Origin of the sequence: Mesorhizobium sp. M00.F.Ca.ET.216.01.1.1, from assembly GCF_004010325.2 — a bacterium.
Classification (GTDB): Bacteria; Pseudomonadota; Alphaproteobacteria; order Rhizobiales; family Rhizobiaceae; genus Mesorhizobium.
The window spans coordinates 1-222,873 of the sequence record NZ_SADR02000003.1; the positions used below are offsets into that span (position 1 = coordinate 1).

At 62.9% G+C, this 222,873-nt stretch carries 223 protein-coding genes, 3 tRNA genes, 7 pseudogenes and 1 riboswitch (1 of these 234 only partly in view); of the genes and pseudogenes, 132 read left to right on the forward strand and 101 right to left on the reverse strand.

Annotation, left to right across the window (positions count from 1 at the left end):
- Positions 1-364, reverse strand: a 364-nt coding sequence (locus tag EN859_RS04975) for an ISAs1 family transposase (protein ID WP_135913523.1), incomplete at its 3' end; no start/stop codon positions are given.
- Positions 365-574: 210 nt separating this feature from the next.
- Here EN859_RS04975 and EN859_RS04980 point away from each other — a divergent pair.
- Positions 575-1,267 carry a DUF1013 domain-containing protein gene (locus EN859_RS04980; protein ID WP_127852637.1) on the forward strand — a complete coding sequence of 231 codons (693 nt, stop codon included), beginning with the start codon at positions 575-577 and terminating at the stop codon, positions 1,265-1,267.
- A gap of 61 nt (positions 1,268-1,328) precedes the next feature.
- On the opposite strand, the gene EN859_RS04985 is transcribed toward EN859_RS04980, so the two are convergent.
- The 5 genes from EN859_RS04985 to EN859_RS37995 all read right to left on the reverse strand — a co-directional run bounded on the left by EN859_RS04985 (position 1,329) and on the right by EN859_RS37995 (position 3,754).
- On the reverse strand, positions 1,329-2,048 hold the full coding sequence (locus EN859_RS04985) for a YafY family protein (protein ID WP_127852636.1): 720 nt from the start codon (positions 2,046-2,048) through the stop codon (positions 1,329-1,331).
- Positions 2,049-2,066: 18 nt separating this feature from the next.
- On the reverse strand, positions 2,067-2,477 hold the full coding sequence (locus EN859_RS04990; protein ID WP_189501717.1) for a hypothetical protein: 411 nt from the start codon (positions 2,475-2,477) through the stop codon (positions 2,067-2,069).
- Between the two features lie 14 nt (positions 2,478-2,491).
- Positions 2,492-2,857: a VOC family protein gene (locus tag EN859_RS04995; protein ID WP_127852635.1), complete on the reverse strand. Its 366-nt coding sequence runs from the start codon at positions 2,855-2,857 to the stop codon at positions 2,492-2,494.
- Positions 2,858-2,910: 53 nt separating this feature from the next.
- A complete protein-coding gene (locus EN859_RS05000; protein WP_127852634.1) occupies positions 2,911-3,507 on the reverse strand; it encodes a DJ-1/PfpI family protein in 597 nt (198 codons plus the stop codon).
- Between the two features lie 79 nt (positions 3,508-3,586).
- The gene (locus EN859_RS37995) at positions 3,587-3,754 is read right to left on the reverse strand and encodes a hypothetical protein (RefSeq protein WP_189501718.1); all 168 of its coding nucleotides are present in this window, start codon (positions 3,752-3,754) and stop codon (positions 3,587-3,589) included.
- Positions 3,755-4,063: 309 nt separating this feature from the next.
- On the opposite strand from EN859_RS37995, the gene EN859_RS05005 reads away from it, so the two are divergent.
- Together EN859_RS05005 and EN859_RS05010 are read left to right on the forward strand one after the other, a co-directional pair.
- On the forward strand, positions 4,064-5,017 hold the full coding sequence (locus EN859_RS05005; RefSeq protein WP_127852633.1) for a ring-cleaving dioxygenase: 954 nt from the start codon (positions 4,064-4,066) through the stop codon (positions 5,015-5,017).
- A gap of 117 nt (positions 5,018-5,134) precedes the next feature.
- Positions 5,135-5,314 (forward strand): hypothetical protein, encoded by a 180-nt coding sequence (locus EN859_RS05010; protein WP_189501746.1) that lies wholly within the window; start codon positions 5,135-5,137, stop codon positions 5,312-5,314.
- Between the two features lie 27 nt (positions 5,315-5,341).
- Here EN859_RS05010 and EN859_RS05015 read toward each other — a convergent pair.
- The 7 genes and pseudogenes from EN859_RS05015 to tkt form a co-directional block, all read right to left on the reverse strand.
- Positions 5,342-6,057, reverse strand: a pseudogene (locus tag EN859_RS05015) (SGNH/GDSL hydrolase family protein).
- Positions 6,058-6,131: 74 nt separating this feature from the next.
- Positions 6,132-6,872, reverse strand: a complete 741-nt coding sequence (locus tag EN859_RS05020) for a thioredoxin family protein (RefSeq protein ID WP_127852632.1) — start codon at positions 6,870-6,872, stop codon at positions 6,132-6,134.
- A gap of 151 nt (positions 6,873-7,023) precedes the next feature.
- The gene (locus EN859_RS05025; protein ID WP_127852631.1) at positions 7,024-8,049 is read right to left on the reverse strand and encodes a class I fructose-bisphosphate aldolase; all 1,026 of its coding nucleotides are present in this window, start codon (positions 8,047-8,049) and stop codon (positions 7,024-7,026) included.
- Positions 8,050-8,178: 129 nt separating this feature from the next.
- On the reverse strand, positions 8,179-9,375 hold the full coding sequence (locus tag EN859_RS05030) for a phosphoglycerate kinase (RefSeq protein ID WP_127852630.1): 1,197 nt from the start codon (positions 9,373-9,375) through the stop codon (positions 8,179-8,181).
- A gap of 112 nt (positions 9,376-9,487) precedes the next feature.
- The gene (locus EN859_RS05035; RefSeq protein ID WP_127852629.1) at positions 9,488-11,392 is read right to left on the reverse strand and encodes a potassium/proton antiporter; all 1,905 of its coding nucleotides are present in this window, start codon (positions 11,390-11,392) and stop codon (positions 9,488-9,490) included.
- Positions 11,393-11,646: 254 nt separating this feature from the next.
- Positions 11,647-12,657, reverse strand: coding sequence for a type I glyceraldehyde-3-phosphate dehydrogenase (gene gap / locus EN859_RS05040; RefSeq protein WP_127852628.1), 1,011 nt, complete (start codon positions 12,655-12,657; stop codon positions 11,647-11,649).
- A gap of 160 nt (positions 12,658-12,817) precedes the next feature.
- Positions 12,818-14,809 carry a transketolase gene (gene tkt, locus EN859_RS05045; protein ID WP_127852627.1) on the reverse strand — a complete coding sequence of 664 codons (1,992 nt, stop codon included), beginning with the start codon at positions 14,807-14,809 and terminating at the stop codon, positions 12,818-12,820.
- Positions 14,810-15,081: 272 nt separating this feature from the next.
- Here tkt and EN859_RS05050 point away from each other — a divergent pair, with 272 nt between their 5' ends.
- The 3 genes from EN859_RS05050 to EN859_RS05060 all read left to right on the forward strand — a co-directional run bounded on the left by EN859_RS05050 (position 15,082) and on the right by EN859_RS05060 (position 16,572).
- Entirely contained in the window at positions 15,082-15,354 is a 273-nt protein-coding gene (locus EN859_RS05050) for a DUF4164 domain-containing protein (protein ID WP_006200774.1), read from the forward strand.
- Positions 15,355-15,358: 4 nt separating this feature from the next.
- Positions 15,359-15,724 carry a cell division protein ZapA gene (locus EN859_RS05055; RefSeq protein ID WP_127852626.1) on the forward strand — a complete coding sequence of 122 codons (366 nt, stop codon included), beginning with the start codon at positions 15,359-15,361 and terminating at the stop codon, positions 15,722-15,724.
- A 188-nt stretch (positions 15,725-15,912) separates the two neighbouring features.
- Positions 15,913-16,572, forward strand: coding sequence for a peroxiredoxin (locus tag EN859_RS05060; RefSeq protein WP_127852625.1), 660 nt, complete (start codon positions 15,913-15,915; stop codon positions 16,570-16,572).
- A gap of 127 nt (positions 16,573-16,699) precedes the next feature.
- Here the strand turns inward: EN859_RS05060 and rpoH are convergent, their stop codons facing one another.
- Positions 16,700-17,611 (reverse strand): RNA polymerase sigma factor RpoH, encoded by a 912-nt coding sequence (gene rpoH / locus EN859_RS05065; RefSeq protein WP_127852624.1) that lies wholly within the window; start codon positions 17,609-17,611, stop codon positions 16,700-16,702.
- A gap of 188 nt (positions 17,612-17,799) precedes the next feature.
- Positions 17,800-18,885: an RluA family pseudouridine synthase gene (locus tag EN859_RS05070; RefSeq protein WP_127852623.1), complete on the reverse strand. Its 1,086-nt coding sequence runs from the start codon at positions 18,883-18,885 to the stop codon at positions 17,800-17,802.
- 26 nt (positions 18,886-18,911) lie between these two features.
- On the opposite strand from EN859_RS05070, the gene EN859_RS05075 reads away from it, so the two are divergent.
- From EN859_RS05075 to EN859_RS05085, 3 genes are all read left to right on the forward strand, one after another.
- Positions 18,912-19,295, forward strand: a complete 384-nt coding sequence (locus EN859_RS05075) for a fimbrial protein (protein WP_127852622.1) — start codon at positions 18,912-18,914, stop codon at positions 19,293-19,295.
- Complete coding sequence (locus EN859_RS05080; protein ID WP_127852621.1) at positions 19,292-19,699, forward strand: VOC family protein; 408 nt, start codon at positions 19,292-19,294, stop codon at positions 19,697-19,699. The genes EN859_RS05075 and EN859_RS05080 overlap by 4 nt, the downstream gene beginning before the upstream one ends.
- 91 nt (positions 19,700-19,790) lie before the next feature.
- Positions 19,791-19,865 (forward strand) — tRNA-Glu (locus EN859_RS05085).
- A gap of 278 nt (positions 19,866-20,143) precedes the next feature.
- Here the strand turns inward: EN859_RS05085 and EN859_RS05090 are convergent.
- The 4 genes and pseudogenes from EN859_RS05090 to EN859_RS39095 form a co-directional block, all read right to left on the reverse strand.
- A pseudogene (locus EN859_RS05090) lies at positions 20,144-20,251 on the reverse strand (nitronate monooxygenase); the annotation flags it as partial.
- A 590-nt stretch (positions 20,252-20,841) separates the two neighbouring features.
- A complete protein-coding gene (locus tag EN859_RS05095) occupies positions 20,842-21,096 on the reverse strand; it encodes a DUF768 domain-containing protein (protein WP_127852619.1) in 255 nt (84 codons plus the stop codon).
- Between the two features lie 734 nt (positions 21,097-21,830).
- Positions 21,831-22,064, reverse strand: coding sequence for an SOS response-associated peptidase family protein (locus EN859_RS39090; protein ID WP_245525484.1), 234 nt, complete (start codon positions 22,062-22,064; stop codon positions 21,831-21,833).
- 39 nt (positions 22,065-22,103) lie between these two features.
- Positions 22,104-22,202: an SOS response-associated peptidase gene (locus EN859_RS39095; protein ID WP_245525485.1), complete on the reverse strand. Its 99-nt coding sequence runs from the start codon at positions 22,200-22,202 to the stop codon at positions 22,104-22,106.
- A 290-nt stretch (positions 22,203-22,492) separates the two neighbouring features.
- On the opposite strand from EN859_RS39095, the gene EN859_RS05110 reads away from it, so the two are divergent.
- The 5 genes from EN859_RS05110 to EN859_RS05130 all read left to right on the forward strand — a co-directional run bounded on the left by EN859_RS05110 (position 22,493) and on the right by EN859_RS05130 (position 27,284).
- Positions 22,493-23,074 (forward strand): VOC family protein, encoded by a 582-nt coding sequence (locus EN859_RS05110; protein ID WP_127852618.1) that lies wholly within the window; start codon positions 22,493-22,495, stop codon positions 23,072-23,074.
- Positions 23,075-23,096: 22 nt separating this feature from the next.
- Complete coding sequence (locus EN859_RS05115) at positions 23,097-23,933, forward strand: glutathione S-transferase family protein (protein WP_127852617.1); 837 nt, start codon at positions 23,097-23,099, stop codon at positions 23,931-23,933.
- A gap of 125 nt (positions 23,934-24,058) precedes the next feature.
- Positions 24,059-24,595, forward strand: a complete 537-nt coding sequence (locus EN859_RS05120; protein ID WP_127852616.1) for a FecR domain-containing protein — start codon at positions 24,059-24,061, stop codon at positions 24,593-24,595.
- A gap of 6 nt (positions 24,596-24,601) precedes the next feature.
- On the forward strand, positions 24,602-26,482 hold the full coding sequence (locus EN859_RS05125; RefSeq protein WP_127852615.1) for an adenylate/guanylate cyclase domain-containing protein: 1,881 nt from the start codon (positions 24,602-24,604) through the stop codon (positions 26,480-26,482).
- 430 nt (positions 26,483-26,912) lie between these two features.
- On the forward strand, positions 26,913-27,284 hold the full coding sequence (locus tag EN859_RS05130) for a hypothetical protein (protein WP_127852614.1): 372 nt from the start codon (positions 26,913-26,915) through the stop codon (positions 27,282-27,284).
- Positions 27,285-27,473: 189 nt separating this feature from the next.
- On the opposite strand, the gene EN859_RS05135 is transcribed toward EN859_RS05130, so the two are convergent.
- A complete protein-coding gene (locus tag EN859_RS05135; protein WP_127852613.1) occupies positions 27,474-27,689 on the reverse strand; it encodes a hypothetical protein in 216 nt (71 codons plus the stop codon).
- Between the two features lie 282 nt (positions 27,690-27,971).
- Here EN859_RS05135 and EN859_RS05140 point away from each other — a divergent pair, with 282 nt between their 5' ends.
- The 10 genes from EN859_RS05140 (at position 27,972) to phoB (ending at position 41,020) form a co-directional block, all read left to right on the forward strand.
- On the forward strand, positions 27,972-28,724 hold the full coding sequence (locus EN859_RS05140) for a DUF2865 domain-containing protein (protein WP_245525486.1): 753 nt from the start codon (positions 27,972-27,974) through the stop codon (positions 28,722-28,724).
- An 11-nt stretch (positions 28,725-28,735) separates the two neighbouring features.
- Positions 28,736-28,975 (forward strand): hypothetical protein, encoded by a 240-nt coding sequence (locus EN859_RS39100; RefSeq protein ID WP_245525487.1) that lies wholly within the window; start codon positions 28,736-28,738, stop codon positions 28,973-28,975.
- 200 nt (positions 28,976-29,175) lie between these two features.
- Complete coding sequence (locus EN859_RS05145) at positions 29,176-29,412, forward strand: hypothetical protein (RefSeq protein ID WP_127852612.1); 237 nt, start codon at positions 29,176-29,178, stop codon at positions 29,410-29,412.
- A 674-nt stretch (positions 29,413-30,086) separates the two neighbouring features.
- A complete protein-coding gene (locus EN859_RS05155; RefSeq protein ID WP_127852610.1) occupies positions 30,087-34,280 on the forward strand; it encodes a PAS domain-containing protein in 4,194 nt (1,397 codons plus the stop codon).
- Positions 34,281-34,801: 521 nt separating this feature from the next.
- Positions 34,802-35,830, forward strand: a complete 1,029-nt coding sequence (locus EN859_RS05160; RefSeq protein WP_127852609.1) for a substrate-binding domain-containing protein — start codon at positions 34,802-34,804, stop codon at positions 35,828-35,830.
- Positions 35,831-35,947: 117 nt separating this feature from the next.
- Positions 35,948-37,414: a phosphate ABC transporter permease subunit PstC gene (pstC, locus tag EN859_RS05165; protein WP_127852608.1), complete on the forward strand. Its 1,467-nt coding sequence runs from the start codon at positions 35,948-35,950 to the stop codon at positions 37,412-37,414.
- Entirely contained in the window at positions 37,411-38,727 is a 1,317-nt protein-coding gene (gene pstA / locus EN859_RS05170; RefSeq protein ID WP_127852607.1) for a phosphate ABC transporter permease PstA, read from the forward strand. Before pstC ends, pstA begins: the two co-directional genes overlap by 4 nt.
- Positions 38,728-38,743: 16 nt before the next feature.
- Complete coding sequence (pstB, locus tag EN859_RS05175) at positions 38,744-39,568, forward strand: phosphate ABC transporter ATP-binding protein PstB (protein ID WP_127852606.1); 825 nt, start codon at positions 38,744-38,746, stop codon at positions 39,566-39,568.
- Between the two features lie 38 nt (positions 39,569-39,606).
- The gene (phoU, locus tag EN859_RS05180) at positions 39,607-40,314 is read left to right on the forward strand and encodes a phosphate signaling complex protein PhoU (RefSeq protein WP_127852605.1); all 708 of its coding nucleotides are present in this window, start codon (positions 39,607-39,609) and stop codon (positions 40,312-40,314) included.
- A gap of 16 nt (positions 40,315-40,330) precedes the next feature.
- Positions 40,331-41,020 carry a phosphate regulon transcriptional regulator PhoB gene (gene phoB / locus EN859_RS05185; RefSeq protein WP_127852604.1) on the forward strand — a complete coding sequence of 230 codons (690 nt, stop codon included), beginning with the start codon at positions 40,331-40,333 and terminating at the stop codon, positions 41,018-41,020.
- A 15-nt stretch (positions 41,021-41,035) separates the two neighbouring features.
- Here phoB and EN859_RS05190 read toward each other — a convergent pair whose 3' ends face one another.
- Positions 41,036-42,283, reverse strand: coding sequence for an ROK family protein (locus EN859_RS05190; protein WP_127852603.1), 1,248 nt, complete (start codon positions 42,281-42,283; stop codon positions 41,036-41,038).
- A gap of 267 nt (positions 42,284-42,550) precedes the next feature.
- Between EN859_RS05190 and xylF the strand changes: the two genes are divergently transcribed.
- The 4 genes from xylF to EN859_RS05210 all read left to right on the forward strand — a co-directional run bounded on the left by xylF (position 42,551) and on the right by EN859_RS05210 (position 47,801).
- A complete protein-coding gene (gene xylF / locus EN859_RS05195) occupies positions 42,551-43,591 on the forward strand; it encodes a D-xylose ABC transporter substrate-binding protein (RefSeq protein ID WP_127852602.1) in 1,041 nt (346 codons plus the stop codon).
- 227 nt (positions 43,592-43,818) lie between these two features.
- Positions 43,819-45,150 (forward strand): sugar ABC transporter permease, encoded by a 1,332-nt coding sequence (locus EN859_RS05200; protein WP_127852601.1) that lies wholly within the window; start codon positions 43,819-43,821, stop codon positions 45,148-45,150.
- Positions 45,151-45,246: 96 nt separating this feature from the next.
- A complete protein-coding gene (locus tag EN859_RS05205; protein WP_127852600.1) occupies positions 45,247-46,047 on the forward strand; it encodes an ATP-binding cassette domain-containing protein in 801 nt (266 codons plus the stop codon).
- Positions 46,048-46,178: 131 nt separating this feature from the next.
- The gene (locus EN859_RS05210; RefSeq protein WP_127852599.1) at positions 46,179-47,801 is read left to right on the forward strand and encodes a CHASE domain-containing protein; all 1,623 of its coding nucleotides are present in this window, start codon (positions 46,179-46,181) and stop codon (positions 47,799-47,801) included.
- A 198-nt stretch (positions 47,802-47,999) separates the two neighbouring features.
- Here the strand turns inward: EN859_RS05210 and EN859_RS05215 are convergent, their stop codons facing one another.
- The 4 genes from EN859_RS05215 to EN859_RS05225 form a co-directional block, all read right to left on the reverse strand.
- The gene (locus tag EN859_RS05215; RefSeq protein ID WP_127852598.1) at positions 48,000-48,242 is read right to left on the reverse strand and encodes a YMGG-like glycine zipper-containing protein; all 243 of its coding nucleotides are present in this window, start codon (positions 48,240-48,242) and stop codon (positions 48,000-48,002) included.
- A gap of 280 nt (positions 48,243-48,522) precedes the next feature.
- Positions 48,523-48,693 (reverse strand): hypothetical protein, encoded by a 171-nt coding sequence (locus tag EN859_RS38005; RefSeq protein WP_189501720.1) that lies wholly within the window; start codon positions 48,691-48,693, stop codon positions 48,523-48,525.
- A gap of 143 nt (positions 48,694-48,836) precedes the next feature.
- Entirely contained in the window at positions 48,837-49,871 is a 1,035-nt protein-coding gene (locus tag EN859_RS05220) for a sensor histidine kinase (protein WP_127852597.1), read from the reverse strand.
- A gap of 169 nt (positions 49,872-50,040) precedes the next feature.
- Positions 50,041-50,208, reverse strand: coding sequence for a DUF1328 domain-containing protein (locus EN859_RS05225; RefSeq protein ID WP_013529282.1), 168 nt, complete (start codon positions 50,206-50,208; stop codon positions 50,041-50,043).
- Positions 50,209-50,540: 332 nt separating this feature from the next.
- On the opposite strand from EN859_RS05225, the gene EN859_RS05230 reads away from it, so the two are divergent.
- Genes EN859_RS05230 through EN859_RS05240 form a run of 3 tightly spaced genes read left to right on the forward strand, consistent with a single transcriptional unit; the run spans position 50,541 to position 54,224 of the window.
- Positions 50,541-51,026, forward strand: a complete 486-nt coding sequence (locus tag EN859_RS05230; RefSeq protein ID WP_127852596.1) for a (2Fe-2S)-binding protein — start codon at positions 50,541-50,543, stop codon at positions 51,024-51,026.
- 28 nt (positions 51,027-51,054) lie between these two features.
- Positions 51,055-52,011 carry an FAD binding domain-containing protein gene (locus EN859_RS05235; protein WP_348632915.1) on the forward strand — a complete coding sequence of 319 codons (957 nt, stop codon included), beginning with the start codon at positions 51,055-51,057 and terminating at the stop codon, positions 52,009-52,011.
- Positions 52,008-54,224, forward strand: a complete 2,217-nt coding sequence (locus EN859_RS05240) for a xanthine dehydrogenase family protein molybdopterin-binding subunit (protein WP_127852594.1) — start codon at positions 52,008-52,010, stop codon at positions 54,222-54,224. Before EN859_RS05235 ends, EN859_RS05240 begins: the two co-directional genes overlap by 4 nt.
- A 16-nt stretch (positions 54,225-54,240) precedes the next feature.
- Here the strand turns inward: EN859_RS05240 and EN859_RS05245 are convergent, their stop codons facing one another.
- A complete protein-coding gene (locus EN859_RS05245; RefSeq protein WP_127852593.1) occupies positions 54,241-55,035 on the reverse strand; it encodes a response regulator in 795 nt (264 codons plus the stop codon).
- Positions 55,036-55,256: 221 nt separating this feature from the next.
- On the opposite strand from EN859_RS05245, the gene EN859_RS05250 reads away from it, so the two are divergent.
- Entirely contained in the window at positions 55,257-55,460 is a 204-nt protein-coding gene (locus EN859_RS05250) for a NepR family anti-sigma factor (protein WP_127852592.1), read from the forward strand.
- Between the two features lie 3 nt (positions 55,461-55,463).
- Complete coding sequence (locus EN859_RS05255) at positions 55,464-56,015, forward strand: sigma-70 family RNA polymerase sigma factor (RefSeq protein ID WP_127852591.1); 552 nt, start codon at positions 55,464-55,466, stop codon at positions 56,013-56,015.
- A 27-nt stretch (positions 56,016-56,042) separates the two neighbouring features.
- On the opposite strand, the gene EN859_RS05260 is transcribed toward EN859_RS05255, so the two are convergent.
- Entirely contained in the window at positions 56,043-56,423 is a 381-nt protein-coding gene (locus EN859_RS05260; protein ID WP_245525488.1) for a response regulator, read from the reverse strand.
- A 301-nt stretch (positions 56,424-56,724) separates the two neighbouring features.
- On the opposite strand from EN859_RS05260, the gene EN859_RS05265 reads away from it, so the two are divergent.
- Positions 56,725-57,051 (forward strand): DUF883 family protein, encoded by a 327-nt coding sequence (locus EN859_RS05265; RefSeq protein WP_127852590.1) that lies wholly within the window; start codon positions 56,725-56,727, stop codon positions 57,049-57,051.
- Positions 57,052-57,063: 12 nt separating this feature from the next.
- Positions 57,064-57,525, forward strand: coding sequence for a hypothetical protein (locus EN859_RS05270; protein ID WP_127852589.1), 462 nt, complete (start codon positions 57,064-57,066; stop codon positions 57,523-57,525).
- A gap of 82 nt (positions 57,526-57,607) precedes the next feature.
- Here EN859_RS05270 and EN859_RS05275 read toward each other — a convergent pair whose 3' ends face one another.
- Complete coding sequence (locus tag EN859_RS05275) at positions 57,608-59,140, reverse strand: HWE histidine kinase domain-containing protein (protein ID WP_189501721.1); 1,533 nt, start codon at positions 59,138-59,140, stop codon at positions 57,608-57,610.
- A gap of 151 nt (positions 59,141-59,291) precedes the next feature.
- On the opposite strand from EN859_RS05275, the gene EN859_RS38010 reads away from it, so the two are divergent.
- Complete coding sequence (locus EN859_RS38010) at positions 59,292-59,468, forward strand: hypothetical protein (protein ID WP_189501723.1); 177 nt, start codon at positions 59,292-59,294, stop codon at positions 59,466-59,468.
- Between the two features lie 32 nt (positions 59,469-59,500).
- Here the strand turns inward: EN859_RS38010 and EN859_RS05280 are convergent, their stop codons facing one another.
- Complete coding sequence (locus tag EN859_RS05280) at positions 59,501-60,421, reverse strand: diacylglycerol kinase family protein (protein ID WP_127852588.1); 921 nt, start codon at positions 60,419-60,421, stop codon at positions 59,501-59,503.
- Positions 60,422-60,683: 262 nt separating this feature from the next.
- On the opposite strand from EN859_RS05280, the pseudogene EN859_RS05285 reads away from it, so the two are divergent.
- Positions 60,684-61,550: pseudogene (locus EN859_RS05285) on the forward strand (PRC-barrel domain-containing protein); the annotation flags it as partial.
- A 91-nt stretch (positions 61,551-61,641) separates the two neighbouring features.
- On the opposite strand, the gene EN859_RS05290 reads toward EN859_RS05285, so the two are convergent.
- The gene (locus tag EN859_RS05290; protein ID WP_127852586.1) at positions 61,642-63,225 is read right to left on the reverse strand and encodes an alkaline phosphatase family protein; all 1,584 of its coding nucleotides are present in this window, start codon (positions 63,223-63,225) and stop codon (positions 61,642-61,644) included.
- Between the two features lie 229 nt (positions 63,226-63,454).
- Between EN859_RS05290 and EN859_RS05295 the strand changes: the two genes are divergently transcribed.
- The 6 genes from EN859_RS05295 (at position 63,455) to EN859_RS05320 (ending at position 68,774) form a co-directional block, all read left to right on the forward strand.
- Positions 63,455-64,387: a VOC family protein gene (locus EN859_RS05295; RefSeq protein WP_127852585.1), complete on the forward strand. Its 933-nt coding sequence runs from the start codon at positions 63,455-63,457 to the stop codon at positions 64,385-64,387.
- Positions 64,388-64,397: 10 nt separating this feature from the next.
- Complete coding sequence (locus EN859_RS05300; protein WP_127852584.1) at positions 64,398-65,021, forward strand: alpha/beta hydrolase; 624 nt, start codon at positions 64,398-64,400, stop codon at positions 65,019-65,021.
- 3 nt (positions 65,022-65,024) lie between these two features.
- A complete protein-coding gene (locus EN859_RS05305; RefSeq protein WP_127852583.1) occupies positions 65,025-65,324 on the forward strand; it encodes a GNAT family N-acetyltransferase in 300 nt (99 codons plus the stop codon).
- A 172-nt stretch (positions 65,325-65,496) separates the two neighbouring features.
- Positions 65,497-66,555 carry a dipeptidase gene (locus EN859_RS05310; protein ID WP_127852582.1) on the forward strand — a complete coding sequence of 353 codons (1,059 nt, stop codon included), beginning with the start codon at positions 65,497-65,499 and terminating at the stop codon, positions 66,553-66,555.
- A 37-nt stretch (positions 66,556-66,592) separates the two neighbouring features.
- Positions 66,593-67,972 carry a flavin monoamine oxidase family protein gene (locus EN859_RS05315; RefSeq protein ID WP_127852581.1) on the forward strand — a complete coding sequence of 460 codons (1,380 nt, stop codon included), beginning with the start codon at positions 66,593-66,595 and terminating at the stop codon, positions 67,970-67,972.
- A 391-nt stretch (positions 67,973-68,363) separates the two neighbouring features.
- A complete protein-coding gene (locus EN859_RS05320) occupies positions 68,364-68,774 on the forward strand; it encodes a hypothetical protein (protein ID WP_127852580.1) in 411 nt (136 codons plus the stop codon).
- Positions 68,775-68,908: 134 nt separating this feature from the next.
- Here EN859_RS05320 and EN859_RS05325 read toward each other — a convergent pair whose 3' ends face one another.
- On the reverse strand, positions 68,909-70,996 hold the full coding sequence (locus tag EN859_RS05325) for a PAS domain S-box protein (protein ID WP_189501728.1): 2,088 nt from the start codon (positions 70,994-70,996) through the stop codon (positions 68,909-68,911).
- A gap of 37 nt (positions 70,997-71,033) precedes the next feature.
- Positions 71,034-71,807: a response regulator transcription factor gene (locus tag EN859_RS05330; RefSeq protein WP_189501730.1), complete on the reverse strand. Its 774-nt coding sequence runs from the start codon at positions 71,805-71,807 to the stop codon at positions 71,034-71,036.
- A 46-nt stretch (positions 71,808-71,853) separates the two neighbouring features.
- On the opposite strand from EN859_RS05330, the gene EN859_RS05335 reads away from it, so the two are divergent.
- Positions 71,854-72,540, forward strand: a complete 687-nt coding sequence (locus EN859_RS05335) for a response regulator transcription factor (protein ID WP_127852579.1) — start codon at positions 71,854-71,856, stop codon at positions 72,538-72,540.
- Between the two features lie 22 nt (positions 72,541-72,562).
- Here EN859_RS05335 and EN859_RS05340 read toward each other — a convergent pair whose 3' ends face one another.
- Both EN859_RS05340 and EN859_RS05345 read right to left on the reverse strand, forming a co-directional pair.
- Positions 72,563-72,730: a hypothetical protein gene (locus EN859_RS05340; RefSeq protein ID WP_127852578.1), complete on the reverse strand. Its 168-nt coding sequence runs from the start codon at positions 72,728-72,730 to the stop codon at positions 72,563-72,565.
- Positions 72,731-72,764: 34 nt separating this feature from the next.
- A complete protein-coding gene (locus EN859_RS05345; protein WP_127852577.1) occupies positions 72,765-73,097 on the reverse strand; it encodes a hypothetical protein in 333 nt (110 codons plus the stop codon).
- A gap of 319 nt (positions 73,098-73,416) precedes the next feature.
- Between EN859_RS05345 and EN859_RS05350 the strand changes: the two genes are divergently transcribed.
- A complete protein-coding gene (locus tag EN859_RS05350; RefSeq protein ID WP_127852576.1) occupies positions 73,417-73,878 on the forward strand; it encodes a L,D-transpeptidase in 462 nt (153 codons plus the stop codon).
- A gap of 131 nt (positions 73,879-74,009) precedes the next feature.
- Here EN859_RS05350 and EN859_RS05355 read toward each other — a convergent pair whose 3' ends face one another.
- Together EN859_RS05355 and EN859_RS05360 are read right to left on the reverse strand one after the other, a co-directional pair.
- The gene (locus tag EN859_RS05355; RefSeq protein WP_127852575.1) at positions 74,010-77,093 is read right to left on the reverse strand and encodes an efflux RND transporter permease subunit; all 3,084 of its coding nucleotides are present in this window, start codon (positions 77,091-77,093) and stop codon (positions 74,010-74,012) included.
- Positions 77,090-78,331 carry an efflux RND transporter periplasmic adaptor subunit gene (locus EN859_RS05360; protein WP_127852653.1) on the reverse strand — a complete coding sequence of 414 codons (1,242 nt, stop codon included), beginning with the start codon at positions 78,329-78,331 and terminating at the stop codon, positions 77,090-77,092. The genes EN859_RS05355 and EN859_RS05360 overlap by 4 nt, the downstream gene beginning before the upstream one ends.
- 142 nt (positions 78,332-78,473) lie before the next feature.
- On the opposite strand from EN859_RS05360, the gene EN859_RS05365 reads away from it, so the two are divergent.
- Positions 78,474-79,007 (forward strand): TetR family transcriptional regulator, encoded by a 534-nt coding sequence (locus EN859_RS05365; RefSeq protein ID WP_127852574.1) that lies wholly within the window; start codon positions 78,474-78,476, stop codon positions 79,005-79,007.
- A 190-nt stretch (positions 79,008-79,197) separates the two neighbouring features.
- Positions 79,198-79,290 (forward strand): annotated as a pseudogene (locus tag EN859_RS05370) (SDR family oxidoreductase); the annotation flags it as partial.
- A gap of 114 nt (positions 79,291-79,404) precedes the next feature.
- Here the strand turns inward: EN859_RS05370 and chrA are convergent.
- Both chrA and EN859_RS05380 read right to left on the reverse strand, forming a co-directional pair.
- Positions 79,405-80,814: a chromate efflux transporter gene (chrA, locus tag EN859_RS05375; RefSeq protein WP_127852573.1), complete on the reverse strand. Its 1,410-nt coding sequence runs from the start codon at positions 80,812-80,814 to the stop codon at positions 79,405-79,407.
- Positions 80,815-80,822: 8 nt separating this feature from the next.
- Positions 80,823-81,800, reverse strand: a complete 978-nt coding sequence (locus EN859_RS05380) for a chromate resistance protein ChrB domain-containing protein (protein ID WP_189501732.1) — start codon at positions 81,798-81,800, stop codon at positions 80,823-80,825.
- 110 nt (positions 81,801-81,910) lie between these two features.
- Between EN859_RS05380 and EN859_RS40440 the strand changes: the two genes are divergently transcribed.
- From EN859_RS40440 to ugpC (EN859_RS05460), 16 genes are all read left to right on the forward strand, one after another.
- Positions 81,911-82,885 carry a Fe-Mn family superoxide dismutase gene (locus EN859_RS40440; RefSeq protein ID WP_127852572.1) on the forward strand — a complete coding sequence of 325 codons (975 nt, stop codon included), beginning with the start codon at positions 81,911-81,913 and terminating at the stop codon, positions 82,883-82,885.
- The gene (locus tag EN859_RS05390; RefSeq protein ID WP_127852571.1) at positions 82,882-83,352 is read left to right on the forward strand and encodes a chromate resistance protein ChrB domain-containing protein; all 471 of its coding nucleotides are present in this window, start codon (positions 82,882-82,884) and stop codon (positions 83,350-83,352) included. The genes EN859_RS40440 and EN859_RS05390 overlap by 4 nt, the downstream gene beginning before the upstream one ends.
- A gap of 39 nt (positions 83,353-83,391) precedes the next feature.
- Complete coding sequence (locus tag EN859_RS05395) at positions 83,392-84,222, forward strand: DUF1259 domain-containing protein (RefSeq protein ID WP_127852570.1); 831 nt, start codon at positions 83,392-83,394, stop codon at positions 84,220-84,222.
- 25 nt (positions 84,223-84,247) lie between these two features.
- Positions 84,248-85,228 (forward strand): hypothetical protein, encoded by a 981-nt coding sequence (locus tag EN859_RS05400; protein WP_245525489.1) that lies wholly within the window; start codon positions 84,248-84,250, stop codon positions 85,226-85,228.
- Between the two features lie 106 nt (positions 85,229-85,334).
- Positions 85,335-86,297, forward strand: coding sequence for a metallophosphoesterase (locus EN859_RS05405; RefSeq protein WP_127852569.1), 963 nt, complete (start codon positions 85,335-85,337; stop codon positions 86,295-86,297).
- A 26-nt stretch (positions 86,298-86,323) separates the two neighbouring features.
- Positions 86,324-86,668: a cupredoxin family copper-binding protein gene (locus EN859_RS05410; protein ID WP_127852568.1), complete on the forward strand. Its 345-nt coding sequence runs from the start codon at positions 86,324-86,326 to the stop codon at positions 86,666-86,668.
- A 40-nt stretch (positions 86,669-86,708) separates the two neighbouring features.
- The gene (locus EN859_RS05415) at positions 86,709-87,239 is read left to right on the forward strand and encodes a sigma-70 family RNA polymerase sigma factor (protein WP_245525490.1); all 531 of its coding nucleotides are present in this window, start codon (positions 86,709-86,711) and stop codon (positions 87,237-87,239) included.
- Positions 87,236-88,066, forward strand: coding sequence for an anti-sigma factor (locus tag EN859_RS05420; protein ID WP_127852567.1), 831 nt, complete (start codon positions 87,236-87,238; stop codon positions 88,064-88,066). Before EN859_RS05415 ends, EN859_RS05420 begins: the two co-directional genes overlap by 4 nt.
- 250 nt (positions 88,067-88,316) lie before the next feature.
- Positions 88,317-88,886, forward strand: coding sequence for a TetR/AcrR family transcriptional regulator (locus EN859_RS05425; protein WP_127852566.1), 570 nt, complete (start codon positions 88,317-88,319; stop codon positions 88,884-88,886).
- Positions 88,887-88,972: 86 nt separating this feature from the next.
- Positions 88,973-89,998, forward strand: a complete 1,026-nt coding sequence (locus EN859_RS05430) for an alpha/beta hydrolase (protein WP_210237686.1) — start codon at positions 88,973-88,975, stop codon at positions 89,996-89,998.
- A gap of 409 nt (positions 89,999-90,407) precedes the next feature.
- Positions 90,408-91,292: a dihydrodipicolinate synthase family protein gene (locus EN859_RS05435; RefSeq protein WP_127852565.1), complete on the forward strand. Its 885-nt coding sequence runs from the start codon at positions 90,408-90,410 to the stop codon at positions 91,290-91,292.
- Between the two features lie 23 nt (positions 91,293-91,315).
- A complete protein-coding gene (locus tag EN859_RS05440; RefSeq protein WP_127852564.1) occupies positions 91,316-91,975 on the forward strand; it encodes a GntR family transcriptional regulator in 660 nt (219 codons plus the stop codon).
- Positions 91,976-92,037: 62 nt separating this feature from the next.
- Positions 92,038-93,375, forward strand: coding sequence for an extracellular solute-binding protein (locus EN859_RS05445; protein ID WP_127852563.1), 1,338 nt, complete (start codon positions 92,038-92,040; stop codon positions 93,373-93,375).
- Positions 93,375-94,313: a sugar ABC transporter permease gene (locus EN859_RS05450; protein ID WP_127852562.1), complete on the forward strand. Its 939-nt coding sequence runs from the start codon at positions 93,375-93,377 to the stop codon at positions 94,311-94,313. The genes EN859_RS05445 and EN859_RS05450 overlap by 1 nt, the downstream gene beginning before the upstream one ends.
- Positions 94,314-95,135: a carbohydrate ABC transporter permease gene (locus EN859_RS05455; protein ID WP_127852561.1), complete on the forward strand. Its 822-nt coding sequence runs from the start codon at positions 94,314-94,316 to the stop codon at positions 95,133-95,135.
- Between the two features lie 40 nt (positions 95,136-95,175).
- On the forward strand, positions 95,176-96,234 hold the full coding sequence (gene ugpC, locus EN859_RS05460; RefSeq protein WP_127852560.1) for a sn-glycerol-3-phosphate ABC transporter ATP-binding protein UgpC: 1,059 nt from the start codon (positions 95,176-95,178) through the stop codon (positions 96,232-96,234).
- Between the two features lie 37 nt (positions 96,235-96,271).
- Here ugpC (EN859_RS05460) and ftsZ read toward each other — a convergent pair whose 3' ends face one another.
- Positions 96,272-97,270 carry a cell division protein FtsZ gene (gene ftsZ / locus EN859_RS05465; RefSeq protein ID WP_245525491.1) on the reverse strand — a complete coding sequence of 333 codons (999 nt, stop codon included), beginning with the start codon at positions 97,268-97,270 and terminating at the stop codon, positions 96,272-96,274.
- 298 nt (positions 97,271-97,568) lie between these two features.
- Here ftsZ and EN859_RS05470 point away from each other — a divergent pair.
- Positions 97,569-97,760 (forward strand): annotated as a pseudogene (locus EN859_RS05470) (SDR family oxidoreductase); the annotation flags it as partial.
- A 195-nt stretch (positions 97,761-97,955) separates the two neighbouring features.
- Here the strand turns inward: EN859_RS05470 and soxR are convergent.
- On the reverse strand, positions 97,956-98,390 hold the full coding sequence (soxR, locus tag EN859_RS05475; protein ID WP_127852559.1) for a redox-sensitive transcriptional activator SoxR: 435 nt from the start codon (positions 98,388-98,390) through the stop codon (positions 97,956-97,958).
- 86 nt (positions 98,391-98,476) lie between these two features.
- On the opposite strand from soxR, the gene EN859_RS05480 reads away from it, so the two are divergent.
- From EN859_RS05480 to EN859_RS05490, 3 genes are all read left to right on the forward strand, one after another.
- The gene (locus tag EN859_RS05480; RefSeq protein ID WP_127852558.1) at positions 98,477-99,199 is read left to right on the forward strand and encodes an SDR family oxidoreductase; all 723 of its coding nucleotides are present in this window, start codon (positions 98,477-98,479) and stop codon (positions 99,197-99,199) included.
- Complete coding sequence (locus EN859_RS05485; RefSeq protein ID WP_127852557.1) at positions 99,196-100,293, forward strand: S-adenosylmethionine:tRNA ribosyltransferase-isomerase; 1,098 nt, start codon at positions 99,196-99,198, stop codon at positions 100,291-100,293. The genes EN859_RS05480 and EN859_RS05485 overlap by 4 nt, the downstream gene beginning before the upstream one ends.
- A 217-nt stretch (positions 100,294-100,510) precedes the next feature.
- Positions 100,511-100,984 (forward strand): VOC family protein, encoded by a 474-nt coding sequence (locus EN859_RS05490; RefSeq protein WP_189501744.1) that lies wholly within the window; start codon positions 100,511-100,513, stop codon positions 100,982-100,984.
- Between the two features lie 142 nt (positions 100,985-101,126).
- Here EN859_RS05490 and ugpC (EN859_RS05495) read toward each other — a convergent pair whose 3' ends face one another.
- Genes ugpC (EN859_RS05495) through EN859_RS05520 form a run of 6 tightly spaced genes read right to left on the reverse strand, consistent with a single transcriptional unit; the run spans position 101,127 to position 107,499 of the window.
- On the reverse strand, positions 101,127-102,206 hold the full coding sequence (gene ugpC, locus EN859_RS05495) for a sn-glycerol-3-phosphate ABC transporter ATP-binding protein UgpC (protein WP_127852555.1): 1,080 nt from the start codon (positions 102,204-102,206) through the stop codon (positions 101,127-101,129).
- Between the two features lie 38 nt (positions 102,207-102,244).
- Complete coding sequence (locus EN859_RS05500; RefSeq protein WP_127852554.1) at positions 102,245-103,315, reverse strand: Gfo/Idh/MocA family oxidoreductase; 1,071 nt, start codon at positions 103,313-103,315, stop codon at positions 102,245-102,247.
- Positions 103,316-103,320: 5 nt separating this feature from the next.
- Positions 103,321-104,346: a Gfo/Idh/MocA family oxidoreductase gene (locus tag EN859_RS05505; RefSeq protein ID WP_127852553.1), complete on the reverse strand. Its 1,026-nt coding sequence runs from the start codon at positions 104,344-104,346 to the stop codon at positions 103,321-103,323.
- A 28-nt stretch (positions 104,347-104,374) separates the two neighbouring features.
- Positions 104,375-105,259, reverse strand: a complete 885-nt coding sequence (locus EN859_RS05510; protein WP_127852552.1) for a carbohydrate ABC transporter permease — start codon at positions 105,257-105,259, stop codon at positions 104,375-104,377.
- The gene (locus EN859_RS05515; protein WP_245525498.1) at positions 105,252-106,163 is read right to left on the reverse strand and encodes a sugar ABC transporter permease; all 912 of its coding nucleotides are present in this window, start codon (positions 106,161-106,163) and stop codon (positions 105,252-105,254) included. Before EN859_RS05515 ends, EN859_RS05510 begins: the two co-directional genes overlap by 8 nt.
- 49 nt (positions 106,164-106,212) lie before the next feature.
- On the reverse strand, positions 106,213-107,499 hold the full coding sequence (locus tag EN859_RS05520) for an ABC transporter substrate-binding protein (RefSeq protein WP_127852550.1): 1,287 nt from the start codon (positions 107,497-107,499) through the stop codon (positions 106,213-106,215).
- Between the two features lie 187 nt (positions 107,500-107,686).
- Between EN859_RS05520 and EN859_RS05525 the strand changes: the two genes are divergently transcribed.
- From EN859_RS05525 to EN859_RS05550, 6 genes are all read left to right on the forward strand, one after another.
- Positions 107,687-108,394, forward strand: a complete 708-nt coding sequence (locus EN859_RS05525) for a TetR/AcrR family transcriptional regulator (protein WP_127852549.1) — start codon at positions 107,687-107,689, stop codon at positions 108,392-108,394.
- Positions 108,395-108,546: 152 nt separating this feature from the next.
- Positions 108,547-109,692 (forward strand): Gfo/Idh/MocA family oxidoreductase, encoded by a 1,146-nt coding sequence (locus tag EN859_RS05530; protein ID WP_127852548.1) that lies wholly within the window; start codon positions 108,547-108,549, stop codon positions 109,690-109,692.
- A 2-nt stretch (positions 109,693-109,694) separates the two neighbouring features.
- A complete protein-coding gene (locus tag EN859_RS05535; RefSeq protein WP_127852547.1) occupies positions 109,695-110,861 on the forward strand; it encodes a dihydrodipicolinate synthase family protein in 1,167 nt (388 codons plus the stop codon).
- Between the two features lie 4 nt (positions 110,862-110,865).
- Positions 110,866-112,296, forward strand: a complete 1,431-nt coding sequence (locus tag EN859_RS05540; RefSeq protein ID WP_127852546.1) for a mandelate racemase — start codon at positions 110,866-110,868, stop codon at positions 112,294-112,296.
- On the forward strand, positions 112,296-113,120 hold the full coding sequence (locus tag EN859_RS05545; RefSeq protein ID WP_127852545.1) for a sugar phosphate isomerase/epimerase family protein: 825 nt from the start codon (positions 112,296-112,298) through the stop codon (positions 113,118-113,120). The genes EN859_RS05540 and EN859_RS05545 overlap by 1 nt, the downstream gene beginning before the upstream one ends.
- Before the next feature lie 26 nt (positions 113,121-113,146).
- The gene (locus tag EN859_RS05550) at positions 113,147-114,406 is read left to right on the forward strand and encodes a Gfo/Idh/MocA family oxidoreductase (RefSeq protein ID WP_127852544.1); all 1,260 of its coding nucleotides are present in this window, start codon (positions 113,147-113,149) and stop codon (positions 114,404-114,406) included.
- Between the two features lie 9 nt (positions 114,407-114,415).
- On the opposite strand, the gene EN859_RS05555 is transcribed toward EN859_RS05550, so the two are convergent.
- The 4 genes from EN859_RS05555 to EN859_RS05570 are packed head-to-tail and all read right to left on the reverse strand — an operon-like array spanning position 114,416 to position 119,089.
- Positions 114,416-115,189 carry a TIM barrel protein gene (locus tag EN859_RS05555; RefSeq protein WP_127852543.1) on the reverse strand — a complete coding sequence of 258 codons (774 nt, stop codon included), beginning with the start codon at positions 115,187-115,189 and terminating at the stop codon, positions 114,416-114,418.
- Complete coding sequence (locus EN859_RS05560) at positions 115,186-116,196, reverse strand: hydroxyacid dehydrogenase (protein WP_127852542.1); 1,011 nt, start codon at positions 116,194-116,196, stop codon at positions 115,186-115,188. The genes EN859_RS05555 and EN859_RS05560 overlap by 4 nt, the downstream gene beginning before the upstream one ends.
- Positions 116,193-118,049, reverse strand: a complete 1,857-nt coding sequence (locus EN859_RS05565) for a DUF2264 domain-containing protein (protein ID WP_127852541.1) — start codon at positions 118,047-118,049, stop codon at positions 116,193-116,195. Before EN859_RS05565 ends, EN859_RS05560 begins: the two co-directional genes overlap by 4 nt.
- A 17-nt stretch (positions 118,050-118,066) precedes the next feature.
- Positions 118,067-119,089, reverse strand: coding sequence for a LacI family DNA-binding transcriptional regulator (locus EN859_RS05570; protein WP_127852540.1), 1,023 nt, complete (start codon positions 119,087-119,089; stop codon positions 118,067-118,069).
- Positions 119,090-119,210: 121 nt separating this feature from the next.
- Here EN859_RS05570 and EN859_RS05575 point away from each other — a divergent pair, with 121 nt between their 5' ends.
- Positions 119,211-120,506 carry an ABC transporter substrate-binding protein gene (locus EN859_RS05575; RefSeq protein ID WP_127852539.1) on the forward strand — a complete coding sequence of 432 codons (1,296 nt, stop codon included), beginning with the start codon at positions 119,211-119,213 and terminating at the stop codon, positions 120,504-120,506.
- Between the two features lie 407 nt (positions 120,507-120,913).
- On the opposite strand, the gene EN859_RS05580 is transcribed toward EN859_RS05575, so the two are convergent.
- Together EN859_RS05580 and EN859_RS05585 are read right to left on the reverse strand one after the other, a co-directional pair.
- A tRNA-Arg gene (locus EN859_RS05580) sits at positions 120,914-120,990 on the reverse strand.
- 87 nt (positions 120,991-121,077) lie between these two features.
- Positions 121,078-122,241, reverse strand: coding sequence for a M20 aminoacylase family protein (locus EN859_RS05585; protein ID WP_127852538.1), 1,164 nt, complete (start codon positions 122,239-122,241; stop codon positions 121,078-121,080).
- A 215-nt stretch (positions 122,242-122,456) separates the two neighbouring features.
- Between EN859_RS05585 and EN859_RS05590 the strand changes: the two genes are divergently transcribed.
- Together EN859_RS05590 and EN859_RS05595 are read left to right on the forward strand one after the other, a co-directional pair.
- On the forward strand, positions 122,457-123,629 hold the full coding sequence (locus tag EN859_RS05590) for a D-alanyl-D-alanine carboxypeptidase family protein (RefSeq protein ID WP_127852537.1): 1,173 nt from the start codon (positions 122,457-122,459) through the stop codon (positions 123,627-123,629).
- 3 nt (positions 123,630-123,632) lie between these two features.
- Entirely contained in the window at positions 123,633-124,727 is a 1,095-nt protein-coding gene (locus EN859_RS05595; RefSeq protein ID WP_127852536.1) for a GTP-binding protein, read from the forward strand.
- Between the two features lie 3 nt (positions 124,728-124,730).
- Here EN859_RS05595 and EN859_RS05600 read toward each other — a convergent pair whose 3' ends face one another.
- From EN859_RS05600 to EN859_RS05620, 5 genes are all read right to left on the reverse strand, one after another.
- Complete coding sequence (locus EN859_RS05600; protein ID WP_127852535.1) at positions 124,731-124,973, reverse strand: sulfurtransferase TusA family protein; 243 nt, start codon at positions 124,971-124,973, stop codon at positions 124,731-124,733.
- 11 nt (positions 124,974-124,984) lie between these two features.
- Positions 124,985-126,283 (reverse strand): murein L,D-transpeptidase family protein, encoded by a 1,299-nt coding sequence (locus EN859_RS05605; protein WP_127852534.1) that lies wholly within the window; start codon positions 126,281-126,283, stop codon positions 124,985-124,987.
- Between the two features lie 216 nt (positions 126,284-126,499).
- Complete coding sequence (locus EN859_RS05610) at positions 126,500-127,450, reverse strand: acetyl-CoA carboxylase carboxyltransferase subunit alpha (RefSeq protein WP_127852533.1); 951 nt, start codon at positions 127,448-127,450, stop codon at positions 126,500-126,502.
- A 98-nt stretch (positions 127,451-127,548) separates the two neighbouring features.
- Entirely contained in the window at positions 127,549-128,466 is a 918-nt protein-coding gene (locus EN859_RS05615) for a site-specific tyrosine recombinase XerD (RefSeq protein ID WP_127852532.1), read from the reverse strand.
- A gap of 10 nt (positions 128,467-128,476) precedes the next feature.
- On the reverse strand, positions 128,477-128,629 hold the full coding sequence (locus EN859_RS05620; protein ID WP_127852531.1) for a histidine kinase: 153 nt from the start codon (positions 128,627-128,629) through the stop codon (positions 128,477-128,479).
- Positions 128,630-128,832: 203 nt separating this feature from the next.
- Here EN859_RS05620 and EN859_RS05625 point away from each other — a divergent pair, with 203 nt between their 5' ends.
- The 4 genes from EN859_RS05625 (at position 128,833) to EN859_RS05640 (ending at position 132,431) form a co-directional block, all read left to right on the forward strand.
- On the forward strand, positions 128,833-129,444 hold the full coding sequence (locus EN859_RS05625; protein WP_127852530.1) for a shikimate kinase: 612 nt from the start codon (positions 128,833-128,835) through the stop codon (positions 129,442-129,444).
- Positions 129,441-130,583 carry a 3-dehydroquinate synthase gene (gene aroB, locus EN859_RS05630; protein ID WP_127852529.1) on the forward strand — a complete coding sequence of 381 codons (1,143 nt, stop codon included), beginning with the start codon at positions 129,441-129,443 and terminating at the stop codon, positions 130,581-130,583. Before EN859_RS05625 ends, aroB begins: the two co-directional genes overlap by 4 nt.
- Positions 130,580-131,473, forward strand: a complete 894-nt coding sequence (locus EN859_RS05635; RefSeq protein ID WP_127852528.1) for an HlyC/CorC family transporter — start codon at positions 130,580-130,582, stop codon at positions 131,471-131,473. Before aroB ends, EN859_RS05635 begins: the two co-directional genes overlap by 4 nt.
- Before the next feature lie 85 nt (positions 131,474-131,558).
- The gene (locus tag EN859_RS05640; RefSeq protein ID WP_127852527.1) at positions 131,559-132,431 is read left to right on the forward strand and encodes an alpha/beta hydrolase; all 873 of its coding nucleotides are present in this window, start codon (positions 131,559-131,561) and stop codon (positions 132,429-132,431) included.
- A gap of 8 nt (positions 132,432-132,439) precedes the next feature.
- On the opposite strand, the gene EN859_RS05645 is transcribed toward EN859_RS05640, so the two are convergent.
- Positions 132,440-132,742: a BolA family protein gene (locus tag EN859_RS05645; RefSeq protein WP_127852526.1), complete on the reverse strand. Its 303-nt coding sequence runs from the start codon at positions 132,740-132,742 to the stop codon at positions 132,440-132,442.
- A 131-nt stretch (positions 132,743-132,873) separates the two neighbouring features.
- Between EN859_RS05645 and EN859_RS05650 the strand changes: the two genes are divergently transcribed.
- The 4 genes from EN859_RS05650 (at position 132,874) to EN859_RS05665 (ending at position 137,544) form a co-directional block, all read left to right on the forward strand.
- Positions 132,874-133,494 carry a J domain-containing protein gene (locus EN859_RS05650; protein ID WP_127852525.1) on the forward strand — a complete coding sequence of 207 codons (621 nt, stop codon included), beginning with the start codon at positions 132,874-132,876 and terminating at the stop codon, positions 133,492-133,494.
- A gap of 123 nt (positions 133,495-133,617) precedes the next feature.
- Positions 133,618-134,604, forward strand: coding sequence for a cobaltochelatase subunit CobS (gene cobS / locus EN859_RS05655; RefSeq protein ID WP_127852524.1), 987 nt, complete (start codon positions 133,618-133,620; stop codon positions 134,602-134,604).
- A gap of 22 nt (positions 134,605-134,626) precedes the next feature.
- Positions 134,627-136,525 carry a cobaltochelatase subunit CobT gene (cobT, locus tag EN859_RS05660; protein ID WP_127852523.1) on the forward strand — a complete coding sequence of 633 codons (1,899 nt, stop codon included), beginning with the start codon at positions 134,627-134,629 and terminating at the stop codon, positions 136,523-136,525.
- A complete protein-coding gene (locus EN859_RS05665) occupies positions 136,522-137,544 on the forward strand; it encodes an esterase-like activity of phytase family protein (RefSeq protein WP_127852522.1) in 1,023 nt (340 codons plus the stop codon). The genes cobT and EN859_RS05665 overlap by 4 nt, the downstream gene beginning before the upstream one ends.
- Before the next feature lie 53 nt (positions 137,545-137,597).
- Here the strand turns inward: EN859_RS05665 and EN859_RS05670 are convergent, their stop codons facing one another.
- The 3 genes from EN859_RS05670 to rpmB form a co-directional block, all read right to left on the reverse strand.
- The gene (locus tag EN859_RS05670; protein WP_127852521.1) at positions 137,598-138,272 is read right to left on the reverse strand and encodes a hypothetical protein; all 675 of its coding nucleotides are present in this window, start codon (positions 138,270-138,272) and stop codon (positions 137,598-137,600) included.
- A 3-nt stretch (positions 138,273-138,275) separates the two neighbouring features.
- Complete coding sequence (locus EN859_RS05675) at positions 138,276-138,956, reverse strand: queuosine precursor transporter (protein ID WP_127852520.1); 681 nt, start codon at positions 138,954-138,956, stop codon at positions 138,276-138,278.
- 92 nt (positions 138,957-139,048) lie between these two features.
- Entirely contained in the window at positions 139,049-139,345 is a 297-nt protein-coding gene (gene rpmB / locus EN859_RS05680; RefSeq protein ID WP_127852519.1) for a 50S ribosomal protein L28, read from the reverse strand.
- A gap of 258 nt (positions 139,346-139,603) precedes the next feature.
- Here rpmB and EN859_RS05685 point away from each other — a divergent pair, with 258 nt between their 5' ends.
- Genes EN859_RS05685 through EN859_RS05695 form a run of 3 tightly spaced genes read left to right on the forward strand, consistent with a single transcriptional unit; the run spans position 139,604 to position 141,976 of the window.
- A complete protein-coding gene (locus tag EN859_RS05685; protein ID WP_127852518.1) occupies positions 139,604-140,392 on the forward strand; it encodes a DUF3108 domain-containing protein in 789 nt (262 codons plus the stop codon).
- A gap of 28 nt (positions 140,393-140,420) precedes the next feature.
- Positions 140,421-141,308, forward strand: coding sequence for an EamA family transporter (locus tag EN859_RS05690; protein WP_127852517.1), 888 nt, complete (start codon positions 140,421-140,423; stop codon positions 141,306-141,308).
- Entirely contained in the window at positions 141,305-141,976 is a 672-nt protein-coding gene (locus EN859_RS05695) for a lysoplasmalogenase family protein (protein WP_127852516.1), read from the forward strand. The genes EN859_RS05690 and EN859_RS05695 overlap by 4 nt, the downstream gene beginning before the upstream one ends.
- On the opposite strand, the gene EN859_RS05700 is transcribed toward EN859_RS05695, so the two are convergent.
- Together EN859_RS05700 and gloB are read right to left on the reverse strand one after the other, a co-directional pair.
- A complete protein-coding gene (locus EN859_RS05700; protein ID WP_127852515.1) occupies positions 141,951-142,391 on the reverse strand; it encodes a cupin domain-containing protein in 441 nt (146 codons plus the stop codon). The genes EN859_RS05695 and EN859_RS05700 overlap by 26 nt on opposite strands.
- Before the next feature lie 10 nt (positions 142,392-142,401).
- Positions 142,402-143,169 (reverse strand): hydroxyacylglutathione hydrolase, encoded by a 768-nt coding sequence (gloB, locus tag EN859_RS05705; protein WP_127852514.1) that lies wholly within the window; start codon positions 143,167-143,169, stop codon positions 142,402-142,404.
- Positions 143,170-143,274: 105 nt separating this feature from the next.
- On the opposite strand from gloB, the gene EN859_RS05710 reads away from it, so the two are divergent.
- From EN859_RS05710 to EN859_RS05720, 3 genes are all read left to right on the forward strand, one after another.
- A complete protein-coding gene (locus EN859_RS05710) occupies positions 143,275-144,030 on the forward strand; it encodes a methyltransferase domain-containing protein (protein WP_127852513.1) in 756 nt (251 codons plus the stop codon).
- A 272-nt stretch (positions 144,031-144,302) separates the two neighbouring features.
- A complete protein-coding gene (locus EN859_RS05715; RefSeq protein ID WP_127852512.1) occupies positions 144,303-146,132 on the forward strand; it encodes an ABC transporter ATP-binding protein/permease in 1,830 nt (609 codons plus the stop codon).
- Between the two features lie 83 nt (positions 146,133-146,215).
- A complete protein-coding gene (locus EN859_RS05720; protein WP_127852511.1) occupies positions 146,216-147,004 on the forward strand; it encodes a DUF1194 domain-containing protein in 789 nt (262 codons plus the stop codon).
- 1 nt (position 147,005) lies between these two features.
- Here the strand turns inward: EN859_RS05720 and EN859_RS05725 are convergent, their stop codons facing one another.
- A complete protein-coding gene (locus EN859_RS05725) occupies positions 147,006-147,941 on the reverse strand; it encodes a glycosyltransferase family 2 protein (RefSeq protein WP_127852510.1) in 936 nt (311 codons plus the stop codon).
- 360 nt (positions 147,942-148,301) lie between these two features.
- Between EN859_RS05725 and EN859_RS05730 the strand changes: the two genes are divergently transcribed.
- The gene (locus EN859_RS05730) at positions 148,302-148,622 is read left to right on the forward strand and encodes a DUF1330 domain-containing protein (RefSeq protein WP_127852509.1); all 321 of its coding nucleotides are present in this window, start codon (positions 148,302-148,304) and stop codon (positions 148,620-148,622) included.
- 105 nt (positions 148,623-148,727) lie between these two features.
- Here the strand turns inward: EN859_RS05730 and EN859_RS05735 are convergent, their stop codons facing one another.
- The 4 genes from EN859_RS05735 to EN859_RS05750 form a co-directional block, all read right to left on the reverse strand.
- Positions 148,728-149,720 carry a glycosyltransferase gene (locus tag EN859_RS05735; protein WP_127852508.1) on the reverse strand — a complete coding sequence of 331 codons (993 nt, stop codon included), beginning with the start codon at positions 149,718-149,720 and terminating at the stop codon, positions 148,728-148,730.
- Positions 149,721-149,916: 196 nt separating this feature from the next.
- Complete coding sequence (locus tag EN859_RS05740) at positions 149,917-150,684, reverse strand: Stf0 family sulfotransferase (protein ID WP_245525499.1); 768 nt, start codon at positions 150,682-150,684, stop codon at positions 149,917-149,919.
- A gap of 12 nt (positions 150,685-150,696) precedes the next feature.
- Entirely contained in the window at positions 150,697-151,311 is a 615-nt protein-coding gene (gene metW / locus EN859_RS05745) for a methionine biosynthesis protein MetW (protein WP_127852506.1), read from the reverse strand.
- Between the two features lie 58 nt (positions 151,312-151,369).
- A complete protein-coding gene (locus tag EN859_RS05750; protein WP_127852505.1) occupies positions 151,370-152,539 on the reverse strand; it encodes a homoserine O-acetyltransferase in 1,170 nt (389 codons plus the stop codon).
- A gap of 114 nt (positions 152,540-152,653) precedes the next feature.
- Positions 152,654-152,731, reverse strand: a riboswitch (SAM riboswitch).
- Positions 152,732-152,882: 151 nt separating this feature from the next.
- Here EN859_RS05750 and hisC point away from each other — a divergent pair.
- Together hisC and EN859_RS05760 are read left to right on the forward strand one after the other, a co-directional pair.
- Positions 152,883-153,992: a histidinol-phosphate transaminase gene (gene hisC, locus EN859_RS05755; protein ID WP_127852504.1), complete on the forward strand. Its 1,110-nt coding sequence runs from the start codon at positions 152,883-152,885 to the stop codon at positions 153,990-153,992.
- Between the two features lie 5 nt (positions 153,993-153,997).
- Positions 153,998-154,951 (forward strand): prephenate/arogenate dehydrogenase family protein, encoded by a 954-nt coding sequence (locus EN859_RS05760; RefSeq protein WP_189501735.1) that lies wholly within the window; start codon positions 153,998-154,000, stop codon positions 154,949-154,951.
- Positions 154,952-154,958: 7 nt separating this feature from the next.
- On the opposite strand, the gene EN859_RS05765 is transcribed toward EN859_RS05760, so the two are convergent.
- Together EN859_RS05765 and EN859_RS05770 are read right to left on the reverse strand one after the other, a co-directional pair.
- The gene (locus tag EN859_RS05765) at positions 154,959-155,891 is read right to left on the reverse strand and encodes a PfkB family carbohydrate kinase (RefSeq protein WP_127852502.1); all 933 of its coding nucleotides are present in this window, start codon (positions 155,889-155,891) and stop codon (positions 154,959-154,961) included.
- Positions 155,892-155,896: 5 nt separating this feature from the next.
- Complete coding sequence (locus EN859_RS05770) at positions 155,897-156,895, reverse strand: DUF2125 domain-containing protein (protein WP_127852501.1); 999 nt, start codon at positions 156,893-156,895, stop codon at positions 155,897-155,899.
- A 127-nt stretch (positions 156,896-157,022) separates the two neighbouring features.
- Here EN859_RS05770 and EN859_RS05775 point away from each other — a divergent pair, with 127 nt between their 5' ends.
- On the forward strand, positions 157,023-157,556 hold the full coding sequence (locus EN859_RS05775) for a gamma-glutamylcyclotransferase (RefSeq protein ID WP_127852500.1): 534 nt from the start codon (positions 157,023-157,025) through the stop codon (positions 157,554-157,556).
- A 15-nt stretch (positions 157,557-157,571) separates the two neighbouring features.
- Here the strand turns inward: EN859_RS05775 and EN859_RS05780 are convergent, their stop codons facing one another.
- Positions 157,572-158,552, reverse strand: coding sequence for a zinc-binding dehydrogenase (locus EN859_RS05780; RefSeq protein ID WP_127852499.1), 981 nt, complete (start codon positions 158,550-158,552; stop codon positions 157,572-157,574).
- Between the two features lie 220 nt (positions 158,553-158,772).
- Between EN859_RS05780 and EN859_RS05785 the strand changes: the two genes are divergently transcribed.
- From EN859_RS05785 to EN859_RS05795, 3 genes and pseudogenes are all read left to right on the forward strand, one after another.
- Positions 158,773-159,741: a helix-turn-helix domain-containing protein gene (locus tag EN859_RS05785; protein ID WP_127852498.1), complete on the forward strand. Its 969-nt coding sequence runs from the start codon at positions 158,773-158,775 to the stop codon at positions 159,739-159,741.
- 156 nt (positions 159,742-159,897) lie between these two features.
- Positions 159,898-160,844: pseudogene (locus EN859_RS05790) on the forward strand (aldo/keto reductase).
- Positions 160,845-160,986: 142 nt separating this feature from the next.
- Positions 160,987-161,613 carry a LysE family translocator gene (locus tag EN859_RS05795; protein WP_127852497.1) on the forward strand — a complete coding sequence of 209 codons (627 nt, stop codon included), beginning with the start codon at positions 160,987-160,989 and terminating at the stop codon, positions 161,611-161,613.
- A 14-nt stretch (positions 161,614-161,627) separates the two neighbouring features.
- Here the strand turns inward: EN859_RS05795 and EN859_RS05800 are convergent, their stop codons facing one another.
- Both EN859_RS05800 and EN859_RS05805 read right to left on the reverse strand, forming a co-directional pair.
- Positions 161,628-162,416, reverse strand: coding sequence for a 1-acyl-sn-glycerol-3-phosphate acyltransferase (locus tag EN859_RS05800; protein ID WP_127852496.1), 789 nt, complete (start codon positions 162,414-162,416; stop codon positions 161,628-161,630).
- Between the two features lie 109 nt (positions 162,417-162,525).
- Positions 162,526-163,437, reverse strand: coding sequence for a LysR family transcriptional regulator (locus EN859_RS05805; RefSeq protein WP_127852495.1), 912 nt, complete (start codon positions 163,435-163,437; stop codon positions 162,526-162,528).
- Positions 163,438-163,550: 113 nt separating this feature from the next.
- Here EN859_RS05805 and EN859_RS05810 point away from each other — a divergent pair, with 113 nt between their 5' ends.
- Positions 163,551-164,183: a pyridoxamine 5'-phosphate oxidase family protein gene (locus EN859_RS05810; RefSeq protein ID WP_127852494.1), complete on the forward strand. Its 633-nt coding sequence runs from the start codon at positions 163,551-163,553 to the stop codon at positions 164,181-164,183.
- A gap of 11 nt (positions 164,184-164,194) precedes the next feature.
- Here the strand turns inward: EN859_RS05810 and EN859_RS05815 are convergent, their stop codons facing one another.
- From EN859_RS05815 to ftsE, 3 genes are all read right to left on the reverse strand, one after another.
- Entirely contained in the window at positions 164,195-164,920 is a 726-nt protein-coding gene (locus EN859_RS05815) for a YdcF family protein (protein WP_127852493.1), read from the reverse strand.
- A gap of 76 nt (positions 164,921-164,996) precedes the next feature.
- The gene (locus EN859_RS05820; protein WP_127852492.1) at positions 164,997-165,986 is read right to left on the reverse strand and encodes an ABC transporter permease; all 990 of its coding nucleotides are present in this window, start codon (positions 165,984-165,986) and stop codon (positions 164,997-164,999) included.
- The gene (ftsE, locus tag EN859_RS05825; protein ID WP_127852491.1) at positions 165,979-166,638 is read right to left on the reverse strand and encodes a cell division ATP-binding protein FtsE; all 660 of its coding nucleotides are present in this window, start codon (positions 166,636-166,638) and stop codon (positions 165,979-165,981) included. The genes EN859_RS05820 and ftsE overlap by 8 nt, the downstream gene beginning before the upstream one ends.
- Positions 166,639-166,829: 191 nt before the next feature.
- Here ftsE and EN859_RS05830 point away from each other — a divergent pair, with 191 nt between their 5' ends.
- The 3 genes from EN859_RS05830 (at position 166,830) to EN859_RS05840 (ending at position 168,563) form a co-directional block, all read left to right on the forward strand.
- Positions 166,830-167,477, forward strand: a complete 648-nt coding sequence (locus EN859_RS05830; RefSeq protein ID WP_127852490.1) for a hypothetical protein — start codon at positions 166,830-166,832, stop codon at positions 167,475-167,477.
- Between the two features lie 108 nt (positions 167,478-167,585).
- On the forward strand, positions 167,586-168,128 hold the full coding sequence (gene hpt / locus EN859_RS05835) for a hypoxanthine phosphoribosyltransferase (RefSeq protein ID WP_127852489.1): 543 nt from the start codon (positions 167,586-167,588) through the stop codon (positions 168,126-168,128).
- A gap of 63 nt (positions 168,129-168,191) precedes the next feature.
- Positions 168,192-168,563 carry a response regulator gene (locus EN859_RS05840; protein ID WP_127852488.1) on the forward strand — a complete coding sequence of 124 codons (372 nt, stop codon included), beginning with the start codon at positions 168,192-168,194 and terminating at the stop codon, positions 168,561-168,563.
- Between the two features lie 6 nt (positions 168,564-168,569).
- Here the strand turns inward: EN859_RS05840 and EN859_RS05845 are convergent, their stop codons facing one another.
- Positions 168,570-169,520, reverse strand: a complete 951-nt coding sequence (locus EN859_RS05845) for a DMT family transporter (protein WP_127852487.1) — start codon at positions 169,518-169,520, stop codon at positions 168,570-168,572.
- A gap of 229 nt (positions 169,521-169,749) precedes the next feature.
- Here EN859_RS05845 and EN859_RS05850 point away from each other — a divergent pair, with 229 nt between their 5' ends.
- The gene (locus tag EN859_RS05850; protein ID WP_127852486.1) at positions 169,750-170,646 is read left to right on the forward strand and encodes a LysR substrate-binding domain-containing protein; all 897 of its coding nucleotides are present in this window, start codon (positions 169,750-169,752) and stop codon (positions 170,644-170,646) included.
- A 2-nt stretch (positions 170,647-170,648) separates the two neighbouring features.
- Here EN859_RS05850 and EN859_RS05855 read toward each other — a convergent pair whose 3' ends face one another.
- Together EN859_RS05855 and EN859_RS05860 are read right to left on the reverse strand one after the other, a co-directional pair.
- Complete coding sequence (locus EN859_RS05855; protein ID WP_127852485.1) at positions 170,649-173,246, reverse strand: TIGR02302 family protein; 2,598 nt, start codon at positions 173,244-173,246, stop codon at positions 170,649-170,651.
- Positions 173,247-173,361: 115 nt separating this feature from the next.
- Positions 173,362-174,303 carry a threonine/serine dehydratase gene (locus tag EN859_RS05860; protein ID WP_127852484.1) on the reverse strand — a complete coding sequence of 314 codons (942 nt, stop codon included), beginning with the start codon at positions 174,301-174,303 and terminating at the stop codon, positions 173,362-173,364.
- A 49-nt stretch (positions 174,304-174,352) separates the two neighbouring features.
- Between EN859_RS05860 and EN859_RS05865 the strand changes: the two genes are divergently transcribed.
- Positions 174,353-174,652, forward strand: coding sequence for a metalloregulator ArsR/SmtB family transcription factor (locus EN859_RS05865; RefSeq protein WP_127852483.1), 300 nt, complete (start codon positions 174,353-174,355; stop codon positions 174,650-174,652).
- Positions 174,653-174,689: 37 nt separating this feature from the next.
- Here the strand turns inward: EN859_RS05865 and lysA are convergent, their stop codons facing one another.
- The 3 genes from lysA to argH form a co-directional block, all read right to left on the reverse strand.
- A complete protein-coding gene (lysA, locus tag EN859_RS05870; protein WP_127852482.1) occupies positions 174,690-175,958 on the reverse strand; it encodes a diaminopimelate decarboxylase in 1,269 nt (422 codons plus the stop codon).
- Positions 175,959-175,977: 19 nt separating this feature from the next.
- Complete coding sequence (locus tag EN859_RS05875) at positions 175,978-176,184, reverse strand: lipoprotein (RefSeq protein WP_127852481.1); 207 nt, start codon at positions 176,182-176,184, stop codon at positions 175,978-175,980.
- Between the two features lie 69 nt (positions 176,185-176,253).
- On the reverse strand, positions 176,254-177,654 hold the full coding sequence (gene argH / locus EN859_RS05880; protein ID WP_127852480.1) for an argininosuccinate lyase: 1,401 nt from the start codon (positions 177,652-177,654) through the stop codon (positions 176,254-176,256).
- A gap of 36 nt (positions 177,655-177,690) precedes the next feature.
- Here argH and EN859_RS05885 point away from each other — a divergent pair, with 36 nt between their 5' ends.
- The 10 genes from EN859_RS05885 (at position 177,691) to EN859_RS05930 (ending at position 188,225) form a co-directional block, all read left to right on the forward strand.
- Positions 177,691-178,377 carry a TlpA disulfide reductase family protein gene (locus EN859_RS05885; RefSeq protein ID WP_127852479.1) on the forward strand — a complete coding sequence of 229 codons (687 nt, stop codon included), beginning with the start codon at positions 177,691-177,693 and terminating at the stop codon, positions 178,375-178,377.
- Positions 178,378-178,599: 222 nt separating this feature from the next.
- Positions 178,600-179,910 (forward strand): sn-glycerol-3-phosphate ABC transporter substrate-binding protein UgpB, encoded by a 1,311-nt coding sequence (gene ugpB / locus EN859_RS05890; RefSeq protein WP_127852478.1) that lies wholly within the window; start codon positions 178,600-178,602, stop codon positions 179,908-179,910.
- A 31-nt stretch (positions 179,911-179,941) separates the two neighbouring features.
- Positions 179,942-180,826: a sn-glycerol-3-phosphate ABC transporter permease UgpA gene (gene ugpA / locus EN859_RS05895; RefSeq protein ID WP_127852477.1), complete on the forward strand. Its 885-nt coding sequence runs from the start codon at positions 179,942-179,944 to the stop codon at positions 180,824-180,826.
- 8 nt (positions 180,827-180,834) lie between these two features.
- A complete protein-coding gene (gene ugpE / locus EN859_RS05900; protein ID WP_127852476.1) occupies positions 180,835-181,683 on the forward strand; it encodes a sn-glycerol-3-phosphate ABC transporter permease UgpE in 849 nt (282 codons plus the stop codon).
- Positions 181,684-181,690: 7 nt separating this feature from the next.
- Positions 181,691-182,758 carry a sn-glycerol-3-phosphate import ATP-binding protein UgpC gene (locus EN859_RS05905; protein ID WP_127852475.1) on the forward strand — a complete coding sequence of 356 codons (1,068 nt, stop codon included), beginning with the start codon at positions 181,691-181,693 and terminating at the stop codon, positions 182,756-182,758.
- Between the two features lie 179 nt (positions 182,759-182,937).
- Positions 182,938-184,290 (forward strand): extracellular solute-binding protein, encoded by a 1,353-nt coding sequence (locus tag EN859_RS05910; protein ID WP_127852474.1) that lies wholly within the window; start codon positions 182,938-182,940, stop codon positions 184,288-184,290.
- Positions 184,291-184,363: 73 nt separating this feature from the next.
- A complete protein-coding gene (locus EN859_RS05915; RefSeq protein ID WP_127852473.1) occupies positions 184,364-185,248 on the forward strand; it encodes an ABC transporter permease subunit in 885 nt (294 codons plus the stop codon).
- A 7-nt stretch (positions 185,249-185,255) separates the two neighbouring features.
- On the forward strand, positions 185,256-186,170 hold the full coding sequence (locus EN859_RS05920) for an ABC transporter permease subunit (RefSeq protein WP_127852472.1): 915 nt from the start codon (positions 185,256-185,258) through the stop codon (positions 186,168-186,170).
- 28 nt (positions 186,171-186,198) lie between these two features.
- Positions 186,199-187,299: a sn-glycerol-3-phosphate ABC transporter ATP-binding protein UgpC gene (gene ugpC, locus EN859_RS05925; RefSeq protein ID WP_127852471.1), complete on the forward strand. Its 1,101-nt coding sequence runs from the start codon at positions 186,199-186,201 to the stop codon at positions 187,297-187,299.
- A gap of 101 nt (positions 187,300-187,400) precedes the next feature.
- The gene (locus tag EN859_RS05930) at positions 187,401-188,225 is read left to right on the forward strand and encodes a phosphodiesterase (protein ID WP_127852470.1); all 825 of its coding nucleotides are present in this window, start codon (positions 187,401-187,403) and stop codon (positions 188,223-188,225) included.
- Positions 188,226-188,267: 42 nt separating this feature from the next.
- Here the strand turns inward: EN859_RS05930 and EN859_RS05935 are convergent, their stop codons facing one another.
- The 3 genes from EN859_RS05935 to EN859_RS05945 all read right to left on the reverse strand — a co-directional run bounded on the left by EN859_RS05935 (position 188,268) and on the right by EN859_RS05945 (position 192,117).
- Complete coding sequence (locus EN859_RS05935) at positions 188,268-189,350, reverse strand: ABC transporter ATP-binding protein (protein WP_127852469.1); 1,083 nt, start codon at positions 189,348-189,350, stop codon at positions 188,268-188,270.
- Positions 189,347-190,933 carry an iron ABC transporter permease gene (locus EN859_RS05940; protein WP_127852468.1) on the reverse strand — a complete coding sequence of 529 codons (1,587 nt, stop codon included), beginning with the start codon at positions 190,931-190,933 and terminating at the stop codon, positions 189,347-189,349. The genes EN859_RS05935 and EN859_RS05940 overlap by 4 nt, the downstream gene beginning before the upstream one ends.
- 176 nt (positions 190,934-191,109) lie before the next feature.
- A complete protein-coding gene (locus EN859_RS05945) occupies positions 191,110-192,117 on the reverse strand; it encodes an iron ABC transporter substrate-binding protein (protein WP_127852467.1) in 1,008 nt (335 codons plus the stop codon).
- A 205-nt stretch (positions 192,118-192,322) separates the two neighbouring features.
- Here EN859_RS05945 and EN859_RS05950 point away from each other — a divergent pair, with 205 nt between their 5' ends.
- The 3 genes from EN859_RS05950 (at position 192,323) to EN859_RS05960 (ending at position 195,623) form a co-directional block, all read left to right on the forward strand.
- Positions 192,323-192,859, forward strand: coding sequence for a sigma-70 family RNA polymerase sigma factor (locus EN859_RS05950; RefSeq protein ID WP_127852466.1), 537 nt, complete (start codon positions 192,323-192,325; stop codon positions 192,857-192,859).
- Position 192,860: 1 nt separating this feature from the next.
- A complete protein-coding gene (locus EN859_RS05955; protein WP_127852465.1) occupies positions 192,861-193,499 on the forward strand; it encodes an NrsF family protein in 639 nt (212 codons plus the stop codon).
- A gap of 135 nt (positions 193,500-193,634) precedes the next feature.
- Entirely contained in the window at positions 193,635-195,623 is a 1,989-nt protein-coding gene (locus EN859_RS05960) for a PAS domain S-box protein (protein WP_127852464.1), read from the forward strand.
- Between the two features lie 32 nt (positions 195,624-195,655).
- Here EN859_RS05960 and EN859_RS05965 read toward each other — a convergent pair whose 3' ends face one another.
- The 7 genes from EN859_RS05965 to EN859_RS05995 all read right to left on the reverse strand — a co-directional run bounded on the left by EN859_RS05965 (position 195,656) and on the right by EN859_RS05995 (position 201,234).
- Positions 195,656-196,534, reverse strand: coding sequence for a 3-hydroxybutyryl-CoA dehydrogenase (locus tag EN859_RS05965; RefSeq protein ID WP_127852463.1), 879 nt, complete (start codon positions 196,532-196,534; stop codon positions 195,656-195,658).
- A gap of 120 nt (positions 196,535-196,654) precedes the next feature.
- Positions 196,655-197,584 (reverse strand): electron transfer flavoprotein subunit alpha/FixB family protein, encoded by a 930-nt coding sequence (locus tag EN859_RS05970; protein WP_127852462.1) that lies wholly within the window; start codon positions 197,582-197,584, stop codon positions 196,655-196,657.
- A 158-nt stretch (positions 197,585-197,742) separates the two neighbouring features.
- Positions 197,743-198,492 carry an electron transfer flavoprotein subunit beta/FixA family protein gene (locus EN859_RS05975; protein ID WP_127852461.1) on the reverse strand — a complete coding sequence of 250 codons (750 nt, stop codon included), beginning with the start codon at positions 198,490-198,492 and terminating at the stop codon, positions 197,743-197,745.
- Positions 198,493-198,697: 205 nt separating this feature from the next.
- Complete coding sequence (locus EN859_RS05980) at positions 198,698-199,501, reverse strand: rhomboid family intramembrane serine protease (RefSeq protein WP_127852460.1); 804 nt, start codon at positions 199,499-199,501, stop codon at positions 198,698-198,700.
- Between the two features lie 39 nt (positions 199,502-199,540).
- Positions 199,541-200,122: a cob(I)yrinic acid a,c-diamide adenosyltransferase gene (locus EN859_RS05985; protein WP_127852459.1), complete on the reverse strand. Its 582-nt coding sequence runs from the start codon at positions 200,120-200,122 to the stop codon at positions 199,541-199,543.
- 27 nt (positions 200,123-200,149) lie between these two features.
- Positions 200,150-200,344 (reverse strand): twin transmembrane helix small protein, encoded by a 195-nt coding sequence (locus EN859_RS05990; RefSeq protein WP_127852458.1) that lies wholly within the window; start codon positions 200,342-200,344, stop codon positions 200,150-200,152.
- Positions 200,345-200,367: 23 nt separating this feature from the next.
- Positions 200,368-201,234 carry an SDR family oxidoreductase gene (locus tag EN859_RS05995; protein ID WP_127852457.1) on the reverse strand — a complete coding sequence of 289 codons (867 nt, stop codon included), beginning with the start codon at positions 201,232-201,234 and terminating at the stop codon, positions 200,368-200,370.
- 60 nt (positions 201,235-201,294) lie between these two features.
- Between EN859_RS05995 and EN859_RS06000 the strand changes: the two genes are divergently transcribed.
- Positions 201,295-202,143, forward strand: a complete 849-nt coding sequence (locus EN859_RS06000) for a YihY/virulence factor BrkB family protein (protein WP_127852456.1) — start codon at positions 201,295-201,297, stop codon at positions 202,141-202,143.
- Here the strand turns inward: EN859_RS06000 and EN859_RS06005 are convergent.
- Positions 202,113-203,000: a DMT family transporter gene (locus tag EN859_RS06005; protein ID WP_127852455.1), complete on the reverse strand. Its 888-nt coding sequence runs from the start codon at positions 202,998-203,000 to the stop codon at positions 202,113-202,115. The two genes, EN859_RS06000 and EN859_RS06005, sit on opposite strands and share 31 nt — an antisense overlap.
- Positions 203,001-203,176: 176 nt before the next feature.
- On the opposite strand from EN859_RS06005, the gene EN859_RS06010 reads away from it, so the two are divergent.
- Positions 203,177-203,464: a hypothetical protein gene (locus EN859_RS06010; RefSeq protein WP_127852454.1), complete on the forward strand. Its 288-nt coding sequence runs from the start codon at positions 203,177-203,179 to the stop codon at positions 203,462-203,464.
- On the opposite strand, the gene gluQRS is transcribed toward EN859_RS06010, so the two are convergent.
- Positions 203,465-204,340 carry a tRNA glutamyl-Q(34) synthetase GluQRS gene (gene gluQRS, locus EN859_RS06015; RefSeq protein WP_127852453.1) on the reverse strand — a complete coding sequence of 292 codons (876 nt, stop codon included), beginning with the start codon at positions 204,338-204,340 and terminating at the stop codon, positions 203,465-203,467.
- A gap of 120 nt (positions 204,341-204,460) precedes the next feature.
- Between gluQRS and EN859_RS06020 the strand changes: the two genes are divergently transcribed.
- Both EN859_RS06020 and EN859_RS06025 read left to right on the forward strand, forming a co-directional pair.
- The gene (locus EN859_RS06020; RefSeq protein ID WP_127852452.1) at positions 204,461-205,102 is read left to right on the forward strand and encodes a DNA-3-methyladenine glycosylase; all 642 of its coding nucleotides are present in this window, start codon (positions 204,461-204,463) and stop codon (positions 205,100-205,102) included.
- A 129-nt stretch (positions 205,103-205,231) separates the two neighbouring features.
- Complete coding sequence (locus EN859_RS06025) at positions 205,232-205,789, forward strand: HNH endonuclease (RefSeq protein ID WP_023677956.1); 558 nt, start codon at positions 205,232-205,234, stop codon at positions 205,787-205,789.
- Between the two features lie 148 nt (positions 205,790-205,937).
- Here EN859_RS06025 and EN859_RS06030 read toward each other — a convergent pair whose 3' ends face one another.
- Together EN859_RS06030 and EN859_RS06035 are read right to left on the reverse strand one after the other, a co-directional pair.
- The gene (locus EN859_RS06030) at positions 205,938-206,456 is read right to left on the reverse strand and encodes a disulfide bond formation protein B (protein WP_127852451.1); all 519 of its coding nucleotides are present in this window, start codon (positions 206,454-206,456) and stop codon (positions 205,938-205,940) included.
- 51 nt (positions 206,457-206,507) lie between these two features.
- Positions 206,508-207,095 carry a YqaA family protein gene (locus EN859_RS06035; RefSeq protein ID WP_127852450.1) on the reverse strand — a complete coding sequence of 196 codons (588 nt, stop codon included), beginning with the start codon at positions 207,093-207,095 and terminating at the stop codon, positions 206,508-206,510.
- 189 nt (positions 207,096-207,284) lie between these two features.
- On the opposite strand from EN859_RS06035, the gene EN859_RS06040 reads away from it, so the two are divergent.
- Positions 207,285-207,369: transfer RNA gene (locus tag EN859_RS06040), tRNA-Leu, on the forward strand.
- Between the two features lie 66 nt (positions 207,370-207,435).
- Here EN859_RS06040 and EN859_RS06045 read toward each other — a convergent pair.
- Positions 207,436-208,716 carry a GNAT family N-acetyltransferase gene (locus tag EN859_RS06045; RefSeq protein ID WP_127852449.1) on the reverse strand — a complete coding sequence of 427 codons (1,281 nt, stop codon included), beginning with the start codon at positions 208,714-208,716 and terminating at the stop codon, positions 207,436-207,438.
- Positions 208,716-210,119, reverse strand: coding sequence for a lipopolysaccharide biosynthesis protein (locus EN859_RS06050; protein WP_127852647.1), 1,404 nt, complete (start codon positions 210,117-210,119; stop codon positions 208,716-208,718). The genes EN859_RS06045 and EN859_RS06050 overlap by 1 nt, the downstream gene beginning before the upstream one ends.
- Before the next feature lie 395 nt (positions 210,120-210,514).
- Between EN859_RS06050 and EN859_RS06055 the strand changes: the two are divergent.
- Positions 210,515-211,453: pseudogene (locus EN859_RS06055) on the forward strand (transposase).
- A gap of 73 nt (positions 211,454-211,526) precedes the next feature.
- Here EN859_RS06055 and secA read toward each other — a convergent pair.
- The gene (gene secA / locus EN859_RS06060) at positions 211,527-214,259 is read right to left on the reverse strand and encodes a preprotein translocase subunit SecA (RefSeq protein WP_127852448.1); all 2,733 of its coding nucleotides are present in this window, start codon (positions 214,257-214,259) and stop codon (positions 211,527-211,529) included.
- 248 nt (positions 214,260-214,507) lie between these two features.
- On the opposite strand from secA, the gene EN859_RS06065 reads away from it, so the two are divergent.
- Complete coding sequence (locus EN859_RS06065) at positions 214,508-215,425, forward strand: peptidylprolyl isomerase (RefSeq protein ID WP_127852447.1); 918 nt, start codon at positions 214,508-214,510, stop codon at positions 215,423-215,425.
- A gap of 244 nt (positions 215,426-215,669) precedes the next feature.
- Here the strand turns inward: EN859_RS06065 and EN859_RS06075 are convergent, their stop codons facing one another.
- Entirely contained in the window at positions 215,670-216,269 is a 600-nt protein-coding gene (locus EN859_RS06075) for a TetR/AcrR family transcriptional regulator (RefSeq protein WP_127852445.1), read from the reverse strand.
- A gap of 38 nt (positions 216,270-216,307) precedes the next feature.
- Between EN859_RS06075 and EN859_RS06080 the strand changes: the two genes are divergently transcribed.
- The 6 genes from EN859_RS06080 (at position 216,308) to EN859_RS06105 (ending at position 219,930) form a co-directional block, all read left to right on the forward strand.
- Positions 216,308-216,613 (forward strand): hypothetical protein, encoded by a 306-nt coding sequence (locus EN859_RS06080; protein ID WP_245525492.1) that lies wholly within the window; start codon positions 216,308-216,310, stop codon positions 216,611-216,613.
- 101 nt (positions 216,614-216,714) lie between these two features.
- A complete protein-coding gene (gene argJ / locus EN859_RS06085; RefSeq protein ID WP_127852444.1) occupies positions 216,715-217,956 on the forward strand; it encodes a bifunctional glutamate N-acetyltransferase/amino-acid acetyltransferase ArgJ in 1,242 nt (413 codons plus the stop codon).
- Positions 217,956-218,735 (forward strand): GNAT family N-acetyltransferase, encoded by a 780-nt coding sequence (locus EN859_RS06090; protein WP_189501736.1) that lies wholly within the window; start codon positions 217,956-217,958, stop codon positions 218,733-218,735. The genes argJ and EN859_RS06090 overlap by 1 nt, the downstream gene beginning before the upstream one ends.
- Positions 218,732-219,154: an 8-oxo-dGTP diphosphatase MutT gene (gene mutT / locus EN859_RS06095; RefSeq protein ID WP_127852443.1), complete on the forward strand. Its 423-nt coding sequence runs from the start codon at positions 218,732-218,734 to the stop codon at positions 219,152-219,154. The genes EN859_RS06090 and mutT overlap by 4 nt, the downstream gene beginning before the upstream one ends.
- Before the next feature lie 146 nt (positions 219,155-219,300).
- Complete coding sequence (locus EN859_RS06100; protein WP_127852442.1) at positions 219,301-219,618, forward strand: hypothetical protein; 318 nt, start codon at positions 219,301-219,303, stop codon at positions 219,616-219,618.
- A gap of 129 nt (positions 219,619-219,747) precedes the next feature.
- Positions 219,748-219,930, forward strand: a complete 183-nt coding sequence (locus EN859_RS06105) for a Flp family type IVb pilin (RefSeq protein ID WP_127852441.1) — start codon at positions 219,748-219,750, stop codon at positions 219,928-219,930.
- 31 nt (positions 219,931-219,961) lie between these two features.
- On the opposite strand, the gene EN859_RS06110 is transcribed toward EN859_RS06105, so the two are convergent.
- Positions 219,962-220,849, reverse strand: a complete 888-nt coding sequence (locus tag EN859_RS06110; protein ID WP_127852440.1) for a methyltransferase domain-containing protein — start codon at positions 220,847-220,849, stop codon at positions 219,962-219,964.
- A 55-nt stretch (positions 220,850-220,904) separates the two neighbouring features.
- On the opposite strand from EN859_RS06110, the gene EN859_RS06115 reads away from it, so the two are divergent.
- The 3 genes in view from EN859_RS06115 to EN859_RS06125 are tightly spaced (at most 29 nt apart) and all read left to right on the forward strand, a layout consistent with a single transcriptional unit that may run on beyond the window.
- Entirely contained in the window at positions 220,905-221,705 is an 801-nt protein-coding gene (locus EN859_RS06115) for a ComF family protein (RefSeq protein ID WP_127852439.1), read from the forward strand.
- Positions 221,706-221,734: 29 nt separating this feature from the next.
- Complete coding sequence (gene grxC / locus EN859_RS06120; protein WP_127852438.1) at positions 221,735-222,004, forward strand: glutaredoxin 3; 270 nt, start codon at positions 221,735-221,737, stop codon at positions 222,002-222,004.
- Positions 222,005-222,015: 11 nt separating this feature from the next.
- A protein-coding gene (locus EN859_RS06125) for a carbon-nitrogen hydrolase family protein (protein ID WP_127852437.1) crosses the window boundary here: on the forward strand, positions 222,016-222,873 show its 5' portion. 9 nt of this gene lie beyond the right edge of the window; only the first 858 of its 867 coding nucleotides appear in the window; its start codon is at positions 222,016-222,018; the stop codon falls past the right edge of the window.

The window sequence follows — 222,873 nt, forward strand, 5'->3', positions numbered from 1 at the left end:
TGCCGCGCGAGGTCTTGCCGTCGATGGCCACCAGCGCTGGCGCGTCCGGACGCATCGCCGTCGCCCAGGACTGGAAGCAGTTCGCAAACAGCCCCGGATCGATCCGGTTCATCAGCAACCGCAGCCAACGCGAACCCGGAACCCCGTGATGATAGGGCAGGAAACGGCGCAGGAAGGCCACATTGTCCTCGCCCCAATCGGCGATGTCCTCGAAATCATCGCCCGCCGCGATGGTGCCGCAAACCACCAGCAGCAGAACCTCAGACAGAGGATGCGCCACCCGCCACCCCTCCCGGTCATCCTCGATCAGGGCGAAATGGTCCAGCAACAGCCGCAGACGCGGCTTCTCGGCAGTCTCAGGCATGGCGGTGCTCTCCGAATCAACGCCACCAACAGAATCAGAACCGTCGCAATCCCGAAACCGCCGTTAACCCGAGTTCAATGCCGTGGCATGTCTCCCAAAAACATTGCGAAAAGGCAACAGAGTGGTTATATACGCAGCGAATTTCCCATTTTGGTGGCTTAAACCACCGCCCGCGCGGGAACGCGGGCGAACGAGAAGGATTTTTTGAAAATGGCCAATACGCTGCTGATGCCCAAGGCGACCGCCGTCTGGCTGGTCGACAATACCGCACTCTCCTTCGAGCAGATCGCGCAGTTTTGCGGGCTGCATCCGCTTGAGGTCAAGGCGATTGCCGACGGTGAATCAGCGCAAGGCATCAAGGGCATGGACCCGATCATGACCGGCCAGTTGACCCGCGACGAGATCGCGCGCGCCGAGAAGGACCCGAACCATCGGCTGAAGCTGTCCGACCCCAAGGTGCGGGTGCCGGAATCCAAGCGCAAGGGGCCGCGCTACACGCCGCTGTCGAAGCGCCAGGATCGGCCCAATGCCATCTTGTGGCTGGTGCGCAACCATCCCGAGCTCAAGGACGCGCAGATTGCGCGCCTGGTCGGCACGACCAAATCGACGATCGACCAGATCCGTGATCGCAAGCACTGGAATTCGGCCAATCTGCAGCCGATGGACCCGGTGACGCTGGGCCTTACGTCGCAGATCGACCTCGACATGGAAGTCAACCGTGCCTCGCGCGGCCGCGAGCAGGCACAGCCGACTGGCGACACGCTGCTGCCGGCGGCACTGACTGAACGGCTGGTGCCGGCGCCGGAGAAGCCCAAGGACGAGGACGCGGAACTCGACGCCAACGCCGTTTTCGCCAAGCTGTCGGCGCTGAAGTCGAAGGACAAGGATAGCGACGAGGAGTAAGTTCTCGGCAGCCCAATAAAAAAGCCCGCTTCGAGCGGGCTTTTTTATAAGATCTCCTGGTTTATGTTCGCGCCGCCCGGTCCGGCGCCATGCCATAATCCTCGCTGCGCTCCACCGCTCGATAGAAGTCGGCGAGCTGCTTGCCGCGTTCCGGCTTGAAGGTGCGGCCGGCGATGACCACCGAGGCGATGCGATCGATGCGGAACGCGCGGAAATCGTCGCGCATCTCGCACCAGGCGACCAGCGTCCACACCTTGCCCCAGAACCAAAGGCCCAACGGCCTGATGTCGCGCGCAGTGCCGCGGCCGGCCTCGTCGGAATAGTCGATGGTCAGCACCTGGCGCTTTTCGATGGCGCGCTCGATAAGGTCGATCGCCTCGCGGGCGGCGTCGCTCACCACCCACATCGGCGTGTGGATCTCGGTGCGGGCGATGCGGTCCTTTTCGGCATCGGGCAGCACGGCGCCGATCTTGACCAGCGCCTCATCGGCGGCCCGTGCCATGGCGGCGCCGCCAAAGGCGCGCACCATGCGGGCGCCGGCGACCAGCGCGACGATCTCGTCACGCGTGAACATCAGCGGTGGAAGGTCGAAGCCCTCCCTCATCATGTAACCGACGCCGGCCTCGCCGTCGATCGGGACACCGGTCGACTGCAGGTCGGCGATGTCGCGGTAGATGGTTCGCTCGGAAACCTCGAGCCACGTGCCCAGCTTCTGGGCAGTGACCAGACGGCCACCGCGCAGATGCTGCACGATCTGGAAAAGCCTGTCGGCGCGGCGCATCGTATGGTCCCTCGGCGTCTATGGTTCCAGCCCTTCGCGCTTGCGCTGCGCGGCGACAAATGCCGCGCCGAAGGGCGATTTCCTCGTGGTCGGCGTCTTCGCGTCCAGTACCCGCCAGACCGGTGCAATCCCGCTCGGCGTCATGCCGCGCTCGAGATCCTCGTTGGCGGCCTCGGCGACGGTGCGCAGATGATAGCCGATGGTGACCGGGCATGTCACTTCGGCACCGTGCTCAATGGCGAGCGCGGTGCGCAATGCGCGGGCATCCATGTCCACGCCCTCCGGGATGGAACGAATGAAATCATCGACCTGCCGCGCCGTCGGCACCAGCATCGGCTGGCCTTCGACGACGTCGGCGAAAGTGTGCGGCGACGTCTTTATGCCGTTGATGCCTGGCGTGTTCAGCCAGTCGTTCCAGCTTTTCACCATGCGAACTGTTCCACCTAAACAAAAAGGCCGAAACTGTTGCCGTCCGGGTCGAGGCAATAGGCGAACTTGCCGGCCGGGATGGAGATCGCCGGCGGGACGACCTGGCCGCCATTCTGCCTCACCCGTTCCATGGCATCCTCGATCGGTGCGGCGACCGAAAGATGGATGGTCGGGCCGGTTCCGGGAGCCGCTGGTTTTCCGGGGTAGATATGCCCGGAGGCCATCTGGTCCTGCGCGGCGAACATCGCCATCGGGTTTGGGCCGCTCTCCTCCAGCACGAGTTCGTTCTGGAGCACCGATGCATAGAAGGCGCGCGCCCGATCCATGTCGGTGACAGGAATTTCAAACCAGGCTGAGGCTTTTGCAGAAATGAAGGCCATATCTTTCTCCTGACGCTGCTGCACTATTGCACGCTGCTCCTGACAACATACTGTCAGGAGGCTTCAGCATATTCCCGGGCGAAAAGCATACGCATCTGTGCAAAGTCGCCACTTCTTTCCGGATCCGGATAGAGCGTCCTCAGACAGGCAAGAGCGAAAGTGCCCGGGGCTGAGCCTGGCGCGGACACAATGCGACGGTCGGCGACGGCATAGGGCACGTCCTGGTAGTTCTGGGCGCCTGGGTAACCCGGCTCTTTTGCGCTGATCCAGTCGCGACCGTTGCTGGTGTGTCTGACATCCTTGAACAAGCCGGCGCGCGCCAGCGCCAACGTGCCGGCGCAAATGCCGCCGGCCACGCCGCCGCGTGCGGCGACCGCAGTCAGCAGTCCGGATATGTCCGGCGGCGCATCACCGGCCCACTCGTCGGAGCCGATGACGGCTATCGCGTCAAGATCGGCGTTCTCGCCGACCTCGGCGGAGCGATCCGGTGTCAGCAGAAATCCACTGGCCGAGGTCACCGGCTTGCCGTCAGGCGTCAGCGATACGGCGCGGGCGCCGAACCATTCGACGGCCGATGCCGCCAGCAGGCCGTATTCCCAGTCGGCGAAGCGATCGATGAAAAGGACACCGATGGTTTTTTGCTCCGGCATTCCCTGCTCCATCTCCCGCCGCTTCTAGATGTGGGCGAAGCCACGTTCGCATCCAAGTGCTGCCCGCGAAGAAATCACCCTAGCGGTCGTTCCTGCGGCCATTGGCGTAATTATCCGGCCAACCGATGTCCTTGCGGATGCTCGGCGGCAATGCATTCAAGAAGCGCTCGGTACGAATCTCGTTGCGCATTGTCCGGATCTTGCCGACATAGTGCTGCACGTTACGCAGAATGGTAAAACCGGTCATGGCTGGTCTCCTCTCTTTCGATGGAGACACTATCGCATACCCCTACTGACAGCAGTCTGTCAGGAGGATGCGGGGCCTTCGACAACCTTGCCGATCCCCGCCCGCCGATGGCGGAAGGCAGCCTTCGAGATGGCTTCCTATCGTGCCAGCATCATGTTTCAGGGAACGCCGATTGTTCACTGTTTTGCGGCAGTCGGAGATCGTTCAGCATTCCGCGACGGACTGTCGGAATTCGCCGCCTTCAGCCAAAGGGCAAGTGTTCTGATATTGGAGGTGAATGATTTTTCGAAAAAAAACAGGGAGACGACTATGAGCCTGCAACTGACAGGGATTCATCATCTCACCGCTATCACCGCGAATGCGCCTGGAAATCTTCGCTTCTACACGAGGACCCTGGGGCTGCGGCTGGTCAAGAAGACAGTCAACCAGGACGACACCAGCGCCTATCACCTTTTCTACGCCGACGCAGAGGCGACGCCCGGAACCGACCTTACCTTCTTCGATTGGCCGGTCGGGCGAGAACGGCGCGGCACCCAAAGCATTGTCCGCACAAGCCTCAGGGTCGGCAGCCCCAAGAGCCTTGCCTGGTGGAAGGAGCGCCTGACCGGCGAGAGCATCGCGACTGGAGAGGTGGGCGACATCGGCGGTTACCAGTCACTGGATTTCGAGGACCCAGAGGGCCAGCGTCTGCGCCTCGTCAGCGATGGCGGCAAGGGCGACAGCCATGCCTGGGCTCAAAGCCCGGTTCCGGCCGAGCATCAGATACGCGGGCTCGGACCCATCGTGATCAGCGTTCCCGACATCACCAACACTGAAGCCGTGCTGACCCATGTGATGAACATGCGCAAGGCGCGGGAATACGCCTCGCCGGATGGCGAAGGCCTGGTTCATGTCTTCGAAATGGGCGAAGGTGGACCGGCGGCGGAACTTCATGTCGCGGTGCAGCGTGGCCTTGCGCCGGCACGGCAAGGCGCCGGGGCAGTCCACCACGTCGCATTCAGGGCGCCGGACCAGAAAACGCTGCATCAATGGACGGCGCGGCTGGCCGAGTTTCGTCTGCCGTCAAGCGGCGAGGTCGAGCGATACTACTTCCGCTCGCTCTATTTCCGTGAGCCGAACGGCATATTGTTCGAGATCGCCACCGACGGGCCGGGGTTCACTGCCGACGAGCCGCTGGAAACGCTGGGCGAGAGGCTGGCCCTGCCACCGTTCCTCGAACCGAATCGGGCCGCGATCGAGGCCGGCCTCAAGCCGCTGGCTTAGCGCGCCGGCGCTATTGGCCCGGCGCTGTTGGCCCGGCGCTGTTGGCAAGGTCGTCGCAGTGGCCGGCAACCACAAGTCAGGGAGCGAGCGCAAGCAGCGCTTTGACAGCCGGCGGCGATGCTGGTCAAAGGCGGCATGTCGAAACTCCTCGCGCTCGTCATCATCGCCATGATGGTCATTCAGCTCATCAAGCCGCTCGGCTGGCCCGGCTTGAGGCGCCGCAGCGACTTCTGGAAGCTGGCGCTGCTGGCGATGGCGGCGATTTCGATAACAGCGGTGGTCGGACATTGGGCGTAAGACCGAGCCGGTGACGCGGCTTGTCGATCACTCGGCGATCACCGGTCCGACGAGATGCTCGGCCCAGGCCCAGTAGCCCGCTTCCGAGGCATGAAACCCATCGGAGGCAAAGCCGGATTGGTGATCGGCAGGCGCGGTGCCGGCACGGCGCCGCGCTCGAGGCAAAGACGCTTACCCATGCGGTTCATCTCGATGGCGCGGATTTCCAGGATCTTGCCGAGCAGCGGCGGCATTGCCGGTGCCTGGGTGAATTCCAGCACCGGCGACCATACCACGCGCGCCTCCGGCCATTTGGCGCGCAGCGCGTAGAGCAGGCCGCCAAAGTCCTTCTTGAAGCGCGGCACCGAATGAAAATTCTTGGTGTCGTTGGTGCCGATGGCGAGCACGATATGCGTCCACGGATCGGCCGACAGATTGGGCAAGACATGGTCGCGGATCTGGCCGGAGGTCGCCGAGTTGAAGCCGGCCGCCCGCCAGCGAACGGCACGCGCTGTCTGTCGCGAAACCAAAGCGGCCAGTTGCGCGGCGAGCCCGTTCTCGGAATTGCCGATGCCGACCGAGGCAGCAGAAGAATCGCCCAGCACCAGCAGCGAGACCGCCGGCTGCTTGCCGGCGATTTCGTGCATGACCGGACCTTGCGCGGGCAGCATGCGGGTGGTGCGGCGGCGCACGCCGAGCCCCTGCCAGACATAGAGCGGAAAGGCGAGCCAGGTGAGGAGGGCAAGAAAGCGCTGCGTCGCGATACCGTTGTGTATAGCGACGAGCACTTAGCGCATGTCGGGCCGAAGGTGAACGACCTTGCAACGACTGCCTGTCGTTAGCGGCAACAGGCGTGCTGCATCTCGGACTTGTCTGCATATTCATCGTGCAGCCGCACCCAGTCCATCAGGCTATGGTAAGGACCTGTCTCGTTGCGGCCCTTCGGCGTCATGTCAAGATAATGATAGGCGCCGATCAGCTGGTCGCCGCCCCTGGAGCGCGCCACGAAGGTCAGGAAAATGTCGCCTTTCTCGTCCTTGTAGAAGACGCTGGTGCCGGGAAGATCCTTCGACTTCAGCGCGCGGCGCTCGAGATTGTAGGTGGTGTCGCCAGCCGCGATCTGCTTGTCGGTGAAGGAAACCTGCATGTCGAAATTGAAGTCCGAGGCGTAAGACGACACCCAGTGGAATTTCCAACCCATGCGCTGTTTGTAGGGCAGCAGCTCGGCCAGCGGCGCCCGCGAGACCACAGCCAGTGACACATCGTGGTGTCTGAGGTGCAGGTAGGCTCCGTCAATATGGTCGGCAAGAAACGAGCAGCCTTCGCAGCGGTAGTCGGCGCCTGGCGGGAACATGAAGTGATAGACGATCAATTGGCTGTTGCCGCCAAACAGGTCGGCCAGTTTCTTCGGACCCAGTTCGGTTTCGAAGACGTAATCCTTCCTGATCTTGAGCCATGGCAATTCCCGCCGCTCAGCAGCGATACGGTCACGAAATCGCGTCAATTCCTTCTCGCGCGCCAGATGCGCCTTGTGCGCCGCGAACCAATCTTCCTGCGAAACGCTTCTGTTGTTTGGCATGAGCCTGCTCCTCTGTTCACACAAAGGACGTTCGGCGCCGGTAAAAGCCGACACGGGTACCGCATTTTTCAGATGCAGGATTGCGGTCGGGCCTCGCCTCAAGCGAGACCCGGGCACACGACCCGGGTCCGAAGAGGAGAGAGAATTCTGCTCAGGCGGCCTGTTCCAGCGTCGGCTGCCATTTTCCAAGTGCCGCCAGATGGTTCATGTGCGCCCGGTGAACGAAGGCGGCCTGGCCGGCGGCTACATTTGCGGCCTTGCCGCGCCACGCCTTCTGCGCGGCCGCCTGCAGGGCGCGGCCATAGGAGAAAGTCAGCTTCCACGGATGCGGGCCGGTGGCATTGATGGCGTTGAGGTTGGCGGTCGCCTCCTCGTCCGATTGTCCACCCGACAGGAAGGCGATGCCCCCGATCGCGGCCGGCACCGTCTCGCGGAACAGCTTTATGGTCTTTTCGGCGACTTCCTCGGGATTGCTGGTCTTGCCCGATTTCTTGCCTGATATGACCATGTTCGGCTTCAGGATGGTGCCTTCGAGGACCACGCGGGCCGCATAGAGCTCGGTGTAGAGTTTTGTCAGCGTCGCCTTGCTGACCTCGTAGCAGGTGTCGATGTCGTGGGCGCCGTCCATCAGCACCTCCGGCTCGACGATTGGCACGATGCCTGCCTCCTGGCAGAGCGCCGCATAGCGGGCCAGCGCATGGGCGTTCGAGGCGATCGAGGTGGCCGAAGGCACGCCCCTGGTGAGGTCGATGTCGATCACCGCGCGCCATTTGGCGAAGCGGGCGCCGAGCTTGTAGTAGTCGGCGAGGCGCTCGCGCAGGCCGTCGAGGCCCTCGGTGATCGTGTCGCCGGGGAAGCCGGCCAGAGGCTTGGCGCCGGTATCGACCTTGATGCCCGGGATGGCCCCGGCGGCCTTGATGATGTCGACCAGCGGCGTGCCGTCCGCAGCCTTCTGGCGGATGGTCTCGTCGTAGAGGATGACGCCGGAGATGTACTTGCGCATCGCCTCCGTGGCGCGGAACATCATCTCGCGATAATCGCGGCGGCTGTCGGCGGTCGATTCGACGCCGATGACGTCGAAGCGTTTCTTGATGGTGCCGGAGCTTTCGTCGGCGGCCAGCAGGCCCTTGCCATCGGCCACGATCGCGGCGGCAGTGTCCTCGAGACGTTCGCTCATTGTGCTTCTCCTGAAACGGTTGTCCGCATCCAGCAGAACACTAGAGCAAGGCACGTTCAAGTCGAACCATTCCGCCGGGAAAACGCGAATCGATTGAAACTCTCAGGCGCGCTTTTTCACGCTATCGCTTCAGCGCTTCAGCACGTCGACGCCGGGCAGCGGCTTGCCTTCCATCCACTCGAGGAAGGCGCCGCCGGCGGTCGAGACATAGGTAAAATCGTCGGCGCCACCGGCATGATTGAGGGCCGCCACCGTGTCGCCGCCGCCGGCGACCGAGACCAGCTTGCCGGCCTTGGTGCGCGCCGCAGCGTGCTTTGCCGCGGCCACTGTCGCATGGTCGAACGGCTCAATCTCGAAGGCGCCGAGCGGGCCGTTCCAGACCAGCGTCGCGGCGCGATCGATCCAGTCGGCAATGGTCTTGACGGTCTTGGCGCCGACATCGAGGATCATGCCGTCGGCCGGCACCTCGGCAATGTCGACGGTCTCGCTGGCAGCACCCGCCTTGAATTCCCTGGCGACGACGCCGTCGACCGGCAGGATGACGGCGCAGCCGGCCTCGGCCGCCTCGATCATGATCTGCCTGGCGGTCGTCGCGAGCTCATGTTCGCACAGCGATTTTCCGACATTGGTGCCGCGCGCGGCGAGGAAGGTGTTGGCCATGCCGCCACCGATGACCAGCGCGTCGACCCTCTTCACCAGGTTCATCAGCAGGTCGATCTTGGTCGAAACCTTGGCGCCGCCGACAATGGCGACCACGGGGCGGACAGGGTTGCCGAGGCCCTTTTCCAGCGCATCGAGCTCGGCCTGCATGGTGCGGCCGGCGAAGGCCGGGAGCAGATGCGCCAGCCCTTCCGTCGACGAATGGGCGCGGTGCGCGGCGGAAAAGGCATCGTTGACGAAGATGTCGCCATTGGCGGCGAGCTTCTCGGTGAAGGCCGGGTCGTTCTTCTCCTCGGCTTTGTAGAAGCGGGTGTTCTCGAGCAGCAGCACGTCACCCTTGTTCATGGCGGCGACGGCACTTGCGGCCTTGTCGCCGATGCAGTCGGCAGCAAAACCGACAGAGCGACCAAGCACGTCAGCGGTCGCCCAGGCTATAGGCTCAAGCGAGAATTCAGGCGACGGTCCGTCCTTGGGGCGGCCGAAATGGGCGAGCAGGATGACCTTGGCGCCCTTGCCGGACAGCTCGGCGATGGTCGGTGCGATGCGCTCGATGCGGGTGGCGTCGGTGACCTTGCCGTCGGCGATGGGAACGTTGAGGTCGACGCGCACCAGCACGCGCTTGCCGCTGATGTCGCCGATGTCGTCCAGTGTCTTGAAGCCGGCCATGCTGATCCCTTTCGCAAAAAAACGCCGGGACCTTAACCCGCACCAACGACGATGCAAGACCTGCAATGGTGCTACGTGGAAAATATGACCCCACGGCCCGTATCAGGAGCCGTCAGCCCTCGCCGGTCGACTTTTCCACCATCGGCTCCGCGACCGGTTCCACTTCCGCCTGTGTCTCAGCCTTCTGCGCCTCGGCCTTCTGTGCCTTGGCCGGCTTGCGCCAGTTGCGAAGGAAGGCGGCGACGCGGTCGCCGATCTCGCCGGCGCTGAGGAACACCGGCACCCGTGCCACCGGAGCGGTCGGCTCGAAGGAAAGGCCGAGAGCGGTGATCCTGCCCTTGTCGTCGACATCGCGCACGATCAGCTCGATCGGACCAATCAGCACACGGTCGGCATATTCGGCATCGCCGCCAAGCCGCGCCGTCACCAGATCGCCGACGGTAAGCTTGCGCTCCGGCTCGGTAATCCCCGGCGCATAGGCGGCTTCCAGTTCCTCGGCGGAGCGAGCCGGATCGACGGCGAAGGCGCCGAAGAAATCGGCGTCCTCGGGATCGACCACGGCGCGGCTGGCGAACAGCTTGTCGAGCAGGCGCGGATAGCGGTCCGGCACGAAGATGTAGACATGGTCGCCGGCGGTGAGCCGGCCCATGTCCTGGAAGCGCATCGAGCGTCCGTCGCGCAACACCAGCGAGGGTCGCGCCCAGCGCGGGATGCGCTCGCCGCGCGCCACCGGGCTCCCCGGCGCGACGCGGTAGGCGAGAAGCTCGTGATGGGCGGAGCCCGGCAGTTCAAGCTCGACCTTGTCCAGCGGCCCAAGGCGGGCGGGAACGATCAGGCCGAGCCGGCGCGCCAGCGGTCCGACCGTCCATCCCTGAACCACCAGCGACACCAGCACGATGATGAAGGCGGTATTGAAGATGAGGCGGCCGTTCTCCAGTCCGCCAAGCAGCGGCGTGATGGCGAGCAGGATCGATACCGCGCCGCGCAGCCCCACCCAGGAGACGAAGGCGACTTCCGGGCGCGGCAGGCGAAACGGGACGAGGCAGAGCCAGACGGCGACCGGCCTCGCCACGAATATCAGGAACAGGCCGAGAAGCACTGCCGGCACCATGATCGCCGGAAATTGCGAGGGCGTCGCGAACAGGCCGAGAACCAGGAACATGATGATCTGCGCCAGCCACGACATGCCGTCCTGGAAGCGCTTGAGGATGGTGACGGCGCGGATATCGGAATTGCCGGCGACCAGACCGGCGAGATAGACCGCCAGAAAGCCGGAGCCGCCAATGGCGCCGGCTGCGGCGAACACCATCAGCGACAAGGTCAGCACGAAGATCGGCAGCAGCCCATGGTCTAGATTGAGGCGGTCGACGAGGCGCACAATGGCGAGGCCGCCGACAATGCCGACGGCGGCGCCGAGCCCCATGTTGATGAGGAAGCCGAGAGCAAGGTCGGTGACCAGCATCCTGGCCTCGGGGTTGGCGTCGACGGCGATGATCTCGACCAGGGTGATGGTCAGGAAGATGGCGATCGGGTCATTGGTGCCGGATTCCACCTCGAGCGTCGAGCGCACGCGCTCGCGCAGGTTGATCTCGCCGGCGCGCAAAAGGAAGAAGACCGCCGCCGCGTCGGTCGAGGCGACGGCGGCGCCGAGCAGGAAGGATTCCAGCCAGGTGAGATCGAGCAGATAGTAGGCGGCCGCGCCGAACAGCCCGGTGGTCAAAAGGACGCCGACGGTTGCCAACGACAGCGCCGGTCCGGCCGCCTGTCGCAAGGCGTTGAGCGGCGTGCCGAAACCGGAATCGAACAGGATGACTGCCAGCGCCAGTGAGCCGGCAAAATAAGCCACCCGCGCATTGTCGAACTGGATGCCGAGGCCGTCGGTTCCCGTGGCGAGGCCGATGCACAAAAACAGCAGCAACAGAGGGGCGCCGAAGCGGAAGGCGATCAGGCTCGAAAACGCGGCGGCAACGACGAGCGCGGTGCCGACCAGCGTAACGAGATAGATCGCATTCTCCATCCGCCAATTGCCCCCTCGAATTCGTGTGCCTTCTGGGTTTACGAGAGACTGAGGCGAAGACATGACCGGTGCAAGGCGACAGAATGTTTTTTGTCCTATGCGGCTGATTTTCGAGTGGTTTGGCGATCAAGGCACGGTACTGCCGGCCGAAGGCAGCAGAGTACAACTTGGGCATCCAAGTGGACGCACGCCGCTCAACGAAAACGCCCGGACGGAGCCGGGCGTTTGAAGTCGCGAGACGATGGTCTTGCGGATCAGGCGATGGTTTTGCCGAAGGCGACGGCGGTGTCGGCCATGCGGTTGGAGAAGCCCCATTCATTGTCGTACCAGGACAGCACCGAAACGAAGTTGCCGTCCATCACCTTGGTCTGGTCGAGGGCCACGATCGAGGAATGTGGATCGTGGTTGAAGTCGATCGACACGTTCGGGTGATGGGTGACGGAGAGGATACCCTTCAGCTTGCCCCCAGAGGCGGCAAGCACCGCATCGTTGATCTCCTGCACGGTGGTCGAGCGCTTGGGGATGAATTTGAAATCGACGAGCGAGACGTTTGGGGTCGGCACACGAATGGAGATGCCGTCAAGCTTGCCCTTGAGCTCCGGCAGCACCAGGCCGATCGCCTTGGCGGCACCGGTCGAGGTCGGGATCTGCGACAGGGCCGCGGCGCGAGCTCGATAGAGATCCTTGTGCATGGTGTCCAGTGTTGGCTGGTCGCCGGTGTAGGAGTGGATCGTCGTCATCATGCCCTTTTCGATGCCGACGGCCTCGTGCAGTACGGCTGCCAGCGGCGCCAGGCAGTTGGTGGTGCAAGAAGCGTTGGAAATGATGACGTGGTCCTTGGTCAGCTTGTCGTGGTTGATGCCGTAGACGACGGTGAGGTCGGCGCCTTCGGCCGGCGCCGAGATCAGGACGCGCTTGGCGCCGGCGGCCAGGTGGGCGGCGGCCTTGTCGCGGGCGGTGAAGATGCCGGTGCATTCGAGCGCGATGTCGATGCCGAGTTCCTTCCACGGCAGCTGCGTCGGATCCTTGATTGCGGTGACCTTGAATTTGTCCTTGCCGACGGTGATCTGGTCGCCGTCAACCGTCACCTCCTGCGGGAAGCGGCCATGCACGCTGTCGAAGCGCAGCAGATGCGCGTTGGTCTCGACCGGGCCGAGGTCGTTGACCGCGACGACATCGATATCCTTGCGGCCGGATTCGTGGATGGCGCGCAGGATGTTGCGGCCGATGCGGCCGAATCCGTTGATGGCAACTCTGACGGTCATTTGTCTCTCCCTGGGAGCTTGGAAGGCCGAATATCAAGTCCGCAGCTTCATAGCGGCGGGCTGGCAAAGAATCCAGCCGTCGAAGGCTTGGATTTAAGTCGACTGGTCTGAGGCGGCCCGCAAAACCGCCATGCGCGGCTTCGCAGGTCCGTGGCGACCCCTACTCGCTGTGCAGGCGGGCTTCCGCCGCCTTCACCGTGGCTTCGGCGGTAATGCCGAAATGCGGATAAAGCTGTTCGATCGTGCCGGAGGCGCCGAAGCCGGTCATGCCGATGAAGATGCCATCGGTGCCGATGAAGTGATCCCAGCCCTGGCGGATGCCGGCTTCGATGGCAATCTTGACCGGTGCCACCCCGATCGTGTTCTTGCGGTATTCGGCGCTCTGTTTGTCGAACAGCTCGAAGCAGGGGACCGAGACGACACGGGTCGGATGGCCATGCCTCTCCAGTGCTTCGCGCGCCGCCAGTGCGATTTCAACCTCGGAGCCCGAAGCGAAGATCGTCACCGCCGCCTCGCCGCTGGCGGCGGCCAGCTCGTAGGCACCATGGCGGCTGAGGTTCTCGGCAACGAACTCAGTGCGCACCGCCGGCAGGTTCTGGCGGGTCAAAGCCAGCGTCGAAGGCGTCTTTTCCGATTCTATGGCCAGTTGCCAGCATTCCGCCGTTTCGACAGCGTCGGCCGGGCGGAACACATAGTGGTTCGGAATGGCGCGCAGCGCGGCCAGATGCTCGACCGGCTGGTGGGTCGGGCCGTCCTCGCCGAGACCGATGGAATCATGGGTCATGACGAAGATCGAGCGGATGCCCATCAGCGAGGCAAGCCGCATCGACGGCCGGGCATAGTCGGAAAAGCACAGGAACGTGCCGCCATAGGCGATGATGCCGCCATGCAGCGTCAGCCCGTTGAGCGCGGCAGCCATGCCGTGCTCGCGGATGCCGTAGTGGACATAGCGCTGGGCGTAGTCGTCAGCGGTGATGTTCTTGGTCTGGCTGGTCTTGGTGTTGTTGGAGCCGGTCAGGTCGGCCGAGCCACCGATGGTTTCCGGCACCGCGCCATTGATGATCTCCAGCGCCATCTCAGACGATTTGCGGGTGGCGACCTTCGGCTTGTCGGTGCTGAGCTTCTTCTTGTAGTCGGCGATGACGGCATCGAAATTGGCCGGCAGCGTGCCGGCGATGCGGCGTTCGAACTCGCCGCGCAGCCTGGCGTCCGCTTTGGCGAGGCGGCCTTCCCAGTCGGTGCGGGCCTTGACGCCGGTGCTGCCGGCGGCGCGCCATGCGTCGAGGATGTCGGACGGCACCTCGAACGGGGGAAAATCCCAACCGAAGAACTTTCTCGCGCCGGCGATCTCGTCGGCGCCGAGCGGCGAGCCGTGCGCCTTGTTGGTGCCGGCCTTGGTCGGCGCGCCGAAGCCGATGGTCGTCTTGCAGGCGATCATCGTCGGCTTGTCGGAGTGGCGGGCCGCCTCGATGGCATAGGCGATCGCTTCAGGATCCTGGCCGTCGATGTGGCTGGCGTTCCAGCCGCACGCCTGGAAGCGCGCGACCTGGTCGGTGTTGTCGGCAAGCGACACCGGGCCGTCGATCGAGATGTTGTTGTTGTCCCAGAAGACGATGAGCTTATTCAGCTTGAGGTGGCCGGCAAGTGCGATGGCTTCGTGGGAAACCCCTTCCATCAGGCAGCCGTCGCCAGCCAGCACATAGGTGTAGTGGTCGACGAGATCGTTGCCGAAGGCAGCGTTCATGATGCGCTCGCCGAGCGCGAAGCCGACCGAATTGGCAAGACCCTGGCCGAGCGGGCCGGTCGTCGTCTCGATGCCGGCGGCATGGCCGTATTCCGGATGCCCCGCCGTCCCCGATCCGACCTGGCGGAAATGCTTGATCTGTTCGAGCGTCATATCTTCGTAGCCGGTCAGATAGAGCAACGAATAGAGCAGCATCGAGCCGTGGCCGGCCGACAGGATGAAACGGTCGCGGTCGGGCCAGTGCGGGTTCTTCGGATCGTATTTCAGGAAGCGTGTGAACAATACCGTGGCGATGTCGGCGCAGCCCATGGGCAGGCCGGGGTGGCCGGAATTTGCCTTCTCGACGGCGTCCATGGCGAGAAAACGGATCGCATTGGCCATCCGGTCATGTTGTTCACGCGAGGTCATGCTTCCTCCATGGTGGGAGTTTGGGGCCTTGGGAGAGCCCTTGAACAAGGGTGCGCGACACATAGCAGGCGAGGGGTTTTAGTCAACAAACCGGTGCTCTTTTGCCGGCCTTGTGATGGCCGTGGCGGCCCGTGACAGGCCGTACATTAGCGTTAGCGGGGGACAGCCGCGAGAGCTTTATTGACGTGCGCTTCACACGGCGCGTAATGTTTCGGAGATAACGCGTTCTGAACGCGAACGATTCGGTGATGGGCAGGGCACAGGACGAGGCCATGACCGGGGAAACGACGCTCAAGGAAGTCATCGCAAGGCTGGGTAAAGCCATCGAGGGGCTGGAAAACGCCGTTGCGGCCAAGCTCGAGCACGAGCGGGACTATTCGGAAGCCGAAGCCGAGGTGCAGCGCATGAACGCCGACCGCTCGCGGCTGGCGCAGGAACTCGACAATTCCGAAGCACGCGCCGAACGGCTGGAAGATGCCAACAAGGAAGTGTCGCGCCGGCTGGTGACCGCCATGGAAACCATCCGCGCGGTGCTGGACAGGTAGGCCAATGGCACAGGTTACAGTTTCCATCGACGGCAAGCAGTATCGCATGGCCTGCGACGAGGGCCAGGAAGAGCACCTGATCGACCTGGCCGAACGCTTCGACCGCTATGTCTCGCATCTGAAGGACTCATTCGGCGAGATCGGCGACCAGCGGCTGACGGTCATGGCAGGCATCATGGTCATGGACGAGCTTTCGGAACTGCAAAAGCGCCTCAAGGGCATGGAAAGCGAAGTGCTGACGCTGCGCAAGACCCGAGACGACGCGCTGACCAAGGCGGACAAGAACGATTCCGTGCTGACCAACGCGCTGGGCGCGCTCGCCCAGCGCATGGAAGACCTAGCGGCGACTCTGGCGGTGAAGAATGCCTGAGCCTTCGCGCTGGCATTGGTGACAGAAACTCCTGCTGCATTTGCCGAGAAAAGACGAAAATTTTTCGCCGCCGACCTCGCTGCCGGCGGACACAGGCGTATGAAGGTTGGCGCCGGAGTGGTAGAAAGGCGGAAGCCGAGCCGGCGGGTTGGTCAATGCCGGCGGCAATCACAGGGTAGGGACAAGCCATGAGCCTTCGTATCAACGACATCGCACCGGATTTCACTGCCGAAACCACGCAAGGGCCGATCAGCTTCCACCAATGGATCGGCGATGGTTGGGCGGTGCTTTTCAGCCATCCGAAGAATTTCACGCCGGTCTGCACGACCGAGCTCGGCACCATGGCCGGGCTGGAGGGCGAGTTCAGGAAACGCAACGTCAAGATCATCGGCATTTCCGTCGATCCGGTCGAAAGCCACGGAAAATGGCAGGACGACATCAAGACGGCGACCGGTTTTTCGGTGAACTATCCGCTGATCGGCGACAAGGATCTCAAGGTCGCCAAGCTTTACGAGATGCTGCCTGCGGGTGCCGGCGAAACCTCGGAAGGCCGTACGCCTGCCGACAACGCGACGGTGCGCTCGGTCTACGTCATCGGCCCCGACAAGAAGATCAAGCTGGTTCTCACCTATCCGATGACGACCGGCCGCAACTTCGACGAGATCCTGCGTGCCATCGATTCCATCCAGCTGACCGCCAAGCACCAGGTGGCGACGCCGGCGAACTGGAAGCAGGGCGAGGATGTTATCATCACCGCTGCCGTCTCCAACGAGGACGCGATCAAGCGCTTCGGCGCCTATGAGACGATCCTGCCGTATCTGAGGAAGACGAAACAGCCCTCAGCCTGAGCCGCTAAAGCGGGTTGATCCGATCCGACCTCAATTCGCTCAAGCCTCGCAAAAAGGATCATAAAAAAGACGGCGGCGTCAATTTCCCAACGCCGCCGTTTGTATTCCTGCTGGAAGCTGGAAGCTGTTACGCCGCCGGCTGCGCCTCGATGGTGCGTAGAGCCTGCGTCTGGCGCTTGGCCGCGGCCTTGACCGCGTCCTGCACCTTCTCGAAGGCGCGCACCTCGATCTGGCGCACGCGCTCGCGGCTGATGTCGAACTCAGCCGACAGTTCCTCCAGCGTCAGCGGCTCGTCGGCCAGGCGACGCGCCTCGAAGATGCGCCGCTCGCGCTCATTGAGCACGGCAAGAGCGCCGGACAGCATGCCGCGCCGGTTCTCCAGCTCGTCCTGCTCGATCAGCATCTCTTCCTGGCTTTCGTGGTCATCGACCAGCCAGTCCTGCCATTCGCCGGACTCGCCTTCGCTCGCCCGGATGGGAGCATTGAGCGAGGCGTCGCCCGACAGGCGGCGGTTCATCGATACCACTTCCGCTTCGGAGACGTTGAGGCGGGTGGCGATCTCGCTGATCTGGTCGGGCTTCAAGTCGCCGTCGTCGAGCGCCTGGATCTTGCCCTTCACCTTGCGCAGGTTGAAGAACAGGCGCTTCTGGTTGGCGGTGGTGCCCATCTTGACCAGGCTCCACGAGCGCAGGATGTATTCCTGGATCGAGGCCTTGATCCACCACATTGCATATGTGGCGAGACGGAAGCCGCGCTCCGGTTCGAATTTCTTGACGGCCTGCATCAGGCCGACATTGCCTTCCGAGATCACCTCGCCGATCGGCAGGCCGTAGCCGCGATAGCCCATGGCGATCTTGGCGACGAGCCGAAGGTGGCTGGTGACCAGCTTGTGCGCAGCCGTGGTGTCCTCATGCTCGGCATAACGCTTGGCGAGCATGTACTCTTCCTGCGGCTGAAGCATCGGAAAGCGGCGGATTTCTTCCAGGTAGCGGGCGAGCCCGCCTTCGCCGGAAACGATACTGGGTAATGATTGGGCCATGATAGCGCCCCCTCTCTATTGGAGTGATGCCCCCGAAACGCGGCGGGCATGTGACGCGAATGCCAAAAAGGCTCATTCGCGAAAACCGACATATATAGGAACAAAACCAGAAAGACAGGCATTTGTTCAGCACGAAACAGTGTGTCACGCCAAAGTGAACAACGCCGGTCAGGATTTAGATGATTGGTTCAGAGCCTGCGAAAGCCGTCGACAAGTTCCTCCATATCCTTCGGTATCGCTGCCTCGAACCTCATCGTCAAATGGGTAGCTGGATGCCGAAATTCAAGAAGGCGGGCGTGCAAAGCTTGCCGCGGAAATGCCTTCACCTGGCCCTTCAGCGGCTCGGGCAACCGGTTGGCCTTGGTGCGAAAGGCCTGGCCGTAATCCGGGTCGCCGACCACCGGATGGCCGATATGGGCCATGTGAACGCGAATCTGGTGGGTACGGCCGGTTTCTAGCCGGCATTCGACCAGGCTCGCCGTGGCAAATTCCTTTTGCTGCTCGCCGAAGCGCTCGACCACGCTGAAATGGGTGATCGCGTGGCGGGCGTCGTCGCGGCCTACCGGCACCACGGCGCGCCGTACGCGGTCGGCGGCGCGGCCGAGCGGCTGGTCGACCGTGCCGGTCGGTCTTGGCGGTATGCCCCAGACCAGCGCCAGATAGGCGCGTTCGAGATCGCCAGTTAGCCCATGGTCGGCAAAGGCTTCCGACAACGCCTTGTGGGCGCGGTCGGTCTTGGCGACGACCATGACGCCGCTGGTCTCCTTGTCCAGGCGATGGACGATGCCGGGCCGCCGCACGCCGCCAATGCCGGAAAGACTGTCGCCGCAGTGATGGATCAGCGCGTTGACCAGCGTGCCGGTCCAGTTGCCGGCGCCGGGATGGACGACCAGCCCCGCCGGCTTGTTGATGACGATCAGCTCGCTGTCCTCATAGAGGATGTCGAGCGCGATATCCTCGCCTTGCGGTTCCGCCGGCTCCGGCTCCGGCATGTCGACCGACACGCGGTCGCCGGCCGCCATCTTGCGCTTGGTCTCGTCGACCGGCTTGCCGCCGATCTTGACCGCGCCCTGCCTGATCAGCATCTGCACGCGGCTGCGCGACATGTCGGGGCCGAGCTTGCCCGCCAGCCACTGGTCGAGGCGTTGGCCGACCGCATCGGCGCCCGCTTTCAGCAGGATCGGTCCCCCGTCTGGCGATCCACCGTCTGGCGACCCGCCCTCCGTCAATCCGCCCCCTATCAATCCGGGGGTCTCTTCGTTATGAGCGCTCATCGAAAATCGTTCCGGAATATCTTGCCATGGCCCGGCCCCTTGCCGACGAAGACGAGGAAAAACCGCTCGATCCCGAGGTTGAAAAGGTGCGGAAGAAACTTGTCCGCTTCGTCGCCATCAATCTCGGCCTGCTGTTCCTCGCCCTTATGGTGGTGATCGCAGCGCTTGTCTACAAAGCGCGCAACGCGCCGCCCACCAGCCCGCCGCTGGGTGCAGACATCCAGGCGCCGTCCGGCGAGCCGATGACGGGCGACATTGTGCTGCCTGTCGGCGCCAAGGTCGTCAGCCAGTCACTTTCCGGCAACCGCGTCTCCATCGATGCCGAGCTTGCCGACGGTAGCCGCGCCATCTTCGTCTACGATATTGCCGAGCGCCGCATCGTCGGCCGCTTCTCGATCCGCAACAAATGACTGGTTTTGCCGAAAACCGCAGCATTGCCATCGTCGCGGTCGTCGTCGCGGATTATGACGAGGCGATCTCCTGGTATGTCGGCAGGCTGGGCTTTGCCCTCACCGAAGACGTCGACCTTGGCGGGGGCAAGCGCTGGGTGACGGTCACGCCGGCGAACGGGCAAGGCGCGCGGCTGCTCCTGGCCGAAGCGTCCGACGACGCGCAAAGGGACAGCATCGGCAATCAGACCGGCGGCCGGGTTTTCCTGTTCCTCGAAACCGACGATTTTGCCCGCGACCATGCCGCGATGATTGAAAAAGGCGTCGACTTCCGGGAAGCGCCACGCCACGAGGCCTATGGCACGGTGGCGGTTTTCGCCGATCTCTACGGAAATCTCTGGGACCTGATCGAGCCAAAACTATAGGTTTGCGACGGACATTTTTCTGGTGGATCCAGACTGTCTGAAGCCCAGTTGCTTTTTCCCAGCCGTCAGCCTATATCGCCGGTTCTTGAACGCGCCCATCGTCTAGCGGTCAGGACACCGCCCTCTCACGGCGGGAACAGGGGTTCGATTCCCCTTGGGCGTACCAACAAAGTCAATAAGCTAGCTTTCCCATCCAAACTTCGGTCCAATAAGAGACCCGAAAAACAGCGCTACTGCGGCCGATTCAGCTGCTGCGCGATAGCCGAGTCACAGCAGCATTTGCCAGCAACACGCTCACTATCGCGACACGAGCCGCTGGCGACGGCGCTTAGCGTAAGTATGCCCGGCGTAGATCGTATCATTGACTGTGGCCGCCAGCACCCTCTGGCGATAGTGCGGATGGACGCTGGCCTCGGTCGCGGCGAGGTGGCGCGTACCCACCTAGGCGCCAGCCGCCCCCAAGGCGAAGGCGGCTGCCACGTCGCGGCCGTCAGCGATGCCGCTCGCCGCAAGCACAGCCAATGGCGCGACGGCGTCAACGACGGCAGGTAGCGCCCTCAAGTGTATTGCTGCCGAGATGGGGAATCGGCCGGTCAGCCTCATTCAGATCGTGTTGCGCGAAAGTTGGAAACCAACGCCTATCGGCCGGTCAGGACGATCGACGAAGAATGCGAGACGGAACGGGACCGCCTGATGCAGCCTTCCGCGATCACGGAATTACTTATCTCTCGAGCGTTCCTATTATCTCTCTTGCGGCGGACCCCAACGCTGCTTGGCCGGCGCCTATTTGGTCCCCACCCCCCGCCTCCCCTGCGGCGCCGGCCTCTTCCACTCGCTGAAACCCGCTACTTCGCGGGTGGCGCGTTAGAGTCGTAGCAATCAGGATTTGACGATTGCTCACACGGAGGGGGCCCACCGCCAGCGCCGCCATAATGTTCCACGAGTTTTGCGAATCCGTAGGCGAAGGCGAAAAGAAGCGCTAGGATAACGACTATTCGGACGGCCATCCGGGATTGTAGCAGGATCCCGCTTAGGACTGACCAGCCATAATGCATTTTTGGCCGCTCGGCGTTTCTTCTGTCATCGCCCCAGCTTGGCCTTCGTGGCTGGCACCGTGCGCCCGTGGGGCTTTTCGAACACGCTCACGATTTAGGGTTGCCGCCGGCTTGTCGGTCGTCGCCGTCCTTGGCTGTGCGATCCTGGAGCGTATGCATGATCGCTTCGTAGACGCTGCCTATCTCTTCGTCGATTTCTTGCTGTGGGATGCCTTGAGCTTCGGCCGCCCGCTTCGCGTCAACTACCATATCGATCACAAGCAAGACCGGGTCAGCTATCGGCCCGTCCGGTAGGTGGTCCGGGATCCATTTGGAGAGAAAATCGCTGCCGCGCTTGCTCATTTTGGTTTCTTATTCCGCAAGTCGCGCTTGGGCTTTACCGTCGGGCTCGTTGCCGCTCTTTCGAGTCGAAGGGCTCTAAGTTTCGCGGAATTGCTGTCCGGTACTCTGCCTCCGTCAGAATGACACGCTTCGCCCAAGCGCTTACTATTTGGCAAGCGCGCAAATTGCATATGCCGTCAGCGTCCAAGCTGTTGGAGGCGTAGTGGCTACATGCGCTTGTGCTACCCATCCTGAAGCTGGGGAAGTAACCGGCAAGCTCCTAGAGATTAGAGCATTTGAATTTGACGCGCTGGCACCGCCACCTATGACGACTTTTGGCTTGGGACACCAAGCCTGTGCGGATTTGTCTGGGCTTGTATCACTCGCACTTGCATACTGTGTGACCACCCAGCCGCTGACGCCGTCCTTCCCCGCTGGACCCTCAGCCCCCTTGGCACCTTTGGGTCCCTGCTTGCCAGGCAGACCTTGCGGACCGACAGGCCCTTGCGGCCCTGGCGGCCCCATTGTTGCGCAACCGGCAAGCAAAGCCACACATGCTAGAGCGCTAACAATTCTCATGGCCACCTCCCCAGTTTCCCGGCGAGCTTGACGACGAAACATTCGCCAATTCTAATGAATGTATCACCACCCGATGGTCGTGGATAGGAATGCCAACACCGGCTGGTCGGCTCGGGCTATATGCCGACGAATTCATATTCGCCTGCTGGCGGGTCAACGGACGTAACCACCCGCACCTATAGGTCGACCAGATCATCCCTGACCGGGTCGAGCAGATCGGGCCGGTTATTTCTTGGGTTGCCGACGTCGCGGCGGATCTTCCACGTAGTCATCAGTTCGTCCGGGAATGGCTCCATCAGGTGTTCCGGGTCGGGATGCGCCAGCCAGGTCACATAATCGGAAGCCTGAAGGATGATCGGCATTCGGTTGTGGATTTGCGCAATGGTGGCGTTGGGCTCACAGGTCAGCACCGCGAAGGTGCGGACGTTCTCGCCCGTCGCCGGGTCGCGCTAATTCTCCCACAGTTCGGCCAGTGCGAACGGCTCGCCCGATTTCATGGCGATGGTGTAGGGCTGCTTGTCCTTCCGGTGCCGACGATGTCCTTCCATTCAAAATAGCCGTCGATCGGCATCAGCGCCCGCCGCGGCCAATAGGCCGCCCGGATTCACCGCCTTGGGCTTCGCCGCTTCTGGCGCAGCGTCGCTGATTGAATTAGCATTGCGTGATGAAGCTATGAGCCAGACACGGCGCGCAGAACGTCGGGTAGGAAACGGAGCGGGAAGCCTGACAGGCCGTCACGCATACCTGCAGCGTAGATGCCGATTGTACGGTGCGGCCGCAATCTGATCGGCACTGACCGATGCGACCGTGCAGTCCAAGCGATCCCAGGGAGGGCAAAATGCAGAAACTGCAATCACAAGGCGTCCATCACATCACGCTGGTCGGCGCCGGGCGTCAGACTTCGATCGATTTCTGGGAAGGCGTGCTCGGCATGCCTTTCATCTTCGAGCAGCCCAACCTCGACAAGGCAAGCGAAAGCCACCTCTATTTCGATCCGGGCGATGGCCGGCTCGTCACCGTCTTCACCGACGAGAGCCGCACGCCAGTGGCGCGGCGCACACCGACCGATACCGGCTGCGTCCATCACATCGCGTTTGCGGTGTCGCGCGTCACCTTCCTGCAGGCGGTCGCCCGGCTCAATGAGCGCGGCATCAAGCACAGCGGGGTCAAGGATCGCGGCTTCATGGATTCGATCTATTTCGAGGATCCACTCGGCCTGCTGATTGAGCTCGCCTCCTACCGTTTCGAGCCGCCAGCGGGCCTCACTCACGCCGACGTGCTGATGGAAGCGCACAAGGTCCGCGTTGCGCGCGGCGACTACAACATCGCCGAAGTGCATCTCGCCGACGCGATCCAGGCGCTCGTCGAGCGGTCCCGCGCGACATTGTCGGAGGATAGGGCGCCGAGAAACCCATACTGAACAAGCCACAGGGAGGAACAAGATGGCAAAGACAGCGACTAAGAGTGCGAAGAAGCCCGCGTCAAAGGCTGCTTCAAAGCCTGCCGGGAAGCCTGCAGCGAAAACGGCGGCAAAGCCGACGGCCAACGCAGCCGCCAGGTCTGTGTCTAAAGCCAAGGCGAAGAGGCCGCCGCTGAAGCTCAGCATGCTGAAGCCGAGCGTCAACAACATGACCGTTCGGGTGTTCGCACGGGCGGCCGGGTTCGACGCTGCCGAGATCGACGCCTGGGGTCACACGCGCTCGCCCGAATACATGGCGCGAAACCCGGCTCACCTGACACCGATGATCGAGGACGAGGGCCTGCCGAGAGGCGTCTTATGGGAAAGCTGCGCTATCATGCAATATCTCGCTAACAAGCACGGGCTGGAGAAATTCTACCCGAAGGCGCCCGCCAAGCGGGCGATGGTCGACAGCGCCATGTTCTACCTGATCGGCACGCTCTACCCCTATGTGGCGCGCGCCACGTATCCCGCGCTCGGCTTCCCGCAATATGCCGGCGAGGTCGGCCACAGCGATGCGCATCCCGACAGGAAATCGGAAGCGCAGAAAGCAGCTGTCGCCGCCATTGCGGAGCCGCTGGAGGTCTTTCACACCTTCTTCAGGAACGGCAAGCCGTTCATCGGCGGCAAGAGTCCGTCGATCGCCGACATCCGTCTGGCGGCGACACTCGAATTCCTTGCCGTCATCGACTACGCTCTGCCCGATTGGGCGAAGGAATATATGGCGGCAATGGAGAAGAAACTCGGCAAGGCCTATGCCGAGCCAGCCGGCGACGTGCGCGGCTATATCGCCTATGTGAAGTCACAGGCGAGCGCCTGAGAGCGCAAAACAGTCTCGATATCAAATGTCGGTTCGTACGCATGAATATACTGCCAAGCTGGCGGCCGAAAACAATGTAAAGATTTTCTTGCCGCAAATTTTCGCAAAAGCAAGGAGGGGTGTTCATGGGTGCAAGGGGCCGATATTTCAGTAGCCTGGTGGCTGGCATATTTGCCGGCGTCTTCTGGGTGGATACCGCCTCGGCGCAGTCGAGTGAGGCGGGGTGTACGTTCGAGCTGGTGGCAGGTGCGTCTCGACAAATTTTGAGATGTCAGGAAGGCCCTACCATCATTGTCGAAGATGGCGCTCGTTTTACTCTGGTGGACCGTGATCGAAACGGCAATGCCGATGCGGTCAGATTGCGACGCAAGGCGCTGCTGCTCGACGCTCCAGGCAGCCGGGTCCGGGGTGGCTTCGCGGTTGTCACTCCGCAGGCGATCGCTGCGGTGCGAGGCACAAGATGGGCAGTCGACGTTAGCCAAGGCAGGACGTCTGTTTTCGTCCTCAAAGGTCGAGTCGCCGTGCAAAGGCCAGGGTCCAATGCCGGCGTATTCCTCACACCGGGCGAAGGCGTCGACGTGGAAGCAGGGACAGGCAAACTGACCGTCCGGCGCTGGCCGGCCGCGCGTGTTTCCGCACTGTTGGCCCGTTTTGGCCAGTGAGCGGCAATGAGCGGTCGGGCGCTTCAGACGCTGATCGCGCTCATTCTGGCGGGTCTTTGGGGCGCCGGCTTGGGCTTCGCGCACTGGCGTGGCAACGTGTGGTTTATAGATAGCGTCGAAGCAACGATGACCGATCTTCGAACGCTTGTTCGAGGAACGGCAAAGCCGCCGGAACTGATGACCATTGTCGCAATAGACGACGAAGTGGTGCGAGACGAGGGCAGCTATCCCCTCAGCCGCGCCACGCTTGCCCGGATTATCAACACGGTAACCCGCTTTGAACCGAAAGCCATTGCGATCGACCTGCTGCTGGTCGATCCCCGGGCAAAAGACGATGATGAGGCGCTCGCGCGTTCACTGAGCAGGAGTGCAAGCGTAATCGCTGCCGCAGCGGTCTACTCGGGCGGTAAACAATGGACAGCAGCTGAGGGCGATGGACCCCTCGGCCGAGTACCGAATGCCGAGCGGTTTCTGTGGCCCCTCAAAGCGTTCTCGGATGTCGCCGCTGTCGGCGTCGTGAATGTAGTTACCGACCGGACGGGAACGCCGCGGTTCATCCCGTTGCTGTTTCGGGCCGGAGATCGGGTGGAAGCGTCTTTCTCATTGCGTGTTGCTACCGTGGCGGTGGGAGAGGATCCAGCAATTGCCCCCGACCGTCTATCGCTAGGCAGACGGTGGATTCGGACGGACATTGGTCACATCCTGCCTCTGGCATTCTATGGCCCCCGCGGCACGATCCGCACGATCAGCGCCGCGACCGTGTTGGACGGCCAGCTCGATCGCAGCGTTATCCAGGATCGAATTGTCGTGATCGGAGCGACCGCAACCGGCGCCGGCGATGTTTTCCCGACACCGTTCGATCCGGTACTCCCGGGCGTCGAGGTCATGGCGACCGCGATTGCTCATCTGATGACCGGCGACGGAATAGTGCGAGATCAGTACGTTCGCCTTGCAGATGCCGGCTTTGCAGTGCTGCTGCCAGTGGCTCTTGTGGGGTTGCTGGCATGGCGGCGCAGCGCCATCGGCCTCGCGGCGATCGTCGGCGTGGTTCTGATCTGGTTGGTGGTCAATATGACCGCTTTCTCACATCATATCTGGCTGAGCGCCGCGTTACCGATGACCGCCGCCGCTCCGCCGGCTATTTTGTTCGGGGCCGCGCAGCTTTGGTCGGGCAGGAACCGGGCCCAATATTTCGCCACGCAGAGCGAATTGCTTCAACGAGTTCAGGCCCAAGGCTTAGGGAAGTGGCTCGCCAAGCACAGCGACTTCCTCCTGGAACCTGTCCGGGGAGACGCCGCCGTCATCTTCATCGACCTGTCTGGCTTCACCGGGCTCAGTGAAACATTGGGGCCGAACGCCACACGCGAACTTTTGAAGACATTTCATGCGTTGGTGGACGAGGAAGTGACACGCTGCGGCGGCATTGTCACCAGTTTCATGGGCGACGGAGCCATGATCTTGTTCGGTCTGCCGGAACCAGCGACAGATGACGCCTTCAACGCTGCTCGCTGTTGTGTAGGGCTCTCCAGTCGGACCAACAATTGGCTCGTCTCGCTGCCTGCATCAACTGCGTCCCGGCTCGGCTTCAAGATTGGAGCGCACCACGGAACAATCGTAGCGTCGAGACTCGGCGGCGAAGGCCATCAGCACATCGCGGCCACAGGTGACACAGTCAACGTTGCCAGTCGCTTGATGGAGATCGCAGCCGACCAAGATGCTGAAGTCGCAGTGAGTGACAAAATGTTGCAAGTCGCCGGTGGCGACTGCGAGTTGTTCAAATCCGGTGCTCTGAGAGGACCTGTGGAAACACAGATCCGTGGGCGGTCAGGCTCGCTGGCAATCTGGCTTTGGCAGAGTGCAGACGCTGCAGTAGATCAGGCCCCGTGACCAAGATGGTACTGTAATGTCTGATGGCGCTCGTTTGACAATTTTGGCGACTTCTGCCGCATAGCAAGGTGAGTCTTTCTAAGAATTCTACGCGGCTGGCTATGCTGCCTAAACAGTCGGCGCGGGGGCGGCGGTATCGGCAGTCACGCCGCAGGCTAAGGATTCGTTAACCAAATCCCTATCTACTGACCGGCAGTTCACCTTCACTCGCGACCACGGATGTACTGGCGCGGATGTCGAGGTGAAAGGAAAGGTCGGCCGTGTGCCGGCCTTTTTGTTTTCAAGGTCCTTGTCCCAGGAACCGAGCGGGCTCGCCGATTGCCGTCGGTATCTTTGCGAAGCATATTGTCATTGCCGGCGCCGACCCTACCATCAATCTTGGCTGTGCTGTGCTGGCGGCCAGCAAGTAGAAGGATGAGGACTTCTTGCGATGAAAAGCGCTGCAGGACTGCTTGCAATTGCGGGTGCACTGTTGGCAGGCGCAACCTGTCAATCGAACGGCGCCACGCTCAACACGATGGACGAGGTCGGCGCGGCGATCGAGGCATGCTGGAATCCACCGGCCGATGCCGGGAACGCAACCGTCACATTGAGCTTCAGCTTCAAGCGCGACGGTACGCTGATTGGCCCGCCCAAGCCGACGGCGATCAAAGTGGCCGGCGATGCAAAGGCGCGTCAGGCATATGTCGATGCCGCCACCAAGGCTCTTCAGCGCTGCCTGCCGCTGAGTTTTTCGCCGACGCTTGCCAAAGGGGTTGCGGGCAACGTTTTCACCCTGCAATTCAGGTCGCCCAAGCAATGAGCCATGCCTGATGCATGTCGCCCAACAGTGCGCAGCGGTTTGGGACACGACATGCATAAAAAACAGGACTTAAAGCGCGTCGCGTGAATCTCTTCAGCCGCCGCTCGCTTTATGCCGAATCCGCCCGTCCCGGCGCGCGGCCAGAAATGCCTCTTCCCCCTTCCGCGTCAGACAGCTCAGCCGTCCAGGTCACGAGGCCCGATGCCGGCGCCTCGCATTGACGTGCCGTTCCAGTTCTGGCGTCTCGAAGACATAGTCGTTCCATGCCGATTCCGGAATCTGGCCGGCCAGATAGCATTCCAGCAACAGACTTTCTTCGGGGGTCAGCGGTCTCGGCGCCCGCTCCAGTCCGAGTGAGTGGAACAGGTTTCTGGTCAGGCCAGAGATGGTGAAGTGAACAGACATCTTCGCTCTCCCTTAGACGACACAACGCCGACCGCCGAACAAAGGTTTCAGCCGGCAGTGCCTGGTCGTGCAGGATCGGCGGCGATCCATAGCCGGCATATCGCCGGCAGTTGCTTAGCGTTTTCGTCTTAATCTTGAAATAGAAATGCAATATCGGATTTACGAGGCAGGGATAATACACGAGAAACTTGGTTTCTTGTGATGTCAGATCTATTAATGATTAGGTTTTACTTATTCAGTTGAATCTTATTCACAGTCGATCGGCTCTGCAGGAACAAGACAATGATCGCGCCAATGATACGCTTGTGGCCTTTTGTGTTTTTTGTACTGGTGTCGGTGATCGCGTTTGCGCTGGGAATCGCCACCTCTTACGCTGACACTTGCTCCGCGCTCAGAAGCCAGATGGTTTCGGGCGGCCGCGGGGCCGGTGTGAGCCCGGAACTTACCCAGCTGCGCCGGCAGCTTGCCGCGATCCAGGGCATTGAAAGGCAGCGCCGGTGCGCGGCAAAAAGTTCGGCAGGCGGGTTCTTTAACGCCTGCGCCGATCTTGCCAAAAGCCGGGCGGAGGTGGAACGCCGGATCGCAAGCACAGTGAATTCGGGCAGGGGCACGTCCCGCCTGCAGGCCAGGTTCGTCGCCCTTGGCTGTGCGCCCACAACCAAACAGCGGCAACAAGAACGGCGTCCGGCTGCAAAAGCCCAGTCTTCCGGTGTGGCGCTTGGCGGCAATCCGATGCTGTTTTGCGTTCGTCTTTCGGATGGGTATTTCTTCCCGGCGCCAAAATCGCAATTCGCCAGAAGCGACGATGTGAAGGATACGGTCGACCAGTGCCGCTATATCTGCGACGACGCCAGTGTCGACCTTTACATGCTGGATGACCCCAGTCTCGAGACCGAAGAGATGATCGCGCTCGAGACGCGAAAGCCCTACAAGGATCTTCCGGCTGCTTTCAGGTATCGCGAGACGCGAACTTCAAGGCGTGCGACATCAAACGTTATTACCAGCGGGTGGCCGAGCTCAGGGCACGGACGGTAACGCCCGCCGACATGAGCAACGCTATCATTCCATTGCCGACGCGAAAGCCGGATCTTGGCGCCGTTGCGCAAATTCCACAAATTGATACCGAAGCCGAAATCTTCAATGCCGAAGCTCCCGGTGTTGACGCCCCCAGTGCCGAAGCCCCTGATGCCGAAGCCAATGGTGCCGCCCAGCATCAGTCGATCGAGAAACTGGCGGGCTCGCGGCCGGTGAGGGCAATTGGGCCCGCCTTTTTCCCCGCGGATTGATCCGAGGCGAGCAACCTCGAAGAGCTACGGGGTCAGAGAGCTACGGGGAAAGCTGGCGACGTCCCGTCGGACCCTCTCTCCGGCGCGGCGGCAACGAGGGCTGCGCGGCGCATTTTCGCATCCCATGCCGGCCGGATTCTCGTCTGGAACGCTATGCCGGTCGCTGCGTTGTGACAGGCGACCAGACAGGAGCAATCGCCATGGTCACATTCAGGGAAAAGAGGGTTCAGGAGATTGTCGACGACGAGTCTCTGACCACTGAAGAGAAAATCGCGAAACTCCGTGAGATCGAATCCGAGGCGAGGGCATTGCAGCGCGCGGCGTCGGAAAGCCCGATGGGCGACGATGATGGCTTGCAGGGCGAATTGCGGCAGGTCCGTATGGCGCTGGACAAGCTTGGTGCCAAGGAACCCAAGAAGGGCGCCGCGTCGCTTTGACCGCTAGAGCGTCGGACCCAAAAGCGGGAACCGGCTTTTTTGGAAAATCCGGTGCTAAAATAAAGCGTTAGAGCCACCGCTGACTGAGGGTTCGTCGCTCTAGAAGTTTCTCAGGCCACCGTCCGGACTCAGCCCAGTTGGTCATTCGCAGACCACGCGGAATCGCTTGCCAGGTTGGCTGACGTTCCTGCAGCTAAGCGGCTTCTCTGGCCCGGAAGACTGAGCAGATGGGTTGGCGGGCTTCGCCACGTGCCGTGTCGGCGCGGTGGCGCGGCGGGGCGCCGTTCGTCTTGGTGCTTCCGGCGCCACTGGAAAGACGCCTGTTGTCTCCACCTGCGACTGGGCGACTTTCGTCTGCGGCGGAGCCCTGTCCCAGAACCGCCTGACATCCAGCGGCTTCGGTATGATCACCGTGCCGTCATAGCTGCGTGCGCAGCCGCTGCCGAAAACCAGCATCGGGCAAAGGAAAAGAAGCAGTATCCGACCGAACATTAGCAACACCCCTATGCGACTTATAACGCGGCCGCAGTCCTGCCGACAACCGGCTGGCCCGAGTTACTGCCCGCCGGCCAGTTGCGATTTATTAAGGTTAGCGGATCGTTAATGCTTCTGAGGCAGATTCCGCCGGCGAACCGCTGAGGAGGGTTCGGCCTTGGTTTTTCGGGGTGGGACGGATGGCGGAAGCGGACGAGACGGTTGGGACACGCAGCACGCGTGAACCCCGTAAGATGGTTGCGCACCGCGACGATGCGTCCGCCGGACACGTGGATTCGATCGAAGCGCTTCGCGCGCTGGTCGAAGCAGCCGCGGACTGGATCTGGGAGACCGATGCCGAGCTGCGCTTTTCCTGGCTTTCTGAAAGCTACCAGGCCAGCACCGGCATCGATCCCAAGAGCGTTCTTGGCCGGTTCCGCTTCGACTTCCTTAAGCAGGGGCCGAACGGCGACCGCAGCGCAGCCGCGCATCTTGAGGATCTGCAGGCCCGGCGGCCGTTTCGCGATTTCGTCTACGAGCTGAAGGGCGGCCGCACCGACTGCCGCTGGGTTTCGATCACCGGCTTCCCGCGTTTCGACGCCGAAGGAAATTTCGCCGGCTATCGTGGCATCGGCCGCAATGTCACGGCGCTCGCCAGTGCGTTCGACGAACTGCGAATGCAGAGCGGTCCGTCGGCAGGGGGCGACAGCGCCAACGCCAGGACCGCCGAAACCTTCGCCAATCTTCGCGCAATGGTCGATTCAATGCCGATCGGTGTCGTCGTCCTCGACGCCGACCTGCGCGCCGAAGTGATCAATCGCGCCTTCTACGATTTCTGGCAGATCGATGCGGCGCGCACCGATGGCGGCTGCAGTTTCCGCGACCTGATGGAGGCCAGCCGCGATATCGATCCCAACGGGTCGGACGAGGAGGCATGGCAACGGCACGTCGCTGAGCGTGAGGCGGAAATCAGGGCCGGTATGGCCGGATCGAGGCAATTGCCGCGCAATGACGGCCGGACGCTGATCTCGTCGATGGCGCCGCTGGCAGACGGCAAGCGGCTGATCTCCTATGTCGATGTCACCGATATGAAGGATCGCGAGGCGGAGCTTGTTGAAGCGCTGGAAAAATCGCGGCTGGCCGAGGCAGTGATCAACGACGTCAAGGACCCGATCTTCGTCAAGGACGACAATCTGCGCTTCGTGTTCGTCAACGAGGCATTCTCGGCATTGTTCGGACGGACGCCGCAGGCGATGTTGGGCAAGCGCGGCGGCGATTTCTTCACGGCGGACGAGGCCGCGCGGTTCGAGGACAGCGAAAGGCAGGTTCTGGCAAGCGGCAGCCCTTATGAAGTCGAGGAGAACTTCGCGGTCTCCGGTATCGGCCGCTCGCGCATCGTTCGCAAAAACCGTGTCAGCATGGCAAGCGGCCGCAACTATGTTGCCGGCTTCATCTTCGACATCTCCGATATGAAGCGTCGCGAGACGGAAGCCGAGGACGCCCGCAGGAATCTCGCCACCGTACTCGAATCGCTGCCGGCCGCCGTCATCATCTACGATCGCGACGACAAGTTCGTCTTCGCCAATACCAAGCTGCAGGATACGCTGCCGGCGCTGCAGTCCCTGTGGCAGCCTCGCCGCACGCTCCGCGAGGCGCTGGAGTTCGGCCATTCGGTCGGCTATTTCCGCATTAGCGGCGATCCGGAACTCGATAAGCTCTACGACAGCGATCCCGAGCGCTGGCTCGACGGCATCCTCGCCCGCTACCGCTTGCCCAACTCATCCTTCGAACGTCTCAATCCCGACGGTCGCTGGTACCAGGTTTACGATATGCGGACCGAGGACGGCACCTTCATCGGCGTGCGCGTCGACATCTCCGAGATCAAGAGCCGCGAGAAGGCGCTGCATGACAGCATGCGCCAGATCGACCTGTTCCGGCACGTGATGGACGAGCTGCCGGTCGCCGCCTTCATCAAGGCGCAAGACCTGAGCATCGAGTTCGTCAACAAGGCCTGGTGCGCCCTGACCGGCATCCCCAAGGAAGAGGTCATCGGCCTGACCGACCACCAGCTTTTCGGCGCCGACGACGCCGAAAGCTACAGTCACGACGACACCGAGGTGGTCGTCACCGGCCGTGTCATGGAGGCCGAGGAGCCCGTCACCCATCGCGACGGCACGGTGCGGCAGTTGATGACGCGCAAGAGCCGGCTGGTCGCGCTCGACGGGTCGGTGCACCTGGTCGGCTCCAGCACCGATATCACCGACGTCAAGGAGCGCGAGCAAGCGCTGGAAGACAGCATGCGCGAGAACGAGGTGTTCCGCAGCCTCATCGACAATGTGCCGGTGTCAATCTACGCCAAACGCTCCGACCTCAGGCAGTTCTACGTCAACAAGGGCTGGTGCGACCTCACCGGCTTCAGCAAGGAAGAGGCGATCGGCAAGACCGACGTCGAGATTTTCGGGCCGGACGGCGAAGCCCTCGTCAATGGCGATCTCGCCGTGCTGCGCACCGGCGAAACCCAGGAGATCGAGGAGAGCGTGACGCTGGCCGACGGCAGGGTCCGGCATCAGTTCGCACGCAAGGGCGCGATGATCGCGTCCGATGGCTCGCTCTACCTGATCGGATCGACCACCGACATCACCGAATTGAAGCAGCGGGAGGCCGAGCTGCGCGAGGCGCGCCAGCGCGCCGTGCTTGCCGATCGTGCCAAGTCCGAATTCCTGGCCAATATGAGCCACGAGATCCGCACGCCGATGAACGGCGTGCTCGGTATGGCCGAACTCTTGGCCAAATCCGATCTCAACCCGAAACAGAAGACCTTCACCGACATCATTGTGAAATCCGGCAACGCGCTGCTGACCATCATCAACGACATCCTGGATTTCTCCAAGATCGATGCCGGCCAGCTCGTACTCGACCCGGCGCCCTTCAATCTTGCCGAGGCGATCGAGGATGTAGCGACGCTAGTATCGACGCGCGCCAAGGAGAAGGACCTCGAGCTCATCGTACGTGTTGAGCCCGGCCTTGAAAGCCAGTTCATCGGCGACGTCGGCCGCATCAGGCAGATCGTCACCAATCTGCTCGGCAACGCTGTGAAGTTCACCGACGAAGGCCACGTGCTGGTCGACGTCACCGGCGAAAGGTTTCCAGCGGGAACAAAGCTGACCATCTCCGTCACCGATACCGGCATCGGTATTCCGGAGGAGAAGCTGAAGCAGGTCTTCGAGAAATTCAGCCAGGTTGACACCTCGTCGACCAGGCGGCACGAAGGCACCGGGCTCGGCCTTGCCATCACCTCGCGGCTGGTCGAACTGATGGGCGGCGAGATCGGCGTGGAGAGCGCCGAAGGCAAGGGCTCGACCTTCTGGTTCACCGTGACGCTGCCCAGGGCCGGGCAACAGGCCGGGCAACGCATCATGCCAGTGGACGTGACCGGCGCACGGGTGCTGATCGTCGACGACAACGCCGTCAACCGGTCGATCCTGACCGAGCAGATGGTCTCATGGAGCTTCGATTCCTGTGCGGCCGAAAGCGGGGCCGAAGGGCTGAAGGTGCTCATCGCTGCCGCCGCCTATGGCGTGCCGGTCGACTGCGTGGTGCTCGACTACCAGATGCCTGAGATGAGCGGCGCCGAAATGGCACGCATCGTGCGCAGCACCGCCAGCTTAGCCCACACACCGGTGATCATGCTGACATCCGTCGACCAGTCGCTCGCCAACACCAGCTATCGTGATCTCGGCATCGATGCGCAGCTGATCAAGCCGGCGCGTTCCTCGGTGCTTCTGGAAACGCTGGTCGCCACCATTCAGCGTCACCGCCACAATTCGACGGGAAGCCGCGTGGTGCCAGCGGCAAGCGGCGGTTCCGGCGACCGCACCCCGGAACCACCTATGGCGCAGCCGCCCTTGGTGCAGCCCCCCTTGGCCGTATCGGAGCGGGCCTTGCTGCAGCCGCCGCCGGTTCGTGCGCGTGTTCGGCCTGCGGGCGACGAGCGCCGGCTCGATATCCTCGTTGCCGAAGACAACGAGGTGAACCAGATGGTGTTCACTCAGATCCTCGGCGAGACCGGCTACGGCTTCGAGATCGTCGGTAACGGCCGCAAGGCGCTCGACGCCTACGGCAGGCTCAATCCGCGCATGATCCTGATGGACGTCTCGATGCCGGAGATGAGCGGGCTCGAGGCGACCGCCGCCATCCGCCGGCTGGAGCAAGAGACCGGCACGCATATCCCGATCGTCGGCGTCACCGCGCATGCGTTGAAAGGCGACCGCGAACGCTGCCTCGAGGCCGGCATGGACGACTATCTGCCCAAGCCGATCAGCCCCAGGGCACTGCTCGAAAAGGTCGAGCGCTGGGTCGGCACGGGCAACGAGGCCCAGCGCAACGCGGGATAGATAGCCCAGCCTATGGAGCCGTGAACCGGCCGAGAATCGGCGCAGCCCTTGCGCGCAAGACTATGGCGCGAAAGACTATGGCGCGATCGCACCATACCAAAGCGCGCCCCCAGCCGGGACAATGATCGCGACGAATCCGCTCCTCCAGTTACGGGCGGGAGCAGCACCGCCGGCAAGAAACAGCGTCAATTCTACCCCAACGGACCTGTTTTCGGCGATGGCTCGGCCATGACTTGCTCTGGCCAACAAGCAACGCGCTCCCGTCCGGTTTTTCTTTTTTGCTGCCGTTTTTTTCCGGCGCCGAAGGGAAACGCCGGCCGCAAGCCACGCAAGCTTTTGATTCCAGCCGCAAACTGCGGCTATACCGCCGAGGCTGGCCGGCTGCCGTGTTCGACATCCCTGTCAGACGTTACCGGGCCGACATGAAACTGTCATGAGACTGTAATAATCGGGCGCTATGGCCTCACCGGGCGCCGAAGGAATGGCGCCGAGAGACCATCTTCCGAACAGGAGCAGGCCACATGAGAAAATTCCTCCTTACGGCGTCGGCCGCGGCGCTTGCGCTCGCCGCGTCCTCCGGCTTCGCCGCCGCGCGCGACCAGATTCAGGTTGCCGGGTCGTCGACCGTGCTACCCTATGCCAAGATCGTCGCCGAGCAGTTCGGCGAAACCTACACCAACTTCAAGACCCCGGTGGTCGAGTCCGGCGGCAGCGGCGCCGGCATCAAGGAATTCTGCAAGGGCGTCGGCGAAGACACGATCGATATCGCCAACTCCTCGCGTCCGATCAAGCCGGACGAGATCAAGTCCTGCGCCGCTGCCGGCGTGAAGGACATCCAGGAAGTCCGCATCGGCTATGACGGCATCGTCTTCGCCACCGACATCAAGGGTCCGGACTGGGCGCTGGTTCCCGCCGACATCTACAAGGCGCTCGCCGCCAAGCTCGTCGTCGACGGCAAGCTCGTCGACAATCCGAACACCAAGTGGAGCCAGGTCAACCCGAAGCTGCCCGACTGGGATATCGCCGCCTACATTCCGGGCGAAAAGCATGGCACGCGCGAAGTGTTCGAGACCAAGCTTCTCGACGCCGGCTGCGACAAGGCCGCCATCAAGGCCACCGGCGTTAGCGACGACAAGGAAATCGCCAAGACCTGCATCGCGATCCGCAAGGACGGCAAGGCCATCGACATCGACGGCGACTACACCGAGACGCTCGCCCGCATCGACTCGAACAAGACCGGCGTCGGCGTATTCGGCCTCGCCTTCTATGAAAACAACGCCGACAAGCTGAAGGTTGCTACCGTGAAAGGCGTCACGCCTTCGACCGAGACCATCGCCAGCGGCAAGTATCCGGTATCGCGTCCGCTGTTCTTCTATGTGAAGAAGGCGCATCTCGGCGTCGTTCCGGGTCTCAAGGAATATGTCGAGTTCTTCCTTGACGACCAGATGGTCGGCCCGGAAAGCCCGCTCGCCGAATACGGCCTGGTGGCTGCTCCGGACGCCGAACGTCAGTCCCAGCGCGACGCTTTCGCTGCCGGAAAGACGATGTAATCAACCTATCGGAACCAGGGCGCCGGGCCCGTACCGGCGCCCTGGTTTTCGCCGCCTGTCGCCATGGCGGTGGCGACTTGAGCATCATTTGCTCTAGAGTTTCCTTGGGGTGCGTCCATGTCGTCCTTGCTCGTACTCGCCATTGTCGTCGCCATCGGCCTGGTTGCATTCGTGATCGGCCGGCAGCGTGCCGCCGCGCAGGACAATGGCACGGTGAAGCCGCATTCGCGCGCCCACTATCACGGCTGGTGGGCCTGCCTGCTCGCTGTCCTGCCTGCGGTTCTGCTGCTTACCGCCTGGAACATCGGCTCCTCCGTCTATCTCGACCGACACATTCACGCCGCCCTGCCTGAGCGCACCGCCAACAGCGCGGTTGCCAGCGAGGCGCTGGATGTCAGCCTGGTGAAGAGCCTCGCCAAAGGCCTGCGCCAGCTCGACGCGAACACTCTGGCCGCACTGCCCGCCACGTTCGCCGATCTGCAGCCGCTGCTCGCCGCCAAGGGCGTGGCGCTGGCGACGGACACGCAGGACTACATGATCCCGATCGCCGTCGAGGCGAATGCCGTGCAAAGCCGGCTTGGCATGATCGGTGCTGCCCTCACCTTGCTGCTATCGGTCGCCGGCGCCTTCTACGCGCTGGGCCAGATCCGGCCGCGGGCGCGCGCCAGGAACAATGTCGAGAGGCTGATGCTGTGGGGCCTGCTCGGCGCCTCGACCATCGCCATCCTAACCACGGTCGGCATCGTGCTTTCGATGCTGTTCCAGACGATCCAGTTCTTCGAGAGCGTCTCGCCGATGAGCTTCTTCTTCGGCACGGTCTGGGATCCGCGCTTCGCCGCCGCTGGCTCGGGCGGCAGCCAGGGCCAGTTTGGCCTGATCCCGCTTCTCGCCGGCACGCTCTATATCGCCCTTGTCGCCTTGCTGGTCGCCGTGCCGGTCGGGCTGATGTCGGCGGTTTACATGGCTGAATACGCGACACCCAGGATACGGTCGGTGGTCAAGCCGGCGCTTGAGCTGCTCGCGGGCATCCCGACCATCGTCTACGGCATTTTCGCTGTGGTCACGCTGGGGCCATTCCTGCGCGATCTCTCCGCCGCGCTGACCGGCGGTTCCCCCTTCATCCAGGGCCAGAGCATCTTCACCGCTGGGCTCGTCATGGGCATGATGCTGATCCCGGTTGTGTCCTCTCTGTCCGACGACATCATCACAGCGGTGCCGCGCGCCATGCGCGACGGCTCGCTCGGCCTCGGCGCGACGCGTTCGGAGACGATTAAGCGGGTGATTCTGCCGGCAGCACTTCCCGGCATCGTCGGAGCTATCCTGTTGACCGCTTCGCGCGCCATCGGCGAGACGATGATTGTCGTGCTCGCCGCCGGCGTCGCCGCCAATCTCACCGCCAACCCGTTCGAGGCGATGACGACCATCACCGTCAAGATCGTCAACCAGCTCACCGGCGACCTCGAATTCAATTCGCCGCAGACATTGGTCGCCTTTGCGCTCGGCATCACGCTGTTTGCGCTGACTTTGGTGATGAACATCGTCGCGCTTTATATCGTGCGCAAGTACCGGGAGCAGTATGAATGACCGACATCCCCATGGATACGATGGTCCGGGTCGCCGCTCATCCGCGCCGCGACATCGGCCTGAAGGCACGTTACGCCGCCGAGCGCCGCTTCCGCATCTATGGCATGCTGGCGATTTCCGTCGGGCTTGCGTTCCTGGCCATCATGCTGATCGCCATCGTCTCGAAAGGTTATACCGCCTTCTGGCAGACGACGATCTCGGTGCCGATCACCTTCGACGAGAAGGTGATCGACCCCTCAAACAAGCGCGCGATCGACCCGACCGTGCTAATCAAGGCAAACTATCCCAAGCTCGCCGAAAAGGCGCTGGTCGCCAAGCTCGGCATCAACCCCGACGACAAGCCGACGATCCTGAAGCTCAAGGGCCTCCTGTCCGAGGGCGTTCGCGTCCAATTGCGCGATATCGTCGCCGCCGATCCGTCGGTCATCGGCACGACGCGCAACGTCAATATCCTCGCCGCCGCCAATCTTGACTCCGCCTTCAAGGGCCAGATCGACCTCGGCGTCGAGGAAGCGCGGCGCAAGGTCTCCGACCAGCAAATCGCTTGGATGAACAAGCTCAAGGCCGATGGAGCGATGGCCGAGCGTTTCAACACCGGCCTGTTCTCCTACGGCGCCTCCAGCCGCCCGGAAACGTCGGGCATGGGTGTGGCGATCATCGGCTCGTTCTACATGATGGTGATCGTGCTGGTGCTGGCGCTGCCGATCGGCGTCGCCGCCTCCATCTACCTGGAGGAGTTCGCCAAGAAGAACCGCTTCACCGACCTGATCGAGGTCAACATCAACAATCTGGCTGCAGTGCCGTCGATCGTCTTTGGCCTGCTCGGCCTTGCCGTATTTATCAACTTCCTCGGCATGCCGCGTTCCGCCGCGTTCGTCGGCGGCCTGGTGCTGACGCTGATGACGCTGCCGACAATCATCATCGCAACGCGCGCGGCCCTGGCCGCCGTGCCGCCGTCGATCCGCTCGGCAGCGCTCGGCCTCGGCGCCTCCAAGATGCAGATGGTGTTCCAGCACATCTTGCCGCTTGCCGCCCCCGGCATCCTCACCGGCACCATCATCGGCCTGGCGAGGGCCCTGGGCGAAACCGCGCCGCTGCTGCTGATCGGCATGGTTGCCTTCGTGGCCGACTATCCGAAGAGCCCCTTCGATCCGGCGACGGCGCTGCCGGTGCAGATCTATATGTGGGCCAACGAGGCCGAACGCGCCTTCGTCGAGCGCATGTCGGGCGCCATCATCATCCTGCTGGTCTTCCTCATGGCCATGAACGTCACCGCGATCGTGCTTCGGCGCCGGTTCGAGCGGCGCTGGTAGAAAAAAGGCATCCGTTATGAACATCATGACCGAACAGTCTCTTGAAAACGCAGTGGGCGACAAAATGAACGCCAAGTCGAACGAAGTGATCAAGATGCGCGGCGACAAGGTCGGCGTGTTCTACGGCGACAAACAGGCGCTGTTCGACGTCAATCTCGACGTGCGCCAAAACCAGGTGACGGCACTGATCGGCCCCTCTGGCTGCGGCAAGTCCACCTTCCTGCGCTGCCTAAACCGCATGAATGACACCATCGATTCGGCGCGGGTCACCGGCAAGATCACGCTGGATGACGAGGATATCTACGACAAGAACATCGACGTCGTCGAACTGAGGGCGCGGGTCGGCATGGTGTTCCAGAAGCCCAATCCGTTTCCGAAATCGATCTACGAGAACGTCGCCTATGGTCCGCGCATCCACGGGCTGGCCAAGCGCAAGGCCGACATGGATCAGATCGTCGAACAGAGCCTGAAGAAGGCGGCGATCTGGAACGAGGTCAAGGACCGCCTGCAGGAACCCGGCACCGGCCTTTCCGGCGGGCAGCAGCAGCGTCTGTGCATTGCGCGCGCCATCGCCGTGTCGCCGGAGGTGATCCTGATGGACGAGCCGTGCTCGGCGCTTGATCCGATCGCCACCGCCCGCGTCGAGGAACTGATCGACGAACTGCGCCAGAACTACACGATCGTCATTGTCACCCATTCGATGCAGCAGGCGGCGCGCGTGTCGCAGCGCACGGCGATGTTCCATCTCGGCTATCTCGTCGAGGAGGGCGCCACCGACAAAATGTTCACCAACCCCGACGACAAGCGCACCCAGGACTATATCACCGGCCGGTTCGGCTAAGCGGTCCGGCGGCGAATTTCGAACACGAGGACAGGATCATGGGTGAACATACCGTTGCTTCCTTCGACGAGGATCTGGAGCATATCAGCAAGCTGATCCGCGACATGGGCGATCTGGCCCGCTCGATGGTCGGCGGCTCGACGCGGGCGCTGCTCAATTCGGACAATGCGCTGGCGCAGCGCGTCGTTTCCGACGACGCCATCATGGATGCGCGTCAGCGCGAGCTCGACGACCGCGCCATCACGCTGATCGCCAAGCGTCAGCCAATGGCCAACGACCTGCGTGCCGTCGTCGGCTCGATCCGCATGGCCGGCGATCTCGAGCGCATCGGCGACCTTGCCAAGAACATTGCCAAGCGCGTCGGCACCGTCGGCCTCAGCATCACACCGCGCGACCTGTCGCATTCCATCGATGCGATGGCCCAGCTGGTGCTGGCCCAGGTGCAAGGGGTCATCGAAGAATACGCCGCCAGTGACGCGGCAGCGCTTGCCAAGCTGAGAAACGATGACGAGCGTATCGACGTCAAATACACGTCGGTCTTCCGCGAACTGCTGACCTACATGATGGAAGATCCGCGCAACATCACCGCCTGCACACATCTGTTGTTCTGCGCCAAGAACCTGGAGCGCATCGGCGACCATGTCACCAACATCGCCGAAAACGCCTACTATGTGCTGACCGGCCAGCAATTGCCTGCCAATCGTCCCAAGCTGGATGAGACGGCGATGTCAGCGCCGGCGGCATGACAGAGGTTACCGGTCGATGATCGCGCCACGCATCATGGTGGTGGAGGACGAGGAGCCGCTGGGCGTGCTGCTCCGCTACAACCTCGAAGCCGAAGGCTACCAGGTCGAGGTGGTGACGCGCGGCGACGAAGCCGAGATCCGGCTGCAGGAAAACGTGCCCGATCTTCTGGTGCTCGACTGGATGGTGCCGGCGGTTTCCGGCATCGAGCTTTGCCGGCGCCTCAGGATGCGGCCCGAAACCGAACGGCTGCCGATCATCATGCTGACCGCGCGCGGCGAGGAGAGCGACCGGGTGCGCGGCCTCTCGACCGGCGCCGACGACTATCTGGTCAAGCCGTTTTCGACACCGGAATTCATGGCCAGGGTCAAGGCGCTGCTGCGTCGCGCCAAGCCCGAGGTGCTGTCCAGCGTGCTGAAGGTCGGCGACATCGTGCTCGATCGCGAATCGCATCGGGTCTATCGCAAGAAGAGCGAGATCAGGCTCGGACCGACTGAATTCCGGCTGCTCGAATTCATGATGCGGCACCCTGGCCGGGTGTTCTCGCGCAGCCAGTTGCTCGACAATGTCTGGGGCGAGACGATCTATATCGACGAGCGCACGGTGGACGTGCATGTCGGCCGGCTGCGCAAGGCGGTCAACAACGGCCGCATGCCGGATGTCATCCGCACCATCCGCGGCGCCGGCTACGCGATCCGCGAGGACTGAACGCGGCGGCTGACCTCAGGCCACGCTTTTTCCGACAATGCCCGGCTTTGCCTGTGCGCCTGGCGCGAAAATCTCCTGGTCGACGAAGGTCAGGGCGCGCATGGCGCAACCTTCGCGGATCAGCGGCAATTCGTTCGGCTCGGTGTCGAAGGAGATCGATTTCGAATGCTGGCCGCCGGCGGTCTGGGCGATGGCCTCGCGCAGCGCCGGCTCGATCAGGTCGAAGGCAGCAGCGCTGACGCCGACCATGGCGACCGGCGCCGGATCGATCAGCGCAAACAGGTTGCCGAGGCCGAAGCCGAGTGCTTCGCCTGCCTTGCGATAGGCTTCGCGTTCCGGTCCGTCCACCTCGCGCGCCAGGGCAGCCAGTGCCCGCATGTCGGCGTCGCTGACATCGGCAACCGGTTCAGCGTCCTCGCCCATTTGCTTGGCGTTGCGCCATATGGCGTAGTTGCCGGCATAGGCCTCGACGCAGCCGCGCCGACCGCAACGGCAGAGCGCGCCGCCCGGCCGATGGATCATGTGGCCGAGCTCGCCACCGGAGGAGTGGGTGCCGGTGAACAGCTCTCCCTTCAGCACCAGACCCATGCCGATACCGTGCGAAAGCAGGATGGCGATGAAATCGTCGCGGTAGCGGTCGGGGTCGCGCCACCGCAGCGCCACCGCCATCATGTTGCAGTCGTTCTCCATGGTGGCGGGGATGCCGAATTCGTCTTCCAGTATATCGGCGAAGGCGATGTCGGTCTGCGGCGTGATCGGCGACCACAGCATGGCGCGTGAATGGGAATCGGTGATGCCCTGTATCCCCATCGCGATGCGGGCGACACTGTGGACATTGAGGTCGGGGTCCTCGAAGCGGCGCCGGACGATGGCGAGGCATTCCCCGATCAGCTCGTCGCGCGGCATGGTTAGCGTGTCCAGGCGGCGCTGTTCCTCGGCTATCACCTGGCCGGCGTAGTCGATGACGGCGACGGAGAGGAAGTTCAGCGATAGCACTACGGTCATTACCGCCGCGGCTTCGGGATTGAGGCTGAGGCCGACCTGCGGCCGACCGCGCTTCAGCGAAACCGTTTCGCTCGCCTTGCTCTCGGTCAGGATACCTTCGCCAATCAGGTCGGAAGAGATCGCCGATATCGTCGAATGGCTGAGACCGGTGGTCGCGGCGATCTCCGTCCGCGACGGCTGGCCAGCCCGGCGCACGGCCGAAATCACCATCGCCCGGTTACGCCGGCGCAAATCGTCGTGGCGGATTCCAACCGACATCTCTTTGCTTGCCTCCCAGTCGCTGCGGCTTTCGTGATGTCGAAGGCCGTCGGCGGCGCTTGGTAAATATTGGCAGAAGCCGGCAGCTGTGTCATTATTTATTCCGAGTCTCGAAAAAAAGTCAGCAGCACATCAAAATCCATCAGAATCGATGTTGACAGTGCTCCGGTGTTGGACCAGTATTTTTTCGGGGCTCGAAAAAATGGGGCCTTTGTGCCGGCCTTCGGGCCAGTTTGGTCGCGCCGCATGCGGCGCAGGGAGGATAACATGAAGAGATTCGCAGCCGCCATACTGGCGGGTGTCGCCATGTCGCTGACGCTTGCGTCGGTCGCACAGGCGAAGGACAAGGTCATTGGCGTTTCGTGGTCGAACTTCCAGGAAGAGCGTTGGAAGACCGACGAAGCAGCGATGAAAAAGGCCATCGAGGCCGCCGGCGACAAATACATTTCCGCCGACGCGCAGTCCAACCCCGGCAAGCAGCTGACGGACGTCGAGAGCTTGATCTCGCAGGGCGCCAACGCGCTGATTATCCTGGCGCAGGACGCCTCGGCCATTGGGCCGGCGGTTCAGAAGGCGCTCGACGAAGGCATCCCGGTCGTCGGCTACGACCGGCTGATCGAGAACAAGGACGTGTTCTACCTGACCTTCGACAACAAGGAAGTCGGCCGCATGCAGGCCCGCGAAGTGTTCAAGGTGAAGCCGGAAGGCAACTACGTGTTCATCAAGGGCTCGGGCGCCGATCCGAACGCCGATTTCCTGTTCGCCGGCTCCATGGAAGTGCTCAAGGACGCCATCGACAGCGGCAAGATCAAGAATGTCGGCGAGGCCTATACCGACGGCTGGCTGCCCGCCAACGCCCAGAAGAACATGGAGCAGTTCCTGACCGCCAACGACAACAAGGTCGATGCGGTGGTGGCGGCCAATGACGGCACTGCCGGCGGCGTCGTCGCCGCGCTGACGGCGCAGGGCCTTGCCGGAGCTGTTCCGGTGTCTGGCCAGGATGGTGACCACGCTGCGCTGAACCGCATCGCACTTGGCACACAGACCGTGTCGGTGTGGAAGGACGCGCGCGAACTCGGCAAGAACGCCGCCGAGATCGCCTCGCAATTGGCCGATGGCAAGCAGATGGCCGACATTGCGGGCGCCAAGGACTTCACCACGCCGGGCGGCAACACCGTCAAGTCGCTGTTCCTGACGCCTGTCGCGATCACCAAGGACAATCTCAACGTCGTCATCGACGCCGGCTGGATCAAGAAGGAAGAGGTCTGCGCCGGTGTCGCCGCGGGTGCCGTTGCAGCCTGCGACTGAACTGGATCTTTGAGCGGGTTCCGACGCCGCGGCTATCAGGCCGCGGCGTTTTGTCAAAGAAAATTGTTTTTCCGCCTCGGGCGGATAGCTTCTAGTGTCTGGTTTCTGAAATTCGCATGAGGTCGATATCCCATGAGGTCGATGTCAGGGCGGTGCGAACTTCGAAATCGCGACACTAGACTGCACTCCGGCATCCGTGCCAGACGGCAAACCCGTGGGAGCACATCATGAGCGACACGACATCTAACGCGCAAGTCGCCAACACAGCCGCGGACCGGGCGCGTGCATCAGAGCTCAGCGCTGTCGGGCGCTTCCTCAAGGCGACCGAGCTCGACACGCGCATGCTCGGCATGGTCGGCGCGCTGCTGGTCATCTGGGTCGGGATACATATCCTGTCGGGCGGGCTTTTCCTGACGCCGCGCAATCTCTGGAACCTCTCGGTGCAGACCTCCTCGGTCGCGATCATGGCGACCGGCATGGTGCTGGTCATCGTCATGCGCAACATCGACCTTTCGGTCGGTTCCGTCGAAGGCGTAGTCGGCATGATTATGGGCGTGGCGCAGGCCGAGTTTCTTATCCGCGTCATCGGCTTCCAGCTCGGAAATCCCTGGCTCTGGATCATCGCGCTCGCCGCCGGCGTGGTGCTCGGGCTCGCAATCGGCGCGTTCCAGGGTTTCATCATCGCCTATCTCGAGGTTCCGGCCTTCATCGTCACTCTCGGTGGCCTGCTGGTCTGGCGCGGCATGGCATGGCTGATCACCAACGGGCGGACGGTCGCGCCGCTCGACACCACCTTCCAGCTGATGGGCGGCGGGCCACGAGGAGCGATCGGCTCGACCGCCAGCTGGATCGTCGGCGTCGTTGCCTGCGTGGCAGTTGCCTTCGCGCTGCTTAATGGACGGTGGCAGCGCAAACGGTTCCGCTTTCCGCTGCGCCCCGTCTGGGCGGAAATCTTCCTCGGCGTGGTCGCCTGTGCCGCCATCCTTGGTGCCGTCTGGATCGCCAATTCCTATCCCTGGCCGGTCGGCATAGTGCGCCAGTATGCCCAGCGCAACGGCATCACCGTTCCGGAAGGCGGGCTGTTCATTGCCCACGGCATCGCCATACCGGTGCTGATGGCGGTCGCGGCGGGCATCGTCATGACCTTCATCACCAGGCGCACCCGTTTCGGCCGCTATGTCTTTGCCATCGGCGGCAATCCGGAAGCGGCCGAGCTCGCCGGCATCAACACGCGCTGGGTGACCATGAAGGCGTTCATGATCATGGGCGTGCTGGCGGCGATCAGCGCGGCGATCGCGTCTGCCCGTCTCAACGCAGCGACCAATGCGCTTGGCACGCTGGATGAGCTCCTGGTCATTGCCGCCGCGGTGATCGGCGGCACGTCGCTCGCCGGCGGCTCCGGAACTGTGCTCGGCGCCATGCTCGGTGCGCTGCTGATGCAGTCGCTGCAGTCCGGCATGGTGCTGCTCGGCATCGACTCGCCGCTGCAGAGCATCGTCGTCGGCGCCGTGCTCGTCGTCGCCGTCTGGCTCGACACCGTCTACCGCAAGCGCGTCTGAGTATGATCCCGAACCAAAGGTCCGCGTCAGCGAAAAGTGGAATCCGATTTTCGGACAATATCATGCTCAAGCAAAAACTATAGGGAGGAACCGATCATGGCAGACAAAACCGCTCCCACTGACACCCCGCTGATCGACATGCGGAACGTCTCGATCGCTTTCGGCGGCATTCGCGCCGTCGACGATGCCTCCATCGATCTTTTCCCCGGCGAGGTCGTGGCGCTGCTCGGCCACAACGGCGCCGGCAAGTCGACGCTGATCAAGATCCTGTCCGGCGCCTACAAGCGCGACTCGGGCCAGATATTCGTCAACGGCGAGGAGGCTTCGATCTCCAATCCGCGCGATGCCAAGAAGTACGGCATCGAGACGATCTACCAGACGCTGGCGCTCGCCGACAATGTCGACGCCGCCGCCAACCTGTTCCTCGGCCGCGAGCTGATGACCGGCTGGGGTACGCTCGACGATGCGGCCATGGAGTCCGAGGCGCGCAAGGTGATGGGCCGGCTCAATCCGCGCTTCCAGCGCTTCAAGGAGCCGGTGATAAAGCTCTCGGGCGGCCAGCGGCAATCGGTGGCGATCGCGCGTGCCATCCTGTTCAACGCCCGCATCCTGATCATGGACGAGCCGACGGCGGCGCTCGGCCCGCAGGAAACGGCGCAGGTGGGCGAACTGGTCAGGCAACTCAAGTCCGACGGCATCGGCATCTTCCTGATCAGCCACGACATACACGACGTGTTCGAGCTCGCCGACCGTGTCTGTGTGATGAAGAACGGTCAGGTGGTAGGCACCGCGCGCACCACGGATGTCACCCAGGATGAGGTGCTCGGCATGATCATCCTTGGCAAATGTCCGCCCGGTGCCATTCCGGGGCCAGGTGCGCTGAAGATCGCCGCCTGAAGCCTGTAGTAAGCCGACTAAATACAGGCCCTCCAATGGGCCAGCCGTCGTGATGATTTTGGCCCCGCCATTGTATTGGCGCGGGGACTTGCCCATAAAGGTCCAGAACCGTTCATGGGCCGCGTCATCAGTTGAAGAAGTTTTTCCCTATCATCGCCTTCGTTGCCGTCGCTTTGATCAGCCTGATGATGGCGGGGTTCGCCTATTTCGCCACGCAGGAGGCGGCGCGGATCAAATTCGCGGCAACCGCAGACGATGCACTCAACCGGATCGAAAGCCGCATCGATCTGCATCTGTCCCTGCTGCGCTCCACTCGGGCATTGTTCGATGCCAGCAACGGCAATATTTCGCAACCTGAGTTCAAGGCCTTCTTCAACGCGCTCGATGTCGACAGCAATTTCGCCGGCCTGCGCGGCATCGGCTTTGTCCGGCTGGTGAAAACCGGCGACGAGGCGCCTGTCGAGCGCGACATCCTGCGCGACCACGGTGTCGCCCGTCAGGTCTATCCCGCCACGACGCAGCAATGGCGCGCGCCTGTCGTGCTGTTCGAGCCGCTCGATCCTTCCAGCAAGGCGAGCATCGGCTACGACATGTTCACAGATCAGGTACGGCGGGTGGCGATCGAAAAAGCGATGGCCGACGACCAGCAGCATGCGAGCGGGCTCGTGCAGATCGGCAAGGATACGGGCGCCGCACAGAGCTTCACCGGGTTTTTCGTTTTCGTCCGGCTCAATGTAGAAACCGCGCCGGACGTCATCGATGCAACCCGGTCCTCGACGGCCGGCCTTCTCTATGCGGCCTTCCGCGCCCGCGATCTGTTCCAGACCGCGCTCAGCCGTACGCCGCTGCTGCCAGTCAACACCGAAGTCTATGACGGCAAGGTGGACGCCGACAATCTGTTGTTCCAATCGGAAACGCCGCCGGTTACGACCTTCGGCGACAGGCTTCTGGTCACCCGCAAGATCATCGTGGCCGGCCGTCCATGGACCATCCTGTTCCGACCGACAAGCGCCTTCTCGCAGCCCTCCTCGCGTGCCATTCCGGTGATGCTCGGCCTGTTTGGGCTGTTGCTCGCAGGCGCCATCGCGCTGGTGGCGCGCTACCAGGAGCGGGCCTACGACGCGGTGTCGCTGCTTCACGAAACGACCGAAAAGAGCCTGATCGAGAAGGACTTGATGCTGCAGGAGATGAAGCATCGCATCAAGAATTCGATCACGCGGGTGCTGGCGATCGCGCGCCAGACAGCGTCGCGCGCCACGGACGTGAAGGAATTTTCATCGTCCTTTTCGGCGCGGCTGCAGGCGATGGCGGCGTCCCAGGATATGCTGACGCGCTCGCGCTGGCAGAAAGCCGATCTCGGCGATCTGTTGCGCATCGAGCTTGGCCAGGTGTTCGGCAAGGAGTTGCCCGATGGGATTTTGTCGGGACCTGAGGTGCTGCTCGACGAGACGACGACGCAGGCGCTTGGGCTGACCTTCCATGAACTGGCAACGAATGCGCTGAAATACGGCGAGGCCGGCAATTCGGTTGGCGCGCTCAGGGTCGACTGGTCGCTCGAAGGGCGCGGTCGCGACAGGACGCTGGCGCTCAACTGGCGCGAAGCCGGGCAGAAGAAGCTCGACGTGCCTGCCAAGACCGGCTTCGGCACCAAGCTGATCGACCTCAACGTCACACGCGAATTGCGCGGCACGATCAAGCGCGATTTTCGCGAGGACGGCTTGAATGTGGAAATCAAGGTCCCGCTGCCGGCCTAGAGCAGTTCCGGTTCGTGTGGAACCGCTCTAACTATTTGTTTTTGCCGCATTTATGCTGACGCCAAATGATTCCATTTGGCTGCAAATGCTCTAGCTTCATGGCGAGACGCCGAAAGCGGATCATTGACGAAGTTACAAACAAAGCGGAGACCGGATGATCCGGTCTCCGCTTCGATTGACTGATGCGTCTGGAACGGATCAGCAGCGGGCCGTGTAGAGACGGCCGCGGTTGTCGCGGTATTGGCAATAGCCATTGCGCAGGTTGCGTACCAGCAGACCGGAACCGGCACCGACGGCTGCGCCGATGAGCGCACCCTTCCCGCCGCCGATCAGGCCGCCGGCCAGCGCGCCGACACCGGCGCCGACGCCGACGTCCTGCTCGGTTGTGCTGCAACCGCTGACGGCGACCACGGCAACCATGGCAATAATCATCTTCCGCATAAAGTCACTCCTCACTTTGTGTCCTCACTTCAGTAAGTTCCAGCCGTCATCTAACATGAAATAATGGCCTTTGCCCGCTCGAATTCATTGTTGGTTGAGATAGTCTTTTTCGAGGCGTGAGCCGCTCGATGCAACCATAGGGTTTGGAAACCTCCAGGGACGCATTGCCGGATCGACGGCAAGGCAACTGGCCATGATGTGCGGAGCGCGACCCTGTACATCCGTCAAGGCAAAAGGCCGCTCGGCGGTGCAACCTGCAAAAACCTGCCTGGATGCTCGATCAGCCCGGATGCAATACCGCGATCAGCAGGACGAGCGCGGCCAGGGTGATGACTGTGGAGCGAAGCGACGGATGCGAGCTGCGCGGCGAGGCAGATGCTTCAGGATCCTGGAAGCCACCCATCGAGACACGGGCGGCCTGCTCCAGCCTGTTCATATCGGCAACCGTCAAGACCACTCCTCCCGTTCTGCGCCGCAAACCGCGGCCGAAGCGTCCGGTGCATCGGCAATTTCTGGCGGCTCCTTGGGGGCAACAGCATCGGCCTTTATGGTGAACAGCCGGTTAAAGGTTGGGCGATCGCCTTCGTCATTCGCTCAATCCGTCTCGAAATTGCCGCGAGGAACGATGAGCCGGTATTCGAGGCGGCCGCCTGCGATTTCAAGTGTAGCCGTGCCGTTCAACGATGTCGGCACGACGCGCTCGAGCGCAACGCTGCCAAAGCGCTTTTCGTTACGCCGGTTGTCGTTGGCACCGATGGCTTCTGCCCATGTCAGCGACAAGGCCGGTTCGCCGGCATGGGCGGCCGTCAGATCGGCTGTCACCTCGACGAAGCCGTCCGGTCGCGACAGGGCGCCGTAACTCACGGAATTGACGGCCAATTCATGCATAGCCAAGCCGATATGCAAGGCTGCATTTGGATTGAGATATGGATTCTCGCCGCGGAAACGCAGGCTGCGCAGGGGATCGGCGCCGTAGCGGCCGACCTGGCCCGATACGAGCTCGCGAAGTGCCGCCCCCCGCCAGTTGGACGACGTCACCAGATCCTGTGACGAGGCAAGCGACTGCAACCGGCCGCGAAAGCGCGTCAGGAAATCACCGAGCGTGTCCGAATAGCGGCCGGTCTGGGTGGCGATGCTCTGGATAATGGCCAGAAGGTTCTTCGAGCGGTGGCTGACCTCGCGCAGCAGCGTCTTCAGGGTCTGCTCGCGCCGCTTCTGCTCGGTTGTTTCAACCATAGTGGTTACCACCCCCTGCACCGCGCCGCCGTCGCCATGATCGGCATCGATCCATACCTGGAACCAGCGGACGCCGTCGTCGGCGGGAACGCTGAGCTCAAGGCGTTCCGGATTGCCGGATGCAACGACGTTGTGCCTGGCCGCACCGATGCGCTCTGCCTGCGCCGCCGGCAATATGTCGTTGCTGTCCGCACCATCGGACGTCCAGGGCGCGCGCATGTTGCGCGCCCAGATCGTTTTCATCTCGCGGTCCTGATAGAGAACGGAAATGCCGGCGTTGTGCAGCGCGTGGAGAAGGGCCCGACCAAACTGCATTCCGCTTTCCGCCGGGTGCAAAGCGACGAACTCGTCGCTTTGCCCGCTGTTGCTCATGTCTCCCGCTCTGGAACGCATAGATCGCTTTGCCATCGAATTCAGGCTGAACGGCTAACTGCGAAATGGGTTCCTGAAACGGGTCCCCTAAAGCGGTCCGCCGAGCGGCATCCCGTTGGAGGACACCGCCCGGCGGTGGCTGGAAACCGTTTGAGGGGTGCGGCTTCCAGTGTTCGGCCGCGCCTGATCTTCACGATGCCCGTTTGAACAACCCGGCAAGAAGCGAGATGACCAGGAAGGCGAGAAAGATGAAGAAGAGTATCTGTGCTATGCCGGCCGAAGTGCCCGCGATGCCGCCGAAACCAAGCGCGCCGGCTATGATCGCCACAACGAGGAATACGAGCGCCCAGTAGAGCATGATCCATCTCCTTCAAATAGTGCGGTAAAAACGTGGTTCGTTGCCGTTTGTTCCACTTTTTGCTGAAAAAGACGATCCCTGGAAATCATTCGGCCATGGAAATCATTCGGCCCTGGAAATCATTCGGCTCGACTTGAATCGCAGCGCCGTGGCGACGCAGCAATCGGGCTTTTTGCGGCGACACGGGTCTTGGGCTCACAGAAATTTTTTTTCTATGGCTGACAGCGGCTTTTCCCGGAAATCGACCGCACTATCTCGCCTCGACGGGTGGGCGGCTGCTTGCTGGACGAGTCCCTGTGGCGAGGACGGCATTTGCTCTCGAGGTACCCCAAATGAACTTCCACGATCGGCACCTACTGAGATTGCGGGTGAACGGCGAGGACCACAGCCTTTCCGATCTCGATCCCCGCGTCACGCTGCTCGACCTGTTGCGCGAGCGGCTTCAACTGACCGGAACGAAAAAGGGATGCAATTTCGGCGAGTGTGGCGCCTGCACCGTGCATCTCGACGGACAGCGTGTGAATGCCTGCATGATACTTGCCGTGTCCGCCGAGGGACGCGAGGTCACGACGATCGAAGGCCTGGCAAACGGCAATGCGCTTCATCCTGTACAGCAGGCCTTCATCGACCATGATGGTTTCCAGTGCGGATTCTGCACCCCCGGACAGGTGATGTCGGCGGCGGCGCTGATCGAGGAGGGCCATACCAGCTCCGATGCGGAGATCCGCGAATGGATGAGCGGCAATTTGTGCCGTTGCTCGGCCTATCCGCAAATCGTCGAGGCGGTGCGCGCAGCGGCGGGGAGGGCGAGCCAATGACCCCATTCGTTTATGCGCGCGCGATAGCCTGGGCGAAACGATCGCGGCCGGTGCAGCGCCGGACTATGCCTTCCTCGCCGGCGGCACCGAATTGCTCAATTGGCTGCGCCTTGGAATTGCCGAGCCGACGCGGATCATCGACATCTCCCGCCTCGATGGTCTCGATCAAATCGAGGCACTGGCTGGCGGCGGCCTCAAGATCGGCGCACTGACGCACCTCAACGATGTCGCGCAGCACGCGCTGGTCATGCGCGATTACCCGGTGTTGAGCCAGGCGATCCTCAACGCGGCATCGCCGCAGCTGAGAAACCTCGCAACGATAGGCGGCAATCTGCTGCAGAAGACGCGCTGTGCCTATTTCCGGGCCGAAGAGGAGCTGCCTTGCAACAAGCGTGAGCCGGGCTCCGGCTGCTCGGCATTGCATGGCATCAACGACAATCACGCAATATTCGGCTGGACCGAAGATTGCGTCGCCACCCAGCCATCCGACCCGGCGGTGGCGCTGGCGGCGCTTGATGCGGTCATCGTCACGGCGCACAGCAGCGGCGGCCGGCGCATTCCGGCAGCGGAATTCCACCTGCTTCCCGACACGCGGCCCGAGGCACACAATGTGTTGCAGCATGGCGAGCTGGTCACGGCAATCGAACTTCCGGCGCCTGCCCCGCGATCAGCCTACCTCAAGGTGCGCGAGCGCGAATCCTACGAATATGCGATCGTCGCCGCCGCCGCGGTGCTGGAGATGAACGGCCGAACCATCCGTCGGGCTGGGCTGGCGCTCGGTTCCGTCGCGCTTCGGCCGTGGCGCCTGATCGCCGCTGAGGAGCAGCTCGCCGGCGCCGACATCGGCGATCGGGACGCCCTGAGCGCCGCCATAGAGCAGTCCTTCGTCGAAGCGCGTCCCTTGTCGCAGAACGCCTACAAGATCGAACTGGCCAAGAACGCCGCTTTGCGGGCGATCGAGAAAGCAGCGAGGATGCCGTCATGATGATCAGCCAGCCTGTTTCCCGCACCGACGGCCGGGTCAAGGTTACCGGCTGCGCCCGCTATGCGGCCGACTATTCAGCCGCCGACCTGCTCCACGCAGTGCTTGTGACCGCAACCATTCCCGTCGGCCGCGTGACGTCGATCGCCGTCGACGACGCGCTCGCAGAGAAAGGTGTCGTGCGTGTGCTCACGCATGAGGACATGCCCAAATTCGGCCGGTTCACCTCGCCAAGGCCGGGCGCCGATACCGAGGCCCCGGAGGGGCCGCCGGTGGCGCAGAGCTTCATGCCCATGCAGGGCGACGAGATACGTCACGAAGGCCAGCCGGTTGCCATTGTGCTGGGCGGGACGCTGGAGGCGGCGGAAGCCGGTGCCCACCGCGTCCGGCTGCACTACGAGCGTGGCGACGCTGAGCTGCCGGTGGCGGCTGACTGGACGGCCATCGACAAGGCTGCTGTCGAGCCGAAGGAGAGCGGGTTCCTGTTCGTGGAGCCGACGTTTTCGAAGGGCGAAATCGACGATGGGCTTGCGAATGCGGCCGCCACGGTCGAAGCCGTCTACCTGCAACCGTCGCGTCATCACAACGCCATGGAGCCCTCGGCGACACTCGCCGAATGGAATGACAGCGAACTGACGCTGCACGACGCCACCAAGCACGTCTATGGTGTCCGCCAGGTGCTTGCCGCCCGCATGAATATTCCGGTCGAGAAGGTTCGGGTGATTTCCCGGCATACCGGCGGTGGCTTCGGCGGCAAGGGATGGATTTGGCCGCATCAGGTGCTGGCCGCCGCCGCGGCGCGCATCACGGGGCGTCCGGTCCGGCTGGCGCTCAGCCGTGCCAATGCCTATTCCTGCCTCGGCTACCAGCCGCGCATGGCACAGAAGATTGTGCTGGCGGCGGACAGGTCGGGCAAGCTGACCGCCATGCAACAGGACGTGGTCAACCTGACCACCGTGACCGACGATTTCGTCGAGTTCGCCACCGAAGCCTCGAAGGGTCTCTACGCCACGCCGGCCATGCGTCTCAGGCAGCGCGTGGAGCGCGCACACGTCGCCATGCCGACGCCGATGCGCGCGCCGGTCGAGGGCCCGGGCACCTGGGCGCTCGAAAGCGCGATGGACGAGCTCGCCCACCGCCTCGTCATCGATCCGCTCGACCTGCGTCTGGTCAGCCATGCGGACACAGATCCGGCCACGGGCCGGCCCTGGTCATCAAAGAAGCTGCGCGAGGCTTATGAAGAAGGCGCCCGACTGTTCGGCTGGCGCGAGCGGCCGCGCGAGCCGCAGCGCGACGGCGATTGGCTGATCGGCTACGGCATGGCGACCTGCAGCATGGGCTGTTTTCGCAACCCGACACCTGCAGCCGAGGTCAGGTTGCACAGGGACGGTACGGTGCTCGTCCGCACCGGCACCCAGGACATAGGGACCGGAACACTCACCATCTTTCCGCAGATCGCAGCCGATGTGCTGGGCCTGCCGATGGAGAAGGTGGAGTTGGAAATGGGTGATACACAGCTGCCGGAGGCGGGGCCGACTTATGGCTCATCATCGACCAAGGGGGTGGGCGCGGCTGTGCTCGCCGCCGCCGAAGATGCACGTTCGCAGCTTGCCCGTCTTGCCAATCTGCTGCCGTACAAAGTGGAGATGCAAGACGGCCATATTCGCCGCAAAGGCGTTGCCGGCGGTCAGACGATCGCCGACGTGATGCACCATACCGATGTCGGCGAGGTCATCGGTTCCGGCTCGTTCGATCCGGCGCAGCACGGCAAAGGCCTTGCCATGCGCACCTTCGGCGCGATCTTCATGGAGGTCGGCGTCGATCCGGGGCTCGGCCTGCTCAGGCTTCGGCGCGCGGTGGGTAGCTACAGCGCTGGCCGTATTATCAATCCCCGCACCGCACGAAGCCAGATGACGGGCGGCATCATCTGGGGGTGGGGCATGGCGGCGATGGAGCAGAGCAAGCACGAACCCATGCTTGGGCGGTTCCTGTCGAAGAACCTCTCCGGGGTGGCCATTCCGGTCAACGCCGACATTCCCGGCGATATCATAATCCACTTCGTCGACGAGGTGGATGAGCATGCAAGCCCGATTGGCGGCAAGGGCATCGGCGAGCTCGGCGCCACCGGCGTTGCCGCAGCGGTGGCCAACGCCGTCTTCGACGCTACAGGCAAGCGAATCCGGGAGTTGCCGATCACGCCGGAAAAACTGCTGTGAGGGCTTGAGCCAGGTGCTATGCGGCGGCCTTCGCCTGCCGATCGAAGAACAGTGCCTGGCTGATCAGGGCCTTGACCATGTCCGGATTGAACGGCTTGGTGACGAGGAAAGCCGGTTCCGGCCGCTCGCCGGTCAGGAGGCGCTCAGGAAAGGCGGTGATGAAGATCACGGGCACCGGCGTGGAAGACAGGATCTCGTTCACCGCATCGATGCCCGAACTGCCGTCGGCAAGCTGGATGTCGGCCAGCACCATCTTTGGCCGCGTCTTGCCGAACATGGCCACTGCCTCGGCATGGGTGCGCGCCGTTCCGACGACGCGGTGGCCAAGGCTCTCGACCATTTCCTCGATGTCCATTGCGATCAGCGGCTCGTCCTCGATGATCAGCACGTCCGTTGCCACCTGGCGGGAAATCTCGTTGCTCGCCTGGGCAAGGAGTTCGGAGAATTCCTGGCCACTGGCGTCGAGAATCTCCGCCGCCTCGTCTTCGCTGAAGCCTTCGACCGCGACCAGCAGGAAGGCCTGGCGGGGGCGTGGTGCGATCGCATTCAGATTGGCGGCGGCACGCTGCTCCCACGCCGATTGCGCATGTTCCTGCGGGACACGGATGGCAACCGACGTGAAAAGCCTGGCGAAAACCTTATAGAGGGCGATGCGGTCGCTCGAAGCTTCGGGAAAGATGTCGACGTCGGCGATGATGGCTTCGAGCATCGCGGCGACCAGCGCGTCGCCGCTCTCCTGCGATCCGGAAACGGCACGCGAGAAGCGGCGCAGGAGCGGCAGGTGCGGAGCGATGGTTGCAGACAAGCTCATAAGACGTCTCCCTCAGATGACGCAGTTGCATAGGTCTAGCCGATTGTAAGCCCTGCCAATTAGAAACCCCAAGCACACAAACGCCGGCTTTCCGAAAAAGTTCCGATCCTTTTGGAACTAATATAAGAGGACGGCGTTGGAAGCTGGGATGGGCAACCAGACGAGGGTGTCGCTTTGTGCTGTGCAGTAGGGCGGCTCGGGTACTGGAAATAAAGGGCGAAATGAAGGACATGACGAAAGATACCACGGCTGGCGCCGCAACCAGGCGCCGCGCTGCCTCGGGCGACCCACTTGGGCCGAACTCGGAAATAGGCCGCAAACTCAAGCAATATTACGACGAGCTGGTCTCCGATCATGTACCGGACCGCTTCGCCCAACTGCTCAGTCAGCTGGAACAGGCCGAACCCGTACAGAAAAGGGATTGAAGCATGGCGGTCGTCTCCCAGGGCTTCAAGACCGATCTGCTCGGCTCGATCCCGAGTCTGCGGGCTTTTGCAGTGTCGCTGACGCAAAACGCCGACAAGGCCGACGATCTGGTGCAGGAAACGCTGGTCAAGGCCTGGGACAAGCATGAAAGCTTTCAGCCGGGCACCAATCTCAAGGCATGGCTGTTCACCATCCTGCGCAATGAATTTTACTCACAGATGCGCAAGCGCGGCCGCGAGGTGCAGGACAGCGACGGCATCATGACGGCCAGGCTTGCCGTTCATCCGGCACAGCACGGCCAACTCGACCTCAAGGATTTTCGCGGCGCACTCGAGCAATTACCCGAGGACCAGCGCGAAGCCATCATCCTTATCGGCGCATCGGGCTTTTCCTACGAGGAGGCCGCCGAGATCTGCGGCTGTGCGGTCGGCACGATCAAGAGCCGCGTCAGCCGCGCCCGCACGCGGCTGCAGGAAATCCTGAAGATCTCCGGCGAAGACGAATACGGCCCGGACGCCATCTCGGCTCAGGTGACCGGGTCGAATGCCGCCTGATGCCTGATTTTCGGGCAGGATCGCGCTTCAAATGATGGGTCCGCGCCCGCAGGCCGCCGCCACCGCCTCGACGAGATCGTCTCCCGAATAGGGCTTGGTGACCAATCTGATCCCCGGAAAGGACGCCTTGATTTCGTCGGCGTCCGAATAACCCGAGGCGAAGATGAACGGCTTGCCCGATTCGCGCAGCCGCGAGGCGAAATCGAGCGTCGAAGCGCCGCCCACCATGAGGTCGACAATGGCGGCGTCGAATTGCGCAACAAAACCTTGCCGATCGACCTCCGCCAGATCGCGGGCGACGACCACGTCGCCGGCGCCGTAGTCGCGGCAGAGCTGCTCCACATCCATGGCGATGAGGAATTCATCCTCGAGGACAAGAATTCGCAATCCGTCAAGCAATGGGGGCACGTGGCAATGTCTCCTTGAAACGCCGGGAGCCATGAGCGCGATTTGGCATCTCATTTAAAGCTATTTGGCATCCTGTCATTTAAAAAAGAAAGGCACGTCGCTAATGGTGGGACGCTCGATCGATCTTTTCGAGGAGAGTCGAACAAGGCATTTTCCGCGGCGGGCGGGACCCATATGTGGAAAAACACGCTTTCATGGGTCATTCTCAGGGGTCGTTCCGATTTCGAGATCTCGCGATGCTTGTTCGGAACCTTGGTGTGTATCGGGCGTTTGAAATCAAGCAAACGCAAGGAGTTAGGCAATGGCGACTGCCACAGGAAAAACCGCGAACGAAAGCCGGACGACTCCGGACCTCGAAGCCGATATCAGGCAATTGAAGGCCGATATCGAAAAGCTCACCAAGCAGTTGGCCAAGACCGGCGAACACGGTTACGGAACGGCGCGGCGTGCTGCCGCAGAAGGCGTCGAACAATTGCGCGCCCAGGGCGAAGCAGCTTTCGACAGCCTGCGTAGCAACGCCAAGGACATCGAGGCCCAAATGGCGGCGAACGTGCGCGAAAGGCCGGTAACGTCGCTGGCGATTGCGGCAGGTGTCGGCTTTCTGTTTGCGCTTTTGGCGCGACGCTAGTCCCCGCCGAAGATGGGGACACTGGCATCGCTACTCTCGAACCTCGCCTCGGGTGAAACCGTTGCAGCGCTGCGCCGGGCGCGCACGGCGGCAATCGTTTATGTGCTCGCCGCGCTGGCAGCGTTGTGCGGCCTCGGCTTCCTCGTCGGGGCGGCTTACATCGAGGCGGCAAGCCGCTATGGACCGATGGCGGCGTGCCTTGGCTTCGGTGTCGGCTTCCTTGTGGTCGCCGGGCTTATCCTGCTTGTCTATCAGCTATCGGCCGGCGCCCGCGCCCGGCGCCGGGCGCGCAGGCGCAATGCCGACATAAAGGCGATCGGCATCGCGGCGGCGCTCGCCGTGCTACCGGCACTGCTCAAGGGCAAAGGCGGCCTGGGCGTTGTTCTCGGCCCGGCGATTGCACTCGCTGCCTACGCCATCTACCGCGAGAACGTGAAGCCCGGTTCCGACGATCCGGATGGCGAAGCTGACTAGTTTTGACCGTGGTCTTTTCCGAAGACCGGTTCCCACTTTTCGCTGGCGCGGCCTTTCGGTTCGGGATCATGGACCGGGTCCGTCACTTGGACAGATCTTCCAGCGGCATCGATATTTCGGCAAACACGCCTTCCGGGCGGAATTCGTGGGTCACCTCGCTGGAGATGACCTTGGCCAGGCTGCGGCGGATCAGGATCGAGCCGAAGCCATGGCGGTCGGGCGGCTCCACCTGCGGGCCGCCGCTTTCACGCCAGGTCAGCACCAGGCGCCTCGCGCCTCTCCTGCCTTGCGCCTTCCAGTCGAGATCGACCCTGCCTGAGGCCACGGACAGCGATCCGTATTGCAAGGCGTTGCTGGCCAGTTCGTGCAAGATCAGGCCGAGCCCTACCGCCTGGTCGGGCGAAAGCAGGAGGTCGACGCCGGAGATCGCCATGCGGGGGTGCTCAGCGGTGTCGAACGGCTTGACCTCGATCTGCACGAGCTCGCTGATGCCGATGCCGCGCCACTCGCGGTCGGACAGCAGGTTGTGCGCGACGCCCAACGCCTGCAGCCTGGCGCCAAAGGCTTCGAGGAATTCGCTTGGCTGGCGGGCGTGGCGAACGGTCTGCGTCGCCAGCGCCTGCACCGTCGCCAGCGTGTTCTTGACACGGTGATTCAGCTCGCGCAGCAACAGCCGTTGCCGCTCGTCGCCGAGCTTGCGTTCGGTGATGTCATAATTGACGCCGAAGATCAGCGTCGGCTTGCCCTCGCCGTCGCGCTCGATGACACGTCCGCGCGTGGCGATCCATCGCGGCGGATTGATGCCTTTGACCCGATACTCGCCAAGATAGTCGTCGCTGCCGGTCAGTGCGTCGCGAAAGCGCGTCTCGGTCTGGTAGACATCGCGCGGGTCGATGGCGGTCAGGATGTCGCGTGCCCTCAGCCGGTTTGAGCGCGGCAGGTTGAACAGTTCGGACAAAAGCACATCGCATTCGATCATGTCGGTGCGGATATCCCATGCCCAGCTGGCGAGCGAGGCGGCGTCGAGCGCGATGGCGCGGCGCTTTTCCTCGCGAGCGAGCGCAGCCTCGACCATGGCGCCGTTGCGGGTGGCGTCCTTGAGCATGAACAGGCTGCCGGCGAGGTCGGCCAGTGCCTTCAATTGCCCAAGCTTGGCGGCCGATGGAAACGCATGCGGCTTTCGGTCGAGCACGCAGAGCGTCCCGATCCTGGCACCGGCGACCACCACCGGCGCGCCCGCATAGAAGCGGATGTGCTTTTCGCCCGTGACCAGCGGATTGCCCGAAAAGCGAGGATCGACGGTGGCATCGATCACCACCATCGGGCCGTCGCCGGCAGCAATCGCATGGGCGCAAAACGATATGTCGGTCGCGGTTTCGGTCTCATCCAGACCGACACGGGACTTGAACCACTGCCGCTCGGCACCGAGCAGCGTGACCAGTGCGATAGGCGTTCGCATCATCGCGGCGGCAAGGCCGCTGATGCGATCGAAGTCCGGATCGGCCGCCATGTCGAATGCGTCGAGATGGTGAATCATGGCAAGCCGGTCTTCCGCTCTTACCGCGTCAAGCACAGCGACCGGCAGGCCCTGCGTTTTCTCTAGCCTGTTATCCACCGAGCCCCCAAATGCCTCGCCTGGCAGTATTCGCCGCCAGGCCGCCGTTTGCCGTTGCCCTCCGAGTACGGAACCTTCGCTGCGATAAGTCGTTACGCGGCCATATCTTGCCAGACACGCTTGCCGGCGCCAAACAACAAAGAGGCCGATCATGGTCAAGATCATTCCTACCGACAAGGCCCGCCAGGGACGCTGGGGACGGCATCTGCTGCGCATTCTGATCGCCGCGCTGCTTCTGGCATTCGTCGCCTGGGGCGCCGCCGAAATCTATGGTGAGATGATCCAGACGAACACGCCCGCCAGCCAGGAGCAGATACCCAAGGGCTGAATCCGCCGGTCTCACGGCTTCTTGGGATTGCATCACGCTGCCTTTGCCTGTGCCGCGCGCGCCGGAACCAGTACATTCAACGCGCCAGGATGAGACTGGATTGTCGTTTCGCGATCGAGCTTAGCTAGTTCGCCGTCCATGACGGCGCGGAACTTCCTGCTTGCCGAACGGATCTTCAGAACCGCCCTGCCGGCCTGGTGGATTTCGACATGTTCGTTGTCGCGCCATTTGCCGCGTGCCATGTCGAAGAAGATCCGGAGCAGATCGCTGCGCTGCCGCGCGACCGTGACATAGATGCCGAGCACGGCGCCTGCCGGATTGTCGGCATAAGGCAAATGACCCTCGCCAAACAGATTGTTGGTGATGCCGATGCCGGTCGCGCGCGTCACGATCTCGGCTTCGCCGACGGTCAGCGTCACGTTCATGGTCGGCGGGTTGTTGATCGTCGCCCAGGCGGCCCGTACGGAGGCCCGCATCTTTCCCAGGCGTGAGCCGAATTCCATGCTCTGGCGCAGCTGCACCATCCTGGCATGCATGCCGATCGAGAATTGATGCACGAAAGGCCGGCCGTTGGCGCTGGCCATATCGACGGCAATCACTTCGCCGTCAGCGAAGGATTTTATTGCTGCATCGAGGGTTTGCGGAATTCCGAGCCCGCGGGCGAAGAGATTCATGGTGCCCGCCGGGAGGATCGCCAAGGCCTTCTTGCTGTTCATCAGCCGGGCTGCCGCGGCCGAAACCGTACCGTCGCCGCCGCCAGCCAGCACGACGTCGATGCTGCGTCGCAACGCGGTTTTCTCCAGCCTTGCCACGATATCCTTGCCAGCAGCGATATCGATGTCGACAGAGTGGCCGGCTGCCTCGAGCGTCTGGCGCATCTTGTCGGAGAAAGCGGAGAGATCGGTCGTACGAAAGGTGCCACCGTCCCGGTTCAGCACCGCAGCAAATCGCATACCCCCGCTCCGTTTCTTCAAAATTCCTGGACGAGGATTGACCCCAACCAAAGGCTGAAACGATGTGGTTTGGGAAAAGTTCCGGCGATCGGACGAAATCCATAGGGAGGCCACGTGCCTAACGTGCCTAAGGAACGCGTTTTTAGGAACAACAGCGTGGTCACAACGTTGTGAATATGTGAAACATGCCGCGTCCGATCTCCCCGGCGACGGTTTCTACCGGACGCAGCGTGCACGCAATCACGCACGAGGAGATATGATCATGACCCGCATTCTTTTTGCCACAACCGCACTTGCAACGCTGATTGCAACGGGCGTCTATGCACAGACGGCGACAACGCCGGCACCAGCGCAGGCGCCGCCCGTGCAGGACAATGCTACGGCCGCTCCGGTACCGCGCGCCGAGGGCATTCTAATGAGCAACACGCTGGGTGAGTCGGTCTACAATGGCACAGGCGACAATGCCGAAAATATCGGCATGGTCAGCGATGTCGTCTTTGACAAGGAAGGCCAGGCGAAATCCGTCGTCATCGGCGTCGGCGGCTTCCTCGGCATCGGCGCGAAGGATGTCACCTTCGACTACAACAAGGTGCAATGGGTCGAAAAGGACGGCGACCGCTGGCTGGTCGCGCCGACGACCAAGGATGAACTGACAGCTCAGCCGGCTTTCGATCGCAAGCCTTACGATCCGATTCCGCCGGCTGCGTCGACTGATACCATGGCGCCGGCCACGCCTTCGGCTTCAACCAGCGCGCAAAATACGGCACCGGCACCTGCCGAACCGGCACCTGCCGCACCGAAAGAGCCTGTGGTTCGCGCCGATGGCAATCTTGCCAGCAACATCGTCGGCGAAACCGTCTATAACGGTACCGGCGATGACGCCCAGAACATCGGTGATGTCAATGACATCGTCCTGACCAAGGAGGGCAAGGCGCAATCGCTGGTCATCGGCGTCGGTGGCTTCCTCGGCATCGGTGAAAAGAACGTCACTTATGATTTCGCCAAGGCCCAGTGGGCCGAAAAGAATGGCGACCGCTGGCTGGTGGCCCAGACCACCAAGGAAGAGCTGATGGCTCAGCCGGATTTCGACCGCAAGCCTTATGATCCTGCTCCGGCAACCACGTCATCCACTACAGCACCACCCCCTTCGTCTGCGCAGTAACTCCGCTGCTCCGGCGCTGGCGGACAAGGACCCGCACCGGCAACGGCGCGGGTCTTTCTCATCTCGCACCAGAGTGTGGCAGGCCGGCGACATGGCCGGCAACGCCGTCCTCGGTCAGTTCGGCAAGCGCCAGCGACTGGTCGAGATGTTCGGCCCGCCAGGCGAGCAGCCGTTCGGCAAGCTCCAGCCGCACCGTGAGATAGGCCGGATCGGCCGCGACATTGGTCAACTCGCCCGCATCTTTGTCCAAGTCGAAAAGCAGCGGCGGCAGTCCGCCGCCGAAATGCACATATTTGAATTTTTCCGTGCGGACAGCGGCGAGATTGCACTGGCGCGAAGCGATACCGAGATGCTTTTCGGCATGACCGTCGGCGATCGAGCGGAAATCGAACTCCCAATGCGCGGCGTCGCGCCAATCACGAGGCGCCTCGTTCTCGAGGAACGGCTTTAGCGATCTGCCATCCAGATGCGGCGGTGGGGCCTGATCGAGCAGGTCGAGCACGGTCGGAAAGATGTCGACTGCTTCGGTGAAGTGATCGAAAGCAGAGCCTGAGGCTTCCATTCGGCGCGGGTCGCGGATGATCAGCGGGATGTGAAAACTGCCGTCGAAGAAGCCGCCCTTGCCGAGCATGAAATGGTCGCCCATCATCTCGGCGTGATCGGAGGTCAGCACGACGATAGTATCATCCCACGCATCCACCGCCTTGACCGCTCGCCAGACGCGGCCAAGCTGCGCGTCGACCTCCGAGATCATGCCGTAATAGAGCGCGCGGATGCGGCGAAAATTGTCGTCGCCCCAGTCGCGCACCTTGCCCTCGGCGCCGGGCCGGAATTTTGCCCGCTGCTGCTGGTCAAGATCATAAGCCAGGTAGGGGTGGCTTGCCGCTTCGGCCTGCCAACTCCCGGCGCGGCGGAAGGCAGGACCGTCGGCGGGATCGTACATCCTGTTGTAAGGCTCCGGCACGACGAAAGGCGGGTGCGGGCTGAGGAAGGAAAGATGCGCGAACCACGCTGTGTCGCGCTCCTGTTCGCCGAGCCAGCGGACGAATTCGCCGGTCAGGAAAGCAGCCGGTGTCTCGTCCTTCGAATAGATGGGCGGCGCGCTGGTGACGGCCTCGTCGATCCTGCCCTGCAAGGCGCCATCCGACGGACGGTGGATGTCGGGAAAGCCGGCGCCGGCATCGACGCCGCGCGCCTTGAGCCATGACAGCCACGGTTTCTGGTGCTCCGGCAAGAGCTGCCGCGCAGTGAAGCCGGGCAGCACGCCTTCATAGCTCTTTAGCCGCGGGTCGCCGGGTGCCAGCAGGCGCGGATCGAGTGACACGTCGGTATAGCCGAACAGCGTTGGATCATAGCCGAGGCTGCGCGCCGAGAGCGCGATGTTGCCGTGGCGGGCGTCGAGCGGCGTGCCATTGCGGCAGACGCGATTGTTCATCTGGTGGAGGCCGGTGTAGAGGCAGGCGCGCGCCGGCGAGCAAGGCGCCGCCCCGCCGTAATGCTGCCGAAACAGAACACCCTCGGCAGCGAGCGCGTCAGCGTTCGGGGTTTTCACCACCGGGTGACCGACAGCCGACAGGCAGTCGCCGCGCCACTGGTCGCAGGTGATCAGTAGAACATTCGGACGTCTGCCTTTTCCGGCCAATCGCTGTATCCTCATGCAACATGTGTGGAAGTGCGCTGCCCATGGAGCCGAATTTTGGCGGCCACGCAAGCCTGACGAACTTGCCGGATAGTGAACAAAAACCCGCTCATCGTTCGCTTTTACAGCACAGTCCATTCTGTGTTTGCTGCCTGTGCCTCGCGTGTGCGCATCCTCATATTGGTGTGGACAGCGGCATGGGCCGCAAGACACAAAGGGAAGGAGCAGAAAAATGCTCGACCAGATCAAGGGCCTGCATCACGTCACCTCCATGGCGAAGGATGCGCGCCAGAATAATGAATTCTTCACCAGCAAGCTCGGTCTGCGCCGGGTCAAGAAGACCGTCAATTTCGACGCACCTGATGTCTATCATCTCTACTATGCCGACGCGGTCGGCACGCCCGGCTCGGTGATGACCTATTTTCCGTTTCCCAACATCGGCAAGGGCCGCCACGGCGTCGGCGAGGTCGGCACCACGGTTTTCTCGGTGCCCGAAGGCACGCTCGCCTATTGGGAAAAGCGTTTTGCCGATGAGGGCATCACGGGGCTATCGCGCGAGGAGACATTCGGCGAGAAGCGGCTTGCCTTCGATGGTCCCGATGGCGACGGGCTTGCACTGGTCGAGAACAAGGCCGACCATCGTGCGCCATGGGCGAAAGGCGGCATACCCTCCGATGAGGCGATCCGCGGTTTTCACTCGGTGTCGCTGCGGCTGAAGGACGGCGGTGCCACCGAAGAGCTGCTCAAGTTTATGGGCTATGAGGAGATCGACAAGTCCGGCACTATCAGGCGGCTGGCGGTGAAGAACGGCAACGGCGCCGATGTCGTCGACATCGAACAACTGCCGGGTGCTGCCTTCGCCGATCTCGGCGCCGGCTCCGTCCACCACGTCGCCTTCGCCGTCGAGAACCGCGCCAGGCAGCTCGAAGTGCGCAAAGCGCTGATGGATACTGGTTACCAGGTGACGCCGGTGATCGACCGCGACTATTTCTGGGCGATCTATTTTCGCACGCCGGGCGGCGTGCTGTTCGAGGTCTCGACCAACGAGCCGGGTTTCGACCGCGACGAGGATACCGCCCATCTCGGCGAGGCGCTGAAGCTGCCGACGCAGCACCAGCATCTGAGGCCCTATCTCGAACAGCACTTGCAGAAGTTGGAAGACTGAGGATCAGGTCATGAGCAAGGACGCTTACATCCACAATCTGCTGCCCGGCTCGCCTGGCGGGCCGCTGCTCTTCGTCTTCCACGGCACCGGGGCCGACGAGAGCCAGCTGCTGTCGCTGGGACGCGATCTCGCGCCGCAAGCGACGATCATCTCGCCGCGCGGCGATGTCTCGGAACATGGCGCCGCACGTTTCTTTCGGCGTACTGCCGAGGGCGTCTACGACATGGGCGACCTGGCGCGGGCGACAGACAAGATGGCCGGGTTCGTCAAGGCGCATGTCGAAGCGGCAAAGCCGTCGACAGTGCTCGGCCTCGGCTATTCCAACGGCGCCAACATCCTGGCCTCGGTGGTGTTCGCGGCGCCGTCGCTGTTCGACACGGCGGTGCTGATGCATCCGCTGATCCCGTTCGAACCGGAGGTGAGGGGCAGCCTTGCCGGCCGCCGCATCCTGGTCACCGCTGGCAAGCGCGATCCGATCTGCCCGCCGAACCTGACCGCTCGCCTCGATGCCTATTTGCGCGCCGATGGTGCCGATGTCACAGTGGAATGGCACGAGGGCGGCCACGAGGTTCGTCCCAACGAGATCGAGGCGGCGCGGCGGTTTCTGGCCGCCGTGCCGGCTGAAGGAGTGTAAGCAATGCCTGAGCTATTGCCGGAGATCGAACTGGAGGACCGCGGCTCCAAGGGCCGCTATCTCTTGCGCGGGCCGGATGGCGCGGAGGCCGAGATGACCTTCACCAAGATCGGCGAACACCAGATCATCATCGATCACACCGAGGTGCCGGACGCTTTTCGCGGCCAGGGAGCGGGACTTCGTCTCGTCACACGCGCCGTCGAGGATGCGCGCGCGGCAGGCAAGAAGATCATCCCGCTCTGTCCGTTTGCCAACGCCCAGTTCCGTCGTCACAAGGAATGGGCCGACGTGCTGAAGCAGTAAGGTTGATCTTGTCCAGGCGCCCTGGCGCAGGGATGTCGTTGGAGGCGGACAGCCACAAGTGCTAGTTTCGGTCTGGCATTTGCGCAGTCCGCCCATCTTGCCTAAACAGACATATCACCGCGCAGACTTGCGGATCGTCTCCGCCCACCACTTGAACCGAATGGCTCCCCTGATGACCGAACCCGATCTCGTCCCCGTCTTCGACGGTCACAACGATACGCTGCTCAGGCTTTATCAGTCGAAGGACGCGGATGTCGAAAAGCTGTTCATCGAGGGGACGCCGGGCGGCCATATCGACCTGCCGCGGGCGAAGAAGGGCGGCTTTGCCGGCGGCATGTTCGCGATCTTTCCGCCGCCGGTCGAGAAATCCAAGCGCGGCGCGATACCACCGGCGCCAAGCGACGACGAGCCCCTGCCGCCCGAACTTCCCCGCGCCGATGCGCTCGCCTCCACCATCGCCATGGCCTCGATCCTGTTCAGGCTGGAGCGGGCTTCGGCGCTCACCGTCTGCCGCAATGGCGGCGACGTGAAGAACGCCATGGCGCGCGGTTCGATCGCGGCGGTGTTCCATATAGAGGGCGTAGAGGCGATCGACCCGGAGCTCACCATGCTCGACGTGCTGCATGCGGCCGGCCTGCGCTCGCTCGGCATCGTCTGGAGCCGCCCGAACGCCTTCGGCAACGGCGTGCCGTTCCGCTTTCCGTCGTCGCCCGACACCGGACCTGGTCTCACCGACGCCGGCAAGGCGTTGGTCAAAGCCTGCAACCAGCTGAAGATCATGATCGATCTGTCGCATCTCAACGAGAAGGGCTTTCGCGATGTCGCTGCAGTCAGCGACGCGCCGCTGGTCGCCACCCACTCCAACGTGCACGCAATCTGCGGCCATTCCCGCAACCTCACCGACTGGCAGCTCGGCGCCATCCGCGAGTCGGGTGGCATGGTCGGCCTGAACTTCGCCACCGGCTTTCTGCGCGAGGACGGCCGGATGAACGCTGACACCGGTCTCGACATCATGGTGCGCCATGTCGATTCCCTGCTGCAGGCGCTGGGCGAAGACGGGGTCGGCCTGGGTTCGGATTTCGACGGCGCCATGATCCCGGCCGTCATCGGCGATGTCACCGGCCTGCCGAAACTGATCGATGCACTCGCGGCGCGCGGCTTCGGGCGCGCGCTGATCGAAAAGATCGCCTATCGCAACTGGCTCGGCGTGCTGGAAAAGACGATCGGTTAGTGCATGTCGCCCGACTCGATGGCTAGCGACCGGCAGTATTTCGATCGAGCGGGTTTTTAATGATATCGATAAAGTCCTCGACAGGATCGCGGCGGATGATCGCCGAGTTCGAGAAGATCAAGGCCGGCTATTGAAGCACCGGATCGAACGAACCGATGTCGTCATCGTCGGCGCCGGCTTCACCGGGCTGTCGGCCGCGCATGAATTCAACAAGGGCGGCGTCGATTTCGTCCTGCTCGAGGCGCGCGACCGCGTCGGCGGACGGGTCGAAGCCGCGCGGAACGGGCTTGGCGAGCGGATCGACAGCGGCGGCCAGTTCCTGTGCGAGGATATGCCGGAACTGATGGCGCTGGTAAAGGCGCGCGGCAAGACGCTGGTCGAGACTCATGTCGAGGGCGATTTCGTCACCCAGCCGCGGATGAGCAAGAAGGAAGCCGAGCGAACCTACCTCGCCTCGATGGCGATCCGCGACCGCATGAACGCGATCGCACCTGACGATCCTGATATTGCCGGCTTGACCGTCGCCGCATGGCTCGATCGCCAGAATGATCCCGGCGAGGCCAAGGCGGCCTTTCGTTCGATGATCGAGGGCCTGTGGTGCCAGGCGATGGAAAAGCTGCCGCTGTGGCACCTGATCGACAATGACCGCCGCATCACCAACGAGGTGGCGGAGCTGCAGTATTTCGTGCGCGAAACCATGCACTCGCTGGCGGATGACCTGGCTCGCGATCTCGGTGACCGCCTGCGGTTGAATGCGCCGGTCAGCACGATGGAGTGGGGGCCGGGACGGGTTCGCCTCATCTTGGCCGCGGGCTCGATCCAGGTGCGAGCGGCACTGGTCGCGGTGCCGCCGATGATGGCCTCGAAACTGGAGTTCGTGCCGTCGTTGCCGGCTGCCCTGGAAAGAGCCCTCGGCGTCTGGCAAAGCGGCGCGGTGATCAAGATGCTGGTGCGCTATCCCGCTGCCTTCTGGCGCGCCAAGGGGCTGAGCGGCATGCTGATGTGGCGCGACCCGCCGGCGCTTTTTGCCTGTGACGTCAGCAGGGACGATGGCCATGCCGCTCTGGTGGTCTTTGTCGGCGGGCCGCTGGCCCTGCGCTGGCGGGAACTGGGCGATGCAGCGTTGCGCGCAGAGGTGGCGGCACGGCTGGAGGAGGCGCTCGGCACGGAGGCGGCCGGCTTCACCGATCTCAGCTACCGCGACTGGACCGGTGATCGCTGGAGCGGCGGCGGTTACAGCGATCTCATCGTCGATGCGACGGCGACGAACGCCGAGCAAACCATCCTTGCCGGCGCGCCGCCTGTGTATTTCGCGTCCTCGGAATTGTCACCGTCATTTCCGGGTTATGTCGAAGGCGCGATCATCGCTGGGCGCATTGCCGCACGAAAGATCATCACCGACCTCTATCCGCAGTAGGCGGATCGAGGTGCAGACAGGGGATGTCATCAGCGGTTTATTCTGCCCCGATATCTCGACGATCAGATGCGTGATCTCACCGAATAGTGGCGCTCGACCACTTTGCGGCCATTTGCTGGCGTCCGCGATTTATTCCCGAGTGTGAGATTGCTCATAGTCCGCCTGGTCGGGTCCGGGCATTGCTGCGCATCACAATCAACATCTTGATCGCGCACATGAAACAGCATTGCAAACGAACTCGATCGCTCACTAATGACCGAATATGCCCGGATATGCCCGGTTTTCTTGTTGCTTCTCTGTTACACGGTCAGCCTGCGCGCGTCATTCGGCCGTTACCAGGTGCGAATAAATTCGTTTTATAGAAAAAGAAAAGATAACGAAGGGAACGGCGATGTTTACAAAAGTTCATACCGCCTACAATGACCGCCGCTTCCAGGCCCCGGAGCGCAACGACCGGCGCCCAAAGCTGGCGCTGCGCCAACGCGCCAGCGATCATCCGATGGCGATGTTCATGGTGCTGGCCGCCTGCGCATTCGTCGGCATGGCGTTCGCGCCGACGGTTGGCCCGGCCTTCGCCTCGCTGAATCCACCCGCCAATGTCGTCGACGGCGCGCCGACCACGACCAAGACCGCGCGCCTGCCGATGCCGGAGATCGATTTTGCCTGCAAGGGTCAGGCCTGGGGCGCCGAGAGTGCGGACTGCCTGCGCGCCATCGCCGAACAATCCGGCGTGCACAAGGCCCGCGCGGTCCGCATGATCGCCAATGCCGCGCCGCTGACCAGTACGCCGAACATTTTTTGATTTCCGCTGAGCATGATCTGAAAACGGGTTCCGATTGTTCGGACCATGCTTGGACCTCCCCGAGCGCTCCTCTTGCGCTCAGTCAGGCTCCCACCGCTCGTCGGTCGGGAGCCTCTTTTTTTGCAAAGTGGATTTTAGGTTTCCGCAGCGACCTGGTCGGCAATTGCCGAGAGCACGCCGCGGACATCTAGCGTGCTGAAAGGCTTTTCCAGGATTTGCGGCCGCTGTTGCGCCGGCAATGCCTCGATCTCGGCCTTGGCGCCAATCAGGTCGCCGGTGACCAGCACGAAGCACCGCGCCAATGCCGGCTTTTCGGCGAGCAGCTCGCGATAGATTGATATGCCGCTGGTGCCGGGCATGCGCAGGTCGGAAAAGACGATGTCCGGCGGCATGTGGCCGGTCAGGGTCGCAGCGGCCGATGTCCATGACGGCACGATCCGCGACTTGATGCCCATCAATTCGAGAATGTCGGAGAGCGAGGCAGCGACGTCCGGCTCGTCGTCGATAATCAGGGCGTGGCGCAATCCGCTCGACCGTGCCGGGCTGTCGCCGGCGGCGGCTGTGCCGGCGGCGATTGCCGGCAGCTGAACGACAAAACGGGCACCCCTCGGCAACACCTCCTCGAACCAGATATTGCCGTTGTGACGCTCGATGATCGATTTCGAGATCGACAGGCCTATGCCGGTGCCGACGCCGACCGGCTTGGTGGTGAAATAGGATTCGAAGATACGGGAGCGTATCGGTTCCGGCACGCCCGGTCCGTTGTCCTCGACCGAAAATCCGGGATTGCCGCGATCGCTGCGAAATGTCCGGACCTTGATCCGGCGATCACCGCCAACGCCGGCAAGGGCGTGCTGGCTGTTGATGAGGAAGTTGGCGGCCACCTGCGTCACGTGGTCGGCATCGGCCATGGCCAGCAGCGGACCGCTGGCGAGATCGGTATCGATGATGATGCCGCTTGATCTCGCGCCATAGGCCGTCACCTCGAGCGCGGCGCGGATCACCTGATTGAGATCGGTCTCGGCCTGGGCCGCGGGATGCAGGCGGACCATCGACAGGAAGCTCTTGACGATGCGGCCGCAGCGCTCGGCAGCAGCACGCACCTTCTCGGCGCGGACCTTGGTCTGCGGGTCGGAGGCGAATTCGTGCAGCAGCGTCGATTGTGCGACAACCACGGCCAGCGGATTGTTCAGCTCGTGCGAGACGCCGGCAAGCAGCGAACCCATCGCCGCCATCTTTTCGTTCTGGTGCAGCTTCTCGCGCTGGCGGTTGATCTCCTCCTCGGCACGCAGCTTGTCGCGCAGGTCGCGGATCGAGCCGAAGATCAGGCGGCGATCGGCGACCCGCATCTCGGTCGCCGTCAGCTCGATCGGAAAGATCTCGCCGGCCGCATTCTGGGTGACGGTCTCGAGCCGCTGGCCGACCATCGGTGCGCCGCGGCCTGACATGTATTCGGCGCCCGACGCATAGCCCTTGCGGTAGTATTCCGGCACGATCGTGTCGAGAAGGTCCTTGCCGAGGATGTCGTTGCGCTGGAAGCCGAACATCTTTTCGGCGGCCGGATTGAATTCGATGATCGAGCCGGTCTCGTCGATGACGATGATGGCGTCGAGCGAGGCCTGCAGCATGGTGCGGCGGATGACTTCGCTGGCATGGGCGTCGGATGGCGACCGCTCTATGGCGTCGCCGATGGCCAGCGCGACGATGTGCAGCGTCGCCTCTTCCTCGTCGGTCCATTCGCGCTCGTTGACACAGTCGTTGACAGCGAGCGTGCCCCACAGATGGCCGTGCGCAAAGACCGACACCGACAGGAACGACTTGATGCTCTGTTTCTCGAAATCGGCTCTCAGAAAGCCTTCGAGATCGCGCGTGTGTCCGGCGAAGATCTTGCCTTGCCGCTCGTCCTCCGCCAACCGTTCCAGCAACGGATCCGAATTGACGATCGACTGCATGATGACCGTCGGCGATGCCAGTTCGCCGCCGAATCGGGGGTCGATCCAGTAGGACGCGACCGACTGGGCGAATCCCTGGCCGGGCAGCTCGCGTAACCGGAACAGGATGCCGCGCTGGCAATCCATGGCGCCGCAGAGCGTTTCAAGGATGGCGTCCATCTCGCGCTGCCAGTCGCCGGCCTCCCGGAGCCTGCGAACGACACGGACAGCCGCCATCGCCGCGCCCTGCCGGGCGGCCTGCATATCCGTGCGTGCTGCTTCAGCAGTCATGGTCAGCCGTCATTTTCAAATCAGGCCGTGGCGCGGCTCAGTGTCCATCGCCGGTCGGCAGCGAGAAGATATAGCCTTCGCCGCGCACCGTGCGCAGGAATTTCGGATTGGCCGGGTCCGCCTCGATTTTCTTTCGCAGCCGCATGATGCGGATGTCGACGGCGCGCGAGGATTCCGGATCTTCGACGAAGCCGATCGCTTCTGAGATCGCCGCCCGCGTCAACAACCGGTTGGCACGGGTCAGAAAAACCTCCAGAACGTCGAATTCGCTTTTGGCCATGTCGATGACTGCGCCGTTGGCGCCGGTGACCAGCCTGCCGTCGAGGTCGGCCTGAAACGAGCCGAAGGTCATGAACCGGCGGCCTGCATCGGCCTTGGCGCCCTGCGGTGCGGCCGGCTGTGGTACGCGGCGCAGCACGCTGCGGACCCGGGCCAGCACCTCGCGCAACTCGTAAGGCTTGACGATGTAGTCGTCAGCGCCAAGCTCCAGCCCGACGATGCGGTCGAGCGCTGTGCCGGCGGCGGTGGCGTAAATGATGCCGATCGAGGTTTTCGAGCGCAGCCAGCGGCCGAGCGACAGGCCGTCCTCGCCGGGCATGGCGATGTCGAGGATGGCCAGATGGAAGGGTTGGGTTTCCAGCAAGGTCCGCGCCGCGGCGGCACTTTCGGCCGTGGCCACCTCATAGCCGTTGGCGCCGAGATATTCGGCGACTGCGTCCCTCAGATCGGGCTCGTCTTCGACGACAACAATTCGTGCCCGCACTATGCTCTCGCTCCCGCTTTCAGCGGAAAGTAGATTGGGTATAAACATGATGTCCAGCACTCATCTTGGGTTGCCGGTTGCAGGGTGGAAAAAAATGGCCGTACGATCCGTTATCGCGCTGGTTTCCGTTGCCGAAGTGATCGCGACCGATCTCGCCGAACATCTCGAGCGGCGTGGCCATGACGTGCGCAAGGCGCGCCACCTCTGGGAGGCCGAATCCTTGCTTTCCGGAAAGGGTATCAACGTCGTGGTTGTCGGCGACAGTCTCAGCCAGGCCGAGGGGCGCGACCTGCTCAGGCGCCATGGCGGTGAGGGCGGGCCCGATTTCATCCTGATCTGCCGCCCGGCCGATCTCGTCGACAAGGTGCTGGCGCTCGAGCTCGGCGCCGCCGACGTCATCGAGAGCCCGCTCAATGTCAGGGAGCTTGCTGCACGCATTGGCGGCCTGTTGGCGCGGCGCGGCAGGAATAGCCAGGAGCTGATCGTGCTGGAGAATGCAACCGTCGACCTCAGGTCGGCCATGGTCATGCACCGCTCGGGTGCGGAAGAGCAGCTTTCGCCTGGCCAGGTGGCATTGCTCAGGCTGTTCCTGGCCAGCCCGCGCAAGGTGTTGACGCGCGACGACATCATTGCCGCAGCGCCCGCCGAAAATGCCGAGGCCTTCGACCGCTCGATCGATTCGCGCATCGTGCGGCTGCGCCGCAAGCTCGACACCGAAACCATCATCACCATACGGGGTGCGGGCTACCGGTTCGATCCGCCGACACAGCGCGCCGACTGAGAGCAGAGCGGCCACGCCGGCCTCAGCGCACCACGAGAAGCGATGGGCCTGACGGCACTTCGCTGACAACGGCGAGTTCGTCGGCGTGGGCGCGATCTCTCAGCAGCACGCTGGCGAGGCCGGCGAAGCCCAGCAGGCCTTGCGCATAGAGCAGTGCGTAAAGCACCGAAGCAGCAAATTTCGTTTTCATCCATCCGTTCCCCAAAAATCAGATCGTAGTCGCTTCAGGATACCCCCGAAGTGCCCGCGCCGCCCACGGAGCCCCCCGTCGCGGCGCGGGCCTTCGGTCCTCTCGGCTGCAAGTTGCCGGAGGGGCCGCGCATCCCCTTCAGCCCAAAGCCGACCCGCCAGAGGGCCTTGAGCCGGTTGATGCGCAGGCTGGAAACAATCCAGACCGTGGCGATGAACAGCGCGGCATGCAGCGTCGAAACCTCGCCCGAGCTCATGGTCGCAAATGCCGTCATCGGGCTGCCGGCGACAGTGCCGACGCCGCCGACGATGACTGCGGCGATGCTTATCCTGAGAAGCCAGAATGTGGTGTTCGGTTCTATGCCCATTTTCGTTTGATGCCGGCTGCTGTCGTTAGGTCAACTCTGCGGCCGGCCTGTATCCGGTTCATGCCGCCGACGCCGCGGCTTGTTGCAGATCGGTTTCGATGTGAACTTAAATCTTTTCACATACAGCCGATCCGCACCTTCGTTTAGAGATTAGGCTGGGTTTCGCTCGATGATCGGCCCCTCAAGCCGTCATTTTCGTTAACCATCGGAAACAGATTCGAAACAAAAACGAGCATCAAGCGAAATCTATTTGAAACGTGACGTCGCGATAAGCCGGTCATCGAATTGGAGCCGGCCGGGCCGGCAGATAGGGGACATCATGCATACCGCCATTTCCGCTAAGCTCATCAACATCACTGCCGCTGCCCTGACAGCGGCAGCCTTTCTCGTCAGCGCCGGCAACGGCGTCGCCCATGCCGCCAACAAGATCGTGGCGCGGGTCTCGCTTTCGCAGCAGGTCATGGAGGTCTTGGTCGACGGTCGCCCGACCTTCGCCTGGAAGGTTTCGACCGGCGACAAGGCGCATGTCACGCCGACCGGCTCCTTCAAGCCGACCCGCTTGCATGAAATGTGGTACTCGAAGAAATATGACAATGCGCCGATGCCGCATTCGGTCTTCTTCAGCGGCGGTTATGCCGTGCATGCGACCTACGCCATCAAGCGTCTCGGCCGGCCGGCCTCGCATGGCTGCGTGCGGCTGCATCCGGACAATGCCGCCGATTTCTACCAGCTCGTCGAGGCCTTCGGCCCCGCCAACACCAGCATCCTCATCGTCAAGTAGGCTGTGAAGGGGGCGTGAAGCTGCAGCAAGCTTCTGTGCCCCACCTTCCAGGTTCCCGCGGGAGGGCGACAAAGCTTCCGCGGTTGTGAACCCAGCCAAAAACGAGGCCGGAAATTTCCGGCCTGCTTTTGTTAGTCCTGCATCACTGGCATCAGCTCCGGATCCGGCTTCTCGGCGTGATGCGGCAGGTCCTTGCTGGCGATGAAGGTATAGAACATCGGCACCACGAACAGCGTGAACATGGTTCCGACCAGGATGCCGGTGAAGATCACCAGACCCATCGAATAGCGGGCCGCAGCGCCGGCGCCGCTGGAGGTGATCAGCGGCACCACGCCAAGCGCCATCGCCGCCGTCGTCATCAGGATCGGCCGCAACCGTACCCTGGCCGAGGCGACGATCGCTTCGCGCCGCCGCATCCCGTGCCTCTCGCGCTGCTGGTTGGCGAACTCGACGAGAAGGATGCCGTGCTTGGTGATCAGGCCGATCAGCGTGATCAGACCGACCTGTGTGTAGATGTTGAGCGTTCCGAGCCCCAGATTGAGCGGCACAATCGCGCCGAAGATCGACAGCGGCACCGACATCATGATGATCAGCGGGTCACGGAAGCTTTCGAACTGCGCCGCCAGCACCAGGTAGATGACGAGCACGGCGGCCGCGAAGGCGATGATGATGGTGTAGCCCTGTTCCTTCTCCTGCCGCGATTGGCCGGAATAGTCGATGAAGAAGGTGTCGGGCAGGCTTTGCCTGGCAATGTCCTCGACGGCTTTCAATCCGTCCCCGGTGGTGACGCCGGGCCGCGGCAAGGCGGAGATCGTCGCCGAATTCAGCTGATTGAACTGCTCGATCACGGCGGGCGATGCGTTGGTCGAGACCTTGACCACCGCCGAGAGCGGCACCATCTCGCCCGACACGCTGCGCACGAAATACTCGCTCAGTTTTTCGGGATTGTCGCGGAAGTCCTGCGGCACCTGCGGGATGATGTCGTAGCTGTTGGACTCGCGGTCGAATTGCGCCACTTTGTTGCCGCCGACCAGAAGCGTCAGCGTGCGGCCGATTTCGGCGATCGGAAGGTTGAGTGCTGCGGCGCGATCGCGGTCGATCGTCACCGTCACTTGAGGCGCGTCGAAGGACATCGAATTCTGCACGACGATGAAGCGGCCGGAGGCCTGCGCCTTGTTCTTGATGTCCTCGGCCGCCTCGAACACCTGCGAGGCGTCGCCGGTCGAGCGAACCACCATGGTGATCGGCAGGCCGCCGCCGGAGCCGGGCAGCGTCGGCGGTGCGAAGACGAAAGCCTCGACGCCGGCCACCTTGGCGAGACGGCCCGTGATGTCCTCCTGGATTTGCTTGGAGCTGCGGGTACGATCGGCCCAGTCCTTGAATGCAAAGCCGACGAAGGCGCTGTTGGTCTGGCCGCCGAACGCGACTGCCGAGAACTGCGCCCGCGTTTCCGGCAGGTCCTTGACCAGGCCGAGGATCTGATTGACGTAGCGCTCGGTATAGTCCGACGTCGCATAGCGCGGCCCGGTCACCAGCGAGAGCAGGAAGCCCTGGTCTTCTTCCGGTGCCAGTTCGCTTGAGGTCCTGGTGAACATGAAGCCGGTCGTGGCGACCAGTGCAATGACGATCATCAGCGTTACCGGGCGATATTTCAGCGAGCCGCTGACTAACCGCTCATAGACGTGTTCGACGCGCCCGAAGGTGTTGTCGACGATGCGCTGGAAGCGGCTGTGCGAGCCGGCCCTCAGGATGCGCGCCGACATCATCGGCGTGATGGTGACGGCGATGACGCCGGAAAGCACCACCGAGCCGGCCAGCGTCACCGCGAATTCGCGGAACAGCGCGCCGGTCAGGCCGCCGGTGAAGGCCAGCGGCGCAAACACGGCGGCCAGCGTCATCGTCATGGCAATGATGGCGGACGAAATTTCCCGCATGCCGTTGAAGGCCGCCTGCATCGGCGACAAGCCGTCTTCCTCCATGTGGCGGTGGATATTTTCAACCACCACGATGGCGTCGTCGACGACGAGGCCGATCGCCAGCACCATCGCGAGCAACGACAACAAATTGATCGAATAGCCTACCGAAAACAAGAGGAAGCAGACGCCGATCAGCGATAGCGGAATGGTCACGATCGGCATCAGCACCGAGCGGAACGAGCCGAGGAAGAGCAGGATGACGACGACGACGATGGCAACGGCCTCGCCGATGGTCTTGAACACCTCCTCGATCGAGGCGCTGATCTGCTCGGTCGAATCGTAGACGACCTCGATCGTCATCCCTTGCGGCAGCGTCTCCTGTATCGACGGCACGATATCGTGGATCAATGCCGCCGTCGTCAGCGGATTGGCCGCCGGCGTCGGGAATATGGCGAGAAAGGTGCCGGGCTTGCCGTTGAAGCTGACCCTGGTATCGGTACTCTTGGCGGCGAGCTCGACGTGCGCCACGTCGCGCAATCTCACCACGTTGCCGTCTTTGGAGCGGAGCGGGAGTGCCGCGAAGGCCTCCGGCGTCTGCAGCGTCGAACGCACGGTGATCGAAGAGGCGATGTATTCGTTTTCGGTCTTGCCGGGCGCGGAGAGGAAGTTCGAATTGTTAATGGCGGTCAGCACCTCATCCGCCGTCACGCCGCGCGCCGCCAGCTTGACCGGGTCGATCCAGACACGCATCGAATAGTCGGCAGCGCCGAAGATCTGCACGTCGGCGACGCCCTCGACCGTCGCGATGCGCGGCCGCACGACGCGCTCGATATATTCGGTGAGCTGTTCGGGCGTCATGTTCGGATTCTGCATCGAGATGTACATCATCGCGAACTGCTGGCCGGTACCCTTGACGATGACCGGGTCCTCGGCCTCATCCGGCAAGTCGCCGCGCACGCTCTGCACCTTCGACAATACCTCGTTCAGCGCGACGTCGGGATTGGAGCCGAGTTTCATCTGCACCGTCACGGTGCTCGACGAAGGCCGGCTTTGCGAGGTGACGTAATCGATGTTTTCGGTCGAGGCGACGGCGCGGGCGATCGGCGCGGAAATGAATCCCTGGATAAGATCGGCGCTGGCGCCGGCATAGGTCGTGGTGATCGTGATCGCCGTTTCCTCAACCTTCGGATATTGCCGGATCGAAAGGTTGAAGATGCCCTGGAAGCCCAGCAGCAGGATCATGCAGCCAAGCACGGTCGAAAGGACCGGGCGGCGGATGAAGATGTCGGAGAAGCTCATTGCCGGGTCACTCGTTCATTCGCTGGCTTGGTCGGGTCGACAGTGTTGTCGACCACAACGGGCATGCCATTGAAGAGCCGGTTCTGGCCGGCGGTGACGACTTCGTCGCCGACGGCAATGCCTTCCAGGATCTCGACCATACCATCGTTGCGGCGGCCCGGCTTGACGAACACCTGGGCGAGCACGCGCTCGGGCTTTTTCTCTTCCGGCGCCGGTTTGGCGTCGTCGGGTTTTGCCGAGGCAGTGCCGGCAGCAGGCTTCGAGGCATCCGCGACGGGCTTCTCTTCCGGCTTCGGCGCGGGGGCCGCACCATTGCTCGCTTTTGCCGGACGCACGACGAAGACGAAGTCGCCGTAGAGGCTGGATGTCAGCGCGGTCTGCGGCAGCGCCAGCACGTTGTTTTCCTCGGGCAATTCGACGCGCACCTGCACGAACTGGCCCGGCGTCAGCTTGCCTTCGGGGTTGGCGACTTCGGCCCGGACCGTCACCAGCCGGCTCGCCGGGTCGATCTTGGGGTCGATACCGCGAATGGTGCCAGTGAAGGGCATGTCGCCACCGCCGATGCCCAGCCGCACTGTCTGGCCGATCTTCAGCAGCGGAAGCTGCTGTTCGGGTACCGAGAAATCGACCCGCATCGTCTCCAGATCCTGCAACGTCACCACCGCAGTGCCGGGCGCGAGATACTGGCCAAGGTCGATCTTCGGGATGCCGACGGTGCCGCTGAAGGGCGCGGTCAATTGCTTCTGATCGAGCACCGCCTGCAGCCTGTTGACTTGCGAGGCGGAAGCCGATGCGGTTGCCCGTGCCGTGTCAAGCGTCGCCTCCGCGCCAACACCGCGTCTCTGCAGTTCGATGGCGCGTGTCAGCGCTGTCTGATCAAGCGCTGCTTGCGCCTTGGTTGCGTCGAGATCGGCGCGCTCGGCGGCATCGTCGAGCTGGAGAAGGACCACACCGGCCGCGACCTTCTGGTTGGCCTGGAAGAGGATGTCCCTGACGATGCCCGTGGTTTCGACGGTCAGGTCAACGCCGCGCACCGCGCTGACGGTGCCGATCGCTTCGACGCCAGGCGTCCAGTTTCCTGGTTTGACGACGACCGTCGATACGGTCGCGGCCGGCGGCTTCATCGTGGCAAAGAATTGCTGGATGGCGTTGTCGCGGAAAATGTTGAAGCCGACGATGCCGCCGCACACAAGCACCAGCAAAATGAAGGCGATGATAAAGCGCTTGATCACGAACAGTCCCCTTGGCCTGGCCCACCATGACAGTCGGACAACCGGCACACATACCGGGACAGGTCTCGATTTCAAATGACGGCGGTCTTACTGTACCGTCTGGACGGTCTTGTCAATTCCGCCCAAGCTAATGTATGGGGGAGCGATGATGAAGGCCCGCAGAGCAAATTCACGCGAGAAGATTCTCGCAGCAGCAGCCGATGTCGCCCGGGAATCCGGACCTGGTAGCCTGTCGCTGGACGCGGTCGCCAGCCGCGCCGGCGTATCGAAAGGCGGGCTTCTCTACAATTTCCCGACTAAGGCGAAATTGATGCAGGGGCTGGTGGAGGACTACCTGCGCGCATTCGAGCAGGCGCTGGAATCCCGCACGACCGACGCCAACGGCGAAAGCCCGCTTGCGGCCTACATCAGGCTTTCGGCCAATGACCTCGAGAAACCGCAACCGTCGGCCTCCTGGATATTTTCGGCGATCGCCGAGGATCCCGATTTCCTGACGCCGATAAAATCGTTCAAACGGCAGCTTTTCGAACGGCTGAAAGGACAGGCGCCGGACCTCAAGGCCCTGCTGATCTGCTATCTCGCCATCGAAGGGCTCCGCAGCATGAATCTTTTCGACTCGGATGTGCTTTCGCAGGACGAACGCCGGCTGCTGGTATCGTCCTTGCTGGAGATGGCCAAATAAGCTGCCACGCAGCTGGCGGCCCCACAGTCGAGGCAGCCTGGTATTACCTGGCCTGACATCCCCTGGCCCCCGTCATACCAGCTTCATCGTCCGGACATAACGTCCTTCCTGTTGCCGCGGTGCAAACGGGAGTGGGACGATGGTTGATATTGTTTCGAGCGAAGCAGGAATTCCAAGGCCGGAGCATCCGGTTGCGGCGCTGGCGTTGTTCCTGTGCTCGGATGCGGCCAGGCAGATCACCGGCACGACCTTGCCGATGGATGGCGGCTGGACGGCACAGTAGGCGTGCCCGCAAATCCTCTCGAAGCCTGCAGTCACTGCAGGCCTGGTTCGTGCAAGGCGTTGATCTTTGGGCAGTCAAGGACGCTCTATCGGAGGGTTGCGCCGGCCGCGCTGATCAGATCGATCCGCTGACCACGGCATAGAGCAGGCCGAGGACCGAGCATGCTGCCAGCACCGGGATCATGCCGATCTTGAAACGGAATACCGCGAGCAGCGCACCGAGCGTCAGAACCAGCGACGGAATATTGACTGAGTCGAACACGGGAACATCCAGCGTCATGCCGAGCCGGTGGGCCTCGTGCAGTTGGCGGAACAACACATGAAGCGCGAACCACACCGCGAGGTTCAAAACCACACCGACGACCGCCGCTGTGATGGCAGACAGCGCTGCCGACAGCGCCTTATTGCTGCGCATCGTCTCCATGAACGGCGCACCAAGGAATATCCATAGGAAACAGGGGACGAAGGTTACCCAGGTCGTGAGCAGACCACCGAGCGTTCCGGCGAGCAGCGGGTTGAGCATTCCCGGCGCCCTGTAGGCGCCCATGAAGCCGACGAACTGGGTGACCATGATCAGCGGGCCGGGCGTCGTCTCGGCCATGCCGAGGCCGTCCAGCATCTCGCCGGGTTTGAGCCAGCCATAGTGCTCGACGCCCTGCTGAGCCACATAAGCGAGCACCGCATAGGCTCCACCGAAGGTGACCATCGCCATCTTGGAGAAAAAGATCGCGATGTCGGTGAAGACATTTCCCTGCCCAAGCAGCATCAGCAATCCAAGGACCGGCACGACCCATAGCAGCAGAAATACGGTGGCTATCTTCAGCGACCAGCCGACGGATGGCCGGGCATGTGCCGGCACCGCTTCGCCGAGCGCCGTATCAGCATCGGCGACTTGCTTGCCGCCGACCTTGCCATGTCCGTTGCCCGAGCGGAATGAAGCCCAGCCCGCTCTCCCTCCAACGAAACCGATGACGCCAGCGATCAAGATGACCAGCGGAAACGGTGCACGGAAGAGAAAGAGCGCCAGGAAGGCCGCCGCCGCGAGCCCGATCATGACGTTGTTCTTGAGCGCCCGCCTGCCGATCCGCAACACCGCTTCGAGCACGATGGCGAGGACCGCCGCTTTCAAACCGAAGAAGAGGGCCTGAACGGCGCCGACGTTGCCGAAGATTGCGTAAATCCAGCTGAGCGCCATGATGGCAATTGCGCCTGGCAACACGAACAGGATGCCGGCAACAAGACCGCCTCTCGTCTTGTGCATGAGCCAGCCGATATAGATGGCCAGTTGCTGCGCCTCTGGACCGGGCAACAGTGTGCAGTAGTTCAGCGCATGCAGGAACCTGGTCTCGCCGATCCAGCGTTTTTCCTCGACGATGATCCTGTGCATCATCGCAATCTGGCCGGCGGGACCGCCGAAACTGAGCGCCGCGACCCGAGCCCAGACCCGCGTCGCCTCAGCGAAAGAAATGCCATGGTCGGGTGCATCCTGGTTTGGCGCGATTATCGCGCCGTGTGCGTTGGCCATGGTTCACATCACCCGCGTTTCGAACGGAAATATCGGTAGAGATTGTCGAACACGGCAGCGCCCTCGGCGATCCGTTGCTCGTCGCTTGCGTTTGCCATCGCGATACCGGCAATCAGGCTGGCGATACCCGTGGTTTCCTCGCGACTGAATTTGCCGTCCTTGAGATCGATGTCGTGAACGACCTCGGCAATCGCCTGCAGTGCCGGATCGGCTATACCGGTGCGGGCAAGCAGCACCTCGAAGCTGCAGCGGTCGCCCTCATGGGTGATCTCGCCCTCGAACATGTCGAAGCGCAATTCGCCCTGCTTCGGCACGTATCCCTTGCCCGCCACGAAGCGGATGGCCGCATCGGCATCGATGAAGCGACGGATCAGCCAGCTGCAGGCGATGCGGTCGACATGCACGTCGCGGCGTGTGACCCAGATCCGGCTCTTGAGTTCGCCCGGCTCGGCAGCCTTCTTCGGTTCCCTGGCCATGGACTGGTCCTCCAAAAGCTGCGCCTCAAGCTCGGCGATCAGTCCCTCGACCGCGAGACGCCCGTTGGCGCCGAAAAAATCGATCGCCACGATTTCAGCGAGCCGCTTGCGCAAGCGACCAAGTTGCGAACGCGCGTCTGCCAGTTTGTCCGCTGTCGCGTCGATCTTGATTGCGGCGGCAAGGTCGCGCGCTTGCTCAGCGATCTCCGCATAGTCGGCATCACGTGCGGCGTCGAACAGCGCCCGGACTTGGGCGTCCGACAAGCCATCGACAAGGCGCGCCTCGCACATCATGGCCTCGCCGCCGCCAGCGGCGATCTCCTTCAGAAGCCATTCGAAATCCTCCTGCATCTCGGCATTGGCCGGCAGGGCGTAAACGGTGCTTTTGACTGCGACCGCGCCGATGCCTTGCAACCGTCGCCAAATCTTCACCCGAAAATAGGCGGGCTTGCTTGGCAGTTGATGGATCAGAAGCAGCCAGCGCTGCTCCTGCGATTGCCCCTCACTCATAAGTGAACCGTATCACGAACAAACTGAAATGCAACACTTGTATCATTTTTCATTTGAGCATAGCGTTCGCTTCCTCACGGATGGGCCGTGCCGCCGAGCGAGGGAACCCGATGCCACACCAGATCATGCCGCTGCCGTTCAAGCCGCCCAGGCTCGTCGGCCTGTCCGAACGGTTGTTGGCTAGCCACTACGAAAACAATTACGGAGGTGCCGTTCGCCGCCTCAACGCCATCGAACGGCGGCTCGACGAACTCGATTGGAGCACGGCGCCGGTCTTCGACATCAACGGGTTGAAGCGCGAGGAGTTGGTTGCCGCCAATTCGGCGATCCTGCACGAAATCTATTTCGATGGGCTGGGTGGCTCCGGCGATGCCGGAGGGGATCTCGCCGCCGCACTGGAACGCGACTTCGGCAGTGTGGCCGCTTGGCGCGCCAAGTTCATGGCATGCGCAAAGGCGCAAGCCGGCGGCTCTGGATGGACCTTGCTAACCTGGTTGGAGCGCCGCGATCGGTTGACGATCCAATGGGCAGCGGATCACACCAGCTGCCTGGCCGGTGGCTTGCCGATCCTCGCGCTCGACATGTACGAACATGCTTACCACCTCGACTTTGGCGCCAAGGCCGGTGCCTATGTCGACGCTTTCATGAAGAACATCCATTGGGAGCGCGTTGCAACCCGCCACCAACGGGCTGTCGCGAAGCGCGACCCCTCAATAGGACCTGTATCGGACGGAAAGGTTCCGGCGGTCACGCCAGAGGAACTGCGGATGCGCCTCGATCAGGGAGAAGATCTTGTCCTGCTCGACGTTTGCCTCGCCGAGGATCTGGCAAAGCGCAGCGATATGCTGCCGGGGGCGAGGGTGTGCGCGCCCGAGACCATCGCCGACTGGGCGGATGAGCTGCCGAAAGACAGGCCGGTTGTCGTCTATTGCCTTTATGGCTTCCAGGTTAGCGGCGACGCCGTCGCCGAACTGCGTCGCCGCGGCGTCGATGCAAGTGCGCTTTCAGGCGGCATCGCCGCCTGGCATGCGATCGGCGCACCAACCGTCCCCCTAGTAATGAGAGAAGAAAGGATTGCGCCATGAAATGGGTTACCCGTGAACGTCCGGTCATCGACCGCATTGCCTGCCCGTGGCTGATTGCACGCTTCATCGACAAGGAACCGGAGTTTCTGTTCGTGTCGCCCGATCAGGTGATCCCTGTTGCCCAGGAGACGGGTGCGACGCCCTACGACGTGCCAGGCGTCGAATTCACCCATGTCGGCGACGGATGCAGTTTCGACACCTTTGTCTCCAAATATGGTCTTGAGCGCGACCCAGCGATCGTGACCATTGTTGCGATCGTGCGCGGCGCCGATACGGATCGCCATGATCTCACGCCACAGTCGGCGGGACTGCTTGCGATCTCGATGGGCCTGCGGGACGTCACGCCAGACGATCACGAGGTGCTGAAGCACGGCTTCGTCATTTACGACGCGCTTTACGCATGGGCCTCGCACCGTACGGCGGAGACGCACAGCTGGCCACCTGCCACGAAGCCGGCGGCTGCATGACGAATTGGGCAATGGGGGCAGATCACAAGGAGAAATCCCATGCATGCAAAACTCACGACCGGTGCAATGCTGCTTGCGATGTCGACGCTGCTCCTGCCCGCCGCCGCTGCTCCCGATTGGCAAATGGTTGCAAAGACATTCGGCAAATCCGGAACGGAAACGCCCGACGGCGTCTACCGGATCGGGCTGCCGCGAACCGACCTGAAGGTATCGCTCGATGGCGTAGCGCTGAAACCTGGCTTCGCCCTCGGAGGCTGGATCGCCTTCGAACCGATGGGGAACCAAGCCATGGTCATGGGCGACATCGTTCTGACGCAGGACGAAGTGAATCCGGTGATGAAGAAGCTCGAAGAAAGTGGCATCGAGATCACCGCGTTGCACAACCACTTACTGCGCGCCGAGCCGATGACGCTCTATATGCACGTCTTCGGCCAAGGCGACCCGGTCACGCTCGCGACGGCGTTGCATGCGGGATTGGCGCTGAGCAAGACGCCGATGGAGAATGCCGCAAAGCCGCAAGCCTCTGCCCAGCAAATAGAACTCGACACTGCAGCAGTCGACCAGGCCATCGGTCACAAAGGCAAGGCCAATGGCGGCGTTTACCAGTTCAGCATCCCTCGAGCCGAAACCATCACCGATAGCGGCATGCAGGTTCCGGCATCGATGGGCAGCGCGATTGCCATCAATTTCCAGCGGACCGGGGCCGGCAAGGCGGCGATCACTGGGGATTTTGTGCTGATCGCATCCGAGGTCAATCCGGACGAACAGCCGCGGCTCTTCTTCATGCATTTCTGGGCCAATGACGACGCCGTCAAGCTGGGACGTGGCCTCAAGGCTGCGCTTGACAAGATGGACCTCAAGAACAGCTAGGTCCCGTCCTGTGCGCCCCGCCCGCGTGACCCTCTGGCTCACCGCCGCGATCCACCTGATCATGTGTTCGGTCGGCGCGGCAGCGGCGGATCCGCATCTGATCCTCGAGCGAACAATTCCACTCGAAAACCTCCGGGGCCGCATCGATCATATGGCGATTGATCGTGTTGGGGGGCGACTGTTCGTCGCCGAACTCGGCAACGACAGTGTCGATGTGGTCGACCTTCAGACCGGCAAAGTCCACGAAAGGATCAATGGACTGAAGGACCCGCAGGGTGTCGCGTATCTTGCCAATCAGGACGTGATCATCGTTGCCAATGGCGGTGACGGGTCCGTTCGGTTCTTACGCGCCGGTGATCTGTCGTCACTGGGAACCACTGCGCTCGGCAGCGATGCGGTACGCATCGATCCGTCTTCCGGCCACGTTGTTGTCGGATATGGCAATGGCGGATTGGCCGTCCTCGATCCGGTGACCCGGTCCAAGCTCGAAGACATAGGACTGGCGGGCCATCCCGAAAGCTTTCAGTTCGACCCAAAAACGGGCCGAGTGTTCGCGAATGTGCCGGACGCCGGGCAGATCGCCATCATCGATCTCAAATCGCGCAAGCAGGTGGCCACCTGGAAAACACCAGGCTTGGCGGCGAATTTTCCGATGGCGCTCGACAGCGCGGCTGGACGACTTGCAGTTGTGTTCCGCCGCCCAGCAAAGCTTGCCCTTCTGGACGTAGCGACAGGTGCGGTCACGGCGAGCCTCGAGAGCTGCGGCGATGCTGACGATGTTTTCTTTGACGGTAAGCGCGGCCGAATTTATGTGAGCTGCGGAGACGGCTCGATCGACATTGTGCAGCGCAGCCCGAAAGGGCTCGGACTGATCGAACGTATGGCAACTTCCAGCGGAGCGCGGACCTCGCTCTTCGTACCGGAACTCGATCGCCTCTTTGTTGCCGTGCGTGCGGGATGGCTTGGATCCAAGGCTGCCGTCCTCGTATTTCGCCCTTCGCCGTGACGATTATCACGTCACCGTGATCGATCAGGGCGAACGGTGCGGGAATAAACCACGGCATTGGCCGGTCTCCCAAGCATACGCCATTGCGGCGTCGCAGGAGATCGACATGACCCACGACGACAATGAAGACATTGGCAAGGGCGGGGGCATCAGCCGCCGCTATGCGCTGGAATGCATGATCTGGGCCGGCACCGGCGTGCTCTGGACGATATCCGGCGGCGTGCCGACATCACTCAGCCTGCTCGGAGAAGCGCAAGCCGCCGAGGCCGTGTCCACCGGCTTCACCTTCCTGCAGATATCGGACAGCCATATCGGCTTCGACAAGGCCGCCAATCCGCACGCCATCGACACGCTGAAGGAGGCCATGGGCAAGATCCAGGCGATGTCAGCAAAGCCCTCTTTCCTGATCCACACCGGCGACATCACCCACCTTTCCAAGGCCGCGCAGTTCGACAACGCCGCACAGATCATCGGCGGCGCCGGGTTCGACGTGCATTATGTGCCCGGCGAGCACGATCTCATCGACGACGGCAACGGGCAGGCCTATCTCGACCGTTACGGCAAGGGCACCAAGGGCGCCGGCTGGTATTCGTTCGACCAGAACGGCGTCCATTTCATTGGCCTGGTCAATGTCGTGAACCTGAAGGCAGGCGGGCTCGGCAATCTCGGAGCCGAGCAGCTGGCCTGGCTCGCAGACGACCTGAAGGCCATCAGCGCCTCGACCCCAATCGTTGTCTTCGCCCACATCCCGCTCTGGGCGGTCTATCCCGAGTGGGGGTGGGGCACCGACGATGCCGCGCAAGCATTGGCTTTGCTCAAGGGCTTTGGCTCGGTCACCGTTCTCAACGGCCATATCCACCAGATCATGCAGAAGGTGGAAGGCAACGTCACCTTCCACACGGCCCGCTCGACCGCATTCCCGCAGCCTGCGCCAGGGGCGGCAGCCTCGCCCGGGCCGATGACCGTGCCCGCCGACCAGCTGCGTGGTCTGCTCGGCATCACCAGCGTTGCGGTGAGGCAGGGAAAAGAGGAGCTGGCGATCATCGACAGCACACTTGCCGATGCCTGACCGTGACGCTGCAGAAGGAACCACCCATGATCTACCTACGTCTGCCTGCCCGACAACTCGCCGCGATCCTTGCCGGCCTCAGTCTGGCTGCCGTCGCCTCTGCGCCGCTCCATGCGGCGGATGCACCGCTGGTGAAGATCGAGAACTTCGCTTTCACGCCGCAGACCCTGACCGTGAAGGTCGGGACGACCGTTACCTTCGAGAATGACGATGACATCCCACATCTGGTGGTCGCGAACGATGCCTCGTTCCGCTCCAAGGCGCTCGACACCGGCGACACATACGTCTTCACCTTTACAAAAGCCGGCGACTTTGCCTATTTCTGCGGGCTTCACCCCCACATGCAAGGTACCATCACAGTCGCTCCATGAGCGTAATGGGCGGTTGGGAAACGCAGACGATGTTGCGGTGTTGAGCGGCAAGGCCCGGGCGGACCGGTTCGGCGAGGTGGTCATGCCCCACCTCGCCGATGCGCTTTCGCTCGCGCGCTGGCTGACCGGTAATGCCGACGACGCCGAGGATGTGGTGCAGGAAGCGTGCCTCAAGGCTCATGCCGGCATCGCCACCTATGCGGGCGGCAATGCACGCGCCTGGCTGCTGGCCATCGTGCGCAATGCTTCCTACAGCTGGCTCGCCCGCAACCGCCCGCGCAGCATCGTCGCTGTCGGCAACCTCGCCGATCTCGACGAGGTTGCCGCGCCGCGCGAAACCGACGCCGACAGCCCGGAGGCAGCCTTGATCGCCAAGGCCGATACGGCGGCGGTCGCAACGGCCATCGCCAGGTTGCCGCAGGCGTTTCGCGAGGTCCTGGTGCTGCGCGACATCAACGGCCTCAGCTACAGGGAGATCTCGGCCATGCTCGACGTGCCGCTGGGTACCGTGATGTCGCGCCTGTCCAGGGCGCGCGGGCTGCTGATGTCCGAACTCGGAGACAAGCGATGAGCAACGACAGCGGACTGCCGACAAACCCTGCCGATCTCAGGCTTCTGCTGCACGCCCTTGTGGATGGCGAACTCGATGCCGCCACCAGCCTGGCGCTGGAGCGGCGCATCGCCAGCGATCCGGCACTCGCCGCCGAGCATGCCCGCATCACTGCGTCGCAGGCCGCTGTTCGCAGCCTGCGCCGACCCGAGGTCAGCGAAGGCTTCCGGGCCCGCATCGCGGCAATAGGCACTCCCGACAAGACGCAAGCTCTGCCGGCCCGATCGCGGCGACCTCTCGCAAGGGCGGCAATTCACAGGTTCGGTTCCTTCGATTGGCGCGCCATGGCGGCTTCGATCCTCGTCACGGCGGTGCTGGCTAGCGGAGCGACGCAATGGGTGATGCTGAGCGGCGCACCTGACAGCTTTGCCGTGGCCATCGCCAGCGGCCATCGCCGCAGCCTTCTTGCCACGAGCCCGGTGGACGTCGTTTCGTCGGACCGGCACACCGTGAAGCCTTGGCTCGACGCCCGGATTGGGGTGTCGCCGCCGGCACCCGACCTCGCCAAGGACGGCTTTGCGCTGCTCGGCGGGCGGATCGAAGTGATCGGTGATAAGCCGATGCCGGCTCTCGTCTACCGGCACCGCGAGCATCTGATCACCCTCGTCGCCGCGCCGCAGGAAACCGGCGGGGCATCCGCACCGGTCGCGACGGATCTTTCCGCCGGCGGGTTCTCGCTGGTCCACTGGAGCGACGGTGCCTTCTCCTACTGGGCTATTTCGGACACTGAGCGGCCCGAACTCGAAAACTTCGTCGGCCGTTTCCAAGCGGCCGCGGCAGCAGGATGATTTTTCCGACGGACGAACTGCCGTCGAGCTGGGGGGCATCTTGATGTCCAGTAAAAAGGCAATCGGCTGCCCGTGATTCTTACCGGCAACTCGACATCCAGAAGCACATGAACGCCTCCGGAAACGAGGCCTATCGGCGACACGTACATGCGGCTTCGATCCTGTCAATTTGGGAAGGCTTTCTGAAAAGCCGCTTGACTCTCTTTCTAAAATATCAATTCTAGAATGATCATCTTAGAAAGAGACGCAGATGACCAGACCGCGATCGTTTGACGAAGCCGCTGTACTCCATGACGCGATGGACGCATTTCGGCGAAGCGGCTTCGCCGGCGTCTCTATCAAGGATTTGGGCGATGCGACGGGCCTGACGTCCGGCTCGATCTACAATGCCTTTGGCGACAAGGAAGGTCTCTATCGGGCGGCTTTCGGCTATTACATCGATGCCGTTATCCGTCGCCGGATCGAGACGTATGTCGGTGAGGCAAATGACCTGAATGGTTTGGAACAGTTGTTCCTGTCGTTGCTGTGCGCGCCGGAATCCGACGAGCATGGTTGTCTGTTGACGAATGCCGCCGTCGAGTTCGGCGCGCAGCCGTCGGTCGCCTCGCAGGGTCTCGCCGAAGGGTTCGCCGTGCTGGAAGCTGCCATTAGGCGGGTCGTCGAGGGTCAGATTGGAGGAGGGCAGGTCGGCCTTCTGGTCGCCAGGCTTCTGCTTCTCTACCAGGGCATTCTCGTCCTGATCCGCGCTGGCCAGAACATCTCGGCCTGCCCGGCCGTCATTCGATCAGAGTTCGAGCAACTACGGAAACTTCTGCCATGATCAGCCTTTCCCGCAGAGTGGTGCTTCTCGGCACCGCCGGCAGCCTCATTGCGTCTCTCATGCCGGCCTTCGGAACGGCACGGATCATGCCGACGGTTCGATACGTTCGGACCAACGGCATCAACATGGCTGTTTACGAAGCTGGCAAGGGGCCGGCGGTGGTTTTGCTGCACGGTTTTCCCGAGCTTGCCTTCTCCTGGCGCCATCAGATCGCGCCGCTCGTCGCCGCTGGCTATCATGTCATCGTTCCCGACCAGCGCGGCTATGGCCTGACCGATCGGCCATCGAAGGTCGAGGACTATGATATGGTGCACCTGACCGGCGATCTCGTCGGTCTGCTTGATGCGCTCGGCGTCGAAAAGGCTGTGTTCGTCGGCCACGACTGGGGCGGCCTAGTCGCCTGGCAGATGCCGCTTTTGCACCAAAGCCGTGTTGCTGGTGTCATCGGCCTCAACACGCCGTTCATTCCTCATGAGATGCTGTGGCTGGATCCCAGCCTCACCAAAGGTTTGACGCCGCCCGACAAGCCGTTCGTGGCCGACGATACAAAAGACCCGATCGCGCAGATGCGTGAGGTCTACAGTCCCGATATGTATGTGCTGATGTTCGAAGATGGAGACCTTGGCGACCGGCTGATGGCGCACGATGTGGCGCGCGTGTTCAGAAACAATATGCGCAAGGGTGTCATCACCGCCGCGCAATATGCCAGGCTGCCGCCACAGGCCCGGCACATGGCCTTCATCAAGACGCTCGAGCAACCGGAACCCAAAACGCTGCCCGGCGAGCTGATCCTGACGCCGGACGAGCTTGCGTTCTATGTCGAGAGCTTCGAGCGCACTGGTTTCACACCCGGCATCAACTGGTACCGCAACTTGTCGCGCAACTGGAAAGCCGGCCTGAACATCAATCAGACGATAGAAGTGCCATCCTTGATGATTGGTGCTGAAGACGACGTCGTGCTTGCCCCAGCGCTGATGGATGGAATGGATGCGCACATACCCGATCTCGAGAAAGATGTGATCGCTGGTTGCGGGCATTGGTCCCAGCAGGAGAAGCCGAAAGAGGTCGCAACCCTTATGATCGGCTGGCTGAAGCGGCGCTTCCCCACGTAGCCATGCGTGCCGACGCCGGGGGTTAGAGCAACCTGTTGATTTCTAGTGTCGTTTTGATTTGGAAGTTCGCTCGGAACTCGATATCAAAATCAGACGAACTTCGAAATCACGACACTAGCACTCTGCTTTCCCACAGTCGGTCGCCGAGCGACCAACTCCATTAGCCCGTCCCGCTCCCATTCTGTGAAATGATGCATCCCCAGCAGGGGGTGACGCCTTGCCGCATGATGTTCCCGTCATAGCTGCGCCGGGCATCATCCCCAGTCGGGTGCGCTGCTGAATCAGGCAATCGAGACTGACACGAAAAGGCCGCCATCGACGTCGCTCCGAAAAATGCTTCGCTGCAATTTACAACTAACATGTCAGTGTGCTAGCACTGCGCGTAGACAGATGTTCGGAGAGGGTCGCAGTGACGTCGCGTTTTGGTCTCTCGGTTGCTCTCGCCACGCCTTTTGAGACGTCCGGGCAAATCGCCATCCCTGCCATGGTCGCGCAAGCCCGAGCCTGCCTTGGCGCCGGCTGCAACAGCGCAACGCTGTTCGGCACCACAGGAGAAGGTGCCTCCGTCGGCACCGAGGAGCGGCGGGGTGTCATCGAAGCCATGCTCGTCGCCGGCATCCCGGCACATCAGCTTGTCGCCGGCGTGCTGGTCGATGCAGCCGAAGACGCCGCCGAACAGGCACGCTACGCCTTGCAGCGCGGCGCCCGCAACATCCTCCTCGCGCCGCCGAGCTACTTCAAGAATGTCGGCGAGGACGGGCTGTTCGGATGGTTTTCCGCAGTCTTCGCGGCGCTCGGCCCGCTGGCTCGCGGCATCCTCCTCTACAATATCCCTTCCGTCACCATGGTGCCGCTTCCGCTTGGCCTGATCGGCAGGCTGCGTGCAGCCTTTCCCGGCGTGGTCGCCGGTGTCAAGGATTCTGGTGGCGACTGGAGCTACAGCGAGGCACTGCTGAGCGCCCATGGTGATCTGGTGATCCTGATCGGCGACGAGCGGCACCTGGCGAGAAGCGTGCGTCAGGGCGGGCAGGGCGCCATTTCGGGCATGGCCAATTTCGTCACCGGCGAAATCCGCGCCATGGCCGTGGACGGGCGCGACGATGCCCGCGTCGAGAGTTTTGTTCTCGAACTGCTCAAATATCCGGTCACGCCGGCAGTGAAGGTGATGGTGGCGCGCAAGACCGGCGACGAACGCTGGCTGACGGTGCGACCGCCGCTGGAACCGATCGCTGCGCAGGAGCGGCAACAGCTTGCCGCCGCCTATGACAGGCTGTTTGCGACAGAGCCGGCCTGACATGCAAGGGGAAGCGCGCTGAGATGGACGACGCCAGCGAACCGGCAACCCTTCGGGAAAGAGCTTATGCCAGCTTCACGCGGCATTTGCTGGCCCGCGATCTGCGGCCGGGGCAGTTCGTGTCGCAGCGCGAACTGGTGGCCTTTACTGGGCTGCCGCTTGGCGCCATCCGCGAGATCGTGCCGCGCCTCGAAGCCGAGGGACTTCTGACAACCATCCCGCAGCGCGGCATGCAGATCGCGCATATCGACATCAGCTTGATCCGCGAGGCCTTCCAGTTTCGCCTGTTCATGGAGCGCGAAGCGGTAGCGCTTTTCACTATCAACGCGTCCGACGCCGAACTCGCCCGTCTGCGGCGCGAGCATGAGGACATGCTGGCTCAAGCCTTGTCCCAGGCGCCGACGCCGGAAATGGAAGCCAAGGCCCAGAACATCGACTGGGCCATGCACGACACCTTCATCGATGCACTTGGCAACGAAATCATCGCCAAGGCCTATCTGGTCAACTCGGTAAAGATCCGGCTGATCCACCAGGAGCGTTTCCGTATCGACGGGCGCGTCGTCCCGGTGATGCGCGAGCACCTGACGGTGATCGAAGCGCTCGAGAGCCGCGATCCGCAAAAGGCGGTCGAGGCGATCAGCTGGCATATCGACAATGCGCGCCGGCTGGCGCTCCAGATCTGAGGAAGCACGAGCCGCGCCGCAGTCACGGCGCAATCCACAACGACAGCAACCGGGAGGAAGAAATGTCGTCCAATCTGTTCAACCCAACCAGGAGGGAACTCCTTGCAGGAACCACGGCGCTTGCCGCCGCCGGCCTTGCGGGTCTGCGCCCAAGCTTTGCCGCCGGCGTCGACTGGAAGCGCTTTGCCGGCACGACGCTTGACGTCAATTTGGTGAAAAGCCCGCGCAGCGACACCATCCTGAAATACCTCGCCGAATTCGAGGAACTGACCGGGATCAAGGTCAATGCCGAGGCGACGCCGGAACAGCAGCAACGCCAGAAGACGGTGATCGAGCTTAGCTCTGGCAAGCCGAGCTTCGATGTCGTGCATCTGAGCTACCACGTGCAGAAGCGGCAGTTCGAGAAGGGTGGCTGGCTGGCGGACATCGCCGGCTATCTCGCCGACCCGACGCTGACCGATCCTGGGCTGGTCGAAAGCGATTTCGCCGAGGCCGGCATGCTTTTCGCCAAGGACGGCGAGGGCGTGCTGCGCTCGCTGCCCTTCTCGGTGGATTACTGGATCGTCTACTGGAACAAGGAGCTGTTCGAGGCCAAGGGCATCAAATATCCCGAGACGTTCGAGCAACTGGTGGCTGCCGCCGAAGCGCTGACCGATCCATCGACCAACACGTACGGTTTCGTTGCCCGCGGCCTCAAGAATGCCAACACGCCGGTGTGGACATCGCTCATGCTCGGCTACGACATGACGCCGCTCGACGACAAGGGAAAGCTGCGCACCGAGGCTCCCGAGGCGGTCGAGGCTGCCGCCCTCTATCAGAAGCTGATGACCAAGTGTGCCCCGCCGGGCGTCACCGGCTTCAACTGGGCCGAAGCGCAGTCCGCCTTCCTGCAAGGCAAGATTGGCATGTGGTTCGACGGCGTTGGCTTTGCCCCGCCGATGGAGAATCCCGAAAAGTCGCGCGTCGTCGGCAAGGTCGGCTACGGCGTCGTACCCAAGGGTCCCAAGGCGCATGCCTCCGGGACCTTTGGCGACGGCCTCGGCGTGACGGCCACCAGCGAGAAGAAGGAGGCCGCCTATCTGTTCTGCCAGTGGGCGGTATCCCCGGCCATGGGCGCGCGCCTGCTGCAGGCCGGCGCCGGCGTGCCTTTCCGAAAGTCGGTGCTGGAGGATCCCAAGGTGCGCGAAGGCGTCACCATGCCGGCGAGCTGGCTCGATGCCGTGGTCGGTTCCGGCAACATCAGCCGGCTGGCGCTGCCGGTCATCATCCCTGTAACCGAGTTCCGCGACATCTACGGCGTGGCGTTGACCAATATGATTGCCGGTGCTGATCCGGCGGCTGAGCTGAAGAAAGCTACCGAGCAGTTCCAGCCGGTTCTCGACAGGAGTGAGCAAGGCTGATGTCCGCCACCACCCCAGAACAAACCGGGGTGACGATGCAAGCCACCGAAGGGAGCCAGACGATCCGACTGGCTCCCAACTACTGGCCCTTCGTCGTGCCGGCGCTCGTCGTCGTTGGCGCCGTGATCGTCTTCCCCTGGGCTTTCACGCTGTGGATGAGCGTCAACCGCTGGACGCTTGGCCAGTCGCGAAGCTTTGCCGGGATGGAAAATTATCTGCGCCTGGCCGGTGATCCGCGATTCTGGGAATCCCTTGTCCATACGTTGAGCTACACCTTCCTCTCGGTCGTTACGCCGATGTTCCTGGGCACCGTGGCGGCCCTGATCTTTGACGCCAAGGTTCCGCTGCGCGGCCTGCTGCGTGGCATCTTCGTGATGCCGATGATGGCGACGCCCGTTGCCGTGGCACTGGTCTGGACGATGATGTTCCATCCTCAGCTCGGCGTGCTCAACTACCTTCTGTCGCTGGTCGGCATCCCGGCGCAGGAATGGATATTCAACGCCAACACGGTCATCCCTTCGCTGGTTGCGGTCGAGACCTGGCAGTGGACGCCACTGGTGATGCTGATCGTGCTGGGCGGGCTGGCCTCGGTGCCGCGCGAGCCCTTCGAGAGCGCCGAGATCGACGGCGCCAATGCCTGGCAGCAATTCCGCTACCTCACCTTGCCGATGATCGCGCCGTTCCTGATGATCGCGGTGATCATCCGCACGATCGATGCGCTGAAGAGCTTCGACATCATCTACGCGATGACGCAGGGCGGGCCGGGCACGGCCTCGGAAACCATCAACATCTATCTCTACAACACCGCTTTCTCCTACTACGACATCGGCTACGGCTCGGCCATGGCGGTGGTGTTCTTCACCGTCATCGTGGCTCTGTCCTTCATCCTGCTGATGCTGCGCCAGCGCTCCCAGTGGGCCGATGCGGAGGGCAAATAGATGAGTTCCCAGTTGCTCAACCGGATCGGTCTGTTTTTCGCGGCTCTGGTCTTCGTCTCGCCGGCGATCCTGTTCTTCCTCTGGATGATCTCGCTGTCTCTGAAATTCGAGATCGACAACGGCGCCTATCCGCCGATCCTGATCCCCGAACGTTTTGCCTGGTCGAACTATGCAAAGGTGTTCGAGGAGAACAATTTCCTGCTCTGTCTCTGGAATTCGGTTCTGGTGACCGGCACGGCGACGCTGCTGGCGCTGCTGATTGGTGTTCCGGCCGGCTATGGCATTGCGCGGCTCAAGGCCGAGAGATCGGCGGTCGTCATCATGATCGCCCGCATGACGCCAGGGCTTTCCTATCTCATCCCGCTGTTTCTGCTGTTCCAGTGGTTCGGCATTCTCGGCACGCTGTGGCCGCAGATCATCATCCATCTGGTGGTGACGGTGCCGATCGTGGTCTGGGTGATGATAGGCTATTTCGAGACGACGCCGATGGAGCTGGAAGAGGCGGCCAACATCGACGGCGCCACCTCCTGGCAGGTGTTCCGGCTGGTCGCCCTGCCCATCGCAAAGCCGGGCATCGTCGTCGCCTTCATCCTGTCCGTCATCTTCTCGTGGAACAATTTCGTCTTCGGCGTGGTGCTCGCCAGCCGCGAGACCCGCACGCTGCCGGTCGCCGTCTACAACATGCTCTCCTATGAGCAGGTGAGCTGGGGGCCGCTCGCCGCCGCTGCGCTGGTGGTGACGCTGCCGGTGCTGGTCCTGACGATGTTCGCGCAAAGGCAGATTGTCGCCGGGCTGACTGCCGGCGCCGTCAAGGGCGGCTGAGGCGCCCGGCCGGACATCACTCTTTTCCTAGGGAAATCCAATGGCATCGGTAACAATCAACAATGTGCAGAAGGCTTTCGGGGCCGCCAAGATCATTCACGATGTCAGCGTCGACATCGCCGACGGCGAGTTCGTCATCCTGGTCGGCCCGTCGGGCTGCGGAAAATCGACACTGCTGCGCATGATTGCGGGGCTAGAGACGATCTCGGGCGGAAGGATCACCATTGGCGAGCGCACCGTCAATAATCTGCGGGCGCGAGACCGGAACATCGCAATGGTGTTCCAGAATTATGCGCTCTATCCGCATATGACGGTGGCCGACAATATGGGCTTTGCCTTGAAGATCAAGAAAGCCGATCCAGCCGACACCGCCGGCCGTGTCAGGAAGGCAGCCGGCATCCTCGGCCTGGAAAAGCTGCTTGACCGCTATCCGCGCCAGCTTTCCGGCGGCCAGCGCCAGCGCGTCGCCATGGGCCGCGCGATCGTGCGCGACCCGCAGGTCTTCCTGTTCGACGAGCCGCTTTCCAATCTCGACGCTAAGCTGCGTGTCCAGATGCGCGGCGAGATCAAGGCGCTGCACCAGCGGCTGGGCACCACCACCATCTATGTCACCCACGACCAGATCGAGGCCATGACCATGGCCGACAAGATCGTCGTGCTGCATGACGGCCTTGTGGAGCAGATCGGTGCGCCGCTCGACCTCTACGACCGCCCGGCCAATCTCTTCGTTGCCGGCTTCATCGGTTCGCCGGCGATGAACTTCATTGCCGGCCACATCGAGGAAGGCGTTTTCTGCAGCGCCGGCGGGCTGACCCTGCCGCTGCCGCAAGACATCCACCCGGCGCGCACCTCAGGTGGAGAGCTCGTCTATGGCATTCGTCCCGAACATATCCGGGTGACCGGCCAGGGCATCCCGGGCACCGTCACGCTTCTGGAAGCGACGGGTTCGGAGATTTTCGCCAGGGTCGACTGCGCCGGCGAGGAGATCTCCTGCCTTTTCAGGGAGCGGCTTGCGTTGAAGCAAGGCGAAGGGGTGCGGATCGAAGTCGACCGCGCATGCGCCCACCTGTTCGACGCGAAAACCGGCAGGCGCATCTGACGCTGCGCGGCTGATGCCGCCTTGCAGAGGGGCAGGCTCAGGCGATCATCTGACCGGGTTGAAGCACTTCGATGCCCTGGCGCAATCCGGTGGCGACGACCGACACCCTGAATTTTCCAGCGAGCGCCTCGTCGAAAATGGCGCCGACGATGATGTCGGCATCGGCGTCGACCTCCTCGCGTATGCGGGTGGCCGCTTCGTCGACCTCGAACAGCGTCATATCGGTTCCGCCCGATATCGAGACGAGAACACCCTTGGCACCCATCATGGAAGCTTCGTCGAGAAGCGGGTTTGCTATGGCTGCCTCTGCAGCGTTCCTGGCACGGCCTTCGCCTGTGGCTTCACCGGTACCCATCATCGCGCGGCCCATGTCCCGCATCACCGATTTCACGTCGGCGAAGTCGAGATTGATCAGCCCTTCCTTTACGATGAGGTCGGTAATGCAGCCGACACCGGAATAAAGCACGCGGTCCGCCATGGCAAAAGCATCCGCGAACGTCGTCTTGGCGTCGGCAATCCTGAACAGGTTCTGATTTGGGATCACGATCACCGTGTCGGCACTTTCGCGAAGCCGATCGATGCCTTCGTCGGCCGATTGCAACCGGCGTTTCCCTTCGAAGGTAAACGGCTTGGTGACGACGGCCACCGTCAGTATTCCCGCGTCTCGCGCAGCTCGCGCTATGATGGGGGCAGCACCTGTCCCCGTTCCACCCCCCATGCCGGCGGTCACGAAACACATATGCGTTCCCGCGAGGTGGTCCATGATCTCGTCGATCGTTTCCTCGGCTGCCGCGCGCCCGACCTCGGGCAGGGACCCGGCTCCCAAGCCTTCCGTCACATGAGCACCCAACTGGATCAGTCGTGATGCCTTCGACATTGCGAGCGCCTGGGCGTCGGTGTTGGCGACGATGAACTCGGCGCCCTGCAAGCCCTCGGTGATCATGTTGTTGACGGCATTGCCACCGCCACCGCCTACGCCAATAACGGTTATCTTCGGCCTCATCTCGAAGATTTCCGGCTTTCCCTTGGTGTTCAATGCCGTCTCTCCATCGAAAATACTGGGCGCGGCGAGCAATCAGATGATCTTTCCGAAAACCGCACCGAATCCGATGCGGCAAGCTCGCGAATCAGGCCATGCCCCCGCTGCCAAGGAATCAGAGGGTGAACCTGCCTGCAAGTGCGAGCTTGTCAGCGCAATGTCGGCGGGGTGCTAAAAGCTACGGCGGCTATCTGCCAAGTGCCTGAAAACTATGGTGATCCCGACAGGAATCGAACTTGTGACCTACAGATTAGGAATTTGTCAGACGGCCTTCCTGTTGTTTCCCAATGCCCGTCGGCTGGTGCCTTTTGGCCGGATCGGCAAGCCGGAGGAAGTGGCCGCGCTGGTAGCTTTCCTCGCATCGGACGAAGCTGCGTTGATGTGTGGGTCTCTGGTGGAAATCACGGGCGCGCAAGCGGTGGCTTGGGCAGATAGAGGTGTTGCAAACCGGTCCAACTGGGTTGTGTGCGTCAAGCACACAACCTGAAGCATTGGCATGACGAGAACCCCTACTACGGCAATGTCGCATATCAGGAATCACTTGATGGCAAGGCCGTCGAGTGGATGGAGAAAGTCTGCGACTAACAATACCGCCGCCAATCGTTGCCGCGACTGCAGCGTCTCGCACTTGGCGAAGTCTTGCGGTGCCGAGCTCTGCAATAGTGATAGGCACGCTGCCAACTCACCCCAGCCAATACCTCGGCCCTGGCCCCTTGCGTCCTGCCATATCGGCAGGGTTCGCAAGGCTACAGCGGTCGATCGAAAGGCAGCCGCAACCGATGCACTCGGTAAGCCCGGACCTCAGGCGCTGCAACTCGGCGATGCGCTGGTCGATGCGCTTGGTCCACTCGCCTGACAACCTCGACCAATCCCGACGCGACGGCACGCGATCGGCTGGCAACTTGGCGAGCTCGGCGCCGATCTCCTCGAGCGTCAGCCCAATGCGCTGCGCGAAGACGATGAAGGCGACCCGGCGCAGCACAGATCGCGGATAGCGTCTGTGTCCCGAGCCGGCCCGCTCGGATGCGATCAGCCCGCGCTCCTCGTAGAAACGCAGAGCCGATGAGGCGACGCCGCTGCGCCGCGACACGTCGGTGATGGTCAGCATGGAATCCATGCATGAACGAAAGCACGATTCCCGCTTGACTTCAAGTTGACTTGAACTTGTAGCAACGGGTCGTACGGATTGAAGGAGCACCGGCAATGCAGACGAATATCGATCTTCAGGGACTTCGCGTGGCGGTCACGGGCGGCACGTCCGGCCTAGGACTGGCGCTTGTGCGGCAGCTTACCGCGATGAAGGCGTGCGTCGCCTTCATCGCCCGCACCGCCGCGAATGTCGAACGCATCGCCGACGAGACGGGCGCGCACGGCATTGTCGGCGACGTCGGCAAGAAGGACGACATCTACCCGATCGCGTTGCAGGTCACTGCCAGCCTTGGCGGGCTCGACGTCCTGGTCAACAATGCGTCGAGCCTCGGCCCTGTCCCTTTAGCGCTCCTTGCCGATACCGAATGCGAGGAGCTGGAAGTGGCGCTCGCCGTCAATCTCGTCGGCGCGTTCCGGCTGACGAAAGCCCTGTTCGGTGCGCTTGCCGCGTCCGCACGCGGGGGCGGTGGCGCGCTGGTGATCAACATCTCTAGCGATGCGGCGGTCAACGCCTATCCCGGCTGGGGCGCGTATGGCGCGAGCAAGGCCGCTCTTGCCCATCTGACGGCGATTTGGGACGAGGAGGCGAAAGCCGACGGCATACCGTTCCTCGCGCTCGACCCTGGCGATATGGACACCTCACTGCATGCGCTCGCGGTCCCTGATGCCGATCCGGCGACCTTGAAGCGCCCCGAGCTGGCTGCTGCCGAGATCATCGAAAAGATGCTCGACGCGTTGCCCGTCCGCTCTACGCTTCTCACCGGGGCACATGGATGATTGCCGCCGACCGTCCCGATCGGCGCTCCGCCAGGCTGTTCGTCGTCGAGGCAGACGGCACGATGAGCGACTTGCCGCGCGCTGTATTCGCGACGCTATTCGATCCCGGCGACCTGATCGTCGCCAATGACGCCGCGACCTTGCCTGCCAGCTTGCGCGGCACGCATGTCCCTAGCGACGAGACGATCGAGATCCGCCTGGCAGGCTGGCTGACACTTCCCGATCCAACCCGCTTCGTGGCGATAGCCTTCGGCGCGGGCGATCACCGCACGCGCACGGAAGACCGGCTGCCTCCGCCTCCGCTGTCACCAGGCGATCGCCTCCGGCTCGGCCCGCTTGAAGCCGTCGTAGAGCGCCTTCTCGACCGTCCTCGGCTTCTAGAGTTGCGCTTCCCAGACAACCGCGCAGCGGTGCTTGCAGGACTGGCGCAGCACGGCCGGCCGATCCAATACGCGCATGTTCCCGAACCGTTGGCACTGTGGGATGTTTGGACGAAGATTGCCGCCGGGCCGGTCGCGTTCGAGGCGCCATCGGCAGGCTTTGCTCTCGACTGGCTCACGCTCCAGGCCTGGCGTCGGCGCGATGTCGGCTTCGCAACACTCACGCATGCCGCGGGCGTTTCTTCCACCGGCGATGCCGCGCTCGACGCGCGCCTCCCCTTCGACGAGCCGTACCGCATCCCTGAGTACACCGCGACGCAGGTCGCGCGGGCGAAGCTCCGCGGCAGCCGCATTATCGCGATCGGCACGAGCGTAGTGCGTGCGCTTGAGGCAGCCGCCAATCTTGACGGCAGTGTGCGTGCCGGAAATGGCATTGCGACAGGGCGTATCGCGCAGGGCACGCGGCTTCGGGTGGTTGATGCGATTCTCACAGGCGTCCACCAGCCCGGCGAAAGCCATTTCGAGCTCCTGCACGCCTTTGCCGACGAAGCTCTGCTCGCCAAGGCCTCCGCAGCGTTCACCGCGTACCGCTACCGTGCGCATGAATTCGGCGATTCCATGCTGCTCTATCGCCAACCGCTGCTTCTATCGCGCGAACAGAACCGGGCCGAGGTGCCCGAGACGAAGGCTCTACTCGAGACATGCTATGAGTGACGGCAGGATCGTTAGCATTTCGGGCGCTCGGCGCGCCAGTTGCAGCGGACCAGGATTTGGAATTTGATCCAAAGCGGACCGTCGCCCCCGGCGGAACGTCATATGGCACGAGCGCATTCTAAGTTCGTGGTGCACCGCCGAGGCTGGCTGTGAAACGCCCCCGAGTGTGGGAAAAAGGCCGGAATTGGCTTCAAAAGCAAAGGGACCAGCAATGACAATTGCCAAGAACACGATTTGCCTTTGGTACGACAAGGACGCCGAAGCTGCAGCCCGCTTCTATGCCGAGACTTTTCCTGACAGCTCGGTAAGTGCCGTCCACCGCGCTCCCAGCGACTATCCGGCCGGCAAGGCGGGTGACGTGCTGACGGTCGATTTCACGGTCGCCGGCATCCCCTGTCTCGGCCTCAATGGCGGGCCCGCGTTCAAACACAACGAAACCTTCTCCTTCCAGATCGCCACCGATAATCAGCAGGAGACCGACCGCTACTGGAACGCCATCGTCGGCAATGGCGGCCAGGAAAGTGCGTGCGGTTGGTGCAAGGACAAATGGGGCATCTCCTGGCAAATCACGCCGCGCGTGCTGACCGAGGCGCTGGCGGCCGGCGGCGATGAAGCAAAACGCGCCTTTGATGCTATGATGGATATGAAGAAAATCGACGTCGCAGCGATCGAGGCGGCTCGGCGCGGCTGACGGTCCGAGGTTAACCTGTTGCCGACGTTCATCTGTTGCACTTTCCGTAATGCGCCTGATCAACCGGCAATCCGGCATCTATTCTGACGAACCGGGCCCGTGGATCTTCTTTACCGTTTGCCCGATTTCGCAACAGCGCTGATCAAAGCGCATTTCCGTCCGGGCCGAACAGGTGACAGCGTTGAGGATCGATGCTGACTGTCAATGTCTCTCCCGCGCGCACCGGTTGCTGGCCGTCGAGCGCGACGGTAAGGCTCTGACCGCCCTTCATTGAGGCGTAAAGGATGGTCTGGCCCCCGAGATGTTCGACGAGGTCGACCCTTGTATCGCCGATCGTCGTACCGTGTTCGCCGACGGTGATGTGTTCGGGACGGGCCCCAAACGTCACACGATCTCCCGCTTTTGCCGCACCTATCGGGCGTGGCAGGCTGATTGTCTGACCGTTCAAATGGACTGAGGTCATTCCGTCATTCGATCTGGCCAGTTCGCCTTCGATGAAGTTCATCTTGGGCGAACCGATGAAGCCGGCCACGAACTTGTTGACGGGCTTGTTGTAGAGATCGAGCGGCGCCCCCACCTGCTCGATCCGGCCGGAATTGAGAACGACGATCTTGTCGGCCATCGTCATTGCCTCGACCTGATCGTGCGTCACGTAGATCATCGTGTTGCCGAGGTTTTGATGGAGCTTCGAAATCTCCACGCGCATCTGCACACGCAATTCGGCATCGAGGTTGGAGAGCGGTTCGTCGAAAAGGAAGATCTTCGGCTCGCGCACGATGGCACGGCCGATCGCCACGCGCTGGCGCTGGCCGCCGGAAAGGGCTTTCGGCCGCCGGTTGAGCAATTGCGAAATCTGCAGGATCTCGGCGGCGTGTTCGACGCGTCGCGCGATCTCGCTTTTCTTCATGCCCGCCGTCTCCAGGCCAAAGGCGAGGTTCTTGTAGACGGTCATGTGCGGATAAAGCGCGTAGGACTGGAAGACCATGGCGATGCCGCGCCGCGCGGCCGGCACTTCGTTCATCCGCTCCCCGTCGAGGAAGAGCGAGCCCCCGGAGATCAGTTCGAGCCCGGCGATCATCCGGAGCAGTGTCGACTTGCCGCAGCCGGACGGGCCGACGAAGACGGCGAATTCCCCGGGATCGATCTCCAGGTCGATGCCACGGATGACCTCGTGCTCGCCGTAGCGCTTGACCACTTTCTGCAGCGAGACGTTCGTCGCCATGCTTCGTTCCTCCTCAACCATCGCGGATGGAGCCAACATCATACGGGTCTCCAACTCTGGTATTTTGCACTTTCCGGCCCGACCGGAAATTTCACCTCGGAGCGGGTTTCCGACGATTCGTAGAAAGCGGTGACGAGTTCGAGGGCGGCTCGCGCGTCGACCGTCGTCACCGGCAACGGTCCGGCCGAGACGAGCGCTTCGTGGAAAAGCCTCATCTGCGTCTCGAAGCGGATCGGCATGGGCTGCCAGCCTGCAAGAAGCGCATCGATCTTCCTGCCGATCTCCTCGGAGACCGGGACGATCTTCCACGGATCCTGGCCGGGGCTATAAGGCTCGTGATTGCTTTCGATCAGAACATTCTCGAAGCACATTCTGAGCCGGCTGATCTGCTCGACCGAGCCGAGCGTCGCGCTGATCGTCGCCAGGGCGCCGTTTTGCATGAGCAGACTGGCGCTCGCGCAATCCTCTACCTCGATATCGTTGACGCGCGTCGAGACGCGGCCGAACAGCGCTTCGATCGGCCCCATCAGATAGGTCAGCATGTCGTGCAGGTGGATCGACTGGGTCATGAGCACGCCGCCGAGCTCCGTCGCCCATTTGCCGCGCCACGGCACGGCGTAATATTCCGGTGTGCGGATCCAGTGCGTCTCGCAGGTCGCAGCGTAAGGCTTGCCGGCGAGGCCCGCGTCGATGATGCGCTTGGCCTTCTGCACACCGTCGCCATAGCGGTACTGGAAGATCGGCATGAGCCGGCCGCGCGCGGATTTTTCGAGTTCGATGATGGTATCCGCATCGGCCAGCGAGCCGACGAGTGGCTTTTCACAGACGACATGCTTGCCGGCGGCGAGTGCCTGGCTGATCAGCTCGAAATGGATGCTCGGCGGCGTGCAGATGTCGATGATGTCGATGTCGTCCATGTTGATCACGTCGGCGAAGCGCGTTGTCCGCCGCTCGATGCCGAATTCGCTGCCGATCGCCTCCAGCCGTTCCTCGTTCAGATCGCAGAGCGCGGCAAGCTCGAAACGGTCAGGATGCGGCAGGTAGCCCTCCACGATGTGCGAACGGCCTATGCCCAGACCGATGATGGCGACTTTCTTGATGTCCGGCATGCTTCTTATTTCTGTGTTTGGGAGGAAGAAGAGATTTCGGCAAGCGCCTGCGCCTTGAGGGCAAGCTCCATCGCCTTGAAGCAGTGCTCCTGTCCCATCGCCGTCTCTGTGCGATCGCGGATGTCAGCGGCAAGCTGACGTCCGTAGGGAAGCTCGACATGGCAGCAGTCGATATGGCGCACGCCGCTTCTGTCGACGATAAACAGATGGTCTTTGTCTTGACGCCCGGCGATGTCGATGTACTTGCGCAGTTCGATCGTGCCTTCTGTGCCGACGATGAAGAGCCGTCCGTCCCCCCAGGTTGGCAGCCCGTCCGGCGTGAACCAGTCGACGCGGATATAGCCCGTAGCGGTGGGCGTCCTGAGGTGGATGTCGCCATAGTCCTGCAGGCCCGGCGTGTCGGGATTGGCGCGGTTGGCGACCGTTGCCGACAGCACTTCTGCCTCGAGCGAATTGGTAAAGAACAGGAACTGCTCGCATTGATGGGCTGCGATGTCGGCGATTATCCCGCCATAACGGGGGCGGTCGAAAAACCAGTCCGGCCGCGTCGGCTTGCGCAGCCGGTGCGGTCCGAGGCCGGTCGTGTGGATCACCTTGCCGATCGCGCCCGCCTTTACCAGTTCGCCCGCCTTGACCGTCGAGGCGGTCTCGAAATGCTCGGAATAGAGGATCGATACGATGCGGCGGGTTTCGGCCTGCACCTTGCGCACCTCTGCCAACTGTTCGAGCGTCACCATGCCGGGCTTGTCGAGCATCACGTCCTTGCCGTGACGCATGGCGTCGATCGCAACGCCGGCGCGCTCGTCCGAAATCGCCGCGCTGACGACGAGCTGGATCGAGGGATCTTCGAGGATCCGCCGCCGATCGTCGGCACGCTCAGCCTGCGGAAAGCGTTCCTTGAAAGTTCTCGCGAGGTCGTCCTCGATAGCCTGGAAGGAGACCAGTTCGGCGCCGGCCCTCAGCATCACGTTGACCTGGCCGTAGACATGGTCGTGGTTGAGGCCGATGGCGGCAAAGCGCAAGGCGCTCATGCGACAATTCCTTTCAGGGGCGTCCGGTTCAGCGTTTCAGCCCGGCGGTTGCGATGCCTTCGATCAGAAGGCGCTGGAAGAACAGGAAGATGAGGAATACCGGAACCAGCGACAGGCTCGACATGGCGAACAGGCCGCTCCAGTCCGAACTCCCGGTCGAGTCCACGAAGGATCGAAGGCCGAGCTGAACCGTGTAGGTGTTGATATCGGAGAGATAGATCAGTGGACCGAAGAAGTCGTCCCAGGTCCACAGGAACGAGAAGATCGCGGCCGTCGCGAGCACCGGCAGCGAAAGCGGCAGCATGACCTTCCAGTAAATGCGCCACGCGCTGCAGCCGTCCATCATCGCCGCCTCGTCGAGCTCGCGCGGGATGCCGCGGAAGAACTGCACCATCAGGAAGATGAAAAAAGCGTCGACGGCGAGGAACTTCGGCACGACGAGCGGCAGGAAGGTCTTCACCCATCCGAGTTCGAGGAAGAGAATATATTGCGGGATCAGCGTGACGTGATAGGGCAGCATCAGTGTACCGAGCATCAGCGCGAACCAGAAGTTCCGCCCCCAAAATTTCAGCCGCGCGAATGCGAACGCGGCGAGCGAGCAGGACATCACGTTGCCGATGACCGAGAGCACCGCAATGACGAGCGAGTTCCAGAAGAACTTGCCGAAAGAGACCTGGGTGCCTTCCCATCCGCGGATATAGGAACTGAAATCGAAATGGCTTGGCACCAGCGACGCCGTGCCGAAGATCTCGTTCTGGTCCTTTACCGATCCCGCCAGCATCCAGATCAGCGGATAGAGCATGACGATCGATGCGGCGATCAGTGCCGTATGAATGGCGATCGAAAGCAGGCGCGAGCGCTCCGTGGGCGGCTCGATGGCGTCGGCGGCGGTAGCGAACGTTGCATCACTCATCGTAGTGCACCCAGTAGCGTGCCGAGAGGAACGAGAAGGCCGTGAAGACCGCGATGATGATCACGAGGATCCAGGCGAGAGCCGCCGCGTACCCCATGCGGAAATAGCCGAAGCCTTCCTGGTAGAGGTAGAGCGTATAAAAGAGGGTCGAATCGATCGGCCCGCCGGTTCCGGACGAGATGACGTAGGCCGGCGTGAACGCCTTGAAGGCGTCGATCGTCTGGACGACCGCGTTGAAGAAGATCACGGGCGTCAACAATGGCAGCGTGATCTTGAAGAATATGCGCGTCTTGGACGCTCCGTCCAGGCTCGCCGCCTCATACATGTCGATGGGAATTTGCCTGAGGCCAGCCAGGAAGATGATCATCGGCGAACCGAACTGCCAGATCGCGAGAACGATCAGCGTGTAGAGCGAGTAGTTCGGATTTGATATCCAGCTCGGCCCCTCTATCCCGAATTGCCAGAGTATGGTGTTGACCACGCCGTCGCTGTCGAAAAGCTGGCGCCAGAGCACGGCGATCGCCACGCTCGAGCCGAGCAGCGAGGGGAGATAGAAGATCGCGCGATAGACCGGAAGGCCCTTGATGCCGCGATTGAGCAGGAGTGCGACCGCAAGTGCGAAGACGAGCTTCAGGGGAACCGAGCATATGACATAAAACAGCGTCACCTTCATCGACGAGATGAACTTGTCGTCGCCAGTGGCGATGCGCGCATAGTTGTCGAGACCAACCAGATGCGGCGGCTGCAGCAAATTGTAGTCGGTGAAGGAGAGGAAGAGGGAAACCAGCGCCGGCCCGAGCGTCAGGCCGAAGAAGCCGATGAACCAGGGCAGCAGGAACAGATAAGCCGGCGCGTTGCGTGCAAGGGCGCCGGGAAACTTCTGGCGTGGCGCGAGAGTGGATATGCGGACGACCGGCTCGCCGGCAATGGCGGTGCGCTGGTTTCCCACGAGGTCACCCTCTCTTGAGGTTTGCCGCCGCCTGCTCGGCGAATTTTGCTCCTCCCTCATCGGTTGACAACTTGCCGAAGGCGACCTCCTCGGCCACCTTCTTCAGGAAGAAGCCGTTCTCGCCGGCGCCGTTTGGCGGAGGCGGCGGCAGCGTGCCGACCTTGGGCGTCAGCATCTGGATATAATCGGCCATCTCCTTGCCGAGATCATCGAGATCCGGCGTCAGTTCGTTGCGGATTTTCTCCGATGCCGGCACGCCGCGCTCGACACCGAGCGCCTTGGCGCCGTCGGGGTCCTCGACGAGGAAATTGACGAAAGCGACGGCAGCGTCCGCGTTTTTCGAGGTGGCCGAGACGCTCATCAGCATCGACGGCTTTAGGTACTGCCCGGGTTTCGCGTCGTCTGCGGGAACGGGGTAGCTGATCATCCCGAGCTTTTCCTTGTTGATCGCCTGATAGCCGACGAACTGGTTCGAATGGGCGAAGCTGATGGTGGCCTTGCCCTGCGAGATCATGCTGGTCTCGATCGTCTGCTGGTCAAGCGCCTGCATGTCGGCTGGTACGCACGCTTCCATCTCACGCAGCTTCGACCAATAGTCGAACCAGCCGGCCGTATCCTTGGCGTCGAATGCAAGATTGCCGTCGTTCGTGTAGAGCGCCTTTCCGCGCTGGCGCAGCCAGCCCTCGAAGGCGGGCTCGAGGCCGCTCGCATCGGCGGTACCGTAGAAACTGCGGCGCTTCTTGGCTTTCGTCAGCTTTGCGCAGGTCTCGGCAAAATCGTCCCAGGTTGTGCCGTTGGTCGGCGCGTCGACGCCGGCTTCCTTCCAGGCAATCGTATTGACCATGACGGCGCTCGAATTCACGCCGAGATTGACGCCGTAGAGCTTGCCATCGACCTTGCCGGAATCGATGTTCGCCTGTCCGAAATCGCTGATTTTCAGGGATTTATCCAGGTAAGGGGTGAAATCGAGCAGCGCGCCGCGACGCGCATATTCGAAGATGTAGCGATAGTCCATCTGGATCAGGTCCGGTGCATTGCCGCCGGCCGCCTGCGTTGCCAGACGTGTCCAGTAATTGTCCCATCCGAAGGATTCGCCCTCTATCGAAACGTCGGGATTCTTGCTCTGATAGAGCGTCATCGCATTGTGGGTGCGGTCGGCGCGCTCCTTCGAGCCCCACCAGAGAAAGCGTATTGAAGTCGCGGCGCTGGCGCGGTTGAGGCTGGCAGCGCCGAGTGCAAGCGTGGTCGCTGTGCCAATCAGAAATTGGCGGCGGTCGATCGTGAAGGTCATCCTGGTCTCCTCCCAGCTCAGATGATGAACTTTCGAACTTGCTTTTCAGCAAATAACTATTTGGTTACAAGTTGGATAGAATCCGTTTGGCTGTCAAGCGACAATCGGAAGGCAAATGCCGGCAGACGTTTGGCGAAAAGTGAGAACGGTCTATTTTCAGACAGATAGCGCAGCAAGAGAGGTGCATATGGCGACGGAGAAGGTGGGTGGCGGAAGCAGGCAATTCGCCGCGGAGGAAGTCGACAGTGGCGAAGAAGCGGCGAAAGGCCCACGCAGAGGGGCCTCGCGCAATCCCCAGCGCACCTATGCCGCGATCCTCGAAGCCGCGACCGAGGAATTTGCCGCGAACGGCTTCGGCGGCGCCCGCGTCGATGCCGTAGCGGCGCGCGCGCAGACCAACAAACGTATGCTCTACCACTATTTCGGTGACAAGGAGGCGCTCTACCTAGCGGTTCTCGAGGCGACCTATGCTTCGATCAGAAGCGCCGAAAAGCATCTGGACCTCGCGCACCGCGATCCCGAGGAGGGAATCCGCGAGTTGGCAATGTTCACCTGGGACTACTTCCTGAAGCATCCGGAATTTCTGAGCCTCCTCGTCACGGAGAACCTGCACAAGGCGCGCTTTCTCAAGCGTTCGAAGAAGATCACGGAAATGCACTCGCACTTTATCGGCGAGCTTTCCGACGTGCTCCGTCGCGGCGCGGAGCAAGGTGTTTTCCAGCCCAATATCGATCCGGTCTCCGTCTACCTGACGATCGCCGCCCTCGGCTTCTTCTACCTCTCGAACCGCCATACATTGTCGACGATTTTCGAGCGCGACCTGTCCGATCCGGAAGCGCTCAAAGCCTGGGGCGAGCACATCGTCGCGGTGACCCTTTCCTCCATCCGGGCGTAACCTCCTCACAAAAACTTCTATCCGACGATTGACAAATCCGATTTTGGCGAGCGATCTTGTAACCAGATAGTTACTACCGACAAACTGTCGAGCCTCGCGCCTTCTGTCGTTGAAGCGGTGGTTCGTGCCGGCGCGAATTTGGGAGGAGCTCCATGCGAAGAATCGGGCTTATCATGCACGGCGTGACGGGACGGATGGGGTTGAACCAGCATCTGGTCCGGTCGATTGTCGCCATCCGTGCGGAAGGCGGACTGCGCCTTGCGAACGGCGACAGGGTCATGCCGGACCCGATCCTCGTCGGCCGCAACGGGGGGAAGCTCGAAGCGCTTGCGCGCGCCCACGGTATCGAGCGCTGGACCACCGATCTCAATGCGGCGCTTGCCAATCCGGATGACACCCTATTTTTCGATGCCGGCACCACGCTGATGCGCGCCGATCTCATCTCGCGAGCGCTCGACGCGGGCAAGCACGTCTATTGCGAGAAGCCGATCTCCGACGATCTCGAAACGGCTGTCGCGCTCGCAAGGAAAGCGAAGGCATCCGGCCTGAAGAACGGCGTGGTGCAGGACAAGCTCTTCCTCCCCGGCCTGCGCAAGCTGGCGATGCTGCGCGACTCCGGCTTCTTCGGCAGGATGCTCTCGGTGCGCGGCGAGTTCGGCTACTGGGTCTTCGAGGGAGACTGGCAGGCTGCCCAGCGTCCGTCGTGGAATTACCGCAAGGCCGACGGCGGCGGCATCATCCTCGACATGCTCTGCCACTGGCGCTACGTGCTCGATAATCTCTTCGGCTCCGTGAAGGCGGTGAGTTGTCTCGGTGCGACCCACATTTCGGAACGCGTCGGCGAGGATGGGAAGCCATATGCGGCCGATGCCGACGACGCCGCCTATGCAACCTTCGAACTCGAAGGCGGCGTGATCGCTCATATCAATTCGTCCTGGGCAGTCCGTGTGCGCCGCGACGATCTCGTCACCTTCCAGGTCGACGGTACGCACGGCTCTGCGGTCGCGGGCCTTACCCGCTGCTGGACGCAGCATCGTGTCAACACGCCGAAGCCGGTCTGGAACCCGGATCAGCCGCAGACGATCGACTTCTACAAGACCTGGGACGAGGTACCCGACAATCAGGTCTATGACAACGGCTTCAAGATTCAATGGGAAATGTTCCTGCGCCATGTCATCGAGGATGCGCCATGGCAATACACGCTGGTCGAGGGGGCGAAGGGCGTTCAGCTTGCCGTACTCGGTCTGAAATCCTGGCAAGAGCGGCGGTGGCTCGATGTCGAGCCTTTGGAGGTCTGACGATGACGACGGTTCGACTGCCAAAGACTGATCGAACGATCGAAACCTACGAGACGAGCGGAACGCCGATCGCTCTCGAGCGGCGTTCGGCGTCCGATTTTCCGCGCGTCGCCTTCGCTGCCGCGCATGTCGTCGCCGACCCGTTAGCCGATAACGATCCCTGGCTCGATCCTGCGATTGACTGGGAGCGCACGCTTGCCTTCCGGCACAGGCTCTGGGATCTCGGCCTCGGCGTCGCCGAGGCGATGGACACGGCGCAGCGCGGCATGGGCCTCGGCTGGGGCGAGGCGAAGGAACTGATCCGCCGCTCGCTTGCCGAAGCGAAGGGACGACCTGATGCCCTGATCGCCTGCGGAGCGGGCACGGACCATCTCGCGCCCGTGGCAGGGCTCGGCATCGATGAAGTGATCGGCGCCTACGAGGAGCAGATCGGCGAAGTCGAGGCAATGGGCGGGCGGATCATCCTGATGGCCTCGCGCGCGCTTGCCTTCGCCGCCAGGGGACCGGACGACTACCTGAAGGTCTATGATCGCATTCTGGGCCAGGTGAAGGAGCCGGTCATCATCCACTGGCTCGGCGAGATGTTCGATCCCGCGCTCGAGGGCTATTGGGGATCTTCCGACCACTGGGCGGCGATGGACACCTGCCTCGAGGCAATCTTCGCGCACGCCGACAAGGTCGACGGCATCAAGGTTTCGCTCCTGTCGAAGGAGAAGGAAGTCGCCATGCGCAAGCGCCTTCCGTCCGGCGTCAGGATGTATACGGGTGACGACTTCAACTACGCTGAACTGATCGCCGGCGACGGCGAGCATTTCTCCGACGCGCTGCTCGGCATCTTCGATGCGATAGCGCCTGCGGCTTCCGCGGGTCTCGCAGCGCTTGGCAACGGCAAGTCCGATACTTTCTTCAATATCCTGGAGCCAACGGTTCCGTTGTCGCGCCACATCTTCAAGGCGCCGACCCGCTTCTACAAAACGGGCGTCGTCTTCCTCGCCTATCTGAACGGCCTGCAGGACCATTTCTGCATGATCGGCGGGCAGGAAAGCGCCCGTTCGCTCGTCCACCTCGCGGAACTCTTCCGCCTCGCCGACAAGGCGAATGTCCTTGCGGATCCGGACGATGCCGGCGCCCGCATGGGCCGTTTTCTCGCGGCGCAGGGAATCGCATGAAATCATGACCGATCCGCTGAAGATCCGCCTGGTGGAGACGCAGGCGTTCGAGCGGCGGGTGCGTCTGCGCCTGCCATTCCGCTTCGGCGCCGCGACGCTCCGCGAGGCGCGGCAGGCATTCCTGCGCGTGCGTATCGAGGATGCCGCGGGCCGCTCCATGGTTGGAATGGCGGCTGAACTGATGGTGCCGAAATGGTTCGACAAGTCGCCGGAGCTGACAAATGCGGACAACGAAAACCAACTTCGACGCTCGCTCGCTCTCGCCCTTGACGCTTTGAGCGCGGCGGGAGGAGGAACCGCCTTCGGTCTCCATACCGATGTCGAGAAGGGGCATCACGCGCGTGCGGCCGCTGAAGGCCTGAACGGCCTAGTCGCTTCCTTCGGACTTGCTCTCGGCAACAGGGCAATCCTTGATGCGCTTTGCCGGCTGCAGGGCTCGTCGGTCGCGAAGGCGGTGAACGCAAACCTGCCGGGCATCGATACCGCAACGACACCCGATCTCGAAGGCTTCGATCTTGCAGCCTTTCTCTCCGGGCTGAAGCCGGCGGAGACGATCGCTGCACGCCACACCGTCGGCCTTGTTGACGCCATAACAGCCGGCGAAGCAAGTACCGGTGAGCGGCCGAATGACGGCCTCCCGGAGAGCCTCGAGGAGGCGATCGACGCATACGGCTTGACCTTCTTCAAGGTGAAGGTGTCGGGAGATTTGGACGCCGACATCGACCGTCTGGGTCGGATCGCCGACCTGCTCGATGCGAAAGTCGGCAGCTACTCGGTGACGCTCGACGGCAACGAACAATTCGCCTCTGCCGAGGGTGTGGGCGAACTCCTCGCGCGCATCCGGGCAAGGCCGAATCTCGAGCAGTTTGCGCGGTCCGTTCTCTTCGTCGAGCAGCCGATCGCGCGAGCCCAGGCTTTTGAAAAATCGGTTGCCGCGCTCGCAGCCTTCAAGCCGGTCGAGATCGATGAGTCGGACGCGACGATGGACGCCTTCGTCACGGCCCGCGGTCTCGGCTACACGGGCATCTCCTCCAAATCCTGCAAGGGCCTCTACCGCTCGCTCCTTAACCGCGCGAGGGTCGAATACTGGAATGCAGAGAAAGGCCCGACCTATTTCATGTCGGCAGAAGACCTGACGACACAGGGCGGGCTTGCCGTGCAGCAGGACTTGGCGCTTGCCAGCCTGATCGGCATGACCCACGTCGAGCGCAACGGCCACCACTATGTCGACGGCATGGCCGGGGCACCGGAGGCCGAGCAGACGGCCTTTGCGCGCGCTCACGCCGATCTCTACCGAACGCAGGACGGCCGCACGCGCCTGCGCATCGAAAAAGGCCGCATGGCGATCGGCTCGGTGATCGCAGCCCCCGGCCTCGGCTCGGCCGTGGAGCCTGACTGGAACGCGATGACGCCGATGTCTGGGGGAGGACACTGATGACGGTGGAGGGCCTTTCCATCAATCTTGCAACCACGCGCGGAAGCTGGGGCTTTGCCGAGGCCGTGGACGGCTGCCTTGCCCGAGGCATCACCGCGATTGCGCCGTGGCGGGACCAGGTTGCGGCCGTCGGGCTCGACGAGGCAGCGCGCATCATCCATTTGAACGGCTTGAAGGTGACGGGCCTTTGCCGCGGCGGGATGTTTCCTGCAGCCGATGACGCCGGCAGGCAGGCCGCCATCGATGACAATCTGCGGGCGATCGACGAGGCTGCGGCGCTCGGCGCAGACTGTCTCATCTTCGTCGTTGGCGGGTTGCCGAAGGGTTCGCGCGACATCGCCGCAGCGCGGCAGATGGTCGAGGACGGCTTCAATTCCATTCTCCCGCATGCCCGCGCCGCGAACGTGCCGCTCGCCATAGAGCCGCTGCATCCGATGTATGCAGCCGACCGCGCCTGTGTGAACACGCTGAAGCAGGCACTCGATCTCGCCGGGCGCCTCGGGCCGGATGTGGGTGTGGCGATCGACGTCTATCATGTCTGGTGGGACCCCGAACTCGCGGAGGGCATAGCGAGGGCCGGCCGGGAAAACCGGATTTTCGCGCATCACATCTGCGACTGGCTCGTGCCGACGACCGACCTGCTTCTCGACCGCGGCATGATGGGTGATGGTATCATCGACCTGCCGGGCATTCGCGACAAGGTCGAGGCGGCCGGTTTCCATGGGCCGCAGGAAGTAGAAATCTTTTCCGCGGAAAACTGGTGGAAGAAACCGGGCGAAGTCGTGCTGGATACTGTTGTCGAACGTTTCCGGACGGTGTGCTGAAACGCCGTCGAAACCGGGAGGAAATCATGCCGACGTCGAAGAGAACCCGTTACGCTCTCGTCGGAACCGGAAACCGCGGCACGACCATGTGGGGCAGGGACCTCCTGGAGCGGTGGAACGACGCGGTCGAACTGGTCGCGATCTGCGACCTCAATCCCTTGCGGGCCGACCGGGCGCGCAACTACATGGGCGCAAGCGCGCCGATCTACACGGATTTCGATGCACTTCTCCAGGCAGAGAGGCCGGAACTCGTCATCGTCTGCACGCGCGATTCCACCCATGACGACATCATCGTCAAGGCTCTCGAAGCAGGCGCCGACGTCATCAGCGAGAAACCGATGACGACGACCGTCGACAAGATCAAGCGCATCCTGGAGGCGGAACGGCGCACCGGGAAGCGTGTCGATATCTCGTTCAACTACCGCTTCGCGCCGACGGCGGCGCGCATCAAGGAACTGCTCAATTCCGGCGTCATCGGCGAGGTGACTTCGGTCGATTTCCACTGGTATCTCGATACCAGCCACGGCGCCGACTATTTCCGGCGCTGGCACGCCTTCTCGGAATATTCGGGAAGCCTCTTTGTCCACAAGGCTACCCACCATTTCGACCTGCTGAACTGGTATCTCGATTCCGACCCCGAGACGGTGTCGGCCTTCGCCGAGCTGAAGCACTATGGAAGGAACGGCCCTTTCCGCGGCGAGCGCTGTCTCACCTGTCCGCACAAGGACGACTGCGACTATTTCTTCGACATCTCAAAGGACCCGTTCCTCGAGCGGCTGTACGAGGAACCGTCGACCGTCGACGGTTATGTCCGCGACGCCTGCGTCTTCCGCGAAGACATCGACATCCCCGATACCATGGTCGCCTCGATCCGCTACCGGAACGGCATCGAGGTCTCCTATTCGCTCAACACCTATATGCCGATCGAAGGCCACCACATCGCCTTCAACGGTCACAAGGGGCGCATCGAGCTTCGGCAATACGAGGCGCAGGCATGGACGACGCCGCCCGCCGACGAGATTGTCGTCATGAGGAACTTCGACGGCGTCGAGCGCATCTGGGTGCCGCATTCGAGCGGTGGCCACTATGGTGGCGACGACCGGCTGCGCAACATGCTTTTCAGCCCTGCGCCGAACGACGAGCTGAAACAGCGCGCGGGATCGCGCGCGGGCGCGATGTCGGTTCTCTGCGGGATTGCCGCCTTCCTGAGCAGCCGCACGGGGTCGCCGGTTTCCATAGCCGACCTGTGGGGCAAGGACAGCAGCGGACTCCTCGTCTGGCAGTAGAGGTGGCAGTCAGTCGCCTCCGAGCACCGCCTTGAGCGTTGCCGCGTCAGCGCGGAAAGCGTCCGGATCATCGCCGGCCACGAACTCCAGCATCGCGAAACGCCGCCCTTTCCAGCGCGATACGGGCAACGCGTCGATGACGGCGCGCCAGTATTCTTCTGCGGAGGAAAGCGGAAAGCGGTTGCGGTCACGGTCCCATGCGAAGACGTGGATGTGCGAGACGTGATGCCCGATGCGTCCGATCTCGGCCAGTGCCTCATCGAGAGGCAATCCCGGTCGCGGCTGCCAGTAGAGGTAGACATTGTCATGCGCGATGGTCTCGATCAGCCTGAGCGCGGCATCCGTCGCGTCCGTCAGCGAGTTCGGGTGATATTCCAGCGAGACCGCGATCTTTCGTTTTGCGGCTTCGGCGCCCATATCCCGGATCAGGTACGCGGCGGAACGGACTTCCTCCGCCGTATAGTCCGAAGAGTTGCGATAGCGCGTGCCCGGCCAGATGCGGATATTGGCCGCGCCCGAGGTTTCAGCTGTCTCCAAGGCCTGTTCAAAGGCCTTCAAATCATCGGTCGGCGGCGCGATATAGGAGCCGTAGGATATCGCGAGCCCCGCCTCCAGGCTCATCCGCCCGACACCGACGGCATTTTCCAAGTTCCCTGGCGGCACATGCGCATCGCCTGCCCATTCGATCGCGGCAAGCCCTGCCTCGCGCGCCAAAGCAATAATTTCCGCCGATCGAAGCGCGCGGAACGTCACGGTGCAGAGAGCCGCCTCGAAGCGAGTCATGCGATGTGCTCCAGATCCTGCCGGCGGATTTCGTGAAGCAACGGTTCGCCGGCAATGTAGCGGAGCACCTCGTCGGCGGCCATATTTCCAAGCCGCGCTCGTTCCAGTCCAACCGCGCCGGCAATGTGCGGCGTCAGAAAGACATTGGGCAGTGCATAGAACGGCGAATTCACGTTGGGCACTTCAGGATCGGTTACGTCGATGATCGCGTCGATCCTGCCGGTTTTCAGCGTCGTCAGCAGGGCGACTTCATCGACGAGGGCGCCACGGGCCGTGTTGATCAGCGTGGCTCCGTCTCTCATCAGGGCCAGCTCGGCCTCGCCGATCATGTGCCGCGTCGCGGGCAGGGAGGGAGCATGCAACGAGACGATGTCGGCACGCGACATCAGTGCGTTCAGCTCGACCTTTTCCGTACCGTGGCGCGCCGCCTCCTCGGCATCCACCATCGGATCGTAAAGGAGGATGCTGTAATCGAACGGCTTCAAAAGCTCGATGACCCGACGCCCGATGCGGGAAGCGCCCACGATGCCTATCGTCCGCCCGTAATTTCCGATCGCCTCAGCCTGCATCGGGTTCACCCGATGGCGGTTGCGGTCCACGGCATAGAGTTCGTGGAAGCGGAATACCCGCTTGCCGGCAAATATGATCGCGGCAAGCGTGAACTCTGCAACAGGCACGGCATTCGCCTGTGCCGCGTGCGTCACGGCAATGCCGGCCTCGAAAACGGCGGAGTCGAGAAGGCCTTTCACGGTTCCCGCTGCATGGGCGACAAGTTTCAGCTGCGGCGCCGATGCGAGGACGTCGCTGCCGATAAGCGGGCAGCCCCAGCTGGTGATCAGGATTTCGGTTTCGGCAAGCAGCCGTTTGGCTCGCGGATCGGCGAAATCCTCGACCGGTTCGGAGGAGAGAATACGTCCCGCGGCAGCTAGCCGCTCGATGATCTCTGGAGTGACGACATGCTTCGTGCGCACCGCTTGCATGGCGAAGGCAATGGCGGGCTGCCTCACCGCATCTGCCCAGGTGCCTGGATCGCGCTGACCGTTTCACCCTTATCCCTGACGAGTACAGCGAGCTCTGCGATCGGTGGGGCGCCCGGCGGCGCTGCCCATACGCTGCCGGCCGCCGCCGTGTCGCGCAGGGCGAGCACTGCGCAGGCCAATATTGTTTCGCCCGCCGCGATCGTGCCGCGCAGTTGCGGCACGATGGTCTTGGCGACCATCAGGTTCGTGTTGGGGAGAGCCTTCTGGCAAAGCCCCTCGCGCGCGACGCCCGATCCGAGGTCGACGATGCCGGAAAAGTCCTCCGCGCCGATCGCGTAGGCAGTCCCGCCGGTTGCCTCGAGCGTATCCGCATCGAGATCCCGCCGCGCGATGGCGAAGCCGCCTTCGGCAGTCAGAAGCGGGCGCGGTGTGACGATGCGATGGACACGGACATGCCAGGGAGTAGCCGGCAGAAGCCATGTCTCGACGGTCACGTCGGGCCAGGGCGACCATTTCGAATAAAGGACTTCCCCTGCCAGTTTCGCTTCCTCGTTCGTCTCGCGCACGCGATAGTGAACGCCGTCCTCGCTGAAGGCGAGGGTCGAGTCGAACGCGCCACCCGCGAAGCCACGCTCGTCGGCCTCGACGCTGAAGCCGTAACGCGAGGAATAGGCGAACTTTGCATATTTCTCCGTGCCGCAGCGCATTTGCAGGTTCTCCTGACCTGACGAAAGCGCCACAACGCCGCCGCCGACCGGTATCATTACCATGCCGGGGTGGCGAAGCGGCACGGCCGCGGCCATTGTCTCGGCGGGCGTTTCCTCCGCGGTCCAGAACGGATGGTCGTCGCCAAGCGCGAGCGGCAGGAATGCCTTGAAGGCCCAATAGGGCGATCCGGCGGAATTGTAGCTCTCCGACGTCAGCAGGTTCGGATAGCAGAAACCAATCGGCAGGATGCCGTCGCGGTTGGCGATCGGCTTGTCGGCCCACCAGCGCAAATGGCGGAGGCAGAGCCCCTTGATCTCGCCCCATGGCAGGGCCTCGACATTGGCAAAGGCGAGCGCCGACCAGAAGCCGGCACAGGCGAAGCGATAGGTCAGGCTGCGGCCGAACGGCACCGTTGCGCCGTCCGTGCCGAACCAGTGGCGGAAGTCCTTCGCGAACAATGCAGCGCGTTCGCGGAAGCGGTCGGCGCGCTCGTCGTCGACAAGGCGCGCGTAGATGAGCCCGTAGAAGTGCATCGCGAAGGGAATGTAGTGATCGATGCGGCGTACATTGCCGTCGCGATACCAGCCATCGCCGATATAGAAGCCGTCAAGTTGGTCCAGATAGGTCTCCGTCAACTGGCGATCATAGTTGACGCCCAGCCGATCGAGACCGAGGTCGACCAATACCCGGAAGAATTTCCAATTGTTGTCGGCGTAGTCGAAACGCCGTGCATGTTTGAGATAGGCAATCACATTGTCACGGGCGCGCCGGTCGAGCGGGTTCCATATTTTCTCGGGGATCAGGGCAAGGGCGAAACCGAGCGCGGCGAGCTCGACCATTCGCTGGTCCTTGCTGCGCACCGCGCCCCAGTATTCGGGATGATCAGGATCGGTGCCGTTGGCGATACCCTCGGCGTAGCGATCCCAATGCGCGAATTCCCCGCCGCCTTCGGCAAGCGGCGCCAGCCCCCAGAGCGGCCGCGCGAAGCCCTCGAGGTCGGCTGCCGCCCGGTCGAAATGGGCTCCAGCCGCGTCGAGCCGCACGCGCGCGCTTCCGTCGGAGAAATAGGGCAGCAGCGGATCGAACAGATCGGCAAGCGCGCGCCGCATGTCCGCGCGCGTCGCGAGCGGATTGCCGCCGAGCGGATTGGCGCTGACAGGATCGTAAGTCATCGACGTGCCTCAAGCGTTTATTGGTCGTTCGGTAGGGAGCCGCCGGCAACAGGAACGACGGCATGGCAGACTTGGCGGGCAGGAGCGTGTCGGTCGCCAAGGCGCGCGATCATCAGATTGACGGCCTCGCGCCCGAGGGCGGCGCGGTCGACACGCATGGTGGAAAGCCGGGGATTAGTCATGACGGCACAAGGGAGATCGTCGAAGCCGACAATGGCGAAATCATCGGGCACGCGCCGGCCGGCCTCAGTCACGGCTTCGAGTACACCGACGGCGATGAAATCGTTCATGCAGAACGCTGCCGTGAAGCCGGGAGCCTCGGAGAGCGCCGCCGCCGTCACCTCATGCGCCTCGGCGATGGCGCTGCGCTGGAATGTGAGACGAAGCAGCCGGCCTTCTGCCCCCTCGACGGAGGCGATCGCCGCCTCGAAACCGCGCTCGCGTTCGCGGATCGTATGCCGGTGGGAGCCGGTGAGATGAAGGATGCGGCGGTGTCCCGCGGCAAGCAGGCGCTTCGTTGCCTGATAGGCACCGAAGAAGTTCGCAGGCGAGACCCCATCGAACTTCAGAAGCGGGTCCGTTCCGTTGACGAGAACCATCGGCCTCCCGGTTTCGGCGAGCCACGTCCGAACGCTGTCGGCCGGATCGATGCCGACAAGAAACAAACCCTCGGCGCCGGCGCTCTCGAGATGCCTGGCGACGACCTCGGGAGTCATCCTGTCCTCGCGCACGAGCCGGATCCCGAACGGCATGCCGCGACCGGCAGCACCGCCGCGCAGCCCGTCGACAATGCCTTCATAAAAAACGCTGAGCCCGCCTGTAACGCCGTCGCTGGCAATCAGCGCCAGGCACCCGGCAATCGTCGTGAAAGCGGCCTTTGTCGGATATCCGAGGTCTGTTGCAACTTGCAGGATCTGACGGCGCACGGCCTCGCTGATGCCGGGCTCGTTGCCGAGCACGCGGGAGACTGTGGAGACTGAAACGCCCGCCTTGCTTGCGATGTCCGCCTGACGGAGACGCCTTGTTTGATTTTCCATCATGCAGCAAACATTGCGCAAATCACGCAAATTTGCAAGATAAAGAAAAGTTATTGCACAGTGCAACTCTTTTGCATTAAACTCCGTCGAGGATTTCGCAGGCATGACAAGGGAGGAGTTCAAAATGCGAATAAGTCGCCGCTCATTTCTGTTGGGCACGGCAGGCGTAACGACCGGGTTCGCGCTCGGCGCAACCGGGCAGGGTGCCTGGGCCGTGGACGATGTCAGCATGAGGGCCATGTGGTGGGGTTCGAACGACCGCGCCAAGCGCACGGTCGCCGTCGCCAAGCTGTTCCATGAGAAGAACCCCGATATCACCGTTATCGGCGAGACGATCAGCGGCGACGGGTATTGGACGAAGCTCGCGACTGCGATGGCCGGCCGTGACGTCTCGGACGTCTTCCAGCTCGAACCGAGCACGATTTCGGACTATTCCAAGCGCGGCGCATGTCTGGCTCTCGACGAGTTCGTTCCCGACGCGCTGAAGGTCGACAACTTCGACAAGCAATTGCTGGACCTCACGACGATCGACGGCAAGCTCTGGGGTGTCGGCCTCGGTCTCAACTCCTTTTCCATGTTCTACGACGAGGCGGCGTTCAAGAAAGCCAGCATCGCGCCGCCGACACACGAGACCACTTGGAAGGAATACGCCGATATCGCCGTCGAAATGACCAAGGCCGCCGGCAAGAACAATTACTGGGGCGGACCGTACGGCGCCCGCTACAACTATGTCTTCGACGCCTGGCTGCGCCAGCGCGGCAAGACGCTGTTTTCGGCGGACGGCAGCATCGGTTTCGATACCGGGGACGCCAAGGAGTGGTTCGCCTATTGGGAGGACCTGCGCGAGCGCGGCGGCACCGTACCAGCCGACGTGCAAACGCTCGACCAGAACACGATCGAGAGCAACTGTTTGGCCCTCGGCAAGTCGGCGATGGGCATGACCTATTCCAACCAGTTGATCGGCTATCAGCTCGTCTCCAAGAATCCGCTCGGCATCACCATGCTGCCGCGCCAGAAGAAGGGCGGGCCATCAGGGCACTATTACCGGCCGGCGCTGATCTGGAGCGTTGGTTCGACGACCCTGTACGGCGAGCAGGCGGCCAAGTTCATCAGCTTCTTCGTCAACGACATCGAAGCCGGCAGGATTCTCGGCGTGGAACGCGGCGTGCCGATGTCGACGAAAGTGCGCGAGGCGATCCTGCCGAACTTGAACCCGACGGACCAGAAGACGGTGAAATACGTCAATCTTCTCAAGGATCAGGTCGGCGACTATCCGGCGCCGGCGCCGAAGGGCTCGCAGGAGTTTGACCGCAACGTGCTGCGCACTGTCGCGGACGAACTCGCTTTCGGGCGCATCAAGGTTGCAGAGGCGGCCGAAAAGCTGGTGACGCAAGGAAAGGCTACGCTGCGCCAGGGCTAGGTTTGCAGCCTCTGGTTGTGATGCGTTGACGCGACGTGTAGCTGCGGGCGATGAAAGCTTCCGTGGTCCCGCTGTGGCTTGCCACGGGGTGCGGGGACCATATAGAACAATGCGAGAAAACTGATAGTCTGGGCGCACCAAAAAGCTCATGAAATCAAAGGGTTTGAATACGTCCTCCGGGCCCACCATCTTCACTGAATGGCCAGCGACAAAATAGCCTCTTTTTTCTCAAATCTCCACGATTAGCGAATGTCGGTATCGGTGGTGCGTGTCCCGCAACCAGACAATGCGCCTCGCCCGAATCCATATCTGGGCTGCGGATAGACCGCCAACATCCGTGTAAAAACGCCGTACTAATTGGCAAAAAAGTAAAGTACGGGGCCCATTCTCCAAGTGCCTGAAAATTATGGTGATCCCGACAGGAATCGAACCTGTGACCTACAGATTAGGAATCTGCCGCTCTATCCTACTGAGCTACGGGACCACGCGGCCCGACACATAACCGCTTCGGGCCGTTTCGCCAAGAGGCGGTCTCAATGCAATCAGCCGGGCAACCAGACGGCCGAAATTGTCAGGCCGCCAGCGCGGTTTCCGTCAGCTTCACCCAATAGCTCATGCCGTGCGGGATGACCTCGTCGTTGAAGTCGTAGGCCGGGTGATGGAGACCCGCGGTATCGCCGTTGCCGATGAAGATGAAGGCGCCCGGACGCGCCTCCAGCATGTAGGAAAAATCCTCGCCGCCCATCACCGGCTGGATGGCGCGGTGCACCTGGGCGTCGCCGGCGACATCGGCCGCGACATCGCTGGCAAAGACCGTCTCTTCGGGATGATTGAAGGTGACGGGATAATTGGCATTGTAATCGACCTCGATCGTCGCGCCGAAGGCCGCGGCCAGTCCCTCGCAAATGGTGCGGAGACGCTCCTCCGCCTTTTTGGCGACCTCCTTTTTCAGGGTGCGCACGGTACCGGCGATCTCGGCGGTCTCGGGAATGACGTTATAGGCGTCGCCGGCGTGGAACTTCGTCACCGACACCACGACGGCCTCGATCGGATCGGTGCTGCGCGAGGCAATGGTCTGCAACGCGCCGACAAGCTGGCTGGTGATGACGATCGGGTCGATCGTGCCATGCGGCATCGCCGCATGGCCACCCCGGCCCTTGACGGTGATGGTGAATTCAGCGGTCGCCGCCATGATCGGGCCTGGCCTGATGGCGAACTGGCCAACCGGCAGGCCCGGCATGTTATGCATGCCGAATACCCTGGAGATGCCGAAGCGCTCCATCATGCCGTCCTTGACCATTTCGTTGCCGCCGCCGCCGCCTTCCTCGGCCGGCTGGAAGATGACCGCCACGGAGCCGGCAAAATTGCGGGTCTCCGTCAGATATCTGGCGGCTCCCAGGAGCATCGCCGTGTGACCATCGTGGCCGCAGGCGTGCATTTTGCCGGGGATGGTCGAGGCGTAGGGCTTGCCGGTGATCTCGTGGATCGGCAGCGCGTCCATGTCGGCGCGCAAGCCGATGGTCGCGCCTTCGCCCTTGCGGCCGTGGATGATGCCGACGACGCCGGTCTTGCCGAGCCCCGTCACCACCTCGTCGCAACCGAAGGCCTTCAGCTTCTCGGTGACGAAGGCGGCCGTCTGGAAAACGTCAAAATTCAGTTCTGGTGTCTGGTGCAAATGGCGGCGCCAGCCGGCGACCTCGTCTTGCATTTCGGCGGCGCGGTTCAGGATCGGCATAATGGTTCCATCTCGCTGTTGGAGCAGCCGGTTTTTTCCTGCTGCTTTGCAATTGTGATTGCCAGGCACTTTGCCATGTTGGCGTCACATAGGGTAAGTAGCACCGCAACAATGCGGTCCGGGACTGAGGGTCGGACCCATTATGCTGGCGATCGTGTAATGAAATCTTACGGAGCCAGGGGCGACTACGGCAAGAGGCGATTTCGGATTCCATCATGCGGCACAGGCATTTCCTCAGACTATTGCTGGCCGGCGCCGTAGCGCTGCCGGTGCTGACCGGATCCGCGCTGGCCAATCCGTCGATCCTGTTCGACCTGAAGAGCGGCAAGATTCTTGAGCATCGGGATGCCTTCAAGCGCTGGTATCCGGCCTCGCTGACCAAGCTGATGACCGCCTATGTGACATTTCGCGCCATCGCCGCCGGCGAGGTCCAGCTCGATTCGCCGATCAAGGTGACGAAGCATTCCGCCGGCGCGCCGCCAAGCAAGATGGGCTTCAAGCCGGGCTCGGTCATGCGGCTCGACAACGCGCTGAAGATGATGCTGGTCAAATCGGCCAACGACGTCGCCATGGCGATCGGCGAGAATATCGGCGGCTCGCAGGCCGCCTTCGCCGAGCGCATGAACACCGAGGCACACCGGCTCGGCATGACCGGGACGCATTTCGTCAATCCGAACGGGCTCTTTTCGCCGGACCAGTATACAACCGCGCGCGATCTTGCCGTGCTGGTGATAGCGATCCGCAGTGAGTTCCCGCAATATGCTCCATGGTTCTCGATCGAGGGTCTCGCCGTCGGCAAGAAGGCGATCCCAAACTACAATCTTTTGATCGGCCGCTATCCCGGCGCCGACGGCATGAAGACCGGCTTCGTCTGTCCCTCGGGCTTCAACATGATCGGCTCTGCTACGCGCAACGGGCGCACTCTGGTGGCGGTGGTGCTTGGCGAGAAATCGGCCGTCACCCGCGCCGAGACCGTCGCCAGGCTGCTCGACCAGGGCTTTGCCACGCCGACACCTGGCTGGTTGACGGTGGCGGCGCTGCCTTCCTATGGCGACACCACATCGGTCAACGACCTGAATGACGAGATTTGCAAGAAGAAGCCGCCGGCAGAGCAGTCGGAGGCCGCATTGCCCGCCGGCGACAAGAAGGTGCCCAAATCGCCCTATCAGGCAAAGCTCGATCATGTGCCGACGCTGGTTGCCGTCGGCCTCGGCGGCGCCACCGGGCCGACACCGAAAGCCATGCTCGACCAGTCCGGCCAGGAATATGCCGATGTGCCGTTGCCGAGCTGGCGGCCGGACCGGCCGGCGCCGGTCGGCGCTGAGCCGGCCGTGACGGGCTCCACCGCCGCCGCCCATGGCGAGCAACTGGCCAAGAGCGCGAATTAGCCGATGGGCAGCAGCCTTCCCATTCCCGTCTCGATACTCACCGGGTTCCTCGGCGCCGGCAAGACGACGCTGCTCAACCGGCTGCTCAAGGACCCGTCGCTTGCCGACACCGCGGTCATCATCAACGAACTCGGCGAGGTGGCGATCGACCATCTGCTGGTCGAGCAGGCCTCCGACGGCATTATCCAGCTTTCGGACGGCTGCCTCTGCTGCACGGTGCGCGGCGACCTGGTCGACACCCTGGCAGATCTCGTCGACCGGCTGCAGACCGGCCGCATCGCACGGCTTGCCCGCGTCGTTGTCGAAACGACGGGGTTGGCCGATCCGGCGCCTGTGCTGCAATCAATCATGGCGCATCCGGCGCTGGTCCAGGCCTTCCGGCTCGACGGCGTCATCACGCTGGTCGACGCCGTCAACGGCAATGCGACGCTGGATGCTCATGTCGAGGCGGTGAAGCAGGTGGCCGTCGCCGACCGCATCGTGCTCAGCAAAGCCGATCTGGCCACCGATCCCGGCGATGTCGAGGCTTTGCGGGCCCGGCTGCGGCAGATCAATCCGGGCGCCGTGGTGCTCGGTGCCGACGACGCAAGTATGGCGGCGGCACTGTTCGATTGCGGCCTCTACAATCCGGACACCAAGACCGCCGACGTTCGGCGCTGGCTCGGCGAAGAAGCCTCCCATGGTCATGACGATCACCATCACCTCCATGGTGACCATGATCATAGGCACGATTCCCGCGTACGCTCCTATTCGCTCGTCCATGACGGCCCGGTGCCGTTTTCGGCGATCGAGGTGTTCCTCGACCTGCTGCGTTCCGCACATGGCGAACGCCTGCTGCGCATGAAAGGCGTCATCGAGCTCAGCGAAGACCCGTCGCGGCCGCTGGTCGTCCACGGCGTGCAGAAGATACTGCATCCGCCGGTGCGACTGCCGTCCTGGCCGGACAGCCAGCGCGGCACCAGGCTGGTGCTGATCACGCTCGACATGCCGGAAGACTATGTCCGCCGGCTGTTTACCGCCTTCACCAACCGGCCATCGATCGACACACCGGACCGCGCCGCGCTGGAAAGCAACCCGCTAGCCATCGCCGGGCGGTGATGCTCATTGTCGTGGCGCGCCGCGCTCGACCAGAAAGCGATGGCCGCCGGATATCGCCGCCGTTTCAATCAGTTGGTGGCCGGCGTCGGAGCAGAAAGCGGGAATGTCGATGACCGCCAGCGGGTCGGTTGTTTCGAGCCACAGCCGGCTGCCCGGCCGCATTGCGGCCAGCCGCTTCTTGGCCTTGAGGACTGGAAGGGGACAGTTCAGCCCCTTGAGGTCGTAGACGGCGGCGCGTTTGGCCAAGGTGGAAAACCTCAGCCGCCGAACATGCCGAGCAGCTTCTTCTTCAGCTTTGTCACCGTGCCTTCGTCGGTATTCGCTGCCTGCGTCTCGGGCGCCGCTGCGGCCTCGGAAGGCGGCGCGACGGTTGCGGTGGCGACAGGTGCTTCGGCTGCGATCTTGGCTGCTTCCTTTTCCGCCAGCGCCTGGGCCCTGGCCGCCGCTTTCGCGGCCTTTGCTGCCTCTATGGCGGCAAGCCTTTGCTCCTCGGCTTTCTTCTTGGCGGCTTTCTCCGCATCGAGTGCGGCCATCTTGCGGCCTGCCGGCGAATCGATACGGCCCATGCGCGCGGTCTCCGTCACCGAGCCGTCCGAGTTGAGCGACGGAGGTTCGATCGGCACGCGTTCGCCGCGGGCGCGGCGCTTCGACCAGTCGGAAACGATGCTGGCTTCCTTGACGCCAGCGATGGTCGGCTTGGGCGCCGGCACGCTGGCCTTGACCGCGCCATTGAAGGCAGCTTCGTAGGTGCTCTGGTAGGCGCTATAGGCGCTCTTCAGCGAATCCGGTTGCATGGTGGGTGGGCATGGGCCTGTCGGATCGAATGTTGCCCCGTCGGCGGCAACCTGGTTGAAGACATAGCGCTTCTCGCAGACATCGACCTTCGGCGGCACCTTGGTGATCTCGAAATTGTCGTAGCCGACCTTCAGCATCTTCCAGAATTCGTAGTTCGGATCGTTACGATAGCGCGCCATGTTGGCGGCGGTCATGCGGAACGGGAAGGCCTGGATCTGGAACTCGGTCTGCCCGCCCTGGAAGGCGTCACGGCCGAAGGCATAGATCTGCTCGATCTGCGCGTCGGTCATCGAATAGCAGCCCGACGACGAGCAGGCGCCGTGGACCATCAGATTGGACCCGGTGCGGCCATTGGCGCGGTCATAGGCGTTCGGATAGCCGATGTTGAAAGACAGGTGATAGTTCGACCGCGGATTCATCTGCGACGGGCGGACCGTATAAAAACCTTCCGGCGCCTGGCGGTCACCCTCGGTGAACTTGGGCCCCAGCTTGCCCGACCATTTGCAGATGTCATAGCTGGCGACCATGTCGTAGCGGCCGTTGGTCTTGGCCTTCCAGATTTCGAGCTTGCCCTCTTCCTTGAAGATGCGGGCCATCACCGACGAGGTGCGCGCCATGCCCTTGGCCTTCATGTCGGCCAGGATCTTGTCCGGCAGCGGCTTGTTGGCTTCCGGGGCAAAATCCTTCATCGAGGAATCGTTGCAGCCGGCGATGCCTATGGCAGCGATCAGAAGTCCGGTGCGGGATAGCTTGGCAAACATGGATACGGCTACGTCTTTTCTCTCGGGCCGCGGATTTCGGCACCGCCAAGCCCGTTCGCTGAACACCGACGGACCGTAAGCCCGTTAACCTTGAAAAATCCTTACCGCAAGCGTCGGGCACACGTTCTCACGGCAATTTCATTGAGCCGAATGCGGCGGCATTTTTGTGGCGAAATTGCTCACACTTGCCACATTGCAATGTGGAACCGCCTGAAATCAGAGGCTACGGCCCATCGCCAGGTATTTTTCACGGCGCTGCTCGCGGAAATCCGTGTTGGCGCCGGAAAATTCCTTCATCGTCTTGGCGATGAGGTCGCCGGTGGCGGCAATCACCGTTTCCGGGGCACGATGGGCGCCGCCTAGCGGTTCGGGAATGATGGCATCGATGACCTTCATCTCCAGAAGATCCTGCGCGGTGATCTTCATGTTGGTGGCCGCATCCTTTGAGCGGGTGGTGTCGCGCCACAGGATCGAGGCGGCGCCCTCCGGCGAGATCACCGAATAGATAGCATGTTCGAGCATGTAGACGCGGTTGGCGGTGGCGATGGCAATGGCGCCGCCCGAGCCGCCTTCACCGATGACAACTGAGATCGACGGTACCTTCAGGCCAAGGCAGGCCGAGGTCGAGCGGGCAATGGCTTCGGCCTGGCCGCGCTCCTCGGCGCCGACACCCGGATAGGCACCGGCCGTGTCGACCAGCGTCAGCAGCGGGATATTGAAGCGGTCGGCGAGCTCCATCAGCCGCACCGCCTTGCGATAGCCCTCCGGCCGCACCGAGCCGAAATTGTGCTTCAGCCGGCTCGCTGTGTCCGAACCCTTTTCCTGGCCGATGACCGCCACCGGTTCGCCGCGAAAGCGGGCGAAACCGCCGACGATGGCCTGGTCTTCGCCGAAATTGCGGTCGCCGGCGAGCGGGGTGAAATCGCTGAGCAAGCCCTTGATGTAGTCGATGCAATGTGGCCTGTCCGGATGACGCGCCACCTGCACCTTCTGCCATGGCGTCAGGGACTTGTAGATGTCGCGCAGCGCGTCGCGTACGCGCTTCTCGAGCCGGCCGATCTCGTCGCCGACATCGACGGCCTCGCCGTTCTCGGCAAGCTTCTTCAGCTCGAGGATCTTGCCTTCAAGGTCCTGCACCGGCTTTTCGAAATCGAGGTAATTGTACATTCTTGAGAGGACCGATAAGTCGGAAGGCAATGACTGGCGGAACCCAGGAAACACAGGTTCCGAGCGGTGGAACGTCGCCTCACATAACGATATGAGGCCTAGTCGGCAAGCGGATGATGATCGTTGACCAGCCGCACCAGCCGCTCCTCCAGCACATGGGTGTAGATCTGCGTGGTCGAGATGTCGGCATGGCCGAGTAGCTGCTGTACAGCCCTGAGATCGGCGCCGTTCTGCAGGAGATGGCTGGCGAAAGCGTGGCGCAGCACATGCGGCGATATCTTTGCCGAGGCGATGCCGGCCTTGGCGGCAAGGCCTTTCAGGTCGCGGGCAAAGACCTGCCTGGAGAGATAGCCGCTGTCGGACGCCGCCGGAAACAGGAACGGGCTATCGGCAAAAGCCGGCACCTTTGCCCGTGCGGTAAGCCACGCCCGCATCGCAGTGCGCGCCTTGGCCGACAGCGGCACCATGCGTTCCTTGTCACCCTTGCCGCGCACCATGAAGAAGCGGTCGTCGCGCTGGGCCACCGTAACCGGCAGGCCGACCAGCTCGGAAACGCGCAAGCCGGTGGCGTAGAGCACTTCGACCAGCGCGTGCAGGCGCAGCGCCGCCAGCCTGTCGCCGTCGCTCATCGAGGCATCCATTGCCTCTTGCGCCGCGCGGTCGAGCAGCCGGCCGGTATCGGTCTCGCTCATCGTCTTCGGCAGCGGCCGGCCCTTTTTCGGGCTGTCCAGCGTGCCGGTCGGGTCGTCGACGCGCAGGCCTTCGGCGTAGAGGAACTTGAAGAACTGGCGGATCGCCGACAGTTTGCGCGCCTGGGAGGTGGCGGCAAAGCCGCGTTCGGCGATATCGTCGAGATAGGCGCGGATATCGGCGGCATTGGCGCCGGCAAGCCCGCCGCTGATTTCGGCCGAAGCATCTTCGAGGTCGCGCCGATAGGAGGAAAGTGTGTTTTCAGCCGCGCCGCGCTCGGCGCTCATCATTTCCAGAAAGGCTTCGATGCGAGCCGCGCTGTTCATTTCTTTTGGATCAGTATTTCTTGGGGTTAAGCTTTTCCGCAGGGATGCGCACGCTCATTTCGGCCTTTCTCGGCTCGACGAACATCGCCAAGGCGAACATCGTACCATAGGCAATGCCGGCAAGAATCGTGAGTGTCACGACAAAGCGGAACAGCGTCGGCATCAATTTTCGCCCGTCTTCTTGGGATGCGTTTCCAAACCCTGTGCCCTTATGGGACGCCAAGCCGGCCAATTCAAGGACGAAGCCTTTGTTTTGACTCAGGTCCCTGGTCGGAAACCGCGCGACACTTTTCCGGGAGCTGCTTGCCGGGCCACGCTTGACGCAAACAGGCTTTTGATGTCGATACGCCGGCAAAGAGGGCTCGTATGAACGCGCTACCAGCAAATCCTCCCGGCGAGAGCCATGCGGCGCTGCTCGGCCGGCTGGGCGACCGCTCCATCGTTTTTGTCGGCCTGATGGGCGCCGGCAAGACGGCGATTGGCCGCAAGGTGGCGGCGATGCTGGCGCTGCCCTTCATCGACAGCGACCAGGAGATCGAAAGCGTCTCGCGCATGACCGTCCCGGAGCTGTTCGAGCGCTATGGCGAGACGGAGTTCCGGGCGCTGGAGCAGCGCGTCATCCTGCGGGTGCTGGAAAACGGCCCGCAGGTGCTGTCGACCGGCGGCGGCGCCTTCATGAATGCGCAGACGCGGGAGGCGATCGCCAGCCATGGCGTGTCGGTGTGGCTGAACGCCGAACTCGACCTCTTGATGGACCGCGTTTCCAAGAAGCAGAACCGGCCGCTGCTGAAAAGCGCCGATCCTCGCGCCGTGCTCAAGCAGCTGATGACCGACCGCTATCCGGTCTACGCCGCGGCCGATGTCACCGTGCCGACCCGCGACGACCGCAAGGAGGTCATCGCGGCCGAGGTTGTGGATGCGATTTGTGCGCATTTCGGCATTCAACAGCCCACCACTCTGGGCGAGGTGCGGTCGTGAGCGCCGGCGAGCCAGTCACTGTCGAGGTCGGTCTCGGCGACCGCGCCTACGACATCCTGATCGGCCCCGGCTTGCTTTCGCGCGCCGGCATCGAGATTTCGCGCCGCTTGCCCGGCACGCGAGCGGCGGTGGTCACCGATAAGAACGTGGCCGCGGCGCATCTCGAAACGCTGAAAACCGGCCTCGAAAAAGGCGGCATCGAGCCTGCCGTCATTACGCTGCCGGCAGGGGAAAAGACCAAGAGCTTTGCGCATCTGGAAGAAGTGGTGGACGGCGTGCTCGCCGCAAGGCTGGAGCGTGGCGATGTCGTCATTGCGCTCGGCGGCGGCGTCATCGGCGACCTTGCCGGCTTTGCCGCCGGCATCGTGCGCCGCGGCATGAATTTCGTGCAGGTTCCGACCTCGCTGCTGGCGCAGGTCGATTCCTCGGTCGGCGGCAAGACCGGCATCAACAGTCCGCGCGGCAAGAACCTGGTCGGCGTCTTTCATCAGCCGAAGCTGGTACTGGCCGACACCGGGGTGCTCGACACGCTGCCGATCCGGGAGTTTCGTGCCGGCTACGCCGAGCTGGCCAAATACGGGCTCATCGACCGTCCGGACTTCTTCGCCTGGCTTGAACAAAATTGGGAGCAAGTGTTTGCCGGCGGACCGGCGCGGGCCGAGGCCATCGCCCAAGCCTGCCGCGCCAAGGCCGATGTCGTCGCCCGCGACGAGTTCGAGACCGGCGACCGCGCGCTGCTCAATCTCGGCCACACTTTCGGCCACGCGCTGGAAGCGGCAACCCGCTATGACGGCGCCCGGCTCGTGCATGGCGAAGGCGTTGCCGTCGGCATGGCGCTGGCGCATCGCTTTTCGTCCAGGCTCAATCTGGCGAGCCCCGACGATGCGGCGCGCGTCGAAGCGCATCTTCGCGCCGTCGGCCTGCCCTGGCGCATGGCCGACATTCCGGGCGAGCTGCCCGATGCCGAAGCGCTGCTTGCCTTCATCACCCAGGACAAGAAGGTGTCGCGCGGCGCGCTGACCTTCATCCTGACGCGGGGCATCGGCCAGTCCTTCATCGCCAGGGATGTGCCTGCGTCGGAAGTGCTTTCGTTCTTGAAGGATAGCCATCCGGGCTCTGGGGAAAGCCACCCGGGATGAGCGAAGCCGGCTGGATCGTCGCTGCCGTGCTTGCCGGCCTCGGCCTGCTGGCTTTTGTCTTCCGCACCCGCCTGCTCGCCGTGTTCGGCTATGAATTGCAGCGCATAGATCCGCAGCATTCGGCCGATGACGAATTGCGCGGCGCGGTCGATGATTTTCGCCGCGACGGCCAGGCGGTGCGCGAAGACCGCGACCGCGTCGGCGGCCTGTTCGATCTCGATGAGCTCGAAGTGTCCGACGTCATGGTCCACCGCACCAACATGCGCTCGGTCAATGCCGACGATCCGCCGGAAGCGATGGTGCGCGAGATCCTGCAGAGCCCGCATACCCGCTTGCCCCTGTGGAAGGGCTCGCTCGACAACATCGTCGGCGTGCTGCACGCCAAGAACCTGTTGCGCGCACTGAACGATGTCGGCAACGACTTTTCCCGGATCGACGTCATGAAGATCGCGTCGAAGCCGTGGTTCGTGCCGGACACCACGACGTTACAGGAACAGCTCAACGCCTTCCTGCGTCGCAAGGCGCACTTTGCCATCGTCGTCGACGAATATGGTGAGGTCGAAGGGCTGGTGACGCTTGAGGACATCATGGAGGAGATCGTCGGCGAGATCGCCGACGAGCACGACGTCGACGTGCAGGGCGTCAAGCAGGAGGCCGACGGCTCCGTCGTCGTCGACGGCACGGTGCCGATCCGCGACCTGAACCGGGCGCTCGACTGGAACCTGCCGGACGAGGAAGCCACCACCATCGCCGGCCTCGTCATCCACGAGGCGCAGTCGATCCCTGACGAGAAGCAGGCCTTTACGTTTCACGGCAAGCGCTTTGTCGTCATGAAGCGCGACAAGAACCGGATCGCGCGGCTCAGGATCAAGCCGGCCGGCGACATCTAGATACTGTCTCCAGCTTGTTACCGATCGTTGACTGGACCTCTGTCATGTCAGTGTGCACTCTTGCCTGGGCAGTCAGGAGATGACGGTGATCGATCGGCGAACCTTGCTTTTGGCGTCAATGGCGATGCTGTTGCCGGCCGGCACTTCGGCGACATGGCGCCTTGGCTCGCCGTCTCCGCAAACCTTCGATTACGGGCCGGCTAAGCTCGACATCTATTCGCGCGACGGCGCGAGCCGCCTGCCCGTCGTCTTCTTCATCCATGGCGGCGCCTGGCGGATCGGCAACCGCGTCAACGTCAACGCCAAGCCGGCCTTCCTGCTCGACAATGGTTTCTGCTTCGTCTCGATCGACTATCGCATGCTGCCGCAGGCCGATGTCGCGACCCAGGCCGACGACGTCGAACTGGCCTATGGCTACGTGCGTGCCAACATTGCCCAACACGGCGGCGATCCGGACCGCATCGCGGTCATGGGCCATTCGGCCGGCTGCCATCTCGCCGCGCTCACCGGCCTGCGCGGCGGTCTGCCCGGCGTCGCGGCGTTGGTTCTCGTCGATACCAGGGCCTATGACCTGGAGACGCTTGCCGAGAGCGGCGGCATGACGCGGGCCTATGCCCGGGCATTTCCCGATCCGGCGCAGTGGCGCGCGCTATCGCCGGTCACCTACGTCGGGGGAGACAAGCATCCGCCCACCTTCGTCGCCTATTCGGGCGCTTCGGGTCGCGCGGCAGCCTCACGGTCCTTCGCCGCGCGTCTGCGCGCCACCGACACCAAGGTCACGCTGTTCGACGGCAGCGCCTATTCGCACATGTCGATCAATCGCAATTTTGGCAATGAGGGTGACGCATTGACGGCTGCGGTGATGACGTTCCTGAAGACGACGTTAGTGTCCCGATTCCGAAATTCGCATCAGTTCGATATCAAGAGCAGTGCGAATCTCAGAATCGAAGCGCATTAGGCTGATGCCTACCACCTGGTCTCCTCGCCCGGCGCTGCCGGTTCGATCGCCAGCGCGTGCACGCCGGCCCTCAGTTCGTCGGCAAGCAATTCGTTGACGGCGCGATGCCGCGCGATGCGGCTCATGCCGGCAAAGGCAGGCGAGACGATGCGGACGCGGAAATGCGTCTCGCCGGCGCCGTCAAAGGTGCCGTGATGGTCGGAGTCCTGATGGTGATGGCCGGCATGGAGATGGCTTTCGTTGATGATGACCAGGCGTTCCGGCGAAAACGCCTGCTTCAACTTGCCTTCCATCGTTGCCTGTATGGACATTGCTGGTTCCCTTCACCATCTGTGTAGCCGCCACAAAATTCGCCATACGTCGATTTAAGCCGCGATTCAGCGGTTAGGGCGATCATCGCGAAAATGTCAATTCTTGTTTCGCACTAGCGAACAGCCCATAAATGGGTGAGATGAAACCGTACCCCAAATATTTCGAAAAGATTCGCATCCGGCAGGAGAAGGACGCGGAGCTGAAATCGCGCTCGCCAATCTGCCAGTGGGACGGTTGCAAGGAGGCTGGAACCCATCGCGCGCCGGTCGGGCGCATGAAGGAGGGCGAGTATTTTCAGTTCTGCTTCGATCATGTGCGCGAGTACAACAAGGGCTTCAACTATTTTTCCGGCGTGCCGGACAGCGAGATCGCCCGCTTCCAGAAGGAAGCGATGACCGGCCACCGGCCGACATGGAAAATGGGCATCAATGGCGCCTCGACGCGTTCCTCGCCCGACTTCGCCCAGCAGCGCTCCGGCCGCGCCGGCTATTACAACCGCATGCGCGATCCCTTCAACCTGTTCACCACTCCGAAGGACCCACGTGAGCGTAAGGCCAAGCCGCTTGAGGCCAAGGCACTGGAAACGCTTGGCCTTGATACAAAGGCGACTGGCAAGGATATCAAGGCGCGCTATAAGGAACTTGTGAAACGCCACCACCCGGATGCAAATGGCGGCGACAGAGGTTCGGAAGACCGGTTCCGCGATGTGCTCCAGGCCTATCGCGTGCTCAAGCAGGCAGGATTGTGCTGAGCGACCTTACGGTTCGTGTCGTTTTCCAACTTTCATAAGGTTGGAAAAGGCTTTAAGACCGCCCCCGAACAAAATTGATTGCCGGCGAAATCAGGCGTTTCGCCCGTGGAGACGTTGATTGAGATGAACAAGGTCGATCGCGACATCGCCAACCTGCCCGACACCACGGTGTCGGTGAAGGACAAATTCGGCTTTGAGTCCAAGATGGTGGTGCCGGCCTATTCGGTGACGAGCGAGCATGTGCCCGACATCGATCCTGACTATCTGTTCGACAAGAACACGACAATGGCGATCCTAGCCGGCTTCGCCTACAACCGCCGCGTCATGGTCTCCGGCTATCACGGCACGGGCAAGTCGACACATATCGAACAGGTCGCCGCGCGCCTCAACTGGCCCTGCGTGCGCGTCAATCTCGACAGCCACGTCAGCCGCATCGACCTCGTCGGCAAGGATGCGATCGTCGTCAAGGACGGTCTGCAGATCACCGAATTCCGCGACGGCATCCTGCCCTGGGCTTACCAGCACAATGTCGCGTTGTGCTTCGACGAATATGATGCCGGCCGCCCGGACGTGATGTTCGTCATCCAGCGCGTGCTGGAATCGTCGGGTCGGCTGACGCTGCTCGACCAGAGCCGGGTCATCCGCCCGCATCCGGCCTTCCGGCTGTTTTCCACCGCCAACACGGTCGGCCTCGGCGATACCACCGGCCTTTATCACGGCACCCAGCAGATCAACCAGGCGCAGATGGACCGCTGGTCGATCGTCACCACGCTGAACTACCTGCCGCACGACAATGAGGTCAACATCGTGCTGGCCAAGGCAAAGCACTATCGCGACGGCAAGGGCAAGGACATCGTCAATAAGATGGTTCGTGTCGCCGACATGACGCGTTCGGCCTTCATCAACGGCGACCTGTCGACGGTCATGAGCCCGCGCACGGTCATCACCTGGGCCGAGAATGCCGAGATCTTCGGCAATATCGGCATGGCGTTCCGGCTGACCTTCCTCAACAAATGCGACGAGTTGGAGCGCTCGGTCGTGGCCGAGTTCTACCAGCGTGCCTTCGGCGAAGATCTGCCCGAATCGGCCGCCAATGTGGTGCTGGGCTAAGAGAATGATCTCAAAGTAATCGATGGCGGGTCCGGGCGACAACATACGCAACAAGTCGAAGACGGGTTCTGAAGCCGACAGCTTCAAGCGCGCCGTCACTGTCTGTATGCGCGCCATCGCCGGCGACAAGGACCTCGAAGTCGGTTTCGCCAAAGACCGGCCGGCGCTTGCCGGCAGCCGTGCCCGGTTGCCGGAACTGCCGAAGAAGGCGTCGAAGGACGACATCGCCATCACCCGCGGCCTCGGCGATTCCATGGCGCTGAAGCGCGCCTGCCACGATGCGCGCATCCACACCAGGTTGGCCCCGGAAGGCAAGCAGGCCCGCGCCGTCTACGATGCGGTCGAGCAGGCCCGCGTCGAGGCGATCGGCAGCCGCGCCATGCAGGGCGTGGCCGACAATATCGGCTCGATGCTCGAGGACAAATACGCCAGGGCCAACCTCATCGACGTCAAGGACAAGGCCGACGCGCCGATCGAGGAAGCGCTGGCCTTGATGGTGCGCGAAAAGCTGACCGGCCGGCCGGTACCGAAGAGCGGCGAGCGGCTGGTCGATCTCTGGCGCCCCTGGGTGGAAGAAAAGGCCAGCGCCGATCTTGATGGGCTGTCGGCAAAGCTTGACGACCAGCAGGCCTTCGCCCGCGTCGTGCGCGACATGCTGGCCGCCATGGAAATGGCCGAGGAACTTGGCGACGACCAGGAGACGGAAGACACCGAGGACAACGACGACAACCAGCCGCAAGGCGAGGAGCAGAGCGAGGAGGGCGGCGAGGACGATTCCGGCTCCGAGCAATCGCAGTCCGACGATGCCGAGGCATCGGCCGACGACGAGCAGTCGGCCGAGACGGAGGCGTCCGACGCCACCGCCGACGACCTCTCCGACGAGGACGACGCCGATGCCGAGACGCCCGGCGAGGCGCGCCGCAACGACAATCCCTTCACCAACCTGCAGAAGGAGATCGACTACAAGGTCTTCACCACGGCCTTCGACGAGACGGTGGGTGCGGAGGAACTTTGCGAGGAAGAAGAGTTGGACAGGCTGCGCGCCTTCCTCGACAAGCAGCTTGCCAACCTTTCGGGCGTTGTCGGGCGGCTTGCCAACCGGTTGCAGCGCCGCCTGATGGCGCAGCAGAACCGCTCCTGGGATTTCGACCTCGAAGAAGGCTATCTCGATCCGGCGCGACTGGTGCGCGTCGTCATCGACCCGATGCAGCCGCTGTCCTTCAAGCAGGAGCGCGACACCAAATTCCGCGACACTGTGGTGTCGCTGGTGCTCGACAATTCGGGCTCGATGCGCGGCCGTCCGATCACGGTTGCCGCCACCTGCGCCGACATCCTGGCGCGCACGCTGGAACGCTGCGGCGTCTCGGTCGAGATCCTCGGCTTCACCACCCGTGCCTGGAAGGGCGGGCAGGCGCGCGAGAAATGGCTGAAGGACGGCAAGCCGCCGAATCCCGGGCGGCTCAACGATCTGCGCCACATCATCTACAAATCCGCCGACCATCCGTGGCGGCGGGCGCGCCGCAATCTCGGCCTGATGATGCGCGAGGGCCTGCTCAAGGAAAACATCGACGGCGAGGCGCTTTTGTGGGCGCACAACCGCCTGATCGCGCGGCCGGAGCAGCGCAAGATCCTGATGATGATCTCCGACGGCGCGCCGGTCGACGATTCGACGCTGTCGGTCAATCCCGGCAATTACCTCGAGCGGCATCTGCGTGCCGTGATCGAGCTGATCGAGACGCGGTCGCCGGTCGAGCTGCTGGCGATCGGCATCGGCCACGACGTCACCCGCTACTATCGCCGCGCTGTCACCATCGTCGATGCCGAGGAACTGGCCGGCGCCATGACCGAGCAGTTGGCTTCGCTGTTCGGCGAGGAAAGCGCCCGCGACACGCGACGCGGCAGCATGCGGCGCGCCGGATGATTTTTTCGCGCGGCGGCTTTCAACAGACGCTTTTGGCCATCGCGTTGTTCGGCATCGCCTTTTCGCCAGCCTTCGCCGCCGGTCCGGTTTCGGTCGAGCCGATCGAGATTTCCGCTCGCCCCATCAGCCAATTCCAGATTGGCCGTGCGGAGAAACAGTTCGGGCCGCTCGAATTCGTCGGCGGACTGGAAATGACCTCGCCGTCGCGCGACTTCGGCGCGCTGTCGGCGTTCCGCTTCCGCAAGCCCGGCAGCGATTTCGTCGGCGTCGCCGACACCGGCTTCTGGTTCTTCGGCAGCGTGGTCCACGATGCCGACAAGCGCCCTGTTGGCATCCAGAATTTCCGCATGCAGCAGATGGTCGATGATGCGGGCCAGCCGATCGACGAGAAATGGGAGGTCGATGCCGAAGGCCTCGCCGTCAAGGACGGCATCGCCACGGTCGGCTTCGAGCGCAACCATCGCATCGCCCAGTTCAAGATCGATGCGGACGATATGAAGGCGCCGTTCAAGCAACTGGACTTCCTGATCCCAGCCTGGGAGCTTCGCCGGAATCGCGGCTTCGAAGCCGTCACCCATGCCAATCCAAATGGCCAGCACAAGGGCGGGCTGGTCGTGGTGTCGGAAAAGAGCCTCGACAAGGCCCGCAACATCTATGCCGCGATCATTGAAGGGCCGCACAAGGGTATCTTCACCGTCAAGCGCAACGGCGATTTCGACATCACCGACGGCGCCTTCCTGCCGGACGGCGACTTGCTGCTCCTGGAGCGCAGCTTTTCGATGGCCGGCGGCGTCAAGATGCGGCTGAGGCGCATCTATGGCGAAAGCGTCGAGAAGGGTGCCGTCGCCGACGGGCCAGTGCTGATGCAAGCCGACATGGGCTACCAGATCGACAATATGGAAGGGCTTGACGTCTGGACCCGCGATGACGGCGCGCTGATGGTGTCGCTAGTTTCCGACGACAACCATTCGATCTTGCAGCGCAACCTCTATCTGGAGTTCATCCTGCACGAGGATTGAGGAAACTCGGCCGGCAACGATCGTCAGCTAGGATTTCGCGCCGCTGCAGGAGGCTACCGCCCGTTGGTCGCGATCCAGATGACGTGGCGTGCCCCGCGCTTGCCGTGGGCACGCGCCTTGGCCTCCTCGACAGTGAAGCCAGCCTGCTTGAGCCGCCGTGTGAAGCTGCTGTCGGGCCCTTGCGACCAGACCGCCAGCACGCCTCCGGGGTTAAGCGCGGCGCGTGCGGCGTTGAGGCCGGCCGCGTCATAGAGAGCATCGTTGGCCTTGTAGACGATCCCTTCCGGACCGTTGTCGACGTCGAGCAGGATGGCGTCCCAAGCCGGCGTTCCTGATTTTATGATTTGGCCCACATCGGTCTCCAGGATGGTGACACGGAGATCGTCGAGGCAGCCGCTGAACACCTCGGCCATCGGGCCGCGCGCCCAGGCAACGACCGCGGGTACCAGTTCGGCTACGGTGATTTGTGCACCGTCGCCAAGCTCGGTGAGGGCGGCGCGCAGCGTAAAGCCCATGCCGAGGCCGCCGATCAGGATTTTTGGTTGCCGGCGGCCGGCAATCCTTTCGCAGGACAGTCTGGCCAGCGCTTCCTCGGAGCCGCTGAGACGGCTGTTCATCAACTCGTTCGAGCCGAGCATGATCGAGAATTCGGCGCCGCGCCGCTTGAGGCGAAGCTCTTGTTCGCCATCCGGCGTTTTGGCTGTACCGAGCTGGATCCAGGGGATCATGCTTTACGCTGCCAGTGCCGGCTGGCTCCAGCGTGCGGCAAGCAGCCGGTAGGGGATCAACGCCACCACGGCGATGATCAGTTTCACGCTGAGGTCGCCAAGCGCCCACGACACCCAGCGCATGGTTTCGGCCGGCAGCACACCCATCAGCGGCGCCGTCTCCAGCGCGAAGGCATCGCTTGGTCCGGCGAAGGCGAAGGCAGCCGAAAAGGCAACGGTGAAGAACACGACGGTGTCGAACACCGAACCGACCAGCGTGCCGACGATCGGCGCGCGCCACCAGCTCTGCCGGCGCAGCCGGTTGAACACCGTCACATCGAGCAATTGCGCGGTCAGGAACGCAGCGCCGGAAGCCGCTGCAATGCGCACCAACCGGTCGGCTGCCGTCTCGAACTCGATCAGGCCGTGGCGGAACAGGAAGGGCGGCACGATGATCGAGCAGACCACCGCCGTCATGAAGCCTACAAAGACCACCTTGCGCGCCACGGCCGGGCCGTAACGGCGATTGGCGAGGTCGGTCACCAGGAAGGAGAAGGGATAGGTGAAGGCGCCCCAGGTCAGAATGTCGGCCAGCGACAGTCCGCCGACTGCACCTTGCATCGGGAACTGCACGAGGATGTTCGACGCCACGACGACAAGCGCCATGGCGGCCACAAAGGGCAGATATCGCGAGAAGAAATTCATTTTTTTATCCTGGGTAATGGAACCAGCGGAGCGTCATGCCGAATCCGAATGACGCTCCTTGGAGGGGGCGGTTGTCCCGCCGGAAGAAATTCTCAAGCAGCCGGCTGTTCGGCGAGCTTCTTGGCGATCTGCTTCTTCAGCAGACGGGCGCGCTGCGACAGCTCCTTGGCGTCGGCCTTGGTCAGGAACGCATCAAGGCCGCCGCGGTGCTCAACCGAACGCAGCGCATTGGCCGAAATGCGCAGGCGCACATTCTGGTTCAGCGCTTCCGAGATCAGCGTCACATTGACGAGATTCGGCAGGAAGCGGCGCTTGGTCTTGTTGTTGGCGTGGCTCACATTGTTGCCGGACATGACTGCCTTGGCAGTGAGTTCGCAGGTGCGGGACATGGTTCTAACCTTCAGTTCTCGGTCTGGGGCCAAACCTTTGTTCCCGCGCCGGGTGGCGCGCGGTTTCGGTCAGGCGGCCTTATGGAAAAGTTGGCGTTCCTTAGTTGCATTTCGCCGATGCGTCAAGCTCATGCTTCTCAACCGCGCGATGGCGCAGTTCACATAAACGCCGGAATTCAGCCTATAAGCCATCGCGCAGGGGTATGCCAGACTAGGGATGCCTATCTCCGGTTGAAAAGATCAAGGACGATCCCCGCCATGCTTCGTTCGTCACATGCACTTGTTGCCTTGCTCGCCGTCGCGCTGCCGACGGCAATTTCGGCCGCCACGCCGCAGTCCTTCAAGGGCGAATATACGGTGTCGTTCCTCGGTCTTTCGGTGGCGAAGGCGACATTTTCAAGCCACTACGAAGGCGACACCTATTCGATCGACGGCAGCGTCTCAAGCGCCGGCCTTGCCACACTGTTCGACGACACCCGGGGCACGATCTCATCAAAAGGCAGGATTTCCGGCAAGCAGATGCAGCCGCAGGCGTTCCGTGCCGACTACAAGTCGGGCAAGAAGGCGTCGGTGGTCGATATCCGCTTTGACAACGGCGCCGTCACCGCGACCCAGGTCGTTCCGCCGCCAAAGAAGCGCAACCCGAAGAACTGGGTGCCGCTGGACAGCAGCGATCTGGTATCGGTCCTCGATCCGATGGCCGCCACCGTCATCCACGCCGACAGTCTCGACAAGGTCTGCGGGCGCACGGTGAAGTTCTATGATGGCGAGATGCGCGCGAACCTGACGCTGACCTACGATTCGAAGGGGTCGATCTCGGTGCCCGGTTACAAGGGTGAAACAGTCACCTGCAGGATGGGTTTCGAACCGGTAGCGGGCTACCGCAAGGGTCGCAAAGCGCTGAATTATCTGAAGAAACGCAGCCGAATGATGGTGACATTTGCACCGGTCGGGCAAAGCGGAGTATATGCGCCGATCCACGCCACGGTCGGAACGCAAATCGGCACTCTGACCATCAGCGCGGGGCGTTTCGAAGCGACTGAATAGGCGCCATGGCGCGCCGCCGGAGACGAGAATGGCGCGCGCAACACTGATCGGCTTCTCGGCGGTCGCCATGTGGGCCCTGCTGGCGTTGCTTACCGATGCATCCGGCGCGGTGCCGCCGTTCCTGCTTTCGGCCATTACCTTCAGTATCGGCACCTGTGTCGGGCTTGTCGCGCGGTTGTTCATGCCGGCTGCCGACAAGGGCCGCAAGATACCGTTGCAGGTGTGGGTGATCGGCATTGCCGGCCTGTTCGGCTACCATTTTTTCTACTTCACCGCGCTGCGCAATGCGCCGGCGGTCGAGGCGAGCCTGATCGCCTATCTGTGGCCGCTGCTGATCGTGCTCGGGTCAGCGCTGATGCCGGGCGAACGTCTGGCCTGGAACCATGTCGTCGGCGCCCTGCTCGGCCTCGCCGGCACTTTCCTGATTGTCACCAAGGGTGGCGGGCTTGCCTTCGACGCACGCTACGCCTTCGGCTATGCGATGGCCGCCGTCTGCGCTGTGCTGTGGTCCTCCTATTCGCTGCTGTCGCGGCGATTTCCGTCGGTGCCGACCAGTATAGTCACTTGGTTCTGTGCGGCGACCGCGGCACTTTCGCTCGCCTGCCATTTCGTGCTGGAAAAGACCGTACTGCCCGATGGTGCCGGCCAGTGGCTGGCCGTGCTCGGCCTCGGGCTGATGCCGGTGGGCGCAGCCTTCTACGCCTGGGACATCGGCGTCAAGCGCGGCAACATTCAGGTGCTGGGGGCGGCGAGCTACGCCGCGCCGCTTCTGTCGACGCTGGTGCTGATCGCCGCCGGCGTCGCCGAGCCATCCCTGCGAATCCTCGCCGCATGCGTGCTGATCACAGGCGGAGCGGCACTGGCGGCGAAATCGCTGCTCTTGCGCAAGCCAGCGACGAGCGGGGCAGAGGCATGATGCCGTTTCCCGGCGGCATCGACGCCGATGCCAATGCGACGCTGCTGTTTTCGCTGGTGGCGGCGGTGATCTTCGCTTTCACCATCGGCATGCCGCCGAGACTTACCCGCTCGGCGGTGAAGACGCTGGCGGTGGCAATGCTCAGCGTGCTGGCCTTTCAGCAGGGCGGCCCCTGGCTGCTCGTCGCGGCGCTGGCGCTCAGCGCCGTCGGCGACGCCTTCCTGTCTCGTGACGGCGACAAGGCCTTTCTCGGCGGTCTGGCCAGTTTCCTTGCCGCGCATGTTCTTTATGTCGCGCTGTTCCTGCGCGCCGGCGGCGGGACGGGATTGCTCGGCGCAGAACCGTGGCGCGCAGCGATTGCACTGGCGATGGCTGTCTTTGGGCTTGCCATGCTGGTGGCTCTGTGGCGCCGCGTCGGCCCCGGCCTGCGCCTTCCGGTCGGCGTCTATGTCGCGGCAATCCTTGCCATGGGGATTTCGGCGCTCACCATGAGCAATGTCTCGGTCATCGGTGGCGCGGTCTCGTTCATGGCGTCCGACGGGCTGCTCGCTGCGGAAAAATTCCTGGTGCCGGCCATCTCGCCGCACCGTGTCTGGATGCGCTACGCGGCCTGGGCACTGTATTACGGCGCCCAGTTGGCGATCATCCTGGGTTTCCTGCTGGGGTAGGACTCCAGCCAGGCTCGGCCAGCTCGAAAGCGGCAAAGTCGAAGCCCGGCGCCACGGTGCAGCCGACCAGCGTCCACTCGCCCAGGCTGCGCGCCGACTGCCACCAGCCGGCCGGCACGACGATCTGCGGCCGCTCGCCCGCGGCGAGAGCCGTGCCGAGCACCTGCTCGATCACGGCACTGCCTTCCTCATGCATCGACAGTACCAGCGGGGCGCCGGCATAGAAATGCCAGACCTCGGCCGCGTCCTTGACCCGGTGCCAGGCCGACAGTTGGTCGTGTTCCAGCAGGAAATAGATCGCGGTCGAATGGCCGCGCCCGCCTTCCGCGCCATCGCGAAAGGTCTCGGCATACCAGCCGCCTTCCGGATGCGGCTTCAGGCCGAGCATGGCGATGATCTCGGCGGAACTGGTCATGTTCCCGCGCTCAGAAATTATCCTTGCGCTTGCGGATCTCGGCGAACACTTCGACGTCGGAGGCGCTTTCCAGGCCGAGATGCTTGCGGATTGCCGGATCGTGCCAGCGCAGGAAGGGATTGGTCGACAATTCCTCACCGATGGTGGTCGGCAGCGTCGGCTTGCCGTCAGCGCGCAGGGCCTCGATCCTGACGGCGCGTTCCCTCAAAGCCGAATTGGTCGGGTCGACGGTCAGCGCGAAGCGGGCGTTGGCGAGCGTGTATTCATGGCCGCAATAAATGACCGTTTCGGCCGGCAGTGCGGCGAGCTTTTTCAGCGAATCGTACATCACCGGCGGCTTGCATTCGAGCAGCCGGCCGCAACCAAGCGCAAACAGCGTATCGGCGGTGAAGGCAACTTTCGAAGCGGGCAGGTAGTAGGAGACATGGCCCGCCGTGTGCCCGGGCGTGGCAATGACGTCGATCTTCTCGTCGCCGAGGTGGACGACCGACCCTTGCCCGACGGTCTCGTCGATGCCGGGGATTCTTGCCTTTTCCGCCTCTGGTCCGATGATGCGCAGCTTGAAGCGCTCCTTCAGCGCCAGATTGGCCTCGACGTGGTCGACATGGTGGTGGGTGGTGAGGATCATCGTCGGTGTCCAGCCGGTGCGCTTGATCGCGGCCAGGATCGGCGCCTCCTCTGGGGCGTCGATGATCGCCGTCTGGCCACTTTTCGGGTCACGCACCAGAACGCCGAAATTGTCGCTGCGGCACATGAACTGTTCGATCTCAACCGGCATTGCATCTCTCCATTGTCGCCGCAGACATAGGGCGCCCGCCCGCCGCTGTCATCCGGGAATTGAGCTTTATTGAACTCCGGCGATATCGAAGATACCGTCCCGCGCATGCATTCCGATATCGTCGACCTCCGCTCCTTCTATTCGACCACGCTCGGGCGCCTGGCCGAACGTTCGATCACCATGGCGCTGTCCGCTATATGGGCGACCGTGCCGAATGAGCGGCTGGTCGGCCTCGGCTACACACTGCCGTGGCTGGAGCGGTTCGGCAGCGATGCCGAGCGTGTCTTTGCCTTCATGCCGGCGACGCAAGGCGCAGTGGTGTGGCCGGCCACAGGGCCGACCGCAACAGCGCTGGTCTTCGACGAGGAACTGCCGCTGGTCGATTCCTGCATAGATCGCATGCTGCTCGTCCATTCGCTCGAACATGTCGAAAACCCGCGCGAGACGTTGAACGAGATCTGGCGGGTGCTGTCGCCAGCCGGCCGTGTCGTTATCGTCGTACCCAACCGTCGCGGCGTCTGGGCCCGTTTCGAGCACACGCCTTTCGGCAACGGCCGGCCGTTTTCGCGCGGCCAGCTCACCGAATTGCTGCGCGAAGCGAATTTCACCCCGGCGGCCTGGGCCGACGCGCTGTTCTTCCCGCCGTCGCGGCGACGCTTCATGATGCAGTTCCACAACGTGCTGGAACGCGCCGGCCGGCAGTTCTGGCCGATCTTTTCCGGCGTCATCGTGGTCGAGGCGCAGAAGCGGCTTTATCAGGGCGTGCCGGTCGCCCAACGCGCTTCCCGCCGCGTCTTCGTGCCGGTTCTGTCGCCGCAAGGCGCCACCACGCTAGGCCGGCTGTCGCGGGAAAGCGCATGACCCGAAAATCGGAATCGATTTTTGCTGCGCGGACCTTCGGTTCATAAAGTATCATGCGCAAAGCTACGCCGTCCTTTGCTCGTCCGAGGGACGCGCGGAGTTGTAGCGACGCAACGCCTTCGGCTAGGCGAGTGAAGCGTTCGTGATTGCGCCTTGCGTTGCGCAGGCTTTATCACCCTATCTGTCGAAGACGGGTTCGCAGTCCGACTGAAGGGCATGCGCCGTCAACGCCCGTGACTGGTGCACCGCTTCCGAAAGCAAAGGTTTGACACATGGCTGATCATCCGGACAACGAGGCCGGCTTCCGGCCGGTTGAAGCGGCTGTCGAGGCCAGCAGCCTCCGCGACCAATTGACGACAATCAGGCGGGCTCTGACAACCTCGCCGATGCGCAAAAAGCTGCTTTGGGCCTGCATCGGCATGGCCGCCGTCATCGTGGCAACCTCGATCGGACAGGTGCTGCTCAACCGCTGGAACCAGCCCTTCTACGACGCGCTCGCACGCCGCGACATGGAGGACTTCCTGCACCAGCTTCTGGTCTTTGCCGCCATCGCTGGCGGGCTGCTGGTGCTCAATGTCGGCCAGACCTGGCTCAACCAGATGATGCGGCTGAAGCTGCGCGAGGCGCTGACGCTCGACCTGATCGGCGAATGGATGCGGCCGGCGCGCGCCTTCCGGCTCGCCAATGCCGGTGCCATCGGGGTCAATCCCGACCAGCGCATGCAGCAGGACACGGGGCACCTGTGCGATCTCTCGACGGATCTCGGAGTCGGCATGCTGCAGTCGCTGATCCTGCTTGCTTCCTTCGTAGGCATCTTATGGGCGCTGTCTTCGGGTTTCGTCTTCCACTTCGGCGGCGTTTCTCTGGCCATACCCGGCTACATGGTCTGGGCGGCGATCCTCTATGCCGGCACCGCCTCCTGGCTCAGCTGGCTGGTCGGACGGCCGCTTATCCGTTTCAACAGCGATCGCTATACGCGTGAAGCGGAGCTGCGATACTCGATGGTCCGCGTCAACGAGAATGTCGACGCCATAGCGCTTGCCCATGGCGAACCCGACGCGAAACGGCGGCTCGAACTCGACCTTGGCACATTGCTGGGCGCCATGCGGCGCATCTATGGCGCCCAGATCAATCTTTCCTGGGTTACGGATGCCTATGGATGGATCACCGTCGTCGCGCCTATCCTCGTCGCGTCGCCGGTCTATTTCGCCGGCGATATCAGCTTCGGCGGGCTGATGATGGCGGTCGGCGCCTTCAACCAGGTCAATTCCTCCTTGCGCTGGTTCATCAGCAATATCAGCGGCATCGCCGATTGGCGCGCCACGCTGATGCGCGTCGCCGACTTCCGCATTGCGCTTGGTGAAACGGATGTGCTCCATCACACGGAAAGGCGCATCGAGTTCGGAGAAAATCCGGACGGCCGTCTGACATTCGAAAAACTCGAGGTCGCGTCGCCAGACGGGTGCACGAAACTCGCGGAGCCGCATGTCGAAATCCGCGCCGGCGAGCGCGTCATGGTCACCGGGGATCCGCGCGCCGGCAAGACACTGTTCTTTCGCGCCATTGCCGGTCTGTGGCCGTGGGGAAGCGGGCGCATCGGCATGCCGGCCGGAGAGGCGCCCATCTTCGTTCCGCGAACGCCGTATTTCCCGCTCGGCACGCTGCGCGTGGTGCTCAACCATGCCGGCGGAGCGGTCACGGCTGACGATACCGACATCTCCGCAGTGCTGGCCGAAGTCGGCCTTGGACGGCTGTCGTCCTCTCTCGACCGGTTCGCGCGCTGGGAGCGTGAACTGAGCGATGACGAGCAGCGCCTGCTTGCCTTTGCCCGGCTCGCCTTGCTGCGGCCAAAATGGGTGATCATCGACGAGGCGCTGGATACCTTCGACGGCGCGACGCTGAGGCGTGTCCTGTCGATGCTGGAGAGGCGTCTCGCCGATGCTGCGATCCTCAACATCGGCCGTGGCCTGCACAACGGTCAGTTCTTCTCGCGCTCGCTGAATATCGTGAAATACGCCGATGGATCGAGTCTCAGGCCTGCCCGGGTCAGGGCCGGCGCAATCGAGCCGCCGCCGGCGACTGCTGTCCGTGAAGAGACGTAATCGGCTTTATTTCGCCGCGATCACGGCGAAAGACTGCGGATTGGAGCGAATAGGGATATCGTTCTAAACATCACGGTCTGGCCATGCTTGACGTGCTTCGCCTGCTCGCGTGCCTTACCTGTGCCTCGGCGGCGCCCGCCAACGCCATTGCCGTGGATGTCGAACTGGTGCTGGCGGTCGACATCTCGCAGTCCATGGACGAACGGGAATTCGCCCTGCAGCGCGCCGGCTATGTCGAGGCACTGCGTCACCCCGACTTCATCAACGCTGTGCGCTCAGGCGCTACAGGCCGCATCGCGCTTGCCTATTTCGAATGGGCGGGCACCATCCGCGACGATGGGATCATCGCCTGGCAGGTCATCGACAGCAGCGAGACCGCCAACGCTTTTGCCGACAAGATCGCAGCCCGTCCATTCAGGAGCTTTCGCGGCACCTCGATTTCCGGCGCGCTTGCCTTCGGTGCGGAACTTTTCGAGGGCACCGCCTTCGAGGGCCGGCGCAGCGTCATCGACATTTCAGGCGATGGCCCCAACAATATCGGGCTGCCGGTCACCACCACACGCGCTGCCGCCCTGGCGAAGGGCATCGTCGTCAATGGCTTGCCGATACTGATCAGCCCGTCGCCGACCTTCAGCCGCCTCGACCAGTACTATGCCGCCTGCGTTACCGGCGGGCCGGGCTCCTTCGTGCTGCCGATCTATGCGGCTTCCGAATTCGCGACCGCCATACGCCGCAAGCTGATCCTCGAGGTGAGCGGCATTGCCGATCCCAGGACGATCCGGATCAACGCAGCAGCACCCACCGACTGCCTGCAGGGAGAGCGCGACCGGCGGCTCTTCTCCGACCCGTATTTCCCGGAACTTGACCGATAGGTTAGGCCGGCCGCGCGCCATATTTGTCGCGGAACTCATCGTAGAGATCGCGGCGCCAGCGCCGGCCGCCGACATAGCCGCGCAGCAGTTGCGACAGCGAGTAGCCGAGCACCTTCGACGACCGGTTGGCCAGATAGCCGGCGAATGCTTGCGAAACCCTGCCCTTCATCGTGTCGGCAATGATCTGGCGTGCGATCATATAGGGCGGGATGTCGGGATAGCGGTCAACGATATAGGGATGTTTGCCGATGAGGTTTGCGTAAGCTTCGACGTAGCCGTCGCGCTGGCGTGAAATCGAATTCTCCGAATTGTACTTTTTCCAGTCGATGTTCGCGGACAGAAGCGCCCCACTGCGCCGGGCGAAGCGAAGCAGCAATTCGCGATCCTGCATGCGCGCGATGTCGCTGTCGTAGCCGCCGATCGCCAGCAGCGATTCGCGTCGGGCGGTTATCGCCGATCCGGCGATGAAGATGGTCTGCGCGACCAAAGCCCTTTCCAGCGCGTTTCGTGTCAGGAATGCCTCGCGATTGACGCAGCTGGTGCTGCGGCCCCCTTTCAGGGACACGAAGGAACTGATGAGGACCTCGAGCGACGGATCGTCCTCGAACCGCGCCAGCGTCCGCTCCAGCCGGTCCGGCAAGTAGACATCGTCGGAATCAAGGAATGTCACCACGGGCGCCCGCGCCCGCTCGATACCGGCATTACGCGCGGCATTGGCGCCCCGCCACTTGGCGCCGACATAGATCAGCCGCGGATCGCGGATGGCGGCTAAAGCCGCGGCCGTGCCGTCGGTCGAGCCGTCATCGACAACAATATGCTCGAACCGTGTGAAACTCTGCGCCAGCACGCTCTCCACGGCCCGCAGGACCATGTCGCGCCGATTGTGGGTCGGTGTAATCACCGTGATGAGGGGGCCTGGGTCGCTGGTCTTCGGCATGTCGCTCCCGCTATGCCCCGGGTTTTACGAGGATCGGATAGATTTGATCGCCGCCTTCCGTGCCCGTCCCTGGATTGCGTTCGATTCGACGCTACAAAAAACAGGCGACCGTGTCATCACAAACTGTTGAGGTGGAGCGCATCCGAATGGCGAATTCGGCCCCAGCTTTTCAAATGCCACACTGCCGGGCAGGCCGGGGAAGTTTCAGAAGCCCTATGGTTTGCGCGACCAGCCGTTCGATCTTTGTCGGGCATGTACGCATTGTCATTACCTATGAGGTAATCGACCGGCGCTCAACGCATCGGCAGACTGCCCTCGTAAAGCCGATTGTCGGGCTTCAATCGACCAGGGAGTCCAACCATGACCGCCTACGCCGTCGCACATATGCGCCAGGTCACGCCGGGGCCACAGATTGTCGAATACCTGCAGAAGATCGATGCCACGCTGGAGCCATTCGGTGGCCGCTTCCTGGTACATGGCGGCGAGGTGGAGGTGGTCGAAAGCACTTGGCCGGGACACATGATCGTCATTGAATTTCCCGACATCGACCATGTACGCGGATGGTACAACTCGCCCGGCTACCAAGCGATATTGAAGTTGCGCACCGACAATTCACAGTCCGACGTCGTCTTCGTCGATGGCGTCCGGCATCCACACAAGGCCACCGACGTGCTCGGATAGTTGAGTGAGGATCGGTCGCTGCGTTGGCAGCTTGCCCAGTCAACGCGGTTCACTTCCGGTAAACGAGTTCAAAGAAACGACCCGAAATCGTGAATGCGGCAGCACCTAGCTGTGTCCGATATAGTCAGGCACGACTTCGATTTCGTCGCTAACGAGACCCACCGCGAAACTGAACTGGCCCCAAAACGCCAGGCTGTAGAATGCCAGACCGACAACCAGGGAAAATGGAATTTGCCAAAGCGGCATGCCTGTCTGCCGGGCATGGCCCGTCACGCGTCGTATTGTGCGCCATGACATGGTGAACCATCGGCTGAACGACTTCACGATCCGCTGCGTGCGGCTGGGCGAACTCAATTCCACAAACTTCCGGTCGGTATCTCGGCCCGTTACCAACGCGCGCCAGTAAAAGAACCGCCAACCACGTGGCGAGTAATGATAGACGCGTGCGTTGACGTTCAGGATTTTGTGGCCTTCCTGTTGAAGTTCATGCATGAGCAAGGTGCAGGAAACCTTGAAGCCATAGTGTTTCGCGAAGGGATGGCTGACAATCCAGTCGCGCCGAAAGGCGATGTTATTGGCGTTTAGCGCTCGCTTCGAAGCAAATCGCTCGTCTCCCTGGGACATCGGGAAAAACCAAATCAGTGCAAACGTCCTTGAAAAGAAATCATCGTATGAAAGATATGTAAATCCGTTCACACAAACGATTTCATGGTCTTGAAACGGGTCAAGCAGTGTCGGGAGCCAGCCCAATTCCGGTACGACATCAGAGTCAATGAAGATGACGATATCTCCATCGGTCGACAGGGTGCCGTTGTTTTTAAGATCGTAATATCGGCCGCCTGGGCAAGCGGCAAAGATCAGGTCGGCAACCTGTTCCAACTGCGGCGCTTCGTTTGTGATACTGCAACGCAGAGAGGTGGTGTCCGCATCTCGCCCGCCGTGAGAGATGATGACCTGCGGTCTTGCAGGACCAGATGAAGAGACCGCAGCGATTTCACGCGCCAAGGCAGTCAAGCCAACGCCGATCTCGCTCCAGTCGATCGACTTGGCGTTCTCCATCTCCACGACGAGTGAATAGGTTGGCTGTTCTTCAAGCATCTCTGCGCCTAAGAATCTAGAGGCAAAGCTGCAATGACCGTAGCTGCCTGCGGCAAGAAATAATACCGGTTCCCGTTAGTCATGCAAGGCAACGATCTGCGGATCGGGAAACACCGCAAATCCTCGGAGCGAGCCGGGTTGTTGTCCATCGCGTCGGGCGCCGGCTCGATGAAATCTGTTCCTGTATCCCCAACCGCTACAGGATACCACGAATGAGGTGCCTGCTGCCTCGGAAGCTTGAAGTGTCGGCATACTGAGACAGGAAGCGCTCCCTCCATTCGTCATTGATGATGTCTCGTTGGATTTCGAGGCCCGAATCTAGGATCGTTCCGGGCTGCCAGATGGCTTTGGCGTCAGCCAGGTATGCGACGTGTTCGAGACAGGCCCGCGGATCTTGCTGAATTTCCTCGTATGTCAGCGAGAGGGAAGACAGTCCGTTTTTTGCAAACCAGACATCCCATGCGAGATTTTCCATCAGTATCCTTTCAAGCGATTTGGCAATCGCTGCGCCATCATAGCGCAATGGCTTCTGATCGGCTTCGGTAGAGCGGAAACGACCTGTCTGACGGGCGCGCGTCCATGAGATTGCCTGGCCAAGGAGATCGCGGCGCGTCAATCGGATATATCGCAGGTTTGGAAGGCTGGCGGGCAGGTCCACTGTCTTGGCCACTCTGGAGAATTGGCTTGCAAACAGCTTGACTGCGTAGATTCCCGAAGACGATCGGCCATCTTTCAATGCCCGCAAAACCTGGGCACGGGGATCGCGAGGATAGTCCGGCAATTCCAGCACGCGGCGGCCGCCAAACCATTCCAGCGGGTTGCCAAGTCCGGCTGCAGCCATCATTCCCGCGAGATGATTGCTGCCGCTACGCGGTGAAGTGCAGACCAGAATCCCGACCCTTATCCCGGACAGAATGTCCTGCGGCACTTCAACCGGCAGAGGGCGTCGACGAAAGAAATCCATGGCGAACAACAGCTACCGCCTCAGCAGGAATACCGCTTGCTGACCGAAGAAATTCCAGAACCACCACGGCATCGAGAGGCCGATCTTCTGGCCGTTGGCGTCGAGCGCGGTTGCCTTTTCCACCGTAGCGCCGAGCTCGTCGCACAGATTGACGAAGTCGCGGATGGTGCAGAAATGGATGTTGGGCGTGTCGTACCAGGAATAGGGCAGATCCTTGGTCACCGGCATCCGCCCTTTGACGAACAGCGAAAGGCGCACCCGCCAGTGGCCGAAATTGGGGAAGGAGACGATGGCGCGCTTGCCGATCCTGAGCAACTCGTCGAGCACCAGCTTCGGATTGCGGGTCGCTTGCATGGTCTGCGACAGGACGACGAAATCAAAGCCCTTGTCGGGGTAGAACTCGAGGTCCTTGTCGGCGTCGCCCTGGATGACGGACAGGCCGCGTGACACACATTCGTTGACGCCACGCTGCGACAGTTCAAGCCCGCGGCCGTCGACCTGCTTGGTCTCCTGCAGCAGTTCGAGCAGCAGGCCGTCGCCGGAGCCAACGTCCAGCACCCGCGATTGCGGCGGGATGAGACCGGCGATGACCTCGAGGTCGACGCGCTGGGCATGGTTGACGCTCATGGCTCGCCCTCCTGTCTGGCGCACGGTCCCGGTCCGGAAGGCCTGCAACTTTCCGGGGTCATGTGCTCAGCCCCCTGGCGCGAGCTGCCGAGCCGATGAAGCCGTTGATGGCGGCGAACAGCTCCGGCTCGTCGAGCAGGAAAGCGTCATGGCCGCGATCGGTGTCGATCTCGACGAAGGACACCGAGGCACCGGCCGCGTTCAGCGCATGGACGATCGTGCGGCTCTCCTCGGTCGGGAACAACCAGTCCGAGGTGAAGGAAACCAGGCAGAAACGGGTCCTGGTGCCGGCAAAGGCATCGGCCAGCCGCCCGCCATGGTCGGCGGCGAGGTCGAAATAATCCATCGACCGGGTCATATAGAGATAGGAGTTGGCGTCGAAGCGGTCGACGAAGGTCATGCCCTGATGACGCAGATAGCTCTCGATCTGGAAGTCGGCGTCGAATCCGAAGGTGAGCGCTTCGCGGTCCTGCAGATTGCGGCCGAACTTTCTGTGCAGCGCGGCCTCCGACAGATAGGTGATATGGGCGGCCATGCGCGCCACCGCCAGGCCCTTTTCCGGGCGCCTGCCATAGTCGAAATATTTGCCGCCATGCCACTCTGGGTCGGCCATCACGGCTTGCCGGCCAACCTCGTGGAAGGCGATGTTCTGCGAGGAATGGCGCGCGCCGGTGGCGATCGGCAGCGCCGAGAAGACGCGCTCCGGATAGCTCGAGGCCCATTGCAGCACCTGCATGCCGCCCATCGAGCCGCCGAGCACGCAGAACAGCTTCTCGATGCCGAAATGGTCGATCAGCATCAGCTGCGCACGCACCATGTCGCGGATGGTGATGACCGGCAGGTCGAGACCATAAGGCTTGCCGGTGGCCGGATTGGTCGAGGCAGGACCGGTCGAGCCAAGGCAGCCGCCGATGACGTTGGAGCAGATGACGAAGAAGCGGCTGGTGTCGATGATCTTGCCGGGGCCGATCAGCACTTCCCACCAGCCCGGCTTGCCGGTCACCGGATTGGTGTTGGCGACATGCTGGTCGCCGGTCAACGCATGGCAGACGAGGATGGCGTTGGAACGGGCGTCGTTGAGGGTGCCGTAAGTCTGGTAGGCGATCTGGAACGGCGACAGCAGCGTGCCGGCGTCGAGCTTGAGCGGCTTGTCGGCGCCGAAACGCAACACCGGGCTCGACGGTTCGTCGGCCTCGTTGTTGGTTTTTCCGGCGCGCAGCGCGACCATTGCATCCCTCTCATATTACGCATCGTGCCGTCCGAAAAATCGATTTTCGCGCCGATGCGGTTGTCCGGCCGGCCGCGGACAATAAAAAACCGGCAATGCCTTCGCAAAGCCGGTTACATGATGCAAACGGCCCTTTAGCAAGTTGTTTAACGTGGCTGCAAGCCGACCGGCCAAATCACCACGGAACTGTGGCTGCTCTTCTAGGCCCGGCGCGCGTCGGCGTCAACGGCCAGCCTTTTTGCGGCGAGTCGTTCGGGCGATCGCCGCCTCTCGACATTCCAGGCCACGGCTTGTATTTCCGCTGCGGCTTCCGGACGGAAGCACTCTCGACGGATTTTGCGATATGAACCAGACACCGGATAAGGCACGTCCAACGCCCCGCGCGGGCATCATGGACATCGAAGCCTATGTGCCGGGCAAAAGCACGGCGCCGGCCGGTGTCGCCAAGGTCTATAAACTGTCGTCGAACGAGAATCCGCTCGGTCCTTCGCCGAAGGCGATAGAGGCGGCGCGCGAGGTCGCGGCCAGGCTCGACGTCTATCCCGACGGCACCGCCAGGCGCCTGCGGGAGGCGATCGCCGAGGTGCATGGCCTCAACCCGACAAACATCGTCTGTTCCAATGGCTCCGATGAGATTCTGGGCCTGCTTGCGCAGACCTATCTCGCGCCCGGCGATGAGGCCATCATCACCGAGCACGCCTTCATGGTCTACAAGATCTACATCCAGTCGGCCGGTGCGACGCCGGTATCGGTCAAGGAAACCGATGAACGCGCTGACGTCGATGCGATCCTTGCGGCGGTGACGCCGCGTACCAGGATCATTTTCCTCGCCAATCCCAACAATCCGACCGGCACCTATGTGCCGTTCCAGGAGGTGCGCCGCCTGCATGCCGGCCTGCCACGGAACGTGCTTCTGGTGCTGGATGCCGCCTATGCCGAATATGTCCGCCGCAACGACTATGAGGCCGGCGTCGAACTGGTGGCCGGCGCCGAGAACGTGGTCATGACCCGTACCTTCTCCAAGATCGGCCTTGGCGGCGCACGGATCGGCTGGATGTACGCGCCGCTGCACATCGTCGACGCGATCAACCGCGTGCGGGGTCCCTTCAACGTCAACGCGACGGCGATCGAGGCCGGCATTGCCGCAATCCGCGACCGCGCCCATGTCGAGCGCAGCGTGGCGCACAACGAGACCTGGCTGGCATGGGTGAGCGAGGAATTGACCAGGCTCGGGCTGCGGGTGACGCCGAGCGTCGGCAATTTCGTCCTCATCCACTTTCCCGAGGACAAAAAGCATTCGGCAGCGGCAGCGGACGATTACCTCACCGCGCGCGGCTATATATTGCGGCGCGTTTCCGGCTACGGCTTTCCGAATGCGCTGCGCATGACCATCGGCACCGAAGAGGCCAATCGCGGCGTCGTCGCCGCGCTCAAGACATTTCTGAAAAGCTGAAAACAATGAAATCACCGATGTTCGAAAAGATCGCACTGGTGGGCATCGGCCTGATCGGCTCGTCGCTGGCGCGGGTCATCCGCCGCGAAGGGCTTGCCCGGCACGTCGCCGTCTCGACGCGCAGCGAAGCGACGCTGGTGCGGGCCCGGGAACTCGGCCTTGGCGATTCCTACACGACGGACGCAAAAGCGGCGGTTCGCGATGCCGATCTGGTGATCGTCTCGGTACCGGTCGGCTCTTCGGGCGACGTTGCCGCCGAAATCGCGCCGGCGTTGAAGCAAGGCGCCATCCTCACCGATGTCGGCTCGACCAAGGCGTCGGTGATCACGCAGATTGAGCCGCATGTGCCTGATGGCGTGCATTTCATTCCCGGCCATCCGCTGGCCGGCACAGAGAAATCAGGACCGGATGCCGGCTTCGCCGAATTGTTCGAGAACCGCTGGTGCATCTTCACGCCGCTGCCGGGTACCGACCCCGATGCACTCGAAAAACTTTCGGAATTCTGGCGCCGCTGCGGCTCCAACATCGACACGATGGACCCGCAGCACCACGACATGACGCTGGCCATCGTCTCGCATCTGCCACACATCATCGCCTATAACATTGTCGGCACCGCAGACGACCTGGAGTCGGTGACCAAATCCGAAGTCATCAAATACTCCGCCTCCGGCTTTCGCGACTTCACCCGTCTCGCCGCCTCCGATCCGACCATGTGGCGGGACGTTTGCCTGCACAACAAGGACGCCATCCTCGAAATGCTGGCGCGGTTCTCGGAAGACCTCGCCTCGCTGCAGCGGGCGATCCGCTGGGGTGACGGTGAAAAACTGTTCGACCTGTTCACCCGCACCCGCGCTGTCCGCCGCTCGATCATCGAGGCCGGCCAGGACATCGATGCGCCGGATTTCGGCCGCCAGGCCGTTGAACACCCAGTAAAGGGCGAGCACCCAGCGAAGGGATAGGCCGGTCTCAGGCTTTTGGACCGTCAGGCCAGTGGGTCGCCATCATCGCCAGCGTCTCGGCCCTGTCAGGCGCGCCCAGCCTGCCGCCGAAGCGCAGGCATTTGAGCGCGGCAGCGGCGCTGGCAAAGCGCAATGCCTGTTCGACCGGCATGGCTTCCGCCAGGCCAACGGCAAAGGCGCCGTGAAACACGTCGCCGGCAGCTAGCGTATCCACCGCCTTGATCCTTGGCGCCGCGACATGGCGCACAAACCCGGCTGAGCGGTCGAACCACCAGCTTCCCGCCGCTCCGCCCGTCACCGCGACAAATGCATCGGTGCGTGAGGCGAGATCGGCACAGGCGGTTTCCGGATCCAACGCCTGGCCGCAAACGATACGCGCCGCCGGCTCCGAGGCGACGATGTGCGACGCCAGCGGCAACAGGCGTTTCAGCACGTCTAAGGGTGCGGTGTCCGCATCCAGTATGGCCGGACTGCCGGCTGCGCGCGCCGCCGAAAGCGCTAGTGCTGCAGCGCCCGGCCAGCGCACATCGACCAGCACGGCGTCGAAGGCGGAGAGGTCGGCGGGCAGCGCCTCTGGATCGGTCTGCGCCCGCCTGTCATAGAACGGAACGATGATGCGCTCGCCATGCGCGTCGACCAGGATCGAGGCCAGCGCGGAGCGTGTGCCATCGACACGCCGGACAAAGCTGCAATCGACGCCCTCGGCTTCGATCCCGGCCACCAGCTGATCGCCGACAGAATCGTCTCCAGCGCTTGCCCAGAGCGATACCGCTGCACCGAGGCGACGTGCGGCACAGGCTGCGCTCGCGGCCATGCCCGAGGCGATCTGGACAGCGTCGGAGGCGATGAACTTGCCCTGGTGCGCTGGCAGCGTATCGACCCGCAGGATCGTATCGAGCGTCAGCGCGCCAACGCTCAGGAGCTTCACCGGTCTGCTCATCTCACCTATTCCACCGGCTTGATCTTGCCCAGCGGGATGAAGCCGAGCGAGGCCTTGCCCTTGACGACCTTAAGCGGCATCGACGGCTCATTGCCGAGCAAGGCCAGACCGGCAAAGCCCTGCTCGATCTCATTCTTCTGCTCGGGGATGGCGGTGCCGAGGATTGCCGCCACGGCTTTAGGGTCTTTCAGCCTGATCGTCAGATCGGCGTTGATCAAGCCATCGGCATCGACCGATACCGGCCCGGAGACGGTAACGCGCGCCGTTCCCGACGACAGATCGAGCTTGCGGATGTCGATCGCCTGGCCGCGCAGGCTCTTCACCTGCGTCCTGACCAGCGCGACGCCGTTCTTCAGCGTTGCCTCGCCGCTGCCGTCAAGCGGTGGCAGCACGCGACCGCCGATCGCGTCGGCGTCGATTTCGAGATCGGCGAAACTCCCGGCGTAGTCGACGTCCTGGCCGCTTGGGCGCAGTTCGCCGGCAGCGTTTCGGGCATAGAACAGCTCGACCGGATCGCCGTCGTCGACCGGGTCGGTCTGGCCGGACAGGCCCTCGGCCTTCAGTGAAATACACCGGGGCAGCGGCCAGGACAATTTCATATCGCCTCGCAGATTGTCCCAGTCGATCCACAGCGGTGCCATCCCTGGAACGGAGGTCCTGAGCGGTCCCCGCAAATCGGCGGCAGGCGACAAAGGCTGGGTGATCTGGGCGACAGCGTTGAAGCTGCCGGTCGATGCGGCGATGTTCCTGGCGTCGTCCTGGTAGGCCAGGCTGTCACAGGAAACAGCGAAGCTGAGCGGATAGCCGCTAACCACAAGATTGATGCACCCGGCCTTGATCCCGTCGTTGTCGAGGGCGGCGACTGCCTTGTCGGCTTCGCTCTTGATGCGATCCGACAGATAGAACCAGCCGGCACTGTAGACGCCGAACAAAACGACGATGACGGCGGCAAGCCAGAACAGCCGGCGGCGAAACTTCGGCGGGCGCTCGTCACTTGACGTCATGATGCGGCTCTCGTTACGCGTGTGCTGCGGGCGGGCTGTCGTTTCCGGCAACAACAGGGGACCGAGACGATAGAAAAACACCGCCCCGGTGCGGTGTCGTCACTCTCATGCAATCAGGCTTGGCGATATGGGCGATTTTTGGGTTTTTGGCTACGGCTCGCTGATCTGGCGACCGGGTTTCGCACATGTCGAGACGCGGCGCGCACGTCTTTACGGCTATCGCCGGTCGCTCTGCGTCTACTCTTTCGTGCATCGCGGGACGCGCGAGCGGCCCGGGCTGGTGCTCGGCCTCGACCATGGCGGCTCCTGCATCGGACTGGCTTTCCGTGTTCCCGGCGACTTGCGCGGCGAGGTCATTACCTATCTGCGCGAGCGCGAGCTGGTCACCGACGTCTATCTCGAACGCTTGCTCGACATTCGCCTCAACAAGGGCAAGGCGGCTGGGGGCGAGACGGTCAAGGCGGTCGCCTATGTCGTCGACCGCCGGCACGAGCAATATGCCGGCGCGCTCGATGCAGCTGACGCCGCGGCAGTGGTTCGCGGCGCCGTCGGCCAGTCGGGGAAGAACGAGGACTACGTGGCCAGCACGCTGCAGCATCTCGAGGCACTCGGCATCCGCGACCATTGGCTGGAAGAGGTCGCGAAACGGATCGGCTCGTGACCTTTGTTCGTCCGCCTACATCCTGAACATCTGTTTTCCCAAATCGGCGCGATCCAGGCTGTTTGTCACGGCGAGCTTGAACTCCGCCAGCGGATGGATGCCGCCGACAGGGACATGAAAGCCGGGCTGGCCAAAGATGTCGATAATCTCGCGCAGCACTGGCCTGTCGGCTTCGACAGGCGGCGAAAAGAAATAGCGATAGATATTTGCCCGGATCTCGACGCTGCTCAGCAACACGTCGAAATTGTGCAGTTCGAAACGCTCGGCGCTCATGCCGCCATTGATGACCATCTGCCCGCCCAGAGCGAGGGTGCGGATCAATTCGCCGCTGACCGGTCCGCCGACATGGTCGATGACCCCGCTCAGCCCTGCGCTGCCGGTGATTTCGATCACCGCATCCCTGATGCCGGTCTTCAAGTCTGAGAGATCGAGGACGGCGGCGGCGCCAAGCTCCTTCAGGTCCAGGCTTTGATGGCGACGTCGTACGATCGCGATCACATTGATGCCGCGCCGTTGGGCGAACTGCATTACCATCGTCGAAATCGATGAATAGCCGGCCGTGACGGCCAGCCACTGGCCGGGTTGCACACGCGAATCCGCCAGCAGATCCCAGGCGGTGATCGGGTTCACCAGCTGCCCAGCGCGTTCGATCGGATAGCCGGCGGGCAGCGGGATCAGCCATTCGGCCGGAACGACCGAGTACTCGGCCCAGCTGTTGTAGTAGCTGAACGCGACAAGCGTGCCGGGTTCCAGCATGACGTTGGCGCCCACCGCCTCGACGATGCCCGCGCCGTGGTTGCCGGCGGTCTGCCGGGGAAAATGCGGCTTCTTCGGTTCGGGATAGAGGTTCTGGATGAACAGGAAGTCGCCCGGGTTGACCGAGGCCGAGACCATCCTGACCAGCGCTTCGCCATCGCTGACCTGCGGAACCGGAATGTCGTCCAGATAGAGCACGTCCCGCGGCGAGCCGATTTCATCGAATACAATTGCTTTCATGTCGGTCTCCAAAATGACAAGCGGCTTGGGGTCGGCGGCTTGGGGTCGGCAGCTTGGGGTCGGCAGCTTGGGGTTGGCAGACTGGACGGCGCCAGACCACGTACGCCGATGCCCCGTATCGGCGGCCACGAAACCTAGGGTCGGATCGCAAAAAAAGAATTGGCAGATTTGACAATTTGTATGCTAAACCTGCCACATCGTTTTGTTCGCAGGAGGCATCGTGGGCAATCGCGCCGTCCACGCCGTGATCTGGCTGCCGTCGACCTTCTATTCGGCCGTGGCGGCGACGCTTGTTGAAATGTTCGACCTGGTGAACACCATTCGCGGCGCGCCGGCGATATCCTTCGAATTCGTGGCACGGCAGGCCGATGCCACGACGACGCCGGGAATTTCCTTTCACACAAGGCGCGAACCTTCCCGGCGCATGGACCTGCTGATCCTGCTCGCCATGCCCGGCATGCAGGTACCGGAACTTGTTGCCGCGCTGGAGGAGGAGAGCCGCCACGCCAGGCCGCTTATCAGCAGGGCGCGGCGCGAAAGGGCCATCATCGCCGCGCATTGCGGCGCCGGGTATTTCCTCGCCGATGCCGGCCTTCTCGACCGAAAACGCGCAACGATCTCCTGGTGGCTGAAGGCCGACGCCCAGCGTCGCTTTCCGAAGGTGCGCTGGGACGCATCACGCGTCCTGATCGGGGATGGGCGGATCTACACGTGCGGCGGCGGCTTTTCCGGCCTGGAGCTCGGCAGGGCGCTGCTGAGAGATCTTGGCTTCGCTAAGGAGGAGCAACTGGTTCGCAAGCTCCTGGTGCTGCCGCCATCACGCCAGGTCCAGACGCCGTACGAGTTCCCGCTCACCGATCTGCTGCCCTCACAGGAGCCGTTCCGCGACCGGATCGAAGCGCTGTCAAGAACGAAGCTCGGAGCGCTCGACCTTGCCTTTCTTGGCGAGCAACTCGGCCTGACGCCACGGACGCTTGCACGGCGGTTTTCCGATGAATTGCACACCACTCCCGGCCGATGGATTCAGGACCAGCGCCTTGAGGCCGCAAAGACGCTTCTTGAAAGCACCAGGCTGGGCATTGCCGAGATATGCTATCAGGTTGGCTACCAGGATACTGCGTCGTTCAGCCGGCTTTTCAGCCGCGCGGTCGGATTGCCGCCTGGCGAATACCGGCGCCAGAGCCAGTAGATTACCCACCGGACATGGGGTGAGGCGGTAGCGCCTTTGTGAACCGCTGGCCGAAGGGAAAAGACCGCCGGGCATTTGACGGCGGCGCGGCGAGACATAGGTTATCGCCGTCAGGGGCTTTCACCCAATCCTTTCCCAGCATCACGGAGATCAGTCTTGCAGAAACGCCGTCTCGGTCAAACCGACCTTTCCATCGCGCCGCTGGTCCTGGGCGGCAACGTGTTCGGCTGGACCGCCGACGAGAAAACCTCCTTCGAGCTGCTCGACCGCTTTGTCGGCGCCGGGCTGAACGCAGTCGATACCGCGGATTCCTATTCGCGCTGGTACCCGGCAACAAGGGCGGCGAATCCGAAACCATCATCGGCAAATGGATGAAAAGCCGTGGCAACCGCGACCAGGTTGTCGTCATCACCAAGGTCGGTTCCGACATGGGACAGGGCAAGAAGGATCTGTCCGCCGCCTATATCGAAAAGGCCATCGACGCATCGCTGAAGCGGCTGCAGACGGATGTCGTCGACCTCTATCTGTCGCACTGGCCGGACTCCGCGACCCCGTACGAGGAAACGCTCGGCGCCTACCAGAAGCTGCTTGCCAAGGGCAAGATCCGCTATGCTGGCGCCTCCAATCTTGATGCTGGCCAACTGCGCGCCGCGCTGGATGTCGCAAGCCTTCGCGGCCTGCCGCGCTATGCGGTGCTGGAGCCTGAATACAATTTGTACGACCGCTCGTCCTTCGATGGCCCGCTGCATGATTTGTGCGTCGCCGGAGGCATCGGCGTCATTACTTATTTCAGCCTCGCCAAAGGGTTCCTGAGCGGCAAGTACCGCAGCGAAGACGATCTCGGCAAAAGCGCGCGCGGCGACGGCGTCAAGGCGTATCTCGATGCGCGTGGCATGCGCATCCTGACGGCACTCGACGCCGTGTCGGCACGCCATTCGGCCAAGCAGGCGGAAGTTGCACTCGCCTGGGTGATGGCGCGGCCAGGCGTCACCGCACCGATCGCCAGCGCCACGACGCTTGACCAGGTCGACAGCCTCGTGCGCGCCGCATCGCTGAAGATCAGTGCGGACGACATGGCGGCGTTGGACAAAGCGAGCGCATAGCTAACCTGGTGAAGCTGCCTGGGTGTCGCAGGGCACACAGGCAGCCGACACTGCGGACAAGTTTGGCACAATCGTTCAAGACGCGTCACGCTGCCTTACCATACCGTCGCTTGCATCGTGGCAAAGATGCAGGGGACGCCGCATGGCCGGACAGGTTCTTTCCCACCCGCAACCGTGGCAGCAATTGCTCGCACTCGTGCTGGCAGCTTCTGTCGTCATGGGCAGCCCGGGACCGTCGACGATAAGCGTCACCGCAGTTGCCGCTGCCTTCGGCCTGCGCGATTCGCTGCGCTACGCTTCGGGGCTTATTCTGGGTACGATCGCCGTGCTGCTGGTGGTGGCGACGGGGATCATGGCCGTTCTCGCCTCGGTGCCGAAGCTCGCATCGCTGCTTGCGATCGCGTCAGCAGCCTACATCCTCTACCTGGCGTTCAAGATAGCGACGGCGCCGCCGCTGGCATTGCGAGCCGGCGGGGCGGCACATCCCACTTTCCCTGGCGGGTTTCTTCTGGCCGTCGCCAATCCGAAAGCCTATGTGGCGATTGCCGCCGTATTCGCCGGCACGTCTTCGAGTGCAAGCGCTGGTGACCTTGGCATTTCAGTCAGGTTGGCGGTCCTCGCCTTGATGATCGTTGCCATCCATATCCTGTGGCTTCTCACCGGGGCGGCATTTGCGCGCTTCCTGCGCAAGCCGCTGGCCTCGCGGATCATCAACCTGATATTCGCGGCGACGCTGGTCCTGACCACGGCGCTGGCCGTGGTTCGTTAGGGACTGTTGTCGGTTCAGGTCCCGGAGGCCAACTCCGCCAGCCGCTTCATCGCTGCTGGCGGCATTGGCGGCGGCTTCGGCGCACGTGACGCCTCGACGAGCAACTGGTCGCAGGCAGCTTCTGTCTCGCCGATCAGCCGTTGCATGAATTCCTCCTTGTCCAGCCCTGGCGGGATCGGTGGCAGGAAGCGAGCCTTGATGGTGCCGGGATAGCGCAGGAATTTCCGGCGCGGCCAGTAGAGACCGGCGACATGGGCGACAGGCACCACCGGGACGCCAAGCTGCACATAGAGTTCGACGATGCCGTATTTGTAGGCCGGTTCGTCGCCCGGAGCCCGGCGCGTGCCCTCGGGATAGATGATCAGCTGGCGGGGATTGCGCGCCATCTCTTGCCTGGTCGCGGCGACCACCGCTTTCAACGCCTTGGAGCGGCTGCCGCGATCGACCGGGATCATCCGCATTTTCAGGATGTACCAGCCGAAGAAAGGGATCCAGGTCAGTTCCCGCTTCAGGATGTAGAGCGGGTCCTGCAGGAAGGGGAAGAAGGCAATCGCATCCCAGAAGGACTGATGCTTCGGAGCCAGAATGAAGGAGCCCTCGGGCAGGTTTTCCAGGCCGGTGATCTCGCTCCTGGTACCGGCGATCTTGTCGTAGAGCCACATGCTGGTGCGCGACCAGAATTTTGGCACGAACCAGGCGCGGTGGCGGGGCGACAGGAAATAGTACGGGATCCAGAAGATCATCTGGACGATCAAATTGGCGTAGAAGACGAAGTTGAACGTCAGCGAGCGGATATAAAGCATGCGGGAAGGGCCCGGTGAGGAAGTGTGCGTTGGTTACACCAAGCGCGGGCAAAAAGGAAACGCCGCGAGGCTGGAGATCGACATGGTTTGGTGAACCGCCGCCCGTTCGTCAGGTCTGCCACATCGCCTGCTCCAGCCGTTCTTTCAGGCGCAGGGCGGCGAAATCGAGGAAGGCACGCAGTTTCACTGGCAGCAGGCCCTGGCCGGTATGCACGAGGCTCACCGGCCACGGCTGCGGCTCGAATGCCTGCAGGACCGGACAGAGCGTGCCGGACCGCACTGCCGCAGCGATCTGGTAGGAGAGCACCCTCGTCATGCCGACACCGGCAATCGCCCCATCGATCGCTGCTTCCGCGGTGTTGACCCGAAGCCGGGAGCGGATCGCAACTGAGAATTCGGCCTTGCCCGTGGCGAACGTCCATGTTGCGAGAGAAGCTGGCCCTTCGAAGGTGATTGAGCTGTGTGCCGCCAGATCTTGCGGGGTTTTCGGCGTGCCATGCTCGGCCAGATAGGCCGGGCTGGCGCAGACAACGCGACGGATCGAGCCGACACGGGTGGCGACCAGACTCGAGTCGGGAAGCTCGCCGATGCGGATGGCGAGATCGATGTGCTCCTCGACCAATTGGGTTAGCCGGTCCGCGAGCATCAGGCGGATATCCACGTCGGGATAGGCTGCCAGGAATCCGGTGACGACCGGCAGCACATGCAGGCGGCCAAAGACGATCGGCGCGGTGATAATCAGTTCGCCTCTAGGGGCGCTGTATTCGCCGGCAGCAGTGCGCTCCGCCTCGCCGACCTCGTCGAGAATGCGGCGACAGGCGGCGAGATAGGCCTGCCCAGCATCGGTCAGCGTCAGCTGCCGCGTCGAACGGTTCAAGAGACGCGTCTTCAGATGCCGCTCTAGGTCGGAAACCTTGCGGCTGACCGTCGCCAGCGGCATGCCGAAACGCCGCCCGGCGGCGGAAAGGCTGCCGGCCTCCACCGCGGCGACGAAAAGCGACATGGCCCCGAGGCGATCCATGCTTCTCCCGGAAAATGGAAGGATGAATTGCGAACATGCCATCTACATCCGGAAGATGGAAGCCATTATTTGGCGCGTGGAACCCTGTAACTTGGCCTTTGAGGAGGCTTCCCATGAATGCTCACGCTTTCACCAGCGACGTCGCCTTCACGCCGACCGTCAAGGCGATCCAGGCCCGCAAAGGCTCGCGTCAGGCTTATGCGCGCGTCGAGGAGCGCGGCGGCTGGCAAGCGGTGATCACGCCCGATCTCGCCGCCTTCATCGAAGCGCAGACCAGCGTCTTCCTTTCGACGGCCAATGGTGACGGCCAGCCCTATATCCAGCATCGCGGCGGGCCTGCCGGCTTCCTCAAGGTGCTCGACGAGCACACGGTCGGCTTCGCCGATTTTTCCGGCAACAAGCAATTCATCACCCAGGGCAATCTCAACGACAACCCGCGGGCTTTCCTGTTCCTGATTGATTACGCCCACCGGCAACGCATCAAGATCTGGGGCACGGCGCGCGTCGTCGAGGATGACGCCGACCTGACGGCCAAATTGATGCCGCAAGACTACAAGGCCCGGCCCGAGCAGGTCATCCTGTTCACCGTTTCGGCCTGGGATGCCAATTGCCCGCAGCACATCCCACAGCGCTTCGAAGCGGCTGATGTGGCGGCGGCGCTGGCCGAACGGGACAGGCGCATAGAACGGCTGGAACAGGAGATCGCACACCTGCGCGGCGCATCGGACGCCGCGGCTGCGGGATGAGCCATTGGCCTTCAGTTCCGCGCCGCAGAAGCCTCCGCCAGCGCGATGCTATCGGCGGCCTGGCGAGCAGGCACGATGCCGCGTGCCAGCGCCAGCAGATACTTGCTGTATTCGGTCAGCAGCACCCGCAGCGCCTCGGGCTTGGTCAGCCAGCCGCCATTGCCGAGATTGGTGTTGACCACCGGATAGGGCTCGAGCCTGGCGCCGTGCAGCAGCCGGCCCATCTCCAGCAGGCTGCGCGGCATGTGATAGTTGTTGGTGACGAGGATGACGGTGCCGTAGGCGTGGCTCTCCACCCATTTGGCGCTTTCCTCGGCATTGCCGATCGTGTCTAGCGCGGCACGGTCGATGTCGACGCAGCAGGAAAACAAGTCCTTGTCGCCGCCGGTCGCGGCCTGAAGCTGGCGGCGGCTGGCCGAAGGATGGACGCCGCTGATCAGCAACCGGCCGCCCTTACCCGAGGCAAGCAGGTCCATGGCGGCATCGAGGCGGGACTGGCCGCCGGTCAAGACGATGATTGCATCGGCCTTTGCCGGATTGGCGGGGGTGGTCATACGGCTGACCGTGCTGGCGAACCAGCCAAAGCCGCCGGCAAACAGCGTCGCCAGCACGAGCAGAAAGAGAGCGGAGATGCGCAAGGCAGCAATCAATCGGCCGTGCCCGCCGCGCTCGCGCAAACGGGCGCCCACCACTGGCATCTGTCCAGCCGTACCGGTCGACTCCCGCGCGTCCATCATCCTATGGTTAATCCTGAAATGCTGCCTTTGGTAGCTTGACAAGCACACATTGCGTTACGGTAGTTTTCATCCGTGATCATCCCGCGTCCGGTTGGCGAATATCGATGTCGCTAAGATAGGCGACCACGGTGGCGTGCGACGTTGCCGCCGTCAGCGCGCCGATCACCAGCACCATGAGGCCAACGCCGAGATAGCCCGCCGATCCGATGGCGAAATTGCCGAACAGGGCGGTCGCCTGGTCGGCCTGCGGCGTTGCCATGTTGCGCGACGACCACCAGGAAAAGACGATGAAGACGAGCACCGCGGCCGCTCCACCGGCAGCAGCGCCCTTCATGCCGGTGACCAGGAAATGCCAGCGGAATTCGCGCGCGATGAAGCGCGCCTCGGCGCCGACGAAATGCAGCACCTCGATGATATGGCCGTTGCCGGCCATGGCGCCGCGCGTGGCGAACACCACGGTGAGCACGGTTGCCGACAGCATCAGCGCCAGGACAGCGATGCCGATGGTCACCGTCGTGCGGGCCATGGCGACCAGACGGTCGACCCAGGTGCGATGATCGTCGAGTGCCGCACTCGGCAGCTTGGGCGCGATCGCCGCGCGCATGGCGGCGAAATCGGGCGGGCTGTTCTCGTCGATGGTGACTATGATCAGACGCGGCACCGGCAGTTCATCGATATTCAGGCCTGAGCCGAGCCACGGCTCCAGAAGCCGGGCCGTTGCCTCACGATCGATGATCCTAGTGCTTTTCACGCCGGGAAATTCGCCGGCGATCTGCGAAGCCTGCGCAAGAGCGGCCTCCATGTCGAGGCCGTCGACGGGTTTGATCTGGATCGTCGCCTCGCGTGAGATCTGGTTCTCCCAGACCGAGGCGGTATCGCGCACCAGCGTCACCGCGCCGAAGGTCAGGCACGACAGGAAGGTCATGATGGCGATGACCAGCACCAGCGCCCGGCCGGCGATGTTCTGCGCCGGCACAATCGGCGCCATCTTGCGCTGGACACGCTGCGTTGTCCCAGCCGTCTCGACGGCCTGCTCGTGGACATGTTCGGCGGATAGGTCAGTCATAGATGTCCAGCCTTCCGCCGGCCAGGATCAGGCGTCGTGCGTCGACCTGTTCCATCAGGCCGAGGTCGTGGGTTGCGATCACCACGGCGGTGCCCAGCCGGTTGAGCTCGATGAACAACCGCAGAAGCCGCCGCGCCAGCGGCGGATCGACATTGCCGGTCGGTTCGTCGGCGAGCAGGATCTCGGGCTGCTCGATGAGTGCTCGGGCGATCGCTGCGCGCTGCTTTTCGCCGCCGGACAGCACCGGCGGCAGTACGTGCATGCGCTCGCCAAGGCCCACCCATTTCAGCAACTCGGTCACGTCGGTGCGATAGCTCGCTTCCTCGCGCCCGCGCACGCGCAACGGCAGGGCCACGTTCTCATAGGTGGTCATGTGGTCGAGCAGGCGAAAATCCTGGAACACCACGCCGATGCGCCGCCTCAGATGCGGCAGCTCGTTGCGCGAGATGCGCGAACGGTCCTTGCCGAAGATGGTGATCAGCCCGCGCGTCGGCTTCAGCGACATGAACAAAAGGCGCAGCAACGTCGTCTTGCCGGCGCCCGAAGGTCCGCTCAGGAACTGGAAGGAGCGCTCAGGAATGTGCAGGGAAATGTCGCGGAGGATCTCCGGACCCATGCCATAGCGGAGGCCGACATTTTCGAAGCGGATCACGTTCGATGACCTGAAACTTTCGGCAGCGAAACGCCAGCCTTTTCTCTCAAAAGACCATCGGCCGGCATGGTTAACCGGCGGTTAATTTCGTGGTTTTTTCGGCTCGTCACAGGGGTTTCCGGTGGGGAAGCGTTAACCATTTCCGTTTACGCAAAAGAAACGAAGAGCGAACAAGTGCTAGTGCTGGGGCCATGATGGCTGAGGATCGAACCGCGCGCCCTGTTTCCGGCGAAATCATGACCGGACCGGCGACAAATGCCGCGTCGGAACTGCGTGGTCCAGCAGCCGACATCGTCGATGCCGACTACGAGGTGCTGCCGCGCCTCGCGGTCAAGGCAGAAGCCCAATCGCCGCCGCTTTCGCATGTGGCCGCCATGCCCTCGATCGAAGGCATGGAGATGCTGCGCAAACCGGAAGCCAGTACCGAGCGACCGCCGGCTTCGCGCGGCGGGCCGATCTTCTGGATCGCCGGCTTTGGCGCAGCACTTGTGGCCTTCTGGATCTCGGGCGGCCACGCGCTGGTGCGCCAGACACCGTTTTGGGTGGACGAACAGACGGCCGTTGCCGCGCTCAGCATTTCAGGCGTTACATCTCGCATCGACATGTCCGGGCCAAAACCGGTCTTGTATGTCGATGGCGAGGCCGCCAATGACGGGCCGAAGGCCGCGCAATTGCCGCCACTGGAGATCCGGGTCACCGGCAAGGACAGCCAGATCACCCGCTATAGGTTGGGGACATCCGACCGTTCGTTGGCGCCCGGCGAAAGATTCGGCTTTTCCAGCCGGCTCGATATGCCTAGAAACGGCGTGAAGGCCGTGTCAGTCACTTTCGCCGGCTAAAGCATGACCCCGGAATCGATTTTCTGGGGATCATATGCAAAATCAAAAAGTTCTACAGCGTCTCGCACGTCCAACAATCGTGCAGGCGAACTGCCTGGAGGGCGAAGAATGCCAGTTGTGCGCGGCAAGGACATCGAGGTCCTGTTTTCGGCGTCCGCCATCGCGCGGCGGAATCTGGAGCTTGCCAAGGAGATCGCCGCGCACGACTACCACGACCTTCTGGTGATCTCGGTGCTGAAAGGCTCCTTCATCTTCGCCGCCGATCTCATCCGCGCCATGCACGATGTCGGCCTGTCGCCCGAGGTCGAGTTCATCTTCATCTCCAGCTATGGCGCCGGCACCACTAGCGGCGAGGTGAGGGTGCTGCGCGACATCGACAATGAAGTCGCCGGCCGCGATGTGCTTTTGATCGACGACATCCTCGAATCCGGCAAGACGCTAAGCTTCACCCGCGACCTGATGCTGTCGCGAGGTGCGAGGAGCTGCGCCGTCGCCGTACTGCTCGACAAGCGCATGCGCCGCCAGACCACACTCAACGCCAACTATGTCGGCTTCGACTGTCCCGATTATTTCGTCGTAGGCTACGGCATGGATGTCGCTCACGCTTTTCGCGAGCTGCCGTTTGTCGGTGTCGTCAAGGGCGACGCCTAGATTTATCTTTGACGCTGGTTGCGGTTCAGAAAAAGTCAACTTTTCCCCGCCAAGTATCGCGCCATGGCAAAGCTCCTGATCGTTGAGGACGATGAGTCCGTCCGCACCCTCGCCGCCCGCGCTCTCGAACGCGCCGGGCATACAGTCGCCATCGCCGCCGACGGCGCGCAGGGCCTTGCCCTGATCCGCGCAGCGCAAGGCAGCTTCGACCTCGTCGTCTCCGACATCCGCATGCCGGAGATGGACGGCATCGAGATGGCCAGGGCGGCTGCAAGCCTTTTCCCGGCGACGAAGATCATGCTGATGACCGGCTATGCCGACCAGCGCGAACGGGCCGAGGAATTGAATGGCGTCATTCTCGACGTCGTGCAGAAGCCCTTCACTCTGGCCGAGATCCGCGCCCGGGTAGACCGCGCGCTCGCTTGCTTTGCCTGACGGTGGTCAGGCGGGATCGCAGGTCGCCGCAATCGTCGGCGCAATGCTCCTGCGCCGGCTGGCATTCAGCGCGAACAACCCGGCGCCGATGATCAGTGCCGCGCCGATCACTGTGGTCGATTGCGGCACTTCGGCGAAGAACAGGAAGCCCCACAGCGGCGACCAGATGATGCCGGTGTATTCGAAAGTGGCGACGCTGTTGGCAGGCGCCAGCCGGTAAGCCTGCGACAGCAGGATCATCCCGGCCGAGGCGACGAAGCCGCAGGCTGCCATCTTCAGGAACTCAATCGGCGTAGGCCATGCCCATGGCCTAACAAGGAACTCGAGGCTCGGGTGGATGGCGTGGTCTATCCCTGCAAGCCAGAACAGCCCGGCGACCGCTATAGCACCCAAGAGGTAGACGCCATTTTGATAGAACGCCATGACGGTGGACGATTCGGTATCGCCGATCTTGCGGGCCATCAGCTGCGAAAAGCCGTAGAGAACCGCCGAGCCTAGCGAAAGCAGCGCCGCCCACTCGAATAACCCGGCACCGGGCCGCAGCATCACCAGCACGCCGAGCATCCCGACCAGGACAGTGGCCAACGTCTGCCACGCCACGCGCTCTCCGAGATAAGGGCCAGCAAGCACCATGATGAACAGCGGCGCCATGAAATAGAGAGCAACCGCATCGGCAAGCGGCAGAGCGGCGATTGCCAGATAATAGACCGTGTAAGAGGTGAACAGGATGAGGGCTCGCATCGTCAGCATGCGAAATCGCTTCGAGACGATCGCCTTGAGCCCGACATCGGCATGCACGAGGACAAGCAGAATGGGCAGGGCGACTATTGAGCGGATCGCCATCACTTCGGTTACCGGATAAGTGCTCGACACGGCCTTGATCAGCGGATCCTGGAGCGAGAACACCAGTACGCCGAGGCAAAGGCTTACGATGCCGAGGACGATCCGGTTCTGCATGTCGTTTTAACAAGCTCCCTGTAGGTCCGGCTCGGGGCCGGTTTGCTGTCAGGTAAAAAGAACCCGCCACCGTTTTCGGGCAGCGGGTATGAGTGAGGACTCTTCGATTGGTCCGCGGCCGATTTCGCAGCCGCATATCCAATGGGTGAGCCGACTATCGTCTGGCGTTTGACATGTTGCAAACGAATTGGAATGATGCCAGCAATCAGATTTTCTGATGGCAAATGTGATGAAACCAACCTTGGACAGCGACCTTCTCCGCACCTTCGTAGCGGTGGCCGAAACCGGCAATTTCACCAAGGCGGCGGAACGGGCGGGCCGTACGCAGTCGGCGGTTTCGATGCAGATGAAGAAGCTCGAAAGCATGGTCGGCGACAGCCTGTTCGAGCGCGGCTCGCGCGGCGTGGCACTGACGCGCCGCGGCGGTGAACTCATCGCCAATGCCAGGCGCATCGTTTCCCTGCTCGACGAGACCGCGGCATCGATGGCGGCGCCGCCGCTCGGCGGACCGGTTCGGATCGGCATCCCGGCGGAATATGGCCATTCGATCCTTTCGCGCGCGCTCGGCGCGTTCGCCAAGCGCCATCCGCAGGTCGAGGTCACGGTGCGCTATGCCCATTCCGGCTCGCAGATGCGGGCGCTGGCGGCAGGCGAACTCGATCTCGCGGTGGTGTTCGAATGGGAGAGCTTCTCGGGCGGCGAAGTGCTGATGCACGATCCGACGGTTTGGGTGACGTCGAGTCTCCACCACATGCACGAGGAGCGGCCGCTGCCGATCGCGCTCTACAGCCGCGATGGCTGGTGCCGAGACTTCGCCATCAAGTCGCTGGAACAGCGCGGTCTTGCCTACCGCGTCGCCTATACCAGCGACACCAATGGCGGCCTGAAGCTTGCCGTCACCTCGGGGCTTGCGATCGCGCCGATCTCACGCAGCAACATCCCTGCCGGCTGCCGCGAACTCGGCGCGGCCGACGGGTTCGGCGACATCGATTCCTCGAACGTCGTCCTGCACCGCAATCCGAGCGTCTCCGGTGAGGCGATCGACGGCATGGAAGAAGCGATCCGGGAGGCGTTCTTCGACAAGCCCGGCGTTTTGCCGATATCGACTTACCAGACTTCGTCCTGAGACTATTTTAGCTCCAGCAGCCGCTCGAGATAGCTGCGTTCGATGTCGGGGCTGAGCGCATTGCCGAGCCGCTTGCGGATCGCTTCCAGGATCTGGCGTGCCCGCTGCACGTCGATTTCATCCGGCACCCTCACTGAGTTTCCGTCGTCGGGACCCCGGGTGGTACGGGGCCGGCCAAGCGGGTCGCGGTCGGCGTCCTGCTGGCGGCCGCCTTCTCCGCTGCCGCCCTGGTCGCCCTGCATGGCCTGCAGTTGCTTCATCATGTCCTTGGCGCCCTTGCGCAACGCCTCCAGCGCCCGGCCCTGGTGACCGACGGCCTGATCGCCGTCGCCCTCGCCGAGTGACTGTTCGGCATTGCCCATGGATCTGCCGGCCTCGCCAAATCCCTCATTGGGCGCGAGGCCCATGCCTTCGAGCCCCTTCTTCAGCTGCTCGAGGTCGCCCTGCAATTTCCCCTGGCCCTCTTGCAACTGCTTCAGCGCATCGGCGAATTCCTCTGGCGTCATCGGCTTCGGCCGAGCGAGCGGGTCGCGGTCGTCACCGGCGCCGGGATTGCCCTCTTCGCCCATCGGACCCTGCTCACCGTTTTCGCCGAGCTGCTCGTCGCGGTTTTGTCCGCGCTGGCGCTGGCCACGCTGCATCTGATCCATGCGGAAGGTGTCGTTCATCATCTCCTGCTGGCGCCGCATGATCTCGCCGAGCTTGTCCATCTGCTGGCGCATCTCGCTGTCTTGCTGGCCACCTTGCTGTTGGCGCCCGGCCTGCAGGTTATTCATCATGTCCTGCAATTGCGAAAGCAACTCCTGCGCCTTGTCGCGATCGCCTGACTTCGCCAGGTTTTCGATCTGATCCATCATGCGGTCGATGTCGCTCTGGCGCAGCTCCTGGCCGTTCTGCTGCATCTGCGGGGCGTTGGGGTTCTGCTGCGCGCGCTGGGCGAATTCCTGCAGGAACTGGTTCATCGCCTCGCGCAGTTCCTTCATCGCCTTTTCGATCTCCTGGTCGCTGGCGCCGTTCTTGATCGCGTCCTGCAGCGCCTGCTGCGCCTGACGCAGACGCTTTTCGGCCGCCGACAGATTGCCTTCCTCGATGCCAAGCGCGACTTGCCAGAGATAAGCCACCTCATCACGCAACTGGTCGTCGCTGTCGGCCATCTTCAGCCGGCTGCGGGCGCTCATGATGGCCAGGTAGTGCGTCATGTTGTCGAACGTGTCCTCGGGCCGCAGCGTGATCGCGTCCATCAGGTCGAGCGCGCGGGGCTTGGCATTGGCGTCGAGCGCCAGCATACGGCGCTGTTCGATGACGGCCCGCGCCAGCGGATTGGAGAAAGGCCGCTCCGGCATCACCAGCGTCTTGGTTTCGCTGGTTGCGGTATGCCCGGCGTCGTCGGTGGCAACAAGCGTCAGCCTGATATTGCCGCCGGCCCAGGCGTGTTCGGTCAGGTCTTTGCTGGTCTTGGCGGCCTTGCCGCCGCGACGCGGCAGCGCCAGCGGCATGTCGGGCGGGCCGTAAAGGGGATGCGCGTTGGGCGCCTGCGGGTCGGCCAATGCGAAAGCGGCCTTGGCGGTGGCGGCGCCATAATCGTCGTCGATCTGGTAGTTGAGCTCGAAGGCGCCATTGACAGCACGCTTGGGTTCACCGACGAAGCGGATCTGCGGCGGCTTGTCCGGGATCATCGCGAAAGCCCAGTGGCCGAGGTCGTCGTCGCCCGATTTCAGGGTCAACGTGCCGTCGGTGGTCAGCTTGCCGGTGAACTGGCGCACTTTGGACGTCGCCGGGTTTGCCGCAGGTTTGGCGCCAGCCGCTTGCGGTCCGGTCGGATCGATGGCGCGGGCGTTGCCGGCTGCGTCGGCGTAGCTCAGCGTTTCCTCGCCCGAACCACCGGTGACACGCAACGAGACATCGCTGCCTTGCGGCACAGTGAAGGTCGAGGCAGCCTGGTTGGCGTCGGCGGTGAGGAAGACCGGTGGCTTGCCGGTATAGGCCGGCGGCGTCACCCAGGCATCGATGCGCGGCGGAACGGTGTCGCGCGCCGCGCGGGCGACGAAGCCGTCGCCTATTCTGCCGCCCGAGGGCCCGAAGGAGAAGGCAAAGGCGGTGACGAGCAGCAAAGCGGCAACGGCGCGCAGCCCCCAGCGATCGCGCTCGGGCACGCGGGCGCGCGGCCGGTCGGCGCCGAGGTGGCCCAGCCGGTCCGCCATGCGTTTTTGATGTTCGCGCCACAGCGCCTGCGAAAAGATGCTTTCCCTGCCGCTCGGCCGGTCGGTCTGCACCAGCACCGGGCTGTGCAGCAACTCATTGGCCGCCTCGATGCGACGATCGATCTCGGCAGCCGACGGCAAGCGGAAGAACCGCAGCGGATAGAGCGCTGCAACGGCAGCGATGCCGAACGCCGCGACGAGGCCGATGCGCGCTGTATCCGGCAGAAGCTGGAACAGGCCGAGCCACGAAACGCTGAGGAACATGCTGGCGACGATGACCAGCGGCAGCAGCAACGGCCAGCCACGCTCGACCGTCATCGAGACCCGCGTCGCCAACCGGCTCACGGCAAGGCGCCCGGCCAGGCTGCGTTCGCTGCTGGAGGTGGGTCGTTCGCTCATCGGCCCTTCCTGTCCGGGCGGGATGGCCCGAACCTCACGACTCAAAGAATAACAAGAAACACGGCGAAGGCGAGGCGGTTCCTTAAAACGTGAAGAGGCGTTGCACCGGTTGTGATCAGAATTTCGCCGGATTCGCGTTTGCACCGCAAACCAGAACGGCGACGCGCTCGCCCGGCGACGGTGCGTAGCGGCCGGACAAGATCGCCGCGAAGGCCGCGGCACCGCCCGGCTCAGAGATGATTCGCACGCGGTCCCACAAGGCCATCTGCGCGGCGATGATGTCGTCATCGCTGACCAGTATCGAGCGCTCGACGAAGGCCTCGGCGATGGGGAACATCAGCTCGCCGACGCGCTTTGGCGCCAGCGAATCGGCGGCGATGCCCTCGGCCGGCGCATCGACGGGCCGGCCGGCCTCGAAGGCGCGGTGGAGCGTCGGTGCACCCTCGGGCTCGACGGCGATGATCCTGATGCGGCCGGCAAACCAGGCGGCGATGCCGCCGATCAGGCCGCCGCCGCCGACGGCGACCAGCAGCGTGTCGAGTTCGGGCAGATCAGCCTCGATCTCGAGGCCGAGCGTGCCTTGTCCGACCAGCGTTTCCTCCTGGTTGAAGGCGTGGATCTGCAGCGCGCCGGATTGTTCGGCAAAGATTTCGCTGGCGGCCAGCGCCTCGGCGTAGCGTGCGCCGCCGACAACCAGCTCGGCGCCGTAGCCGCGGATGCGGTCCAGCTTGGCCGGCGGGCTCACTTCGGGAACGAAGATGGTCGCCTTGTGGCCGAGCCGCATGGCGGCATAGGCGACCGCGGCACCGTGATTACCGCCCGATGCCGCGACGACGCCTGCCTTGGGAACCGGCCGTTCGAGAAGATTGGTGAACGCGCCGCGTGCCTTGAACGAGCCGGAATGCTGCAGGCACTCGAGCTTCAGGTCGACCGCAAGTTGCGAACGGCCGAAATCAGCCATGTCGACGCGCAGCACCGGCGTATGGCGCACGAATGGCCGGATGCGTGGTTCCGTGGCGGCGATGCGTTCGCGTGTGATCGTGTTGCCGTCTGGCATGGGCCACTCCTGAGGTTGACATTACTTAGTAACTTAGCAAAATGGCTAAATGCAAGTCGAGATCATCAAGGCAATCGCCAACGAGCGCAGGCTGCAGATCCTCGCTTGGCTGAAGGACCCGCGCGCGCATTTTCCGCCGCAGACGGATGGCGATCTGGTCGACGACGGCGTTTGCGCACTGCTGATTGCGGAGAAGCTCGGCATTGCCCAGGCGACGCTCAGCGAACACATGCGCGTGCTCACCCAGGCGGGTCTTTTGCGCAGCAAGCGCATCAAGCAATGGACGTTCTATCGCCGCGACGAGGACAGTATCGCCGAGGCCAGGGCTCTGATATTTCGCCAGATGTAGCGCTAATCTGGTCAGGGCCGGAATGGAACCTTATGGTCTACTCTAGCCAGTCCGGCACCGAATCCAGGCCGATCAGTTCGTCATAGCTCTGGCGTGGGCGCACGACATGGAAGCGGTCGCCGTCGACCAGCACTTCCGGTACCAGCAGGCGGGTGTTGTAAGTGCCGGCCTGCACCGCGCCATAAGCGCCGGCCGTGGCGACGGCGATCAGGTCGCCGGCCTTCAGCCTGGGCAGGTCGCGGTCGAGGCCGAGATAGTCGCCGGTCTCGCAGACCGGGCCGACCACGTCGACCTTCATGCGCGGCGCTGAGGCCGGCTGTTGTACGACCGGCCTGATGTCGTGGAAGGCGTCGTAGAGCGTCGGCCGGATCAGATCGTTCATCGCGGCGTCGACGACCAGGAAATTCCTGGCGTCGCCCTCCTTCACGAAGATCACTTCCGAGACGAGGATGCCGGCATTGCCGACGATCAGCCGACCCGGTTCGAACATCACCTTCAGCCCGAGCCTTGAGACATGCTTCTTGACGATCTGGGCATAGGCGTCGGGCAGGGGAGGCGGGCTGTTGTCAACGCGGTAGGGAATGCCGAGGCCGCCGCCGAGATCGATATGCTCGATGGCGTGGCCGTCGGCGCGCAGCGCGCCGACCAGTTCCACCAGCAGGGCGAAGGCATCGTCGAACGGCTGCAACTCGGTGATCTGGCTGCCGATATGGGTGTCGATGCCGGTGACCTTGATGCCCGGGAGTTCGGCGGCGCGGGCATAGACCTTGCGCGCCCTTTGCCAGGGAATGCCGAACTTGTTCTCGGCCTTGCCGGTGGAGATCTTCTTGTGCGTTTTTGCGTCGACATCCGGATTGATGCGCAGCGAGATCGGCGCGACCTTGCCCAGCGCCGTGGCTCTGGCTGACAGCAGTTCCAGTTCCGGCTCGGATTCGACGTTGAAGCAAAGGATGCCGGCCGAGAGCGCAAGATCCATTTCGCGCGCGGTCTTGCCGACGCCCGAAAACAGGATCTTCTTCGCCGGGATGCCGGCCGCCAGCGCACGGCGCAATTCGCCTTCGGAAACCACGTCGGCGCCGGCGCCAAGCTTTGCCAGCGTTCTCAACACCGCCTGGTTGGAATTCGCCTTCATTGCGTAGCAGACCAGCGCGTCGAGCCCGGCAAAAGCCTCCGCGAAGACGCGGAAATGCCTGGTCAGCGTCGCCGTCGAATAACAATAGAACGGCGTGCCGACGCTTGCTGCGATATCTGAAATCGGCACGTCCTCGGCATGCAGCACGCCGTCGCAGTAGTCGAAATGGTTCACGAGAATGGTTCCGGAAAGATCAGAGCAGCGGGTCGAGGATGAACTTATTGTCCTTGAGCGGTTTCTCCGGCTCGGGCAGCAGCGGCTGCTTGGCCTTCTCGGCATCCTTGCGTGCCTGCACGGCCGCCTCATAGGGCGTGTCGAGGCCGCTCTTCCTGCCGCAGGCCGTGACGGTCGCCACCGCCGCCAGAAGCGTGAGCGTCACCAAAATCCTGCTTCCGATCATCGATCCACCCGTCCGAAACTTCTGTTCGCCGCCGCTTTTAGCCGAGTTTTGTTGGCATTGCACCCCGGCCTAAGCCTTTGCCAGCCGCTTTTTCCAATAGCGGATCTGCTTCCTCACCTCCGACGGCGCGGTGCCGCCGAAGCTTACGCGGCTCTTCACCGAGTTCTGCACGGCAAGCACCGAAAACACATCCGCGGTGATGCCCGGGTGAATGGACTGCAAGGCTTGCAGTGAAAGCCTGTCGAGCCCGATCTTTTTCTCTTCCGCCAACGCCACGGCGCGGCCGGTGATGTGGTGCGCTTCGCGGAACGGCAGGCCAAGAGCGCGCACCAGCCAGTCGGCAAGGTCGGTCGCGGTCGAGTAGCCGGAACCTGCAGCCTTCTTCATCGCGGCGGCGTTGACTGTCATGTCGCGCACCATGCCGGTCATCGCCGCCAGCATCAGGTCGAGCGTTTCGGCGGCGTCGAAGACGGATTCCTTGTCTTCCTGCATGTCCTTGCCATAGGTCAGTGGCATGCCTTTCATCACCGTCAGCAGGCCGACCAGATGGCCGGTGACGCGGCCGGTCTTGCCGCGCACCAGTTCGGCGGCGTCGGGGTTCTTCTTCTGCGGCATGATCGAGGAGCCGGTGGAGAAGCTGTCCGACAGCCTGACGAAGCCGAACTGCGGCGTTGACCAGATGATGATCTCCTCGGCAAGCCGCGACAGATGCGTGGCGCAGATCGCTGCCAGCCCCAAGAACTCCAGCGCGAAATCGCGGTCCGAAACGCTATCCAGCGAATTGCGCATCGGCTCGCGGAAGCCGAGAGCCCTCGCCGTCCTGTGGCGGTCGATCGGAAAGCTGGTGCCGGCAAGGGCGGCTGCACCAAGCGGGCTTTCGTCCATCCGCTCGATGGCGTCGCGGACGCGCGACAGGTCGCGCGAAAACATCTCGACATAGGCCATGCAGTGGTGGCCGAAGGTCACCGGCTGCGCCGCCTGCATATGGGTGAAGCCCGGCATCACGGTTGCCGCATGCTCCTCGGCCCGCTCCAGAAATGCCGCGATCAGGCCCTTCAGCGCCTCGGCGACGCGAAAGCATTCGTCCTTGACCCACAGCCTCAGGTCTACCGCCACCTGGTCGTTGCGCGAGCGGGCGGTGTGCAGGCGGCCGGCGGACGGGCCGATCAGGTCGGCAAGGCGAGCCTCGACATTCATGTGGATGTCTTCCAGCCTGGTCGAGAACTCGAAAGTGCCCGTCTCGATCTCTGCCAGGATCGTGTTCAGCCCGTGAGCGATTTTTTCTTGATCGGCCGCCGAAATAATGCCCGTTTGCGCCAGCATCTCGCTGTGAGCGATCGAGCCGCGAATGTCCTGCGCGTAAAGCTTGCGGTCGAACGAGATCGACGCGTTGATCGCTTCCATGATCGCGGCCGGACCCGAGGCAAAACGTCCGCCCCACATCTGGTTGCTGGCCTTCTTATCGCTCATTGCTATAACCCGTGCTCCGGAGCAGTTTTTAAGAAAATGGCAGACGGCAATAGATTTTTCCCGGCCCCGCGCCTCATCCTCGCTGCCTTGGTGGCGGGCGTGCTGGCTGGTGCGGTCGCGGTATATGTCAGCGAGAGCGGTACTGGCAACAACGCACCGGCGCAAGTCGCTGTCGGCACCAGCAAGGACGACGTTGCCTGCGCCGCCAAGGCCGACCATGCCAAGAAAGTCGCCGCCGCAGCCACCGGCCAGGTCGCCGCGCTATTGCCGGCCGACCCGCCGCAATCGCTGAAAAGCCTCGCCTTCAACGGCCCCGACGGCAAGCCGACGACGATTGCCGGCCACGCCGGCAAGACGGTGCTGCTCAATCTGTGGGCGACATGGTGCGCACCCTGCCGCGCCGAGATGCCGGCGCTCGACACGCTGCAGAAGGAGATGGGCAGCGACGCCTTCCAGGTCGTCGCGGTCAATGTCGATGCCGGAGACGACGCCAAGCCGAAGAAGTTCCTCAAGGAAATCGGCATCGAAGCGCTCGGCTATTACCGCGATCCGACGATGACGCTGTTCAACGACGCCAAGGCGCGCGGCCTGGCGCTCGGCCTGCCCGTCACCATGCTGATCGACGCTGAAGGCTGCCTGATCGCCCACATGAACGGTCCGGCCGGATGGTCGAGCCCCGACGCCAAGCGGCTGGTCGAAGCGGCACTTGGACCATCAGACTGAGCGCAGGCGTCTGGCGATCATCGCGGGATCCTGCCCGCGCCTGTCAGGCGGTAAGCCGGCTAGGCAATTGCTTTCCATCGTCTCCCATCCGGAAGTGAGCACTACTTTAGGCAGAAGTGATGTGCGTCGATCCGCAACAAAACCGTTGTCCATTTGTCATGAGCGACACATAGTGCCGTCGCGGGAGTGCCCCTCTCGCCAATGATAAACGGGAGATGAAACATGAAGTTCTTCGGCTTCGCGGCCGGTGTTGCCGCCACTTTGACGCTGCTTTCCACCACCTCCGCCTTCGCCGTCACGCAGATCAGCTGGTGGCACGCCATGACCGGCGCCAATGCCGAGGTCGTCGACAAGATTTCCAAGGATTTCAACGCCAGCCAGAGCGACTATGAGATCGTTCCAGTATTCAAGGGCACCTATCCAGAGACGCTGAATGCCGGCATCGCTGCCTATCGCGCCGGTCAGGCGCCCGACATCCTCCAGGTCTTCGACGTCGGCACCGGCGTGATGATGGCGGCCGAGGACGCGATCAAGCCGGCTGCCGATGTGCTGACCGGTGCCGGGATGACCTTCGACAAGAGCCAGTATCTGCCCGGCATCGTCGGCTATTATTCGAAGCCGGATGGCACCATGCTGTCCTTCCCTTACAACTCCTCCTCGCCGATCCTCTACTACAACAAGGACATCTTCCAGAAGGCAGGCCTCGACGTGAACAGCCCGCCCAAGACCTGGAACGAGGTGTGGGAAGCTGCCAAGAAGATCAAGACCAGCGGCGCTGCCGCTTGCGGCTACACCTCGACCTGGCTGACCTGGATCCACCTGGAGAACTTCGCGGCGTGGAATGACGTGCCGTGGGCTACCCAGCAGAATGGCCTGGCCGGCGGCGATGTCGAGCTCAAGATCAATGCGCCGATTTTCGTCAACCACTTCCAGGCGCTCGCGGACCTCGCCAAGGACGGCACTTTCAAATATGGCGGACGCACCTCCGAAGCCAAGCAGATCTTCCTCGCCGGCGAATGCGGGATCATGACTGAATCCTCCGGCGGCCTCGGCGATATCGTCAAGTCGGGCATGAATTACGGCATAGGGCAGCTTCCCTACGACAGCGATGCCAAGGGCGCGCCGCAGAACACCACGCCCGGCGGCGCCAGCCTGTGGGTATTCGCAGACAAGTCCGACGAGGAGTACAAGGGCGTTGCGGCGTTCTTTGCCTATCTCTCCAAGACCGATGTGCAGGAATACCTGCACCAGAAGTCGGGTTATTTGCCGGTGACGCTCGCCGCCTACGAGGCGACCAAGAAGTCCGGCTTCTATGACAAGAACCCCGGCCGCGAGACACCGATCCTGCAGATGACCGGCAAGGCGCCGACCGACAATTCGAAGGGCGTGCGCCTGCCGAACCTGCCGCAGGTGCGCGATATCCAGAACGAGGAGTTCGAGAAGATGCTGGCCGGCCAGCAAACCGCGCAGCAGGCACTCGACAATGCGGTGACGCGCGGCAACGCAGCGATCAAGGAAGCGCTGGGGAATTAGGGCGAGCGCAACGTCCGGCGGAGTGGCACTTTTGACCCCGCGCGTCATCTTCCCCAACAAGATCCTGCCCTACCTGCTGGTGGCGCCGCAACTCGCCATCACGCTGGTCTTCTTCTACTGGCCGGCGGGGCAGGCGCTCTACCAGTCGATGCTCAGGCAAGACCCGTTCGGGCTGAAGAGCAGGTTCGTCTGGTTTGCCAATTTCAGGAAGGTGCTTGTCGATCCTGCCTACCTCAATTCGATCAAGGTCACGGTGGTGTTCTCGCTTGCCACCGCGATCGTCGCCATGGGCGTGGCGCTGCTGCTTGCCGTCATGGCTGAGAAAGTGGTGCGCGGCAAAGGTATCTACCGCACGTTGATGATCTGGCCCTATGCGGTGGCGCCGGCGATTGCCGGCATGCTGGGGCTGTTCCTGTTCAATCCGTCGATCGGCTCACTGTCCTATCTGCTGAGACGTTTTGGCATCGCCTGGGATCCACTGCTCAACGGCACCCATGCCATGATCCTGCTGGTGGCCGCCGCAGCCTGGAAGCAGATCAGCTACAATTTCCTGTTCTTCATCGCCGGCCTGCAAGCGGTGCCGAAGACGCTGATCGAGGCGGCGGCCATGGACGGCGCCAGCGAGACCAAGCGCTTCTGGACCATCGTCTTCCCGCTGCTTGCGCCGACGACCTTCTTCCTGCTGGTCGTCAACACCGTCTATGCCCTGTTCGACACGTTCGGCATCGTCCATGCCGTCACCGGCGGCGGGCCGGGCAAGACGACCGAGACGCTGGTCTACAAGGTCTACAATGACGGCTTCGTCAATCTGATCCTCGGCGATTCGGCGGCGCAGTCGGTCATCCTGATGATCATCGTCATCGCGCTCACCGCCATCCAGTTCCGCTATGTGGAACGCAGAGTCCATTACGGCTGAGGCGGGTGATGATCGGCCAGTCCCCGTTCCGCATCTTCCTCGCCCATGCCGTGCTCATCCTCGGCATACTGATCGTCGCCTTTCCGATCTACTACACCTTCGTCGCCTCGACACAGACGCTGCAGACGATCCTAAGGCCGCCGCTGCCATTCTGGCCCGGCGACCAGTTCTGGAACAATTACAGCGAGGCGCTGTTCGGCGGCGTCGGCCGCATCGGCGGTGTCGGTGTCGGCAGGCTGCTCCTCAACACCACGATCATGGCGCTCGGCGTGGCAGTGGGAAAGATCTTCATCTCGATCCTGTCGGCCTACGCGATCGTGTTCTTCCGCTTTCCGCTGCGCATGACCTTCTTCTGGCTGATCTTCATCACCTTGATGCTTCCCGTGGAGGTACGCATCCTGCCGACCTACAAGGTGATGGTCGATCTCGGCATGATCGACACCTACGCCGGCCTGATCATCCCACTGATCGCCTCGGCTACCGCGACGCTGCTGTTTCGACAGTTCTTCATGACCATCCCGGGCGAACTGGTGGAGGCGGCGCGCGTCGATGGCGCCGGGCCATGGCGCTTCTTCTTCGACATCCTGTTGCCGCTGTCGCGCACCAATATCGCGGCGCTGTTCGTGATCCTCTTCATCTACGGCTGGACGCAGTACCTGTGGCCGCTGCTGGTTACCAACAGCAACAACATGAACACCATCGTCATCGCGCTGAGAAAGATGGTCTCCTTCGCCGATGCCGACACCCAATGGCACCTGGTCATGGTCACCGCCATGCTTGCCATCATGCCGCCGATCCTGATCGTTGTGCTGATGCAACGCTGGTTCGTGCGCGGCCTGGTCGAATCCGAAAAGTGAGACGCTGATGGCGACGGTCGATCTGAAAGACGCGAAGAAGGTCTATTCCAGCGGCGTCGAAGCCGTGAAGGGCGTCTCCATCGCCATTCCCGACAAGGAGCTCTGCGTGCTGGTCGGCCCGTCCGGCTGCGGCAAGTCCACGCTGCTCAGGATGATCGCCGGGCTCGAGACCATCTCCTCGGGAACGGTCGCGATCGACGGCAAGATCGTCAATGCCGTTGGCCCGGCCGAGCGTGACATCGCCATGGTGTTCCAGAACTACGCGCTCTATCCGCACATGAAGGTCTACGACAACATGGCCTATGGCTTGCGCAACCGCGGCACGCCCAAGGACGAGATCGACAGCAGGGTCCGCTCGACCGCCAAGGTGCTGGAACTCTCGGCGCTGCTCGACCGGCGCCCGCGCGAACTTTCCGGCGGCCAGCGCCAGCGTGTTGCCATGGGCCGCGCCATCGTGCGCAATCCGAAGGTCTTTCTGTTCGACGAGCCGCTCTCCAATCTCGACGCCAAATTGCGTGGCCAGATGCGGGTCGAGATCAAAAACTTGCAGCGCACGCTTGGCGTCACTTCGATCTATGTCACCCACGACCAGCTCGAGGCGATGACGCTGGCCGACATCCTCGTCGTCATGAATGCCGGCCTGGTCGAGCAGATTGGCGCGCCGCTCGACATCTACGAGGCGCCGGCCTCGACGTTCGTTGCTTCGTTCATCGGGGCGCCCCCAATGAATCTCCTGGCGCTGACCGGAGGCCTCTCGGGCCCGACGCTGGCCGACGGCACGGCGATCGGCTTCGCGCCTGCCGACACAAAAGCCGCGACACTCGGTTTTCGCCCGGAAGACGCCGACGTCACCTTCAATGCAAAGGCACCGTCCGGCGCGCTCGTCCTGCCGGCGACGGTCGAGGCAGTCGAACCGGTCGGTGCCGAAAGTTTTCTCCACTGTGCTGCAGGCGGCGTCCGCATCGTCATGCGTGTCGCCGGCCGCGCCGCCGCCAGGCCGGGCGACCAGTTGCGGGTCGTGGCCAGGGCCGAAAAGCTGCACTGGTTCGATAAGACGGGAAAGCGGGTCGGCTAGGATCTCAACACGCTCTGGTCCGGCCAGGCGGACAGTAGAAGCGTTGTTTCGTGCTGCCAGGGCCGGCTTTTCCACAGGCTGCGGGAGGCACAGCAGAACTGTCACATACCTTCTCTAAGAGAGCAGGCAAGGACTTGCGCAAGCCCCTTGTCAAAGCCACTCAAGAGGGAATGAAATCCATGTCGATCATCAAGCATGGCCTTGCGGCCTTTGCCGCCGGCACACTCGGCGTTGCGTTGGCGCTGCCTGCCGCCGCCGCACCGGTCAAATTCGATTTCTGGTTCGGCCTTTCGGGCGATCTCGCCCGCGTCGTCGATACGCTGTGCAAGAACTTCAACGCATCGCAATCCGACTATGAAGTCGTCTGCACCAGCCAGGGCAACTATGATGCCACGCTGCAGAACACCATCGCTGCCTTCCGTGCCGGCAAGCAGCCCACCGTCGTGCAGGTCTACGATGTCGGCACCGCCACCATGATGCTGTCGGGCGCCTATTATCCGGCCGACAAGCTGATGGAGGAGAACGGCTACAAGATCGACTACAGCGACTATTTCCCCGGCATCGCGCGCTACTATGCGACGTCGAAGGGGGAGATGCTGTCCTTCCCGTTCAACTCCTCGACGGCGCTGATGTACTGGAACAAGGACGCCTTCGCCAAGATCGGCAAGACAGAAGCTCCGAAGACCTGGGAAGAGGTTGGCGCCGACCTTCAGGCAATGAAGGATGCCGGCTACGAGTGTCCGATGGCGATCAACATCTCCGCCAACGAAAGCTGGCAGCTGATGGAACAGTTCTCCGCCATCCACAATCAGCCGATCGCCACGAAGAGCAACGGTTATGACGGTCTCGACGCCCGCCTCGCGGTCAACAAGACCAAATTCGTCCAGTATGTCGGCGACCTCAAGAAATGGTATGACGCCGGCCTGATCAAGATCAAGTCCAAGGATCTCGGCCAGGATATGGTCCAGGCCTTCGCCTCCGGCACCTGCCAGGTCATCCTGACCTCGGTCGGCGACCACGGAACGGTCGGCAAGACCCACAAGGAAGGCATGAACTGGGACGTCGCCGAGCTCCCGGTCTATGCCGGCACCGAGCGCAAGAATTCCCTGGTCGGCGGTGCCTCGCTCTGGGTTCTCTCGGGCAAGCCGGCGGAGGAATACAAGGGCGCTGCCGCATTCCTCAACTTCATCCACGATCCCAAGACTGCCCTGTTCTGGTCGACCAACACCGGCTACATCCCGGTGGCGAAGTCCGGTTTCGACTACATGAAGTCCAACGGCTTCTACGACAAGGCGCCCTACAAGGGCCGTGAGACCGCGATCGCCAGCCTCACCGCTTCGGAGCCGACCGAAATCACCCGCGGCATCCGGCTTGGCAATTTCACCCAGATCCGCGCCGAGTTCGGCACCCAGATGCAGGCGATCTTCGCCAACAAGGTCAGCGTCCAGGACGGCCTCGATACGCTGGTCAAAAACGGCGACGCGATCCTCGACCGCTTCCAGCAGACCTATCCCAACAAGACGCTGCCCTAATCGTCAGGATCATCAGGCCGCCCGCCGATTGCCGGCGGGCGGCCGTTCCATATCTCAACGGCGTCGCGGATCGATGGAAAAACGCGTTACCTTCAGCAGATGGACGGTCGGCATCCTGTTTGCGGTGCCGCAGATGCTGCTGATCTTCACATTCTTCTACTGGCCGGCTGGCCAGGCGGTCTACTGGTCGCTGACGTTGCAGCAGCCATGGGGCGGCGGCAACATCTGGGTCGGTCTCGACAATTTCCGTTCGATCCTTGCTAGCGCGGATTACTGGAACTCGATCACCGCTAGCCTGGCCTTTGCCGCGATCAGCACCGGGCTGGCAATGGTCATCGCGCTGGTGCTCGCTGCGCTGACCGACCGGCAGCTTGCCGGCTCGCGCTTCTACCGTGTCGTGCTGATCTGGCCCTACGGCATCGCCGCACCGGCGCTGGCGCTCGCCTTCCGCTTCATCCTGGCCCCCGAAGCCGGCTTCATGGCCGTCGTCAATCGGGCATGGCCGGGGTTCTGGGATCCAGGCCTCGACGGCGCCGACGCGATGGCCTCCATCATCGCCGCCTTTTCCTGGAAATATGTCGGCTACAATTTCATCTTCTTCCTCGCTGCCTTCCAGGCCATCCCGCGCTCATTGATCGAGGCCTCGGCCATGGACGGTGCCGGCGTGGTCAGGCGGTTCCGGGACATCCAGTTCCCGCTGATCACGCCGACGATCTTTTTCCTGCTCGTCATCAACATCACCGAAAGCTTCCAGGATTCCTTCGGTATCGTCGACATCATGACCAGCGGTGGCCCAGCCAACGCGACCAACCTGATGGTCTACAAGATCTATTCCGACGGCTTCAAAGGCCTGGATTATTCGGGCGCCGCAGCGCAGAGCATCATCCTGATGATGCTCATCGTGGTGCTCACCATCTTCCAGTTCCGCTTTATCGAGCGGCGCGTGCACTATCGGTGAGGCGGTGATGGTAGAGCGGACGCCGATCCTCAACTTCGTCACCCACCTCGTGCTGTTCATCGGCTTCATGCTGGCAGTCGCGCCTTTCGTGATCGTCGCCATCGCGGCGTCGCACAATCTGAAGGAGGTCAATGACGTGCCGATGCCGCTGCTGCCCGGCGGCGACTTCTGGGCCAACATCAAGACGGCATGGATCACGGCCGGTCTTGGCCCTAAGCTGCTCAACAGCTTCATCTTTGCCGCCGGCGTCGCGGCGGGCAAGGTGATCATCTCGGCGCTCACCGCCTTCTCGATCGTCTATTTCCGCTATCCCGGACGTACCCTCATCTTCTGGCTGATCTTCATCACGCTGATGCTGCCGCTGGAAGTACGCATCGTGCCGACCTATGCGGTGGCGGCCAATGTGCTGTCGCCCTACCAGGCGATCCTCGACGTGACCGGCCTGAGCTGGCTGATCGAGAAAATATCGGGCGTGCAGGTTTCGTTGAGCCTCGGCCTGCTCAACTCCTATACCGGGCTCATCCTCCCGCTGATCGCCACCGCGACCGGTACTTTCCTCTACCGGCAATTCTTCCTGACCGTGCCGGACGAGCTGACCGAGGCGGCGCGCATGGATGGCGCCGGCGCGCTGCGCTTCTTCATCGACATCCTGCTGCCGCTGTCGCGCACCAACATGGCGGCGCTCGGAACCATCATGTTCCTGTGGGCTTGGAACCAGTATCTGTGGCCGCTGCTGGTCACCACCGATCCGGCCCACGCGACGGCCGTCACCGAACTGAAGCAGCTCATCCCGAACGTCGGCGGCATTCCCGAATGGAACATCGCCATGGCCGGCACGCTGATCGTCATGCTGCCGCCGCTGGTCGTCGTCGTGGCGATGCAGCGCTGGTTCGTGCGCGGCCTGATCGCCACCGAAAAGTGATTTCACGACTTCACAAGGAGACGGCCCGATGGCCTCCATCACCATTCGCGACGTCAGGAAAAGCTATGCCAGATCGCAGGTTGTGCACGGCGTCGACCTCGACATCGCGTCGGGCGAGTTCGTCGTCATTCTCGGACCCTCCGGCTGCGGCAAGTCCACGCTGCTCAGGATGATCGCCGGGCTGGAAGAGATTTCCGGCGGCGAGATCGCCATCGACGGCACCGTCGTCAACCGGCTGGAACCGCGCGAGCGCGGCTGCGCAATGGTGTTCCAGAACTATGCGCTCTATCCGCATATGAGCGTGGCGCAGAATATCGGCTATTCGCTGAAAGTGGCGGGTGTTGCGAGCGCCGAGCGCACGGAGCGCATCCGAGCTGTTGCCCGCATCCTGGAGCTGGAGCCGCTGCTCGAGCGCAAGCCGGCGGCCCTGTCGGGCGGACAGCGCCAGCGCGTTGCCATGGGACGCGCCATGATCCGCGAACCGAAGGTCTTTCTGTTCGACGAGCCGCTCTCCAATCTCGACGCCAAGCTGCGCGTCCAGATGCGCTCCGAAATCCGCAAGCTGCACCGGCGGCTGAACGCAACCTCGGTGTTCGTCACGCACGACCAGGTCGAGGCGATGACGCTCGCCGACCGGCTGGTGGTCATGAATGGCGGCCGCGTCGAACAGGTCGGCACGCCAGGCGAGATCTACAGCCGCCCGGCGAGCCGTTTCGTGGCGACCTTCGTCGGCGCGCCGGCGATGAACATCCTTGAGGGCGTGGTCGCGCTCGACGGCCTGTCGCTGCTTGGCGGCAGCCGGCGCCTGGCCATCTCGCGAGCCGGCCTGCCGGTCGGTACAGAGGTCGCGGCAGGCATCCGGCCGGAGGCTGTCCGTCTGGTCGCACCCGGTACGCGGGGCGCGCTCGACGCAACCGTCGATCTCGTCGAGGAATTGGGCGCCGGACGGGTCGTCTATGTCGATCTCGACGGCGCATCGTTTTCCGTAGTGACGTCGGAGACCGTCCATCCCTTGCCCGGCACCGCGGTCGGCCTGCAGTTTTCACAGGCAGACATGCATTTCTTCTCGTCGGAGACGGGTGCCCGTCTCGATGTCTTCAAGGCTTCAGTGCCGGTGCCCGCGCTCTAATTTGCAGTCACCCGTAACCGGGACTATCACCATGCTGGCCGTGAGCAGGCAGCGCAATCTTCTTTTGAGAAATTTTGAGAAAGCGAAGAACAGGTCGCGGAATGAAAATCATCCAGGTCACAGATATCCATCTCGGCCACCAGGGCGAGCTCCGCTTCGGTGCGAACCTGCATGAGCGGCTTGCCCGCTGCGTCGAGCACATCAATGCCAACCACGCCGATGCCGCCCTTTGTGTTTTCACCGGTGATTTGACCGAAACCGGAGAAGCCGACTGCTACGCCGATCTCAAGGCGGCTTTGTCGGCGCTGTTGGTACCCTATCGGCTGCTGCCGGGAAATCACGACAGGCGGGCGAATCTAATCGCGGCGTTTCCCGAATGCGCCGATGACGAGAGCGGCTTCGTGCAATCGGTGCACGACACGGACGAAGGATCGTTGCTGTTCCTCGACACCTTGGCTGAAGGACGCGTCACCGGAGAGTTGTGCGAAAGGCGGCTTGCCTGGCTCGATGCCCGGCTCAGCGAAGCGGCGGGTCGTCCGGCCCTGATCTTCATGCATCATCCACCGGTCGCGCTTGGCCTTGCCGAGCTCGACCCACTCGGCCTTGAGCAGCCCGCGCGGTTCCTGGGGCTGCTAAAACACCATGGAAACATCAGCGGCATTTTCTTCGGGCATGTCCACCGCGATGTTGCGGGCACGATCGCCGGAATACCGTTCTTTGCGCAGCGCGGTCTGCATGCCAGGTTCGCACTTGATTTCAATCATCCCGGCGCCACCGTCGAGCAGGCGCCGCCCTCCTACGCGATCATCCTCATCGACCGCGCCGCCAAGCGGGTGATCGTGCATGGTTGCGATTTTCTCGAACAATGGCCGGCCTATTCGGCGGAGACGGGCGAAATCCTCACATCGGACGCCCGCCGCGGCTGAAGACATCGACGCACCGGGAAGCGAGCCGGCGCGCAATAACACTCAGGCGAACACATGCGCCTTTCCCGACACCGTCAGCCGGACGATCTCACCGACGGAAGGCGTATCCATGCCGGGCTTGCGCAGCACCAGTGGGGTGTTGCCGATCGCCGCGGCGTCCGGTGGATCGGGACTGTTCAGGAGCCGCACCGCGATGGTGCACATCGAGCCGGCAAACTCGGATTCCGTCACTTCGCCGAACAGCATCTCCGGCGTCCCCGACATGCCCTCGCGGGATGTCCTTTTCAGCAGTACCTGCTCCGGCCGCAGCATGATGCGGGCGACATCGCGCCGCTCGCTGGTATCGACGGCGATGCGGCCGAGCGGCGTGATGGCAAAGCCATCAGCGATCCTTGCCGGCAGGATTATGGCGTCGCCGAGGAACTCGGCGATCATCCTGTCTCTCGGCTGGAAATAGAGCTCGCGCGGCGTGCCGACCTGCGAGAATATGCCGTCACGCATCACCGCCACCTGGCTGGCGAAGGACAGCGCCTCGGCCTGGTCGTGCGTGACCAGGATCGTCGTGATGCCGGCGGTTTCGAGCAATTCGGCGACCGCCTTGCGCATCGAGGCGCGCAAGCCGGTGTCGAGCGCCGAGAACGGCTCGTCGAGCAGCATCAGCCGTGGCTTCATGGCCATGGCGCGGGCCAGCGCCACGCGCTGCTGCTGGCCGCCGGAGAGCTCGTGCGGGCGGCGTTTCAGGATCGCCTTCTCCAATCCGACGATGTAGGCCAGTTCGACGATGCGCTCGATGCGCTTGTACTCATGGCGGTGCATGCCGAAGCCGATATTGTCGGCGATGGTCAGATGCGGAAACAGGGCGCCGTCCTGCGCCACCAGGCCAATGCCGCGGCGATGCGCGGGCACGGCGTTGCCGCCATTGGCCAGCACCTGGCCGTCGAGCACGATGCGGCCCTGATCCGGCGCCTCGAAGCCGGCGATCAGCCGCAGCAAGGTGGTCTTGCCACAGCCGGACGGTCCGACGATCGCCGTGCGGCTGCCGCTCACGACGCTGAGATCGACACCTGCAAGTGCGGCAACCGGGCCGTAGTGCTTGTGCAGGCCGCTGATCTCGAGAAAGCTCATCGTCCTGCCATCCGCTTCGACTGGACATAGAGCAGCCATGTCAGGGGCAGCGACATCGCCACCATGATCAAGGCGTAAGGCGCGGCCGAAGCATAGTCGATCTCGCCGCTATAGGACCAGAACGCCATCGCCAGGGTACGGGTGCCGTTTGGCGCCAGCATCTGCGTGGCGGTCAGCTCGTTCATGATGCCGAGAGCCACCAGCGCCATGCCAGCAGCGGCACCCGGTGCCGAGAGGCGGATCGTCGTCGACCACAGTGCCTTTAGCGGCGATCGGCCGAGGCTGCCAGCGGCGCGTTCAAGCTCGACCGGCGCCTGTGCGATCGAAGCCCGCAGGCTGATCAGGGCACGCGGCAGGAACATCAGGGCATAGGCGACCAGGATGGTGAACAGCGTCTGGTAAAGCGGCAAGGCGATGCGCACGGTGATGGTGACCAGCGCCAGGGCTGTGACAACGCCGGGCAGCGCGCCGACGATGTAGTTGCAGCCCTCCAGAAGGCGCTGCAGCGGCCCCGGCGCCCGGATCGAGATCCATGCCATCGGCATGGCGGCGACGGTAGCGAGCAATGCGCCGGCGAGCGCCAGGAACAACGTTTGGCCAAGCGCCAGGCCGATCTCGTCGAACCGCCAGACATCAGCGCCGCCGGCCAGAAGCCAGCGGCTGATGGTGACAAATGGCACGCCGAGCGCAAGCAGCGTGATGACGGCGGGCAGCAGCAGGCAAGGGATTGTGGCGCGGCCGAGCTCGGTCCGCTGCTGCTGGCGCGCGGCGCCCGAGCCGACACGCGCATAGCGCTCCTCGCCGCGCACAAGCACTTCCAGCCCGAGCAGCACGAAGCAGCACGTCACCAGCACGGCGGCCAGCATATTGGCGGCCGGTCCGTTGAAGGTTGACTGGAACTGGTCAACGATCGCCGTGGTGAAGGTGTCGAAGCGAATGAAGACGTAGAGGCCGTATTCGGCAAGCAGATGCAAGCCGACCAGCAGCGAGCCGCCGCAGATGGCGAGCCTGAGCTGTGGCAGCACGACACGTCGAAAGACATTCCACGGGCCGAGGCCGAGGGCCGCCGCGGCGTCCTCGAGGGCAGGATCGAGCCGGCGCAGCGCCGCCGCGATCGGCAGATAGAGGAACGGGAAATAGGCGATGACGGAAACCAGGACGCCGGCCCACAGGCCATGCAGTCCAGGCACCAGGCTGATCCAGGCATAGCTGTGCACGAAGGCAGGGATTGCGAGCGGTGCCACCGACAGCCATGCCCATAGGCGGCCGCCCGGCAGGTCGCTGCGCTCGGTCAGCCAGGCCAGCGCCACCGACAGCACGATGCAGATCGGAACGGCCAACGCGACCAAAAGGACAGTGTCGACCAGGAGGTCGCCGACGCGCGGACGGAAGATCAGTGCCGATACGGTCTCCCAGCCGGTCTGCACGGCAACCCAGACGATGAAGGCGAGCGGCAGCAGCGCAAACAGCGAGACGAAGGCAGCGGCAAGCAAGATCCAGGACATCGATTGCTGGCGCAGCCATCCCCCAGCCGTGATCTCGGCTGGCAAGCCAGAACGCACAAGATCGGCCGAAGATTGCATCAGCTCGGACGTTGCGCCGCTGCCGCCCTATCGCGGAAACGATCGACGGGCCGATTAATGTGGCAAGTACTGTAGCTTCTCGTCATTGGCGGATGCCATCTTGAAAAACAGAGCGCTCCTGCGGAAGCGAATTCCCGCAGGAGCGCAGTCGGTTGCCCTTTTAGGACGAATGCCGGTTAAAGCAAGCCGGCTGCGGTCATCAGGTCGGTCACTTTCTTCGAGTTCAGCGCCGTCGGGTCGACCTTGGGCGCCTGCAGGTCGGCCAGCGGCACCAGCTTCGGGTTGGATTCGGCACCCTTGCCGACCGCATATTCAAAGGAGGTGCCGTTCTTCAGCACATCCTGGCCGCCCTTGCCGGTCACCCATTTCAGGAAGGCTTGGGCCTCCTTCGGGTGCTTGCTCGAAGCCAGCACGCCGCCACCGGAGATCGAGACGAAGGCACCCGGATCCTGGTTCTTGAAATAATGCAGTCCGACGTTCTTGCTGTTCTCGCCGGTCTTGGCCTGATCACCGAAATAATAATAGTGATAGATCACGCCGCCTTCGATCTCGCCGGCATTGACCGCCTTCATCACCGTGCTGTTGCCCTTGTAAGCGGTGAAGTTCTGCTTCATCGCCTTCAGCCAGTCCGCCGTGGCAGCCTCGCCCTTGAGCTGCAAAAGCGCGCTGACGATCGCCTGGAAGTCGGCGCCGGAGGGCGAGGCGGCCCAGCGGCCCTTCCAGCTCGGATCGGCCAGATCAAGCAGCGACTTGGGCAACTGGTCGGCGCTAAGCTTGGTCTTGTTGTAGGCAAAGACGGTGCTGCGCGCGGCGACGCCGACCCATTTGCCGCTGGCCGGCTGGAAATCCTGCGGCACCTGCGCCAGTGTGTCGGTGTCGACCGGTGCAAACAGGCCCGCCGCCTCGACCAGAGCCATGGCCGGCGAATTTTCTGTCAGGAACACGTCAGCCGGCGAGGCAGCGCCTTCGGCGACTATCTCATTCGAGAAATCGCTGTCGCCGCCGTTGCGCAGGGTGACCTTGATGCCCGTTTCCTTGGTGAAGCCTTCAGCCCATTCCTTGGTTAGGTTCTCGTGCTGGGCGTTGTAGACGACGATGTCGGCGTCCTCGGCTGTCGCCGGGCCGGCGAGCAGGCTGATCGCCAGCGCAGTGGCGCCGGCAATGGTGGAAAGAGCATATTTCATGGGCGTCGTCCTCGATCTTGGCGGTCTGGTTTTGGCACGGCTGCAACTACCAATACATGACACTGATAGTCAACATTCGTGGCCTGCTTCAATCGGTCGCCGGGTGCAAACTTTCGTGATTTACCGGTACTTTGGCTTGGACATTATTTCGCCGGCCACGTAACAAACCATCGCCGAGGCGCGAACATCGGGGGAGTGAACTCTTGTGACCGGCAAGAACGAGGCCGAACTCTCCCGGCTGCTCAGGGCCGCAATTGCGGGAGACGAAAGGGCTTACGCAGACTTTCTGCACCGGACGGCCGCTCTCGTTCGCGGCCTTGCCCGGCGCAAGATCGTGCAGGGCGGGATCGACCCCGAGGATGTCGTGCAGGAAACCTTGCTGGCCATTCATGTGAAGCGGCATACTTGGCGCGACGAGGCGCCGGTGCTGCCGTGGATCTATGCCATAGCACGCTTCAAGCTGATCGATGCCTTCCGGCGGCGCGGGCGGCGCGTCGAGATCGAGATCGACGAGATCGCTGAAACCTTCGCCGAGCCTGAAGCCGAAACCGTCAGCGACCGCGACATCAGCCGGGTGCTGGATAGCCTGCCGCCGGCGCAACGTTCCGTGGTCTCGGCAGTGTCGGTCGAAGGTCGCTCCATCGGCGAGACGGCGACGAGGTTCGGCATCAGCGAGACGGCGGTGCGGGTGTCGCTGCATCGCGGGCTTGCCGCCATTGCCAGACGATTTGGGCGGGAATGACATGAGGACCGACGATCTCATCAAGGCGCTCGACGCCGATGCCCGCAGCAAGGCGATGCCGTTGCGCTCCGCCTGGCGGATGGCTGCCGGCGCGGCGGCGGTGATCGCGGCCGTGGTCTTCCTGCTGACGATCGGCCCGCGTCCCGATATAGCGGCTGCCATGCACACGGTGCGCTTCCTGTCCAAATTCGTCTTCACGATCGTGCTTGCGGCAAGCGCCTTCGCCTTGATCCGATCGCTTTCGACACCCGGCGCATCGACCGGCAGGGCGGCGACCTGGATGATCGCCGCGCCATTGCTGGTGGCCGTGGCGGTGGTTCTGGAACTTTTCGCCGTGCCGTCGACCGACTGGGGCAGGCGTCTGGTCGGCACCAACATGGTCATCTGCCTGACGTTCATCCCGCTGATCGGCATCGGTCCGCTGGCGGTCTTTCTCGCGGTATTGCGCTATGGCGCGCCGACGCGGCCGGTGCTCGCCGGCGCGGTCGCGGGCCTGCTCGCCGGCGGGCTGTCGGCGACCTTCTATGCCGCGCACTGCTTCGACGATTCGCCGCTTTTCGTCGCCACCTGGTACACGATCGCCATCGTTATCCTTGCCGCGCTCGGCGCGCTCGGCGGGCGGCTTTTCGTGCGCTGGTAGCCGGCGGCCGACAATAGATACCGATCCTTAATCATGCCGGCAATTGTTTGCCGGTTAGCGGTGTCGCCGGCGTCCCGGTGCAATGTTTTCTTAAAATCGATCCCTCAGGGTTTTTGCCGGGACGTGCAATTGCGCATGGGGTTACGCATTGTGACGTGGTGGAAATTGAGAGGCCTGGGGGCCGATAGACACACGGCGCTGGCATTGCTGGTGGTTAGCCTTGTCGCGGCTGCGTCGTCGTTCCTGTTGTCGCGGCTTGATATCAGCACCGAAGCCCTGAAACTTTGCCTTCAGGTATCGGTCGCCATGGTTGCGGGCGCGTTTTTCCTGGCTGCCCTGTTCGTTCGCCGGATCATGGACGATCGCCGCCAGATCGCCGAGAGCGAGCAGCGCTTTCGCCGCGCCATGGAGGATTCGGCGATCGGTGTCGCCATCGTCGGCCTTGACGGGCGCATCCTGCAGACCAATTCCGCCTTCGCCGCCATGCTCGGCTATACGCGCGAGGAGATCGAGGCGCTGACCTTCTATCAGATCACGCATCCCGACGACCTGCAGATCGGCAGGGACACGATGGCGAGCCTGAAGGAAGGCAAGATCAGCTCTTTCCGCTTCGAAAAGCGTTATCTCAGGAAAGACGGGACCGCTGTCTGGGCCCAGCTTGCCGGCTCCGTCATCCGTGACGAAGACAGCGCCCGTCCGCTTTACCTCGTCTCCCAGATCGAGGATATCGACGCGCGCAAGCAATCTGAGGCGCGCATAACCGAAGCCGAAACCCGCTGGAATTTCGCGCTGGCCAGCGCCGGTCAGGGCGTCTGGGACTTCGATATGCGCAAGGGCGGCACGACCTATTCCGCCACCTGGGTGCAGATGCTGGGTTATGCGGATGGCGAACTGGATGGCGACCCAGATCGCTGGCTGACATTGATCCATCCGGACGATCGCAAGGTCGTCGCCGAGGCCGATCGCGCCCATCTGGACGGCAAGACGCCGTTTTTCGAGGCTGAATTCAGGATGCGCCACAAGGATGGCCGCTGGATCTGGATCCTCGACCGCGGCAAGGCCATCGAGCACGACAGCGAAGGGCGCCTGATCAGGGCCATCGGCAGCCTGACCGACATCACCCAGCGCAAGCAGGCCGAGGAACGCCTCATCGTATCCGCGGCGATGCTGGCCGATGAAAAGGAGCGACTTCGGGTTACGCTGCAATCGATCGGCGACGCCGTCATCTGCACGGATGCCGCAAACCGCATCACCTTCATGAATCCGGTCGCTGAAAAGCTGACCGGCGTCGCGGGCAACGAGGCGCTGGGCAAGACGCTTGGCCATGTCTACTGGGCGGTCGACGAGGAAACGGGGCAACGGATCGGCATGGCGCGGCCTTCGATCGTAGGCCCTGGTCCTGCCGACCAGAACAGCCGCGCCGTTCTCATCCGGCGTGATGAGACGCGATGCAGTATCCGCCAGGTGGTGTCGCCGATCATCAACGAGCGCAATGAATTCGGCGGACTGGTCATCGTCTTCCAGGACTTTACCGATGCGCGCGCCCTGCAACGCCAACTCGCCTACGCAGCCGCCCATGATGTGCTCACTGGCCTTGCCAATCGATCGAGCTTCATCCGCACCATGGAGGAACTGGTCGATCAGAGTCGCAAGGCCGGCACGGCAAGCTCGGCCGGGGCCGCCGAGCACCAGTTCATGTTCGTCGACCTCGACCACTTCAAGCTGGTCAACGATACCGGCGGCCACGCTGCCGGCGATGCCCTGCTCAAGCGGGTCGCCGACGCGATTCGTGGTGTCCTTGGTCCGGAGGACATCGTCGCCCGGCTTGGAGGCGACGAATTCGCCATCATCATGAGGTCAGGTTCGACCGCCAGCGCCAACCGTGCCGCGCAATCCATCATCAATGCGATCCGCGGCCTCGATTTCAGTTGGGATGGCCGGCCGCATTCGGTCGGCGCCAGCATCGGGCTGACGCCGATCCATGCCGGCTGCGGCGAAGCCGACGAGATCATCGCGCGGGCCGACGCCGCCTGCTATGCAGCCAAGGCTGCCGGCCGTGGATGCGTTTCGGTCGCGCCGGAGAAAAACGGCAGCAGCGCCAAGCCGCTTGCCGCGGCATCGTAAGGAAGCGCCGCCCGCTCCTGTTTGATCATGCGTTAACGTGTCGGAACGGGATGCTCGCCGCGATAATCGTAGAAGCCGCGCCCGGTCTTGCGGCCGAGCCAGCCGGCCTCGACATATTTCACCAGCAGCGGGCAGGGCCGGTATTTCGAATCCGACAGGCCGTCATGCAGCACCTGCATGATCGACAGGCAGGTATCCAGCCCGATGAAATCGGCAAGCTGCAGCGGTCCCATCGGGTGGTTGGCACCGAGCTTCATGGCGGTGTCGATCGCATCGACCGTGCCGACGCCCTCGTAGAGCGTATAGATCGCCTCGTTGATCATCGGCAAAAGGATGCGATTGACGATGAAGGCCGGAAAATCCTCCGAGACGGTGATCGTCTTGTCGAGACGATTCACATAGGCCTTTGCCGTCTCGAAGGTCCGGTCCTCGGTGGCGATGCCGCGCACCAGTTCGACCAGCTTCATCACCGGAACCGGATTCATGAAATGGATGCCGATGAAACGTTCCGGCCTGTCGGTCTGCGAGGCCAGGCGGGTGATCGAGATCGACGACGTGTTGGTTGCCAGGATCGCTTCGGGGTTGAGCAGCGGGCAAAGCTGCGCGTAGATCTTGCGCTTGACCGTCTCGTCCTCGGTCGCCGCTTCGACCACCAGATCGGCACCGGCAAGGTCGGCCATGGCGGGAGCGGCCGAAATGCGCGCCATCGCGTCGTTGCGGACCTTCTCCTCGAGCTTGCCGGATCCGACTTGCCGGGCCATGTTGCCGCTGATGGTGGCGATGCCCTTCTCGATGCGCTCGGCCGAGATATCGTAGATCAGGACCTTGTATCCTGAAAGCGCGGAGACGTGGGCGATGCCACCGCCCATCTGGCCCGCGCCGATGATGCCGATCGTCTCGATCTTGCTCATTACACCGATCCCGTCGAAAAGGCCCTTTTGCGGCCTGCTTTTTGTGCGGTGCAAACTAAAAGGGTGGGGCAGCTTCGTCTACCCCACCCTTCACAATTTAATACGCTTCGGCGGATAGCGTCAAAGCGCGTTTTGCAGTTCCGGCAGGATGACGAAGAGGTCGCCGACGAGGCCGTAGTCGGCGACCTGGAAGATCGGCGCCTCCTCGTCCTTGTTGATGGCGACGATGACCTTCGAATCCTTCATGCCGGCAAGGTGCTGGATGGCGCCGGAAATGCCGACGGCGATGTAGAGATCGGGGGCGACGACCTTGCCGGTCTGGCCGACCTGCCAGTCGTTCGGCGCATAGCCGGCATCAACGGCGGCGCGGGAAGCGCCGACCGCAGCACCGAGCTTGTCGGCGACCGGCAGGATGACCTCCTGGAACTTCTCCGAGGAACCCAGCGCGCGGCCGCCCGAGATGATGATCTTGGCCGAGGTCAGCTCCGGACGATCGGTCTCGGACAGCTTGTTCTCGATGAAGCTCGACAGGCCGGGATTGGCCGCAGCCTGAACCGTCTCGACAGGTGCCGAACCGCCTTCGGGTGCCGCCTGAAAGGAAGCGGTGCGCACCGTGACCACCTTCTTGGCGTCGCTCGACTGCACCGTCTGGATGGCGTTGCCGGCATAGATCGGCCGCTTGAAGGTATCAGGCGAGATGACTTCGATGATTTCCGACACCTGCGCGACATCGAGCAGGGCGGCCACGCGGGGCGCGACGTTTTTGCCCGACGAGGTCGCCGGCGCGATGATCGTGTCATAGGCGCCGGCCAGAGAGATGACGAGCGCGGCCAGCGGTTCGGCGAGGCGTTCGGCGAGTTCGTCGGCTTCGGCGAGCAGCACCTTGCTGACACCCTTGAGCTTGGCGGCGGCATCGGCAGCGCCCTTGGCGCCCTTGCCGGCAACCAGCACATGCACGTCCGAGCCGATCTGCAGCGCCGCCGACAGCGCCTTGGCGGTCTGGTCGGAAAGGGTTGCGTTGTCGTGTTCGGCAATCAGAAGAATAGCCATTGATGATATTCCTGACTTTCGTTTTCGAGGCTCCCTGAAATCCGGTCAGACCGAGTCGAAAACGGTTGGTTTCGAGAACCGGAGCGGAGCGTACTTCAGTACGTCGCCTCGGCGAGCGGAGAAACCGGCCGTTTGCAGGCCGGCCTCATCGGATTTCCTTAGAGCACGCCGGCTTCGTTCTTCAGCTTGTCGATCAGTTCGGCGACGCTCTTGACCTTGACGCCGGCCTTGCGGCCGCTGGGCTCCTCGGTCTTGATCACCTTCAGCCGCGGCTTGACGTCGGCGCCATAGTCGGCAGGCGATTTCTCGTCGAGCGGCTTCTTCTTGGCCTTCATGATGTTGGGCAGCGAGGCGTAGCGCGGCTGGTTGAGGCGAAGGTCGGCCGTCACGATCGCCGGCATCTTCAGTTCCACCGTCTGCAGGCCGCCATCGACCTCGCGCGTCACCGTGGCCTTGTCACCATCGAGCACGATCTTGGAGGCGAAGGTGCCCTGTGCCCAGCCGAGCAGTGCGGCCAGCATCTGGCCGGTCTGGTTCGAATCATCATCGATCGCCTGCTTGCCGAGGATGACGAGGCCGGGCTTCTCGGCCTCGACCACGCCCTTCAGCACCTTGGCGACGCCCAGCGGCTCGGTCTGCTCGTCGGTCTTGACCAGGATGGCGCGGTCGGCGCCCATGGCGAGTGCGGTGCGCAGCGTCTCCTGCGCCTGTTGCGGGCCGATCGAGACAACGATGATCTCTTCCGCCTTGCCGGCCTCCTTCAGCCGGATCGCCTCTTCCACCGCGATCTCGTCGAATGGGTTCATCGCCATCTTGACGTTGGCGAGTTCAACCGCCGAACCGTCAGCCTTCACCCGAACCTTGACGTTCGCATCCACAACCCGCTTCACGGGCACAAGGATTTTCATTTGCCTGTCACCTCTTCAAGATAGCCGCCACTTTCAAGATAATCGGGCGCGCTATAGCAGCGCGCGCCTCTGCAGAGTTGTCGAAAGCCGACATTCCAGACGGAATTCTGGCCGGACGGAATTCTGGTCTCCAACCGTCTGGTGGTGGCGCTTCCGTAGTTGCGGCAACCCTGCGCGTCAATATCCGTGACAGACTCAAATCGGTTCAGTCCGGACCCGAAGCTGTTCCCCGGCCCCAGCGCGGCGCCGGCTGGGCAGGCGGCAGGTCGCTTGCGACCGGTTCTGCCGGGACAGGTGTCTGATCGGCTGCCACCTCCGGCTCTCCGTCTGCGCCGGCAAGCAGCGGCACGCCACGGCTGCGCAGGACAAGCACCAGCACGGCCCCGGTGATGATGCCGCCGATATGGCAGGCCCAGGAAACCTGATCCTCGCCGCCGGCTGCGAACATCACGACCTGGAATAAGATCCACAGAATGAGCGGGATGAAGGCCGGGATGCGCAGCGGAATGCGGACAAAGGCGAGCACCCAAACCTTCACCCGCGGATAAAGGATCAGATAGGCGGCGACCACGCCGGCAATGGCGCCTGAGGCGCCAATCAGCGGTACCTGCGAATCCCACGCGACCAAGCCCTGGAAGAAGGCGCCGCCGACGGCGCAAAGCAGGTAGAAGACGAGATAGCGGACATGGCCGAGCGCGTCCTCGACATTGTCGCCGAACACCCACAGGAACAGCATGTTGCCGCCAAGGTGGAAAATATCGGCATGCAGGAAGGAATAGGTCAGGTAGCTCAGGCTTTCCGGGATGACGACAAACTCGGGTGCCAGTTCCACGGTGTCGTGGACGACGGACGGGATGAAGCCGAGGCCGAGCACCGCGGCGTTGGAGAACTGCTCGCCGCCGAGCGCGGTGGCGAAGTAGATGAGCGTGTTCAGCGCGATCAGGCCGATTGTCACATATTGCAGCCTGATGTGGCGCAGCCTGTTGGTGTCGTATAGCGGGATGAACATTAGGTCCTGACCTGGCCTCTCCCGCCCCTGGCAAAGAATTCAGCGGTTCTTGCCGGGAATCCATAACACGTCGGCGTTTCCATTGTCATTGACCGCGCGGGCGGCGACGAACAGAAAGTCCGATACGCGGTTGATGTACTTTATCGCCTCGCGGTTGACATGCTCGCGCGGGTCTTGTGCCAGCGCCACCATGATGCGCTCGGCCCGCCGCGCCACCGTGCGGGCGAGGTGAAGGGCGGCGGCTGCCGGCGTGCCACCGTTCAGCACGAAGGATTTCAGCGGCTGCAGGTCCTTGTTGAGGAGGTCGATATCCTTTTCGATGCGGTCGGTCTGCGAGGCGACGATGCGCAGCGGCTCGTAGCCGAGTGGCTTGCCGTCGTCGGGCACGGCCAGATCGGCGCCGAGGTCGAAAAGATCGTTCTGGATGCGGCCGAGCATTGCGTCGATCGGCGGATGGGTTGTCGCGGTGTGGATGCGAGCCATGCCGATGCAGGCGTTGGCTTCGTCGACCGTGCCATAGGCTTCGACGCGCAAATCGGATTTCAGGCGGCGTTCGCCGGTGCCGAGCCCGGTGGTGCCGTCATCGCCGGTGCGGGTGTAGATCTTGTTGAGCTTGACCATGCTCAGCCTCCCGAAATCGCCGATCAGTCACTTGCGAGTCAAATACACCACCAGCATGATCAGCACCAACGCCACGAACTGCAGCAGCACGCGCGTCTGCATCAATTTGTTCGATGTCATGGCGGAGCCGCCGCGCATCATGTTGATGAGGCCGCGGACCAGCACGACCACCACGGCAAACATGACGAGGACGGTGAGGACTTTGAAGGCGGTTGTTGCCATGATGTGTTCCAGTTCGGTTGCGTTCAGGCGCTTCTGGCGAGCAGGCGGTAGAGCACCGATGCCGGCAGAATGCGTTTGAGGATGACGCCGATCCTTGCCGGCACCGTTACCACATAGTGCGGGCGCGGGCGCCGCGACAGAAGCGCATGGCGCAAGGCGGCGTGAACCACCTCCGGCCCGGACTTCAGCCGTGACTTGCTGCCGCCGGCCTGCAGCCGTTCCAGTTGCGCCTCGTAGTCGAGGCGGTGGACGGAATTCTCATGGTCGATGTTTTTCAAGAACCAGAACAGCCCATTGCTGGCGATCTTCGACCTTACCGGCCCCGGCTCGATCAGGGAAACATGGATACCGCTGCCCTGTAGTTCCTGCTGCATGCACAGCATCAGGCCTTCGATCGCGTGCTTGGATGCCGAATAGGCGCCGCGAAAGCGAACCGGTGTCAGTCCGAGGATCGAGGAGCAATGGACGAGGCGGCCATGACCCTGGCGACGCATTACCGGCACGATGCGGCGGGTGAGATCATGCCAGCCGAAGACATTTGCCTCGAATTGCTCCCTGAGTGCCGCCACCGGGAGGTCTTCCACCGCGCCAGCTTGAGCGTAGGCGCCGTTGTTGAACAACGCGTCGAGCCGCCCGCCGGTCCGCTCCAGCACCGAGGTCACCAGCGCCTCGATCGATTGGGGCTCGCGGTAGTCGAGATAGAAAGTCTCGATGCCGTCGGCCTCGAGCGCGGCGATGTCGGCCGGCTTGCGCGCCGTCGCGAACACGCGCCAGCCTTCCATCTTCAGCGCCCGGGCGCAATAGGCGCCTATGCCGGAAGAGGCGCCGGTAACGATGATGGTGCGCAACGCTTTCGCGGGCGGGATCGTTGGTTGACCTAGGGTTGCCATTTGCCGCAATCCCTTCCCATATTCGTGGCGTCGAGACAATCGAAGGAAACGCGGTTCTCAATGCGCAAGATCGTCGCCGTGCGCCGCGTGCTTTATGACGCGCTTGGCCATTTCAATACGGACGACGGCTGGGCGATGGCCAGTCATCTGGCGATCACCTCGCTGATGGCGATTTTCCCGTTTCTGATCTTTGCTACGACGCTGGCCAGCTTTTTCGGCGCGCAGGCTTTCGCCGACACGGCCGTGCACCTCGTCTTCGACACCTGGCCGGAGCAGATCGCCAAGCCGATCGCGCGCGAAGTGCTCAACGTGCTTACCGTCCGGCGCACCGACCTACTGACCTATGGCGTCGTGCTTGCCGCTTTCTTCGCCTCGAATGGCATCGAGGCGCTGCGCATCTCGCTCAACCGCGCCTACCGCGTCACCGAAACGCGCGGCATCATCTACCGCCGGGTGCAGAGCATCATATTCGTGCTGATCGCCACTGCAGGCTTCCTGGCAATCAGCGTGCTGCTGGTGTTCGCCCCGCTGCTGGCGCGGCTGGCCGAGGCCCATTTCGAGTGGATAAAGCCCTATATGGGCACGATCACGCTATGGCGTTACATTATCGCCTCGGCCGTCATCGTCGGCGGGCTGTTCGCGGTGCATTTCTGGCTGCCGGCGGGCAAGCGCAGCTTCGGCTCGATCGTGCCCGGCATCGTCTTCACGCTGGCGGCGTGGCTCATCGGCTCTACTATCTTCGCCACCTATCTGGACCATTTCTCGTCTTATGTGACGACCTATGCTGGTCTTGCCTCGATCATGGTCGCAGTCGTCTTCCTCTACATCGTCTCGGCGATCTTCATCCTCGGCGGCGAGCTCAACGCTGCGATCAGCCGCTATCTGGAGGCGCGTGCCCGCGTCGGCTGAGCGGTAGCCAGACCGACGCCAAGCGTCGCGATCGCCATGCCGGCAATCTGCACAAGGTTGAGCTGTTCGCCGAACAGCGCCCAGGCGATGACCGCGGTGACGGCCGGAACCAGATAGAACAGCGAGGCGACCTTCGACATCTCGCCATCCCGGATCATCACCATCAAAAGGAAGATGGCGCCGATCGACAGCACCAGCACCAGCCATGCCATGGCGAAGATCAGTTCACCGTTGATGGTGGCCGTGCGCGTCTCGAAGGCGAGCGAGGCCAATGCCATCAGCGATGCGCCGCCGACATACTGCCACATGGTCGCCGCCACGAGATCGCCGGTGGAGGCGAAGCGCTTCTGCCAGATGGTGCCGGCACTCATGCCCAGCACCGAGACAAGCGAGGCGGTCAACGTCTCGGCCGTCACGCCGCCGCCGAGCGCTCCGAGCTTCGGCCAAAGCACGACGACCACACCGGCAAGCCCAATCGCGAGACCGGCCCAATGGCGCGGCAGGATGGCCTCGCTGAGAAACTTGCCGGCGAGCACTGCCGTGATCAGCGGCTGCAGGCCGACGATCAGGGCCGAAAGCCCGGCAGGCATGCCGCGGTGGATCGCCCAGAACACACCGCCGAGATAGACGCCATGCATCAGCATGCCGGCACAGGTTGCATGAAGCGCCTCCGTTCTGCTGGCTCTGCCGGAGCCAAGCACGACCGTCAAAGCAGCCAGCAAGACGGCGGCCAGCACGAAGCGCGCAGCCAGGAAGGTGAACGGCTCCGCCCATGGCATGGCATAACGCGCGCCGATGAAGCCGGTCGCCCACAGGACGACGAAAGAGGCGGGGATGAGCCGCTTGATGCTGTGCATTTTCCGGAAGCTGCCGCGTGTTCGATGAAGCGTTTATTCGCTGAAGAGACAATTACGGCGATTGCTCTAATGCCGTTCAATCCGGCAAGCAAAACGAAACGATTGATCCATAAGCTCACTCGAATTGAATGGGGTGGCGTCACGGGACATGGCGTTTCGGCTCTCGCGGAGCAGGCATGCTGTTGCATCTCGACACAAGCTGGCTGCTGATGACGGTCGCGACCGTCTTCGTCTTCGGCTTCTTCTTCGGCACGGCGCTCGACGCCATCATGAAGGAGGACGGCTTCGGCTCGACCGGCAACACGCTGCTGTTCACGGCCGGCTTCTTCGTGGCGGTAATGGTCGCGAATGCCTACGGCATCAGCCTGAAGGACCTCAAGCTGGCGGTCGCCTGGGGGCTTGGCGGCGCGTTCATATTCATCAGCCTGCTGGCGCTGCTCAAGGCTGGCCTGGCCCGCTGGTGATTAGAATCCGGCTAGCCGCCTCGCGTCTTCCGGCGATGCGCCTGCCTGCCTGAGAGCGGCAAGACCAGTGTCTTTAAAACTTTTCGACAGCTTTCGTCCGTCCGGTCCGAGGACGAGGCGATGGTGGAAGTAGGCTGGCTGCTCGAGGCCGAGGAGGCGCTGAAGCAGGCGCTGTACGCTGGTCGCGGAAAACAGGTCCTGGCCCCGCACGACATGGCTGACGCCCTGCAGCGCATCGTCGACAACGACGGCGAGGTGATAGCTGGTCGGGATATCGCGGCGCGCCACGATCACATCGCCCCAGTCTTGCGGCCGGGCTTCGATGCGCCGCGTCGCCGAAAGCGTCTCATCGGTGAATTCGGTCCATGACAGATCCTTGCCGGCACGTGCCACCGCAGCACCAATGTCGAGCCGCCAGGCGAAGGGTGCATTCTCGGCGATCCGCCGCTTGCGTTCCCTGGTCGGCAATACCTTGTCAGCGGCGGGATAGAGCGGCACGCCGTCAGGATCCCGCGGCCAGTCGCGGCCGCGCCTTTCGCTGTCGGCAATGAAGGCGCGTATCTCGCCTCGGCTCATGAAGGCCGGATAGACGAGCTCTTCCTTGATCAGCTGATCGAGCACCGTCTGGTAATCGGCGAAATGCTCGGACTGACGGCGCACCGGTTCTTCCCAGTCCAGCCCGAGCCACTTCAGGTCGCGAAAGATGCCGGCCTCGAATTCCGGCGTGCAGCGCGTCGTGTCGATATCCTCGATGCGCAGCAACAGTCGGCCGCCCGTCGCTCTGGCCAATTTTTGATTGAGCAGCGCCGAATAGGCGTGGCCGAGATGCAGTTCGCCATTCGGGCTTGGCGCGAAGCGGAATGTCAGGAGCGTCATCCTTCGGGCGGTAATCAGGTTGCGGCGCTTTCGCCAATTGCTACTTTGCGCGCGCAATGCCGCGCGTCCAGAGGGACCGGCAAAGGACCCTGCAACACTTTGATTTTGGAACAAGCAAACATGCAACGCATCGCCAGTCTCGACGACATTGCGCAAGGGCTCGACGCGCTCTGCCTGCTCGATCCGCGCCTGGAAAGGGTGCGCGGCATGGCCGGCGACGTGCCGCTGCGGCTTTCCGAGCCGGGCTTCAGAAGCCTTGCCTCGATCATCGTCTCGCAGCAGGTCTCGCGCGCCAGCGCCGATGCCATTTTCGGCCGGCTGACGAAACTCCTCGATCCGCTGACGCCGCAGGCAATCCTTGCCGCCGACGAAGCCGTCTTCCGCGAGGCCGGACTGTCGCGGCCGAAGCAGCGCGGCCTGATCGCCGTCGCCCAGGCGGTGGCCGATGGCCTTGATCTCGATCACCTCTGCCTGCTCGACGCCACCGACGCAATCACGGCGATGACGGCGGTGCCAGGTATCGGTCCGTGGACGGCGGAAGTCTATCTTCTGTTCGCCGCCGGCCATCCCGACATCTTCCCGGCAAAGGACATCGCCCTGCAGAGCGCGGTCGGTCACGCGCTTGGCATCGACCCGCGTCCGCCGGAGAAAACGCTGATCCAGCTTGCCGAATCATGGAGTCCCTGGCGGGGTGTCGCATCGCGACTTTTCTGGGCATATTATCGAGAAACCCGAGGCAGGGATGCCATACCTCCGGCCTGAATCCGCAAAAAAGCATAGAAATCATGTGTTTTTGGCGCGCCCTTGGATCGACAAGCCGCTTCACATCCCTGTCATGTCGGGCTTACAGTATCCGCGCCGATAGGTTCGAGAGCGAAGGAGGTCTACGACGTGACGGTTGCCGTATCTCCGGATGGGCTTCCAGCGCTGGTGCTGAATGCGGATTATCGTCCGCTCAGCTATTACCCTCTGTCGCTCTGGTCGTGGCAGGATGCCATCAAAGCGGTGTTCCTTGAGAGGGTGAACATCGTCGCCGAATACGAGCATGCCGTGTCGTCGCCGACCTTCTCGATGAAGCTGCCGAGCGTCGTCAGCCTCAAGGCCTATGTGAAGCCGTCACGGCATCCGGCCTTCACCCGCTTCAACGTCTTTTTGCGGGACCGTTTCCAGTGCCAGTATTGCGGCACCCCGGACGACCTGACCTTCGATCATGTCATCCCGCGCCATCGCGGCGGCGCGACGACGTGGGAGAATGTCGTCGCTGCCTGCTCGCCCTGCAATCTCAGGAAGGGCGGCATGATGCCGGCGCATGCGAAAATGTGGCCGCTGCAAAAGCCCTATCAGCCGACGGTGCATGACCTGCACAACAACGGTCGCCTGTTTCCGCCCAACCACCTGCATGAAAGCTGGATGGATTATCTCTACTGGGACGTCGAACTGGAACCTTGAGATCATCCGATAATTCGGGATGCTGGCCGTCTGAAGCGATTGTCTGCGCTTCCGATGTTCACGAACCTAAATGTCCGCTGCGCTTCGGTTCTCGACAATCACTTCATACGACTCAGCCTGCCGAACTCTTGAATGATCTCGCGTCAGCTCAGTCGCGGGCGAAGGCGCCGCGGAATGCGACGACTGCCAGGATGAAGCTGGCTATGGCGTTCCAGCCGGCCAGCGACAGGCCAAGGATGCGCACTGCCGCCTTGTCACAGGATGGCGGGACGAATTTGTCGAGCGCATCGAGCACGCCCTTGCCGCCCGTGTCCACCGGTCCGGCAGCCGCCGTACAGTCGGTCGGCCCCGGCCACCACGCCCATTCGACGCCGGAGTGATAGACGCCGAGATAAAGCCCGTAGACCATCAGCAGGCCGCCGATGGCGAGCAGCCCGCGTGTCACCACGGTGGGCAAGCGCAGCGCTGACGACAGCGCCGCCAGCAGCATCAGCGGCACGCCGACATAGTAAGGGGTGCGTTGCTCGAGGCAGAGCTTGCAGGGAATGTAGCCACCCAGATACTGGAAAGCCAGCGCCGAGCCGACGGTGGCGGCCATGGCGACGGCGAGAAACAAGGCGGTCCGCATCCGCTGACGTCCGGCTTCGGCATTCAGGGTCGCTGTCATCGATCTTTCGTCCGTGTGGTTCGACGCCCGCTCAGGGCAAAGGATCGTTGCTCAGATGGCGTATTTGACGACGATATAGAGCAAAATCAGGGCAGCGGCCGCTGCGCTCGCAATCTGGCCAAGACGCTTTTCGATGAATTCGCGGATCGGTTCGCCATAGCGGCGCAGCAGCCAGGCCAGAAACAGGAAGCGGGCGCCGCGGGCGACGATCGCCAGCAAGACGAACAGCAGCAGAGGCACGCCGATAACGCCGGACAGGATCGTCACCACCTTGATCGGCGGCAAATGGGCAAGGCCCGAGGTGACCAGCATCAGGATGATGAAGCCGACGCCCGAGGAGGTGCGCAGCGCCTCGAACTGGTCATACTTGCCGTAGAATTCGAGGATCGGCACCGCCACCGCGTCATAGGCATAGTGGCCGATGAACCAGCCGGCGATGCCGCCGAGCACCGAAGCGACGGTGGCAATCAGCGCGTAGCGATAGGCGCGATCCGGCCGCGACAGCGCCATCGGCAGATAGAGCACGTCGGCCGGCACCAGGAACACCGAGCTTTCGACAAAAGCGATGAAGGCCAGCCACCATTCGGCGGATTTCCTTGCCGCCAGCGACAAGGTCCAGTCGTAAAGTCCGCGAAGCATCGGCTCTCCTGTGAAGCGCCTGCCTGGCGCGGCATTTGTCTAGAAAGATTTTCCGCGCCGCACAATGGCCGCGCCTTCACGAAAACGAAAGGTGAAGTTTGGTCGCGGCTGCGATCCCTCGAGAATTGGCCAGTTGACGAACAGGCCTCTGACCGTATAGTCCGCGCCCATCCAGGCCGCCCGGCCTGAGCCCCTATGGCGGAATTGGTAGACGCGCTCGACTCAAAATCGAGTTCCGCAAGGAGTGCTGGTTCGATCCCGGCTAGGGGCACCAATCATCGCTATCTGTCTTTTGTTTTGACCATGATCTTCTCCGAACCGGAGGTTCGGGATCACGACCCTACCGCCGTCCCAGCAGGCTCCGCATCCGGTTGCGCAGCAGGCGCGCCATGTTGCGGGTCTCGCGGTAGAGATGAAGCTGCGACGCCGCCTGGCGGGCAAGGCGGTCGGCATCCGGCGTCAGCCCGATCACCAGCGTGCCGATCGGCTTGCACTCCGTCCACAGCCGGCTCATCACCGGATGGTCGGGCACGGCGCAGGAATCGGTCATCATGATGTTGGGGTCGTCGAGATGCTGCCTGGTCACCTCGATCATCAGCAGCGTGCCTGGCGAATAGGCGGCGAGCGTCTCGTCATAGGCCGTCTTCCAGGTGTAGGCGACGCCGGCCTCGACGAAGACGATCAGGCAGGCGATGGTGCGGCCGTCGAGCGTCAGCGAATGGATGCGGCACAGGTCATGCTCGGCCAGCCGGTGCACGGCCTCGCGGGCAAAGGCAGCGCGGTAGCGGTCGACCGCCATGGCGGTGCGCTCGCGTCCCTTCCAGCCGGCGGCCTCCAGCGTCAGGAAGCTTTCGATGGCGTGGCGGATCTCGTCCGGTCCGCGCGCCATGAGATGGTCCAGCCTGCCGAGGTCGGCAAGGCGCCGCTTCAGGCGGCGGAATTCGCGGTAATGATGCGAGCGCAGCGAGGCCTTCAAGTACTCTTCGCCGTCGAGCTCGCTTTCGAGCACCGGGCGGTCGGCCTTGCCGGTGGTGACAAGCGTCAGGCCGCGCGTCTCGGCGACCGTGGCAAGCAGGCTCGCAAGTGGGCCGTCAAGCCTGATGTCGGGCAGGACGAAGACTTTCGGCAGCTTGAGATGCGGCCGCGACAGCATCGCGAAAAAATCCTCGATGACGCCGACCGGATCGTCGCGGTCGACCAGCGGCGTGCCGATCGGGCCGAACGGGCTCGACCATGTGCGCATGACCGGGACGCCGAGCGGTATCACCGGCCGCTCGACCGAGAACGGCACCAGCAGGCGCAGGCGGTTGCGATATTCGTCGCCGTCGCGAATGACCGCCAGCCGCACCTCGCGGTCCTCCAGCCTCGGCATGGCGGGGGCCAGGAAGCGCGGGTTGAAGAAGACGTTGGGTTCGACGGTGCGGGCGCAGAGATAGTCCAGTTCCTCGACCAGGTCGAAGCCGGCGGAGGCCGGATAGATCGCCAGCTTTCGCTGCGGCCGGTTGTTGGCCAGGATCTCGATATGGGCGGGATCGGCGTCGCGCGCCAGGCCGGCAAGGCCGGACACCATGGCGCCGGCCGGGCCGCCGCTGGTTTCCTCGAGCAACGGAACGGCGGCCATCAGGCGTCTCCCCCGGCGGCGGGCACGAAGATGGCCATGACGATGCCGAGCTTGCGCCAGACGGTGAAGGACAGTGCGCTGGCCTCGAAGATCATGGCGAGACTTGTGGCGATTGCCGCGCCCCACAGGCCGAAGAGCGGGATCAGCATCACGTTGAGGCCGATGTTGAAGGCCAGCGTCATGGCATAGACGGCAGCGCAGATGTTCTGGTTGCCGCTCATGGTCAGCAGGCTTTCGCAGGGGCCGACGGCGGCCCGCGCCACGACGCCGAAGACCAGCAGGAACAGCAGTGGATAGCCGGCGGTGAATTCGGGGCCGAACAGCACCAGCATCGGCTTGCCCAGCGCCAGCACCAGCAGCGCCATCAGCAGCGACGGCCAGAAAGTCCACGACACGGTTTCGCGGGCAAAGGCGGCGAGCTTTTCCGGCTCGCCATGGGTGAACTGCGCGTAGCGCTGGGCGACGCCTGCTTTGACGGCGAAATAGACGAAATGCACCAGCGCCAGCGTCTTCACGGTGGCGAAATAGACGGCGACGTCATCGGGATCGAGATAGGCGCCGACCATCAGCACGTCGGCATTGGTGAGCAGGAAGAAGAAGCTCTCGACCAGGAAGATCGGCAGCGACACCACGAACCACAGCCCGAAATGCACCCTCATCGGCCCGGCCGGTATGCTCCTGTCCATGCGCGAGGTAACGCCGACGAGTTGGCCGAGCGTGGTGGCATAGGTGGCGGCGATCGAGGCGAAGATGGCTGTCTTGGCGTCGGGCGCGTAGCCCATCAGAAGCATCAGCGCCATGAATACCAGGATCAGCATCGGCCGTACCAGAAACGTCGGCGACAGCGCGAACAGCGCCCATGAGTTGGCGCGCGCAAGCCCTTGCAACAGGTCGGACATGGCGATCATCGGCAGGCAGATGACGCCGAGAATGAAGGGCACGACATAGTAGTTTTCGATCCAGGGCGCACACAGCCAGACGCCGAGCGCGCCAATGCCGGCGATCACCGTCGAGGCGACCAGCACGAACAGGCGGCTGGCCACCACGATGCCGCGCAATTCCGCCAGCATGCCGCGCTCGCGATACTCGGGGATGAAGCGGATGACCGAGGTGTGGAAACCGAGGCAGGCAAGGTTGCCGACGATGACCATCGTCACCCAGACGAGGACGAAGATGCCGTATTCGAACGAGCCCATCCAGCGCGCCATCAGCACCTGGCTGACGAAGGCGATGACGGCGCTGATGATGCGGATGGAAAAGGCAATCAGCGACATTCGGCCGGCTTCGCCGCGCTCGTCGGCGGTGAACAGCACGGCGTCGATGCGGCCAAGCAGCGGCCTTATGCGCAGCGCCAAGCGCTGCGGCAAGAACCGCCCGGCTGTCGTGGCCGCGGAAAAGCGCACCCCGATCACACTCCGTTTCCGCCTCTTTTCTGCCTGCGGGTCTATCCAAAACACATTAAGAAACGGTTGGGTGGCGAGCCGGTGGCGCCGTCGCAATACGGGGAGTGTGAGCGCGGTGTTCACCGCCATGCCATACGTCGGCGGGACAGCGCGCCCCTCTGGCCTGCCGGCCATCTCCCCCTCAGGTGGGGAGATTGGCTAGTCGCGAACGCCGGCGCCGCCCCTTGCATGTTCGGATTGCGGCTATTGCGCAAGATAGCTGCACTCCCCGACGGATGGCCGTCCGCCGAGTAGTGGACGGATGGGACCGTACGCCCCTTGGTGCGAACCGCGGATGAGCAAGGTCCATTCGTTCTCACATTGGTCCTGAACAGATGATGGGGAGCAAGGCCCGCATGCAAGGCAAGGTATTGTCCGAACCGAATGCGAAGCCGCCAGTCTATGCCGGCATCGACGTATGTAAAGAGTGGCTGCATGTGTCCGTCCATCCCGCCGGCCAAAGCTTTCGCGTCGCCAATGATGGCGGCGGTTTGCGGCGGTTGAAGCGCCTGCTCGGCAAGCTTGCGGTGACGCGGGTGGTCATGGAGGCGACGTCCAAATACCATCGAGCGGCGCAGCGTTCGCTGCACGAGGCGGGATTGGCCGTGGGCGTCGTCAACCCGCTGCGCGCCCGGCTCTTCGCCGAAGCCTGCGGTCAGCTTGCCAAGACCGACAGGATCGACGCCAGGCAGCTGGCGGTGATGGGAACCGTACTCGATCCGGCCGAGACGGTGCCGGCGTCGCTTGCGATGGAAGCGCTGCAGGAAATGGACGGCGCGCGCAGTGCCGCCAGCGCCGAACGCACCGCTCATCAACCGCTTGGCGAGGCTCCAAAGCCCCTTCCTGCGCGCCGAACTCAAGCGCAGGCTGCGGGCGATCGAGCACCATCTCGTGCGTCTCGAAACCGAGACCGCTCGCCGGATCTCGGCTGACCCTGCACTTGCCCGCTGCCACGCCATCTTGATTTCGATCCGGGCCTTGGGCCGGCCATAGCCGCCACGCTGCTGGCCGGCCTCGCCGAGATGGGCACGCTCCTCGCCCCCGTCGCCCACGACAGTGGCCCGCGCCGGGGTCGCCGCGCCATCAGGGGCGGACGCAAGGGCGTCAGGAACGCCCTCTCCATGGCCGCCCTGTCCGCAAGTCGCTACAACAAGGCTCTTGCTGCCTTCGCCACACGGCTGCGCAACGCAGGCAAGCCCGCAAAGGTCGTCCTCGTCGCCGTCATGCGAAAACTCGTCATCATGGCCAATGCGCTCATTACTCAAGACCGCTTCTGGAGCCCAATCGCACCTTGACAACAAACACAGATGCTCATCCGGCTCTCCGGGCCACCTTCTTCCCGTGTAACTGAGAGAAGGAAGAGGCGCCTTAGGCAAACGCCCCGTGGCAGTGCTTGTATTTCTTGCCGGAGCCGCATGGGCAGGCCTCGTTGCGGCCGACCTTGCCCCAGGTTGCCGGGTTCTTCGGGTCGCGGTTTTCGGGGGCAACGATGGCGTTCGTCTCCTGGCGGACCAAGACAGCGGTCTCGCCGCCTTCGAAGTCGTCCTCGCCGGTGCTGCCGTCGACATGGCTGCCGAACATGTCGGGGGCCTCGGGCGGCGGAGCCTCGGCTGCCTGGCGGACCAGCTCGACGCGCATCAGCTGCGCGGTCACGGCCTGGCGCAGATTGCCCAGCATCGCCTGGAACAGCTCGAACGCCTCGCTCTTGTATTCCTGCAGCGGGTCGCGCTGGGCATAGCCGCGGAAGCCGACGACGGAACGCAGATGGTCGAGATTGACGATGTGCTCGCGCCACAGATGGTCCAGCGTCTGCAGCACAACCGAGCGCTCGACATAGGTCATCACGTCGGGGCCGAAGCGCTCGGCGCGGTCCTTGGCGGCGGCGTCGGCGGCCTCCGCGATGCGCTCGCGGATGTCGTCCTCGGCAATGCCCTCTTCCTTGACCCAATCCTCGACCGGCAGGTCGAGGTTGAGGAATTCGGCGACCTCCGCCTTGAGGCCGGCGACGTTCCACTGCTCGGCATAAGCGTTTTCGGGAATGTTCTTGGCGACGATTTCCTCGATGACGCCCTCGCGCATCTCGGCGACGGTCTCGGACAGTCCTTCGCCGTCCATCAGTTCGATGCGCTGCTCGAACACCACCTTGCGCTGGTCGTTCGAGACGTCGTCGTATTTCAGCAGGTTCTTGCGGATGTCGAAGTTACGCGCCTCGACCTTCTTCTGCGCCTTTTCCAGCGCCTTGTTGATCCAGGGATGGATGATCGCCTCGTCTTCCTTGAGGCCGAGCTTCTGCAGCATGCCGTCCATGCGCTCGGAGCCGAAGATGCGCATTAGGTCGTCCTGCAGCGACAGGAAGAACTTCGAGCGGCCCGGATCGCCCTGGCGGCCCGAGCGACCTCTGAGCTGGTTGTCGATGCGGCGCGATTCATGGCGTTCGGTGGCGAGCACATAAAGGCCGCCGGCGGCGAGCGCCTTTTCCTTCAGGCGGGCGATGTCGTTGCGGATTTCCTTTTCCTTCGCCTCGCGCTCCGGGCCGGCCGGTATGTCGCCAAGCTCCTCGGCGATGCGCATCTCGGCGTTGCCGCCAAGCTGGATGTCGGTGCCGCGGCCGGCCATGTTGGTGGCAATGGTGATGGCGCCGGGCTTGCCGGCCTGGGCGACGATGGCCGCCTCGCGCTCGTGGTGGCGGGCGTTCAGCACCTCGAAGTCCTTGAAACCTTCCTTGCGCAGGCGCTCGGCCAACAGCTCGGATTTTTCAATGGAGGTGGTGCCGACCAGTATCGGCTGGCTCTTGGCGCGGGCTTCCCTGATCTCCTTGACGATCGCCTTGTATTTTTCCTCGACGGTACGGTAGACCTCGTCGTCCTCGTCCTTGCGGACGACCGGCAAATTGGTCGGGACCTCGGTGACATCGAGATTGTAGATGTTGGCGAATTCCTCGGCTTCGGTCAGCGCCGTGCCGGTCATGCCGGCAAGCTTCTTGTAGAGGCGGAAGTAGTTCTGGAAGGTGACGGAAGCCAGCGTCTGGTTCTCCGGCTGGATCGTCACATGCTCCTTGGCCTCGAGTGCTTGGTGCAGGCCTTCCGAATAGCGGCGACCCGGCATCATACGGCCGGTGAACTCGTCGATGATGACGATCTCGCCATTGCGAACGATGTAATCCTTGTCCTTCTGGAACAGCCGGTGCGCCTTCAGCGCATTGTTGACGTGGTGGACAATGGCGACGTTCTCGACATCGTAGAGCGATTCACCCTTGAGCAGGCCGGCGTCGCGCAGCAGGTTCTCCAGCTTCTCGGTACCTTCCTCGGTGAAGATCGACGTCTTCTGCTTCTCGTCGATCTCGTAGTCCTGAGGTTGCAGCTGGATGATAAAAGTATCGATGGTGTTGTACATTTCCGAGCGGTCCTCGAGCGGACCGGAAATGATCAGCGGCGTGCGCGCCTCGTCGACCAGGATGGAATCGACCTCGTCGACGATCGCGTAGCTATGACCTCGCTGCACCATCTGGGCGCGCTCGTACTTCATGTTGTCGCGCAGATAGTCGAAGCCGAGTTCGTTGTTGGTGGCGTAGGTGACGTCGGCGGCGTAGGCGACGCGGCGCTCCTCGTCGGAAAGGCCATGGACGATGACGCCGACGTTGAGGCCGAGGAATTTGTAGACGCGGCCCATCCATTCGGAGTCGCGGGTGGCAAGGTAATCGTTGACGGTGACGACATGGACGCCGTTACCGGCCAGCGCATTGAGATAGACAGGCAGCGTGGCGACCAGCGTCTTGCCTTCGCCGGTGCGCATCTCGGCGATGCCGCCATTGTGCAGTACCATGCCGCCGATCAGCTGCACATCGAACGGGCGCATGCCGAGCACACGGCGCGCAGCCTCGCGCACGGTGGCGAAGGCCGGTACCAGCAGATCATCGAGGGTGGCGCCATTGGCGATGTCCTGGCGAAATTTGTCCGTGCGGGCCTTGAGCTCGACATCGGAGAGCGCCTGCATCTCGTTTTCCATGGCGTTGATCGCCTCGACGCGGGGCCGGGTTGCCTTGACGCGGCGATCGTTGGAGGAGCCGAAAACCTTACGGGCGAGACCGCCGAGACTGACCATCCAATGGTCCTTTCGATAGCATTCTAATCGTTGCGACGGGCGCCGGGCGGCCCCATCAATTCCGCGTGAACAGACAAACGCAAAAAGCGCCCGGAAAACGGTTCTGGACGCAAAGTCGTTGGACAGATAAGAGGGGGCTCAACTGATGTCAACGCCGCGCTCGTCCTGCGGGCCGCGCCAAATTCCGCCACAATCAGGCTGGTCTGGAAGCCGTCCCGCTCTAGCTATCCCCATTGGAGTCAATCGTAATGTCCTTATTGTTCCGCCGTGCGTCGCTCGCCAGCCTTGGCCTGGCATTCGGGTTGTCGGCTCTGTCGCTGTCGCCGCTGATGGCGCAGGAAGCCGCCCCCGCCCAGCCCGACGCCGCAGCACCGGCAGCAAAGCCGGTCGACCCGAACGCCGTGGTCGCAACGGTCAACGGCCAGAAGCTGACCGAGGCAGATCTTGGGCTTGCCGAGGGCGAACTGTCGCAGCAGTTCGCGCAGCTTCCGGCCGAACAGCGTCGCGCTGCCGCCCTTTCAGCGGCCATCGAGATCCGCGTCATGGCTGCCCAGGCGGTCACCACCGGGCTCGACAAGGACCCTGAATTCCAGCGCCGCATGGCATTCCTGCAGCAGCGTGCGCTGCATGGCGAGATGGTCGAAAAGGGCGTCGTCGACAAGGTCACCGACGCGGAAGTCCGCGCCCGCTATGACCAGGAAGTCGCCAACACGCCGCCGGTCAACGAGGTGCATGCCCGTCACATACTGGTGAAGACGAAGGAAGAGGCCGAGGCGATCATCAAGCAGCTCGACGGCGGCGCCGATTTCCAGAAGCTCGCCAACGAGCACACCAGCGATCCGAGCGGCAAGACCAGCGGCGGCGATCTCGGCTGGTTCGGGCCTGGCCAGATGGTGCCGGAATTCGACAAGGCGGCCTTCGCGCTCGAAGTCGGTAAATACACTGAGCAGCCAGTGCAGTCGCAGTTCGGCTGGCACGTCATCAAGCTCGAGGACAAGCGCACCAAGCAGCCGCCGGCCTACGAACAGGTCAAGGACCAGGCTCGTCAGGCCGTCATCCGCGACAAGTATTTTGCCCTGGTCAAGACGCTGCGCGCAGCCGCCAAGGTCGAAATCCCGGACGAGACGCTGAAGAAGTCGGTCGACGCACTGGAGAGCTCGAAGTAGGTTCAGCCCGCGCCTGGACAGGGTGCTGCGCAGTGCCCTGTCGCTTCCGGAAGACTTGCTACTTGTAGTGGGGTACCTGTGGTTGGTGCCTCGAACGCCGCCGGATCACCGGCGGCGAACGCGCCGGTGAATTCCGGTGCGCGCACCAGCAGCATCATCGCCCAGAACAGCGGCCAGACCGTCCCGCGGACAAAACTCCTTGCCTCCCGCTTGCATTGTCTTTTCAATCAAGCCGCCGATCGCCTCAGCGATTGCGAGCAATTATGCCTCGCATCACATAGCGGACCGCCCTGCGTATAGTCGCTTCGTCCTCTGCGAGGCGATTGGTCAGGAGATGCGTCCAGGCATAGGAGGCGATCAGGTCGGCGACGAGTGCGGGCTCGACATCGGCCGCAACCTCGCCGCGCGCCTTGGCGCGCTCGATCATCTGGCCGGTATGGGCGCGGCGTCCTGTTGCGTATTCGGCAAGGGCGGCGGACGCGGCTTCATCCGACTGCGCCTCGGCGATCAGCGACCTGAACACGCTGCCCGACGACGTTTCACGCCAATGCGAGAACAGGCTCTCCAGGAAGCCGACGAGGTCATCCTCGAGGTTGCCGGTGTGGGGATTGTCGACGCGCTTTTGCCGTTGATAGACTTCGAGCAGCAGGGCGGCCTTGCTCGGCCACCAGCGATAGATCGTCGGTTTTCCCGCACGAGCCCGCCGCGCCACGGCCTCGATCGAAAAGCCGGAATAGCCGGCCTCGGCCAGCAGCGATTCGGCAGCATCGAGAATGGCATCGGCACTTTCGGGGTTGCGCCGCGCCCCAATCGATTTGCGCGCTGGATCCGCGTCCTCACCCATCACCTTTTCCTTATCCAAGATTTCATCGGCAATCATACATGACCCTTGACGAAACGAAACGGCCCGTTTTATATAACGGAACGTTTCGTATCGATAAAGAGAAGGCAATGACCTCAACTGCCACCGCCACGCGTTTCTCGCGCCCGCGCTTTGCGCTTCTGGTCCTGCTCGGCGTCTATCCGCTGATCACGGCCATCCTGTACGTGATCTTTCCGCTGACAGCGGACTGGCCGATCTGGCAGCGCACGCTGATTATCGCGCCGCTTATGGTGACGATCATGATATGGGGGCTGATCCCGGGCGTGCAGAAGACGTTCCGGGGTTTCCTCAACCCTGCGCAATGACGATGGATCAAGGGCGGCGTTGGCTCTGAAAACGGCTTGCGCCGGCGCGCCGTATCGGGCAAACCGGCGTTCCTTTCGCGATTTTCCCGCCCGAGGTCTCCATGTCCGCAACGATTTCACCGCTTGCGCCGAAGAAATATCCCAAAATGCCTGCCATCGAGGGCGTGCGCATCGCGACCGCCGAGGCCGGGATCAAATACAAGAACCGTACCGACCTGCTGGCCATGGTCTTCGACGCCGGCACCACGGTCGCTGGCGTGTTCACCAAGTCGAAATGCCCGTCGGCGCCAGTCGATTTCTGCCGGCAGAATCTTGGCGCCGGCAAGGCGCGCGTGCTGGTCGTCAATTCGGGTAACGCCAACGCCTTCACCGGCAAGAAGGGTCGTGCGTCCACCGCATTGACCGGCGAGGCGGCGGCCAAGGCGGCGGGATGCACGCCGGGCGAAGTGTTCCTGGCCTCCACTGGCGTCATCGGCGAGCCACTCGACACGGCAAAGTTCAGCCACCTGCTCACCAGGCTGGTCAAGGACGGCAAGCCCGACCTGTGGACCGAGGCGGCCAACGCCATCATGACCACGGACACCTATCCGAAAGTGGCGACCGCGACGGTCAAGCTCGGCGACGCCGACGTCACCATCAACGGCATCGCCAAGGGCGCAGGCATGATCGCGCCCGACATGGCGACGATGCTTTCCTTCATCGCCACCGATGCGCCGATCGCAGCATCGGTGCTGCAGGACCTGTTGTCGCGCGGCACGGCCAAGACCTTCAATGCGGTCACGGTCGACAGCGACACCTCGACCAGCGATACGCTGCTGATCTTCGCCACCGGCACAGCCGCCAAGCGCGGTGTACCTGATATAGCCGACGTGAAGGATGCGCGCCTCGGCGCATTCCGCCGTGCCCTCGGCAAGGTGCTGAAATCGCTGGCGCTACAGGTGGTGCGCGACGGCGAAGGCGCCCGCAAGCAGGTCGAAGTCACCGTCACCGGCGCAAAATCGGCCCGCTCGGCCAAGCGCATCGCGCTGTCGATCGCCAATTCGCCGCTGGTCAAGACGGCGGTTGCCGGCGAGGACGCCAATTGGGGTCGCGTCGTCATGGCCGTCGGCAAGGCTGGCGAACCCGCCGACCGCGACAGGCTGTCGATCTGGTTCGGCGATATCAGGCTGGCACACGAGGGCGAGCGCGATCCAGCCTATTCCGAGGAGGCGACATCGGCGTATATGAAGCGCGACGAGATCCGCATCCGCGCCGACATCGGCATCGGCCGCGGCAAGGCAACGGTGTGGACCTGCGACCTCACCAAGGAGTATGTCGCCATCAACGGCGATTATCGGAGCTGATGGCGTTGGTTTCCAGACATCCGGCAAGCGTGCTCGCGATCGTGCGCCGCTACGAGGCGGCCGGCTTTCGCGCCTGGCCAGCGGCGGCCGTCCATTATGACGGAACCTGGGTGGTGCGGCTGACGGCCGGCCATCCGGCCAAGCGGCTGAACTCGGTCAATCCGCTCGATCCAGGCGATGTCCAGCACATTCCCGAGCGCATCGGTCGCGCCGGCCGGCGTTTCGACGCCTATGGCAGGCCGCTGACCTTCCGGATCTCGCCGCTGTCGGGACCCGTTCTTTCCAGCCATCTCGACAGCGAGGGCTGGAGCACGTTCGCGGAGTCGCTGGTGATGCGGCTGCCGCTGGCGGGCACCCAGGTCGACACGGCGATGGACCAGATTCCACTGAAGGACATCAGCCGCTTCATCGGCGCGGCGCTCAAGGTGAGCGGCTCGGATGCGTCGCTGCGGCCGGGCCTGTCGGAGATCATCGGCGCCATCCAGCCGGAGGCCGGGCTATTTGCTCTCGAAGAGGGCACCGAGCCGCTGGCGACGCTGATCTGCGTCCATGACGGCGATCTTGCCGGACTGTTCGAGGTCGCCACAGACAAGTCCGTGCGCAACAAGGGCCACGGCCGCAATCTCATCTTGTCGGCGCTGAAATGGGCGCGGCTGCGCGGCGCGCGGGAGGCCTGGCTGCAGGTCGAGGCCGACAATGCGCCGGCGCTGGCGCTCTATCGGTCGCTGGGCTTCGACGAAGTCTACCGCTATCACTACCGCCGGCCGCCCGAAACATGACCGGCCCAAACATTGCCGGCAAGCGCTTGCTCCTGGTCGCTGCCTGCGCGCTGGTCGATGCGGACGGGCGCGTGTTGCTGGCGCGGCGCCCCGAAGGTAAGCAGCTCGCCGGCCTGTGGGAGTTTCCAGGCGGCAAGGTCGAGCCCGGCGAGACGCCGGAACAATGCCTCATCCGCGAACTGCACGAGGAAATCGGCATCGAGACGGAGGTTCCATGCCTGGCGCCGCTGACTTTCGCAAGCCATTCCTATGACCATTTTCACCTGCTGATGCCGCTGTTCGTCTGCCGCCGCTTCAGGGGCATTGCGCAGCCAAAAGAGGGCCAGGCGCTGAAATGGGTGAGGCCGCGGCAGATGCGCGACTATCCGATGCCGCCGGCCGACGCGCCGCTCGTCCAGTTCCTCATCGATCTTTTGTAAGTTGCACCATTCCTGCCGGTTTTAGGCAGCGTTAATGGAAGATTTATCTCGTCGTGAAAAATTGAGGCGAGACCGTATCCTGGCGCGTCGCCGATTAGTATGATGAATTAGAAATTCGTTTCGCGTTGGAACTGGGGAGCGATTGCATGAACCTGGACAAGGATTGGGACTCGATCCGGCCTGACCGCAGTTTTCGCGCCGCCGATGCCGGCATGGGCATTTTGCGCATCACGCTGCTGTTCGGCTCGGCCGCGGTGGCGCTGGCTTTGATCGCGACCCCCCTCCTTGACAGCCAGACGCGATTGCAATCCGGCCGCGACGGTCTTGTCGCCGGCCTCGACACGATGAACACCGGTTCGATCGGCCGTCGCGACACCTATACGCTGCGCAGAAGCGTGCTGCAGCCACTGCCCAGTTCTGTCTGCGTGATACACGACAATGGCACCCGCAACGGCGATTGCTGAAGGAACAAGGTCAACAGAACCTTAGGTTGAGCTCCGGCGGAGGCCTTGTTTCACCGCCTGTTAAGCCTGTGCCGTTAACCTTTCTTAACAGGTCGGCGTTAAGGTGCCCGGCAAGAGGGATCGACGGTCATGAAATCACTGCTGCAACGGTTCTTGCAAGACGAAACAGGCGCCACAGCCATCGAATACGGCCTCCTCGTCGCCGTGCTATCGCTCGCCATCGTTGGCGGCGTCGGCCAGGCCGCTAACGCGATCGAGTGGCTGTTCAGTGACAACAGCAGCACGATTGTGAACGCTTTATCTCAGAACTGATCCCTCCGGCCACGCGATCCGGAGAATCCGGTCAGCGCTCGCCAGGATTTTCCAATCCAGGATTTTCCAATATTGTCTTCAGCGATACTTTTGCCGAGCCGGGCTTCAGCGGCTTTTGCTGCGATGCATCCGGTGCCCAGCCAGACAGCCAGACGATCGAGAAACTTGCCCTGACGCGGCCGTCGGCGTCCGAAAACCGTTCGGCATAGATTTCGGCGGCGCGGGCAAACAGGTTTCGCGTGCCCGGTCGCCTGCTGCGATCGGCGAGCGCGCTGGTCTCGCCCATGGCCCGCAGATCGGCAATCAGGCCAAACAGGGAATCGTAGCGCACAGTGACCGTCTCGACGTCGGCGACCGGCAGAGCCAGGCCTGCGCGCTGCAAAAGCGCGCCGGCGTCGCGGACATCGGTGAACGGAATGACACGCGGGCTGGCGCCGCCATAAAGCTCGGTCTCGGCAGCAAGCAGGCTTTCGCGCAATTCGGACAGCGTGCCGGCGCCGGCAAAAGCGCCGAGGAAAAGCCCGTCAGGGCGCAGCGCGCGGCGGATCTGCGCCAGCATGCCGGGAATGTCGTTCATCGCCTGCAGCGACAACAGAGAGACGACGAGATCGAGGCTTTCCGGTTCGAACGGCACCGTTTCCATCGGTGCCAGCAGTCCCGGTCTGCCGCCCAGGAAGACAGCGTCGGCTTCCACGCGCACGATATCCGCCACCTTGCCGCTTTCGGCGAGCACCTCCGCTGCCGCCGGCGTCTGGCAAAACAGCACGGCCGCCTTGCCGAATTTGCGCTCGACAGCACCCAGCCGATCAGCCAGGTCTTCGGCCGCCCGCCGCATCAGGAAATCGGCGCCACTCACCGGACGGGCCAGTGCCCGGCGCTTGCGCGCCAGCCAGAGCGAGGTGTCGAATATGGGCTGCAACGGACGAGTTCCTGTTTCTCCACTCTTCGATATAGTGGCGCGGAGAACCAACCACGTGGCCGATCCGATGCCGAAGATCAAGATCATTGGGATCAAGAGTGTCGCTCGACAGGCATTGGGCTGGCCGGCGCGCATTCTGTTTCCTCCGGTCTGTGCCGGCTGCCGCCGCCATGTCTCGCAGCCCGGCGTGCTGTGCGGCTTCTGCTGGCCGAAGCTCAGGCTTCTGGAGCGGCCATGGTGCGCGGTGATGGGAACGCCGTTCACCCACGACATGGGCGAAGGATTCCTATCCGCCGAGGCGATCGCCGATCCGCCGCCCTTCGAGCGCGCGCGGGCGGCCGTTGCTTATTCGGGTGTCGCCCGCCAGATGGTGCAAGGGCTGAAATACCAGGACCGCACCGATCTGGCACCCTGGATGGCGCGCTGGATGCTGCGCGCCGGCGCCGAACTGATCACCGAGGCGGATGTGGTCGTGCCGGTGCCGCTGCACTGGCGGCGCTTTTTCAGGCAGCAGTTCAACCAGTCGGCTGAACTGGCAAGAGCTGTATCGCAGCTCAGCGGCTTGCCTTTCTCGCCCTCCGCGATCAGGCGGGTGAAGCTCACCCGCCAGCAGGTCGGGTTGGAGCGGCAGGAGCGCGAGGAAAATGTACGTGCCGCATTCCGCGTCCCCGCCGAGGCGGAAATAGAGATTTCCGGCCGCCGGGTGCTGTTGATCAACGATGTCTATACCACCGGCGCCACCGTCCGCGCGGTCGCCAAGGCGCTGAAGAAGGGCGGCGCTGGAACGGTCGACGTGCTGACCTTTGCCCGTGTGCTGCCCGGGGACTTCCGGGCCGATGAGTCCGCGACTATATAATGTTTGGAACAAGGCAGGATTGCTGACCGATGATCGACGTGACGATCTACACTCGCATGATGTGCGGCTATTGCGTGGCGGCCAAGCGGCTGCTGGAAAGCAAGGGCGTCGCTTACATCGAGCACGACGCCTCGTTCTCGCCGGAACTGCGCCGGGAAATGATTTCCCGCGCAAATGGACGCTCGACGTTTCCGCAAATATTCATCGGCAATACGCATGTCGGCGGCTCCGACGATCTCCACGAATTGGAGGCGCGGGGCCAACTGGACAAACTGCTCGCCAACAGTTCGATGACGTAAGGGAGAGGACGATGGGTGTTTTCAAGGCGGCGGCGATCCAGATGCGTTCGGGTACCAGCCCGGAGCGCAACGCGGTCGACCTGGAGCGGCTGGTGCGCGAGGCTGCAGGCCAGGGCGCGACCTATGTCCAAACTCCGGAGATGACCGGTGCGCTGGTTCGCGACAGGCAAGCGCGCGCCGCCTCGTTCACCTCCGAGGACAAGGACATCATCGTCTCGACGTCGCGGAAGTTGGCCAGGGAGCTCGGCATTTTCCTGCATATCGGCTCGACCGCCATCCTGCGTGCCGACGGCAAGCTCGCCAACCGCGCGTTGCTGGTCGGGCCTGATGGCGCGACGATAGCCACCTATGACAAGATCCACATGTTCGACGTCGATCTCGACAATGGCGAGAGCTGGCGCGAATCCGCCGCCTATGAGCCCGGCACCGAGGCCATTGTCACCGGCATCGATGGTGCGAAGCTCGGCTTCGCCGTCTGCTACGACCTGCGCTTTCCGCAACTGTTCCGCGCCGAGGCGCTGGCTGGCGCCGATCTGCTGACCGTACCCGCAGCCTTCACACGCCAGACCGGCGAAGCGCACTGGCACATATTGCTGCGGGCGCGGGCGATTGAGAACGGCGCCTATGTCGTTGCCGCGGCGCAGGGCGGATTGCACGAGGACGGCCGCGAGACTTATGGTCATTCGCTGATCGTCGATCCGTGGGGCCGCATCATTGCCGAGGCGGCGCATGACCAGCCGGCCGTGATCTTTGCCGAGATCGACCCGGCGCAGTCGGTTGCGGCGCGCAAGAAGATTCCCAACCTGAAGAATGCGCGGGATTTTGCCGTGAATGCCGGACCGGTCGAAACACCGCGTCTGAGAGGTGCA

What these genes read in the sequence shown, in the direction of transcription:
- EN859_RS05940 (WP_127852468.1), bottom strand. Translation starts at nt 190,933, where the DNA reads ATGCAATCTTCGGCCGATCTTGTGCGTTCTGGCTTGCCAGCCGAGATC.
- soxR (WP_127852559.1), bottom strand. Translation starts at nt 98,390, where the DNA reads ATGGATTCCATGCTGACCATCACCGACGTGTCGCGGCGCAGCGGCGTC.
- EN859_RS05390 (WP_127852571.1), top strand. Translation starts at nt 82,882, where the DNA reads ATGAAATGGGTTACCCGTGAACGTCCGGTCATCGACCGCATTGCCTGC.
- EN859_RS39095 (WP_245525485.1), bottom strand. Translation starts at nt 22,202, where the DNA reads ATGGAAGGACATCGTCGGCACCGGAAGGACAAGCAGCCCTACACCATC.
- EN859_RS05510 (WP_127852552.1), bottom strand. Translation starts at nt 105,259, where the DNA reads ATGAGTGATGCAACGTTCGCTACCGCCGCCGACGCCATCGAGCCGCCC.
- EN859_RS05430 (WP_210237686.1), top strand. Translation starts at nt 88,973, where the DNA reads ATGCCGACGGTTCGATACGTTCGGACCAACGGCATCAACATGGCTGTT.
- EN859_RS05250 (WP_127852592.1), top strand. Translation starts at nt 55,257, where the DNA reads ATGAAGGACATGACGAAAGATACCACGGCTGGCGCCGCAACCAGGCGC.
- EN859_RS05550 (WP_127852544.1), top strand. Translation starts at nt 113,147, where the DNA reads ATGCCGACGTCGAAGAGAACCCGTTACGCTCTCGTCGGAACCGGAAAC.
- EN859_RS05075 (WP_127852622.1), top strand. Translation starts at nt 18,912, where the DNA reads ATGGCCCGGCCCCTTGCCGACGAAGACGAGGAAAAACCGCTCGATCCC.
- hisC (WP_127852504.1), top strand. Translation starts at nt 152,883, where the DNA reads ATGAACCAGACACCGGATAAGGCACGTCCAACGCCCCGCGCGGGCATC.
- EN859_RS05800 (WP_127852496.1), bottom strand. Translation starts at nt 162,416, where the DNA reads ATGCTTTATATCCGCTCGCTGACGTTCAACTTCGTCTTCTACGCCAAT.
- chrA (WP_127852573.1), bottom strand. Translation starts at nt 80,814, where the DNA reads ATGGCCAACGCACACGGCGCGATAATCGCGCCAAACCAGGATGCACCC.
- cobT (WP_127852523.1), top strand. Translation starts at nt 134,627, where the DNA reads ATGGCGGGTCCGGGCGACAACATACGCAACAAGTCGAAGACGGGTTCT.
- EN859_RS05420 (WP_127852567.1), top strand. Translation starts at nt 87,236, where the DNA reads ATGAGCAACGACAGCGGACTGCCGACAAACCCTGCCGATCTCAGGCTT.
- EN859_RS05750 (WP_127852505.1), bottom strand. Translation starts at nt 152,539, where the DNA reads ATGGTCGCGCTGCGCGCCGGAAAAACCAACAACGAGGCCGACGAACCG.
- EN859_RS05115 (WP_127852617.1), top strand. Translation starts at nt 23,097, where the DNA reads ATGGCAAAGACAGCGACTAAGAGTGCGAAGAAGCCCGCGTCAAAGGCT.
- ugpB (WP_127852478.1), top strand. Translation starts at nt 178,600, where the DNA reads ATGAAGTTCTTCGGCTTCGCGGCCGGTGTTGCCGCCACTTTGACGCTG.
- xylF (WP_127852602.1), top strand. Translation starts at nt 42,551, where the DNA reads ATGAAGAGATTCGCAGCCGCCATACTGGCGGGTGTCGCCATGTCGCTG.
- EN859_RS06010 (WP_127852454.1), top strand. Translation starts at nt 203,177, where the DNA reads ATGCTGTTGCATCTCGACACAAGCTGGCTGCTGATGACGGTCGCGACC.
- EN859_RS05325 (WP_189501728.1), bottom strand. Translation starts at nt 70,996, where the DNA reads ATGACTGCTGAAGCAGCACGCACGGATATGCAGGCCGCCCGGCAGGGC.
- EN859_RS05450 (WP_127852562.1), top strand. Translation starts at nt 93,375, where the DNA reads ATGTCCGCCACCACCCCAGAACAAACCGGGGTGACGATGCAAGCCACC.
- EN859_RS05885 (WP_127852479.1), top strand. Translation starts at nt 177,691, where the DNA reads ATGGCAGACGGCAATAGATTTTTCCCGGCCCCGCGCCTCATCCTCGCT.
- secA (WP_127852448.1), bottom strand. Translation starts at nt 214,259, where the DNA reads ATGGTCAGTCTCGGCGGTCTCGCCCGTAAGGTTTTCGGCTCCTCCAAC.
- EN859_RS40440 (WP_127852572.1), top strand. Translation starts at nt 81,911, where the DNA reads ATGCCACACCAGATCATGCCGCTGCCGTTCAAGCCGCCCAGGCTCGTC.
- EN859_RS05780 (WP_127852499.1), bottom strand. Translation starts at nt 158,552, where the DNA reads ATGAAAGCAATTGTATTCGATGAAATCGGCTCGCCGCGGGACGTGCTC.
- mutT (WP_127852443.1), top strand. Translation starts at nt 218,732, where the DNA reads ATGACCGGCCCAAACATTGCCGGCAAGCGCTTGCTCCTGGTCGCTGCC.
- EN859_RS05520 (WP_127852550.1), bottom strand. Translation starts at nt 107,499, where the DNA reads ATGACCTTCACGATCGACCGCCGCCAATTTCTGATTGGCACAGCGACC.
- EN859_RS05410 (WP_127852568.1), top strand. Translation starts at nt 86,324, where the DNA reads ATGATCTACCTACGTCTGCCTGCCCGACAACTCGCCGCGATCCTTGCC.
- EN859_RS05775 (WP_127852500.1), top strand. Translation starts at nt 157,023, where the DNA reads ATGGGCGATTTTTGGGTTTTTGGCTACGGCTCGCTGATCTGGCGACCG.
- EN859_RS05685 (WP_127852518.1), top strand. Translation starts at nt 139,604, where the DNA reads ATGCTTCGTTCGTCACATGCACTTGTTGCCTTGCTCGCCGTCGCGCTG.
- pstB (WP_127852606.1), top strand. Translation starts at nt 38,744, where the DNA reads ATGAACATCATGACCGAACAGTCTCTTGAAAACGCAGTGGGCGACAAA.
- EN859_RS05080 (WP_127852621.1), top strand. Translation starts at nt 19,292, where the DNA reads ATGACTGGTTTTGCCGAAAACCGCAGCATTGCCATCGTCGCGGTCGTC.
- EN859_RS05335 (WP_127852579.1), top strand. Translation starts at nt 71,854, where the DNA reads ATGGCCGTACGATCCGTTATCGCGCTGGTTTCCGTTGCCGAAGTGATC.
- EN859_RS05695 (WP_127852516.1), top strand. Translation starts at nt 141,305, where the DNA reads ATGATGCCGTTTCCCGGCGGCATCGACGCCGATGCCAATGCGACGCTG.
- EN859_RS05010 (WP_189501746.1), top strand. Translation starts at nt 5,135, where the DNA reads ATGCTGGTCAAAGGCGGCATGTCGAAACTCCTCGCGCTCGTCATCATC.
- ugpC (WP_127852471.1), top strand. Translation starts at nt 186,199, where the DNA reads ATGGCCTCCATCACCATTCGCGACGTCAGGAAAAGCTATGCCAGATCG.
- EN859_RS05830 (WP_127852490.1), top strand. Translation starts at nt 166,830, where the DNA reads ATGATGGCTGAGGATCGAACCGCGCGCCCTGTTTCCGGCGAAATCATG.
- phoB (WP_127852604.1), top strand. Translation starts at nt 40,331, where the DNA reads ATGATCGCGCCACGCATCATGGTGGTGGAGGACGAGGAGCCGCTGGGC.
- hpt (WP_127852489.1), top strand. Translation starts at nt 167,586, where the DNA reads ATGCCAGTTGTGCGCGGCAAGGACATCGAGGTCCTGTTTTCGGCGTCC.
- EN859_RS05245 (WP_127852593.1), bottom strand. Translation starts at nt 55,035, where the DNA reads ATGAGCTTGTCTGCAACCATCGCTCCGCACCTGCCGCTCCTGCGCCGC.
- EN859_RS05980 (WP_127852460.1), bottom strand. Translation starts at nt 199,501, where the DNA reads ATGTTCATCCCGCTATACGACACCAACAGGCTGCGCCACATCAGGCTG.
- EN859_RS05030 (WP_127852630.1), bottom strand. Translation starts at nt 9,375, where the DNA reads ATGGCCGGCTTCAAGACACTGGACGACATCGGCGACATCAGCGGCAAG.
- EN859_RS05500 (WP_127852554.1), bottom strand. Translation starts at nt 103,315, where the DNA reads ATGCCGGACATCAAGAAAGTCGCCATCATCGGTCTGGGCATAGGCCGT.
- EN859_RS05670 (WP_127852521.1), bottom strand. Translation starts at nt 138,272, where the DNA reads ATGATCCCCTGGATCCAGCTCGGTACAGCCAAAACGCCGGATGGCGAA.
- EN859_RS06035 (WP_127852450.1), bottom strand. Translation starts at nt 207,095, where the DNA reads ATGCTTCGCGGACTTTACGACTGGACCTTGTCGCTGGCGGCAAGGAAA.
- EN859_RS05310 (WP_127852582.1), top strand. Translation starts at nt 65,497, where the DNA reads ATGACCGAACCCGATCTCGTCCCCGTCTTCGACGGTCACAACGATACG.
- EN859_RS05230 (WP_127852596.1), top strand. Translation starts at nt 50,541, where the DNA reads ATGAACTTCCACGATCGGCACCTACTGAGATTGCGGGTGAACGGCGAG.
- EN859_RS04990 (WP_189501717.1), bottom strand. Translation starts at nt 2,477, where the DNA reads ATGGTGAAAAGCTGGAACGACTGGCTGAACACGCCAGGCATCAACGGC.
- EN859_RS05570 (WP_127852540.1), bottom strand. Translation starts at nt 119,089, where the DNA reads ATGATGGAAAATCAAACAAGGCGTCTCCGTCAGGCGGACATCGCAAGC.
- EN859_RS05735 (WP_127852508.1), bottom strand. Translation starts at nt 149,720, where the DNA reads ATGCTTGAAGAACAGCCAACCTATTCACTCGTCGTGGAGATGGAGAAC.
- EN859_RS05605 (WP_127852534.1), bottom strand. Translation starts at nt 126,283, where the DNA reads ATGTTTGCCAAGCTATCCCGCACCGGACTTCTGATCGCTGCCATAGGC.
- EN859_RS04985 (WP_127852636.1), bottom strand. Translation starts at nt 2,048, where the DNA reads ATGCGCCGCGCCGACAGGCTTTTCCAGATCGTGCAGCATCTGCGCGGT.
- EN859_RS05225 (WP_013529282.1), bottom strand. Translation starts at nt 50,208, where the DNA reads ATGCTCTACTGGGCGCTCGTATTCCTCGTTGTGGCGATCATAGCCGGC.
- ugpC (WP_127852555.1), bottom strand. Translation starts at nt 102,206, where the DNA reads ATGGCGACGAACGTCTCGCTGCAGAAAGTGGTCAAGCGCTACGGCGAG.
- EN859_RS05540 (WP_127852546.1), top strand. Translation starts at nt 110,866, where the DNA reads ATGACCGATCCGCTGAAGATCCGCCTGGTGGAGACGCAGGCGTTCGAG.
- EN859_RS05295 (WP_127852585.1), top strand. Translation starts at nt 63,455, where the DNA reads ATGCTCGACCAGATCAAGGGCCTGCATCACGTCACCTCCATGGCGAAG.
- EN859_RS05205 (WP_127852600.1), top strand. Translation starts at nt 45,247, where the DNA reads ATGGCAGACAAAACCGCTCCCACTGACACCCCGCTGATCGACATGCGG.
- EN859_RS05535 (WP_127852547.1), top strand. Translation starts at nt 109,695, where the DNA reads ATGACGACGGTTCGACTGCCAAAGACTGATCGAACGATCGAAACCTAC.
- EN859_RS05955 (WP_127852465.1), top strand. Translation starts at nt 192,861, where the DNA reads ATGAGGACCGACGATCTCATCAAGGCGCTCGACGCCGATGCCCGCAGC.
- EN859_RS05305 (WP_127852583.1), top strand. Translation starts at nt 65,025, where the DNA reads ATGCCTGAGCTATTGCCGGAGATCGAACTGGAGGACCGCGGCTCCAAG.
- EN859_RS05555 (WP_127852543.1), bottom strand. Translation starts at nt 115,189, where the DNA reads ATGACTCGCTTCGAGGCGGCTCTCTGCACCGTGACGTTCCGCGCGCTT.
- EN859_RS05320 (WP_127852580.1), top strand. Translation starts at nt 68,364, where the DNA reads ATGTTTACAAAAGTTCATACCGCCTACAATGACCGCCGCTTCCAGGCC.
- EN859_RS06105 (WP_127852441.1), top strand. Translation starts at nt 219,748, where the DNA reads ATGAAATCACTGCTGCAACGGTTCTTGCAAGACGAAACAGGCGCCACA.
- argH (WP_127852480.1), bottom strand. Translation starts at nt 177,654, where the DNA reads ATGAGCGATAAGAAGGCCAGCAACCAGATGTGGGGCGGACGTTTTGCC.
- EN859_RS05525 (WP_127852549.1), top strand. Translation starts at nt 107,687, where the DNA reads ATGGCGACGGAGAAGGTGGGTGGCGGAAGCAGGCAATTCGCCGCGGAG.
- EN859_RS05530 (WP_127852548.1), top strand. Translation starts at nt 108,547, where the DNA reads ATGCGAAGAATCGGGCTTATCATGCACGGCGTGACGGGACGGATGGGG.
- EN859_RS06080 (WP_245525492.1), top strand. Translation starts at nt 216,308, where the DNA reads ATGACCCTTGACGAAACGAAACGGCCCGTTTTATATAACGGAACGTTT.
- EN859_RS05865 (WP_127852483.1), top strand. Translation starts at nt 174,353, where the DNA reads ATGCAAGTCGAGATCATCAAGGCAATCGCCAACGAGCGCAGGCTGCAG.
- EN859_RS05730 (WP_127852509.1), top strand. Translation starts at nt 148,302, where the DNA reads ATGACCGCCTACGCCGTCGCACATATGCGCCAGGTCACGCCGGGGCCA.
- EN859_RS05590 (WP_127852537.1), top strand. Translation starts at nt 122,457, where the DNA reads ATGCGGCACAGGCATTTCCTCAGACTATTGCTGGCCGGCGCCGTAGCG.
- EN859_RS05760 (WP_189501735.1), top strand. Translation starts at nt 153,998, where the DNA reads ATGAAATCACCGATGTTCGAAAAGATCGCACTGGTGGGCATCGGCCTG.
- EN859_RS39100 (WP_245525487.1), top strand. Translation starts at nt 28,736, where the DNA reads ATGAGCAACGCTATCATTCCATTGCCGACGCGAAAGCCGGATCTTGGC.
- gloB (WP_127852514.1), bottom strand. Translation starts at nt 143,169, where the DNA reads ATGCCGGTTGAGATCGAACAGTTCATGTGCCGCAGCGACAATTTCGGC.
- EN859_RS05720 (WP_127852511.1), top strand. Translation starts at nt 146,216, where the DNA reads ATGCTTGACGTGCTTCGCCTGCTCGCGTGCCTTACCTGTGCCTCGGCG.
- EN859_RS05930 (WP_127852470.1), top strand. Translation starts at nt 187,401, where the DNA reads ATGAAAATCATCCAGGTCACAGATATCCATCTCGGCCACCAGGGCGAG.
- EN859_RS05990 (WP_127852458.1), bottom strand. Translation starts at nt 200,344, where the DNA reads ATGGCAACAACCGCCTTCAAAGTCCTCACCGTCCTCGTCATGTTTGCC.
- EN859_RS05860 (WP_127852484.1), bottom strand. Translation starts at nt 174,303, where the DNA reads ATGCCAGACGGCAACACGATCACACGCGAACGCATCGCCGCCACGGAA.
- EN859_RS06075 (WP_127852445.1), bottom strand. Translation starts at nt 216,269, where the DNA reads ATGGGTGAGGACGCGGATCCAGCGCGCAAATCGATTGGGGCGCGGCGC.
- EN859_RS05815 (WP_127852493.1), bottom strand. Translation starts at nt 164,920, where the DNA reads ATGATGGACGCGCGGGAGTCGACCGGTACGGCTGGACAGATGCCAGTG.
- EN859_RS05970 (WP_127852462.1), bottom strand. Translation starts at nt 197,584, where the DNA reads ATGGCTATTCTTCTGATTGCCGAACACGACAACGCAACCCTTTCCGAC.
- EN859_RS05120 (WP_127852616.1), top strand. Translation starts at nt 24,059, where the DNA reads ATGGGTGCAAGGGGCCGATATTTCAGTAGCCTGGTGGCTGGCATATTT.
- pstC (WP_127852608.1), top strand. Translation starts at nt 35,948, where the DNA reads ATGTCGTCCTTGCTCGTACTCGCCATTGTCGTCGCCATCGGCCTGGTT.
- EN859_RS37995 (WP_189501718.1), bottom strand. Translation starts at nt 3,754, where the DNA reads ATGACCGGTTTTACCATTCTGCGTAACGTGCAGCACTATGTCGGCAAG.
- ugpC (WP_127852560.1), top strand. Translation starts at nt 95,176, where the DNA reads ATGGCATCGGTAACAATCAACAATGTGCAGAAGGCTTTCGGGGCCGCC.
- EN859_RS06065 (WP_127852447.1), top strand. Translation starts at nt 214,508, where the DNA reads ATGTCCTTATTGTTCCGCCGTGCGTCGCTCGCCAGCCTTGGCCTGGCA.
- EN859_RS05025 (WP_127852631.1), bottom strand. Translation starts at nt 8,049, where the DNA reads ATGAGCGAACGTCTCGAGGACACTGCCGCCGCGATCGTGGCCGATGGC.
- EN859_RS05445 (WP_127852563.1), top strand. Translation starts at nt 92,038, where the DNA reads ATGTCGTCCAATCTGTTCAACCCAACCAGGAGGGAACTCCTTGCAGGA.
- EN859_RS05975 (WP_127852461.1), bottom strand. Translation starts at nt 198,492, where the DNA reads ATGAAAATCCTTGTGCCCGTGAAGCGGGTTGTGGATGCGAACGTCAAG.
- EN859_RS05000 (WP_127852634.1), bottom strand. Translation starts at nt 3,507, where the DNA reads ATGCCGGAGCAAAAAACCATCGGTGTCCTTTTCATCGATCGCTTCGCC.
- EN859_RS05160 (WP_127852609.1), top strand. Translation starts at nt 34,802, where the DNA reads ATGAGAAAATTCCTCCTTACGGCGTCGGCCGCGGCGCTTGCGCTCGCC.
- EN859_RS05675 (WP_127852520.1), bottom strand. Translation starts at nt 138,956, where the DNA reads ATGAATTTCTTCTCGCGATATCTGCCCTTTGTGGCCGCCATGGCGCTT.
- EN859_RS05270 (WP_127852589.1), top strand. Translation starts at nt 57,064, where the DNA reads ATGGGGACACTGGCATCGCTACTCTCGAACCTCGCCTCGGGTGAAACC.
- EN859_RS05740 (WP_245525499.1), bottom strand. Translation starts at nt 150,684, where the DNA reads ATGGATTTCTTTCGTCGACGCCCTCTGCCGGTTGAAGTGCCGCAGGAC.
- EN859_RS05485 (WP_127852557.1), top strand. Translation starts at nt 99,196, where the DNA reads ATGATTGCCGCCGACCGTCCCGATCGGCGCTCCGCCAGGCTGTTCGTC.
- EN859_RS05595 (WP_127852536.1), top strand. Translation starts at nt 123,633, where the DNA reads ATGGGCAGCAGCCTTCCCATTCCCGTCTCGATACTCACCGGGTTCCTC.
- EN859_RS05300 (WP_127852584.1), top strand. Translation starts at nt 64,398, where the DNA reads ATGAGCAAGGACGCTTACATCCACAATCTGCTGCCCGGCTCGCCTGGC.
- EN859_RS05190 (WP_127852603.1), bottom strand. Translation starts at nt 42,283, where the DNA reads ATGTCGGTTGGAATCCGCCACGACGATTTGCGCCGGCGTAACCGGGCG.
- EN859_RS38010 (WP_189501723.1), top strand. Translation starts at nt 59,292, where the DNA reads ATGGTCAAGATCATTCCTACCGACAAGGCCCGCCAGGGACGCTGGGGA.
- EN859_RS05440 (WP_127852564.1), top strand. Translation starts at nt 91,316, where the DNA reads ATGGACGACGCCAGCGAACCGGCAACCCTTCGGGAAAGAGCTTATGCC.
- EN859_RS05145 (WP_127852612.1), top strand. Translation starts at nt 29,176, where the DNA reads ATGGTCACATTCAGGGAAAAGAGGGTTCAGGAGATTGTCGACGACGAG.
- EN859_RS05960 (WP_127852464.1), top strand. Translation starts at nt 193,635, where the DNA reads ATGGGGTTACGCATTGTGACGTGGTGGAAATTGAGAGGCCTGGGGGCC.
- EN859_RS05280 (WP_127852588.1), bottom strand. Translation starts at nt 60,421, where the DNA reads ATGCGATTTGCTGCGGTGCTGAACCGGGACGGTGGCACCTTTCGTACG.
- EN859_RS05155 (WP_127852610.1), top strand. Translation starts at nt 30,087, where the DNA reads ATGGCGGAAGCGGACGAGACGGTTGGGACACGCAGCACGCGTGAACCC.
- EN859_RS05650 (WP_127852525.1), top strand. Translation starts at nt 132,874, where the DNA reads ATGGGTGAGATGAAACCGTACCCCAAATATTTCGAAAAGATTCGCATC.
- EN859_RS05350 (WP_127852576.1), top strand. Translation starts at nt 73,417, where the DNA reads ATGCATACCGCCATTTCCGCTAAGCTCATCAACATCACTGCCGCTGCC.
- EN859_RS05795 (WP_127852497.1), top strand. Translation starts at nt 160,987, where the DNA reads ATGGCCGGACAGGTTCTTTCCCACCCGCAACCGTGGCAGCAATTGCTC.
- EN859_RS05665 (WP_127852522.1), top strand. Translation starts at nt 136,522, where the DNA reads ATGATTTTTTCGCGCGGCGGCTTTCAACAGACGCTTTTGGCCATCGCG.
- EN859_RS05060 (WP_127852625.1), top strand. Translation starts at nt 15,913, where the DNA reads ATGAGCCTTCGTATCAACGACATCGCACCGGATTTCACTGCCGAAACC.
- EN859_RS05050 (WP_006200774.1), top strand. Translation starts at nt 15,082, where the DNA reads ATGACCGGGGAAACGACGCTCAAGGAAGTCATCGCAAGGCTGGGTAAA.
- EN859_RS05505 (WP_127852553.1), bottom strand. Translation starts at nt 104,346, where the DNA reads ATGAGCGCCTTGCGCTTTGCCGCCATCGGCCTCAACCACGACCATGTC.
- EN859_RS05035 (WP_127852629.1), bottom strand. Translation starts at nt 11,392, where the DNA reads ATGGAGAATGCGATCTATCTCGTTACGCTGGTCGGCACCGCGCTCGTC.
- EN859_RS05690 (WP_127852517.1), top strand. Translation starts at nt 140,421, where the DNA reads ATGGCGCGCGCAACACTGATCGGCTTCTCGGCGGTCGCCATGTGGGCC.
- EN859_RS05110 (WP_127852618.1), top strand. Translation starts at nt 22,493, where the DNA reads ATGCAGAAACTGCAATCACAAGGCGTCCATCACATCACGCTGGTCGGC.
- EN859_RS05935 (WP_127852469.1), bottom strand. Translation starts at nt 189,350, where the DNA reads ATGAGCTTTCTCGAGATCAGCGGCCTGCACAAGCACTACGGCCCGGTT.
- EN859_RS05545 (WP_127852545.1), top strand. Translation starts at nt 112,296, where the DNA reads ATGACGGTGGAGGGCCTTTCCATCAATCTTGCAACCACGCGCGGAAGC.
- EN859_RS05395 (WP_127852570.1), top strand. Translation starts at nt 83,392, where the DNA reads ATGCATGCAAAACTCACGACCGGTGCAATGCTGCTTGCGATGTCGACG.
- EN859_RS05345 (WP_127852577.1), bottom strand. Translation starts at nt 73,097, where the DNA reads ATGGGCATAGAACCGAACACCACATTCTGGCTTCTCAGGATAAGCATC.
- EN859_RS05405 (WP_127852569.1), top strand. Translation starts at nt 85,335, where the DNA reads ATGACCCACGACGACAATGAAGACATTGGCAAGGGCGGGGGCATCAGC.
- EN859_RS05635 (WP_127852528.1), top strand. Translation starts at nt 130,580, where the DNA reads ATGAGCGAAGCCGGCTGGATCGTCGCTGCCGTGCTTGCCGGCCTCGGC.
- EN859_RS05615 (WP_127852532.1), bottom strand. Translation starts at nt 128,466, where the DNA reads ATGAACAGCGCGGCTCGCATCGAAGCCTTTCTGGAAATGATGAGCGCC.
- EN859_RS05920 (WP_127852472.1), top strand. Translation starts at nt 185,256, where the DNA reads ATGGTAGAGCGGACGCCGATCCTCAACTTCGTCACCCACCTCGTGCTG.
- tkt (WP_127852627.1), bottom strand. Translation starts at nt 14,809, where the DNA reads ATGACCTCGCGTGAACAACATGACCGGATGGCCAATGCGATCCGTTTT.
- EN859_RS05710 (WP_127852513.1), top strand. Translation starts at nt 143,275, where the DNA reads ATGCATTCCGATATCGTCGACCTCCGCTCCTTCTATTCGACCACGCTC.
- cobS (WP_127852524.1), top strand. Translation starts at nt 133,618, where the DNA reads ATGAACAAGGTCGATCGCGACATCGCCAACCTGCCCGACACCACGGTG.
- EN859_RS05845 (WP_127852487.1), bottom strand. Translation starts at nt 169,520, where the DNA reads ATGCAGAACCGGATCGTCCTCGGCATCGTAAGCCTTTGCCTCGGCGTA.
- EN859_RS05820 (WP_127852492.1), bottom strand. Translation starts at nt 165,986, where the DNA reads ATGACTGACCTATCCGCCGAACATGTCCACGAGCAGGCCGTCGAGACG.
- EN859_RS05135 (WP_127852613.1), bottom strand. Translation starts at nt 27,689, where the DNA reads ATGTCTGTTCACTTCACCATCTCTGGCCTGACCAGAAACCTGTTCCAC.
- EN859_RS06030 (WP_127852451.1), bottom strand. Translation starts at nt 206,456, where the DNA reads ATGACAGCGACCCTGAATGCCGAAGCCGGACGTCAGCGGATGCGGACC.
- EN859_RS05610 (WP_127852533.1), bottom strand. Translation starts at nt 127,450, where the DNA reads ATGTACAATTACCTCGATTTCGAAAAGCCGGTGCAGGACCTTGAAGGC.
- EN859_RS05910 (WP_127852474.1), top strand. Translation starts at nt 182,938, where the DNA reads ATGTCGATCATCAAGCATGGCCTTGCGGCCTTTGCCGCCGGCACACTC.
- EN859_RS06005 (WP_127852455.1), bottom strand. Translation starts at nt 203,000, where the DNA reads ATGCACAGCATCAAGCGGCTCATCCCCGCCTCTTTCGTCGTCCTGTGG.
- EN859_RS05095 (WP_127852619.1), bottom strand. Translation starts at nt 21,096, where the DNA reads ATGAGCAAGCGCGGCAGCGATTTTCTCTCCAAATGGATCCCGGACCAC.
- EN859_RS05945 (WP_127852467.1), bottom strand. Translation starts at nt 192,117, where the DNA reads ATGAAATATGCTCTTTCCACCATTGCCGGCGCCACTGCGCTGGCGATC.
- phoU (WP_127852605.1), top strand. Translation starts at nt 39,607, where the DNA reads ATGGGTGAACATACCGTTGCTTCCTTCGACGAGGATCTGGAGCATATC.
- EN859_RS05070 (WP_127852623.1), bottom strand. Translation starts at nt 18,885, where the DNA reads ATGAGCGCTCATAACGAAGAGACCCCCGGATTGATAGGGGGCGGATTG.
- EN859_RS05765 (WP_127852502.1), bottom strand. Translation starts at nt 155,891, where the DNA reads ATGAGCAGACCGGTGAAGCTCCTGAGCGTTGGCGCGCTGACGCTCGAT.
- EN859_RS05330 (WP_189501730.1), bottom strand. Translation starts at nt 71,807, where the DNA reads ATGTTTATACCCAATCTACTTTCCGCTGAAAGCGGGAGCGAGAGCATA.
- EN859_RS05875 (WP_127852481.1), bottom strand. Translation starts at nt 176,184, where the DNA reads ATGATCGGAAGCAGGATTTTGGTGACGCTCACGCTTCTGGCGGCGGTG.
- EN859_RS05020 (WP_127852632.1), bottom strand. Translation starts at nt 6,872, where the DNA reads ATGCCAAACAACAGAAGCGTTTCGCAGGAAGATTGGTTCGCGGCGCAC.
- EN859_RS05140 (WP_245525486.1), top strand. Translation starts at nt 27,972, where the DNA reads ATGATCGCGCCAATGATACGCTTGTGGCCTTTTGTGTTTTTTGTACTG.
- EN859_RS05455 (WP_127852561.1), top strand. Translation starts at nt 94,314, where the DNA reads ATGAGTTCCCAGTTGCTCAACCGGATCGGTCTGTTTTTCGCGGCTCTG.
- metW (WP_127852506.1), bottom strand. Translation starts at nt 151,311, where the DNA reads ATGAGCGTCAACCATGCCCAGCGCGTCGACCTCGAGGTCATCGCCGGT.
- EN859_RS05995 (WP_127852457.1), bottom strand. Translation starts at nt 201,234, where the DNA reads ATGGCAACCCTAGGTCAACCAACGATCCCGCCCGCGAAAGCGTTGCGC.
- EN859_RS04995 (WP_127852635.1), bottom strand. Translation starts at nt 2,857, where the DNA reads ATGGCCTTCATTTCTGCAAAAGCCTCAGCCTGGTTTGAAATTCCTGTC.
- EN859_RS05855 (WP_127852485.1), bottom strand. Translation starts at nt 173,246, where the DNA reads ATGAGCGAACGACCCACCTCCAGCAGCGAACGCAGCCTGGCCGGGCGC.
- EN859_RS05125 (WP_127852615.1), top strand. Translation starts at nt 24,602, where the DNA reads ATGAGCGGTCGGGCGCTTCAGACGCTGATCGCGCTCATTCTGGCGGGT.
- EN859_RS05200 (WP_127852601.1), top strand. Translation starts at nt 43,819, where the DNA reads ATGAGCGACACGACATCTAACGCGCAAGTCGCCAACACAGCCGCGGAC.
- gluQRS (WP_127852453.1), bottom strand. Translation starts at nt 204,340, where the DNA reads ATGACGCTCCTGACATTCCGCTTCGCGCCAAGCCCGAATGGCGAACTG.
- EN859_RS05725 (WP_127852510.1), bottom strand. Translation starts at nt 147,941, where the DNA reads ATGCCGAAGACCAGCGACCCAGGCCCCCTCATCACGGTGATTACACCG.
- EN859_RS05620 (WP_127852531.1), bottom strand. Translation starts at nt 128,629, where the DNA reads ATGCCGACGCTGTTCCGCTTTGTCGTGACACTCACGATTCTTGCCGGC.
- EN859_RS05715 (WP_127852512.1), top strand. Translation starts at nt 144,303, where the DNA reads ATGGCTGATCATCCGGACAACGAGGCCGGCTTCCGGCCGGTTGAAGCG.
- EN859_RS05965 (WP_127852463.1), bottom strand. Translation starts at nt 196,534, where the DNA reads ATGAGCAAGATCGAGACGATCGGCATCATCGGCGCGGGCCAGATGGGC.
- EN859_RS05905 (WP_127852475.1), top strand. Translation starts at nt 181,691, where the DNA reads ATGGCGACGGTCGATCTGAAAGACGCGAAGAAGGTCTATTCCAGCGGC.
- EN859_RS06000 (WP_127852456.1), top strand. Translation starts at nt 201,295, where the DNA reads ATGCGCAAGATCGTCGCCGTGCGCCGCGTGCTTTATGACGCGCTTGGC.
- EN859_RS05700 (WP_127852515.1), bottom strand. Translation starts at nt 142,391, where the DNA reads ATGACCAGTTCCGCCGAGATCATCGCCATGCTCGGCCTGAAGCCGCAT.
- EN859_RS05240 (WP_127852594.1), top strand. Translation starts at nt 52,008, where the DNA reads ATGATGATCAGCCAGCCTGTTTCCCGCACCGACGGCCGGGTCAAGGTT.
- EN859_RS05985 (WP_127852459.1), bottom strand. Translation starts at nt 200,122, where the DNA reads ATGGTCAAGCTCAACAAGATCTACACCCGCACCGGCGATGACGGCACC.
- EN859_RS05805 (WP_127852495.1), bottom strand. Translation starts at nt 163,437, where the DNA reads ATGGATCGCCTCGGGGCCATGTCGCTTTTCGTCGCCGCGGTGGAGGCC.
- EN859_RS05625 (WP_127852530.1), top strand. Translation starts at nt 128,833, where the DNA reads ATGAACGCGCTACCAGCAAATCCTCCCGGCGAGAGCCATGCGGCGCTG.
- EN859_RS05380 (WP_189501732.1), bottom strand. Translation starts at nt 81,800, where the DNA reads ATGAGTGAGGGGCAATCGCAGGAGCAGCGCTGGCTGCTTCTGATCCAT.
- EN859_RS05915 (WP_127852473.1), top strand. Translation starts at nt 184,364, where the DNA reads ATGGAAAAACGCGTTACCTTCAGCAGATGGACGGTCGGCATCCTGTTT.
- argJ (WP_127852444.1), top strand. Translation starts at nt 216,715, where the DNA reads ATGTCCGCAACGATTTCACCGCTTGCGCCGAAGAAATATCCCAAAATG.
- EN859_RS06045 (WP_127852449.1), bottom strand. Translation starts at nt 208,716, where the DNA reads ATGGCCGCCGTTCCGTTGCTCGAGGAAACCAGCGGCGGCCCGGCCGGC.
- EN859_RS05055 (WP_127852626.1), top strand. Translation starts at nt 15,359, where the DNA reads ATGGCACAGGTTACAGTTTCCATCGACGGCAAGCAGTATCGCATGGCC.
- EN859_RS05255 (WP_127852591.1), top strand. Translation starts at nt 55,464, where the DNA reads ATGGCGGTCGTCTCCCAGGGCTTCAAGACCGATCTGCTCGGCTCGATC.
- EN859_RS05365 (WP_127852574.1), top strand. Translation starts at nt 78,474, where the DNA reads ATGAAGGCCCGCAGAGCAAATTCACGCGAGAAGATTCTCGCAGCAGCA.
- EN859_RS05645 (WP_127852526.1), bottom strand. Translation starts at nt 132,742, where the DNA reads ATGTCCATACAGGCAACGATGGAAGGCAAGTTGAAGCAGGCGTTTTCG.
- pstA (WP_127852607.1), top strand. Translation starts at nt 37,411, where the DNA reads ATGACCGACATCCCCATGGATACGATGGTCCGGGTCGCCGCTCATCCG.
- EN859_RS05130 (WP_127852614.1), top strand. Translation starts at nt 26,913, where the DNA reads ATGAAAAGCGCTGCAGGACTGCTTGCAATTGCGGGTGCACTGTTGGCA.
- EN859_RS04980 (WP_127852637.1), top strand. Translation starts at nt 575, where the DNA reads ATGGCCAATACGCTGCTGATGCCCAAGGCGACCGCCGTCTGGCTGGTC.
- EN859_RS05585 (WP_127852538.1), bottom strand. Translation starts at nt 122,241, where the DNA reads ATGCCGATCCTGAACCGCGCCGCCGAAATGCAAGACGAGGTCGCCGGC.
- EN859_RS05265 (WP_127852590.1), top strand. Translation starts at nt 56,725, where the DNA reads ATGGCGACTGCCACAGGAAAAACCGCGAACGAAAGCCGGACGACTCCG.
- grxC (WP_127852438.1), top strand. Translation starts at nt 221,735, where the DNA reads ATGATCGACGTGACGATCTACACTCGCATGATGTGCGGCTATTGCGTG.
- ugpE (WP_127852476.1), top strand. Translation starts at nt 180,835, where the DNA reads ATGATCGGCCAGTCCCCGTTCCGCATCTTCCTCGCCCATGCCGTGCTC.
- EN859_RS05355 (WP_127852575.1), bottom strand. Translation starts at nt 77,093, where the DNA reads ATGAGCTTCTCCGACATCTTCATCCGCCGCCCGGTCCTTTCGACCGTG.
- EN859_RS06100 (WP_127852442.1), top strand. Translation starts at nt 219,301, where the DNA reads ATGAACCTGGACAAGGATTGGGACTCGATCCGGCCTGACCGCAGTTTT.
- rpmB (WP_127852519.1), bottom strand. Translation starts at nt 139,345, where the DNA reads ATGTCCCGCACCTGCGAACTCACTGCCAAGGCAGTCATGTCCGGCAAC.
- rpoH (WP_127852624.1), bottom strand. Translation starts at nt 17,611, where the DNA reads ATGGCCCAATCATTACCCAGTATCGTTTCCGGCGAAGGCGGGCTCGCC.
- EN859_RS05425 (WP_127852566.1), top strand. Translation starts at nt 88,317, where the DNA reads ATGACCAGACCGCGATCGTTTGACGAAGCCGCTGTACTCCATGACGCG.
- EN859_RS05220 (WP_127852597.1), bottom strand. Translation starts at nt 49,871, where the DNA reads ATGCGTTCCAGAGCGGGAGACATGAGCAACAGCGGGCAAAGCGACGAG.
- EN859_RS05770 (WP_127852501.1), bottom strand. Translation starts at nt 156,895, where the DNA reads ATGACGTCAAGTGACGAGCGCCCGCCGAAGTTTCGCCGCCGGCTGTTC.
- EN859_RS05810 (WP_127852494.1), top strand. Translation starts at nt 163,551, where the DNA reads ATGAATGCTCACGCTTTCACCAGCGACGTCGCCTTCACGCCGACCGTC.
- gap (WP_127852628.1), bottom strand. Translation starts at nt 12,657, where the DNA reads ATGACCGTCAGAGTTGCCATCAACGGATTCGGCCGCATCGGCCGCAAC.
- EN859_RS05480 (WP_127852558.1), top strand. Translation starts at nt 98,477, where the DNA reads ATGCAGACGAATATCGATCTTCAGGGACTTCGCGTGGCGGTCACGGGC.
- EN859_RS05575 (WP_127852539.1), top strand. Translation starts at nt 119,211, where the DNA reads ATGCGAATAAGTCGCCGCTCATTTCTGTTGGGCACGGCAGGCGTAACG.
- EN859_RS05565 (WP_127852541.1), bottom strand. Translation starts at nt 118,049, where the DNA reads ATGACTTACGATCCTGTCAGCGCCAATCCGCTCGGCGGCAATCCGCTC.
- EN859_RS05840 (WP_127852488.1), top strand. Translation starts at nt 168,192, where the DNA reads ATGGCAAAGCTCCTGATCGTTGAGGACGATGAGTCCGTCCGCACCCTC.
- EN859_RS05340 (WP_127852578.1), bottom strand. Translation starts at nt 72,730, where the DNA reads ATGAAAACGAAATTTGCTGCTTCGGTGCTTTACGCACTGCTCTATGCG.
- EN859_RS05005 (WP_127852633.1), top strand. Translation starts at nt 4,064, where the DNA reads ATGAGCCTGCAACTGACAGGGATTCATCATCTCACCGCTATCACCGCG.
- EN859_RS06020 (WP_127852452.1), top strand. Translation starts at nt 204,461, where the DNA reads ATGCAACGCATCGCCAGTCTCGACGACATTGCGCAAGGGCTCGACGCG.
- EN859_RS05850 (WP_127852486.1), top strand. Translation starts at nt 169,750, where the DNA reads ATGAAACCAACCTTGGACAGCGACCTTCTCCGCACCTTCGTAGCGGTG.
- EN859_RS06090 (WP_189501736.1), top strand. Translation starts at nt 217,956, where the DNA reads ATGGCGTTGGTTTCCAGACATCCGGCAAGCGTGCTCGCGATCGTGCGC.
- EN859_RS05215 (WP_127852598.1), bottom strand. Translation starts at nt 48,242, where the DNA reads ATGCGGAAGATGATTATTGCCATGGTTGCCGTGGTCGCCGTCAGCGGT.